178 protein-coding genes and 5 pseudogenes are annotated in these 185629 nt (G+C 64.8%); 91 read left to right on the top strand and 92 right to left on the bottom strand.

Annotation, left to right across the window (positions count from 1 at the left end):
* The coding region (locus tag AC066S_RS18365) for a transposase (protein WP_478270258.1) at positions 1-179 on the top strand (179 nt) is incomplete at its 5' end.
* A gap of 164 nt (positions 180-343) precedes the next feature.
* On the opposite strand, the gene AC066S_RS18360 is transcribed toward AC066S_RS18365, so the two are convergent.
* The 5 genes from AC066S_RS18360 to AC066S_RS18340 all read right to left on the bottom strand — a co-directional run bounded on the left by AC066S_RS18360 (position 344) and on the right by AC066S_RS18340 (position 2691).
* Positions 344-670 (bottom strand): GcrA family cell cycle regulator, encoded by a 327-nt coding sequence (locus tag AC066S_RS18360; protein ID WP_478270255.1) that lies wholly within the window; start codon positions 668-670, stop codon positions 344-346.
* A 39-nt stretch (positions 671-709) separates the two neighbouring features.
* The gene (locus AC066S_RS18355) at positions 710-901 is read right to left on the bottom strand and encodes a hypothetical protein (RefSeq protein WP_478270254.1); all 192 of its coding nucleotides are present in this window, start codon (positions 899-901) and stop codon (positions 710-712) included.
* Between the two features lie 99 nt (positions 902-1000).
* Positions 1001-1312 carry a hypothetical protein gene (locus AC066S_RS18350; RefSeq protein ID WP_126255637.1) on the bottom strand — a complete coding sequence of 104 codons (312 nt, stop codon included), beginning with the start codon at positions 1310-1312 and terminating at the stop codon, positions 1001-1003.
* A 155-nt stretch (positions 1313-1467) separates the two neighbouring features.
* On the bottom strand, positions 1468-1683 hold the full coding sequence (locus AC066S_RS18345) for a dodecin family protein (RefSeq protein WP_126255636.1): 216 nt from the start codon (positions 1681-1683) through the stop codon (positions 1468-1470).
* Positions 1684-2280: 597 nt separating this feature from the next.
* Positions 2281-2691: a hypothetical protein gene (locus AC066S_RS18340; protein WP_235885099.1), complete on the bottom strand. Its 411-nt coding sequence runs from the start codon at positions 2689-2691 to the stop codon at positions 2281-2283.
* A 362-nt stretch (positions 2692-3053) separates the two neighbouring features.
* Here AC066S_RS18340 and AC066S_RS18335 point away from each other — a divergent pair, with 362 nt between their 5' ends.
* Entirely contained in the window at positions 3054-3440 is a 387-nt protein-coding gene (locus AC066S_RS18335; RefSeq protein ID WP_478270253.1) for a nuclear transport factor 2 family protein, read from the top strand.
* A gap of 16 nt (positions 3441-3456) precedes the next feature.
* Positions 3457-3750: a GlcG/HbpS family heme-binding protein gene (locus AC066S_RS18330; RefSeq protein ID WP_478270252.1), complete on the top strand. Its 294-nt coding sequence runs from the start codon at positions 3457-3459 to the stop codon at positions 3748-3750.
* Positions 3751-3860: 110 nt separating this feature from the next.
* Here the strand turns inward: AC066S_RS18330 and rocF are convergent, their stop codons facing one another.
* The gene (rocF, locus tag AC066S_RS18325; RefSeq protein WP_126255633.1) at positions 3861-4838 is read right to left on the bottom strand and encodes an arginase; all 978 of its coding nucleotides are present in this window, start codon (positions 4836-4838) and stop codon (positions 3861-3863) included.
* 250 nt (positions 4839-5088) lie between these two features.
* Between rocF and AC066S_RS18320 the strand changes: the two genes are divergently transcribed.
* Positions 5089-5349 (top strand): hypothetical protein, encoded by a 261-nt coding sequence (locus AC066S_RS18320; RefSeq protein WP_126255632.1) that lies wholly within the window; start codon positions 5089-5091, stop codon positions 5347-5349.
* 33 nt (positions 5350-5382) lie between these two features.
* Here AC066S_RS18320 and AC066S_RS18315 read toward each other — a convergent pair whose 3' ends face one another.
* Entirely contained in the window at positions 5383-8124 is a 2742-nt protein-coding gene (locus AC066S_RS18315; RefSeq protein WP_478270251.1) for an EAL domain-containing protein, read from the bottom strand.
* A 59-nt stretch (positions 8125-8183) separates the two neighbouring features.
* Entirely contained in the window at positions 8184-9398 is a 1215-nt protein-coding gene (locus AC066S_RS18310) for a FecR family protein (protein ID WP_478270250.1), read from the bottom strand.
* Between the two features lie 130 nt (positions 9399-9528).
* Between AC066S_RS18310 and AC066S_RS18305 the strand changes: the two genes are divergently transcribed.
* The 3 genes from AC066S_RS18305 (at position 9529) to AC066S_RS18295 (ending at position 12911) form a co-directional block, all read left to right on the top strand.
* The gene (locus tag AC066S_RS18305) at positions 9529-11325 is read left to right on the top strand and encodes a ShlB/FhaC/HecB family hemolysin secretion/activation protein (protein WP_478270249.1); all 1797 of its coding nucleotides are present in this window, start codon (positions 9529-9531) and stop codon (positions 11323-11325) included.
* A 153-nt stretch (positions 11326-11478) separates the two neighbouring features.
* Positions 11479-12309 carry an alpha/beta fold hydrolase gene (locus tag AC066S_RS18300; RefSeq protein ID WP_478270248.1) on the top strand — a complete coding sequence of 277 codons (831 nt, stop codon included), beginning with the start codon at positions 11479-11481 and terminating at the stop codon, positions 12307-12309.
* A gap of 284 nt (positions 12310-12593) precedes the next feature.
* Positions 12594-12911 carry a c-type cytochrome gene (locus tag AC066S_RS18295; RefSeq protein WP_478270247.1) on the top strand — a complete coding sequence of 106 codons (318 nt, stop codon included), beginning with the start codon at positions 12594-12596 and terminating at the stop codon, positions 12909-12911.
* Positions 12912-13203: 292 nt separating this feature from the next.
* On the opposite strand, the gene AC066S_RS18290 is transcribed toward AC066S_RS18295, so the two are convergent.
* Both AC066S_RS18290 and AC066S_RS18285 read right to left on the bottom strand, forming a co-directional pair.
* Positions 13204-13545 (bottom strand): phasin, encoded by a 342-nt coding sequence (locus AC066S_RS18290; protein ID WP_126255626.1) that lies wholly within the window; start codon positions 13543-13545, stop codon positions 13204-13206.
* A 124-nt stretch (positions 13546-13669) separates the two neighbouring features.
* Positions 13670-13855, bottom strand: coding sequence for a hypothetical protein (locus AC066S_RS18285; RefSeq protein ID WP_007601490.1), 186 nt, complete (start codon positions 13853-13855; stop codon positions 13670-13672).
* Positions 13856-14500: 645 nt separating this feature from the next.
* On the opposite strand from AC066S_RS18285, the gene AC066S_RS18280 reads away from it, so the two are divergent.
* Positions 14501-14857 carry a hypothetical protein gene (locus tag AC066S_RS18280; RefSeq protein ID WP_478270246.1) on the top strand — a complete coding sequence of 119 codons (357 nt, stop codon included), beginning with the start codon at positions 14501-14503 and terminating at the stop codon, positions 14855-14857.
* A gap of 14 nt (positions 14858-14871) precedes the next feature.
* Here AC066S_RS18280 and AC066S_RS18275 read toward each other — a convergent pair whose 3' ends face one another.
* Both AC066S_RS18275 and AC066S_RS18270 read right to left on the bottom strand, forming a co-directional pair.
* Positions 14872-15447 (bottom strand): hypothetical protein, encoded by a 576-nt coding sequence (locus AC066S_RS18275; protein ID WP_135161874.1) that lies wholly within the window; start codon positions 15445-15447, stop codon positions 14872-14874.
* 42 nt (positions 15448-15489) lie between these two features.
* On the bottom strand, positions 15490-16020 hold the full coding sequence (locus AC066S_RS18270) for a GcrA family cell cycle regulator (protein WP_478270245.1): 531 nt from the start codon (positions 16018-16020) through the stop codon (positions 15490-15492).
* 166 nt (positions 16021-16186) lie between these two features.
* Between AC066S_RS18270 and AC066S_RS18265 the strand changes: the two genes are divergently transcribed.
* The gene (locus AC066S_RS18265; protein WP_035705094.1) at positions 16187-16795 is read left to right on the top strand and encodes a S24 family peptidase; all 609 of its coding nucleotides are present in this window, start codon (positions 16187-16189) and stop codon (positions 16793-16795) included.
* Between the two features lie 100 nt (positions 16796-16895).
* Positions 16896-17171, top strand: a complete 276-nt coding sequence (locus AC066S_RS18260; protein WP_135169631.1) for a hypothetical protein — start codon at positions 16896-16898, stop codon at positions 17169-17171.
* A 33-nt stretch (positions 17172-17204) separates the two neighbouring features.
* Here AC066S_RS18260 and AC066S_RS18255 read toward each other — a convergent pair whose 3' ends face one another.
* Positions 17205-18179, bottom strand: coding sequence for a quinone oxidoreductase family protein (locus AC066S_RS18255; protein ID WP_126255621.1), 975 nt, complete (start codon positions 18177-18179; stop codon positions 17205-17207).
* A 225-nt stretch (positions 18180-18404) separates the two neighbouring features.
* Between AC066S_RS18255 and AC066S_RS18250 the strand changes: the two genes are divergently transcribed.
* From AC066S_RS18250 to AC066S_RS18240, 3 genes are all read left to right on the top strand, one after another.
* Positions 18405-18605: a hypothetical protein gene (locus tag AC066S_RS18250; protein WP_126255620.1), complete on the top strand. Its 201-nt coding sequence runs from the start codon at positions 18405-18407 to the stop codon at positions 18603-18605.
* Between the two features lie 147 nt (positions 18606-18752).
* A complete protein-coding gene (locus tag AC066S_RS18245; RefSeq protein WP_027562443.1) occupies positions 18753-19700 on the top strand; it encodes an AAA family ATPase in 948 nt (315 codons plus the stop codon).
* Between the two features lie 5 nt (positions 19701-19705).
* Entirely contained in the window at positions 19706-21082 is a 1377-nt protein-coding gene (locus AC066S_RS18240; RefSeq protein WP_135169632.1) for a vWA domain-containing protein, read from the top strand.
* A 33-nt stretch (positions 21083-21115) separates the two neighbouring features.
* Here the strand turns inward: AC066S_RS18240 and AC066S_RS18235 are convergent, their stop codons facing one another.
* Complete coding sequence (locus AC066S_RS18235; protein ID WP_135169633.1) at positions 21116-21298, bottom strand: hypothetical protein; 183 nt, start codon at positions 21296-21298, stop codon at positions 21116-21118.
* Positions 21299-21644: 346 nt separating this feature from the next.
* On the opposite strand from AC066S_RS18235, the gene AC066S_RS18230 reads away from it, so the two are divergent.
* Complete coding sequence (locus AC066S_RS18230) at positions 21645-21866, top strand: hypothetical protein (RefSeq protein ID WP_126255617.1); 222 nt, start codon at positions 21645-21647, stop codon at positions 21864-21866.
* 39 nt (positions 21867-21905) lie between these two features.
* Here AC066S_RS18230 and AC066S_RS18225 read toward each other — a convergent pair whose 3' ends face one another.
* Complete coding sequence (locus AC066S_RS18225) at positions 21906-23288, bottom strand: hypothetical protein (RefSeq protein WP_126255888.1); 1383 nt, start codon at positions 23286-23288, stop codon at positions 21906-21908.
* A 404-nt stretch (positions 23289-23692) separates the two neighbouring features.
* Here AC066S_RS18225 and AC066S_RS18220 point away from each other — a divergent pair, with 404 nt between their 5' ends.
* From AC066S_RS18220 to AC066S_RS18205, 4 genes are all read left to right on the top strand, one after another.
* Entirely contained in the window at positions 23693-25282 is a 1590-nt protein-coding gene (locus tag AC066S_RS18220; RefSeq protein ID WP_164718365.1) for an ABC transporter ATP-binding protein, read from the top strand.
* Complete coding sequence (locus AC066S_RS18215; protein ID WP_126255615.1) at positions 25266-26357, top strand: ABC transporter permease; 1092 nt, start codon at positions 25266-25268, stop codon at positions 26355-26357. Before AC066S_RS18220 ends, AC066S_RS18215 begins: the two co-directional genes overlap by 17 nt.
* Positions 26344-27261, top strand: coding sequence for an ABC transporter permease (locus AC066S_RS18210; RefSeq protein ID WP_135169634.1), 918 nt, complete (start codon positions 26344-26346; stop codon positions 27259-27261). Before AC066S_RS18215 ends, AC066S_RS18210 begins: the two co-directional genes overlap by 14 nt.
* A 77-nt stretch (positions 27262-27338) precedes the next feature.
* Positions 27339-28415 (top strand): BMP family ABC transporter substrate-binding protein, encoded by a 1077-nt coding sequence (locus AC066S_RS18205; RefSeq protein ID WP_167767526.1) that lies wholly within the window; start codon positions 27339-27341, stop codon positions 28413-28415.
* 106 nt (positions 28416-28521) lie between these two features.
* On the opposite strand, the gene AC066S_RS18200 is transcribed toward AC066S_RS18205, so the two are convergent.
* Positions 28522-29871, bottom strand: a complete 1350-nt coding sequence (locus tag AC066S_RS18200; protein ID WP_167767527.1) for an 8-oxoguanine deaminase — start codon at positions 29869-29871, stop codon at positions 28522-28524.
* Between the two features lie 165 nt (positions 29872-30036).
* Between AC066S_RS18200 and AC066S_RS18195 the strand changes: the two genes are divergently transcribed.
* Together AC066S_RS18195 and AC066S_RS18190 are read left to right on the top strand one after the other, a co-directional pair.
* The gene (locus tag AC066S_RS18195; RefSeq protein ID WP_135169637.1) at positions 30037-30861 is read left to right on the top strand and encodes an FAD binding domain-containing protein; all 825 of its coding nucleotides are present in this window, start codon (positions 30037-30039) and stop codon (positions 30859-30861) included.
* Positions 30858-33584, top strand: a complete 2727-nt coding sequence (locus tag AC066S_RS18190; protein ID WP_135169638.1) for a molybdopterin-dependent oxidoreductase — start codon at positions 30858-30860, stop codon at positions 33582-33584. The genes AC066S_RS18195 and AC066S_RS18190 overlap by 4 nt, the downstream gene beginning before the upstream one ends.
* Here AC066S_RS18190 and uraD read toward each other — a convergent pair.
* The 7 genes and pseudogenes from uraD to AC066S_RS18155 all read right to left on the bottom strand — a co-directional run bounded on the left by uraD (position 33581) and on the right by AC066S_RS18155 (position 40067).
* On the bottom strand, positions 33581-34468 hold the full coding sequence (uraD, locus tag AC066S_RS18185; RefSeq protein ID WP_135169639.1) for a 2-oxo-4-hydroxy-4-carboxy-5-ureidoimidazoline decarboxylase: 888 nt from the start codon (positions 34466-34468) through the stop codon (positions 33581-33583). The two genes, AC066S_RS18190 and uraD, sit on opposite strands and share 4 nt — an antisense overlap.
* Before the next feature lie 2 nt (positions 34469-34470).
* Positions 34471-35406, bottom strand: a complete 936-nt coding sequence (gene puuE / locus AC066S_RS18180) for an allantoinase PuuE (RefSeq protein ID WP_135169640.1) — start codon at positions 35404-35406, stop codon at positions 34471-34473.
* Positions 35407-35820 carry a DUF3830 family protein gene (locus AC066S_RS18175; RefSeq protein WP_126255607.1) on the bottom strand — a complete coding sequence of 138 codons (414 nt, stop codon included), beginning with the start codon at positions 35818-35820 and terminating at the stop codon, positions 35407-35409.
* Positions 35821-36395: 575 nt separating this feature from the next.
* Positions 36396-36806 (bottom strand): hypothetical protein, encoded by a 411-nt coding sequence (locus tag AC066S_RS18170; protein WP_135169641.1) that lies wholly within the window; start codon positions 36804-36806, stop codon positions 36396-36398.
* 304 nt (positions 36807-37110) lie between these two features.
* The gene (locus AC066S_RS18165; RefSeq protein WP_126255605.1) at positions 37111-38898 is read right to left on the bottom strand and encodes a chloride channel protein; all 1788 of its coding nucleotides are present in this window, start codon (positions 38896-38898) and stop codon (positions 37111-37113) included.
* Positions 38899-38910: 12 nt separating this feature from the next.
* Positions 38911-39303: a class II aldolase/adducin family protein gene (locus AC066S_RS18160; protein WP_205680444.1), complete on the bottom strand. Its 393-nt coding sequence runs from the start codon at positions 39301-39303 to the stop codon at positions 38911-38913.
* A gap of 138 nt (positions 39304-39441) precedes the next feature.
* Positions 39442-40067: pseudogene (locus tag AC066S_RS18155) on the bottom strand (MarC family protein).
* A 90-nt stretch (positions 40068-40157) separates the two neighbouring features.
* On the opposite strand from AC066S_RS18155, the gene AC066S_RS18150 reads away from it, so the two are divergent.
* From AC066S_RS18150 to AC066S_RS18130, 5 genes are all read left to right on the top strand, one after another.
* Positions 40158-40364, top strand: coding sequence for a hypothetical protein (locus AC066S_RS18150; RefSeq protein ID WP_126255604.1), 207 nt, complete (start codon positions 40158-40160; stop codon positions 40362-40364).
* A gap of 104 nt (positions 40365-40468) precedes the next feature.
* Complete coding sequence (locus AC066S_RS18145) at positions 40469-41035, top strand: YciE/YciF ferroxidase family protein (RefSeq protein ID WP_126255603.1); 567 nt, start codon at positions 40469-40471, stop codon at positions 41033-41035.
* Between the two features lie 150 nt (positions 41036-41185).
* Positions 41186-41569 carry an Hsp20/alpha crystallin family protein gene (locus AC066S_RS18140; RefSeq protein WP_126255602.1) on the top strand — a complete coding sequence of 128 codons (384 nt, stop codon included), beginning with the start codon at positions 41186-41188 and terminating at the stop codon, positions 41567-41569.
* Positions 41570-41577: 8 nt separating this feature from the next.
* Positions 41578-43983, top strand: coding sequence for an endopeptidase La (gene lon, locus AC066S_RS18135; RefSeq protein ID WP_126255601.1), 2406 nt, complete (start codon positions 41578-41580; stop codon positions 43981-43983).
* A 4-nt stretch (positions 43984-43987) separates the two neighbouring features.
* Complete coding sequence (locus AC066S_RS18130; protein ID WP_164718362.1) at positions 43988-44143, top strand: hypothetical protein; 156 nt, start codon at positions 43988-43990, stop codon at positions 44141-44143.
* 69 nt (positions 44144-44212) lie between these two features.
* On the opposite strand, the gene AC066S_RS18125 is transcribed toward AC066S_RS18130, so the two are convergent.
* The 5 genes from AC066S_RS18125 to AC066S_RS18105 all read right to left on the bottom strand — a co-directional run bounded on the left by AC066S_RS18125 (position 44213) and on the right by AC066S_RS18105 (position 49076).
* The gene (locus tag AC066S_RS18125) at positions 44213-44515 is read right to left on the bottom strand and encodes an HU family DNA-binding protein (protein WP_025037698.1); all 303 of its coding nucleotides are present in this window, start codon (positions 44513-44515) and stop codon (positions 44213-44215) included.
* Positions 44516-44855: 340 nt separating this feature from the next.
* Positions 44856-46088 (bottom strand): acetyl-CoA C-acetyltransferase, encoded by a 1233-nt coding sequence (locus AC066S_RS18120; protein ID WP_478270244.1) that lies wholly within the window; start codon positions 46086-46088, stop codon positions 44856-44858.
* Between the two features lie 234 nt (positions 46089-46322).
* Positions 46323-47780 (bottom strand): GH1 family beta-glucosidase, encoded by a 1458-nt coding sequence (locus AC066S_RS18115; protein ID WP_135169643.1) that lies wholly within the window; start codon positions 47778-47780, stop codon positions 46323-46325.
* Positions 47781-47934: 154 nt separating this feature from the next.
* Positions 47935-48345, bottom strand: coding sequence for a hypothetical protein (locus AC066S_RS18110; protein WP_126255598.1), 411 nt, complete (start codon positions 48343-48345; stop codon positions 47935-47937).
* Positions 48346-48713: 368 nt separating this feature from the next.
* Positions 48714-49076 carry a hypothetical protein gene (locus tag AC066S_RS18105; protein ID WP_126255597.1) on the bottom strand — a complete coding sequence of 121 codons (363 nt, stop codon included), beginning with the start codon at positions 49074-49076 and terminating at the stop codon, positions 48714-48716.
* A gap of 364 nt (positions 49077-49440) precedes the next feature.
* Here AC066S_RS18105 and AC066S_RS18100 point away from each other — a divergent pair, with 364 nt between their 5' ends.
* From AC066S_RS18100 to AC066S_RS18090, 3 genes are read left to right on the top strand one after another with little or no spacing between them, the layout of a single operon-like run.
* Positions 49441-50394, top strand: coding sequence for a sugar-binding protein (locus AC066S_RS18100; RefSeq protein ID WP_135169644.1), 954 nt, complete (start codon positions 49441-49443; stop codon positions 50392-50394).
* 33 nt (positions 50395-50427) lie between these two features.
* Complete coding sequence (locus AC066S_RS18095; protein WP_478270243.1) at positions 50428-51945, top strand: sugar ABC transporter ATP-binding protein; 1518 nt, start codon at positions 50428-50430, stop codon at positions 51943-51945.
* Positions 51942-52967, top strand: coding sequence for an ABC transporter permease (locus AC066S_RS18090; protein WP_135169646.1), 1026 nt, complete (start codon positions 51942-51944; stop codon positions 52965-52967). Before AC066S_RS18095 ends, AC066S_RS18090 begins: the two co-directional genes overlap by 4 nt.
* A gap of 78 nt (positions 52968-53045) precedes the next feature.
* Here the strand turns inward: AC066S_RS18090 and AC066S_RS18085 are convergent, their stop codons facing one another.
* Together AC066S_RS18085 and AC066S_RS18080 are read right to left on the bottom strand one after the other, a co-directional pair.
* A complete protein-coding gene (locus AC066S_RS18085) occupies positions 53046-55520 on the bottom strand; it encodes a TonB-dependent receptor (protein WP_209311853.1) in 2475 nt (824 codons plus the stop codon).
* Between the two features lie 163 nt (positions 55521-55683).
* Positions 55684-57042: a histidine kinase gene (locus tag AC066S_RS18080; RefSeq protein WP_167767528.1), complete on the bottom strand. Its 1359-nt coding sequence runs from the start codon at positions 57040-57042 to the stop codon at positions 55684-55686.
* 217 nt (positions 57043-57259) lie between these two features.
* Between AC066S_RS18080 and AC066S_RS18075 the strand changes: the two genes are divergently transcribed.
* Entirely contained in the window at positions 57260-57880 is a 621-nt protein-coding gene (locus tag AC066S_RS18075) for a response regulator (protein ID WP_018320706.1), read from the top strand.
* Between the two features lie 77 nt (positions 57881-57957).
* Positions 57958-58803: an S-formylglutathione hydrolase gene (fghA, locus tag AC066S_RS18070; RefSeq protein WP_135169647.1), complete on the top strand. Its 846-nt coding sequence runs from the start codon at positions 57958-57960 to the stop codon at positions 58801-58803.
* Between the two features lie 173 nt (positions 58804-58976).
* On the opposite strand, the gene AC066S_RS18065 is transcribed toward fghA, so the two are convergent.
* A complete protein-coding gene (locus tag AC066S_RS18065) occupies positions 58977-59549 on the bottom strand; it encodes a DUF3280 domain-containing protein (RefSeq protein WP_135169649.1) in 573 nt (190 codons plus the stop codon).
* 60 nt (positions 59550-59609) lie between these two features.
* Between AC066S_RS18065 and AC066S_RS18060 the strand changes: the two genes are divergently transcribed.
* The 6 genes from AC066S_RS18060 (at position 59610) to AC066S_RS18035 (ending at position 64628) form a co-directional block, all read left to right on the top strand.
* On the top strand, positions 59610-60791 hold the full coding sequence (locus AC066S_RS18060) for an ABC transporter substrate-binding protein (RefSeq protein ID WP_135169650.1): 1182 nt from the start codon (positions 59610-59612) through the stop codon (positions 60789-60791).
* Positions 60792-60972: 181 nt separating this feature from the next.
* The gene (locus tag AC066S_RS18055) at positions 60973-61941 is read left to right on the top strand and encodes a YVTN family beta-propeller repeat protein (protein WP_167767551.1); all 969 of its coding nucleotides are present in this window, start codon (positions 60973-60975) and stop codon (positions 61939-61941) included.
* Positions 61938-62744, top strand: coding sequence for an ABC transporter ATP-binding protein (locus tag AC066S_RS18050; protein ID WP_135169652.1), 807 nt, complete (start codon positions 61938-61940; stop codon positions 62742-62744). Before AC066S_RS18055 ends, AC066S_RS18050 begins: the two co-directional genes overlap by 4 nt.
* Entirely contained in the window at positions 62741-63589 is an 849-nt protein-coding gene (locus AC066S_RS18045; protein ID WP_126255587.1) for an ABC transporter permease, read from the top strand. The genes AC066S_RS18050 and AC066S_RS18045 overlap by 4 nt, the downstream gene beginning before the upstream one ends.
* Positions 63586-64194, top strand: a complete 609-nt coding sequence (locus AC066S_RS18040) for a BAR domain-containing protein (protein WP_135169654.1) — start codon at positions 63586-63588, stop codon at positions 64192-64194. Before AC066S_RS18045 ends, AC066S_RS18040 begins: the two co-directional genes overlap by 4 nt.
* Positions 64195-64328: 134 nt before the next feature.
* On the top strand, positions 64329-64628 hold the full coding sequence (locus AC066S_RS18035; RefSeq protein ID WP_126255585.1) for a copper-binding protein: 300 nt from the start codon (positions 64329-64331) through the stop codon (positions 64626-64628).
* A 53-nt stretch (positions 64629-64681) separates the two neighbouring features.
* On the opposite strand, the gene AC066S_RS18030 is transcribed toward AC066S_RS18035, so the two are convergent.
* Both AC066S_RS18030 and AC066S_RS18025 read right to left on the bottom strand, forming a co-directional pair.
* Positions 64682-65239: a PQQ-dependent catabolism-associated CXXCW motif protein gene (locus AC066S_RS18030; RefSeq protein WP_135169655.1), complete on the bottom strand. Its 558-nt coding sequence runs from the start codon at positions 65237-65239 to the stop codon at positions 64682-64684.
* Positions 65236-66117, bottom strand: a complete 882-nt coding sequence (locus AC066S_RS18025; RefSeq protein WP_135169656.1) for a substrate-binding domain-containing protein — start codon at positions 66115-66117, stop codon at positions 65236-65238. Before AC066S_RS18025 ends, AC066S_RS18030 begins: the two co-directional genes overlap by 4 nt.
* Positions 66118-66244: 127 nt before the next feature.
* Here AC066S_RS18025 and AC066S_RS18020 point away from each other — a divergent pair, with 127 nt between their 5' ends.
* Both AC066S_RS18020 and AC066S_RS18015 read left to right on the top strand, forming a co-directional pair.
* The gene (locus tag AC066S_RS18020; RefSeq protein WP_135169657.1) at positions 66245-67171 is read left to right on the top strand and encodes a quinoprotein relay system zinc metallohydrolase 2; all 927 of its coding nucleotides are present in this window, start codon (positions 66245-66247) and stop codon (positions 67169-67171) included.
* A gap of 109 nt (positions 67172-67280) precedes the next feature.
* Positions 67281-68099, top strand: a complete 819-nt coding sequence (locus tag AC066S_RS18015) for a quinoprotein dehydrogenase-associated SoxYZ-like carrier (RefSeq protein WP_126255581.1) — start codon at positions 67281-67283, stop codon at positions 68097-68099.
* Between the two features lie 118 nt (positions 68100-68217).
* Here the strand turns inward: AC066S_RS18015 and AC066S_RS18010 are convergent, their stop codons facing one another.
* Positions 68218-68577, bottom strand: coding sequence for a hypothetical protein (locus AC066S_RS18010; RefSeq protein WP_126255580.1), 360 nt, complete (start codon positions 68575-68577; stop codon positions 68218-68220).
* A gap of 87 nt (positions 68578-68664) precedes the next feature.
* Here AC066S_RS18010 and AC066S_RS18005 point away from each other — a divergent pair, with 87 nt between their 5' ends.
* From AC066S_RS18005 to AC066S_RS17985, 5 genes are read left to right on the top strand one after another with little or no spacing between them, the layout of a single operon-like run.
* Positions 68665-69663 carry an ABC transporter substrate-binding protein gene (locus AC066S_RS18005; protein WP_167767552.1) on the top strand — a complete coding sequence of 333 codons (999 nt, stop codon included), beginning with the start codon at positions 68665-68667 and terminating at the stop codon, positions 69661-69663.
* Position 69664: 1 nt separating this feature from the next.
* Positions 69665-70402 carry an ABC transporter permease gene (locus tag AC066S_RS18000; RefSeq protein WP_126255579.1) on the top strand — a complete coding sequence of 246 codons (738 nt, stop codon included), beginning with the start codon at positions 69665-69667 and terminating at the stop codon, positions 70400-70402.
* Entirely contained in the window at positions 70392-71132 is a 741-nt protein-coding gene (locus AC066S_RS17995) for an ABC transporter ATP-binding protein (RefSeq protein WP_135169659.1), read from the top strand. Before AC066S_RS18000 ends, AC066S_RS17995 begins: the two co-directional genes overlap by 11 nt.
* Before the next feature lie 48 nt (positions 71133-71180).
* Positions 71181-71975, top strand: coding sequence for a pentapeptide repeat-containing protein (locus AC066S_RS17990; protein ID WP_167767530.1), 795 nt, complete (start codon positions 71181-71183; stop codon positions 71973-71975).
* Positions 71976-72001: 26 nt separating this feature from the next.
* Positions 72002-72349, top strand: a complete 348-nt coding sequence (locus AC066S_RS17985; RefSeq protein WP_126255576.1) for a hypothetical protein — start codon at positions 72002-72004, stop codon at positions 72347-72349.
* Between the two features lie 149 nt (positions 72350-72498).
* Here AC066S_RS17985 and AC066S_RS17980 read toward each other — a convergent pair whose 3' ends face one another.
* The 5 genes from AC066S_RS17980 to AC066S_RS17960 form a co-directional block, all read right to left on the bottom strand.
* Complete coding sequence (locus AC066S_RS17980) at positions 72499-72708, bottom strand: hypothetical protein (RefSeq protein WP_135169661.1); 210 nt, start codon at positions 72706-72708, stop codon at positions 72499-72501.
* Positions 72709-72944: 236 nt separating this feature from the next.
* Positions 72945-73850 (bottom strand): hypothetical protein, encoded by a 906-nt coding sequence (locus AC066S_RS17975; RefSeq protein WP_135169662.1) that lies wholly within the window; start codon positions 73848-73850, stop codon positions 72945-72947.
* Positions 73851-73874: 24 nt separating this feature from the next.
* The gene (pqqA, locus tag AC066S_RS17970; protein ID WP_008562446.1) at positions 73875-73955 is read right to left on the bottom strand and encodes a pyrroloquinoline quinone precursor peptide PqqA; all 81 of its coding nucleotides are present in this window, start codon (positions 73953-73955) and stop codon (positions 73875-73877) included.
* A 228-nt stretch (positions 73956-74183) separates the two neighbouring features.
* On the bottom strand, positions 74184-74522 hold the full coding sequence (locus tag AC066S_RS17965; protein WP_126255573.1) for a hypothetical protein: 339 nt from the start codon (positions 74520-74522) through the stop codon (positions 74184-74186).
* A gap of 135 nt (positions 74523-74657) precedes the next feature.
* Positions 74658-75050 carry an EF-hand domain-containing protein gene (locus AC066S_RS17960; RefSeq protein WP_126255572.1) on the bottom strand — a complete coding sequence of 131 codons (393 nt, stop codon included), beginning with the start codon at positions 75048-75050 and terminating at the stop codon, positions 74658-74660.
* 328 nt (positions 75051-75378) lie between these two features.
* On the opposite strand from AC066S_RS17960, the gene AC066S_RS17955 reads away from it, so the two are divergent.
* The 5 genes from AC066S_RS17955 (at position 75379) to AC066S_RS17935 (ending at position 80053) form a co-directional block, all read left to right on the top strand.
* Positions 75379-77043: a methanol/ethanol family PQQ-dependent dehydrogenase gene (locus tag AC066S_RS17955; RefSeq protein ID WP_126255571.1), complete on the top strand. Its 1665-nt coding sequence runs from the start codon at positions 75379-75381 to the stop codon at positions 77041-77043.
* A gap of 11 nt (positions 77044-77054) precedes the next feature.
* Positions 77055-77411: a c-type cytochrome gene (locus tag AC066S_RS17950; protein WP_135169663.1), complete on the top strand. Its 357-nt coding sequence runs from the start codon at positions 77055-77057 to the stop codon at positions 77409-77411.
* A complete protein-coding gene (locus tag AC066S_RS17945) occupies positions 77408-78343 on the top strand; it encodes a type 2 periplasmic-binding domain-containing protein (protein WP_126255569.1) in 936 nt (311 codons plus the stop codon). The genes AC066S_RS17950 and AC066S_RS17945 overlap by 4 nt, the downstream gene beginning before the upstream one ends.
* 165 nt (positions 78344-78508) lie before the next feature.
* Positions 78509-79510 (top strand): tripartite tricarboxylate transporter substrate binding protein, encoded by a 1002-nt coding sequence (locus AC066S_RS17940; RefSeq protein WP_135169664.1) that lies wholly within the window; start codon positions 78509-78511, stop codon positions 79508-79510.
* Positions 79511-79627: 117 nt separating this feature from the next.
* On the top strand, positions 79628-80053 hold the full coding sequence (locus AC066S_RS17935) for a hypothetical protein (RefSeq protein WP_135169665.1): 426 nt from the start codon (positions 79628-79630) through the stop codon (positions 80051-80053).
* Between the two features lie 57 nt (positions 80054-80110).
* On the opposite strand, the gene AC066S_RS17930 is transcribed toward AC066S_RS17935, so the two are convergent.
* A complete protein-coding gene (locus AC066S_RS17930) occupies positions 80111-81079 on the bottom strand; it encodes a helix-turn-helix domain-containing protein (protein WP_126255566.1) in 969 nt (322 codons plus the stop codon).
* A gap of 515 nt (positions 81080-81594) precedes the next feature.
* Between AC066S_RS17930 and xoxF5 the strand changes: the two genes are divergently transcribed.
* From xoxF5 to AC066S_RS17895, 7 genes are all read left to right on the top strand, one after another.
* Complete coding sequence (xoxF5, locus tag AC066S_RS17925; RefSeq protein ID WP_126255565.1) at positions 81595-83400, top strand: lanthanide-dependent methanol dehydrogenase XoxF5; 1806 nt, start codon at positions 81595-81597, stop codon at positions 83398-83400.
* Positions 83401-83510: 110 nt separating this feature from the next.
* Positions 83511-84002 (top strand): c-type cytochrome, methanol metabolism-related, encoded by a 492-nt coding sequence (locus AC066S_RS17920; RefSeq protein ID WP_126255884.1) that lies wholly within the window; start codon positions 83511-83513, stop codon positions 84000-84002.
* A gap of 60 nt (positions 84003-84062) precedes the next feature.
* Positions 84063-85172 carry an S-(hydroxymethyl)glutathione dehydrogenase/class III alcohol dehydrogenase gene (locus AC066S_RS17915; protein ID WP_126255564.1) on the top strand — a complete coding sequence of 370 codons (1110 nt, stop codon included), beginning with the start codon at positions 84063-84065 and terminating at the stop codon, positions 85170-85172.
* Between the two features lie 31 nt (positions 85173-85203).
* Entirely contained in the window at positions 85204-85767 is a 564-nt protein-coding gene (gene gfa, locus AC066S_RS17910; RefSeq protein WP_126255563.1) for an S-(hydroxymethyl)glutathione synthase, read from the top strand.
* 727 nt (positions 85768-86494) lie between these two features.
* The gene (locus AC066S_RS17905; protein ID WP_126255883.1) at positions 86495-86947 is read left to right on the top strand and encodes a (2Fe-2S)-binding protein; all 453 of its coding nucleotides are present in this window, start codon (positions 86495-86497) and stop codon (positions 86945-86947) included.
* A gap of 1 nt (position 86948) precedes the next feature.
* Positions 86949-89261, top strand: a complete 2313-nt coding sequence (locus AC066S_RS17900) for a xanthine dehydrogenase family protein molybdopterin-binding subunit (protein ID WP_135169667.1) — start codon at positions 86949-86951, stop codon at positions 89259-89261.
* Positions 89262-89315: 54 nt separating this feature from the next.
* Positions 89316-89573: a hypothetical protein gene (locus AC066S_RS17895; protein ID WP_126255561.1), complete on the top strand. Its 258-nt coding sequence runs from the start codon at positions 89316-89318 to the stop codon at positions 89571-89573.
* A 254-nt stretch (positions 89574-89827) separates the two neighbouring features.
* On the opposite strand, the gene AC066S_RS17890 is transcribed toward AC066S_RS17895, so the two are convergent.
* The 4 genes from AC066S_RS17890 to AC066S_RS17875 all read right to left on the bottom strand — a co-directional run bounded on the left by AC066S_RS17890 (position 89828) and on the right by AC066S_RS17875 (position 94049).
* The gene (locus AC066S_RS17890; RefSeq protein WP_126255882.1) at positions 89828-91552 is read right to left on the bottom strand and encodes a methanol/ethanol family PQQ-dependent dehydrogenase; all 1725 of its coding nucleotides are present in this window, start codon (positions 91550-91552) and stop codon (positions 89828-89830) included.
* 129 nt (positions 91553-91681) lie between these two features.
* Positions 91682-92335: a QcrA and Rieske domain-containing protein gene (locus AC066S_RS17885; protein ID WP_135169668.1), complete on the bottom strand. Its 654-nt coding sequence runs from the start codon at positions 92333-92335 to the stop codon at positions 91682-91684.
* A 263-nt stretch (positions 92336-92598) separates the two neighbouring features.
* A complete protein-coding gene (locus AC066S_RS17880; RefSeq protein WP_126255559.1) occupies positions 92599-93063 on the bottom strand; it encodes a group III truncated hemoglobin in 465 nt (154 codons plus the stop codon).
* Positions 93064-93197: 134 nt separating this feature from the next.
* The gene (locus tag AC066S_RS17875; RefSeq protein WP_126255558.1) at positions 93198-94049 is read right to left on the bottom strand and encodes a 3-hydroxybutyryl-CoA dehydrogenase; all 852 of its coding nucleotides are present in this window, start codon (positions 94047-94049) and stop codon (positions 93198-93200) included.
* A gap of 299 nt (positions 94050-94348) precedes the next feature.
* On the opposite strand from AC066S_RS17875, the gene AC066S_RS17870 reads away from it, so the two are divergent.
* The gene (locus tag AC066S_RS17870) at positions 94349-95047 is read left to right on the top strand and encodes an ABC transporter permease (RefSeq protein WP_126255557.1); all 699 of its coding nucleotides are present in this window, start codon (positions 94349-94351) and stop codon (positions 95045-95047) included.
* On the opposite strand, the gene AC066S_RS17865 is transcribed toward AC066S_RS17870, so the two are convergent.
* Positions 95021-95830 carry an ABC transporter substrate-binding protein gene (locus AC066S_RS17865; protein ID WP_135169669.1) on the bottom strand — a complete coding sequence of 270 codons (810 nt, stop codon included), beginning with the start codon at positions 95828-95830 and terminating at the stop codon, positions 95021-95023. The genes AC066S_RS17870 and AC066S_RS17865 overlap by 27 nt on opposite strands.
* A gap of 163 nt (positions 95831-95993) precedes the next feature.
* On the opposite strand from AC066S_RS17865, the gene AC066S_RS17860 reads away from it, so the two are divergent.
* From AC066S_RS17860 to AC066S_RS17845, 4 genes and pseudogenes are all read left to right on the top strand, one after another.
* On the top strand, positions 95994-96266 hold the full coding sequence (locus AC066S_RS17860; protein WP_135169670.1) for a hypothetical protein: 273 nt from the start codon (positions 95994-95996) through the stop codon (positions 96264-96266).
* Between the two features lie 319 nt (positions 96267-96585).
* Positions 96586-97752 (top strand): hypothetical protein, encoded by a 1167-nt coding sequence (locus AC066S_RS17855; protein ID WP_135169671.1) that lies wholly within the window; start codon positions 96586-96588, stop codon positions 97750-97752.
* A 163-nt stretch (positions 97753-97915) separates the two neighbouring features.
* Positions 97916-98189: pseudogene (locus AC066S_RS17850) on the top strand (TonB-dependent receptor plug domain-containing protein).
* A 309-nt stretch (positions 98190-98498) separates the two neighbouring features.
* Complete coding sequence (locus AC066S_RS17845) at positions 98499-100508, top strand: putative bifunctional diguanylate cyclase/phosphodiesterase (protein ID WP_126255552.1); 2010 nt, start codon at positions 98499-98501, stop codon at positions 100506-100508.
* Positions 100509-100515: 7 nt separating this feature from the next.
* On the opposite strand, the gene hutU is transcribed toward AC066S_RS17845, so the two are convergent.
* The 3 genes from hutU to hutI are packed head-to-tail and all read right to left on the bottom strand — an operon-like array spanning position 100516 to position 104965.
* Positions 100516-102186 carry a urocanate hydratase gene (gene hutU, locus AC066S_RS17840; RefSeq protein WP_135169673.1) on the bottom strand — a complete coding sequence of 557 codons (1671 nt, stop codon included), beginning with the start codon at positions 102184-102186 and terminating at the stop codon, positions 100516-100518.
* Positions 102183-103754 carry a histidine ammonia-lyase gene (gene hutH, locus AC066S_RS17835; protein ID WP_135169674.1) on the bottom strand — a complete coding sequence of 524 codons (1572 nt, stop codon included), beginning with the start codon at positions 103752-103754 and terminating at the stop codon, positions 102183-102185. The genes hutU and hutH overlap by 4 nt, the downstream gene beginning before the upstream one ends.
* A complete protein-coding gene (gene hutI, locus AC066S_RS17830) occupies positions 103751-104965 on the bottom strand; it encodes an imidazolonepropionase (RefSeq protein ID WP_135169675.1) in 1215 nt (404 codons plus the stop codon). Before hutI ends, hutH begins: the two co-directional genes overlap by 4 nt.
* An 88-nt stretch (positions 104966-105053) precedes the next feature.
* On the opposite strand from hutI, the gene AC066S_RS17825 reads away from it, so the two are divergent.
* The 6 genes from AC066S_RS17825 to AC066S_RS17800 all read left to right on the top strand — a co-directional run bounded on the left by AC066S_RS17825 (position 105054) and on the right by AC066S_RS17800 (position 111037).
* Positions 105054-106412, top strand: coding sequence for a formimidoylglutamate deiminase (locus AC066S_RS17825; protein ID WP_478270242.1), 1359 nt, complete (start codon positions 105054-105056; stop codon positions 106410-106412).
* Positions 106409-107137 (top strand): histidine utilization repressor, encoded by a 729-nt coding sequence (hutC, locus tag AC066S_RS17820; protein ID WP_135169677.1) that lies wholly within the window; start codon positions 106409-106411, stop codon positions 107135-107137. The genes AC066S_RS17825 and hutC overlap by 4 nt, the downstream gene beginning before the upstream one ends.
* A 102-nt stretch (positions 107138-107239) precedes the next feature.
* Positions 107240-108184 (top strand): ABC transporter substrate-binding protein, encoded by a 945-nt coding sequence (locus AC066S_RS17815; protein ID WP_478270241.1) that lies wholly within the window; start codon positions 107240-107242, stop codon positions 108182-108184.
* A 72-nt stretch (positions 108185-108256) separates the two neighbouring features.
* The gene (locus AC066S_RS17810) at positions 108257-109030 is read left to right on the top strand and encodes an ABC transporter permease (RefSeq protein ID WP_135169679.1); all 774 of its coding nucleotides are present in this window, start codon (positions 108257-108259) and stop codon (positions 109028-109030) included.
* The gene (locus tag AC066S_RS17805) at positions 109027-109812 is read left to right on the top strand and encodes an ABC transporter ATP-binding protein (protein ID WP_167767531.1); all 786 of its coding nucleotides are present in this window, start codon (positions 109027-109029) and stop codon (positions 109810-109812) included. Before AC066S_RS17810 ends, AC066S_RS17805 begins: the two co-directional genes overlap by 4 nt.
* Positions 109805-111037, top strand: a complete 1233-nt coding sequence (locus AC066S_RS17800; RefSeq protein ID WP_135169681.1) for a Zn-dependent hydrolase — start codon at positions 109805-109807, stop codon at positions 111035-111037. Before AC066S_RS17805 ends, AC066S_RS17800 begins: the two co-directional genes overlap by 8 nt.
* Here the strand turns inward: AC066S_RS17800 and bamA are convergent.
* The gene (bamA, locus tag AC066S_RS17795; protein ID WP_135169682.1) at positions 111034-113547 is read right to left on the bottom strand and encodes an outer membrane protein assembly factor BamA; all 2514 of its coding nucleotides are present in this window, start codon (positions 113545-113547) and stop codon (positions 111034-111036) included. The genes AC066S_RS17800 and bamA overlap by 4 nt on opposite strands.
* 298 nt (positions 113548-113845) lie before the next feature.
* Here bamA and AC066S_RS17790 point away from each other — a divergent pair, with 298 nt between their 5' ends.
* The 8 genes from AC066S_RS17790 (at position 113846) to AC066S_RS17755 (ending at position 126490) form a co-directional block, all read left to right on the top strand.
* Entirely contained in the window at positions 113846-114214 is a 369-nt protein-coding gene (locus tag AC066S_RS17790; protein ID WP_135169683.1) for a hypothetical protein, read from the top strand.
* 1307 nt (positions 114215-115521) lie between these two features.
* On the top strand, positions 115522-116964 hold the full coding sequence (locus AC066S_RS17785) for an efflux transporter outer membrane subunit (protein WP_478270240.1): 1443 nt from the start codon (positions 115522-115524) through the stop codon (positions 116962-116964).
* Positions 116961-118187, top strand: a complete 1227-nt coding sequence (locus AC066S_RS17780) for an efflux RND transporter periplasmic adaptor subunit (RefSeq protein WP_135169685.1) — start codon at positions 116961-116963, stop codon at positions 118185-118187. Before AC066S_RS17785 ends, AC066S_RS17780 begins: the two co-directional genes overlap by 4 nt.
* Before the next feature lies 1 nt (position 118188).
* Entirely contained in the window at positions 118189-120150 is a 1962-nt protein-coding gene (locus AC066S_RS17775; protein ID WP_135169686.1) for a MacB family efflux pump subunit, read from the top strand.
* 86 nt (positions 120151-120236) lie between these two features.
* Complete coding sequence (locus AC066S_RS17770) at positions 120237-120950, top strand: response regulator (RefSeq protein ID WP_164718411.1); 714 nt, start codon at positions 120237-120239, stop codon at positions 120948-120950.
* Positions 120947-122278, top strand: a complete 1332-nt coding sequence (locus AC066S_RS17765; protein WP_478270239.1) for an ATP-binding protein — start codon at positions 120947-120949, stop codon at positions 122276-122278. The genes AC066S_RS17770 and AC066S_RS17765 overlap by 4 nt, the downstream gene beginning before the upstream one ends.
* A gap of 58 nt (positions 122279-122336) precedes the next feature.
* Entirely contained in the window at positions 122337-123491 is a 1155-nt protein-coding gene (locus AC066S_RS17760; RefSeq protein WP_135169689.1) for an MFS transporter, read from the top strand.
* 155 nt (positions 123492-123646) lie between these two features.
* A complete protein-coding gene (locus AC066S_RS17755; protein ID WP_135169690.1) occupies positions 123647-126490 on the top strand; it encodes an ATP-binding protein in 2844 nt (947 codons plus the stop codon).
* A gap of 17 nt (positions 126491-126507) precedes the next feature.
* Here AC066S_RS17755 and msrA read toward each other — a convergent pair whose 3' ends face one another.
* Both msrA and AC066S_RS17745 read right to left on the bottom strand, forming a co-directional pair.
* Positions 126508-127023 (bottom strand): peptide-methionine (S)-S-oxide reductase MsrA, encoded by a 516-nt coding sequence (msrA, locus tag AC066S_RS17750; RefSeq protein ID WP_126255532.1) that lies wholly within the window; start codon positions 127021-127023, stop codon positions 126508-126510.
* A 131-nt stretch (positions 127024-127154) separates the two neighbouring features.
* The gene (locus AC066S_RS17745; RefSeq protein ID WP_126255531.1) at positions 127155-127577 is read right to left on the bottom strand and encodes an OsmC family protein; all 423 of its coding nucleotides are present in this window, start codon (positions 127575-127577) and stop codon (positions 127155-127157) included.
* Positions 127578-127820: 243 nt separating this feature from the next.
* Here AC066S_RS17745 and AC066S_RS17740 point away from each other — a divergent pair, with 243 nt between their 5' ends.
* Positions 127821-128528 (top strand): hypothetical protein, encoded by a 708-nt coding sequence (locus AC066S_RS17740; RefSeq protein WP_135169691.1) that lies wholly within the window; start codon positions 127821-127823, stop codon positions 128526-128528.
* A 259-nt stretch (positions 128529-128787) separates the two neighbouring features.
* A pseudogene (locus tag AC066S_RS17735) lies at positions 128788-129291 on the top strand (helix-turn-helix domain-containing protein); the annotation flags it as partial.
* Here AC066S_RS17735 and AC066S_RS17730 read toward each other — a convergent pair.
* Positions 129219-131540, bottom strand: a complete 2322-nt coding sequence (locus tag AC066S_RS17730; protein WP_135169692.1) for a molybdopterin guanine dinucleotide-containing S/N-oxide reductase — start codon at positions 131538-131540, stop codon at positions 129219-129221. The pseudogene AC066S_RS17735 and the gene AC066S_RS17730 overlap by 73 nt on opposite strands.
* A 212-nt stretch (positions 131541-131752) precedes the next feature.
* Between AC066S_RS17730 and AC066S_RS17725 the strand changes: the two genes are divergently transcribed.
* A complete protein-coding gene (locus AC066S_RS17725) occupies positions 131753-132103 on the top strand; it encodes a RidA family protein (RefSeq protein WP_135169693.1) in 351 nt (116 codons plus the stop codon).
* A gap of 36 nt (positions 132104-132139) precedes the next feature.
* Here the strand turns inward: AC066S_RS17725 and AC066S_RS17720 are convergent, their stop codons facing one another.
* Entirely contained in the window at positions 132140-132397 is a 258-nt protein-coding gene (locus AC066S_RS17720; RefSeq protein ID WP_126255526.1) for a hypothetical protein, read from the bottom strand.
* Positions 132398-132449: 52 nt separating this feature from the next.
* Positions 132450-132644 (bottom strand): hypothetical protein, encoded by a 195-nt coding sequence (locus AC066S_RS17715; RefSeq protein ID WP_126255525.1) that lies wholly within the window; start codon positions 132642-132644, stop codon positions 132450-132452.
* Positions 132645-132730: 86 nt separating this feature from the next.
* Here AC066S_RS17715 and AC066S_RS17710 point away from each other — a divergent pair, with 86 nt between their 5' ends.
* On the top strand, positions 132731-133246 hold the full coding sequence (locus AC066S_RS17710; RefSeq protein WP_126255524.1) for a YciE/YciF ferroxidase family protein: 516 nt from the start codon (positions 132731-132733) through the stop codon (positions 133244-133246).
* Between the two features lie 303 nt (positions 133247-133549).
* Here AC066S_RS17710 and AC066S_RS17705 read toward each other — a convergent pair whose 3' ends face one another.
* The 4 genes from AC066S_RS17705 to ubiT form a co-directional block, all read right to left on the bottom strand.
* The gene (locus tag AC066S_RS17705; protein WP_478270238.1) at positions 133550-134407 is read right to left on the bottom strand and encodes an SDR family oxidoreductase; all 858 of its coding nucleotides are present in this window, start codon (positions 134405-134407) and stop codon (positions 133550-133552) included.
* 102 nt (positions 134408-134509) lie between these two features.
* Positions 134510-135454 (bottom strand): ubiquinone anaerobic biosynthesis protein UbiV, encoded by a 945-nt coding sequence (ubiV, locus tag AC066S_RS17700; RefSeq protein ID WP_135169695.1) that lies wholly within the window; start codon positions 135452-135454, stop codon positions 134510-134512.
* A 26-nt stretch (positions 135455-135480) separates the two neighbouring features.
* Positions 135481-136458: a ubiquinone anaerobic biosynthesis protein UbiU gene (ubiU, locus tag AC066S_RS17695; protein ID WP_167767553.1), complete on the bottom strand. Its 978-nt coding sequence runs from the start codon at positions 136456-136458 to the stop codon at positions 135481-135483.
* Positions 136458-137003 carry a ubiquinone anaerobic biosynthesis accessory factor UbiT gene (ubiT, locus tag AC066S_RS17690; protein WP_126255520.1) on the bottom strand — a complete coding sequence of 182 codons (546 nt, stop codon included), beginning with the start codon at positions 137001-137003 and terminating at the stop codon, positions 136458-136460. The genes ubiU and ubiT overlap by 1 nt, the downstream gene beginning before the upstream one ends.
* 100 nt (positions 137004-137103) lie before the next feature.
* Between ubiT and AC066S_RS17685 the strand changes: the two genes are divergently transcribed.
* Complete coding sequence (locus AC066S_RS17685) at positions 137104-138633, top strand: UbiD family decarboxylase (RefSeq protein ID WP_478270237.1); 1530 nt, start codon at positions 137104-137106, stop codon at positions 138631-138633.
* On the top strand, positions 138630-139226 hold the full coding sequence (locus AC066S_RS17680; protein ID WP_135169698.1) for a UbiX family flavin prenyltransferase: 597 nt from the start codon (positions 138630-138632) through the stop codon (positions 139224-139226). The genes AC066S_RS17685 and AC066S_RS17680 overlap by 4 nt, the downstream gene beginning before the upstream one ends.
* Before the next feature lie 37 nt (positions 139227-139263).
* Here the strand turns inward: AC066S_RS17680 and AC066S_RS17675 are convergent, their stop codons facing one another.
* From AC066S_RS17675 to AC066S_RS17625, 11 genes are all read right to left on the bottom strand, one after another.
* On the bottom strand, positions 139264-139419 hold the full coding sequence (locus AC066S_RS17675; protein WP_478270236.1) for a hypothetical protein: 156 nt from the start codon (positions 139417-139419) through the stop codon (positions 139264-139266).
* Positions 139420-139636: 217 nt separating this feature from the next.
* The gene (locus tag AC066S_RS17670; protein ID WP_135169699.1) at positions 139637-141145 is read right to left on the bottom strand and encodes a glycerol-3-phosphate dehydrogenase; all 1509 of its coding nucleotides are present in this window, start codon (positions 141143-141145) and stop codon (positions 139637-139639) included.
* Complete coding sequence (locus tag AC066S_RS17665; protein WP_135169700.1) at positions 141145-141903, bottom strand: class II aldolase/adducin family protein; 759 nt, start codon at positions 141901-141903, stop codon at positions 141145-141147. The genes AC066S_RS17670 and AC066S_RS17665 overlap by 1 nt, the downstream gene beginning before the upstream one ends.
* 19 nt (positions 141904-141922) lie before the next feature.
* Positions 141923-142963 carry a 2-hydroxyacid dehydrogenase gene (locus AC066S_RS17660; protein ID WP_135169701.1) on the bottom strand — a complete coding sequence of 347 codons (1041 nt, stop codon included), beginning with the start codon at positions 142961-142963 and terminating at the stop codon, positions 141923-141925.
* Positions 142956-144536, bottom strand: coding sequence for an FGGY-family carbohydrate kinase (locus AC066S_RS17655; RefSeq protein ID WP_135169702.1), 1581 nt, complete (start codon positions 144534-144536; stop codon positions 142956-142958). Before AC066S_RS17655 ends, AC066S_RS17660 begins: the two co-directional genes overlap by 8 nt.
* Positions 144533-145648 carry an ABC transporter ATP-binding protein gene (locus AC066S_RS17650; protein WP_135169703.1) on the bottom strand — a complete coding sequence of 372 codons (1116 nt, stop codon included), beginning with the start codon at positions 145646-145648 and terminating at the stop codon, positions 144533-144535. Before AC066S_RS17650 ends, AC066S_RS17655 begins: the two co-directional genes overlap by 4 nt.
* 22 nt (positions 145649-145670) lie before the next feature.
* A complete protein-coding gene (locus AC066S_RS17645; protein ID WP_126255512.1) occupies positions 145671-146777 on the bottom strand; it encodes an ABC transporter ATP-binding protein in 1107 nt (368 codons plus the stop codon).
* A 4-nt stretch (positions 146778-146781) separates the two neighbouring features.
* Complete coding sequence (locus tag AC066S_RS17640) at positions 146782-147639, bottom strand: carbohydrate ABC transporter permease (protein ID WP_126255511.1); 858 nt, start codon at positions 147637-147639, stop codon at positions 146782-146784.
* Between the two features lie 16 nt (positions 147640-147655).
* The gene (locus tag AC066S_RS17635; RefSeq protein ID WP_205680441.1) at positions 147656-148582 is read right to left on the bottom strand and encodes a carbohydrate ABC transporter permease; all 927 of its coding nucleotides are present in this window, start codon (positions 148580-148582) and stop codon (positions 147656-147658) included.
* A gap of 170 nt (positions 148583-148752) precedes the next feature.
* Positions 148753-150192, bottom strand: coding sequence for an ABC transporter substrate-binding protein (locus AC066S_RS17630; protein ID WP_135169704.1), 1440 nt, complete (start codon positions 150190-150192; stop codon positions 148753-148755).
* Positions 150193-150205: 13 nt separating this feature from the next.
* Positions 150206-151246: a sugar-binding transcriptional regulator gene (locus AC066S_RS17625; protein ID WP_209311855.1), complete on the bottom strand. Its 1041-nt coding sequence runs from the start codon at positions 151244-151246 to the stop codon at positions 150206-150208.
* Between the two features lie 131 nt (positions 151247-151377).
* Here AC066S_RS17625 and AC066S_RS17620 point away from each other — a divergent pair, with 131 nt between their 5' ends.
* Genes AC066S_RS17620 through AC066S_RS17610 form a run of 3 tightly spaced genes read left to right on the top strand, consistent with a single transcriptional unit; the run spans position 151378 to position 154560 of the window.
* Entirely contained in the window at positions 151378-152658 is a 1281-nt protein-coding gene (locus AC066S_RS17620) for an FGGY-family carbohydrate kinase (RefSeq protein WP_135169705.1), read from the top strand.
* The gene (locus AC066S_RS17615; RefSeq protein WP_135169706.1) at positions 152655-153518 is read left to right on the top strand and encodes a TIGR01459 family HAD-type hydrolase; all 864 of its coding nucleotides are present in this window, start codon (positions 152655-152657) and stop codon (positions 153516-153518) included. The genes AC066S_RS17620 and AC066S_RS17615 overlap by 4 nt, the downstream gene beginning before the upstream one ends.
* A 10-nt stretch (positions 153519-153528) precedes the next feature.
* A complete protein-coding gene (locus AC066S_RS17610) occupies positions 153529-154560 on the top strand; it encodes a class II aldolase/adducin family protein (RefSeq protein ID WP_135169707.1) in 1032 nt (343 codons plus the stop codon).
* Between the two features lie 36 nt (positions 154561-154596).
* On the opposite strand, the gene AC066S_RS17605 is transcribed toward AC066S_RS17610, so the two are convergent.
* From AC066S_RS17605 to dapA, 11 genes are all read right to left on the bottom strand, one after another.
* A complete protein-coding gene (locus AC066S_RS17605) occupies positions 154597-155535 on the bottom strand; it encodes a dihydrodipicolinate synthase family protein (RefSeq protein WP_478270235.1) in 939 nt (312 codons plus the stop codon).
* Between the two features lie 6 nt (positions 155536-155541).
* On the bottom strand, positions 155542-156342 hold the full coding sequence (locus tag AC066S_RS17600) for an amino acid ABC transporter ATP-binding protein (RefSeq protein ID WP_478270234.1): 801 nt from the start codon (positions 156340-156342) through the stop codon (positions 155542-155544).
* A complete protein-coding gene (locus tag AC066S_RS17595) occupies positions 156339-157070 on the bottom strand; it encodes an amino acid ABC transporter permease (RefSeq protein WP_126255504.1) in 732 nt (243 codons plus the stop codon). The genes AC066S_RS17600 and AC066S_RS17595 overlap by 4 nt, the downstream gene beginning before the upstream one ends.
* 17 nt (positions 157071-157087) lie before the next feature.
* On the bottom strand, positions 157088-157924 hold the full coding sequence (locus tag AC066S_RS17590) for an ABC transporter substrate-binding protein (protein ID WP_126255503.1): 837 nt from the start codon (positions 157922-157924) through the stop codon (positions 157088-157090).
* Between the two features lie 121 nt (positions 157925-158045).
* Entirely contained in the window at positions 158046-158348 is a 303-nt protein-coding gene (locus tag AC066S_RS17585; protein ID WP_235885101.1) for a DUF4286 family protein, read from the bottom strand.
* An 11-nt stretch (positions 158349-158359) separates the two neighbouring features.
* Positions 158360-159313: a dihydrodipicolinate synthase family protein gene (locus AC066S_RS17580; protein ID WP_135169711.1), complete on the bottom strand. Its 954-nt coding sequence runs from the start codon at positions 159311-159313 to the stop codon at positions 158360-158362.
* Complete coding sequence (locus tag AC066S_RS17575; protein ID WP_011086090.1) at positions 159310-159741, bottom strand: MaoC family dehydratase; 432 nt, start codon at positions 159739-159741, stop codon at positions 159310-159312. Before AC066S_RS17575 ends, AC066S_RS17580 begins: the two co-directional genes overlap by 4 nt.
* Positions 159742-159744: 3 nt before the next feature.
* Positions 159745-160152, bottom strand: a complete 408-nt coding sequence (locus AC066S_RS17570; RefSeq protein ID WP_126255500.1) for a MaoC/PaaZ C-terminal domain-containing protein — start codon at positions 160150-160152, stop codon at positions 159745-159747.
* An 11-nt stretch (positions 160153-160163) separates the two neighbouring features.
* Positions 160164-161327 carry an acyl-CoA dehydrogenase family protein gene (locus AC066S_RS17565; RefSeq protein ID WP_478270233.1) on the bottom strand — a complete coding sequence of 388 codons (1164 nt, stop codon included), beginning with the start codon at positions 161325-161327 and terminating at the stop codon, positions 160164-160166.
* On the bottom strand, positions 161324-162514 hold the full coding sequence (locus tag AC066S_RS17560; protein WP_135169713.1) for a CaiB/BaiF CoA transferase family protein: 1191 nt from the start codon (positions 162512-162514) through the stop codon (positions 161324-161326). Before AC066S_RS17560 ends, AC066S_RS17565 begins: the two co-directional genes overlap by 4 nt.
* Positions 162515-162529: 15 nt before the next feature.
* Positions 162530-163438 carry a 4-hydroxy-tetrahydrodipicolinate synthase gene (gene dapA, locus AC066S_RS17555; RefSeq protein WP_478270257.1) on the bottom strand — a complete coding sequence of 303 codons (909 nt, stop codon included), beginning with the start codon at positions 163436-163438 and terminating at the stop codon, positions 162530-162532.
* 184 nt (positions 163439-163622) lie between these two features.
* On the opposite strand from dapA, the gene AC066S_RS17550 reads away from it, so the two are divergent.
* Genes AC066S_RS17550 through AC066S_RS17525 form a run of 6 tightly spaced genes read left to right on the top strand, consistent with a single transcriptional unit; the run spans position 163623 to position 169221 of the window.
* Positions 163623-164708, top strand: coding sequence for a LacI family DNA-binding transcriptional regulator (locus AC066S_RS17550; protein WP_135169715.1), 1086 nt, complete (start codon positions 163623-163625; stop codon positions 164706-164708).
* A 3-nt stretch (positions 164709-164711) separates the two neighbouring features.
* The gene (locus AC066S_RS17545; protein ID WP_126255495.1) at positions 164712-165080 is read left to right on the top strand and encodes a tautomerase family protein; all 369 of its coding nucleotides are present in this window, start codon (positions 164712-164714) and stop codon (positions 165078-165080) included.
* A gap of 14 nt (positions 165081-165094) precedes the next feature.
* Positions 165095-166237 carry an acyl-CoA dehydrogenase family protein gene (locus AC066S_RS17540; RefSeq protein ID WP_135169716.1) on the top strand — a complete coding sequence of 381 codons (1143 nt, stop codon included), beginning with the start codon at positions 165095-165097 and terminating at the stop codon, positions 166235-166237.
* Positions 166238-166253: 16 nt separating this feature from the next.
* Positions 166254-167837, top strand: coding sequence for an acyl CoA:acetate/3-ketoacid CoA transferase (locus AC066S_RS17535; protein WP_478270232.1), 1584 nt, complete (start codon positions 166254-166256; stop codon positions 167835-167837).
* 10 nt (positions 167838-167847) lie between these two features.
* Positions 167848-168330 (top strand): MaoC family dehydratase, encoded by a 483-nt coding sequence (locus AC066S_RS17530; RefSeq protein ID WP_135169718.1) that lies wholly within the window; start codon positions 167848-167850, stop codon positions 168328-168330.
* 54 nt (positions 168331-168384) lie between these two features.
* A complete protein-coding gene (locus AC066S_RS17525) occupies positions 168385-169221 on the top strand; it encodes an ABC transporter substrate-binding protein (protein ID WP_135169719.1) in 837 nt (278 codons plus the stop codon).
* Positions 169222-169415: 194 nt separating this feature from the next.
* Here AC066S_RS17525 and AC066S_RS17520 read toward each other — a convergent pair.
* Positions 169416-169589 (bottom strand): annotated as a pseudogene (locus AC066S_RS17520) (Rieske (2Fe-2S) protein); the annotation flags it as partial.
* A gap of 270 nt (positions 169590-169859) precedes the next feature.
* Between AC066S_RS17520 and AC066S_RS17515 the strand changes: the two are divergent.
* Entirely contained in the window at positions 169860-170759 is a 900-nt protein-coding gene (locus tag AC066S_RS17515; RefSeq protein ID WP_126255490.1) for a LysR substrate-binding domain-containing protein, read from the top strand.
* A 9-nt stretch (positions 170760-170768) separates the two neighbouring features.
* Here the strand turns inward: AC066S_RS17515 and AC066S_RS17510 are convergent, their stop codons facing one another.
* From AC066S_RS17510 to AC066S_RS17465, 10 genes are all read right to left on the bottom strand, one after another.
* Entirely contained in the window at positions 170769-172259 is a 1491-nt protein-coding gene (locus tag AC066S_RS17510) for an amidase (RefSeq protein ID WP_478270231.1), read from the bottom strand.
* Positions 172260-172275: 16 nt separating this feature from the next.
* Positions 172276-173073, bottom strand: a complete 798-nt coding sequence (locus AC066S_RS17505; RefSeq protein ID WP_126255488.1) for an FAD binding domain-containing protein — start codon at positions 173071-173073, stop codon at positions 172276-172278.
* A gap of 11 nt (positions 173074-173084) precedes the next feature.
* Entirely contained in the window at positions 173085-175472 is a 2388-nt protein-coding gene (locus tag AC066S_RS17500) for a xanthine dehydrogenase family protein molybdopterin-binding subunit (RefSeq protein ID WP_135169721.1), read from the bottom strand.
* Between the two features lie 2 nt (positions 175473-175474).
* Entirely contained in the window at positions 175475-175966 is a 492-nt protein-coding gene (locus tag AC066S_RS17495; protein ID WP_209311856.1) for a (2Fe-2S)-binding protein, read from the bottom strand.
* Positions 175967-175987: 21 nt separating this feature from the next.
* Positions 175988-177094, bottom strand: a complete 1107-nt coding sequence (locus tag AC066S_RS17490) for an ABC transporter ATP-binding protein (protein WP_135169723.1) — start codon at positions 177092-177094, stop codon at positions 175988-175990.
* 2 nt (positions 177095-177096) lie between these two features.
* The gene (locus AC066S_RS17485) at positions 177097-178002 is read right to left on the bottom strand and encodes an ABC transporter permease (protein WP_135169724.1); all 906 of its coding nucleotides are present in this window, start codon (positions 178000-178002) and stop codon (positions 177097-177099) included.
* Positions 177999-178877: an ABC transporter permease gene (locus AC066S_RS17480; RefSeq protein ID WP_135169725.1), complete on the bottom strand. Its 879-nt coding sequence runs from the start codon at positions 178875-178877 to the stop codon at positions 177999-178001. Before AC066S_RS17480 ends, AC066S_RS17485 begins: the two co-directional genes overlap by 4 nt.
* 83 nt (positions 178878-178960) lie before the next feature.
* Entirely contained in the window at positions 178961-180310 is a 1350-nt protein-coding gene (locus AC066S_RS17475) for an ABC transporter substrate-binding protein (protein WP_135169726.1), read from the bottom strand.
* A 349-nt stretch (positions 180311-180659) separates the two neighbouring features.
* Positions 180660-180977 carry a hypothetical protein gene (locus AC066S_RS17470; RefSeq protein WP_235885102.1) on the bottom strand — a complete coding sequence of 106 codons (318 nt, stop codon included), beginning with the start codon at positions 180975-180977 and terminating at the stop codon, positions 180660-180662.
* 645 nt (positions 180978-181622) lie between these two features.
* Positions 181623-182849 carry an aminotransferase class III-fold pyridoxal phosphate-dependent enzyme gene (locus tag AC066S_RS17465; protein ID WP_135169728.1) on the bottom strand — a complete coding sequence of 409 codons (1227 nt, stop codon included), beginning with the start codon at positions 182847-182849 and terminating at the stop codon, positions 181623-181625.
* Between the two features lie 271 nt (positions 182850-183120).
* On the opposite strand from AC066S_RS17465, the pseudogene AC066S_RS17460 reads away from it, so the two are divergent.
* Positions 183121-183825 (top strand): annotated as a pseudogene (locus AC066S_RS17460) (GntR family transcriptional regulator); the annotation flags it as partial.
* Between the two features lie 109 nt (positions 183826-183934).
* Here the strand turns inward: AC066S_RS17460 and AC066S_RS17455 are convergent.
* The gene (locus AC066S_RS17455; protein WP_135169729.1) at positions 183935-185611 is read right to left on the bottom strand and encodes a N,N-dimethylformamidase beta subunit family domain-containing protein; all 1677 of its coding nucleotides are present in this window, start codon (positions 185609-185611) and stop codon (positions 183935-183937) included.
* Positions 185612-185629: the final 18 nt, after the last annotated feature.

The following is a 185629-nucleotide window of genomic DNA, read 5'->3' as shown; positions in this document are numbered from 1 at the left end:
GCGAAACAGTCGAGCATCCGTTCGGCACCATGAAAGCCCGCATGGGAGCGACACACTTCCTGACCAAAACGCTTCCGAAAGTGGCGGCCGAAATGGCGCTCTCCGTCCTGGCCTACAATCTGACACGAGTCATGAACATCGTCGGGATCAAGCCGCTGATGGCTGCGATCGCGGCCTGACACTAAGCTGGTCCTGGTTCCGCTCGACTGCCTTGAGACCGGCGTTTTTACACGACCAAGACCCATAGCAGACATGCGAAGCAGACAAACAAGGTGCACCACCTCCGAAACCGACGAGCCGGGCCAGACACCGACTGCAGCGCAACAGCGTCCGCGGTGAACTCTTAGCCAGTATTTTTGACCGCCTCAGCCAGGATCTCGTAAAGCTGCTGCTTGCTGAATTGCTGGGGCTGCTGCCTCTCAGGTGCTTTCCGCGACACCTTCTTTGCGACTGGACGGGTGCAAGCTGCCGACGTCGCCTTCAGCTTCGGCGACGGCCTTATCTTGGGCCTTGCCGTGGGCGGCCTGTGGCCTCGCTTCAGTCCCTGACGGGTCAGCATCCCGCAGACCGCATTACGACTGCATCCGAGCCGACGCGCAATCTGCGCCGCGCTCTGCCCTGAGGACCAGAGCCTGGTGAGGAGCCCAATGTCTTTCGCATCCCAGCCCATGGGGGATATTATAACGCCGATTGCCAAGCACGCGTCAATCTAGTCTTCGTCCGGCTCGCGCACGACCGCCGGTTCGTCTGCGTCATCCTCCTCGTCGTCGTCTTCGTTCTCCTCATCTTCTTCCTCTTCATCTTCATCAGGATCTCTTGGCGGCTCCGCGGTGCCCATAAGGACGAGCGACGTCCAGCAGACCGCCGTGATGGAAAATGCTTCGAAAGTGTGTTGCTTCATGTCGTTGCTGCTCCTCGAAAGCCCCCGCGGTCGGATGTTCCTGAGCGGCGGCACGCGTAGATCCAGAGCAAGGGCAGCACCCGTCATGGAATGGCGACGCTACTTTATGCCGGAAGATCCATCAGACTCTATGTCCACCAATAGCTCGCCGCTGATTATTTCGGGAACCCCAAGATCGAGGTCATGCAGACTTGCCTGAACAAACGCCAGTATCTTGGCGTTCGCTGCGTTGGCGCTTTCGCGGTCATCGAATAACATCACGGCGATACCGACGCCGTCGCCCGCATCCAACACATGGTAAGATCTAAATCCCTGCGATTGCCTCAGGATCTCACCGACGCCGCTCTTGGCGCGACGAGCGGCGTCCGCAACCGAACGAACCTTCGTGTACTTGCGAATGATCATGTACATGGGGCCACCACGCACCATACGCTCCCTCGCATCAGAGCACATCCGTCCCGGTCGGACCAGTGCCAACTTCCGGGATAGGCCACAGCGCCCGGCATCCGTGCAACGCACTTTGTCCAACGAGCCATCCTCGCCCGCAAGGGCGAGGTGCTTGAAGCTCAGGTGCCTTCGAACTTGAACGACACGTTGAGCTTGGCGCGATAGGCCTCGACCTTTCCCTTGTCATCTAGTTGCATATCGAGCTTGACGACCTCTGCAATGCGAAGATCCCGCAGAGATTTAGCGGCTTGCTCGACCGCATTGGCAGCCGCCTTCTCCCACGAGTCGGTGCTGGTGCCGATCAGTTCAATGACCTTGTAGACGCTATCGGGCATGACGTCCTCCTGTTCGGTAGAGGCCGGAAATCTAGCATCTGGAGTCCCGACACCGATACCTCGTGTCGGAGGGGATGCTGCGGAAAAGGGTCTGATAGGCTGTCACTTTTCCCGTGCTCAATTGTGGGCTCATTCGAAGCCGAGGGACCTCGTTTTCTCGCTCGATGTCAATTTCCATTTCCAGCCACGGCTTGTCGAGCGGAAGCGGTTGTCCGTCGCCACAAGTATGTTCGACGGCGACAAGAAGCGGGGCTGCTGCTGATAGAATAATATCCCGCATGTCGCCTTGCCCTCCGGCGAGACGGCAACATTTCCCTGGTTCGGAGACCTTCAGGGGGAGCCTTGAGAGAGGAGCCGTTTCTTGCTCAGCGAGCCGTCGTTCTCCTTCGACTACATCGCGCTCGATCCGCCTCAGCTCATCAAATAGTGCGATCCATGACAAATGACGCGACTGTGTTGCGAATGCCTGTCCGCAGAGCAGAACTGCCAGCAGACTTCAAACTCGGCCAACTTCTCGAATGTTCCGACCGATGCGCGAACCCTCGAAGCGAAGGCACGCCGCCGAGCGGCATTGACAAGCGACCCCCCGTTGCCTGGTCAGTCATTCACGCCGATGCCTGTAAAAAGGAACCCTGCCGGCGTCTTGGTAAAGACGAAGATGAGCTCGCCGCAAAAGACGAGGTAATTGTCATTTTTCTCTTGATCACGATCGTAAACCGCCTTGCCGCGCTGGATACACGCGCGATTTTTCGCCGTGAACGAGGTTCGATAGGTCTTGGCCCGAAATTGCGCGGCGTCGCGAATTTCGCTGTGGTTCATGAACGGCAATCGGGTCATACCAGCGACGGCGGCGGAGTCGTTCGTCCTCAGCGCCGCGCGAAACTTCTCGATGAAGCCATCGAATTCCTTCTGCAAGGCAGGAGAAGCAACGGCTCCCTTCGCCTGGGCGCCGGCTGGAGGAACGTTCACGAAAGCGGTTGCGAGCACAAGTCTCAGAAAGAATCCCACGGGTCGGCTCCGTCCATCGCACAACTACTTCCGACCGAAAGAAATCCATGGCATTCCGTTGCGTCAAGGACTTTCTGGCTCGCCGGGCGCAACTCCAACTCCGCCCAGGCGTAGACCAGCAACATTTGCCCGAGCATGCGTTGGCATATTTTTGCCGCGCCCGCTTATGGTCCGTTGCCGCCGTTCGCCTGACGGGGCCGCTATGTCTGCCTTCAGGAGATAAGCCGACCTAGGCTCAAGTCGGTTCGGAAGTCGGCCTGTGACCCGAAGGGCGACATCGACCAGACGTTTAATCGGTCCTTCAACTCACCTGTGTGCCTTTGTGTTATTGTAGCCCTTTCGAGAACTCGATGGAGGGAAGGATGGACATTCGATCGAAATTGACGGCGCTGTGTGAATCGTTCAACGCGCACGACTTGGATTCCATCATGGAGTTCTTTGCTGACGATTGTGTCTTGGAGATGCCGAGGGGAAGCAAGCCTTGGGGCTCTCGCTTCGAGGGCAAACGCAAGGTACGAGACGGGCTCGCGACGCGCTTTGCAGGCTTACCGGATGTTCACTACGGCGACGCCGAACATTTTGTGGATACGATGGCAAACACGGGCATTTCAAAATGGACGCTAACGGGCACTACAGGCGAGGGAAAAAAGATCGAGGTCCGAGGATGTGACTTTTACACTTTTCGCGCGGGCGAGGTGATCCGCAAGGACTCGTATTGGAAGATTGTTGAAGGACCTCCGTCAGCTTAACGACGCACATGTCCGAATGTGGACCCTTGACCGAACAATGCTGAGAACATCGTATTGTTGGCTATCGGCGGCAGACCGGACGCGGCGCCGTGCTCACTTCGACCGCTGTGGCACCAAGATCATGTTCGATCTCACCGAGACCGGTCATAACTACGTGATGACACTCGACCGCACTCTAGTGGCCTCACCTGGCGGCCTGCCAATTATCCTTGAAGGCAAACTCGTCGGTGCGATCGGTTGCAGCGGTGGGACTGGAGCGCAGGACGCCGTCGTCTGTCAGGCCGGCGTTGATGCACTCAATCGTCGCTGAGTGATAAGAGCCGCCCGCCCGGTAGAAATTTCGCCGCTGGGCCGACGTCATTCAATAGGCTGGCCAAGCAACTTCCGCTTCGAAACTCACCGTCTCGGTCAGCCGCCGCTTCACTCGCCCGGAGCGATCGCGTTGCTCGGCGTCGGCCGGTCGGTGATCTGCTGGCCGAACAGGCTGCCGATCAGCTCGACAGCCGTGCGCGCCGTCCGGCCGCGTTCATCCAGGAAGGGATTGAGCTCGACGATGTCGACCGATCCGACCGCGCCGGAATCGTGCAATAGCTCCATGATCAGGTGCGCCTCCCGATAGGTCGCACCACCAGGCACCGTGGTGCCGACGCCCGGCGCCACGCAGGGATCGAGGAAATCGACGTCGAAGCTGACATGCAGCACGCCGTTGCTCGCCTTGACCCGCTCGATGACGCGCCGGATCAACACGGCGACGCCGAACTCGTCGATCTGGCGCATGTCGACGACCCTGATCCGGCGCGCGCGCATCAACTCCTTTTCCAGCTTGTCGATCGAACGCGCGCCAAACAGGTCGAGCCTGTCCGGATGGATTGACGCGCGCGGATCGCCGCCGAGCAGGCCATCGAGGCCGGGCTCACCGCACAGAAACGCGGCCGACATGCCGTGCATGTTCGCGGTGATCGTCGTCTCCGGCGTGTTGTAATCGGCATGGGCATCGAGCCAGAGCACGAACAGCTCCCTGCCCCGCTCCTGCCAGTGGCGCGCCATCGCATTGACCGATCCCATGGACAGCGTGTGATCGCCGCCCAGGAAGATCGGCAGCGCACCGGTCTTCGCGATCTCATGGCCTTTGCGGCTCAGAACCCGTGTCCAGCGCTGGATCTCGCGGTAGTGATTGGCTCGCTCCGGCGGCCTGTCGGTGAGGTCCCGGACTTCGCTTGCGGAAAGATCGCCGTAGTCGACGACCTCGAAATCCAGGCTTTCGAGCAGTGTCGCAAGGCCCGCGGTCCGCAGCGCCGCAGGCCCCATCAAGGTGCCGCGCTGCGATGCGCCCATATCGATGGGCGCGCCGAGCAAAGCGATGCGCCGGGCTCGATCCGTCATGGTCCGATCGGTCACGGCCGCCTCCTCAGTCAACAAGGTTGATCCAGCCTAACAGAGATTCGCATCCGTCGTTTCACGGGGGCGCTTCGCTTCGGGAGGAACAAAAGCCCGAGCGCCGAATTGCCCATCCAAGGCCGGCACCCGCCGTTAAATGACGGCGCCTGTCGCGGATAGCCAAAGGTCGTCAGACCCGCTGTTCAAAACAAGCGCTCGCGCGGATAGCCAAAGGTGCCGGCCTCCGCCATCAGGCTTGGAGGTCGCGCACTTGAGCACGGAGATACCGGAATCCACGTCCCAACCCGGCATGGCCGAGCGTGCCATCGATACGGCGGCGGATGTCTCCCGCACGATCGGTGAGGTCGCGGGCGGCCTGCACGCGGCCGTCGATCGTTTCACCTCGACAATTGAGGAATCGCGCAAGCCCGGCGGAGCCCTCGCGACGGTCGCGGCGATCACGCGTGAAGCGCCGCTTGCCAGCCTGTTCGTGGCTTTCCTCTTTGGCGTCGCGGTCGCACGGCGGCGCTAGAAACGAGCCGCCTGCTCGGCCAAACCGTCCTGCTCAGGCAGCGGTGACCGCGTCCAGCTCGGCCGTCAGAAATTGCCTCTCGAACGCCTCGGCAGGCATCGGACGTCCGAAGAAATAGCCCTGCCCTTCCTCGCATCCCATGCCGACCAGGAAGTCGGCCGTGGCGCCGTTCTCGATGCCTTCGGCCACGACGGTGAGGCCGAGCTGCTTGCTGAGGCCAATGGTCGAGCCGACGATCGCGGCATCGTCGGAATTGGCAAGCAGACCAAACACGAACGACCGGTCGATCTTGAGCCCGTCGAGCGGAAACTTCTTCAGATAGCTCAGGCTTGCGTAACCGGTGCCGAAATCATCGAACACGACCCGGACGCCGAGGTCCTGAATCCGCTTGAACATGGCAAGCACGCGGCGCTCGTCATGGAGCAGGATGTCTTCGGTGACTTCGATTTCGAGAAGCGACGACGTCAGCCCGGTCACCTCGAGCAGTGCTGCAACCGCATGCGCGAGATCGCCGGATTGCAGTTGCGAGGGCGAGAGGTTGATGGCGACGCGCACGTTGTTGCCGGACAATTCCCAGGCTCGCGCCTGACGGCAGGCCGTCTCCATCACCCAGTTCGCGATCCGCTCGGACAGGGCCGACGTGTTGACCACCGGCATGAATTCGGCTGGCGAGACGTAGCCGCGCACCGGATGTCGCCAGCGGATGAGCGCTTCGGCTCCGACCAGGCTGCCGTCGATCAGGCGAACCTGCGGCTGATAGAACAGCTCGAACTCGCCGCGATCCGCAGCAAGCGCCAGCTCGCTCTCCAGCGTCAACCGGTTCTCCAGCTCCTGCCTGATTGCGGTTTCGAACAGAACATGGCCGCCGCGCCGCGTCGCCTTGGCGCGGCTCAGCGCGAGATGGCCGTTGCTCAGGAGATCGTCGGCCGTTTGCCCGCCCTCCGGATAGACGGCGACGCCAACGCTTATCCTGATGCGGTGGTGCCGGGTGCCGGTCGCGAGGGGGGCTTCAAAGGCCTGCGCGATGCGCTCGGCGAACGCCGCGACCGGTTCGCCGATATCAGCGCAATCGAGCGCGATGGCGAATTCGTCGCCGCTGAGCCGGGCTACGATCGCCTTGCCATCGACTTCGGCGCGGAGCCGCTCGGCGACCGCGCAGAGCACGAGATCGCCGGACGAGTGCCCGAGCATGTCGTTGATCTGTTGGAAGCCGTCGAGCCCGAGCACGAGCAGAGCAACGCCGGACGACCGGCGCTCCGCCGCGGCGATCAGGTCGCTAAGGCTCGCGTGCAGCATGTTCCGGTTGGGGAGGCCCGTCAGCACGTCATGTTCGGCCAGATATTGAATACGTTCAGCTTCGCGCTTGCGGACCGAGATATCGCGCAGGATCGCGCCGTATTGAAAGCCGTCCGTTCCCTGCCAGCCCGAGAAGCTCGCCTCGACGGGGAAGGTTTCACCAGTCTTGCGCCGGCCCTCGAACTCGACGACCACCGCCCCGCCAGGAACCAGCAGCGCCTGGCGCGCGGCGTCGTGCATGGACGGTCTGGCATCGCCGTCGACCGGCACAGCGCACAGCGTTTCGAACGGGCGGCCGATCATCTCGGCCGGCATGTAGCCGAAGATCGCGCTTGCGCCCGGATTCCAAACCGTGATCCGGTGATCCTCGTCGGTGCAGACGAGACCGTCGCCAAGCGACATCGCGATGCGGTGAAAGCGGCTCTCGGCGATGCGCCCCAGCAGCCCACGGAAATCGATTTCGTCCAGCGCAATCGCGGTCAGATAGGCGACGATGGCAATGTGAAAAAGCGATGTGTCGATGACGAGGGGCCATCTTGCCTGCACCAGGGCCGCGGCCAGCTCGATGGCCGCGCCGGCGGCGACGAGGACCGCGACGCGAATCCCTGGTGCGAGGCGCCGCCACGAATACATCATCAGCAGAGTGATCAGGCCCAAGCCCAGGATCATGCCGGTATCGGAGGTCCAGCGCAGCATCCGGCCCTGAAGGATGGATTCCGCGGCCAGGGCCTGGAGCACCGGCCCCGAGACGATCCTGCCGTTGGGAACGCTGAAGCGATCGCCAAGCTCGAGCGCAGTGGCCCCGACGATGACCTTCTTGTCCTTCAGACCGTCGAGAGTCGCGGCATCGCCGCGCAACACGTCGACGTAGGAGACGGTCGGAATAGAAGCTGCACGAATGCTGAAATCGATCAGGAAAGGCGGCCGCCGATTGACGTCCTGCCCGGCCAGCACCACGGCCATCGACGGCACCACGGCATCGCCGAGCTTCTCGCCGAACGGATAGCGGCGAACCAGCCCGTCGGATTCGATTGCGACGTTCACGACCGCCGGCCACGACTGGTTGCCGAACGGCTTCAGCGGACGATTGACGTGCGCCGCGCCACCATTCGGCGTCGGCTGCTTGAAGGACGGCAGGATCGTCGAGCCGCCGGCATTGCGAAGGGCCTTGACGAAAGCCTCGTCGGAAGCCGGATCCGACGGCGTGCTGAAATCGACATCGAACGCGATGTCCCCCGCGCCGGCCGCCTCTAGTCTCTTCAACAGGTCGGCGTGAAGCCAGCGCGGCCAGGGCCACACGCCAATCTGATCGATGGATGGTGCGTCGATGGCCACGACGACCACCTTGCCGCTGGCGTCACGCGACTGCCAGGTGAACCGCAGATCGGTGAGCGCGTTGCGAAGTGCGCCATGCCATCCCGTGGACAGCACGATCGCAAGCGCGATCACAACCAGAATATGCGGCCGATAGCGTTTCACTCCGATCCTCCCCCGTCCCCGCTTCTGCGGGTACGCCCCTCATCCCCTAGGAAATCGCCTCAGCGTCTGCCGTAGGCGTGACCATGACCATTGCTGCCATTGCCGCCGCTATTCCCATTGCCGTTGCCATTGTTGCCCTTGCCGTTGCCGGTGGCACCATTGTTGCCGTTATTGCCGCCGCCATTGCCGTTGTTGCCGTTGCCGGAATTGCCGTTGCCGCCGGCGTTTCCGTTGCTGGCAGCCGCGGCGATCGCAGCGCCCGGGTTCGACGCGCTGTTGCTGATGGAAGCTGCCGCACCGTTGCTCGTCAATGCCGTCTGGGCTGCGATGTTGGACGCGGCGGTGCCGGCCTTGCCCTCGCTCCAGACCGTCTCGGTACCGGCGTTGGCGTTCGCGTTGCGCACCTGGCCGGGAGCAACGTTGCCGTGGGCGAGCCCACGCGTGACCTTGTGGAAGTTCAGCTTGACCTCGCCGAGCGAGCTCGAGATGCGCACGATTCCGGCCTTGGAAACATGACCTCCTGCCGCCTGATGCGATTGCTTCGGCGCCCCGGCAACCTTGGTCCCCTTGTCGATCGGACCGAGCGCGTGGATGGCATGGCCGTTCGCCGCATTGCGCGGCGCGGACAGGCCTGATTTCGGCACGGGCACACGCTCGATCGTCGGAGTGCGCGGCTTGCCGTGCTCGATCGGGTTGAACGTCCCTGCACCGCTCAGCCTGAGGCCGGGCTTGCCGTGCTCAGAGACGGTTGCTGCTTGTCCCTTCATGACCTGGGCAATCTGTCCCGTCCTGAAGTCGGAGACCTCGACCTGGCCGCGGAGCACGCCGACCTTGGTGCTGCCCGCCTCCACCGTGACGCTGAACTGAGTTCCCTTGACCACGGCGGCGAGATAGGGCGTCTCGACCTCGAAGTGCTTGACGTTGCGCTTCTCGACTTCGAGCAGGATCGAACCGGCCTGCTGGATGATGGTGGTCGAGAGTCCGTCCTTCTTCTCGGCCGGCAAGCCGACCACGGAGTTCGGAGAAATCAGGATCGTTTCCTCGCCGCGGACCAGCAGCACCCGGCCGTTGCGGCCGGTGCGGATGGTATTGCCGGGCTTGAGCGTCTCTTCCTGGTTCAGCGCGACCTGTTGCGCGCCGTCGGTTGCGACCCACACCTCACCGGTGGCCTTGCTGATCGACCAGACGCCATCCTCCGCCGCGAACGCGCCGGAAGCCGTTCCAAGCATCAGCGCCACCACGAAGGCACACCGCATTCCAATTCTGCCGAGCATGACGATCCTCAGTCCGCGTTACAGCCAGATCTGAGGGGTATCCGAAATCACTCAAGAGAGGATTAGCAGGAAGCGGCCAGTGGAGCGGCGCCATTAACCAATCATTGACCATAAAAAACTATGAAAAATCATGCAGCTAACGAACCTTTTCCGCCCGGCGACGATTCCTCCGTCGAACTACGGAGAAAGTTTCGCCGCGCGCGTCGGGAAGCGGCATCTCATTACCGCATTGGCCTCGTTGGTCCCGATTTTGGCGGGAGGTCTCCAAGCGTTCGCACAGCAGGCGAACCAGCCGGGCTTCGATCCGCGCCAGCCCGAGAAATATTTTGAAAACCAAACCGAACGGGAAAAGTTGAGCCGCCCGCCGGTCAGCCTGCCGACGGTTGGCCAACCCAACGGCGGCGGCGATACCAAGCCGCAATTCGTCCTGCGCGGCGTAAACGTCAGCGGCGCCCACGCCGTCTCCCGCGATCGCATTGCCTCAGTCTATCAGACCTACCTCGGCAAGAAGGTCTCGCAGGCGGATCTCGCCGGGATCGCCGGCGCGATCAGCGATCTCTACCGCACCGACGGTTTCCATCTCAGCCGGGCGATTGTGCCGCCGCAGGACATTGCCGACGGCCGGGTCCGGATCCAGGTGATCGAAGGCGCCATCGTGCAGGTCGAGCTGAAAGGCGACGGCGCCGAGCAGTTCGGCGTCAGGCCGATGCTCGAGCCGGTTCTCACCGAGCAGCCGTCGCGCCTCCCGACACTCGAACGCCAGCTCTTCCTCATCAACGCCAGGCCGGGCGTTCGGATCACCGACAGCGCGCTGGAGGAAATCGGCAGCGGCTCCGGCCGCTTCCGTCTCACCGTCTACTTGAAGACCTGGCACGTCTTCTCCTCGTTCGGCCTGGACAACCTCGGATCATCCTCGGTGGGCCCGTGGCAGACCTACGCCACCGGCGCGTTCAACTCCTACCTCACGCCCGGAGACGCGCTGGCCGTCAACCTGTCGACCATTGCCAACGATCCTCGCCAGCTCGGCTTTGCGCGGCTATCCTATGACGCGCCCGTCGGCGTCGACGGCGTACGTCTCGGCGCTTCCGTCCTCTACAGCGCGGTCCGACCAGGCGATGCCCGCCGCCTCGACAGCGACATCACGACGACCGAGGCCTTCGAGCTGCGCGCCAGCGTCGTTCCGCTGCAATCGCAATCCTCGACGCTCACGCTGACCGCGGCGACGACCTTCAGCAATGTATCCGAGCACGACGTTTACGGCCCGTGGTACAACGACCACATCAGAACGGCGAGCCTGACCGCCGACTATCGGCTGCAGGATCCATTCGGCGGCACCAGTTTCGCGACGCTGACCTATCGCCAGGGCCTGGACGTCTTCGGCGCCTCGCACTTCGACGACGATCTGTTGTCGCGCAACGGCGCCTCCTCGAACTTCTCGGTGCTGAACCTCTGGTTCACGCGCTACCAGACGCTCAACGATGCCTGGTCACTCAAGCTCGCGGCGGCGAGCCAGACAGCGTCGCGGCCGCTGTTCACCTCGCAGCAGTTCTATCTCGGCGGTGCGGCCTTCGGCCGGGGTTGCGGCGCAGCCGAGATCAGCGGCGACAACGGCCTCGCCGGCTCGCTCGAGCTGCGCTTCGATCAGAAGCTCAATTTCCGCTACTGGACCGGCCATCAGCTCTATGCCTTTGGCGACGCCGGCGCCGTCTGGAACGACGGCTACCGTTTGAGCGAAGGCCTGTCGCTCACATCGGCCGGAGCCGGTGTCCGCTTCTTCCTGCCAAACGATATCCAGGCCGATCTCGGCGTGGCCGTGCCGTTGAGCTACCGGGCGCCGGACAACGAACGCCGCAGCCCCCGCCTTCTGTTCACATTGTCGAGCGCACTCCGGCTCTGCCCCGAACGCGGCAGGTCGGGCTGTCTCTAGCCGCCCGGTCGTTTGCGCAAATGGCCCCCGGCATACGGCCATTGCGCCTTGCTCACAGAGTTGCCTAAATTTAATCCCGTAACCTGCTCACGATCGCTCGATCGGAGAGTTCCCAATGACCATGTTCAGCCGAACGTGATTTGAGACGAAGCCATGAAGAGGGTGTTTGCGGTCCTGGCGTTTCTCAGCGTCCTCGGCGTCGGGGAATATCTCGTCGTCAGCCGGTTCGCGATCCGCCATGAGACTTTGGCGCTGTTCGACGCCTCGCGGCAGCGACCGATCTCGGTCGAACTGGCGGTGCGGCGCGATTACGAGACCAAGGCCAATCTCGGCCTCTGGAAACTCCCGCTTGCCATCATCAGTAACGGCAATACCGTCAAGGCCACCGAATATTCCTTCCTCGCCAATGCGCTCGCCGCGCGCGGCTATCTGGTTGCCAGCATCCAGCAGGACCTGCCGAGCGACCCGCCGCTGATGACCCTTGCCGGTCAGCAATATGTCGGCCGGCATGAGGTCTATATCCGCTGCGAGGCGAACATTCTCTTCGTGCTGGATAAACTGAAGAGGCAGCACGAGAACGTCGATTACGACCACATCACCCTCGTCGGCCACTCGAACGGCGGCGATGTCTCCATGTATGTCGCCCATCAGCACCCGGAGCTGGTGTCGAAGGTGATCACGCTCGACAATCTGCGGGTGCCCTTCGTGGTCAGTGACGGCATGAAGATCCTGTCGTTCCGGTCGAAGGACCCGCATTTCGTGACCGATCCCGGCGTGCTGCCGACGCCGGAAGAAGCCAAGGCGCGCGGCATCGCCATCGTCCACACCGGCGCGCAGCACACGGAAATGAGCGATCGCGGCCCCAACTCGGTCAAGGAGAAGATCCAGGAGACGCTCGACCGCTTTCTGCGTGAGAGCGCCAGCAGCGCGCTCGCGCCGGCCGATACGAAAAGCCCGATGATCATGAATCCGGGCGACTATTAGCCGGGAAAGCTTTGCGGCAGATCAAGGCGGCTCCGAGACGGCAGGATAGAAAACCACATGGCCTCGGAGAGACAGGTGTCGCATTCCATCGAAAGTCTTGATACGAAGGGTCTCGATGCAGGAAGCCTGAGCCTGCCGGCGGCGAGAATGCCGGCAGTCGCACGGCATCTCTATCGTTCGGTTCGCAAGCTGCTGCGGTCGATCATCGCCCGCATTGATCTCTCGCAATTTCCGGGATCGTGCTGCGGATAGGCATGGCGGACGGAACGCATGAAGGTTGCCCGATGCACCAGCATTTGAGACGAATCTGCCTGTTGCTTGCCGTAACCTCGAGCATCGGCACGTCGCCCGCGCTCGCAGCCGATGCCGGCCACGGTGCGGACCTCGCCAAGCGCTGGTGCGCAAGCTGCCATTTCGTCGCCAACGGCCAGACCCAGGCGAGCGCCGACGTCCCCTCCTTTGCCTCTGTCGCGCGCAGGCCAGATTTCAGTCCGGAGAGGCTCGCCTTCTTCCTGCTCGATCCGCACCCGAAGATGCCGAACTTCCCCTTGAGCCGGACCGAAGCGGGCGACATCGCGGCCTACATCGCATCGCTGCGCTAATGCATGATCCGGAAAAGCGCGGAGCGGCTTTCCGAAGAGATCATGCTCAAACAATACTCCCAAAGCACGATGACGATTCTTCCTGATCTCATCGCGCTTTGGTGGCGCGCCGAGCACGGGACCTGCCACACATAAAAATCCCTGCCGGAGGACCGACAGGGATCAGCAGAAGAGATGACGGACGGCGAACAAGGTCATTCGGTGGCCCGTCATGGATCTGCGTCAGCATCGAAATGCGGATCGCCGTGCCACGCAAGTTCAATTTGTGGGCACTCTGCGCACAGGTCGAGGATCAGGACTTGCCCTTGCCCGATTGCATAAGACTGCCGGTCATCTGGCGCATGTGATCTCCAGCACTGGTGAACTGGCTGCGCAGGAAATCGGACTGGATTCGCATCGCTTCCTGAAGGTCGGTAGCGTGGACCAGCTTGCGTGCATGCTCGAAAGCCGACTTCATATTCTGCTCAGTGAAATTCAACGCCTGCTTCGACACCTCCGTCCCCGCACCTGGAACCGACGTCATTGACTTGCTGGCGGCTTCGAAAAACATGCCGAACGCTTTTTCGGCCTGATCAATCGTCTTCTCGGCCAGGTCGCGCAGTTCGGCCGGAACTTCAAGCTTCGGTTCGATCATGGTTCGCACTCCTCCCGTTTTCCCGACTGAATACCACACTTGCCGGATCGCCTTCCAGCGGCCAGCCGCGGGGAAACCTCGCCGGGGCCCGGCGAGGGCAGGAAAGCGAAGAGACGGGCCGGACTCAGGACAAGGGGTGCTCGGGAAGGGCTTCTTCGGTGGCGAGGTCTTCGACCAGCTTGATCACCTCGAAACGCTGTCGCGGCGCGAGCTTAAGGAACGCGCGGAGCAAGCGCAGACTTTCGACCGTGCCGCTTGCGGGCGCGCCGAGCTTGAGGTGCAACTCAGCCGCGAAATTGAGGTTCTTCATCTCGCACCTATGACAAGCGTCGGCCTTCGTGATCCGCTCGAGACCGAACGCCGCAACAAGACGCCGCAGCAAGCCGCCACAACAGACCTATGGCGACGAACTGTCGGCCGGGTGGCCCCGGCCGGCTGGCACCGCCGAACGACATGTCCAACAACGCTCAACCATCTGGTTGTAACTATGCCAAGGAACAACCCGCCCGGCAAGTCCGACAGTGGGTGCAGAGATGCTTCATCTGCATCGCAGCACGGCAATTCCGGATAACAGGAATATCGACCGCCGTCACCCACCTGCGTCAAGAAGCGGCATCTATCACGCAACACAGCCTCGACCGCTGTCAATGGGCCCAACGTTTCGGCTCGTTTCCGCCATGAATGCACATTGGCTGCATACGAGCGCTTCTCGGCGCGTACACGTAATTGTTGAGTCTGGCCCAGCGGTTGTATCGGCGGCAAATGAACCTCGACCTCGAAAGCTGATCTCCAGCGTCCCGATCTCGGCGCGCTGTCGCTCGTCGGTCCGGATGTCCGCCTATGAACCATTGTCCATAAGCGAGCGACCAAGCCGTTGCGACACAGCCACGCAGATTACGGGCGCCATGGCTGAGACTCTTCGATTCGGGCGCGCCTCAGCACCAAGGATGACGACATGATTTCTCGCTGCGATCTCATCAAGGGCGCCGCGGTCGCGCTTTTCACCCTCTCGATACAAGGCGCATGGGCGCAGGAGACCAAGATGAACCTGTTCAAGATCATCACCATCAAGGACGAATTCGTGATCGGGTTATCGGCGGAGGAACTCCACGGGCTCGGGGGCAATGATGCGAGCGCGGTTGCGCACGCGCTCGCGCAGAAGGGCGATCTCACCGTATGGCAGTACAACGTGCATCGCGGCCCGAACGGCGAATTGCAGCAGGCGCCGACCGCCAAGATCGGGCTTCTGGCCAATGCCTCGCTGCGCGTCGAGCCGTACACGACGCCTTATAAGATCGTACCACATCCATAAGCGACCGACTGTCTTCACCCGCGCCGCTCCGCCCGCCGGGCGCTCGTTTCTGTCGCAAAGCCATAGACCAGCGCCAGCCGGTCCAGACATTCGCGAAAGCGCCGCGCAAAATAGTCGTTCCAGCGCTGCGCCCGAACGGCGCGACGCGCGCCGACCTGATCCATGGTGAGGCCCAGGATCAGCACGTCGTGCACCAGCGCGGCGCCGTCGGTGCCAAGCTCGCGCTCGACCCGGTTCAACCGCAACACCGCCTGGCGCTGGCTCTCGGTGACGGGGTCGCGCGTGCGCGTGCCGTCGACATATTCCCGGGTCGGGTCCACCGCCTGAGGCCCCCGCTCCGCCCTCTCCCAATCATTCTGGAAGGCACGCCCGCCGCGATATTGTGCCTCGTCGATCTGGTGGTGTGCGTGCAGCCGCCCCAGCGGATCGCCGCGGATCGAGCGGATGGCCAGGATCTTCTCACCGGAATCGAGCGCCAGCGGATTGTCGATCTCGACCTCCGCCACTTCGGCGTTGAACGGCACCTCGCGGGACCGCCGGTCGTAGATCTGGGCCAATTTATAGGACCTGTTGCGTCGGACACGAGCCACTCGGATACTCCTTGCGAAAATGGACGATGAAAGGGTGGGAGCTCAGGCAGCGGAGACCAGCCTCAGCACGACGGGACCGGGGGCGCGGGCGGACGCCGCACCGGAGCGGCGCGTCAGGCGCGCATGCGGCGCGCAATAGCTGGAACCCGGCCGGCAGGGATGACCACAGAAGGCAATCTCCTCCCCGTCCTTGTCGCCGCCATAGGGATAGCGGCAATCGGCCGGCTCGAGCTCGACCAGTTGGATCAGGCGCGGCTGAACGCCGACGCAGCGCAACTTCACCGGCGCCGCCGGCTTCATTGCGGACTTCGGCGGCACGTTCAGGTTCGGTAACACGGCGCGGCGCGGCGAAACCGGAGCCTCACCCGGCACATATGGCGTGATCGACGGGCTCGCTATCCATTCCGGGATGACGAGCCCGAGCCGCTTGGCGCGGCCGATCACCGCATTGCGGGTATAAGCCGTTCCAAACCTTGCATTAATCTGTCTTCCGATCTCCGCATAAGACATGCCCTTGCGAAAATAGTCGCGAAGCGCGTCGGAGTGCTCCGACGGCCAATGGCCCGGTTCCATGATGCTGTCCTGTGATGCGCCTCCCCCCGTTGAGCGACCGGGAGACGAAACACACATTCCGGTATTCCGAAGCACGAGTCAAGCGATAATTCTGATATTCATAATTGCATCAATTCCGAATTTCGGATTACAAGAGGCAAGACGGTGCGCAATCGAGGGAATCAGCATGTTGGACGTTGCAATGATCGAGCGGGGCCTGGAGAAGACGGGCAAGAGCAAGGGCGGCCTGGCGGCGGCCATGGGCGTGCGCCCAGGCGCGGTCTCGGAGATCCTCGGCGGCGAACGTCTGGTGAAGGCTTCGGAGATCATTCCGATCATGGAATATCTCGAGCTCAATCTCGCGCCGATCATGGGCCGGGTCGGCGCCGGCGCCGTGATCGAGCCGGATTACGAGCAGGTTCCGCCCGAGGGGCTTGGCGACATCACGCTGCCCTTCCCGATCATGGAAGAAACCGTCGCATTCGAAATCGTGGGCGATTCGATGCTGCCCAAATACGAGAGCGGCGACGTGATCGTGGTCTACAAGGACCAGCGCCACCCGCTGTCGAGCTTCTACGGCGAGGAGGCCGTGGTCCGGCTCAAGACCGGCGAGCGCTATCTGAAGACCATCGAGCGGGGGAAAAGTCCGTCCGTCGTCAATCTCACCAGCTTCAATGCCAAGCCGATCGTCGGCGTCAAGCTCGACTGGGTCGGGGAGATCTGCCTGTCGATGCCCAAAGGACAGCTCGAGCGGCTGCGCGCCAAGTCAGCGCGGCCGCGCAAGAAGGGCAAGTGACGCTCATTTCCGTTTTACAGAAATAGCCCTTGACTTGATTCTGTTTTTCGGAAATACTCTGCCGCATCCCCGGTGACGGGAGCGCGGCAGGGTCGTTTTCATGCAATATTTCGTGGTGATGATCGACTATGGGCGGCGCGGCCGTGAGGCGGTCGTCGACCCCGAAATCACCAGGCGCGAGGTCGTCTTCCGCATCGCCTCGGGCGAATATCAGAACGTCTCGTTCATCCACGAGATCGCGGAAAACTCGGTCGAGGACGTCACCGAGGCCATCCTGACCGAGGCGGCCCTGCCCCAGATCCCGCCGGAAGAGGTCGACCTCCAGGCGGTCCGCCTCGACCACACCCGCGATCTGCGCAAGCACGAACGGACGTGACGCAGCCGAGCCTGCGTCACGTCCCGGAGCGGATCAGACCGTGAGGACGGTCGATCCCGTCGTCTTGCGCGCGGCGAGATCGGCATGCGCCTTGGCGGCGTCCTTCAACGGGTAGGTCTGATGCACCTCGATCTTGACCGCGCCGGACTTGACGACGTCAAACAGCTCGCCTGCCATCGCAACCAGATTTTCACGCTTGGCGGCATAGGTGAACAGTGTCGGGCGGGTGACGTAGAGCGAGCCCTTCTGGGCCAGCAGGCCGAGATTGAGCGGCTCGACCGCGCCGGAGGACTGGCCGAACAGCGCGGCGACGCCGAGCGGCGCGAGGCAGTCCAGCGATTTCAGGAACGTGTCCTTGCCGACGGAATCGTAGACCACCGGCACCTTCTTGCCGCCCGTGATCTCGTCCACCCGCTTCACGAAATCCTCGCGGGTGTAGATGATGACGTGATCGCAGCCATGCGCCTTGGCAAGCTTGGCTTTCTCGTCGTTGCTGACGGTGCCGATCACGGTCGCGCCGAGGTGCTTGGCCCACTGGCTCAGGATCAGGCCGACGCCGCCGGCCGCCGCATGCAGCAGGATCGTGTCGCCAGCCTTCACCCGATAGGTCTGCCGGATCAGATATTGTGTGGTGAGCCCTTTGAGCATCATCGCCGCCGCGGTCTTGTCGTCGACGCCGTCGGGCAGCTTCAGCAAACGGTCAGCAGGGATCAGCCGCGCCTCGGAATAGGCCCCGAGCGGCGAGGCGCCATAGGCGACACGATCGCCCGGCTTCAGATCGGTGACACCGGGCCCGACCTCCTCGACGATTCCGGCCGCCTCGCTGCCGAGCCCGCTCGGCAGTTGCGCCGGGTACAGGCCCGAACGGTTGTAGATATCGACGAAGTTGAGGCCGACCGCGGTGTGGCGGATGCGCGCCTCGCCCGGCCCGGGCTTGCCGACGCTGACCTCCTCCCAGACCAGGACTTCCGGACCGCCGGTCTTGTGAAAACGAATGGCATGGGTCATGGGCGTTGCTCCCTTATCGTTGGGTGAGGATCCGAAAAAGCCGGATTGGCCGCAGAAATAGGCATTCCGTCTGCCCGTTACAGTACAGACACGTAACAAGAATGTCACAGCGAGCGACAAACCTCCGCCGTTCGACATCCGTTCGAAAGAGTTGATGGTGCGCCTGACGCAACCGGCAGTAACTTCTGCGCGGGGTTTGGTGGTCGCCTGCGAAGGAGAGCCGAGATGCCAGCTTATGTACAGCATCATCAGGACGTCGAAATCGCGCCCGTGAATTGCCCCACCTGCATGGGGTTCCTGCCGATGTATGTGCGCGAGGTCGAGCCGCATTGGAGCCTTGCCAAGATCGACTTTGTGTATGAATGCGCCGATTGCGGCGCCGAAGTCAGACAGACCATCCGCAAGCCGACCGTGCTGCGGCACTGATCCTGCGGACGGCGAACCGCTCAACTATTTGCGTTCAGCGGAAAAAAACGCCGCTGATGCGGGTCTGATGTCTCCTAAACGAGGCTTGTTCTTTGCCGGGAACGCAGGCAGAACAAGCCTCAAGCAAGACCTTGGGAGCGCCCATTCGTGGCTGATCAGAAGGCCTCGACCTCGATCGAGGCAGTGGAGAGCGGCCTCGCCGCGCAGGGCTATATCGCGAGCCGGCAGATCGCGACCGCCGTCTATTTGTCGCAGCAGATCGAGAAGCCGATCCTGGTCGAGGGCCCTGCGGGCGTCGGCAAGACCGAGCTTGCCAAGGCGATCGCCGCCTGGCGCGGCATGAAGATGATCCGCCTGCAATGCTATGAAGGCCTCGACGAAGCCAAGGCGCTCTACGAGTGGAAATACGCCAAGCAGCTTCTCTACACGCAGATCCTCAAGGACAAGCTCGGCGAAGTCCTCGGCGGCGCGCAGACACTGCATGCCGCGCTCGACCAGCTCCACGATTTTGGCGACGTGTTCTTCTCCAAGGAATTCGTCGAGCCGCGTCCCCTGCTTCAGGCGCTGGAGCAGCCGGGCGGCTGCGTGCTGCTGATCGACGAGATCGACAAGTCGGACGCGGAATTCGAATCGCTGCTGCTGGAGATTCTGTCCGACTTCCAGGTCACGATCCCCGAGCTCGGCACCGTCTCGGCGATCACGCCGCCGACCGTGATCCTCACTTCCAACAGCGAACGCGACCTCGGCGACGCCTTGAAGCGGCGCTGCCTGCATCTGCATATCGGCTTTCCCGAGCAGCGGCTCGAGGAGCGCATCGTCGAAAGCCGCGTGCCCGGCATCTCGCAAGCGCTGCGCCGGCAGATGGTCGGCTTCATCCACGAGATCCGCTCGCTGGATCTGAAGAAGCTGCCGTCGGTCAGCGAGACCATCGACTGGGCACGCGTCCTGGTGCTGCTCCAGGCCACCGAGCTCGACACCGATATCGTCAAGGACACCCTCAACGTGCTCCTGAAATACGAAGCTGACATCGAGGCCGCATCGCCGCAGGTGACGACCTTCATTGCCAAGGCGGCACGGTCCAACGTCTTCGGTTGACGCCGATGCGCCAGAACCTCCATCGTTTCTTTCGGGCAGCGCGGGGCGTCGGCGTTCACGTTTCGCCTGCCGAAAGCATCGATGCAATGCGCGCCGTCGCACAAGTCGGCATCTCCGACCGTGCCGTGCTGCGCGACGCGCTGCTGCTGACGCTCGCCAAGTCGCAGGACGAGAAGCTCGCGCTCGGCGATTGTTTCGATCTGTTCTTCAGCCGGCCGGAACCGCGGCAGGACCAGCCCGAGACGAGCAACGACGACGCGTCGCAGGACACGGATCAGTCGCCCTCTTCCAGCTCGGCCAGCGAGCCGGGCGAAGGTCAACCTCCTGAGGGTTTGGGTCCACTTGCGCAGATGCTGCTGTCGCAGGACCGCAATGCGATCGCGGCCGCCATCGCCAGCGCCTCCGGTGCGGCCTCCCTGTCCGACATCCGCTACTCCACCCAGCGCGGCATCTTCTCGAGCCGCATCCTCGACGCCATGGGCCTGCAGCGCCTGCGCGACGATCTCGAACAGCTGACCGCGACCAACCCGGCGCTGGCCGAGCGCCTGCGCGCCGCGCTCGACGCCTTGCGCGAGGCGGTGCGCGACACGGTCGCGCAGGGGCTTGCGCTCTATGCCCGCGAGGAGGCCGAAAATCTTCGCAACGAGATCCTGCGCAACGCGCCGCTTGCCCGCATCGAGCAGCGCCAGGTCGCCGAGATGCGCGCCCTCATCCGCCAGATCGCGCGCCGGCTGCGCGAGCGCTATTCCAAGCCGCGCAAGCGCCAGCGCCGCGGCCATCTCGACGTCCGCCGCACGCTGCGCCGCAACGCGGCCTGGGGCGGCGTGCCGTTCCTGACTGCGTGGAAACGCAAGCATCGCGACCGGCCGAAGATCGTGGCGCTTTGCGACGTCTCCGGCTCTGTCGCCCAGGTCTCCGATTTCTTCCTGCTCCTGATCCACTCCTTGCACGAAGTGGTCGATGACGTCCGCTCCTTCGCCTTCTCCTCGCATCTGATCGAGGTCAGCGACGTCCTGGAGGCGAAATCGCCGGAAGAGGCGATGGCCGAGATCATGTCCAAGGTCGGTTTCGGCTCGTCGGACTACGGCTCTTCGCTGGTCGATTTCGAGAAGGACTTCATGAGCGCGCTGACGCCGCAAACCACGGTGATCGTCCTCGGCGATGCCCGCAGCAACAATCTCGACCCGCGCGCCGATATCCTGCGCCGCATCTCCGAACGCTCGAAGCGGCTGGTCTGGCTCAATCCCGAAGGACGGCTCGCCTGGGGCTTCGGCGATTCCGAGATGCCGCGCTACGCGACCTTCTGCACCGTCGTGCGCCAATGCGCCACCGCGCAACAGCTCGAGCGCGCCGTGTCGGATATCGTGGCGACTTATCAGTAAGTCTCGCGCGCGGCCAACCGCATTGGCGAAACGTCAGTTTCGCGCAAGCTCCGCCTGGCCGACGTTGCATTCCCGGAAGTGATAGGCGATCTCGTCGAGCGCGCGCTGCTTCCATTCCTCGGCTTGCGCGAGCCAAAACAGCCGGCGATCAAAATCGCGGGCCGCACGCTCCCGGCACAGGGATTCCTGACTGCGAATTTCGACCAGCCTGTTCATGCACTCCACTCCTGCCGCGTGAAGTCATTCCCCGCAAATCAACCTAACAGAATCCCGGATTGCTCGCGTCACGATTTCTGTGCATATCGCGACGCATCATGGGACAGTGATACTTCCCGTGCACTGCGGTAGCTCGCAGCGCAGCATCAACTGTGGATCATCAATTAGTGATCAAGCCACGGACGTATTCCCGATCAAGCGATCTTCTTCTCGTGTCGCAACGTAGTGCGGCAATTTGTGAAGAGGCGTTCTAAACGGCCTACCGAATTCCCGACTCATTGTCGTCGCATGGTCTTCATGCGGCGCCGCTAACAGGGGCGCGAACGGCACGATCTCCTGAGGTGACATGAGCAACGATTTCGACTTCGAACTTGCGTCGGACCAGTGGGAAGCGCTGCGTACACTTCGTAACCCGCTGTCGAACGGCCGCCTCGCGAAGTCCTATCTCGTCGATGGCCTCGTCGAGCTTGGCCTTGTTGCCATCAACGACGGTGTACCTGCAATAACGCCGGCCGGACGCAAGGTGCTCGTGCGCGGATCGTGCCGGTTGCTGGATCTCGTGGCGTGACAGATTCGCGCTGATCCTCGGCGACAACCTGCCGGGATATCACCGAGTCCAGTCGTTCCACTGCAGGAGCGGGGATCCATATGCCCTCCTCCAGACGGACAAGAAGCGCGGAAACCAGGAGTGAGCCACCGCGCCGTTATAGGCCCAGGTGCGATATTTCAGACCCTGTTCGGAGATCAACTCCTGATATCCGCCGTGCAGCTCGGTCGCGGTCCGTATGTCCTTCAATATTCCCTGAGCGCAGGAACGGTAGGTGTCGCTTCCCGAGAATTCATCATAGTCCAGCATGCGATCCGCAAATTCGACGTTGAACGTCGGCCAGGAGGTACGTCCCTGGTAGGCAGGCGCCGCGATCTTGTGGATCATCTTGTTCCGCGGATTATCCGCGGACACCAGGAAGTGGTACGTGCTGGGGATGCGAAAGCGCGGCTCCGCAATGATCAGATCCGCCGTCGCCGCGAACAGCGCCCGCTCGCTGGCATCGTTCAGATTCCAGAAGCCGCGATGCACGCTGACGAAATCCAGCGCGACCGAGGACGCCGGCGGGCCCTCCGGTCCGTCGAGAGAATGCCTGACGTATCCGTCCCTGCCGAACAGGCGGAGCAGATCCTTCTTGTACTGCACGAGGTCGCGCCCGAGCAGACGCTTCAGCTCGTTCTCATCGACGATTCCAAGCTGCACGCTCCACACGAAGGTCGTATGGACGCAGGCATTGGTCACGAAGCGCCGGCGCTCGGCGCGGGTATCCGTTGCGGCGGAGCGAGGACCACGAGCGTCGCACAGCAAATAGGTGCTGCCGTCATGATCGAACGGCTCGAGCTCGCTTGCGAGCTTAAGGATGGCACGCTTTAGGTCACCGCCATATTCGGCCACCAGCAGGCGGCCGGCATGCGCGCATTGTGACATCGCCAGATAGGACGGCGCCCTCTGGTCGGCCAAGATCATCTGCTGCAGGCCGGCCAGAATGCCGAGCAGCGTATCCGACGGGCGCGAGAAGTAATTCACGCCGAGGTATCGACCGCGCCCGGCCGGGACGATGGTCGTCGTGACGACATCGGCGCGAACCGCCTCCAGCAACAAACGGATGCTCCTGTCGAGAAGCCGCGCCCGCCGCACCGCGTCCTGCGCATCCATGATGGTTTCGGGGTCGAGGACGTCAGGATAGAACCAGGCGAAGTCACGGGGGTAATAGGCGGATGCGTGGGGTGCGCCGGTGACGAGGAAGGCCTCGGTCACCGAAAATGCGCTGTCCATCGCGTGCCGGTAGAGGTCCTCGATGGCCGACAACGAATGATGCGATTTTCTCAGGAATCGATCCCCGAGAAAATTGACCGCCTGGAGGGCGTTGGCGAAAAACGTCGCAGCCACACCTTGGTAGAACCGGTTTCCGCGATCTGAGGACAACGAGATATCGCTATTCATATACGGGCTAGGGTAACTCCGATGGTGCGGCCACCATCCGAAGCTTGGCTGATTCGTATTTCGTCCAGATGACTTGCCGGCTGAGGCCGGCCGCCGCAGCATTCCATTTGATCTCGCTCTTCATATCGAGCGGATGTTGCGGAGCACGATGGTCAGGAGCCGACGTTGAGTCGATCCGCAGTGCATGGGCGCGCGCATCTTTGCCCACTGCGACGTCAAGTCAGCATGGCGGGTTCCACCGTCACAAATCTGCAACAGGCCCAGCTGAAGCGGCGCCCGCAGGCGATGCCAGGGCTTCAACACACACGGTCCCCCGGTGCCTGCCGAAGCGTTGAGCAAGGGATGATGCATTTTCACACCTTACGCCGGGCTCCAAACTGGCCCACTATCGCGATATTTCACCCATGCAAGCGCATCAGCGAATGTTAGATTCAACACCTGACGGCCTGAATTCCGGCGAATCTCCGCTGCTGCGGACGATCGGGCTCACCAAACGGTATGGCGATTTCCTTGCCAACGATTCCATCGACATCGATATCTGGCCAGGCCAAATCCACGCGCTGCTCGGTGAAAATGGGGCCGGCAAGTCAACGCTGGTCAAGGCGGTCTACGGGCTGATCCAGCCCAGCGCCGGTGAAATTTACTGGCTGGGCGAACGCATCGTGCTGTCCGGCCCCTCGGAAGCCCGCAGCCGCGGCATCGGCATGGTATTTCAGCACTTCTCGCTGTTCGACAATCTCACGGTCGCCGAGAACGTCGCGCTCGGCCTCGACGGACGGGAATCCTTCAACGACATGTCGGCGCGGCTGGCACAGGTGTCGAAGACTTACGGCCTTCCGCTCGATCCCCGGCGCGAGGTCTGGCAATTGTCGGTCGGCGAGCGCCAGCGCATCGAGATCGTCCGCGCCTTGATGCAGGATCCGAAATTCCTGATCCTGGACGAGCCCACCGCCGTCTTGACGCCGCAGGAATCCGATCAGCTTTTCATCGTACTGGAGCGCCTCAAGTCCGAAGGCCGCGCCATCCTCTACATCAGCCACAAGCTCGAGGAGGTGAAGCGGCTCTGCGATACCGCCACGATCCTGCGCGGCGGCAGAAAGGTCGAGACCTGCGATCCCCGGCGCGAGACCGCCGCTTCGCTCGCGCGCATGATGGTCGGCGGAGAGATCAAGGAGGTGAAGGCGGCGGCCGGCCGAACGACCACCGTGCCGCGGCTCGTCGTCAACGATCTGTCGCTCGCACCAGGCGAGGCGCATGGCGTGCGGCTCGCGCACATCTCTTTCGAACTGAAGGGCGGCGAGATTCTGGGGATCGCGGGCGTTGCCGGCAACGGCCAGGACGAATTATTCGCCGCGCTGTCCGGCGAGCGATTGTCGAAGGATCCGGGCACGGTGGTGATCGAAGGCATTGCCGCCGGCCATCTCTCCATCACGCAACGGCGTAAGCTGGGTGCCGCCTTTGTTCCCGAGGAGCGGCTCGGCCACGGCACGGCGCCGCGCATGAAGCTCTCGGAGAACGCGCTGCTCACCGGCCATGCCGCGAGCGGCATGGTGCATCGCGGCTTCATCGATACCGCCGCCACGCTGAAGACCGTCGACCGCGCGACCGAGACGTTCGACGTGCGCAAGGCCAAGCGCGATCCCGAAGCAGCATCCCTTTCCGGCGGCAATCTGCAAAAATTCATCGTGGGACGCGAGATCCTGCGCAACCCCGCGGTGCTGGTCGTGAGCCAGCCGACCTGGGGCGTCGACGCCGGCGCCGCCGCCGTCATTCGCCAGGCGCTGCTTGATCTCGCAACCGCGGGCGCCGCCGTGCTCGTGACCAGCCAGGATCTGGACGAACTCGCCGAGATCGCCGACCGTATCGCCGTGATGTTCCACGGCAGGTTATCAGCGCCGCTGGCCGCCAGCGAGGCGACGCGCGAAAAGCTCGGCCTTCTCATGGGCGGCAGCATGCTGGAGCCGAAGGAGGCGGCGCATGCAGTTGGTGCTTGAGAAGCGCGCCGAGCGTTCCGGCACGATCGCGCTGGTCTCGCCGCTGATCGCGGTCGGCCTCACGATCGTGACCATGGTCATCCTGTTCGCGATCCTCGGCAAGAACCCGCTGCTCGCTTTGCACGCCTATTTCATCGCGCCCTTGACCGACGGCTATTCGCTGCAGGAGATCGCGGTAAAGGCAACGCCGCTGGTGATGATCGCGATCGGGCTGTCGCTCTGCTATCTCGCCAATGCCTGGAACATCGGCGCCGAAGGTCAATTCCTGATCGGCGCGGTGGCCGGAAGCTGGATCGCGGTGAGGACGCAAGGCACCGACGCCGGCGCCTGGGTGCTGCCCGCCATGATCGTCCTTGCCGCCGCCGCAGGTGCGCTCTATGCGCTGATCCCGGCGATCTGCAAGGTGAGGTTCGGTGCCAGCGAGATCCTGACCAGCTTGATGCTGGTCTATGTTGCCGACCTCTTCCTCGACTATCTCGTGCGCGGCCCCTGGCGTGATCCGCACGGCTTCAACTTCCCAACCACGGCCGAGTTCGACCCGGTGGCGACCGTCCCGCTGCTGATCGAGGGCGGCCGGCTGCATCTCGGCGCGATCATCGCGCTTCTGGTCGTGGCGGCCGCCGCAATCCTGCTCGGGCGAACCATCAAGGGTTTTGAGATCCGCGTCGTTGGCGCAGCCCCCCGCGCGGCGCAGTTCGGCGGCTTCAAAGCCGACCATCTGGTCATCCTGACCTTCGTGGTATCAGGCGCGCTCGCGGGCCTCGCCGGCATCATCGAGGTTGCAGGTCCCGTCGGCCATCTCCAGCCCGGCATCTCCCCCGGCTACGGTTTTACGGCGATCATCGTTGCCTTCCTCGGCCGGCTGAATCCGCTGGGAATACTGGTTGCGGGCCTGTTCCTTGCGTTGACCTTTATCGGCGGCGAGCAAGCGCAGATCGCGATGAAGATCCCGTTGGATGTCACCAAGGTTTTTCAGGGTATTCTGCTGTTCTACGTGCTCGCCTGCGATTCCCTGATCCTCTATCGCTTCAGGCTGGTCTTCCCGAACCGTCAGGTGGCCCGTGGAACTCGTTGAAGCCATCATCCTTTCGGTGCTCGCCGCATCGACGCCGCTCCTGCTCGCCGCGACCGGAGAGCTCGTGACCGAGCGCTCCGGCGTGCTCAATCTCGGCGTCGAGGGCATGATGATCGTCGGCGCGGCCTGCGGCTTTGCCGGGGCCTGGCTCACCGGGTCGATCTTCGTTGGGGCGCTGTTCGGCATCCTCGCGGGCACGATGATGTCGCTGATCTTCGCATTGATGGCGCTCGGGCTCGCCGTCAACCAGGTCGCGACGGGTCTCGCGCTGACCATCCTCGGCGTCGGGCTGTCCGGACTGGTCGGTGCCGGCTTCGTCGGCGAGCGCATCACGCCGGCAGCCCATCTCTCCATTCCGGGCCTCACCGAAATCCCGCTGGTCGGCCGCGTGCTATTCGGCGAGGATGCTTTCGTCTACTTCTCCATTGCACTCGTCGTCGCCGTCTGGTGGTTCCTGTACCGCACGCGCGCGGGACTGATCCTGCGCGCCTGCGGCGACAATCACGTCTCCGCGCATGCGCTGGGTTATCCCGTGTTGCGCATCCGCACCTTCGCCGTGATGTTCGGTGGCGCCTGCGCCGGGCTTGCAGGCGCCTATCTGCCGCTCGCCTATACGCCGTTCTTCATCCCCGGCATGACCGCGGGCCGCGGCTGGATCGCCCTGGCGCTGGTGGTGTTCTCGTCCTGGCGGCCGGGCCGGCTCGTAGTCGGCGCCTATCTCTTCGGCGCCGTGACGATCCTTCAGCTGCATGCGCAAGGCTGGGGCGTCGGCATTCCCTCGCAATTCATGTCGGCGCTGCCTTATCTTGCGACCGTCATCGTTCTGGTTCTGCTCTCCCGTGCGCGCAGCGGCGGCTCGACCGCACCGGCCGCGCTCGGGACCGTGTTCGTACCTGACCGCTGAGTTTCATTTTCGCGACAGGCGCGATGGGGCGCGCAGGTTGCGGATCGTGGCTTCCCCCTGATGTTTGGAGATCGATGATGAGGAAATCACTTCTTGCGCTGGCCGCCACACTCTTGCTCGCCGGGAGCATCAGTGCAGCCTCCGCCGCCGACAAGCTGAAGGTCGGCTTCATCTATCTGGGCCCGATCGGAGACTTGGGGTGGACCTATCAGCACGATCTCGGGCGCCAGGCTCTGGTCAAGGAATTGGGCGACAAGATCGAGACCACCTATCTCGAGAACGTGCCCGAAGGCCCCGACGCCGAACGCGCCATCGAGCAGCTCGTCCGCGCCGGCAACAAGCTGATCTTCACGACGTCGTTCGGCTACATGGATCCGACGCTGAAGGTCGCCAAGAAATATCCGAATGTGCATTTCGAGCACGCCACCGGATACAAGCGCAACCCGAACATGTCGACCTATTCGGCCAAATGGTATCAGGGCCGCTACATTCAGGGCCTGATCGCGGCCAAGATGTCGAAGTCGGGTGTGCTCGGCTATATCGGCTCATTCCCGATTCCGGAGGTCGTCTCCGGCATCAACGCGACGATGCTGGCGGCGCAGACCATCAACCCGAACATCAAGGTCAAGATCATCTGGGCCAACACCTGGTTCGATCCGGGCAAGGAGGCCGACGCCGCCAAGGCTTTGATCGACCAGGGCGCCGACGTGATCATGCAGCATACGGATTCGCCCGCGGCGATGCAGATCGCCAGCGAACGCGGCAAGCTCGCCTTCGGCCAGGATTCCGAGATGATCAAGTTCGGGCCGAAGACCCAGCTGACCTCGATCCTCGACACCTGGGGCCCCTATTACATCGAGCGCGTCAAGGCCGAGCTCGCCGGCACCTGGAAGTCCGAGGACAGCTGGGGCGGCCTCGACAGCCACATGTTCGCGATGGCGCCATATACCAACATGCCCGACGAGGTGAAGAAAATGGCGGAGGATGCCCAGGCCGCGATCACCGCAGGCAAGCTGCATCCGTTCAAATGCCCGATTGTTGGGCAGGACGGCAAGCCGGTGGAGTGCAAGGGCGGTGATCACCTCGATGACAGCCAGATCCTCGGCATGAATTTCTACGTCAAGGGCATCGACGACAAGCTGCCGGGCAAGTAGCACGCTTCTTGCTTTGCCCAGATCACCTGCTCCTCCCGGAGGAGGTTCGGAGGGGGTGGCCAGAAGCACCCGGCACTTGTGGTCGCCCCCTCTTTCAATTTCTGCCTTATCCCAACTGCATGGCCCGCGCCGCGGAACTGTGGCGACGGATGAGATCGGCGACATCGAGACCCGGAATCGCACCGTCGGTCACGACCCATCGTCCGGCTACCATCACGCGATCGGCCCGATGCGCTCCGCACAGAACCAGCGCGGCCAGGGGATCGCCATGGCCGGAGAAGCGCAGCTCGTCCAGCTTGAACAGCGCGAGATCGGCCGCCTTGCCGACGGCGATCTCGCCGAGTTCCGGCCGGCCGATGCAGGCCGCCGAGCCCTTGGTAGCCCAGCGCAACGCATCCTTGTGGCTGACTTTCGTGACGCCATAGCGGGCCCGTTGCAGCAGGAACGCAGCCCGCACCTCCTGCATCAGGTTCGATCCGTCGTTCGAGGCCGAGCCGTCCACGCCGAGCCCAATGCCGACGCCGGCCTCTTCCATCTCGCAGACCGGACAGCAGCCTGACGCCAGCAACTGGTTGCTGCATGCGCAATGGCTGATGGTCGTCCTGGCCTTGCCGAGCCGCTTGATCTCGTCGGCGTTGAAGAAAATCCCGTGAGCGAGCCAGGTTCGCGCAGAGAGCCAGCCGCATTGTTCGAGATAGTCGAGCGGGCGGGAGCCATACATCTGCTCGCAGAACTTGTTCTCGTCCTCGGTCTCGGCGAGATGGGTATGCAGGCGCACATCGAGCTTGCCGGCGAGATCGGCGGTCGCGCGCATCAGGGACGTCGTCACCGAGAACGGCGAGCACGGCGCCAGCGCGATCTGCACCATTGCATCCGGACCGCGCTGGTGATGTTTTGCGACCACGCGCGCGCTGTCGGCGAGGATCGTGTCCTCGTCCTGCACCACGCTGTCGGGCGGCAGGCCGCCGTCGCGCTGCGACAGGTTCATCGAGCCGCGCGTCAGCAGCACGCGAACACCGAGCCGCTTTGCGACGCCGACCTCGATGTCGACGGCGCCCTCGAGTCCTGCCGGGAACACGTAATGATGATCGGTCGTGGTGGTGCAGCCCGACAGCAGCAGTTCGGACATCGCCACGGTGACGCCGAGCTCGAGAGCGTCAGGCGTCAGCTTGGCCCAGACCGGATAAAGTGCCTGGAGCCAGGGGAACAGCTCGCGGTCCATCGCCGCCGGCAGCGCCCGCGTCAGCGTCTGGTAGAAGTGATGATGGGTGTTGATCAGACCCGGCAGCACGACGTGCTCGGCCGCATCGAACACCGCGACATCGGCGGTCGCAGGCGTGCCGCCGGCCGGCACCAGCTCGACAATCCGGCCGTCCGTCACCACAATCCCGCGCTCGGCACCGTCGGCGAGGATCGCCAGGGGATCCCTGATCCAAATCGGCCTTGTGTCGTCCATGATTCCGCTTCTCCTCACATTCGTTGACGACGGGACCGCAAGGCGGAGGCGGGTCCGATCGCGGATTTGCTGCGACCTGCCGTTGCGACTTCTTGTTGCGACTTGGCTCCGGTCTTGCAAGACTTTCCGTCGGACGATTCACCCGACGCTAGCGTGGGCGCAGCCATGGACTTGAATACCATCACAGCGGTCGCCCATCCGCAAACGCGCGCACAGTTGCCGGTCTGGACGGCAGGGGATGCTTGGCTGGCAGGCGGCACCTGGCTGTTCTCGGAGCCGCAGACTCATCTGACACGACTGATCGATCTCGCCGATCTGAAATGGCCGGCGCTGACGGTCACTGAGAACCATCTCAGCATCGCCGCGACCTGCACCATCGCGCAGCTCGATGGTCTCGCCTGCCCGCCTGACTGGCGCGCAGCGCCGCTGATCGGCCAGTGCTGCCGGGCCTTCTTGGCCTCGTTCAAGATCTGGAAGACCGCGACCATCGGCGGCAATCTCTGCATGTCGTTGCCGGCAGGGCCGATGATCTCGCTCGCCTCCGCGCTCGACGGCGTCTGCACCATCTGGAAGGCCGGTGGCGGCGAGCAGAAGATTCCGGTGATCGACTTCGTCACCGGCAACCAGCGCAATCGCCTGACGCCGGGCGACCTGCTACGCCAGATCGATATTCCGGTTGCCGCGTTGAAACGCCGCACGGCGTTTCGTCAGATCTCGCTGGCACCGGTCGGCCGCTCGGCGGCGCTCCTGATCGGCAGCCGCGATACCGATGGCGTGCTGACGCTCACGGTTACCGCATCGACGGTGCGGCCGATCCAGTTGTCCTTTCGCGGCGCTCCGGATGCGAGTGCGTTGCATGCAGCGATCGCGCAGCAGATCACGGACGATCTGTATCACACCGACATCCACGGCCAGCCGCTCTGGCGCAAACACATGACATTGCGGCTCGCCGAGGAGATCCGCCGCGAGCTCCTGGGAGCAACGTCGTGAGCTTCGAGATCAACGGCAAGACGTTCGCGCAGGAGCCGCGCGCCGGTCAATGCCTGCGCACGTTCCTGCGCGAGCTTGGCCATTTCGGCGTGAAAAAGGGTTGCGACGCCGGCGATTGCGGCGCCTGCACCGTGCTGCTTGACGGCGAGCCGGTGCATAGCTGCCTGATCCCGGCGTTCCGGGCCGAGGGACGCCCCGTGACCACGATCGAAGGCCTCGCCGGAGACCGCGGCACGCATCCGATGCAGCAGGCCTTCCTTGACGCGCAGGGTTTCCAATGCGGCTTCTGCACCGCCGGGATGATCCTGACCTGCGCCTCGCTGAACCAGGCCCAGCGCACCGATCTCGGCGCAGCGCTGAAGGGCAATATCTGCCGTTGCACCGGCTACGGCTCGATCGAGGATGCATTGCTCGGCAAGACCAACGTCGAGACAGGCGTCGAGGCAGGCGCCGCCTTCGGCCGCAGCCTGCCGGCGCCCGCCGGCCCCGACATCGTGCGTGGCATCGCGCGCTACACCTTCGACACCGCGATCGACGGCCTGCTTCACGTCAAGCTGGCGCGATCGCCTCATGCCCACGCCAGGATCGCCGCGATCGACAAGTCGCAAGCGCTGCAAGTTCCCGGCGTGCTCGCGGTGCTGACGCACGAGGATGCACCATCGGTCCTGATCTCGACTGCGCGGCACGAGATGGACTGGATGGACCCGGAGGACACCCGCATTCTCGACGACGTCGTCCGCTTCATCGGCCAGCGCGTTGCCGCAATCGTCGCCGAGAGCGAGGCCGCCGCCGAGGAGGCCTGCCGCCGGCTGAAGGTCGATTACGAGATTCTGCCGGCGCTGATCGATCCCGAGCAGGCGATGGCGCCGGGCGCGCCCGTCATTCATCCCGATCGAACCACCGCGAACCGCATCGCCGATCCCCAGCGCAACCTCGCGGCGGAGACGCATGGAGAATTCGGCAATGTCGCCTCGGCGCTCGCCGCGTCCGCCGTCACATACGAGGCCACCTTCCACAGTCATCGCGTGCAGCATGCCGCGCTGGAGACCCATGGTGGCCTCGCCTGGCTCGATGAGTCCGGGGTGCTCAACGTCCGCAGCTCGACGCAGGTGCCGTTCCTGACCCGCCGCGCGCTCTCGAATATCTTCCAGCTTCCCATGGACAAGGTCCGCGTGTTCTGCGAGCGCGTCGGCGGCGGCTTTGGCGGCAAGCAGGAGATGTTCGTCGAGGACATTCTGGCGCTCGCTGCGCTGAAGACCGGACGCCCTGTGAAGCTGGAGTTCACCCGCGAGGAGCAGTTCATCGCGACCTCGACGCGGCACCCGATGCGGGTCCACATCAAGGCCGGCGCCGACGCCGGCGGCAAGCTCACCGCGCTCCAGCTCGACCTACTCTCCAACACCGGCGCTTACGGCAATCACGCGGGACCCGTGATGTTCCACGCCCTGGCGGAGACCATTGCCGTCTACAACTGCCCGAACAAGCGGGTCGATGGCTTTGCGGTCTATACCAATACGGTGCCGGCGGGGGCGTTTCGCGGTTACGGCCTGCCACAGGCGCTCATCGCCGTCGAAGCCGCAATCGACGAGCTGGCGAAGCAACTCGGCATCAGCGCCTACGAGATGCGCCGGCGCAACATCGTCAGACCCGGCGATCCCATGCTGTCGCCGCCACCGTCCGAATATCACGACGTCGTCTACGGCTCCTACGGGCTCGACCAATGTCTCGACCTCGTCGAGCGCGCCATGCATGCCGATGGTCCCCAGCCGGACCTGTCGCCGGAATGGTTGATCGGCGACGGCGTCGCGCTGACCATGATTCACACCGTGCCGCCGGCCGGACATATCGCCGACGCCATGATCGTGCTCAACGGGCACGGCGGCTTCGAGCTCACCGTCGGCACCGCCGAGTTCGGCAACGGCACCAGCACCGTGCACCGGCAGATCGCGGCGACCACACTTGCGACCACCGTCGACAGGATCCACCTGCGCCAGTCCGACACGGCCCATGGCGGCCATGACACCGGCGCCTATGGCAGTGCGGGCACCTTCGTCGCCGGCAAAGCGACCCATGCGGCTTCCATGCAACTCGCGACCGAGCTGAAGGCGGCCGCCGCCGGCGCGTGGCTCTGTGACGTCGGGACCTGTGTGCTCGAGGACAATGCGGTCGTCAGCGGCGTACGGCGCATGTCCTTTGTTGAGCTGGCGAAGCTCGGCGGCGAACGCGGACGACCGTTCGTCGGCAGCGGCAATTCCGGCGGCACGCCGCGCTCTGTCGGCTTCAACGTGCAGGGTTTTCGCGTCGGCGTGAACCGGGGCACCGGCGAGCTCTGGATTCTCAGGAGCGTGCACGCCGCCGACGCAGGCGTCGTCGCCAATCCGATGCAGTGCCGCGGCCAGGTCGAAGGCGGCGTCGCGCAAGCGCTCGGCGCCGCGCTCTACGAGGAGATGGTGATCGATGCTGAGGGGCGCGTGACCAACCCGAAATTCCGCGACTACCACCTGCCCTCTTTCGCCGACGTGCCGCGCACCGAGGTGTTCTTCGCCGAGACGACCGACACCATCGGTCCGTTGGGAGCGAAGTCGATGAGCGAGAGTCCGTACAATCCGGTCGCTGCCGCGCTCGGCAACGCCATTGCCGATGCCACCGGCATCCGCTTCACCGCACCGCCGTTCAAGCCGGACCGGCTGTTTCCGGCGCTGCTCGAGAAGTTCGGCGGCTAGCTGCCGCGATAGGTCGAATAGCTCCACGGCGTGACCAGCAGCGGCACGTGATAGTGGCCTTCCGGCTCGCTGATCGCGAAGCGCAGCGGGATGTCGTCGAGGAACGGCGGGTCGGTGAGCTGCACGTTGCGCTCGGCGTAGTATCCGGCAGTGCTGAATCTGAGTTCGTAACGGCCGATCGGCAGCGGCCGTCCGCCGATCAGCGGCTGGTCGGTGCGGCCGTCCGCATTGGTGACCGCGCGCGCGATGATTCGGTTCTCGCCGAGCGCGGAGAGTTCGACAAGCTCCACGGGGATGCCCGCCGCGGGCCTGCCGATCTGATTGTCCAGCACATGGGTCGACAGCCGGCCATGCACCTTCAACTCGTCGTCGGCAATGACGAGCTGATCGAGCCGCAGCGCGGAAATGCGACCGATCTCCTCGATCGCCCGCCGTGTCTCGGTCTTGGCGATATTGCGCAACCGGACCTCGAAATCGCGCAGCACGGAATCCCGGGTGTGCCGGCGCACGCAGACGATATAGGGGAAGCCGAACTTGGCGCGATAGGCGTTGTTGACGCGCTCGAACGCGGCATATTCGGCATCCGACAGCCGATCGAGGCCGGCGCTGTTCTGCTCATTGGTCGATTCCGCCGTGAGCCCTGCCGCGCGCCGGGTCTTGCTGGCGAGATCGGGATGCGCCCGGATCAGCGCGAGCTGCACATCGGGGTCGGCGCCTTGAATCACCGCCATCAGCGCCGTGTGCAACTGGTTGATGCCGGCGAACGGCCGCTTGTCGGCGAGCTGCTCGGCGATCCACGGCGAATATTCGACGACGTTGGCAAGCGCGGCGACGAAATCGGCCTTGGCAGCGCCATTGAGATTGGAGAGGGAAATCTGCGACATCGTCAACCGATCTCAAATGCGTCGGCGGCAAGTTCCGCGTGCCTGGCGTGCCAGTGCTGCGCGATCTGCAATCGCGTCGGCACCCAGACTCGCTCGTGCTTGCCGATATAGTCGAGGAAGCGGATCAGGCCAGCAGCGCGACCGGGCCGACCGGCGAGGCGGCAATGCAAACCGACCGACATCATCTTGGGCGCGGTCTCGCCTTCGGCATAGAGCACGTCGAAGGCGTCCTTGAGGTAAGTGAAGAACTGCTCGCCTTCTGCAAACCCCTGCGGGTTGATGAAGCGCATGTCGTTGGCATCCAGAGTGTAGGGAATGACGAGCTGCTTGCCATTCGCGCCCTTGATCCAATAGGGCAGATCGTCGGCATAGGAATCGCAGAGATAGAGGAAGCCGCCCTCCTCCATCAGCAGACGGTTGGTGTTGATCGAGGAGCGTCCGGTGTACCAGCCGAGCGGCCGCGCGCCGGTGGCTTCGGTATGGACGCGGATGGCCTCCGCGATCTCGGCGCGCTCCTGCGCTTCGGTCATGTCCTTGTGCTCGATCCATTTCAGGCTGTGACTGGCGATGTCCCAGCCCGCCTCGTTCATCGCCGCGACGATCTCGGGGTTGCGCTTGAGCGCGGTGGCGACGCCGAACACCGTGGTCGGCCAGTTGCGTTCGCCGAACACCCGCCATAGCCGCCAGAACCCGGCGCGCGAGCCGTATTCGAACATCGATTCGATATTGGCGTGGCGCTGGCCGGGCCACGGCTGCGCGCCGAGCACGTCGGACAGGAACGCCTCCGAGGCCGCGTCGCCGTGCAGGATGTTGTTCTCGCCGCCTTCCTCGAAATTGACGACGAATTGCACCGCGATCCGCGCACCGCCGGGCCATTGCGGGTGCGGCGGATTGCGGCCGTAACCGCGGAGATCGCGCGGGTAGCTCTTATCGGTCACTCAGGCTTCCTCGAAACGGATCGGCAGGGCGCCCTTCCACAGCACGCTCCTGCCCAGCGCCGCCAGATTCTCCAGGCCGGAGGTCAGCGTGATGAAATGGTTGCCGGCGAGCTGGCCCATCTTGCTCGCGAAATGCACGCTGCCATAGGCCAGCAGGATCTCGGTCTCGCTGATGCCGCCGGGATAGAGAATGATCTGGCCGGGCGCGGGATAGCTGGTGTGGTTCTCATAGCCGACGCCGAAATCGAGATCACCGAGCGGCATCCACACGCCTTCGCCGCTCCAGCGCACATGGATGATGTGGCTTTCGAACGGCAGCGCCTTGCGAAAGGCGGCGACGGTCTTGGGTGCCAGCTGCTCCTCGAAGCGGGCATCGAAGGTGAAATCGCCGGCGCGGATAACGAGCTTGCTCATCTCATCTCTCGGGATCGGGTCCGGTGGCCCCGGACAACGCTCAAGCAAAGAGCACTCCCGACGACTTCGCGCAAGTGGCGCGCCGCATCACACGTCATGGAGTACCAGCTTGCGGTCTGCGGTACGCCCCGATCGGGGCAGAAGGATCGGGACGTCCGGCCGCGGCCTTCGCCGCCATCTTGGCTCGCGCGTCGCCTGGAAACTCAATGGGTCCCATTGAACCGGATTGCCGCAGGCAAGTCCATCGGCGCCGGCGGGCATGATTGCCGAATAATTGGCCGGCATGGGCCGGGCGGCTCCGCGAGGGACGGCAGGCGCGCAAAGACAGAGAGCTAGCTGCATCACCCCCTCGTGTCCCGGCTCTGCGGCGCACCGCTGAAGAAGCGCTGCGCTGCGTCCGGGGCACGAGAGTTGAGTCTGGCGCAGGTTCTTTCCACGTGCCGGCCCAATCCGGGACGGGCCGCTCCATCCAGGCTACAGAAGCACCGGCGCATCAAAAAAGGGCGGCACAAAGCACCGCCCTCTTTGTGCAACCCAATCCGGGCAGCGCCGAAAACGATCGCTCGATACGATCCCTAATAGCCCGGATCGTAATAGTAAGGGCTGCCGCCGCCGTAATAGCCGTGACCGCCATAATAACCGGTACCGCCGTAGTAAGGACGCGGGCCGTAGTAATAGCGGTTCTCGTAATACTCGCGGCGCCGGCTCTCGGCGATCGCACCACCGATCATCCCCGCCGCGAGGCCCATGAAGGCGAGACCGGCAGCGTTGGGCCCGCGTCGATAGTAATGGCGACGCCGGGCTGAGCTGAAATCAGTGACGTCGGACGAGCCCTGCCCTGCCGTGACAGGCTTCGTGGACAGCGCCTCAGCCGCCCCTGCGGACCCCGCAGCAGAGGGCGATGCGGAGGTTGCGACCATTGCCAGGCTGGCGAACGCGGCCAGTAGCGTCTTGCGGCCGGCAGAAATCATCGGTCTGGCAGTCATTTTGACCTCCTATGTCCTTGCGCAAACGTAGAATATGCAAACCACGTTAAACGCGCAAACCACTGAAATGGTTTCCTAATCGCGGCAATCCGCCACGTTTTGAACGATTGTAAACGAACGGCCGAAGCCCAGCATGCACCCTCCAACCTGAGCGGATCATGAACAGCCGCTGCGTTTTGCGGTCACCGCCGGGCACCTGGGCGCTGTCCTCGCCGGTCGCCTTTCCAACGCTGCTCGTGGTGCTGCCGTGGTGCGGCGGATCGTGACCTGCCTCGTTGCAGCCCCATCCCGCCTATAGGCGCGCTTACGACAACGCGCCCAGCACGCCGCGCGTGGCCTTGTCGATCTCCTCGACATAGCGGCGGCGGGCGAAGCTCTCGGTGAGGAAGCCGACCACCTTGCGGCTGTCGGTGGAGTCGACCACCGCCAGCATCTCGGCCTCGGCCTCGTCGAACACCGCCATGGCCGATTTCACGTTCATTTCCGGGATCAGCACGATGTCGATCAGGCGGGCGAGCTCGACCACCTGGATGTCGTCGGCGATGCTGTCGAGATCATTGGAGAACAAGTCGGGCAGCATGACCAACCCGACATATTCGTCCGCATTGTTGACGATCACGATTCCGGGCCGCGAGCCCAGCGCGAACTCGCGACGAACCGCGGCGATCGTCGTGGTCGAGGGCACCTTGCCGACGTCGGAGCGCATCAGGCGCTCGACGGTGAGATTGCGCAGCCAGCCGACGTCGTTGGCGCTGCGGATGGTCTCGCCGCGCAGATGCAGGCGCCAGGTCGAGAAGGAGTGGCCGAACATGAAGCGGACGCAGATCGAGGTGACGATGCAGCCGGCCAGCACCACGGCGGTGACGTCGACATTGCGGGTCATCTCCAGCACCAGGAACGACATGGTGAGCGGGCCGCCGACGACGGCGACACCGAGCGTCGCCATGCCCGTCAGCATCGCGACCAGCGGATCGATCGCGAAGTTCGGGCTGATCAGGAGCAGCACCGCGGCAAAGAACTTGCCGATCAGGCTGCCGACGAAAAGCGATGCGAAGAACAGACCGCCGCGGAAGCCCGAGGCGAGCGAGATCAGGCAGGCCGTCACCTTCAAGGCGATGACCAGCGCGATCAGGCCGATCGTCATCTCGTGAAACAGATCGAGCACCATGGCACCGTGGCCGGCTGCCAGCACCTGCGGCGTGATGATTGCAAAGCCGCCGACGATGAGGCCGCCGATCACCGGACGCAGCCAGACCGGCATCCAGGCGAACAGGCGCTCGAACATCGGCGAGGAGCGCATCACGGCGATGCCGACGCCGCTGGTGATGAGCGCAAGCCCGATCAGTGCCAGATATTGCTCGACGCCGACGGCGCTTACCTTGGGTATCTCCAGCGAATACGGCGCGCCGCCGAGCCATTGCGCGGTCAACGCGCCGGCCAGCGAGGCTGCCAGGATCGGCGCTGCGCTGCTGACCGAATAGACTCCGACGATCAACTCGCAGGCATAGAAGGCGCCGGTGATCGGCGCGCCGAACGCCGCCGCGATCGCCGCGGCAGCGCCGCAACCGACCATCAGGCGCAGATCGTTGCGGCGCAGATTGAAGAACTTGCCCAACAGCGAGGCGATCCCCGAACCGATCTGGGTATAGCCCGCCTCGAGGCCGACCGAGGCGCCGCAGCCATTGGAGATCAGCGTCTGGCTCGACACCACCATGCTGTCGCGCATCGACAGATTGCCGCCGCGCAGTGCGTTCGCCTCGATCGGGTCGACCGCATTCGAGATCTTCATGCGCCGCCGCGACCATTCCATGATGCCGAGCGACAGGCCGCCGAGCGCAGGCGCGATCAGCGCCGCCCACGGGCTGACGCTCTCGTGAGCCGACAGGTGAACATCAATGGGAATGCCGTAGATCACCACATGCGCGATCTGGGCAATCTGGGCCATCAGCGTCACGACCGAGCCCGCGAGCGTGCCGATCACCAGCGCAAGCGGGATCAGGTAGAACTCGTTGCTGCGCAAGAGGGCGCGCAGCCGAACCATGGTCCGGTTCGTTCCCTTGCGATCGACGAGATGCCTGATCCGCACGAACACTTTCTGCCTGCCCTACCCTTCCGGCAGGCCGTAGCCGGCCATGCGCTGGCGGACCCGCTCGATCTCGGCGCTGTGGAGCAGCGGCGGTTGTCCGATCTGGAGGCAGCCGTGATATTGCCGCGCCAGCGTCTCGACCTCGACGGCGAGCCACATCGCCTTGTCCAGCGTCTTGCCGACCGCGATCATGCCGTGATGGTCGAGCAGACAGGCAAGCCGGCCCTCCAGCGCCCGCACCGCATGTTCGGACGATTCCGCGGTTCCGAACGTCGGCGTGACCAGCAGCCCGTCCACATGCCGGACAGAAATGTTGCCTGAGGTGCCCTGGTTGATGCCGAGCGCATTCATGCGCCGGCAAGCGTCGATGATGGCCTGTCGCTTGGCGAGCTCGTCCGTTGTCATCGACATCCCGATTTCCCGACGATGGTCTTGTTAGACCGGAAGTACGTCAAAGCAACATGGCAGTGCAAGCGAAAGCGGCCCGGATCGGGTGCCAAAACCACGAAACGGACGGCAAAATCAATGGATTCACCTGTTATCGTAGCCCTATGACAGGCCGGCCCGGACGGCCGCGATCCCGTTGATCACGAACTGCACCGAATAGGCCGCGAGCAGCATGCCGAGGACGCGCGAAAGCACGGCATTTCCGGTGCGTCCGAGAGTGCGCGCGATCAGGTGAGCGGAGACGAAGCACAGCATGCAGAGCAGGCAGACCGAGAGGACGGCGGCGATGATGATCGCGAGCCTCGCCCCATAGCCGGCATCGCCCGAAAGCAGCAGCGTGGTCGCGATGGCACCGGGGCCGGCCATCATGGGGATGGCCAGGGGAAACACCGCGACATCGGAGGCGTGCTCCGAGGTCGCTCGGTCGGCCTCGCGGGCTCGCGGTGCGGACGATCGCCGAAGATCATCTGATAGGACACGCCGAACAGCAGCAGCCCGCCGGCGATCTGGAAGGCTGGAACGCCGATCCCAAGCTGGCGCAGCAGCCAGTTTCCGAGCAGCGCGATCATTACCAAAATCGAGGCCGCGATCAGCGGCGCGCGCAGCGCGATCGTTCGCTTGATCGTGTCGGGCAGCCCGGCTGTGGCCGCCAGAAAAGCCGGAACGAGGCCGACAGGATCGACCACCAGCAGCAGCGTCACGAAGGCTGACAGGGCGAAGTCGATCATGTCCCGGTGGGCTCCCTGGACGCTGGAACGATGGCGGGCGGTCTGACTTAGCCCGGCAGGACCGTTTTGCAAAATCACTGGAGACGATCGATGAGCGACAGTGGAATCGGAATGCTGCTCGGCCAGCTCTCTGCCAACCTGCTCTGGCTCTGGTTCATCGGCGCGTTCGTGCTCGGCGCGGCCCTCGTCTATGGCGTGATGAAGGCCGGCCACCTCAGGCGCAGCGAGCGGGCACAGCTCGATCGCAACACCGAGGCGCGGCAGCGCCAGGAAGATCCGTATAAGCGCCCGACCTGAGCGTTGACCGGTTGCAGATTGGAACTTTCGTTGCTGAAGCGGCTTTGATCGCCTGAGGATTGAGGAGGGCGAGGCCTTCCTGTGTCACCTCGTGAGGAGGACCTATGGCTAAGCAAGCAAAGAAGCGCACGACCAAGAAGACCGCGGCGCGCCGACCGCGACAGGCACCGAAGATGCTCAGCGACCTGTTTCTGGAGACGCTGAAGGACATCTATTTCGCCGAGAACAAGATCATCAAGACCTTGCCCAAGATGGCGAAGGCAGCGCGGTCGAAGGAGCTGGCCGCCGCCTTCAACAAGCACCTGCGCGAGACCCAGGGTCAGGTCAAGCGGCTGGACCAGATCTTCAAGATGCTGGGCAAGCCTGCACGCGGCAAGCCCTGCGAGGCCATCAACGGCATCACCGACGAGGGCGCCGAGATCATGAAGGACTTCAAGGGCGCACCGGCGCTCGATGCTGGACTGCTCGCGGCCGCCCAGGCGGTCGAGCACTACGAGATCTCCCGCTACGGCACCTTGCGGACCTGGGCCGAGGAGCTCGGCATGCAGGACGCGGCAAGGCTGCTTCAGGCGACGCTGGACGAAGAAGAGGCGACGGATCACGCGCTGACGGAGCTCGCGACGTCCGTGATCAACCTCGAAGCGGAGCAAGAGTACCGCGCCGCGGCCTGACCCGCGCCGCTGCCGATGACGGAACGCCGCGGCCCATGCCGCGGCGTTTGTTTTGGGTCGCACGACAGCGCATGGCACGTCGGCGCCGGCGCACTGGATTTTCCGGGAACCGGCCCCATATGCAGGCTTTCCCACCCCTGAGCCTTCCACATGCAACCCAAAAATCCCCTCGACTGGATGCTGTCCGAAGCCCTGGACTCGCTGACCCGCGCCGACCGGCTGCGCCAGCAGTTCGGCCGCCAGGAAGCCTGTTGGGAGCCGCCGATCGACGTGCTGGAAACCGAGCACGAGCTCCTGATCCTGGTGGCGCTTCCGGGCGTCAATCCGGACAATGTCGAGACGGTCATCCATGACGGCGTGCTCGTCATCTCCGGCCAGCGCACCCTCCCGCCGGAGCTCCGCAACGCCCGCATCCATCGGCTCGAGCTGCCGCAGGGGCGTTTTGAGCGCCGCATTGCATTGCCCGTCGGCCGCTACGCCATCAGCCGCTTCGTGATGGACGGCTGCGTCGCACTGCGCCTCGCCAAATCCTGAGGTCGATCATGGCCACCGAACAGATGAACAACGAACAGACCAATAACGACGTGAAGATCCCCGACGACGCGCTGATCATCATCCCCGTGCGCGAGATGGTGCTGTTCCCCGGCGCCATCGCGCCGATCACCATCGGCCGGGCGAAGTCCATCGCCGCCGCCCAGCAGGCGCTGCGCGAGCAGCGGCCCGTCGGCATCGTCCTGCAACGCAGCCCCGAGACCGATGCGCCGGGGCCGGACGACCTGTACCGGGTCGCGACCATCGCCAACATCGTGCGCTATATCACCGCGCCCGACGGCAGCCACCACATCGTCTGCCAGGGCGTGCAGCGTGCACGCCTCCTCGACTTCCTGCCGGGGACGCCGTTTCCCGTTGCGCGCTTCCAGCAGATCCCCGAGCCGACCACGACCTCGCCCGAGATCGAGGCGCGCGCCTTGAACCTGCAGCGCCAGGCCATCGAGGCCATCGAGCTGCTGCCGCAGGCGCCGCCCGAGCTGGCCGCGATGTTCCAGGGCACCAGTGCGCCCGGCGCGCTGGCGGACCTGGCGACCTCGTTCATGGACATCAAGCCGCAGGACAAGCAGGAGGTGCTGGAGACCATCGACCTCGTTTTGCGCGTCGAGAAGGTGTCCAAGCACTTGGCCGAGCGGTTGGAGGTGCTGCGCATCTCCAACGAAATCGGCCAGAAGACCAAGGCCTCCTTCGACGAGCGGCAGCGCGAGGCGATCCTGCGCGAGCAGATGGCGACCATCCAGCGCCAGCTCGGTGAAGGCGACGGCAAGGCCGCCGAGGTCGCCGAGCTGACGGCTGCCATCGCCAAGGCCAATATGCCGCCCGAGGCCGACGCACACGCCAAGAAGGAGCTGCGCCGCTACGAGCGCATGCCGGAGGCCGCCGGCGAAGCCGGCATGGTCCGCACCTATCTCGACTGGCTGATCGAGCTGCCCTGGGCGCTGCCTGCGGAGAAGCCGATCGACATCAAGGAGGCGCGAGCCATCCTCGACGCCGACCATTTCGGCCTGGAGAAGATCAAGAGCCGGATCATCGAATATCTGGCGGTCCGCAAGCTCGCCCCGCAGGGCAAGGCGCCGATCCTGTGCTTCGTCGGTCCGCCCGGCGTCGGCAAGACCTCGCTTGGCCAATCCATCGCCCGCGCGATGGACCGTCCCTTCGTCCGCGTCAGCTTAGGCGGCGTGCACGACGAGGCCGAGATCCGCGGCCACCGGCGCACCTATATCGGCGCGCTGCCGGGCAACATCATCCAGGGCATCAAGAAGGCCGGCGCGCGGAACTGCGTCATGATGCTGGACGAGATCGACAAGATGGGCCGCGGCGTGCAGGGCGATCCCTCGGCCGCCATGCTGGAAGTGCTCGACCCCGAGCAGAACGGGACGTTCCGGGACAATTACCTCGGCGTGCCGTTCGACCTGTCGCGCGTGGTGTTCATCGCGACCGCCAATATGCTGGACCAGATCCCGGGGCCGCTGCTGGACCGCATGGAGCTGATCAGCCTCGCCGGTTACACCGAGGACGAGAAGCTCGAGATCGCGCGGCGCTATCTGGTGCGGCGGCAGCTGGAGGCCAACGGCCTCTCGGCCGAGCAGGCCGAGATCGAGCCGGAGGCGCTGAAGCTGGTGGTCAAGGGCTACACCCGCGAGGCCGGCGTGCGTAACCTCGAGCGCGAGATCGGCAAGCTGTTCCGGCATGCTGCGGTGCAGGTCGCCGAGGGTACGGCTGCCAAGGTCGTGATAGCGGCGAAGGACATCGTCACCGTGCTCGGCCAGCCGCGCTTCGAAGGCGAGATCGCCCAGCGCACCAGCATTCCGGGCGTGGCCACGGGCCTTGCCTGGACGCCGGTCGGCGGCGACATCCTGTTCATCGAGGCATCAAAGGTGCCCGGCAAGGGCGGCATGATCCTGACCGGTCAGCTCGGCGACGTCATGCGCGAGAGCGTGCAGGCTGCGATGACGCTGGTGAAGAGCCGCGCCTCGCAGCTCGGCATCGATCCGCAAGCCTTCGAGAAGAGCGACATCCACGTGCACGTGCCCGCGGGAGCAACCCCGAAAGACGGGCCCAGCGCGGGCGTTGCGATGTTCACGGCGCTAACGTCCCTGCTCACCAACCGCACCGTGCGCAGCGACACCGCCATGACCGGCGAGATCTCGCTGCGCGGCCTGGTGCTGCCGGTCGGCGGCATCAAGGAGAAGGTGGTCGCAGCCGCGGCCGCCGGCCTGAAGCGGGTGATGCTGCCGGCGCGCAACAAGCGGGACTATGACGACATCCCGAAGAGCGCGCGGGACAACCTCGAATTCATCTGGCTGGAGCGTGTCGACGAAGCCATCGCCGCGGCGCTCGAACCGGTCGAGGCCCAAGTCAATGCGAAGGTCAACGCGAAAGTCGAAGCGGCGGAGTAACGCGATGAAGAAACTGCTGGAGAAAGCGAAGGGATCGCGGAAGACGCAGCGGCTGCGCCAAATGCTCGATCGCGCGATCGACCGGCTTCGCGATGCGCTGGCGGCGCCCGGGCGGCAGCTTCAACCCGTTCCGGTCAGGGTGAAGCGCCGCAAGGGTTGAGCCCTCCGTCTCAAGTCCTCGCGGCTGCCCCAAACAAAAGGCCCCCTTACCCAAGGGGGCCTTGCGTCGCTAGCCCACGGCGTCCTTGGCCGCCTTGACCGGGCGGGCGCGGACGATCTTCCGGGCCGGCTTGGCCTTGAACATCATCTCTTCACCCGTGAACGGGTTGGTGCCCTTGCGCGCCTTGGTCGCGGGCTTCTTGATGACCACGAACTTGGCGAAGCCGGGCACCAGGAACAGGCCGTTCTTCTTGAGCTCCTTGTGGCCGACGTCGGTCAGCGTCTCCATGACGTTCTTGACGTCGCGCTTGGAAAGCTCTGTGGCGGTCGCAATCTTTTCGATCAACTGCGATTTGGACATTTGGGTTGCCATCGTGTCTCCTCTGATTCGTGACGGCTGCATATTAGACCAACCGGCGAAGGCCTATAGCCTTCTGCACAGTTTTGTCGCGGTTTTACGGGCTTTTTTGGCCCTCTGTGGCAAAAAGCCCTGCTTTTTAGCTACTTCCGGAGCGGGAGAAGCCTCAGGCAGCGGATTTTGCCTTGTTTCAAAGGCCCGCACGACATCTTGCTAGAACTGATTCGCCGCCTTCGACAAGCGACGACCGGCCTCTTTGTGCAAGGAAGCGCGCGATTCACCCTGAAAAATAAGGGTTGGATCGATGTCGCCGGTCTTCCTCCCCGTAAGAACAGGGAGAAGTGCGAGCAATTGGCTAGACGCGCTCGATGATGATGGCGGGAGCCATACCGCCGGCGGCGCACATGGTGACAAGTCCGCGCCTCAAGTCGCGCCGTTCGAGCTCGTCGAGCACGGTGCCGATCAGGATCGAGCCGGTGGCACCGATGGGATGACCGAGCGCGATCGAGCCGCCATTGACGTTGACCTTGGCGCGATCGAGCCCGAGGTCGCGGATATATTTCTCCGCCACCACCGCGAACGCCTCGTTGATCTCGAACAGGTCGATGTCGTCGACGGTCAAGCCGGCCTTCGCCAGCACCTTGCGCGTGGCCGGCACCGGTGCGTTCAGCATCAGGGTCGGCGAGTCCCCCATATTCGCCATCGCCACCACGCGGGCGCGGGCCTTGAGGCCATGCGCCTTGGCGTAAGCGGGCGAGGCCAAGAGGATCGCCGCGGCGCCGTCGACGACGCCGGACGAGTTGCCGGCATGGTGCACGAAGTCGATCTCGAGATCAGGATATTTCTGCAGGATCAGGCCGCGATAGGTCGTGCCCTTGTCGTCGAGCGCATAGTCGGCGATCCCCGGGAATGCCGGCTTCAGGCTGCTCAGCCCCTCCATCGTGGTCTGCGGCCGCGGATACTCCTCCTGGTCGAGCGCAAGGCTGCCGTCCTCGCGGTGGACCGGCACGAGGCTCTTCTTGAAATACCCGTTCGCCATCGCGTGCGCGGCACGTTTCTGACTCTCCAGCCCGAGCGCGTCGACATCCCTTCGGGTAATGCCTTCCAGCGTCGCGATCGCATCCGCGCAGACGCCCTGATGCGACTGCGGATGCCGCGCGCGCAGACGCAGATTGCCATTGTCCATCATCATCGGACCCGAGCCGCGGCGTCCCTCCATCGACATCATCTCGCAGCCGCCGGCGATGACGACGTCTTCCACACCCGCCATGATCGAGCTTGCGGCCATGTTGACGCTGGTGATGCCGCTTCCGCAGAAGCGGTCGAGCGTCACGGAGCTGGCGCGCACGTCGTAGCCGGCGTCGAGCGCCGACATCCGGCCGAGATCGCCGCCTTGCGTTGCGACCTGCGCGCTGCAGCCCCAGACGATATCGTCGACGTCGGCGGTGTCGATGCCGGTGCGCTCGGCGAGCGCGCGCAGCACGGTTGCGCCGAGCTGCTGCGGATGTATGCCCGACAGTGCCCCCTTGCCGGCCTTGCCGACGCCGCGCGGGGTCCGGCAGGCATCGATGATGAGTGCGTCGGTCATGGGCGCTGTCCTCTTGTTATGAGTGTTGAGGACAGTTCTGAATAACGGGGAGAGGAGAGTCAATCCGCGTTGCAGACGTCACTCGCGCGGATTTTCCGTTGCGCGGTTAGCCCACGAAGCTTCGGCGACGTCATGGCCGGGCTTGTCCCGGCCATCCACGTCTTAGTCAATGGACGAAGAACGTGGATGCCCGGGACAAGCCCAGGCATGACGACCTCTGGGCGAGGAAAGCAATCACGCCCCCGCCGCGTTCTTCGCGATCACGTTGCGGTAGAAGCTGGCGCTGAGTTTCGGTGTACGCACCTGCGTATCGAAATTGACGTGATAGAGCCCAAAGCGCTTGTTCAGCCCATAGACCCATTCGAAATTGTCCATCAGGCTCCAGAGGAAATAGCCGCGCACCGGCACGCCTTCGGCCGTGGCGCGCTGGAGCTGGGCGAGATAGTTGCGCAGGTACATGATGCGATCGGTGTCGTAGATCTTGCCGTCGGGCGTCACGACGTCGTCGCCGGAGGCCCCGTTCTCGCTGATATAGATCGCATCCGTCTTCCAGATCTTTGCCGCCAGCTTCGGCACCCAGTAGATCGTCTCGGGTCCGACGCGCAGCCAGTCCGAATTCATGTGCGGGAACGATTTCGGAATCGGCAGCGGCATGAAGCCCGCGCCCTGGTCGGACGCCACCACGTAGTGCTGCGGCGCGTAGATGTTGAGGCCGAGGAAATCGACCGGCGAGGAGATGATCTTCAGCTCCGCATCGGTGTATTTGGGCGCGTTGGGCCCGGCGAATTTCAGGAAGGCATCGGTATAGCGGCCTGTCATGATGACGTTGAGATAGCCGGCGTTCATCTCGCGCAGCGCGATCTCCGCAGCGCGAACGTTTTCCGGCGTGTCGATCGCGGGCGCACAGGCATCGATGTTCTCGGCCGGCCCCACCCTTGTGCCGCGACGGCCATGGGCGCGCACCGCCTGCACCGCGAGCCCGTGCGCCAGCGCGCTGTTATGCCTGATCTGGTTGACCTCGGCTTGCGGCAACTTCACGCCGGGCGCGTCGATGCCGATGCCGTAGCCGAAATAGACGAAGCGGCCGCTCTCGTTCAGCGTGAACACATTCCTCACGCGGTCGGTGAGGTGCTCGGCGACATAGGCCGCGTAGTCGCCGAAGATCTTGCAGGTCTCTGTCGAGCGCCAGCCGCCGAAGCGATCCTCAAGCGATTGCGGCAGGTCCCAATGATAGAGCGTCAGCCACGGCTCGATGCCGTTCTTCAGGAGCTCGTCAATGAGCCGGTTGTAGAAGTCGAGCCCCTTCGGATTGGGCCTGCCGTCGCCGTCCGGAAACAGCCGCGGCCAGGCCACCGAGAAGCGGTAGGCTTTGCAGCCGAGTTCCTTGATGAGCCCGATATCCTCCTTGTAGCGGCGATAGTGCTCGTTGGCGCGGTCGCCAGTGGTGCCGTCCTCGATCTTGCCGGGGATGCGCACGAACTTGTCCCAGATCGAGGCCCCTCGCCCGTCCTCGTTGACCGCGCCCTCGACCTGGTAGGAGGAGGTCGCCGTGCCCCAGACGAAGCCGGCGGGAAAGCCGGCGCGCGGCGCTGCTGCCGGCCTCGCTTCGGCCGCATCGAGCGAACCGGTCAGGCCGGCTGCGGACAGCCCCGCGAGTTTCGCGAAACGGCGACGCGAGACCTTGTCCGACATTGATGCTTCTCCGCTTCAGGGGCCTGTTGCGGGCGCACAATGGCGAGTTCAGGGCGGTTTGAGAAGCAAGCTTTGGGAGAAACCGGATGCAGAATCGCGCGGCCCGGGAGCACGACAGATGGAAGCCGGGCAACTGCCCCGCGTGCTTCCCGGCTCAGCGCGGGCGCTTCGGCAGCTTTGGCAACTTGGCGGGGTTGAACGCCGGGCGCTGCTCGGCTCGCTGTTCACGTGTCGGCGGCGGCGGTTCGGTGAGAATGAGCGTTCCCTGGAGAATCATGCCCGGCACTTGTTGTGCCGTCGCGGTGTAAGTCGCGATCTTGCCGGGGCAGTTTCCCTCGATGTCCAAAGTGAGCTCGTCTTCCACGCCGAACACGGTTGCACGACCGTCGGTATGGCGCTTCGTCGACACGGTGGCGGTGAAGCGATCTCCATCGACCTGACAGGAGCCGTGATAGGTCATCAGGCTGTCGCGGCCCCAGATCTGTCCGTCTGCGACATGGACGATCCCGGTCCCCTGATCGAGCGGCGTCTTGTACCACGCCGCATATGTCCCGTCCTTCAGCATGGGAGCAGTCTCCCCTGGCATTCCCCGACGATAATCCGCATGATTAGCGCTAAGAAAGCGTTAATCTCGCGGCCCGTTCCATTCCGGCCTGTCCTTGCGCAGCTCGGCTTCGAGCTCCTCGACGATGTCGTGTAGCAGACACGCGGCCAGCGGATCCGTCACCTCCCGCTCCAAACGCCGATAACGGGCGATCCGGCATTCCTGCTCTCTCAATTGGTGCTCTGTCATCACGCGGGCCCTCCGTCGAGTTGACGCGGAGAGTGCCGGGCAGTTTCGTTAAAGTTTTCAGATCATTTTTGATGGTTTCTGATTGGTAAAGATAGCGCTGCGCTGAACGGGACCAAAGCATCGCCACGGCGCTATCGCCTCTAAGTGGACAGACGAAGCCAGACGTCCTTGCTTGCCAGCGTGCCGTTGGGCGTTGCGATCTCCATGTCCACGACGTGCAGGGAACCGGGCTCGTCTGCATAGATGTACTTGAGATGCCACATCAGACCCAGGTCCGGAGAAACGACAAAATCATCCAATGCGTCCGTGATATCTCGAACCGCCTCGCGGTGCGTCAAGGGCGCGGAAAACATCGCATCGATCAGGTCGGCGAGGCTCATGCCCTCGACGAGCATCAGTCGCGCGATCTCGTCGCCGTAGACGTGCCGAAGCGCTGAAACGATCGCAGCGACGGCATCCGGATTCTTCAACGACACGGCAAAGCAGGCCTCCGAAGCTATCATGCCGGAGGCGGAATATTCTGCAAGATCAGCGAGCACTCCCGCAGAGCAATGGACGCGGCGTCCGAGAGCGCGGCCGAGCCGGGCTCAGCGAGCGCGGGTCGGGTGAACTCGGCGCCACCGTTGGTGCGGTTGGGCAAGGCCTCGCGGTCGGCGCCGCGACCGCTTCCGATTGCACGCCCGGCGCGCTTCTGCTACCTTGAGGTACGTGCCTCATTTCACCTCGCCGGCCGTCGGTGAGTCTGCCCCGCCGCAACGATGCGGATGGCGGCTGATCGCCGCGCAGCTTGGGGGTGAGACGTGCGTCCAATTTGGGCACAAGCAGAGTTGGCCTTCATCAAGGGCCGACCGCCTTAGGGAGGATAATATGCAGCGTCTCTTGGTTGCAGGTGTCTCTATTGCCTTCGCGATAGCATCGGGTGTCGGCTCGGCCGGTGCGGCAGACAAGAAGGTTCTGGCCTTCGTCGTCAACGGCGCATCCGACTTCTGGAAGATCGCTGAGGCCGGCATGAAGAAGGCGCAGGGCGAGCTGCCCAACTACGACCTCCAGTTCAAATATCCGGAACAGGCTGCGGCCGCCGTACAGCAGCGCGTGATGGACGACCTCGTCGCCGCCGGCGCCGCCGGCATCATGGTCAGCGCGGTCGATCCGAAGAACCAGACCGATCACCTCAACAAGGTTGCGTCCCAGACCGTGCTGTTCACCACCGACAGCGACGCGCCGCAGTCCAAGCGCGTGGCCTATATCGGCTCCTCCAACACCGATCTCGGCAAGGAGGCAGGAAAGCTGATGGTCAAGGCGCTGCCGAACGGCGGCAAATGCGTCGGCTTCGTCGGCCTACCCGGCGCCGACAATGCGCGCGAGCGCATCGAAGGCGTGAAGGACACCATCAAGGGCTCGAAGGTCGAGCTCGTCGATGTCCGCGGGGACGAGATCGACCAGACCCGCGCCAAGCGCAACGTCGAGGACATCCTTGCTGCGATGCCCGATGTGAGCTGCCTCGTCGGCTTTTATTCCTACAATACGCCGCGCATCTACGAGGTGCTCAAGGAAGCCGGCAAGCTCAACAAGATCAAGATCATCGGCTTTGACGAGGATCCGATCACGCTCGGCGGCGTCAAGGAAGGCAGCATCGTGGGCACGGTCGTCCAGCAGCCGTTCGAGTGGGGCTATCAAGGCATGAAGCTGATGGCGAACTACATCGGCGGCAACAAGTCTGGTGTTCCTGCCAACGGCATCATCATCGTGCCGGGCAAGGTCATCGAAAAGGCGAATGTCGACGACTTCATGGCCTCGATGAAGCAGATGCTGAAGAAATAGGAGATATCCCCGCTGCCCGAGCCGCAGCCCGCCATGTCAGGACCGTTCCTCGAACTGATTGACATCAGCAAGAGCTATCCTGGCGTGGTCGCGCTCGACCGCGTCGGTTTGCAGGTGTCGCCCGGCGAGGTCATTGCGCTGATCGGCGAGAACGGCGCCGGCAAGTCGACGCTGATGCGCGTGCTTGGCGGTGTCGTGGAGCCGAGCAGCGGCGTCATCCGTGTGGACGGCGCCGCGCGAAGCTCGCTCACCGTGACGGACGCGATCAAGGCCGGCATCGCCTTCGTCCATCAGGAGCTGAACCTCTTCGACAATCTGGACGGCGCCGCCAACGTCTTCATCGGCCGCGAGCCCGTGCGCGGCGGGCCCTTGCGGCTGATCGACCGCAAACGGATGCATGCCGGCGTCGCTCCGCTGCTCGATCGGCTGGGCTGCGATTTCGCGGCCGATGCGCCGCTCGCCGAATTGTCGCTGGCGCAGCGCCAGCTCGTCGAGATCATGAAGGCGCTCTCGCTCGATGCTCGTCTCGTCATCATGGATGAGCCGACCTCGAGCCTGACGCTCACGGAGACCGACCGCTTGATGCGGATCGTCGCCGACCTGAAAGCCCACGGGGTCAGCGTCATCTTCATCACCCATCGGCTCAACGAGGTGATGCAGTGCGCCGACCGCGCGGTCGTGCTGCGTGACGGCCGCGTGGTCGGCACACTGACACGCGCGGAGCTCTCGCCGGCCGCGATGATCCGCCTGATGATCGGCCGCGACCTGAAATCGCTTTACGTTCCCCCGGCCGCCCCCCCTGGGGACAGCGTGCTCCAGATTGTCGATGCCGTCACCGACACCTACCCCGACCGCGCTGTGAGCCTGTCGGTCCGCCGCGGCGAGATCCTCGGACTTGCCGGCCTCGTCGGGTCCGGCCGCACGGAGCTCGCGCGCGCCGTCTTCGGCGTCGACCGTTTGCGTGGCGGCGCGATCAGACTCGATGGCGAACCGATCCGTATCGCAAATCCGCGGGCCGCCATCGAGCAAGGCATCTACCTCGTTCCGGAGGACCGCAAGGGCTCGGGCCTGTTGCTCGACGTCTCGATCACCGAAAACATCTCGCTGCCCGATCTAGCGTCCTATTCGCGCTTCTGGCTGGTGGATACGGCCCGCGAGAAGGAGAATGCGATGCGCCAGCGGGAGCGTCTCAATATCCGCGCGCCCGATGTCGAGACCGCCGTCGGCTCTCTGTCGGGAGGCAATCAGCAGAAGGTCGTGCTCGCCAAATGGCTGTCGATGCGGCCGAAGGTCCTGATTTTCGACGAGCCGACGCGTGGCGTTGACGTCGGAGCCAAGCAGGAAATCTACGACATGCTGCGCCGTCTGACCGACGCCGGCGTCGCGATCCTGATGATCTCCAGCGACATGGAGGAGGTGATCGGGATCAGCGACCGGATCGCGGTCATGCATGAAGGCGCAATCTCGGGCTTCCTTGATCGCAGCCAGTTCAGCGAGCACAATGTGCTGCAGCTTGCCGTCGGTCACGCAATTGAGCCGGAGGGACCTTGAGCAAGAAAGACCTGAGCCTTCTGGTCCTGATCCTCTTGGTCGGGACCGTCGTCGCCCTCATCAATCCGAGATTCCTGTACGTTGGCAACCTCTCCAATACCGCCAACCAGGTCGGGCTGTTCGGCATCTTCTCCATCGCGCAAGCCTTCGTCATCATCATCGGCGGAATCGAACTGTCGGTTGGTTCCGTGATCGCATTGCTGGGCGTCCTGTTCATCGACCTCATCGTCAATCACGACGTCGACTGGTTGGTGGCAACCGCCATCATCGTTGCGGCCGGGCTCGTGATCGGCCTGGTTCATGGCACGCTGGTGACCAGGATGCGGATCCAGGCTTTCGTGGTAACGCTGTGCGGCCTCCTGATCTATCGCGGCGCGGCACGCTATTATACCGAGGACGCGACGGCGGGGTTCGGCTTCGGTGCGAGCTTTCCGATGCTGGAATGGCTGGCCGCCGGCCGCACCAACGTCCTCGGCTTTCCGCTGCCGCACAGCGTGGTGGCGCTTGGCGTCGTGACCATCATCGCTTGGGTGGTGCTGCACCGCTCCGTGTTCGGCCGCTATCTCTATGCCGTCGGCAAGAACGAGGAGGCGGCACGCTATTCCGGCATTCGCTCCAGCCGCGTGATCATCTCGGCCTATATCATTTGCGGCGGGCTGACGGCATTTTCAGCCATCCTGATCGCGATGTACACCCGTTCGATTTCGCCGGCCGTGCACGGCTCGTTCTACGAGCTCTATGCCATCGCCGCCGCTGTGCTCGGCGGCTGCTCCTTGCGCGGCGGCGAAGGCTCGATCATCGGCGTCGTGCTCGGCACCGTGCTGCTCCAGATGCTACAGAATCTGGTCAACCTGCTGGGCATTCCGAGTTCGCTCAATTTCGCGGTGATGGGAACGGTGATCCTGGCCGGAGTGCTCGGCGATCAGTATCTGGTGCAGCGACGCCACCGCGTGGGTACGGCCAAAGGCCGAGGGCAGGCGAGCGCGGCGGCCGTACCGGTCGAGAAGATGAAGGCGGAGTGAAAGCGACGGTTTGCGCAGGCGCCTGTGTCCGACACAGATGCGCTCAATCACGGGAGGACGCCGGCACTTCCAGAGTGTCTAGAACGTCACCCGCATCCCCGCGTAGAACGCGCGTGGCCTGGCCGGGCTCAGCGAGCGCGGGTCGGTGAACTCGGCGCCGCCGTTGGTGAAGTTGGGCAAGGCCTCGCGATCGAAGAACTGTCCATAAGTCGCGTAGCGCTTGTCGAAGATGTTGTCGACGCGGCCGTAGAGCTGGACGTTCTTGGTCACCTGGTAGGAGGTGTGGAGATTGAACACGGTATAGGACGGCAGCTTGGCATATTGGTTGGACTCGTCGCCGACCAGATATTGGCTGGAGACGAACAGCGCGTTGCCGCCGACCTTCCAGACGTCGGTCAGGGCGTAATCGACGCCGACCTTGACGCGGTGGCGCGGGATCGCGGGGATCTGGTTGCCGGGCCTGACCTGGATGGTCTCGGTGGCGTCATCGGCGAACGGGCTTTCCGAGCCGAGCTCGAGCGGATCAAGGAAGCGCGCGTCGACGAAGGCGTAGCTCGCCTGGAACTGAAGCGTCGGCGACTTGATGTTGACCTCCGCTTCCAGCCCTTGCCGCCGCGTCCGGCCGACATTGGTGAAATAGCCAAAGCCCGTCCGCCCGACGGCGGGCACCGCTACGATGTCGTCATAGTTGGTGGCGCGAAAGCCGCCGATTTTCCATCCGAGAGTGCCGATATTCAGCTCCCTGGTGCCGCGGAATCCGGCCTCCACGGTCTTGGAGACGACCTGTTTCAACGGCGGATCCGCGACCAGGAAGGCCGCAATGAGGCAGGGCCGGGCGGGATCCGCGCAGCCGAGCTCAAGCGGCGTCGGCACGCGGTTGGCCTCGGAATAGCCGGCATAGGCGGTCAATCCCGGCGTGATCTTGTAGGTGCCGCCGATCATCGGATTGAAGCGGGTATAGGTGTGATCGCCGTTCAGCGCAGTCCCGAGCTGGTCTTCGAGCGAGATCCGCGCCGCGTTGAAGCGACCGCCGCCGGTGATCGCGAAAGCGTCCGTGACGTTGAACGTGTCCATCGCGTAGAGGCCATTGTATTGATTGACGGTCCGCAACGAGACGGGGCCGGCCACGGGATCTGCCGTAGGAGTCGCCCCCAGGAAAACACCGCTACCGCTGACGACGTAGTTCTCACCCATCGAGCCGATCTCGGAGCTGGCGTTGTAGCGCGTGGTACTGGCGTCATAGGTTGCGCCCATCACGAACCGGTTGTCGTGGCCGAACAGTTGATCGGTGTTGGTGGCCTGCCCCGACACGCCAAACGTGGTCGAACGGATCGAGCTCCGATCGATCGCACCCAAGATTGTTCCCGGCGCGAACGGGTTGGCGAGTTGCACGCCGCCCGCGCCGTTGGCGGGTGTGGCGTCGTCGCCGAAGCAGAGCAGCGCCGGATCTGCAGCGCACTCCTCCACGTCGGTTGGATTGCCGTCGACGATGTTCTGCTCGAACCTGCGCACATGGGCGGTGCCTTCGAGCGTCCAGGTCGGCGTCGCGTCGACCTTTCCGGTCAGGTTGAGATAGCCGACGCGGTTGGCGGTGGTCTGCGGTGTGGTGTAGGTCGCGCCCCAGTATTTATCCAGCAACTCGGCCGGGACGGTGGCGCTGGCGCCGAAATTGTTCTTGGCGACTCCCATGTTGACGTGGAATTCGCTGTCGCCCCCCTTATAGCCGACGTCGCCGTAGAAGCGCCGTACGTCCGATTGAGCGAAATTGCGGAAGCCGTTGTCGTGCAAGCCTTCGAGCGCGGCATAGACGGCGTAGTTCTTGTCGACCTGCTTGCCCCATTGGGCCGAGCCCTGGATGCGGCCGAACGAGCCACCCATCAGATCGAGTTCCGCCCCCTGATAGGTGAAGCCGTCCTTCATTTGCAGATTAAGCGCGCCGCCCAGGGCGTTGAGGCCGAAAGCGGGATTGTTGGTCACCAGCGTAACCGACCTGATCGCGGCGGTGGGGATCAGGTCCCAATTGACCGCGTCAGAGAAGGCCTCGTTGATGCGGACCCCGTTCTGATACACCGCAAGGCCTTGCGGCGTGCCCGTCACGGGAGAGGCGACGAAGCCGCGGAATTCGACATCCGGCTGGAACGGATTGCCGGTGACCTCGGTGATGTTGACGCCGGCGATGTTGTCACGGAGCGCGTCGGTGACGTTCAGCGAACCGGTGCGCTTGATCTGGCTCGGATCGACGGCGTTAATCGCCGACGGTACCTTGTCGACATCAAGACCTCTGCCGATGCCGGGCGCGGTGGGGTAGACGTAAAGGCGTGTCCTGGGGCTGGCTGACGCCGGCGCCCCTATGCGCGCAACCGGTCGCGCCGGTGAGACGCGCCTAGCCGCCGAAGGCGGCGGCGCCGCCACCTCGACCGGCGGCAAATTCTGGACGTTGGTCTCCTCGTCTTGCGCGGCCCTCGCGGGGCTCGCGAAGACCATCCCGGAAACCAGACCGGTCGACACCGAAGCCATCAACAAACGACGCTTGAACCAAAGAACCTTGCCCATCCCCGCCTTCCCATCCGTGACCACCGGCTGTTTTGCCCTTCGCCGATTGGTCGGGACGAGTGTAATCGGCGGCAAGTCGCGCGCCAGCCACAAAAGATCGGGCAATATCCGCTCCCGTTTTCCCGACCAAATCGGGAATTTTTCCCGATCGCCTCGGGCGCGGTCAGGCGGCCGCAGTCGGAACCAGCGCCTCCACCGTCAAGCCGCCTGCGCCGGAGACGACATTGAGCGTGCCGCCCAGCGCCAGGATCCGCTCGCGCATGCCGACGAGGCCGAAGCCGAGCTTCTGCCCCGGCTCCATGCCGCGGCCGTTGTCGCTGACCCGCACCCGGGCGCAGCAGCGGCCGTCGTGAGTCATCTGCTCCACCGGCTCGATGACGACATTGACCGCGGTCGCGCCGGCGTGGCGGAATACGTTGGTGAGCGCCTCCTGCACGATACGATAGATGGTGAGATCGGCGGTCTCGCCGGTCGGCCCGAGCGCCGGCGAGATCACAGTCTCGATCGCGACGTCGGGATGCGACTGCCGCCACAGCCGCGACAGGGATTGGAGCGCCTTGCTCAAGCCGAGCTCGGCAAGGCCCACGGGCCGAAGGCGCTCCAGCACGCGGCGGTTGAACTGCTGGAGTGCATTGATCTGTTCCAGCATGGCGCTGCCATGTTTTCGCACGGCATCCGCACTCGGGTCGCGTCCGTCCGCCAGCTTCGCCAGCGCACTCGCGTGCGCGCGCAGCGAGAACAGGTAAGGCCCGAACTCGTCATGGAGCTCGCGCGCGATCTCCTTCCGCTCGATATCCTGAAGCGACACCGCACGCTCGGCAAGACGCCGCTTGTCCTCGACCGCCTCACCAAGCGTCGCAGCAAGGTGGTTGAGCTTGGTGCAGATCGCGGCGAGTTCCGGCGCGCCGCCCGGCGCGACACGGGCATCGTAATGTCCGCCTTCGAGCCTCCCCATTGCCTCCGCCAGCGACTGGAGCGGTGCCAGCGCCCGGCCGACCACGTTCATCATCAGGAAGAACAGCGCGAGCGCGATCACCGAGCCGACCTCGAGCTGGGTCACGATGCCGTCCCAGATCTCGGCGATCTCGTCATCGGGATGCGAGGTGATCAGGAGCGAGCCGGGTTTGCCCTGGATCGAGACCGGCACGCTGACCGCGGTCTGCTCTGGGTGAACCAGGGCGACGAACCAGGCCGGCGGCACGCGCGTGTCGACGCCGGCATCGGCCCGGGGGGGCGTCAGCGGATGGCCGCCGGCGTCCCGAAGCGTGATGCTGACGTGGCGCAGGCGGCTGAGATCGCGCGCGATCTGGTTGAGCCTGGCATCCGGATCGGGGGCCTCGTTGAGATCCGCCACGATCATCTCGATGAACTCTCGGGCGAGGCGGATCACGCTCTGGTCCTCGGCCTGCACGCGCGGACCAGCCTCCGCGACCTGGCGGCCGATATTGACAGCGAGCCCCAGCGCCAGCAGCAGTGCCAGCAAGAGGTTGATGCGCCCGCGCAAGGATAGATTTTGCCACATGGGTGTCGCTTGTGCCTCGCGAAGCTCTGCCCGCCGCTGTCCGACGACGTTGACAGGGGCGGAGCGGCGGATATCTAATCGGAAGCGTACAGCAATCCCGGCCGGGTTGCATGAGGCGAGCTCGGACACATCGCTCACGCGCCTGCCCAGATCGGTATCATGCGGCGCAGAATAGGCGAGTTTTGTCACAGGGAACGCGCTGTCACGGGGAACGCCTATGCGTATTCTGATCGTCGACGATCATCCCATCGTCGCCTCCGGCTGCCGCGCCGTGCTGGCCGACGAGGGCGAGATCGAGATTTTGGAGGCCGCCGACGCCGAAGACGGCGAGTGCGTCTTCATCGTCGAACGTCCCGACCTCTGCATCATCGACATCAATTTGCCGACCGTCTCCGGATTCGAGCTTGCCCGCCGCATCCTCGAGCGCGCGCCCGAGGCGCGGATCATCATGTTCAGCATGAACGACGACCCGGCCTTCGCCGCGCGCGCGATCGAATGCGGCGCCAAAGGCTACGTCTCCAAGACCGGCGACCCCGACGACCTCGTCGAGGCGATCCGCGCCGTCGGCGGCGGCGGCACCTACTTGCCGAGCGCGATCGCGCGCAGCATCGCCTTCGCCGGACCGACACTGGCGCAAAGCCCGTTGTCGAAGCTGAACGCGCGGGAGATGGAGATTTTGCGGCTGCTCAGTGCCGGAAAGAGCCTGTCCGAGATCGCCTGGCTGGTACAGTCGTCGTACAAGACGGTCGCCAACACCTCCTCCATCATGCGCCAGAAGCTCGGCGTGAAGACCTCGGTCGAGCTGGTGCGGTTGGCGATCGACAGCGGTGTCGCCTGACGCACGGGCCGGCCGCCACACTTTCGGACACACAAGCGTTGCAATCTTGATGTGGTGAGATGCCACGGAGCCAAGGCATGACGATTCAGACTGTCTCGACCAACAAATCCTACGGCGGCGTGCAGGGCGTGTATCGCCATGCGAGCCAGGCGACCGGAACCGACATGGTGTTCTCGGTCTATGTTCCCCCGCATGCCGAAGGTGCGAAGCTGCCCGTGGTCTGGTATCTGTCCGGCCTCACCTGCACGCATGCCAACGTCACCGAGAAGGGCGAATTCCGCAAGGCCTGTGCCGAGCTCGGCCTGATCTTCGTCGCGCCCGACACCTCACCCCGCGGCCCCGACGTGCCAGGCGACGCCAACAACGCCTATGATTTCGGCCTCGGGGCCGGCTTCTATGTCGACGCCACGCAGGAGCCGTTCGCGCGCAATTATCGGATGTGGAGCTACGTGACAGACGAGCTGCCCAAGCTCGTGGCGGGAAATTTTCCCGTCGATGCCAAACGGCAATCGATCATGGGCCATTCGATGGGCGGTCACGGTGCGCTGACGGTGGCGCTGCGCAACCCGCACCGCTATCGCGCGGCGAGCGCGTTCGCGCCGATCGTTGCGCCCTCGCTCGTGCCCTGGGGCATCAAGGCGCTGACCGGCTATCTCGGATCGAACAAGGAGGCCTGGCGCAGCCACGACACAGTGGCGTTGATCGAGGACGGCGCGAAGTTCTCCGGCTTCCTGGTCGATGTCGGCGAAGCCGACAACTTCCTGAAGGAGCAGCTCAAGCCGGAGCTGCTCGAAGCCGCCTGCACCAAGGCGGGCATCCCGCTGACGCTGCGGCGCCAGGCGGGCTATGACCACAGCTATTATTTCATCTCGACCTTCATGGGCGATCACCTGCACTGGCATGCGGAGAAGCTGAAGGGGTGAGGCCTTCTTCCGTCTCCCCTTGTGGGAGAAGGTGGCGCGAAGCGCCGGATGAGGGGTTCTTTCCATTGGCAAGACTGTTCGTGAGGAGAGAGACCCCTCACCCGGCTTCGCTTCGCGAAGCCACCCTCTCCCGCAAGGGGAGAGGGTGCAGCAGCGCTCACGGAGAGAAGACTCTACTCCGGCCTGCCGTAATTCGGTGCGAGCAAGCGGTTGCGGATCAGATAACTCATCGTGCGCGTCCAGGCTTCATCGGTGTTGCCGCGCATGTCGGCGCTCGCCGCGGTGATCATGGCGCCTGTCTTCACGTCGCGCAGATAGACGTTGAGATTGATGATCAGGTTCGAGACCTTCTGCACCATGCCGGTGATCTCGAGGTCTGCTCCGAGCTGGGCGGCGAGCTTGAGATCGCAGCCGCCGCAGGCCTGTAAATTGGCGTGACGGGCCGCGTCCCTGACCGGCGCGATGTCCAGCACCTGGAACCTGCCGGAATCGGTCAACTCCTTACGGAGCTGCTCGCTGATGCGCAGGAGCCGCGCCTCTTCGGGCCTGGAGCCGTAGAACTCCCCGGGCAGGCTGGTGTCGATCAGCTCGAAATCGAACACGGCCAGCTTCGGCGGGTCGGCGCGCGCGACCGAAGGCGTCAACAGCAAAGCGGCGATCGTCATCGATGCTCGCATGATCGTGATTCCGGACGTGGCGAGCGCGCGGACGAATTGCGGGGTTGCATGGCCTGACAAATTGGTCATGCTTGAAGCAGAGACAATTCTTCACCTGCGGTCAAGCCGGGGAGATAGTCCGGAGGAAACATGATCCGATGGTTGGCCGGTCTGATCGGCTTTGGTCTTGCTGCGACGAGCGCGCTCGCGGCGGAGCCTGCCCTGATCGGCGTCGGCTATATCGGCGTCGCGGCTCCCCGATCGACGCTGTCGCTGATCGCGCAGCCCGCGGAGAATGACGGCGTCGCTGGCGCGCGCCTCGCGATCGACGACAACAACACCACCGGAAAATTCCTCGGCCAGCGGTTCGTACTGGAAGAGCGCCGCATCAAGCAAGGCGAGGACCCGGTGCAGGCCGCGACCGCGCTGGCGGAGAAGAACGGCTTCATCATCACCGACCTGCCGGCCGATGCGCTGCTGAAAGTCTCGGATGCTTTGCGCGACCGTGGCACGGTGCTGTTCAATGCGGGGGCGATCGACGAGCGGCTGCGCGAGGCCGATTGCCGCGCCAACGTGATCCACACCGCGCCGACGCGCGCGATGCTGGCCGATGCGCTCGGGCAGTATCTGGTGTGGAAGAAGTGGTCACGCTGGCTGCTGGTGGTCGGCTCGCACGACGAGGACAAGCTATTCGCGGACGCCCTCCGGCGCACCGCCGCACGCTTCGGCGCCAAGATCGTGCAGGAGAAGACCTTCGAAGACAAAGGCGGCGCGCGGCGCACCGACAGCGGCGTCACGCTGATCCAGCGCCAGATGCCGGTGTTCACGCAAGGCGCGCCGGCCTACGACGTGCTGGTCGCCGCCGACGAAAGCGAAGTGTTCGGCGGCTACCTGCCCTATCGCACCTGGGATCCGCGGCCGGTCGCGGGCTCAGCCGGACTCGTGCCGCGCAGCTGGGACGCATCGCAGGACCAGTGGGGCGCGATCCAGATGCAGAACCGTTTCGTCAAGCTCAACTCGCGGCGCATGACGGCGCTCGACATGCAGGCCTGGACCGCGGTGCGCATGATCGGCGAAGCCACCTCACGCACCAATTCAGGCGACGTCAAGAAGGTCACGGACTTCATCAAGGGCCCGGACTTCTCGGTCGCCGCCTTCAAGGGCACGCGATTGACCCTGCGCGACTGGAATTTGCAGCTGCGCCAGCCGATCCTCTTGGTCGACGGTCGCATGGTGGTGTCGGTCTCGCCGCAGGAGGGGTTTCTGCACCAGGTCTCCGAGCTCGATACGCTCGGCTATGATCGTCCGGAGAGCAAATGCAAGTTGAAGTGAGCGATTTGAGATGAGATCAAGCTGGCACCGTGACGATGCTGCGCCCCTTCCCCCGCTTGCGGGGGAAGGCATCTCCACAAGCGATAGCCCCCAAGAGGAGAGAGCCCTCTCCCGCATCGCATTTTGCGATGCGATGCGACCTCCCCCGCAAGCGGGGGTGGTGAAGACAGCCCGCGGACAGATGTCGCGCATCCTCGCAACGCCGTTGCTGGTCGCCCTCGGACTGGCGGCAGCGCCCGCGCATGCCTTCATTGCCTATGTCTCGAACGAGAAGAGCAATACGGTAACGGTGATCGACACCGACAGCTGGACCGTGACCAAGACCATCAAGGTCGGCCAGCGCCCCCGCGGCATCGATTTGACGCGCGACGGCAAGTTCGTGCTGGTCGCGGTCGGCGACGACGACACCATCCAGATGATCGACGCCAAGACGCAGAGCGTCGTGGACAGCCTGCCCTCGGGCCCCGACCCGGAATTGTTCGCCCAGGATGCGGCCGGCAAGACTCTCTATGTCGCCAACGAGAACGACAACACGGTGACCGTGATCGACCTCGAAAAGCGTGCCCGGCTCGGCGACATCCAGGTCGGCGTCGAGCCCGAGGGCATGACCATCAGTCCCGACGGCAAGACGCTGATCAACACGTCGGAAACGACCAACATGGCGCATTTCATCGACACCGCTTCGCGCCAGATCGTCGCCAACGTGCTGGTCGACGCCCGGCCGCGCTTTGCCGAGTTCAAGCACGATTCGTCCGAAGTGTGGGTCTCCTCCGAGATCGGCGGCACCGTCTCGATCATCGATCCCAGGAAACACGAAGTGATCGGCAAGGTCACGTTCGAGATTCCGGGCCTGCGGAAAGAGGCGATCCAGCCGGTCGGCATCGGCATGACCAAGGACGACAAGACCGCCTTCGTCGCACTCGGACCGGCCAACCGCATCGCCGTGGTCGATGTCGCCTCGCGCAAGGTGACCAAATACCTGCTGGTCGGGCAGCGGGTCTGGCACTTGGCGTTCACGCCCGATGAAAAATATCTGCTGACCACCAACGGCGTCTCGAACGACGTCTCCGTCATCGACGTCGCTGCGCAGAAGGTGATCAAGACCATTCAGGTGGGCGAACTGCCCTGGGGCATCGCGATCGCGCCATGACCAGCCCAGCTCCGATTCCCGAACCACAGGAGACGCCGAGGCCAGCAGCGGCCACGGCGCCGGCGCTGTCGATCGACGGCGTCAGCCATGCCTATGGGCCGCGCCGGGCGTTGATCGACGTCTCCTTCAATGTGCAGCCGGCAAGCTTTACCGCCCTGCTCGGCCTTAACGGCGCCGGCAAGAGCACGCTGTTCTCGCTCATCACGCGCCTGTTCGGCATCCAGTCCGGCCGCGTCGGAATCTTCGGTCATGACATCAGCAAGAGCCCCGGCGAGGCGCTGCGGCTGCTGGGGGTCGTGTTCCAGCCGCGCACGCTCGACCTCGACCTGTCGCTGACGCAGAACCTGCTCTATCACGCCGCGCTCCACGGCATCGGCCGGAGCGACGCCGCAGCGCGCAGCGCCGAGCTGCTCGGCCGCATCGGGCTCGAAGAGCGCGCAGGCAGCAAGGTGCGCGATCTTTCGGGCGGACAGATGCGGCGCCTGGAGATCGCGCGGGCGCTGCTGCACCGGCCGCGGCTATTGTTGCTCGACGAGCCGACGGTCGGCCTCGATGTCAAGGCGCGCGCCGACATCATTGGCCAGGTCCGCCAGCTCGTCACGGAACAAGGCATCGGCGTGCTCTGGGCTACGCACCTGTTCGACGAGATCATGCCCAGCGACGACCTCGTGGTGCTGCACCAGGGCAAGGTGCTGGCGCGGGGGCCGGTGAGCCGCGTCGTCACCGAGGCCGGCGCACAGGACGTCAACACCGCCTTCATGCGCTTGACCGGCGCGCAGACCATGCCGGGAGGCGGCGCATGAGCAGCATCGCGACGCGCGAGGCCACGCGCGGCTTCTCATTTGCCGAGTACATGACCTGTCTCACCGGCATCGTCTGGCGCGAAGGCCTGCGCTTCCTGCATCAGCGCGAGCGCTTCGTCTCGGCGCTGGTGCGGCCGCTGGTGTGGCTGTTCATCTTCGCCGCCGGCTTCCGCCAGGTGCTCGGCATCTCCATCATCCCGCCCTACGAGACCTACATCCTCTACGAGGTCTATATCGCGCCCGGGCTGATGGCGATGATCCAGCTCTTCAACGGCATGCAATCCTCGCTGTCGATGGTCTACGACCGCGAGATGGGCAACATGCGCACGCTGCTGGTGAGCCCGCTGCCGCGCGGCTTCCTGCTGTTCTGCAAGCTGCTGGCGGGGACCGCGGTGTCGCTGCTCCAGGTCTATGCGTTCCTTCTGATCGCCTGGTTCTGGGACATCACCCCGCCGTCATCGGGTTATCTCACCGTGCTGCCGGCGCTGATCCTGTCCGGGCTGATGCTGGGCTCGCTCGGCATGCTGATCTCCTCCGGCATCAAGCAGCTGGAGAACTTCGCCGGGGTCATGAATTTTGTCATTTTCCCGATGTTCTTCGCCTCCTCCGCGCTCTATCCGCTCTGGCGGGTGCGGGAGGGCAGTCCCTATCTGTACTATCTCTGCGAGGCCAACCCGTTCACTCATGCGGTCGAGCTGATACGTTTTGCACTCTACGGGCAAATCAACTGGATCTCGCTAGCCGTGGTCGCGGCTTGCACAATCGTCTTCATGATCGGCGCAATTCTGGCCTATGATCCCTCGCGTGGACTGGCGCGACGGGGGCCCGCAGGAGGCGAAGGATGAAGGTTCTGGCGATCGCTGCTCTGGTGCTCGCGCTGTCGGGCACGGCCGCCCGCGCCGCCGATCCGCGCTACCCCAACTGGCCGTGCACGCAGGCCAAGGTGCCGGAGATCTCGCTCGCCGCCGTCTGGGCCGGCCCCGCCCTCGACGACGCCGAGACCAGGTGGAAGAACGACACGAAAATCACCGCGCTGGTCGCAAGACTGTCGGCGCGCAAGACGCCGATTGACGAGGCCGAAAAGTTGGTGAAGGACTTCCTGGCTGCCTCTTCCGCCGACAAGACCACCAACGCAAAGCTGCTGTTCGCCGGCCTGTTCGAGACGCTCAACGCCCAGCGCTCGCAGGTCATGAACGGGCTCGAACGCGTCAGCCGCAAGCAGCGCGAGGCCGCCGACAAGATCCGTGAGGAGGCAATTCAGCTCCAGGCGCTTCAGAGCGCCACGCCGCGTGACGAGGCCAAGGTCGAGGCGCTCAGCAACGAGCTGATCTGGAAGACCCGCATCTTCGAGGACCGCAACAAGGTCGTGCGGTTCGTCTGCGAGGTTCCAACCGCGATCGACCAGCGCCTGTTCGCGCTCGGCCGCGTGATTCAGCAGGAGATGGAATAGCGTCAGCTTCCTGACGGCGTCGGAAGTTCCCGCGATAGCGACACCATCGTTAACCTTTGCCCCGGCTATCCGCCGGAACCAAATCGATCTAGGATGGCTTGTCGAAGTGAACTCCAGGATGTCGGGAGGCCTCGATGGGAACCACCAAATTTATCTGGGCGGGTGCTGCGGCCCTCAGCCTGCTCGCAACCAGCGCTCTTGCTGACGACATGACCGGCATGGTGATGCGGATCGATCGGCTCAACGGCACGATCTCGATCCAGCAGACGCAAAAGGGCACGGTCGGCGCCAGCACCGGAAGTGCCGGCGCGCTCCAGGAGTTCAAGGCCAAGGACGCCGCGATGCTGGACGCCGTTCATGCCGGCGACAGGGTGAACTATTCTGCAACTGAAACGAACGGCACCGGCACTCTGACGAAGTTGCAGAAGCAGTAGCGCCTGCTTCGCCTCGCTTGCGGGGCGAGGCAGCAGACCCTGCGTTCACGCTCCTATTGCTCCGGCCGCGGTTCCGGCTGCGCCTCTTCCGTCGGAAGCTTGGCGCGCTCCCAGCCGTCGGTGCCGTCGGGGTACCAGGCGATGTTGGAATAGCCATAGGCCAGCGCGCGTTTGGCGGCGTTCCAGGACATCCAGCAATCGGCCAGGCAGTAGATCACCAGCAGCGCGGCCTTGTCGCCGCCCGAGACATGAGCGAGCCCGCGCTGGAAATAATCATCCATCGCCGGCGGCAAAGATCCGTAGCCGGTATCCGGCAGCCAGACGCTGCCCGGAATGTTCCTGTGCGGCGCATCGCGCCACACCGTGCCTTCCGGAAGGTTCTTCGGCTTCGGCGGGCGCGGCAGCACGTCGACGAACGCACCGCTCTTCGCCCGCCAGATCGCTTCGGCTTCCGCCGTTGTGAGCACGCGCGCGCCGGCCAGCGTCGCCGGCACCGGCGCGCGATAATTGTCGGCGCGATAATTCTCGGGCTCGAACGGCTCCTGCTGCTGCGCCAGAGCCGGCGCCGCCAACGCGGCAGCGACGAGCGCAACGGCGGGAAGCCGCCTCATGGCGACTTCTTGGCCGTCTCCGCATTGAGCGGCCGATCGCTCTCGTCGAGCAGCGGTACGCCGAAGTCGAGCAGGATCTTGTTGATCTCACCCTGGTTCTCCTGGATCAGCTTGTTGAGCTGTCGCTTCCAGTTCTGGTCGGCGGGACGCACGCCCATGCCGATACGGTAGACCAGCTTCGGCCCTGTGGTCTCCTTCACCAGCGGCGTGACATGAAGCGCGCCGACCTTCTTCGCGTAGTAGCCGGCCATGGGACCCCACAGCACGCCGGCGTCGATCTTGCCGGCGGCGAGGTCGTCGATCATGGCCTGCGCCGAATTCTCGTAGCGCGTGTCGATCATCAGCGGATAGGGCTTCGCATCGCCCATCAGGCCGGCAATGGCCATGTTGGTCGCCGGCGGCGTTCCGGCGACGATGCCGACATGCTTGCCCTTCAGCTTCGGGTCCTCGAGCGTGTCCACGTCCTCGAGCCCGCTGCCGGTCTTGGCGACCAGCGCATAGGTCGTGCGGTAATAGGGATTGGTGCCCTGCACGACATCGTCGCCCTGCGGAAAGCCCATGATGACATCGCAGCGATGCGCCCCCAGCGTCATCCGCACGAAGCCCGTGGCCTGCGGGAAGAAGACGTAGTCGAGTTTCTTCTTGAGCCTGTCTGCAAACAGCTCGGCCAGCTTGTTCTCGAACCCCTCGCCCTTTTCGTTCGAGAACGGCAGATTGCGTGGATCGGCACAGACGCGCAGCACGTTCGGGTCGACCAGCTCGAACGAGAGGTCGCCGCTGTCACTGGTCTGCGCGATGGCGACCTCGCCGAGCGCGCAGGACGCAATCACGACCCACAGTGAAAACAACCAGCGACGATGTCGTCCGGCCTTCGTCATCGCGCTTCCTCCTCGTTTTGTTTGAATGCTATCCATGCAACGCATGACGCGCCATGTTTTGCCAGACTGTGCTGGCTTTGCTTTGTTGCAGTGCAATGCAGCCAATCCTTTGAACTGAGGCGGAAAAGTGTCTCGCATCGCTCGAGTGATCGCAGCCTTGTCCCTGTTGGGGACAGCAACGCTAGCACGGGCTGGGGCGGCCGAATTGCCTGTGAGCGAAGTCGCGCCGGGAATCTTCGTACACTCCGGGGCCATTGCCCTGATGACCCGTGAGAACGAGGGCGACATCGCCAATGTCGGCTTCATCGTGGGCGATGATGCCGTGGCTGTCATCGACACGGGCGGCAGCTTGCGCGAAGGCGAGGCCCTGCTGGCGGCCGTGCGGGCCCGTACGCCCAAGCCGATCCGCTATGTCATCAACACCCACGGCCACCCCGACCATGTCTTCGGCAATGCGGCCTTCGCCGCCACAGACACGACCTTCGTCGGCCACAGCAAGCTGCCCCAGGCGCTCGCGACGCGCGGGCCCCACTATCTCGACAATTTTCGCCGCATCATGGGCAGCGCGTTGATCGATCCCGTGAAGATCATTGCTCCAACCCTCCTGGTCTCAGACACGATGACGCTCGATCTCGGATCGCGTCGCCTGATCTTGCGCGCCTGGCGGGCCGGGCATAGCGACAACGACGTCACCGTGTACGACGAGACGACCAAGACCCTGTTTGCGGGCGACCTCGTCTTTCTCCGCCACATTCCGGTCATGGACGGCAGCATCCGCGGTTGGCTCGAGACGTTGAAGGAGTTGGAAGCCATTCCAGCGCAGCGCGTCGTTCCCGGTCACGGACCCGTGAGCGACTGGCCTGCTGCGTTGACCGATGAACGGCGTTACCTGTCAACGCTGCTGTCCGACGTTCGCGCGCTGAACAAGAACGGCGAGCCGATCCGGGCCGCTGCCGACAAGGCGGCCGCCGAGGAGCGACCGCGCTGGGAGCTGTTCGGCGATTACAACGCCCGGAACGCGACTGCAGCATTCTCGGAAATTGAATGGGAGTAGCCGGCGCGCTAGGATAAGCAAGAGTTCAGCTTCGCTGACTCCGGGGACGAGATCAGCTTCGCTGACTCGGAGGACGAGATCAGCTTCGCTGACTCGGAGGACCACGACCATGACGCGATGCACACGCCGCCTGCCCCTGATCGCCGCACTGCTCGGTCTCGCCTTTGCTGTGCCGGTGCAGGCCGAAGAAGCCTACGATCCCTGGCCGGGCCTGGTGCAGGACATCTTCAATGGCCGTCCGATGAATGACGGCAGTGCCGTCATCGGCATCGAGATGCCGTATCGCGCCGAGGACGCCGCGATCGTGCCGGTGACCCTGCGCAGCAAGCTGTCGCCCGCAGACAGCCGCCGGATCCGTTCGATCACGCTCGTGATCGACCGTAACCCGGCGCCGATGGCGGCGAAGTTCGAGCTCGGCGCCGATGCCAATGTCAGCGAGATCTCGACGCGCGTGCGTATCAACAATTACACCGACGTCCATGCGGTGGCCGAGCTCAGCGACGGCCAGCTCTATGTCTCGAAAGTCTATGTGAAGGCCTCCGGCGGCTGCTCGGCGCCGGCGGGAAAGAATGTCGAGGAAGCCAACAGCCGGCTCGGCAAGATGCGCTACCGGCAATTCGCGCGCGAGGAGGCGCCGGCGAGCCGCGTCCGCGAAGCGCAGATCATGATCGGCCATCCCAACAATTCCGGCCTGCAGATGGACCAGGTCACGCAGCTTTATATTCCCGCCTTCTTCATCAACCAGTTGAAGCTGACGCAGGACGACAGCCCCGTGCTGTCGATGGAAGGCGGCATCTCGATCTCGGAAGATCCCAACCTGCGCTTCACCTATGTCTCCAACGGCGCCAAGCGTTTCCGTGCGGAAGCCAGGGACACCGAGGGACACGTGTTCCGCAACGAGTGGGATGTCGAGAAGCCGGGGACGTAGGTCCCTCACCCGTCATGGCCGGCTTGTCCCGGCCATCCACGTACTTCGCGCCTCACCACAAGAACGTGGATGCCCGGGACAAGCCCGGGCATGACGAATGCGGTTGGTTGCTGCACCGTCAAAAACACCTCACCTCGGCTTCCGCCTGCGCCCGCCGCAGATCGTTCACTGCCGTGTTGGCCTGCTCCGAGGTGCGGAACTGGACGCCGAGATTGCCGCGGACCTGCGACATGCTGAGCGCGGTCTCCGCGGTAACATAGCGCTCATAGGGGACGATCGAGGCCACCACGTCGATCGAGCAGGAACATTGCTCGATCGACTGCCGGCTCTCGCCATTGGCCTTCATGCAGCCATAGACGTACTCCGCGCGCGCCGACGTCGGATAATCGTTGGCGTCCTCGGCCCGCGCCACGCACGCCGTCGCCGCCAGCACCGTCAATGCGGCGACAATCGGTCGTAGCTGTCCGGCCAGTTTCATGCGCATCCTCCCGCTGGTTGCGATCAAAGCTATGCTATGCGTATTGTCCTGAAAAGCACTCTGTCAGAGGAAACGGCTCACAAGGTGATGAGAGCACTTGGCCTGATAAGGGCACTTGGTCGACCATTGGCGCTCGCGACGACGCTGGCGCTGACGCTGGCCACACCCGGCCGCGCCGCGGAGACGATCCGCCTTGCGGTGCAGAAAACCGGAACATTCTCCTGGGAGCTGGCCGCGATCCGCGCGAACGGGCTCGACAAGGAAGCGGGCCTCGCGCTGGAGGTCAACGAGCTCGCAAGCACCGAGGCCGGCAAGATCGCGATGCGCGCAGGTAGTGCCGACATCATCCTGTCGGACTGGCTGTGGGTGTCGCGCGAGCGCGCGCTCGGTGCCAAGCTCACCTTCTATCCCTACTCCAGTGCGCTCGGCGCGGTGATGGTGCCGTCCTCATCGCCGATCAAGTCGCTTGCCGACTTGAAGGGCCGCAAGCTCGCCGTCGCGGGCGGGGCGATCGACAAGAGCTGGCTGCTGCTTCAGGCGCGCATGAAGCAGGATGGCATCGACCTGAAGTCGGAGGCGACCATCGTCTATGGCGCCCCGCCCCTGATCGCCGCCAAGGCGCTCGACGGCGAGATGGAGGCGAGCCTCAACTTCTGGAATTTCTGTGCCCAGCTCGAAGCCAAGGGTTTCAGGCGCCTCGCCGGCATCGAAGACATTCTACCGAATCTGGGCGCCAAGGGCGCCGTCTCCGCGGTCGGTTACGTCTTCGACGAGAATTGGGCCGCGAGCCATCGCGACGCCGTGGCGCGCTTCATCGCCATGACCCGCAAGGCCAAGCAATTGCTGGCCACCTCGGATGCGGCCTGGGACAAGATCGCGCCGCTGACCGGCACGAGCGATGTCACCCTGCTCAAGACCTATCGCGAGCGCTATCGCGACGGTATTCCAGGCCGGAGCATCGCTGAGGAGGAACAAGACGCGCGCGTGCTGTATCGCGTGCTGGCCGAGATCGGTGGCCGCGACCTCGTCGGCCCTGCGGCCGAGCTCGATCCCGGCACGTTCTACCACGCCGTGCCTGGAGACTGAGGTGCTGCGTCTTCTGTCGTTCGCCCTGTTCCTCGTGTCCTGGTGGATTGCCGCGCTGTTCGTCGGCGGCGCGAAGCTGCCGTCCCCGCCGGCCGTGCTCGAGGTGATGATTGCGGAAGCCTCGTCCGGCGCGCTGTTCCTGCATCTCGGCGCCACGCTGGCGCGCGTCGCGCTCGCCTTCGTGCTGGCAATGTCGCTCGGCAGCGCCATCGGATACCTGATGGGACGGGTCAGGCTCGCCGACCGGCTCGGCGATCCCTGGCTGATCCTGCTGCTCAACCTGCCCGCGCTGGTCGTGATCGTGCTGGCCTATATCTGGGCCGGCCTGACCGAGACCGCTGCGATCGCAGCGATCGCCATCAACAAGCTCCCGACCGCCGTCGTCACCCTGCGCGAGGGCACCCGCGCGCTCGACCGCTCGCTCGACGAGATGGCAAGCGTGTTCGCGATGCCGCGCTGGCGCGCATTCCGCCATGTCGTGCTGCCGCAGCTTGCGCCCTATATCGCGGCCGCCGCCCGCTCCGGACTGTCGCTGGTGTGGAAGATCGTGCTGGTCGCCGAACTGCTCGGACGTCCGAACGGGGTCGGTTTCGAGATCGGCGTCGCCTTCCAGCTGTTCGACACGCCACGGCTGCTCGCCTATTCGCTGACTTTCGCCGCGGTCGTGCTCGTGATCGAAACCTTGCTGGTGCAGCCGTTCGAAGCCCGCACAACACGGTGGCGGCCTCGTGCGGCTTGAGGTCGACATTGCGGGCAAGACGTTCACGAGTGCCGCGGGCGGGACCCACGAGGTGCTCGCGCCGCTCAAGTTCGCGCTCTGCCCCGGCGAGGTCGGCGTACTCATCGGTCCGTCCGGCTGCGGCAAGAGCACGATGCTGCGCATCATCCTCGGGCTCGATAGCGATTTCAGGGGCCATATCGCGCGGCCGCCGCGGGCGCGGATCGGAATGGTGTTCCAGGAGCCCCGGCTGCTGCCGTGGCGTTCGGTCGAGCAGAATGTGCGGCTGGCTGCCCCTGATGTGACCGAGCCGAAGCTGTCGGAGCTGTTCAGAATTCTGGAGCTCGAAGCGCATCGCAGCCACTTTCCCGGTGAGTTGTCGCTTGGTCTTGCCCGGCGCGTCGCGCTCGCCCGCGCTTTCGCGGTCGAGCCTGACCTCCTGGTGCTCGACGAACCCCTCGCCTCGCTCGACGACGCCCTCGCCGGCCGCTTGCGCGACGAGATCGCAATGCTGGTGGCGCGACGACCGGTGATGACGCTGCTCGTGACCCATAGTCTCGACGATGCGATCCGGCTCGGCGACCGTCTGTTCTTCTTGTCGCCGCGTCCCGCACGGATCGTACAGGAGCTTCCGATCGCCATCCCGCGCGCCGCGCGCAGCGAAGCCGAGATTGCGGCGATGAGGACCGAGCTTGCACGGCGCATCCAGGCGGAACAAGGCGGCGTTCACGCCGGGCGGGATGTCTCATAGGCAACCGCGCGAGGCCCGTGCTAAACTGGGTCGCAGCGGAGTCTGCTGATGAAGCGAAGGATCGCCCTGACGGCACTTGGCCTTGCTCTGCTCGCGACAACGACGCGTGCGCAGGACATGATGCGCGATGTCGATCTGACGTCGCCCGCCATGGTCTCCGCCGAGATGAGCCGGCAGGAGGTCGAGGCCGCGCTGGCCAAAGCGAGCGCCGGCGCCCCCGCCGATTTGACCGGCAAGCGGTTATCGGGGCTCGATCTCAGTGGTCTCGACCTGGCCAACGCAATTCTCCGTGCGGCACGGCTCAACAAGACGAAACTCGCCGGTGCCCGGCTTGATGGCGCGATCCTCGATCAGGCGTGGCTGCTGGAGGCAGATCTCACGGGCGCGAGTCTGAAGGGCGCCAATTTGTTCGCGTCACAGATGGCACGTGCTCGCCTCGACGGCGCCGATCTGACTGGTGCGCGCATCACGGCAGATCTCACCGGCGCGAGCATGGTCGGCACGTCGATCGCGGATGCGAATCTCGGTGCCGACATGCGCAACCAGTCGATGGGGCTGATGCGCGCGGTGCTGAGATCCGCCAATATGGAACGGCTGAACGCACGCAACGCCGATTTGTCACGCGTCGACCTTGAATTCGCAGTCCTCAGGGGCGCCGACCTGAGCGGTGCATCGCTGAAAAACGCTCAACTCGGCGGGGCCGATCTGACCGGCGCCATCGTCATCGACGCCGATTTCGACGGCGCCGATCTCGCCTCGGCGAAGCTGATCGCGCCGATCGGCCTTGACCGCGCCAAAAATTTCGACAAGGCAAAGAACCGCGAACGCCTGATCAGGGAATGACGGCGCGCCTGTGGGAGGACTGCTTGATGCGTTGGGTTCTGGCATTGATCGCGTTGTCGACGCTTGCCGGCGACGCCGCCGCGCAGACCAAGGGCAAGGGCGTAAGGCTCTGGAACCTGACGACGGAGACGATCTCCGGATTCCAGCTCTCACCGGCCGGCAAGACCGACTGGGGCCCGAACCAATGCCTGAACGACAAGGACAAGGAGGTCGACCACGACGAGCGGCTGCGCATCACCGGCGTCGAGCCCGGCCGCTACGATGCCAAGGTCGGCTATCCCAACGGACGCCAATGCGTGGTCCGCGACATCGAGATCAGGGCCGACGCAGTGTTCTCGATCGCCGACAAGGATTTGAAGGACTGCACCAAATAGCTACCCCTCATGGTGAGGAGCGCGAAGCGCGTCTCGAACCATGAAGGCCCGGCTGATGCAGCTCGGCCCCGATCCTTCGAGACGCCGCTACGCGGCTCTCCAGGATGAGGGGCTACTGCCCGTGACTCGGCCCGATCAACGCCCGCGGCTCACGCCTTGTCGTTCGGGTGCGGATATTCGCAGCGCCACCGCACCGCCTGCCACTTCGGATGCTCGCCGACCCATCGCGCGATATAGGGCGGCGCGGCCATCGCGCATTGCCGCGGCGACCCATCATAGCTGAACATCAGATGCTGCTCCTCGCAGGTCGCCGGCGAGAGTACCGCACACACAGTCACCACCAGGTCAATCGGGCTCATGCCGGGATCCTCTCGCAAGGGCGACTAAGATTAGCACAAAGAGCTACGCTCGATGGAGAGGTAAGTTTCAATTTGGCGGGGGGAATGAGCTGGAACTGGCTCAGTCAGTTCGCTGCTGGCGAAACGCAAAACGCCGCCACATCGTCATGGCCGGGCTTGTCCCGGCCATCCACGCCTTGACTCACGGCCTAAAGAACGTGGATGCCCGGGACAAGCCCGGGCATGACGCCCACCTTCTAGAAGTTCACCCCGAACACCATCCGGGCCTGGTGGCGTTCGAAATTGACGAGGTCGAGATTTCCGCCCGATCCGGCCGGACGTCCCCAGGCCTGCGTGCTCCAGCTCAAGGTCAGCCGTGAGCGCTCGGACAATTGGAAATAAGCGGTCGGGCCGACGAACAGGGCCTGGCCGGAAAACTCGCCAAGGCCGATCCCCTCATATTGCCGGAAGTAGCGCAGCTCCCCGCCGAGCAGCACGTTGGACCGCACACGCACGAGGCCGGCCAATGCCGCCCCGACCGTCGAGCTCTTCTCGGACACGCCCGCCACCTCGAAGCGCGCCCATTCCGGTTGATAGATCAGGTTGAGAGCGCCGATGGCGAAGTTCGGAATGAGTTCGCGGTCGAACGCCAGCGTGAATTCGGTGCCGTACATCCGCCCTTTCGCGCCGCTGGTCTCGTCGATGCGGTCGCCATGGAGCTCGGTTGCGATGGTGAGGCCGAACGGCGCACGCGCGCGGTCGAGCAGGCGGTAGCGCAGATCGAGCGAGGCGCCTTGGAAATTGAACTGGCGGCGGTCGTCGATATCGGGGACGCCGGTGATGTCGTGCAAGCTCGCGGTGCCGCCGACCTCGATGCGGAAGTTCGGCAGCGGCACGACCTCGATCTCGAATTCGTTCTCGAGGGCGCGATATCTGCCGCCGCCCTTGCCGAAGCGTCCCGTGGTCTGGCTCTGGAATTCGCGCTCGCCGGGATTGCCGACATCGGTGCCGATCATGAAGCCGAAGATGTGCTCGGTATCGAAGCCATCCTCGGCATGCACATGCGCCGGTGTCAGCGCGACCGCGCAGGCAGCAATAGTCCAGAAGCTGTTGGCTCTCGCGCGCATTCCCGACACTACCACGGCTTCGACGGCGTTTGCCATCGAAGCCGCGGCAGGTCGTCAGTCTTACTTGCGCGAAGCGCAGGCGTACATGTTGATTTCCATGCCGACCGGCACTTCCACGATCTTCGGAGCTTTCCAAGCCATTCGGGGTCTCCCCAAGGTATTGAGCGCGACATCGCGCGGCGCAAAACCTAGGGCTGCCTCAGATGCAGTTCAAGCCTCGATTCGCCTGCCGAGCGCGTCTGTGTCGATTCTTCGCGGCTGCATTTCTCTCTCGGACAAAGCCAGTTCTCTCTTGGTCAAGCACGACCTGCGGAAACGCTGGCTGTGCGACGCACCGCGCGTCGAATCGACACGAACGATACCGCGCCGTCAGCAGTCCTTGTCGGCCGTTGCCGAGCCGCTCGGCTTGGCGCCTTCGGCCCGCTGAGCCGCCGTCGGCTCGCTCTGCATTTGCCGCTGCGCATCTTCGGACGACGCCGGCGTTTCGCCGCTGGCACGATTCATCGTGCTGGTCGGCGGATGCTGGCTGGAGTCGCCGGCCGAACCGGACGAGTGCGATTGCGCTGCGCCCACGGTGACCGGACCAGAGCCAGCATCCTTGTCGGTGCTGGCACTGCCCGTGTTGCACGGGCCGGCGACGGCGAGGCCGGCGCTCAGAGTCAGGATCGCGCAGGCGGCAAGAACGGAATGTTTCGTGTTCATCTGCATCTCCTCTTCTCCCGCCGCGCGGCCCCGGCGCCGGGCAGGATATCGCGGAGAGAACAGACCGAGCTGCCCGATGTTCCGAGTGCCGGCTCGCAAAAAGCCGCCCTCGTCACGTTTGTTCCGATTGTCTCGTCCCGCTCAGCGCAACAATCGCACAAGCGCGCGGCCGGCACGCGAGTTCAGCTCCTTCGCATCCAGCGTTCCATCCTTGTCGGGGTTGGCCGCATTGAAGCGCTGCTCGACCACGGACAGGTATTCGTCGAGCGTCAGTGTCCCGTCGCGGTCGGGATCGGCGGCGGCGAGCTCTTTCGCCGTCAACCGTCCGCGCAATTCGCGCGCATCGAGCGTGCCGTCGCGATCCGGATCGAGCTTTGCGAACAATCCGGCCGCCGCCTTCTTGACCTCGGCCAGATCGAGCGTGCCGTCGTTGTCGGTATCGAACAATTTGACCGCATTGCCGGAGGCCGGCCACGCCGGACCCGACAACAATGCAATCGAGAGCGCAAGTGCAACTGAGCGACGCGAAATCATCAAGACCTCCAGACAAAGAGCCCCGGTGCGGGACGGGTCAGCAACGAGATAAATCCGCAAGCGGGTCTGATTCAAGTCCGGAATTACAACTTGCGCGCGCCACAACTCACGAATCCCCGCGGCTCGACCAGCCCACTGGATCGGAGCTGCGTTGCGGCGCGGAATTTCCCCAGCGTCTCTGCACAAGTCGGCCGGTTTCCATGAGGTGACCGGCAATTGCATTCGCCGATATCGGCACGACACTTGCGACTTTCGTATTGACGCGTTTTTGTTTCCGACGGAGTGTTAGTGCCGCAGCGTCAAAAGGCGCGCATATTGGGAGGGACGGATGAAACGCTTTGCGATGGCCGCGGGCCTCGTCATGCTTGCGTCGACGTGTGCAAGTGCACAGACCACCGAGCAACTGGTCAAGGGCGCGACCGACACATCGAATGTTCTCAATTACGGGATGGGCTACCATCTTCAGCGTTTCTCGACGCTGAAACAGATCAACAAGGACACGGTCAAAAATCTCGTCCCGGTCTGGAATTACAGTTTCAATGACGATCGGAGTGAGGAATCCCAGCCCATCGTCTATCAGGGCGTCATCTACGTGACCTCGCACAATGCCACGATGGCCGTCGATGCCAAGACTGGCAAGCAGATCTGGAAGAGCAAGATCGAATATCCGGCGGAGACGCCGCGAATCGTCTGCTGCGGTATCATCAACCGCGGCGTCGCGATTCACGAGGGCAAGTTGTTCCGTACGACGCTCGATGCCCACGTGGTCGCCATCGACGCCAAGAACGGCAAGGAGCTGTGGCGGCAGAAGGCGGCCGACATCAAGGAAGGCTATTCGATGACGGTCGCCCCGCTGGTCGCCGACGGCGTCGTTATCACCGGCATCTCCGGCGCCGAGTTCGGCACGCGCGGCTTCATCGACGGCTGGGAGCCCGCGACGGGTAAGCACCTCTGGCGCACCCATTCGATCCCCTCGCCGGAGGAGCCCGGCGGTGACACCTGGAAGGGTGACACCTGGAAGCTCGGCGGCGGCTCGACCTGGATCACGGGCTCTTACGATCCGGAACTGAACACGATCTATTGGGGCATCGGCAATCCCGGCCCGTTCAATTCTGCGGTCCGGCCCGGTGACAATCTCTACACCTGCTCGGTGCTGGCACTGGATCCGAAGACCGGCAAGATCAAGTGGCACTACCAGTTCTCGCCGAACAATCCGTTCGACTACGACGCCGTCGCCGAGATGGTGCTTGCCGACATGACGATCGAGGGCAAGCCGACCAAGGCGCTGCTGAATGCCAACCGCAACGGCTTCTTCTACGTGCTCGACCGCACCAACGGCAAGCTGCTCGCGGCCAATCCTTACGTCAAGGTGAACTGGGCGACCGGCGTCGACATGAAGACGGGCCGTCCGATCGAGACCGACATTTCCAAGGACGCGCGCGAGGGCAAGAAGGTGACGGTCTATCCGTCCATCCTCGGCGGCAAGAACTGGGAGCCGATGTCGTTCAATCCGCAAACTGGCCTCGCCTATGCCAATACGCTCGCCTTCGGCGGCAGGTACAAGACCGAGCCCGTCACCTACAAGCAGGGTGAATGGTATCTCGGCATGGATCTGACCGATCTCTGGGAGTACGGGGACGGGCCGCGCGGTCATCTCAAGGCCATCGATCCCATGACCGGCAAATCGAAGTGGGAAGCGCCGAGCGACATTCCGCGCTTCTCGGGCGTGCTGTCGACCGCGGGCGGCGTCGTGTTCTCAGGCGCACTGACCGGCGAGTTCGAGGCCTTCGACGCCGACACCGGCAAGAAGCTCTGGCAGTTCCAGACCGGCTCCGGCATCGAGGGACAGCCCGTGACCTGGCAGCAGGATGGAGTGCAGTACGTCGCCGTGACGAGCGGCTATGGCGGCGTCTACTCACTGTTCTCCGGCGACGAGCGGCTTGCCAAGGTGCCGCCCGGCGGTTCGCTCTGGGTCTTTGCAGTCAAGCAGTAACCACGGCTGCGATGCTGAAACTGATCTCTCACAAGACGGTGGCGAGCCTCGCCACCGTCGCGGTGCTGGCGGTCGCGCTTGCGGCGACCGTTCGTGCCGCGGACGACGCGAACGGCAATCCATTGCAGGCTCAGATCGACCATGGCAAGTCGACCTATGCCTCGAAATGCTCGCACTGCCACGGCCCCAATCTGATGAACTCTGGTACAATCACGCCGGACCTGCGCGCCATTCCCGACGACAAGACGCGCTTCGTCACCACCGTGAAGAACGGCAAGAACAACAAGATGCCGCCCTGGGGCGATATCCTCTCAGACGACGAGATCGGGAATCTCTGGGCGTTCGTCTCCAGCCGGAGAAAGCCATGAGACGATGCCTCTCCATCTGGAGCGTCGCGGCGATCCTCTTGGCAGCGCCTCTCGTTGCGAGCGCGGCCGCCGCCGAGGATCCGCTCAAGATATGTCTCGATGAAGACCGGCCGCCGCTGTCGGTGCATCGAAAGGGCAAGCCGGATGCCGGCTTCGACGTACTGCTGGCGCAGGCCGTGGCCGAACGCCTGCGACGGCCGCTCGCGATCCAATGGTTCGAGAGCAGGCTCGATGAGGATTCCAGCCCGCAGCTCGAGGCCAACGCGCTGCTCTCCGATGGGCGCTGCTCGCTGGTCGGCGGCTACGCGCTGACGCAGGATTCGCTCGTCGTTCCCGGGATGAAGACGGCGCGCCTGCCGGACTTCGCCGGGGCCACACGCGACGACCGGCGGCGCCGCGTCGCCCTCGGCGTGCTCGCGCCAAGCCAGCCCTACATCTATTCGCCGATGACGGTGGCGCTGGGGCCGAAGGCCAAGGGCCGCAAGATCGGCGACATCGGCGATCTTGCCGGGCTTCGCCTAGTCATCGAAAGCGGCTCGCTCGGCGACGCCATCCTGATGACCTTCGACAAGGGGCGGCTGATCGACAGCATCACCCATCTCGTCCCCGGCCGCGACGATCTCCTGGGCGCTCTCGAGCGCGGCGACCATGACGCGACCCTGATCGATCTCGCCCGCTTCGACGCCCATCGCGCCGCGCACCCCGACACGGCGATCACGGCGTCCGGCTATTACTATCCGATCGGCGCCAATCGCGGCTATGTCGGGCTTGCCAGCGACGGCGCGCTGATCGAGGCCGTCAACAAGGCGCTGAGCGCCCTCGCGGCCGAGGGCAGGATCGCCGAATTCGGCAGGCAGGCCGGCCTCACCTATCTGCCGCCGCGCGAGCCCGCCATTCTGGGCGACGTCTGGACCAAGATCATTCAGCGGTGACTGGCAAGGCCAGGCTCTGCCGGCAGCGCTGCGCTGCGTCCGGGGCACGAACGCCGCGCTCGCCATGTCACACCCCTGTCCGACGGAATGCGCCAATCTGTCTCGCCTGACGCCCATGGCAGCGCCGGCCTGGTGCAGTACCCTGCCCGGAATCGGGAGAGAATCATGTCCAAGAAGATTGATCGCCGCCACTTCATCGCCGCCGGAGCCGGCGCATTCGCGATGCCTTTCGTCTCGCGCAGCGCCTCGGCGCAAGCCGCATCACAAGGCACCTGGCCAACGCGGCAGATCCGCATGATTTGCAGCTATCCTGCCGGCGGGCAGACCGACCTGCTCGCGCGCGCCTATGGCGAATTCATCTCCAAGCAGGTCGGCAAGACCGTGGTCGTCGAGAACAAGCCCGGCGCTTCCGGCGCGATCGGCACGGCGGAGGTCGCCCGCGCCGAGCCGGACGGCCACACCATCCTGTGCTCGATCTCGACCACTTACATCATAAACCGGGTGGTGATGAAAAATCCCGGCTACGACATGGACAAGGATCTGACCCTCGTCAGCGTCATTCCGGGCGCCGGCCTGTTGCTGGTGGCCAACCCGAAAACCGGGGTCAAGACGCTGGAGGATTTCGTCGCCTTCGCGCGCAAGAGCGGCAAGGTGAATTTCGGCACCTACAGCGCGGGCTCGGCCCCGCACATGACGATCAACGAGCTCAACAAGCAGTACGGTCTCAACATCGAGCCGATCCATTACCGCGGCGAGGCCCCGATGTGGACCGGGATGCTCGAAGGCACGCTCGATGCCGCCATGGGAAGCTACACGGCTGCCCAGTCGGTCCTGCAAAGCGATCGCGGCACCGTGTTCGCGGTGCATTCGAAGAAGGTCGACACGATCCCGACCATCAAGACCCTCCCGGAGCAGGGCGCGACGTCGAAATTCTTCACCGTAAGCGGATTCACCGGCTGGGCCGTGCCTAAGGCGACGCCGCAGCCAGTGGTCGACCGCCTCGCGGAGCTCTGCGTCGCGGCCAACAACGATCCGAAAGTGAAGGAGGTTCTCACGACCTTCGTGCTCGAGCCCGCCATCGGCTTCAAGGAGACCAACGAACTCTATCAACGCGAATTGCCGATCTGGATCGAGAGCGCGAAGTCCCTCGGCCTCGAGCCGGCCTGAGTCTCCGGGCCAGCGCCGGTCGCCCCTTCGCGGCCCGGCGTTCGACCAAAGCCTAGTGCCGGACACGCATTTTGCCGCTATGATTGCCCGCCTCTGCGGACAACATGGGCCGATCGCATGACACCGGATGCAGTCGCCGTCGCCGTTATGATCATCCTGCTCTTTCCGATGGGCTATTTCACGCTGGCCTCGCCCGCCTTCCTGCTGGTGAAGCTCGATATCCCGCCCGTCGCGCAGCTGCTGCGCGGAATGTTCAACGCCCATTTTCTGGCAATGCGCGTTGCCGGACTCATCGCGACGGTGGCTTTGCTGCTCGATGGTCGCCCGCTCGCCGCGATCGGCGTTGGCTTGCTTGCAGCTCTCGCGATCGGCGGGCGCCGCTGGTTCTTGCAGCGGATGGACGAACAGCTCAGCGCCAGCGAAGCCGGCGATACCAGTGCCGCAGGTCGGCTGCGCCGGCTGCATTGGAGCGGAATGCTCTGCAACGCCGTGCTGCTTGCCGCTCTCCTGGCCAGCATTCCCTACATTTCCGCGTCGGCGTGAGCGGCATTTGGTCGGTCGAGCGACGTGATTGCCGCAGCGGCTTCGCCACCGTCTGATCTAATGCTCGTTCGAGTTCGCCGCGCTCTGCTGCGCCTTGTGGATCGAGGACGGCACCACACCGAAATATTTCCGGAATACGCGGCTGAAATGCGATGAGCTGGAGAAGCCCCAGGAGAACGCGACGTCGGTGATGGTCTTGCCGGCGTGAGCCTCGAGCTCCTGGCGGCAGTTCTGCAACCGCGCCTGCCAGATGTAGTCGCTCACCGTGGTGCCGCGCTCCGAGAACAGCATGTGCAGATAGCGCTTGGAGCAGCCGAGCTCGGCGGAGATCTGGTCGATGCACAGATCCGGATCGCGCAGATGCTCGCGGATGAAGAACTGCGCGCGCACATACATCGCTTCGGGCCCGACCCGGTCGAACATCGTGTCGGCTTCGCGCAGCGGCAGCAGCAGCAGGTCGATCAGCGAATCGGCGACGCCGACCGCGCTGTTCGCCGACAGCTTGGCCGCTTCGTCAAAGGTCGCATGGACGAAATCGTGGGCGATCCGCCCCGTGCCCGTCTTCGCCGACAGCTTGCAGGCGGGCATCCGCTGCGAGGGGAAGCCGCGGTCGCGCAGCAGCGCCTTCGGCACGATCACCACGTCGTGACGCGTGAAGGCCGGGCTGATGATCGAATGCGGGCAGGAGACGTCATAGGCGATGATATCGCCTGGGTTGATCTCGATGTGGCGGCCTTCCTGTTCGAAATAAGACACGCCGTAGGTCTGGAAGTGAATCTTGATGTAGGGGTGCTCATTGGCCTTGGCGCGTGCCAGCGTGTGCGCGATGCGATGCTGGCTCACCTCGATCTGGCAGAGCTTCAGGCGCGAGACGCTCGTGTAGTCGATGCGGCCTTCGAGCGAGGATGCTTCCAGCGGATCGACATCGAAATGCCCGCACAGGCTCGTCAGCCCGTCGATCCAGCTCTGGATCTGGCGCTTCGGCGTCATACCGGTCGTCGAGAGCGTGTGAATGGTGTCGGACATCAATCCAGCCACTGTTTTGATCCGGAGATTCGACGCGAATCGCGACCAGCGCTTGCTGAAGCCCTCAGCCGTGATTGCGTGACGTTTACCTCGAATTTGAGCGGTCTGTTGGCACGAGCGCCACCATTCCATTGCCACCCTTGAAAGTTAATCCTCCGCCTTAGTTGCAGCGCCGTCAAGGGGAACCTGAGCGTCGAGAGCGCCCTCCAAGCCGCGCGGAAGCCGCTGAATTCGCTACTGCAAAATCAAATTCTTTTCCCCCGTGCGCTGTCGAGCAAACCGGCTTCTCTCTTGGGCAAGTTTCCCGTTGACGAAGTCGTTAGGGATTGCGGCAGGAACAATAAGAACGGGCCGCTCCTGCACGTGGACCCGTGGCTCTCATCAGGAGGAGGAAACAGCACAGCATCGTTTCTGGTCCCAATCGTGACCGCCCTGCACGAGCAGACGCCGGACGAGAAGCCCGGTGAATCGATATTGCTTCGGAAACAATAAACGAGACCAACGGAGGAATGACTATGCGCAAGGTGCTACTGGCGACCTTTCTTGGCTCAGCGGCGGCTCTCGCCGTCGGGAGCGCGTCCGCCAATGACGAGCTGATCAAGATGTCGCAGAACCCGAAAGACTGGGTGATGCCGGCCGGCGATTACGCCAATACCCGCTATTCCAAGCTCAACCAGATCAATGCCCAGAACGTAGGCAAGCTCCAGGTGGCTTGGACGTTCTCGACCGGCGTGCTGCGCGGCCACGAAGGCGGCCCGCTGATCATCGGCAACATGATGTACGTCCACACTCCGTTCCCGAACAAGGTCTACGCCATTGACCTTTCGCAGGAGAACAAGATCGTCTGGAAGTACGAGCCGAAGCAGGATCCGAACGTCATCCCCGTGATGTGCTGCGACACCGTTAACCGCGGCCTGGCCTACGGCGACGGCAAGATCTTCCTGCATCAGGCCGACACCACCCTCGTCGCGCTCGATGTCAAGACGGGTCAGGTGGCGTGGACCGCCAAGAACGGCGATCCCGGCAAGGGCGAGACCGGCACATCGGCACCGTTGGTCGTGAAAGACAAGGTGCTGGTCGGCATCTCCGGCGGCGAATTCGGCGTTCAGGCCCACATGACCGCCTACGACATCAAGACCGGCAAGCTGGCATGGCGTGGATATTCGGAAGGACCGGACGACCAGCTTCTGGTCGATGCCGAGAAGACCACCGCGCTCGGCAAGCCGATCGGCAAGGACTCGAGCCTCAAGACCTGGCAAGGCGATCAGTGGAAGATCGGCGGCGGCGCCACCTGGGGCTGGATCTCCTACGATCCCGAGCTGAACCTGATCTATTACGGTTCGGGCAATCCCTCGACCTGGAATCCGAAGCAGCGTCCCGGCGACAACAAATGGTCGATGACGATTTGGGCGCGCAATCCGGACACCGGCCTCGCCAAGTGGGTCTACCAGATGACGCCTCATGACGAATGGGACTATGACGGCGTCAACGAAATGATCCTCTCGGATCAGTCGATCAACGGCCAGCCGCGCAAGCTGCTGACGCATTTCGACCGCAACGGCCTCGCCTACACCATGGACCGCGCCACCGGCGAACTGCTGGTCGCCGAGAAGTACGATCCGAAGGTGAACTGGACCTCCGGCGTCGACATGGACAAGAACTCCCCGACCTACGGCCGTCCGAAGGTGGTCACCCAGTATTCGACGGAAGCGGGCGGAGAGGACAAGAACACGAAGGGCATCTGCCCGGCCGCGCTCGGCACCAAGGACGAGCAGCCGGCAGCCTACTCGCCCGACACGCAGCTGTTCTACGTTCCGACCAACCACGTCTGCATGGACTACGAGCCGTTCAAGGTGAGCTACACCGCGGGCCAGCCCTATGTGGGCGCGACCCTCTCGATGTATCCGCCTCCGGGTGAAACCCACATGGGCAACTTCATCGCCTGGGACAATAAGACCGGCAAGATCGTGTGGTCGAACAAGGAGCAGTTCTCGGTCTGGTCGGGTGCGCTCGCAACCGCCGGCGGCGTGGTGTTCTACGGCACGCTCGAAGGCTACCTGAAGGCGGTCGACGCCAAGACCGGCAAGGAGCTCTACAAGTTCAAGACTCCCTCCGGCATCATCGGCAACGTCACCACCTATGAGAACGGCGGCAAGCAGTACGTCGCAGTGCTCTCTGGCGTGGGCGGCTGGGCCGGCATCGGCCTGGCAGCAGGTCTGACCGATCCGACCGCAGGTCTCGGCGCAGTCGGCGGTTACGCGGCCCTCAGCAATTACACGGCACTCGGCGGCACCCTGACCGTGTTCTCGCTGCCGAACTAGGCCCATCAGCATCGCTCCGGCGCGTGGATCAGCTCCACGCGCCGGCTCGTCCCCCCCGGGCTTCTTCGAGGATAAATCTCTTGCGTAAAATCTGCTCTGTCATTGCTGCGATGATCTTGGTTGCGTCCGGAGGAATTGCGGTCGCGGATGGTCCGGTCGATCCGGCCGCCGTGAAGAAGGAAGACGACGGAAAGTGGCTCGATAAAGAGGGAACACCGACCTACAAGATTTCGGCCGACGGCACCGTGGACTGGTTCACCTATTCCGGATACCGCCGCTATCATTCCGACTGCCATGTCTGCCATGGGCCTGACGGCATGGGCTCCACCTATGCGCCGGCGCTCAAGGATTCCGTCAAGACGATGAGTTACGGCGACTTCCTCGGGGTGGTCGCCTCCGGTCGCAAGAACATCTCGACCGCACAGGAGAACGTCATGCCGGCCTTCGGCGACAACCCGAACGTCGCCTGCTACATGGACGACCTCTACGTCTATCTCCGCGCCCGCTCCACCGAAGCATGGGGCCGGCAGCGTCCCGCCAAGAAGGAGGAGAAGACAGAGGCCTACACCAAGGCGGAAGACGCCTGCATGGGCAAGAAGTGAACGCTACGAGGACTGCCAAGACGACTTACTGGCGTCTTATGAGAATTTGAGGAGCTACCGATGAAGACACGTGCCGCCGTCGCTTTCGAAGCCAAAAAGCCGCTCGAGATCGTCGAGGTCGACCTGGAAGGCCCGAAGACCGGCGAAGTCCTGGTCGAGATCAAGGCGACGGGCATCTGCCATACCGACGCCTATACGCTCGACGGCTTCGACAGCGAGGGAATCTTCCCGTCGATCCTGGGGCATGAAGGCGCGGGCATCATCCGCGAGATCGGCCCCGGCGTGACCTCGGTGAAGCCGGGCGACCACGTCATTCCGCTCTACACGCCGGAATGCCGGCAGTGCAAAAGCTGCCTCAGCCAGAAGACCAATCTCTGCACCGCGATTCGCGCGACGCAAGGCAAGGGCGTGATGCCCGACGGCACCAGCCGCTTTTCCTACAAGGGCAAGCCGGTCTACCACTACATGGGTTGCTCGACCTTCTCGAACTTCACCGTGCTGCCGGAGATCGCGGTCGCCAAGATCCGCGAGGACGCCCCCTTCGACAAGAGCTGCTACATCGGCTGCGGCGTCACTACCGGCGTCGGCGCCGTCGTCAACACCGCGAAGGTCACGCCGGGCTCCAACGTGGTCGTGTTCGGCCTCGGCGGCATCGGCCTCAACGTGATCCAGGGCGCCAAGATGGCCGGCGCCGACAAGATCATCGGCGTCGACATCAACGACGCCAAGGAGGATTGGGGCCGCAGGTTCGGCATGACCGAATTCGTCAACCCCAAGAAGGTCACCGGCGACATTGTCCAGCATCTCGTCGGCCTCACCGACGGCGGCGCCGACTACACTTTCGATTGCACCGGCAACACCACGGTGATGCGCCAGGCGCTGGAAGCCTGCCATCGCGGCTGGGGCACATCGATCATCATCGGCGTTGCCGAGTCCGGCAAGGAGATCGCCACCCGCCCGTTCCAGCTCGTCACCGGACGCAACTGGCGCGGCACGGCGTTCGGCGGCGCGCGCGGCCGCACCGACGTGCCGAAGATCGTCGACTGGTACATGAACGGAAAGATCCAGATCGATCCGATGATCACCCACGTGCTCAAGCTCGAGGAGATCAACAAGGGCTTTGACCTCATGCACGAGGGCAAATCCATCCGTTCAGTCGTCGTGTACTAGCCCGAAACCGTCACCCCAAGGAGGATCGACCATGACTGTTGCACTCCACCCCTCGATCGACAACGGCCTCAAACAGGGCAGCGGCAGCTTTGCCGGCGGCACGCTCGTCTGCAAATGCAAGGACCAGCCGGTCAAGGTCGGCATCAAGGGCGACGTCGCCCACAATCATGCCTGCGGCTGCACCAAGTGCTGGAAGCCGCAAGGCGCGACGTTCTCCGTCGTCGCCGTGGTGCCGCGCCAGAACGTCACCGTGCTCGAGAACGGCGACAAGCTCCAGATCGTCGACCCCTCCGCAGTGATCCAGCGCCACGCGTGCAAGGCCTGCGGCACCCACATGTACGGCCGCATCGAGAACAAGGGCCACCCGTTCTACGGTCTCGATTTCATCCATCCCGAGCTGTTCCAGGAGCAGGGCTCGCAGGCGCCGCAATTCGCCGCCTTCGTCTCCTCCGTGATCGAATCGGGCGTGAAGCCGGAGCAGATGGCGGGCATTCGTGCGCGGTTGAAGGAAATCGGGCTCGAGCCCTATGATTGCCTGTCACCGGCGCTGATGGACGCGATCGCGACCCACGTCGCCAAAGCCAAAGCCGCCTGAGCAGGGCCGCTAGAGCATGATCCGGAAAAGTGCGCAGCGGTTTTCCGAAAAGATCATGTTTAAGCAACAACCTAAAGCGCGATGACCATTCATCCTAATCGTATCGCGCTTTAGACGTTCGCCGAACCCCGTCCGCTCGATGGCCCCGATCAGGGCCAGCGAAATCGGACGGGTTTCGCGCCCCGGGACGATCGCGGCGATGCCGCCGCCTCTGCAACTCACGGGTCTACGAGGGTGATGAGTTCCCTCAGTCCTGGTCTCTGAATGACTGCGCAGCGCCGCCGACCTCCGTCTTGAAGTCCCGGCGCTTGCGTTTCTCCCTCCCTCGACTGAGGCATCCTGCTTCGTCCGTGCGGTCTTGCTCGCGGACGAAGCCTTTTTCGTCGCGGTCCCCGTTTGCGAACGCGACGTGCACGCGTCGCGCTGATGCGCCCTGCTTTTGACAAATCATCGATGCAATCTTTTCCCGGTGAGAACACCCAGCTGTGAATGCCGGGCGGGCGCGATCTTTGCTACGATCACGCCGTCACGATGCCGCGCGAAATACAATCAATTAAGAACAAACGGGAGGTATCGAACACATCCGGACATCGAGATTCGTATTCCTGCCCCTGCCGGGATCTGCCCGTGCGGGATCGTGGGCCGGGATGCGATGCAACTGGCATTGCGCCGACCGGCGTCGGCGAGTTTTGAATTTTGGCATGCTTACGAAGAGCGAGGGATGGCCATGATCAAGGTGAAGATCAACGGACAGGAACAGAGCTGGGACGGCGACCCGGATCTTCCGCTACTCTGGTTCCTGCGTGACGAGGTTGGGCTGACCGGCACCAAGTTCGGTTGCGGGCAGGCTTTGTGCGGCTCCTGCACCGTCATCGTCGACAAGGAAGCGGTGCGCGCCTGCATCACGTCGGTCAACGACGTTGCCGGACGCGAGGTCACGACGATCGAGGGGCTGCATCCGAACGGCGATCATCCGGTGCAAAAGGCCTGGCGCCAGGTCAACGTGCCGCAATGCGGCTTCTGCCAGACCGGGCAGATCATGCAGGCCGCCGCGCTCCTGATGGACAATCCGAAGCCCTCGCATGACCAGATCCGCGAGGCGATGTCCGGCAACATCTGCCGCTGCGGCTGCTACCAGCGCATCGAGAACGCGGTCCATCTCGCATCGACGGGAGTGTGACATGAATTTCATCGACAATCCCGGCAAGCTCCGTGGCTTCGAAAAGAACATCAAGGTCGAGAAGGTCTCGCGCCGCAGCATCCTGAAGGGGCTCGGCATCACCGGCGGCTTCGTGCTCGCCGCCCCCGTGATGTCGCGCCAGGCGCTTGCCTATGAGACCGGTGCCGGCAAGATGCCGCACGGCGTCGTGGTCGATCCGCGAATCTTCGTCTCAGTCGCCTCGGACGGCATCGTCACCATCGTCGGGCACCGATCGGAAATGGGCACCGGCGTACGCACCAGCCTGCCGCTGATCGTGGCCGAGGAGATGGAAGCCGACTGGTCCAGGGTCAAGGTGCAGCAGGCCCATGGCGACGAGGTGAAGTTCGGCAACCAGGATACCGACGGCTCACGCAGCACGCGGCACTATCTGATCCCGATGCGCCAGATCGGCGCCTCGGCCCGCACCATGCTGGAGCAGGCCGCGGCCAAGCGCTGGGGCGTGCCGGCGACCGAGGTCAAGGCGGTCAATCACGAGGTCGTGCACAGCGCGAGCGGCCGCAAGCTCGGCTTCGGCGAGCTCGCAGCCGACGCCGCCAAGCAATCGGTGCCTGCAATCGAAGGCCTCAAGCTGAAGGATCCCAAGGACTTCCGCTATCTCGGCAAGGGCCAGATCGGCATCGTCGATCTCCACGACATCACCACCGGCAAGGCGCGTTACGGCGCCGACGTGCGGCTGCCGGGCATGAAATATGCCGTGATCGCGCGCCCGCCGGTGACCGGCGGCAAGCTGGTCTCGTTCGATCCGGAGGCGGCGCTGAAGGTCCCCGGCGTCGAGAAGGTGATGAAGGTTCAAGGCTGGCCGTGGCCGTCGAAATTCCAGCCGCTCGGGGGCGTCGCCGTGATCGCGCGCAACACCGGCGCGGCGATCAAGGGCCGCGACGCATTGAAGCTGACCTGGGACGACGGCGCCAACGCCAAGTACGACTCGGTCGCTTATCGCAAGGAGCTCGAGGAGGCCTCGCGCAAGCCGGGCCTCGTCGTGCGCAAGGAGGGCGATGCGGAGGCGGCCTTGAAGGGCGCGGACAAGATCATCGTCGGCGAGTACTACCTCCCGCATCTGGCCCATGTCGCCATGGAGCCGCCGGTCGCGGTCGCCGACGTCAAGGGCGACAAGGCCGAGATCTGGGCGCCGGTGCAGAGCCCGGGCGGCACCCGCGAGGACGTCGCCAAGACGCTCGGCATTCCCGAAGGCAATGTCACCGTCAACGTGACCCTGCTCGGCGGCGGGTTCGGCCGCAAGTCGAAATGCGACTTTGCGCTCGAAGCCGCCTTGCTGTCGAAGGAACTCGGCGCCCCGGTGAAGGTGCAGTGGACGCGGGAGGACGACATTCACAACGGCTTCCTGCACACCGTCTCGGTCGAGCGGATCGAGGCCGGCCTCGACAAGAACGGCAAGGTGATCGCCTGGCGCCACCGCAGCGTGGCTCCCAGCATCGCCTCGACCTTTGCCGCCGGTGCCGTGCATCAGGCGCCGTTTGAAATCGGCATGGGCCTCGTCGACATGCCGTTCGAGATCGCCAACATCTCCTGCGAGAATCCGGAAGCCGCCGCGCATACCCGCATCGGCTGGTTCCGCTCGGTCTCGAACATCCCGCGGGCCTTCGCGGTGCAATCCATGGTCGGCGAGATCGCGCAGGCGACCGGCCGCGACCAGAAAGACATGCTGCTCGAGCTGATCGGCTCGCCTCGTATCGTCAAGCCGAACGTGAAGGACCTCTGGAACTACGGCGAGCCCCAGGACAGCTACCCGATCGACACCGCGCGCCTGCGCAAGGTGGTCGAGCTGGTCGCCGAGAAGGGCGGATGGGGCCGTCAGGTGCCGAAGGGCCACGGTCTCGGCATTGCCGTGCACCGCAGCTTCGTCAGCTACATCGCGACCATCGTCGAGGTCGCCGTCGACGACAAGGGCAAGCTGACGGTGCCAAGGGTCGACACCGCGATCGATTGCGGCACCTATGTCAACCCCGAACGCATCGCCTCGCAGATCGAGGGCGCTGCGATCATGGGGCTGAGCCTCGCCAAATACGGCGAGATCAGCTTCAAGGACGGCAAAGTACAACAGAAGAATTTTGACGACTTCCAGGTCATCAGGATGGACGAGTCCCCTGCAGTGACCAACGTCTACATCGTGCCGCCCGGACCCGACACGCCGCCGAGCGGCGTCGGCGAGCCTGGTGTCCCGCCCTTCGCGCCGGCACTGATCAACGCGATCTTCGCTGCGACGGGAAAACGTATCCGGAGCTTGCCGATCGGCAAGCAGCTGGAGGCGTAAGTCGGAACAGAAGCGGCCTCGCGCCGTTTCCATCGATCTGACAGGAGCTGATCGATGACCAATCTCTCAAAGGCGCTCGCAGTGTCGCTGTCGAGCGCCTTTCTTTTGACGGCCGCAGGCGCATTTGCCCAGAGCAATACCGCCCCGCCGACCACGGCCACGCGTCCCGGCACGCCGGACCAGAACTCGCTGCCCAACGCCAACGCCCCGCCCGCCTCGACCACCCAGACCACCGGACAGCATAATCCCGATCCGAAGGTTCGCGAGATGAACCAGAAGGAGAAGGACAAGGTGGATCGCCAGGGGAAGTAGACTTTTGCGACCTCATGCCGTCATGGCCGGGTTTATCCCGGCCATCCACGGCCTTTGCCGCGGCACGACGAACGTAGATGCCCGGGCCTTCGCCGCGCCGAAGCGGCTACGGCCGCGCAGGCGGGACAAGGGGCATGACGTCGAGTATGCGGCCCGCGGGCAATCCCAGCGCACAAACAAGAATGCGGCGGACGTTGCCGTCCGCCGCATTCCCGCCCCCTTGCTGCTCCGCTGTCTTCGATCCGCCCGCGGAGCTATTTCTTCAGCGCGAACACCCAGACGACGCCGCCTTGGGGCACATTGGCTTCGATGCCGATGTTGTTGGTCACCAGCGCATCCTGGATGCGCTGCGCGTCCACGCCCCAGCCCGACTGGATCGCGATGTACTGGGTGCCGTCGATCTCGTAGGACACCGGCATGCCGACGATGCCGGAGTTGGTCTTCTGCTCCCAGAGGAGTTCGCCGGTCTTGGCGTGGAAGGCGCGGAAGTTGCGGTCGTTGGTGCCGCCGACGAAGACGAGATCGCCCGCCGTCGCCGTGACCGATCCGAACAGTTGCGACTTGGGGAAGTTGTGCTGCCACACCTTCTTGCCCGTGGCGGGATCCCAGGCCTGGAGCTCGCCGAAATGATCCGCACCCGGTCTCGTCTTGAGGCCGATGTCTTCCGGCTTGGTGCCGAGCCAGAGCTCGCCCGGCTTGAGCGGGACCTTCTCGCCGGTGAATCCGCCGCAGAAATTCTCGTTGGCAGGCACATAGACGAGGCCGGTCCTCTGGCTATAGGCGGCCGACGGCCAGTCCTTGCCGCCCCACAGCGACGGACAGAACTCGACGCGCTTGCCGATCACCGGCTTGTGCGCGGGATCCACGATCGGCTTGCCGGTCTCGTCGATGCCCTTCCAGACGTCCGTATGGACGAACGGCCAACCGGCGACATAGTTGATCTTGGTCGGCGTCCGCTCGAGCACCCAGAAGATGGCGTTGCGTCCCGGGTGGACCAGGCTCTTGATGGTGCGACCGTTGCGTTGCAGATCGATCAGCATCGGCGCCTCGACCTCGTCCCAATCCCAGGAATCGTTCTGGTGGTACTGGTGATAGGCCTTGATCTTGCCGGTGTTGGGATCGAGCGCGAGCACCGATGCAGTGTAGAGATTGTCGCCGGGATGGCTGTCGCCGGGCCAGGGCGCGGCGTTGCCGACGCCCCAATAGATCGTCCGGGTCTCCTTGTCGTAATTGCCGGTCATCCAGGCCGAGCCACCGCCGTTCTTCCAGTCGTCGCCCTGCCAGGTGTCGTGACCGGGCTCGCCTTCGCCGGGGATGGTGTAGGTCCGCCACAGTTCCTTGCCGTCCTTGGCATCGTAGGCAACGATATAGCCGCGCACGCCGAACTCGCCACCGGACCCGCCGACGATGACCTTGCCGTCGACGATCAACGGCATCAGCGTCAAGTACTGGCCCTTCCTGTAGTCCTGGACCTTGGTATCCCACACCACCTTGCCGGTCTTGGCGTCGAGCGCGACCACGTGATCGTCCGTGGTGGCGAGGTAGAGCTTGTCCTCCCACAAGCCGACGCCCCGGTTGGTCGGATGCAGCTGGAACAGGTCGTCGGGGAGCTGCCGTTTGTAGCGCCAGTATTCGTCGCCGGTCTTCGCATTCAGCGCGATCACCTGCCCCATCGGGGTCGTCACGAACATCGCGCCATTGTTGACGATTGGCGGCGCCTGGTGGCCTTCGACCACGCCGGTGGCAAAGGTCCAGACCGGCGTGAGGTTCTTCACGTTCGAAGTGTTGATCTGGTCGAGCGGGCTGTAGCCGTGCCCGTCATAGGTGCGCCGGTAGAGCATCCAGTTGTTGGGCTCCGGATTCTCCAATCGTTGTGCGGTAACCGGAGAATAATTCTCGATCGGGCCGGACACGGCGGCAGTGGATGCAAGACACGTGAAGGCGACGAAGCCGGACAGTAACCATTGCTTCCTGGTCATGGAAGTTTTCATGGACGTTCCCCTTTTTCATCCGTTCTGAATTCTTGTTGTGAATTCTTGTTGTTCGTCCCTCGTCCGCCGTTGGCGGATGCGGCCTTTCGTGACGCGGGCTCCGCCCGCAACCCTCCATCATCCTGGCTGCGCGCCACCTACCTTTCCCGTGAAATTGCCGGCGACGCTGAGCGAACCGTCAGCCAGCACCAGCGGCAGCGCGGCGAGCCGTCGCGGCGCCGGTCCGAACACGACCTGCGCGCCGGCGCGCGGATCGAATTCGGAGTTGTGGCACATGCACTTGAACACCTCCTTGTCGCCAACATCGCTCTTCACCCAGGCGGTGACGGGACAGCCGGCATGCGAGCAGATCGCCGAATAAGCGAGGATGCCATCGACGGCGCGCGCGCGGGTCTTCTCGTCGAGCTCGGCCGGATCGAGCCGGATGATCAGGATCTCGTTGAGCCGCGAGCCGCTGCGCACCACCGATGTGTTGGGATCCTTCGGCCAGGCGTGCAGCGGCGGTCCGCCGGCCGGCAGGTCGGCCGCGGTGATCGGCTTTCCCTCCTTGTCGCCTTCGGAGAAGACGAGCACATCGCCTTTCTGGGGCCGTTCGTCGGCCCCCGGCGGATCCTCATTCGCACCCGCATGCGCGGAGCAACCGAGACAGGCGGTGGTGACGAGCGCACCAAGCAGGACCGTGCGCCGCGTCTGCTCGGCATAGACTTCGGCGTCGGGTTCCGAGGAGCTTTCGGACGATGAGGAATTGGTGGTGAACGATGCGCGGGACATGTTCACAAACAGGCGCTGGAACTCTGCCGAAAACAAGGCGAAGAATTGGCGCCGCAGTGCATCAATATGACTTTGCTCGCGTTGATTGAGCAAGACTGAATGCATTCAAACGCGTTTTCGCGATTTCAGCGTCGCGCCGCGCGATCGGCATGATGATTTTGCAGATCAGACTGATGATGTCGGAATTGGTGCAGCGCGCTATCCGTCGCGCTGCGCAAACGCGGCGCGACGCATCCGCATGTGTTGCAGGCAGCCGGTGGTCGTCAGGGCCTGAGCACGTGGCGCGGCGCGGCAATCGAACCGGCAACGGTTGCCGACGCCATTTCGAAACTGTCGGCGATGCGACGCGCCTTGTCGATGAACAGGCTGGCTGCCGGCGGCGGGCAGACCTCGCGCGCGGTCTGCTCGAACAGATCGAGCCAGCGGTCGAAATGGTCGCCAGCCAGGCTGAGCGGCAAATGCGCCCGCATCGGCGAGCCGTGATAGCGGCCGCTCATCAGCACGACCGAGGACCAGAAATCCCTGAGCTTGGCGAGATGCTCGTCCCAGTTCTGCACCACCCCAAACACCGGACCCAGCTTTGCATCTTCGCGCACCCGTCCGTAGAAGCGGGTGACGAGCTCCCCGATCATCTCTTCGGTGATTCCGGTGCGCTCGATCGCATCCTGCGTCAACAGGCTCCGCCGTGCGGCCGCCGCCTCGCGCTCGGCCTTCAGTCGATCCGACATATCCTCTGTGTCCGTTCCGTTGTTCCCGCGGGGCCGTCCGACATTGTCGGGCCAGTTGCGCGCGGCGTCTTTGTCGCAGCGCAAAGTGCGGGATCCGGCGGCGAGCGCGAAAGGCCCGCCGCCGGCCGCCCTGATCAGGCGCTGTAGGTGTAAAAGCCCTGCCCTGTCTTGCGGCCGAGATGGCCGGCGTCGACCATTTCCTTGAGCAACGGCGCTGGCCGATATTTAGGATCGTTGAAGCCCTTGTAAAAGACCTCCATCACCGAAAGCATGGTGTCGAGCCCGACCAGATCGGCCAGAGCCAGCGGCCCGATCGGATGGTTGCAGCCGAGCTTCATGCCGGCGTCGATCTCTTCCGCGGTCGCGATGCCTTCCTGGAGCGCGAAGATCGCTTCGTTGATCATCGGGCACAGGATGCGATTGACGGCGAAACCCGGGCTGTTCTTGGCGGTGATCGCCACCTTGCCGACGCGCTTGGCGAAATCGAGCGCCTTGGCATGGGTCTCATCAGAGGTCTGCAGGCCGCGGATCAGTTCCAGCAATGCCATCACCGGAACCGGATTGAAGAAGTGCATGCCGATGAAGCGATCGGGACGGTCGGTCGCGGCTGCGAGCTTGGTGATCGAGATCGACGAGGTGTTGGTCGCGACCAGCGTGCGCGGCGACAAGGCGGCGCAGAGGTCCTTCAGGATCTTGACCTTGAGCTCCTCGTTCTCGGTCGCGGCCTCGATGACCAGGTCGCAATCCGACAGCTTCGCCCGGTCCGTGGTGCCGGTGATGCGCTTGAGCGTGGCGTCGCGATCGGCCGCCGACATCTTCTCCTTCTTGACCAGGCGCTCGAGGCTGCCGCCGACGGTTGAAAGCCCGCGGTTCACGGCCGCATCGGAAATGTCGACCATCACGACCGAGAGCCCGGCCGCCGCGCAGATCTGCGCGATGCCATTGCCCATGGTCCCTGCCCCGATGATGCCAACGGTCTGGATCATTGCCTCATATCCTTCTCATCCTGCAGCCGATGCCAGTATGGCCACGGCGCCATTGTTTCCGCATCAGGTCTAGCACCGCCGCAAGACGGCTGCGACCCGATCCTGCCCCTCCCTTAAAGCATTCATGGACGGAATAAAGCGCCTGAGGGGCTTCAAACACCGGCCTCGGGCGCCCGGAGGCCGGTTTGCGGCCTCCATGCCCTCCCGCGGCAGCCCCGGTCCGGGTCTTGATTATGGCAGCCGCAACGGCGAGAACGCACGTAGCGGGAGCCCCGCGGAACGGAGTTGCCTGAGGCCGGATGAACGACTTTGCACGATCTATCGGCTCCGCCCTCACCCTGATCGCCGAGGCTGACGCCGAGTTGCTCGGCATCGTCGCATTGTCGGTGCGGGTCAGCCTGACCGCCAGCATCGTCGCGCTCCTGATCGGCGCACCGTTGGGAGCCCTGCTTGCGATCACCCGTTTCCGCGGGCGGCAGGTGATCATCGTGCTGACCAATGCGCTGCTCGGCCTTCCGCCGGTCGTGGTCGGGCTCGCGCTCTATCTCCTGCTGTCGCGGTCCGGCCCGCTCGGGGCGGCTGGCTTGCTGTTCACACCGGCCGCGATGGTGATTGCGCAGACGCTGCTGGCCGCTCCGATCGTGGTCGCCCTGGTGCACCGGCCCGCGAGCCTGCTGTGGGCGGAGTATGGCGACCTGGCGCGGATCGATGGATTGTCGGCCCTGCGCAGCATGGCGCTCCTGTTCGCGCTCGGCCGGACCTCGTTGCTGACGGCCTTTCTCGCGGCGTTCGGGCGCGCCATCGCCGAGGTCGGTGCCATCATCATCGTCGGCGGCAACATCCGCGGCTTCACGCGCACGATGACGACCGCGATCGCGCTGGAGACCAGCAAGGGCGACCTGCCACTGGCGCTCGGACTCGGACTGATCCTGCTCGCGCTGAGCGTGGCGGTGTCGACCGTCGCATTCCTGCTAGTGGGACGCGTTGGGGAAAAATAGCGGCTCGCCGCCGACCTTGTAGCCGGCGATCGCTTCCTGCCCCTTCGACGAGACGAGCCAGTCGATGAAGGCCTGTCCATCCTTCGCCTTCACGTTCGGGTGCTTCTCGGGATTCACCAGCATGACGCCGTACTGGTTGAAGAGCCGCTTGTCGCCCTCGGTCAGGATGGCGAGCTCGCCGCGGTTCTTGAACGAAAGCCAGGTGCCGCGGTCCGACAGCAGATAGGCATTCGAGGACGAGGCCATGTTCAGTGCCGGGCCCATGCCCTGGCCGATCTCCCGGTACCAGCTGTCCTTGCCGGCACCGAGGTCGACGCCTGCCTCTTTCCACAGCCTCAGCTCGGCCGCATGCGTGCCGGATTTGTCGCCGCGCGAGATGAACGGCGCCTTCGCGGTCGCGATCTTGCGCAGCGCCTCGACCACATCCTTGCTGCCTGATATCCGCGCCGGATCGCTTCTGGGCCCGACCACGATGAAGTCGTTGTACATGACGTCGAAGCGCTTCACGCCCTGCCCTTCCGACATGAACTTGTCTTCGGCGGGCCTGTCATGGACGAACACGACGTCGGCATCGCCACGCCGGCCGATATCCAGCGCCTGGCCGGTGCCGACGGCGACGACCTTCACCCTGATGCCTTCGGCCTTCTCGAACAGCGGCAGCAGATGGCCGAACAGGCCTGATTGTTCCGTCGAGGTGGTCGAAGCGACCGTGATGGTGCGATCCTGCGCGAACGCGATCGTGGACCAGAGCAAAACCGCTCCAAGGGTGGCAATCTTCCTCATGCGTCGTTTCCGATATGCGATGACGGTCCCTCAATAGCCGCTTGGGACGTTGACGGGAACCCCCAACGTTCAACCCCTCAAGGTTGAAGCGATGGCCACAATTCGGCAGGAACGTCGCGGGCGCAGGCGGATTGTCTGGGAATGTGAAGTCAAGGAGAATGCAATGAAGAAGCTCATCTTGGCATCGGCATGCATCATGGCGCTGGCGACCGGCAGCGCCCTCGCCCAGACACAACCCGCCCCGGGCGCCTCCGGCCAAGCCGACGTCGGCCCCTCGTCGCGCGGCCCCGCCACCAAGGGCATGACGACCGGACGTTCGTCGAACATGCAGAACGAAGCCAGCGACGGCAAGGGTGCGCAGCAACCATCGGCCGGCGGCGCCAACACCAACAACATGGGCAGCCAGGCCGGCGGCAGCGCGGGCACCGGCAAATAGTCGAAAAATCCCGCTTCGCTCTCCTTCGCTTTCGAAGGAGCGTGCTCAACTCGGCGCGGCTCTATTGTGGTCGCGTCACGTTGGCGGCGGCCCGATCACGCTCGGGCTTCACGGCGCTCACGGTCTCTCGGTGATGGCCGACACTTCATCGGGTCGCCCACCCGCACCCGATGAACGTGTCTGATGTTCTGCAATTGATCTCACCTAGATTGACAGAGGTGTGACGGCCGGGGCAGTTTTTCATATTGCTGGCGAATCAGCGATTGCCTCACGCCGAGTATCTCTTGGACAACGCCTAGTGCTTTCGAGACTGATATCGTTGCTGCGCCGTATCCCTGCGGTGAAATGGGCGTTCACCCGGCTTCGGCCCGTGCAGCACGGCGGCAGCATTGACGCCACACCGGCCGCAGCAGGCGTCTCGCCCGTCATCGTCCAAAACGTCACGGCCCAAGCCGTCGCGGCCCAAGACGTCGCGGCTCAAGAGGTCGCGGAAGCCGCTTCGACTCAAGGCGCCGAAATCAGCACGGCTTCGGGGCTCGGCGAGGCCGAGAGCGAGGCCGCGGCTCCCTCCGCCCAGGATGATGCCGCGATCTCCGTCATCGCGGAGAGCCCGCCGGCAGCGCCAACCGAGGCCGGCGCCGGCGACGATTCCTCCCGCGAGACGCCGTCCGATATCGGGCCGGTCGTCGAAGAGGAGGCTTCGGCCGCCGCGATCGAAACCGCAACGGAAGATGCTCCCGAGCCAGCCATCAGCAACGATCCACTCCCGGTCGCGGCCGAGGCCGTCGTCACGGCGGAGACGCCGTCGCCCGTCGACGCCGAGCGTGATCCGCTTGGTGCCCCTGCCCTTGTTGTAGATGACGCTCGCGCCTCTGATGTCATCGTGAACGTTGAGCCGGCGGTAGACGCGCCGTGCGTCACGTCTGCCGATGCCGAAGTTCTGGCACAGCCTGCCTCCGAGACTGATTTCGACAGCGGTCCCTCGCCGGACGATGCGGGGGCCATCGAGCCGGCAGTTGCGGATGGCGTTGCGCCCGTCGCGGCGGTGGTCGCAGAGCATGGCCCCGCCGATACGGCCAGCGTCGCCACCGAGATCGCTCCGGCGCTCGTCTTGCCTGCTCCGGAAAGGCGGAGCGCGCCGAAAGTTCGCGCGAGAGCCGCCGAACCTGCCGATCGCACCGCGCTGATCCGGCAGCGCTGGGCGGAAAGCGGGATCAGGATGTGGAATCCGCGGCTTCACGGCACCGGCGAAGCCACGCTGAACATCCAGGGAAGCGTCGGGCTGCTGCCGCCCGCCCCCGGCGAGACGATGCCGCGCTATGACAAGCTGGAATTCAAGATGCTCGGCGGACAGATCGTCTGCGAGGGCGTCATCGTCGAGGCTCCCGCTCAGGCGAGCCAGCGCAGTTTCACGCGGCTCGCCGAGCCTGCGAAACTCGAGCGAGTCCGCGAACCGGCGCGGGAGCGCCAGGCCGCTCTGGCCTGATCCTTCTCCTCCAACGAACGCCGCGACGTGCTAAAGCATGATCCGGAAAAGTGCGCAGCGGTTTTCCGAAAAGATCATGCTTAAACAACAACCTAAAGCGCGATGACGATTCATCCTAATCGCATCGCGCTTTAGGCTGATATTCCGACAGCGGAGATCGCCTGTGCGCGCAAGCTCGTTGCTTCTGGTCGTGATCGCCGCCTTCTGCGTCTTGCAGCCGGCCTTTGCCGCGGGCAAACGATCCCGTCACCCGCCTGCGACCGTTCCCGCCGCCGATCCATCCGCGCCCTACAAGGCCGATCGGCTCTCGTCCTCGCGCGGCGAGGCGATCCTCGACACGCCAGGCCAGACCACCGTGCTGACGCGACAGGTGCTCGACGACATGAATGCGACCAGCCTGAGAGGGCTCGACCGCTGGCGTGACGATCGGGCGCTAAGGCGAAACGCGTCTTGGTGAATCGATACGTAACGAGAGCTCAGATCACTCTCCCCGATGGGGAGTATGCCGTTGCGCCGACACGCATGGTTAGCAGAACGTAGCCGCGGCTTTGCCGGACTTTGCCGCCGATGCGTCTGCTTTTGCGGCCCCTTATCGTTAACGCGGCCTCACCGGCGCCCGCGAACGGAAGAGATATTGTAGCGTCCGGCCTGATCCGGCCCGTCGCTGCGCATCGATCTAACGCGCCCTTTACCCCCGTCATGCAACATCGCCGACGTTTTCAGGGTAGCCGGGGCTCGTATTTTCAATGCCTGTTGCAGATTTGAAGTCTCTTCTCGCCGCCGCAATCCGGCTGTTTCGCGTTCCGGCCGACAATCCGGATCTGATGCGCGCGCAGTTCGGCGCCTTCTCCAAGCAGATCCCGCTGCTCTACTTCATCCTCATAAGCAACACGATCGCGGTGGCCTACACCTATGTCAACGTGGCGCCGGACTGGCTGACGATCATCGTGCCTGGCGTGCTGACCGTGCTCGCAGGCTTGCGGACCTATTGGTGGCTGCGCCAGCGTCACCTGATGCGCAGCGACGCCGACATCCTGCGCAATCTGCGCGCCACCAATTGGCTGACCCTGCCGGTCGGCGCCGGATTCACCGCCTGGTCCTTCGCGCTCTATCCCTACGGCGATCCCTTCGCCAAGAGCCAGGTCGCCTTCTACATGGCGGTCACGGTGATCGGCTGCATCTTTTCGCTGATGCATCTGCGCTCGGCGGCGCTGATCGTGACGCTGATCGTTGACGTGCCTTATGTGCTGTTCTTCTTCGCCACGGGCGAGCCGACGCTGAAGGCGATCGCCGTCAACAACCTCCTGGTTTCCGGCGCGATGGTGACGGTGCTGTTCATCTATTACCGCGATTTCGCCGATCTCGTCGCCAGCCGCAAGTCGCTGCTCGCGCAACAGGCGGCGACGCAGGCGCTCTCGGACGAGAACTTCCGCCTCGCCAATCTCGATTCCCTCACCGAGCTGCCGAACCGCCGCCGCTTCTTCGCCGAGCTGTCGAGCGCCTTTGCCGACGCCGAGCGCAGGCACGTTCGCGTCGCGGTCGGGATCATCGACCTCGACGGCTTCAAGCCGATCAACGACAATTACGGCCACTCGGTCGGCGACCGCGTCCTGATCGAGGCGGGCCGGCGCATCCGCGAGGTCTGCGAGGGCTTTGGCCCGCAGCGCGTGGAATTCGCCCGGCTCGGCGGCGACGAGTTCGGCCTCGTCGTCTGCGGCGACCCCGAGGACGCGGACCTGACGCGGCTCGGCGAACGCATCGGTAGTGAGGTCAAGCTGCCGTACCAGCTCGACACCGCCCATACCGGCTTGTCCTGCTCGATCGGTTTCGCATCGTTCCCGGACTCTGCGACGACGTCGGAGGCGCTCTATGAATGTGCCGACTACGCGCTCTACCACGCCAAGCGCCATATGCGCGGCGGCACCGTGCTCTTCTCCAGCAAGCTCGAGGCCGAGATCCGCAGCCGCGGCGTCATCGAGAACCTGTTGCGCACCTCCGATTTCGGCACCGAGATGGAGCTGGTTTTCCAGCCAATCGTCGATGCCATGAGCGAGCACACCGCGGGTTTCGAGACGCTTGCGCGCTGGCACAGCCCCCGTCTGGGCTGGGTCTCTCCGGCCGACTTCATTCCCGCCGCCGAGCGCATCGGCCTGATCCGTCCTTTGACGCAGGCGCTGCTGGCGCGCGCCCTCGCCGCGGCCAAAACCTGGCCCGACGACCTCCGCCTGTCGTTCAACCTGTCCGCTCACGACATCTGTGCCGCCGAGGGCATATTGCCGCTGATCTCGATCATCGAGAAAAGCGGTCTGTCGCCCCGCCGGATTGACTTCGAGATCACCGAGACTGCCGTCACCTTCGATTTCGTCCGCGCGCAGCAGTCGATCGCCACGCTGAAGGCGATGGGTTGCGGCATTTCGCTGGACGATTTCGGCACCGGCTATTCGTCACTGAGCCACGTGCACCGGTTGCCGCTCGACAAGATCAAGGTCGACCGCAGCTTCGTCGCCGAGATCAACGAGAATCCGGTGAGCCACAAGATTGTCAAATCGCTTGCGGGCCTCTGCGACGACATGGAGATCGCCTGCGTCGTCGAGGGCGTCGAGACCCGCGCCCAGCTCGACAGCCTGCGCCGGCTCGGGTGCGATTTCATCCAGGGCTACTATTTCGCAAAACCCATGCCTGCCGATGGGATCGCCGACTATCTGGCGAATGAACGCCAGCGCCTCGACGGCCGCGGAGCCAGGGTCGTGGCCTGAGGCGCCACTATGTCGAAAGGCTCGGCAGATCGAGGCCTTTGTCGCGGGCGCAGTCGATCGCGATGTCGTAACCGGCATCGGCGTGGCGCATGACCCCGCTGGCGGGATCGTTCCAGAGCACGCGTTCGATGCGCTTCGCAGCCTCGGGCGTGCCGTCGGCGACGATCACCATGCCGGCGTGCTGCGAATAGCCGATGCCGACGCCGCCGCCGTGATGCAGCGAAACCCAGGTCGCACCGCTGGCGCAATTGAGCAGCGCGTTGAGCAGCGGCCAGTCCGACACCGCATCCGAACCGTCCTTCATCGCCTCGGTCTCGCGGTTGGGGCTCGCGACCGAACCGCTGTCGAGATGATCGCGGCCGATCACGATCGGCGCTTTCAACTCGCCGCGCGCCACCATCTCGTTGAAGGCGAGGCCGAGGCGATGACGATCGCCGAGCCCAACCCAGCAGATCCGGGCCGGCAGGCCCTGGAATTTGATGCGCGCCTTGGCCATGTCGAGCCAATTATGCAGATGCCTGTCGCCCGGCATCAGCTCCTTGACCTTGGCATCGGTCTTGAAGATGTCCTCGGGATCGCCCGACAACGCAGCCCAGCGGAATGGCCCGACGCCGCGGCAGAACAGAGGGCGGATATAGGCGGGCACGAAGCCGGGGAAATCGAAGGCGTTCTTCAGCCCCATGTCCTGGGCCATCTGGCGGATGTTGTTGCCGTAGTCGAGCGTCGGAATGCCCTGCGCATGGAAATCCAGCATGGCCTGGACGTGCTCGACCATCGAGGTCTTGGAGGCACGCTCGACCGCCTTGGGATCGGACGCGCGCTTGGCTTCCCATTCGGCGAGCGTCCAGCCCTTCGGCAAGTACCCGTTGATCGGATCATGCGCGCTGGTCTGGTCGGTGACGATGTCAGGCTTGACGCCACGGCGAACCAGCTCCGGGAAAATCTCCGCGGCATTGCCGAGCAGGCCGACCGAGATTGCCTTCTTCGTCTTTGCAGAGTCCGCCATGATCGCGAGCGCTTCATCGAGGGTTGCGGCCTGACGGTCGAGATAACCGGTGCGCAGGCGCATCTCGATGCGGCTCGGCTGACATTCGACTGCGAGCATTGAGGCGCCGGCCATGGTCGCGGCCAGCGGCTGCGCGCCGCCCATGCCGCCCAGGCCGGCGGTGAGAATCCATTTGCCCGCGAGGCTGCCGCCATAATGGCGCCGCCCGACCTCGACGAAGGTCTCGTAGGTGCCCTGCACGATGCCCTGGCTGCCGATATAGATCCACGAGCCCGCGGTCATCTGGCCGTACATCATCAGGCCCTTCCGATCGAGCTCGTTGAAATGGTCGAGCGTCGCCCAGTGCGGCACGATGTTGGAGTTCGCGATCAGCACGCGCGGCGCGTCGGTGTGGGTGCGAAATACGCCGACCGGCTTGCCGGACTGCACCAGCAGCGTCTGGTCGGCTTCGAGCTTGCGCAAGGCCGCAACGATTCGGTCAAAACTCTCCCAGTCGCGCGCGGCGCGGCCGATGCCGCCATAGACGACGAGCTCGCTCGGACGTTCCGCGACGTCAGGATCGAGATTGTTCATCAGCATGCGCAAGGGAGCTTCCGTCAGCCAGCTCCTGGTGCTGATCTCGCTGCCGCGGGGCGCGCGGATGGTGCGGTCGTTGTCCAGTCGGCGGTTCATGCGGACCTCTCATCAAGTCTCGGAAACGGATCGGATGGAAGCGCTGTGAGCGCGGTAGCTGGCAGAGCGTCGGCCTCGACCAGCGCAGCGGCCTTGGCGAGATCGCCGGCCATGTAGCGATCGGCATCCAGTGCGGGCACCTGCTCGCGCAGCGCGGCGATGACCGCAGCCAGCGGCCCGCTGGTCGCATGCGGCGCGCGCAGCGTGATGCCCTGGGCGGCGACCAAGAGTTCGATACCGAGGATGGCGGCGAGATTGTCGGCCATGTCCGACAGCCGCCGCGCGGCGTGCGCCGCCATCGAGACGTGATCTTCCTGGTTGGCGCTGGTCGGCGTCGAATCGATCGAGCAGGCAGCTGCGCGCTGCTTGTTCTCGGCATAGAGTGCGGCGGCCGTCACCTCGGCGATCATGAAGCCGGAATTGATGCCGGGATCGGGAGTGAGGAACGGCGGCAGGCCGAAATTGAGCGTGGGATCGACCAGCGTCGCAATGCGCCGCTCGCTGATGGCGCCGATCTCCGACAGCGCCAGTGCGATGGCATCGGCGGCGAACGCCACCGGCTCGGCGTGAAAATTGCCGCCGGAGACGATCTCGCCAGTCTCGACCAGCACCAGCGGATTGTCGGTGACGGCATTGGCCTCGACGATCAGCGTGCGCGCGGCCTGCGCGATCAGATCGAGCGCGGCGCCTGCGACCTGCGGCTGGCAACGCAGGCAATAGGGATCCTGCACGCGCTCGTCACCTTCGAGATGCGACAGGCGGATGTCGCTGCCCTCGAGCAGCGCAGTCAGCGTCGCGGCGGCCGCGATCTGCCCGGCATGGCCGCGCAGCGCCTGGATTTCAGGACGGAACGGCGCCGTCGACGCCATCGCCGCATCGACCGACAATGCGCCGGTGACGAGCGCGGCGCGCGCCAGGCCGAAGGCGCGCAGGACGCCGGAGATGGCATAGGCGGTCGAGAATTGCGTGCCATTGATCAGCGCGAGGCCCTCCTTGGGGCCCAGCGTCAGCGGCACGAGACCGGCGGATGCCAGCGCTTCGCCGCCCGGTACGACTTGTCCGTCAACGATCGCCTGTCCCTCGCCGATCATCACCGCCGTCATATGCGCGAGCGGGGCGAGATCGCCGGAGGCACCGACCGAGCCCTGCTGCGGCACCAGCGGAGTGACGCCCCGCGCCATCATGGCCTGCAGCTGCTCGATCACCGCGCACCGCACGCCGGAGGCGCCGCGGCCGAGCGAGACGATCTTCAGTGCCATCATCAGGCGAACGATCGGCTCGGATGTGGGCTGGCCGACGCCGCAGCAATGCGACACGATCAGGTTGCGCTGGAGCAGCGCGGTCTGGTCGGGCGGAATGCGCTTCGAGGCGAGCTTGCCGAAGCCGGTATTGATGCCATAGACGGGCGTAGCGGCTTGCGCGGCCTTTGCGACTATCTTCGCAGCCGCCTCCACGCGCGGCCAAAACGACGGATCGAGCACGACAGGAGCGCCCGCAAGCACGCGCGCGAGCTCGTCGAGGCTGACCGTTCCCGGCGTGACGACGATCGCTGCGCCCTGCTCCGTCACTGGCCCCTCCACACCCGGCGATGCAGCGGATTGAAGCCGATTCGGTAGACGAGCTCGGCCGGCCGCTCGACGTCCCAAATCGCGAGATCGCACCATTTGCCCGCTTCCAGCGTGCCGGTCTCATCGAGCACGCCGAGCGCCCGCGCGCCTTCGCGGGTGATTCCGACAAGGCACTCGGCCACATTCATCCGGAACAAGGTCGCGCCCATGTTCATGGTGAGCAGCAGCGAGGTCAGCGGCGAGCTGCCGGGATTGCAATCGGTCGCGAGCGCCATGGGAACGCCATGCCTGCGAAAGGCCTCGACCGGTGGCTTCCGCGTCTCGCGAATGAAGTAGAACGCGCCGGGCAGCAGCACCGCCACTGTACCGGCCTTCGCCATCGCGGCGGCGCCGGCTTCGTCGGTATGCTCCAAATGATCCGCCGACAGCGCCGAGAATTTTGCCGCAAGCGCCGCGCCGCCGAGGTTCGACAGCTGGTCGGCGTGGAGCTTGACCGGCAGCCCAAGCGCTCTCGCGGTCTCGAACACAAGCGCCGTCTGCGCGGCCGAGAACGCGATGCCTTCCATGAAGGCGTCGACAGCATCGGCGAGGCCAGCCTTCGCAACGGCAGGAAGCATCTGTTTGCAGACGAGATCGATGTAGCGATCCTTGTCACCGTCCGCCTCGACCGGCAATGCATGCGCGCCGAGAAAGGAGGTGCGGATCGCGACCCGCCGCTGGCGACCGAGGCTGCGCGCGGCCGCCAGTTGCCGCATCTCCGTCTCGGTGTCGAGGCCATAGCCGGATTTGATCTCGACGGTGGTTGCACCCTCGTCGATCAGCGCGTCGAGCCGCGGCAGCGCGCTCGCGACCAGCGCGGCCTCGCTCGCCTTGCGCGTCGCCGCCACCGTGGAGACGATGCCGCCGCCGGCGCGCGCGATCTCCTCGTAGCTCGCACCTTTCAGGCGCAGCTCGAACTCGTGCGCGCGGTTGCCGCCATAGACGAGATGGGTGTGGCAATCGACGAGGCCGGGCGTGATCCAGCGCCCCTCGCAATCGATCCGCTCGATCGCGTCCGCATCCGCGGGAAAGTCCGTCGCCGCACCGGCATAGTTGATACGGCCGCCGCGCGCGGCGATGACACCAGGCGCGATCTCGCCGAGATCGGGACGGTCGGCCCGCATCGTGGCGAGCCGGGCATTGTGCCAGATCCGGTCGAAGCGCTCTGCCATGCCACTTTCCCCTGGGGTGGGATGCTTGACTTATATGTCTAGACATATAATCGTAAGGCGGTTCTGTCCAGCCGGCGTGTAATCAATCATGACCCGACTGCATTTCGCCTCCGCGCTCCTGCCCTCGGGCTGGGCCAATGACGTGCAGGTGGTGATGACCGCCGGCGCGATCGCGGCGGTGACCGCGGGCGTGCAGCCTGCCGCCGGCGACGAGCGCCACGCCATTGCGCTACCGGGATTGGCGAGCCTGCACAGCCACGCCTTCCAGCGCGGCATGGCGGGCCTTGCCGAGCTGCGCGGCGACAGCACCGATACATTCTGGACCTGGCGCGAGACGATGTACCGCTTCGCCCTCGCAATGACGCCGGACGACGTCGCCGCCGTTGCGACGCTGCTTTATGTCGAGATGCTGGAGCAGGGTTTTACCCGCGTCGGCGAATTCCACTATCTGCACCACGACCGCGACGGTTCTCCCTATGCCGATATCGCCGAGATGGCCGCGCGGATTGCGGAGGCTGCCGAGGCATCGAGCATTGCGCTGACGCTGCTGCCGAGTTTCTATGCGCACGGCTCCTTCGGCGGCACCGCGCCGCATGCCGGCCAGCGCCGCTTCGTCTGCTCGGTCGATCAGTTCGCCGAGCTGATGGCCGCCTGCCGCAAGGCGATCAATGCATTGCCGGGCGCCAATATCGGCATCGCTCCGCACAGCCTGCGCGCGGTCACGCCGGATGAGCTCGCGGCCATCGTTCCGCTCGCGAACGGCGGACCGGTGCACATTCACGCGGCCGAACAGGTGAAGGAAGTCGAGGATTGCCTGGCCTGGTCGGGCCGCCGCCCGGTGCAGTGGCTATTGGAGCACGCGCCCGTTGATCAGCGCTGGTGCCTCATTCATGCGACTCATATGACGGACGCTGAGGTCAGCGCATTTGCCAGGACGGGCGCAGTCGCCGGGCTCTGCCCCATCACCGAAGCGAGCCTTGGCGACGGCATCTTTCCGGCCCGCGAATTCCTCGACGCCGGCGGCGCGTTCGGTATCGGCACCGATTCCAACGTGCTGGTCGGCGTCGCCGACGAATTGCGCCAGCTCGAATACGGCCAGCGGCTCAAGCACCGCGAGCGCAACATGCTCTCCGCCGGTGCCGGCCGCTCGACCGGACGCGCATTGTTCGACCATGCGCTCGCGGGCGGCGCACAGGCGCTGGCGCAGACGACGGTCGGCCTCGCGCCCGGCGCGCGCGCCGACATCGTCACGCTCGACGCCGCACATCCCTCGCTGGCGGGACGCCGGGGCGATGCCGCGATCGACGGCTGGATCTTTGCTGCAGGCAGCGGCGCGATCGACTGCGTCTGGTCCGGCGGCGAGAAGGTTGTCGAGGCCGGCCGGCACAGGCTGCGCCAAGCGGCGCGCGAGCGTTTCAACGCGGCCGTTGGGAGGCTTGTTGCATGAGCCTCGTCACCGATGCCGCCGACAAGCCGACGCTCTACAAGCGGATTCGCGCCGACATCGAAAAGCGCATCCTGACCGGCGAATGGCCGCCCGGCCATCGCATTCCGTTCGAGCATGAGCTGGTGGCGCGTTACGGCTGCTCGCGCATGACGGTGAACAAGGCGCTGTCGGAGCTCGCGCAGGCAGACTTGATCGAGCGGCGGCGGCGTGCCGGCTCGTTCGTGCGCCGGCCGCAACACATGTCGGCGGTGCTCAAGATCGCCGACATCCGCGCCGAGATCATCGCGCTGGGCCGCGCTTACGGCTATGAGCTGATCCACCGCAAGCAGCGCGCCGCGACCGCTGCCGACCGTGATCGTCTCGGCGTGAAGAAGGCCGGCAAGGTGGTTGCGATTTCCTGCCGGCACAGTGCCGACAACGTGCCGTTCGCCGTCGAGGACAGGCTGATCGACCTGTCGTCCGTGCCTGACGCCGCGAGCGCAGACTTCTCGCGCGAGCCGCCCGGCTCGTGGCTGCTTCACCACGTCCCGTGGACGGAGGCCGAGCACACGATCAGCGCCATAATTGCCGACGATCATACGGCGGGCGCGCTCGCGATCGCCGTCGGCGCGCCCTGTCTGGTGATCGACCGTTACACCTGGCGCAGCGCGCGCACGATCACCGCCGTGCGCCTGCTTTATCCCGGTGACTCTCACCGCCTTGTCGCGCGATTCAAGGGAGGCTGAGAGGATATGTCGGCACAAATCGTGCAACGCTTCGAACAGCGGTCCACCTGGACCGACAGATCAACAGGACGTCAATCCATCGATCGGCAGAGGACGAAAATCATGCGTAATTCGACGATATTTGCGACAATCATTGCTCTCGCGGCCGCCACTCCCGTGCTCGCCGACGACGTCAAGGTCGGCGTCGGCATCTCCGGATGGACCGGCTTTGCGCCGCTGACATTGGCGAAGGAGGCTGGCATCTTCAAGAAGAACGGCCTCGACGTCAGCATCAAGAAGATTCCGCAGAAGGACCGACATCTCGCCATCGCTTCGGGCGACATCCAATGTGCGGCGACGACGGTCGAGACCTGGATCTCCTGGAACGCCAACGGCGTCGCCACCAAGCAGATCTTCCAGCTCGACAAGAGCTATGGTGCCGACGGCATGGCCGTGCGCAACGACGTCGCCGCGATCAAGGACCTGAAGGGCAAGACCGTCGCCGCCTCCGCGCCCGGCACCTCGCCGTATTTCGCGCTGGCCTGGATGCTCAAGAAAAACGGCCTGACGGTGAAGGACGTCACCGTCGTCAACCTGGAGCCGGCCGCCGCCGCACAGGCCTTCGTCTCCGGCCAGAACGACGCCGCGATGACCTATGAGCCCTATCTGTCGACGGTGCGCGCCGCCCCCGACAAGGGCAAGATCATCGCGACCACGCTGGACTATCCGATGGTCATGGACACCTTCGGCTGCACGCCCAAGTTCCTGACGGAGAATCCCAAGGCCGCCAAGGCGCTCGCCGACAGCTATTTCGAGGCGCTCGAGATGATCGCCAAGGACCAGGCCAAGTCCTACGAGATCATGGGCGCCGACGTGAAGCAGACCGCCGAGCAGTTCGGCAATTCGGCGAAATACCTGCGCTGGCAGGACAAGGCCGCCAACCAGAAGTTCTTCGCGGGCGACTTCCTGACCTTCAACAAGGAGGCCGCCGAGCTTCTGCTCGAGATCGGCATCATCAAGGCCGCGCCGAAGGTCGAGGACCTCTTCGACGCCAGCTTCATCAAGTAAGTCACTTCAGGAGCTGCCGGCCCCGCCTCGCGGCGGGGCCGGCAAATCCGTTCACCGCCCGGATAATCGTCGATGCGTCCCCTGGACCCTGTTACATCGAAGCAGCGCGTGGCCTATGGCCTTGCGTTCTTCGTGCTGTTCGTCGCCCTCTGGTCCTGGGCGACGTTCGGCGGCCATGTGTCGAAAACCTTCCTCGCCAATCCGCTGACCATGGTGCAGGAAGGCGTCGAGCTGCTCACCAAGCACGGCTTCCTGTTCGACATCGGCATGACGATCTGGCGCGTCGTCGGCGGTTTCGCGCTCGCGGCGATCATCGCGGTGCCGCTCGGCGTGCTGATGGGGGCCTACAAGCCGATCGAAGCCTTCCTCGAGCCGTTCGTCTCCTTCGCCCGCTATTTGCCCGCCTCCGCCTTCATCCCCCTGCTGATCCTGTGGGCCGGCATCGGCGAATTGCAGAAGCTGCTCGTCATCTTCATCGGCTCGGTATTCCAGGTCATCCTGATGGTCGCCGTGACCGTCGGCGCAACGCGGCGCGATCTGGTCGAGGCCGCCTATACGCTGGGCGCCGGCGACCGCGGCATCATCCGCCGCGTGCTGCTGCCCTCCTCCGCGCCCGAGATCGCGGAAATCCTGCGGCTGGTGCTGGGCTGGGCCTGGACCTATGTCATCGTCGCCGAGTTGATCGGCTCGTCCTCGGGCATCGGCCACATGATCACCGACAGCCAGGCCTTGCTCAACACCGGCCAGATCATCTTTGGCATCATCGTGATCGGGCTGATCGGCCTGCTCTCGGACTTCATGTTCAAGGCCTTCAACGCCTGGCTGTTTCCGTGGAGACTCGCATGACGATCCTCAAGATCGAGCAGGTCTCGCGCACCTTCCCGGCGCGCCACGGCAACGCGCCGACCAAGGCGCTGGAGCCGACCGACCTCGTCATCGGCAACAACGACTTCGTCACCATCCTCGGCCCCTCCGGCTGTGGCAAGTCCACACTGCTGCGCATCGTCGCCGGCCTCGATGGTCCGACAAGCGGACGGGTCACGCTCGACGGGCGCGAAGTAACGGGCCCCGGCGCCGATCGCGGCATGGTGTTCCAGTCCTACACGCTGTTTCCCTGGCTCACCGTGCGCGAGAACATCGCCTTCGGCCTGCGCGAGCGCGGCGTGTCCGAGGCGGAGCGCCACAAGATCGCCGACGCCTTCATCCGCCAGGTCGGCTTGTCCGGCTTCGAGAATCATTGGCCAAAGCAGCTCTCCGGCGGCATGCAGCAGCGCACGGCGATCGCGCGGGCACTTGCCAACGATCCCAAGATCCTGCTGCTCGACGAGCCGTTCGGCGCGCTCGACAACCAGACCCGCGCGCTGATGCAGGAGATGCTGCTCGGGATCTGGGAACGCGACCAGAAGACCGTGCTGTTCGTGACCCACGACATCGAGGAGGCCATCTTCCTCGGCAGCCGCGTCATCGTCATGAGCGCGCGCCCCGGCCGCATCAAGGCCGAGATCAATGTGGACCTGCCGCATCCGCGCTCCTACAAGATCAAGACCACGCCGGAATTCGTCCAGCTCAAGGAACGGCTGGTCGAGGAGATCCGCACCGAGGCGCTGAAGGTTGCCGAACATGCCTGACGCTTCCCCTTCCGTCGACGGCGAGCGCGTGCTTGCCGATCTCAATGCGCTGCGCGCCATCGGCGCCTACAAGACTGGCGTGCACAAGCCGACGTTCTCCGAGCCGCACAGGCTTTCGCTGGACTGGCTCATGCGCAAGCTGCCGGACGCGGGGCTCGCCGCTTCGATCGACGGCATCGGCAATGTCTTCGGCACCAGCGCCAAGGCCGGACTCAAGCTGCTGGCCGGCTCGCATCTGGAGAGCCAGAACTACGCCGGCTGGCTCGATGGCCCGCTCGGCGTCGTCTATGCGCTCGAGGCCGCGCGCGTTCTCAATGCCGATCCCTCCGTGAACGGGGCCGTCGAAGTCGCCGCCTGGTGCGACGAAGAGGGACATTTTGGGCATTTCCTCGGCTCGCGCTCCTATGTCGGACAGGTCACCGAGGCCGACATCGACGTTGCGCGCGACCGCACCAGCGGCCGCACCATGCGCGATGCGCTCGCCGAGATGGGGCTTGCGGGCCGCCCACGTGCCAGCGCCGAGCCGGGCCGCCACGTCGGCTATCTCGAGGCTCATATCGAACAGGGCGACACGCTCGAAAGCGGCAAGCTCGCGATCGGAATCGTCACCTCCATCGTCGGCATCTGGCAGTACCGCATCAACTTCACCGGTGAGCAAAATCATGCCGGCACCACGCGGATGGCGGTGCGCAAAGATGCCGGGCTGGCGCTGGCCAAGTTCTGCGTCGCGATCGACGAACGTTTTCCGGCCGCCTGCGGTCCGCGCACGGTCTGGACCACCGGGCGCATCACGCTCGATCCGGGCGCGCCGAGCATCATTCCGGGCGGCGCCGAAATGCTGTTCCAGATCCGCGACGACGATCCCACCGTGATTGCCCGGCTGGAGCAGCTGCTGCGGACCATGGCGGACGAGGCCAGCGCGAGCGGCCCGTGCACCGTCACCGTCGAGAAGCTGCGCACCGGCGCGCCTGCCATGATGAGCGATCGCTTTCAGGATGCGATCGAAGCCGCGAGCAAGGCCATGGCCGGTGGACGATGCGTTCGCATGCCGAGCGGCGCCGGCCACGATGCGCAGATGCTGGCCAGTGTCATGCCCGCCGGCATGCTGTTCGTGCCCTCGATCGGCGGCATCAGCCATCACTGGACCGAGAACACCGCCGACGCCGATATCGTCACCGGCGCAGAGGTCTTCGTCGATGCCTGCCGGCGGATCCTTACGAGTTAGAACGACGTCCCTCCGCCGAACCTGAACTCCTGCACGACGTCGTATTTGCCCTTCGTGATCGGCACGGCATAGTCGAAGCGCAACGGCCCGAACGGGGAGGCCCAGATCAGGCCGACGCCGACCGAGGATCGCACCGTGCTGCCGTCGTCATATTGCAATCCGCAGGTCGGGCACGCCCTGGAGTTGACCTCGCCCGTGGCCGACCACGAGGTCGGTCCCTGATAACCCCAGAGCGATCCGGCATCGGCGTAGAGTGCGCCCTTCAGGCCGACTTCCTTGGGCAGGAACCAGAACGGCATCTGCAGTTCCGCGGACGCACCCCAATATTTCGTGCCGCCGAGCGCATCGCCGCTGGAGCCGAAATTGTAGTAGGTGATGTCGCGCGGCCCGATGCCGTTCGAGGCGAAGCCGCGCACCAGGTTCGGTCCCATCTGGAAGTGATCCAGCATGCGCAGATCCCGGTCACCGATCTTGCTCAGCAGGCCGCCCTGGAGGTGAATCACGCTGACGATCTCGGAGACCAGCGGCGTGTAGTATTTGGTGTCGAGCACGGTCTTCAGATAGGTGACGTCGCCGCCGACCCCGGCGAAATCCTGCCGGAAGTCGACCAGCAATCCGTCCCTCGGGTTCTTGGTGTTGTCGAGCGTGTTGTAGTTCAGGGTGTAGCCGAGCGACGAGGTCCAGGTCGCGCCGTTCGCCAGCTCCTTTCGAACCGGCAGGCTCGACTCGCCGTCGCCGTAGCAGCCGTAGCCATAGACTCCCGAGCTCGTGGAATTGGTCGGGTCCGCGCCGCCCAGGACGCTCTGGATGTAGGCCGGCGTCGGATTGAAGGCCAGCGAGGCGTTGGACGCGTCGTTGTTGCAATTGTTGTAGGCGCTGGCGAGCGAGATGCTCTGCTGATAGAGCGAATAGCGCAGCTGCAGGGAGAGATCCTCGCGCAAGGCCAGGCCAATGCGGGGGGAGAAACCGAGGGTCGTCACGCCGTAGCTCGTATAGCTGTTCGCCTTCTGCTCCTTCCAATAGGTATCGAATCCAAGCGCCAGCCGGTAGTCGAGCAGATAAGGCTCGACGAACGACAACGATATGCCCCGCGAATATTGGCCGTAGGTGACCGATGCCTTGGCATAGAGCCCGCGGCCGAGCAGGTTGCGCTCGGAGATCGAGACTTCCGCCAGCGCTCCGTCGGTGGTGGAGTAACCGCCCGAGACCGAGAAGTCGCCGGTCGATTTCTCCTCCATGTCGACGATCAGGATCACGCGATCGCTCGAGGAGCCGGGCTCGGTGACGATCTTGACGCTCTTGAAGTAGTCGAGGTTTTTCAGCCGTCGCTCGGCGCGATCGACCAGCGCGCGGTTGTAGGCGTCGCCCTCCGAGAGGTCGAACTCGCGGCGGATGACGTAGTCGCGCGTGCGCGTGTTGCCGCGCAGGTTGATGCGCTCGATATAGGTGCGCGGGCCCTCGTCGATGTTGAACACGACGGAGACGGTGTGCGCCTCGAAGTTGCGGTCGCCGCCGGGACGGACCACGGCGAAGGCGTAGCCGCGGCGCGAGGCCTCGATCTGCATCTCTTCGGTCGACTTCTCGACCAATTCGACGTTGTAGAGCGAGCCGGCGCTGACGCGCGAAAAGGCGCGGAGCGAGCCCGTGTCGAAATTGGCAATGCTGGAGCGGTAGTCGACGGAGCCGATGCGATATTGAGCACCTTCCTCGATCTTGAAGGTCACCAGAAAGCCCTTCTTCTCCGGATCGTATTCGGTGAGCGCAGCCACGACCTGGACGTCGGCGTAGCCGTTCTTGAGGTAGAAGCGGCGGATCAGGTCGCGGTCGGCCTCGACGCGATCGGGATCGTAGACGTCGTTGTTGCCGAGGAAGCTGAGCAGGTTGCTCTCGTGCGTCTTGATGACGTCGCGCAGCCGCGAGGCCGAGAACGCGCTGTTGCCGATGAACTCGACCGACTTGACCGATGTCTTCGCACCCTCCTCGACCGTGAAGATGAGATCGACGCGGTTGTTCGGCTGCTCGATGATCTCGGGCGTGACGCGGACGTCGTAACGGCCGGAGCGCCGGTAGATCTCGGCGATGCGCAGCGTGTCGGACTGCACCAGCGCCCGCGAAAAGGTCCCGCGCGGCTTGGACTGGATTTCCGCCGAGAGCTGCTCGTCCTTGATCTTCTTGTTGCCCTCGAAGGCGATGCGGCCGATCACGGCATTCTCGACCACCGACACCACGATGCGGCCGCCGGCCTGATTGATTTTCACGTCCTGGAACAGGCCGGTCGCGATCAGCGCCTTGAGCCCGTCATCGAGGGCGGATTGATCGAGACGCCCGCCCGCGCCCGGATTGAAATAGGAGCGGACCGTCTCGGCCTCCACCCGGCGATTGCCTTCGACGACGATCGCCTGCATCGCCTGCGCGGCCGCCGGCTGCGGCAACAGCGCAAGCGGGAGTGAGCTTGCAATCGATACAGCACTCATCGCCACGACGATCAACCAGGCCCGCAAAAACGACATTCCACACCTCAACAAAACCTCGCCTGCTCTGAGACGAGACAGCTGTGGCCGCGGTGTGGCCTGAAGATTGCTGGTTTGTTTCCGGTCGTTGAATTTGATTGGACGATCAGCAGCCTGAGCGCCGCCGCCGCGACGACCGCGCGCACTGCGGGCTGCGACCGAACCGCCTCGAAGCTGCCGCGGAGGTGCCCTGCCCATGCAGGGGTTCAGCAACATCGCGCAACGCCGGCATTCTTTACAGTCACTTAAGCCGGTGCGAGAGGCGGCCGCATCAGGAACTCGCACAGGATGTTGTCCGATGAACGCGCTTGTCACGACCCGAGCAGTGCTGGTCGCCCTCCTCGCCTCGACCCTCGCCGCTCATCCCGCCAGCGCCGGCAAGCGCGCGCCGCAGCGGGCGACCCAGGATGCGGTTTACGAGTACGGCCCGCGCGGCCCCAACCGGTCCTACCAGTCCGGTCCGCGCACGCGCATCTATGTCAGCAAGCGGTCGTGGCTCGACGGCGGGACCGAGGTGCTCCCCGGCGAGCGCAAGTTCACCGACTACGCCTTGCCGCCCGGCGCCTCGTTCGCACGCGGCAACAACAACCGGCCGCTCGACCGGCAGCCGCTCAGCCCCGACTCGGATCTGGGTGGATTTGCGCAGCGGATTCCGATTACGTGGTGAGTGAAATTCTCGTGTCCCGGACAAGCCGCAACGCGCAAGCGATGCGGCGCGGAGCCGGGGCCGAGGAGACGGCACGGTCCAATGCGGAGAGATGGGCCCCGGCTCTGCAGCGCACCGCCGAAGGTGCGCTGCGCTGCGTCCGGGGCACGCGAGCGGAGTGGCGTACGCTCTCGCAACGGCGTCATTGCGAGATGCTGCGTGTGAGGCGGCAGCCTGTTCTCCAAGGTACGCTGTCATTCCCCGCGAAGGCGGGGAATCCAGTACGCCGCGGCTTCTCGGTTCAATCATAGGGGCCTCTGGAATACTGGATCGCCCGCTTTCGCGGGCGATGACAGTGAGCGTGTGGAGATAGACATGCTTCGTCAGCCTCGCGGCTGAATTCGCCCGAGCTTTGCTTCGTCTCGCTACCCTCTCAAAGCCAAGAGGGCGCAGGGAAGGCCGGGTGCCGGCTCGCACCCGCGGTCCGCTGCGCGAAAATGCACACGCAGGAAGAACCGCACAGCAGCATACAGGTGGTGCCAATCACTCGGCCTTCCCTGCGCGGTGGTCGGACGGCTTATGCCGTGCTCTCCCGGGAGCCGAACTTTCCTTCTGGCCTCCCTCGCCCCCGCGAATTGGATGATGCAGTCTGCCCGGTTGGGCTCGCTCGCACCTTCGCAAGAGCTTGACCGTAGCAACGACGGCCAGGACCACACGGTTTTGCCGTACGCACGGCCCGCCATTCGCCGCAGTCTTCCCGGCCCTGTCGACGGAGCCGGAAACTTACAGGCGAGACGAAGCCTAGCAGCGCCGTTCGTCTGCACGCGGCCACGGGCTCACAGGGACTACCCGCCCTGCCCGCACCTCTCGCGCCGACGCTGCCGCGTCCACCGCAAGCCCGGCTCGCGAAATTGACGACCGCAAGATCGCCCCTCCTGGATGAGCCGGGATGGCCGACACATACGCCAAAACCGAATTTCGGTAAAGTGGAATATTTTCGCGGCGGCGGATTGACAGAGGGCGAAACAGGCCACGAAGGCGCAGGCCCGGGACATCCGCTCTTCGGCCTTGCCGAGACGTCCGGCAATACCTGTTTACATCCAGCAACATTCCGGCTGCCGAAAGGCCACGATCGGCCGGCTAGTGGCGGTTGCCTCGCCCTCCCCCAGAGGACCGTGGAAATCCCTCCGGACCGAGGCCCATGGATTTCAACCGATTTGATGCCGCCGTACCCGTTCGCCGCTAGTCCCCTGCCATCTGCCGAGAAGGCTCACCGTCCGCCGTTGCGCGGCCCCATATCGCGCGCCGGATCAGCCTGCGTTGCGCTGATGCTGGGCAGCGCCCTGGCCGGCTGCGCGGTCGGGCCGGATTATGCCGGCCCGCCCAGGCTCGCCCTGCCCTCGCACTGGAGCAGCAACCCCGCCTCGCATCGGGACGCCGGCAGGCTCGATCGCTGGTGGCTGCGCTTGCGCGATCCCCTGCTCAACCGCCTGATCGAGGAGGCCGTCGAAGCCAATCCCGACGTTGCGAAGGCAAAAGCAGTGGTGCGCGAGGCGCGCGCCACGCTGCAACAGACGGCGGCCAGCCTGTTTCCGTCCGTGAGCGGCACGGCCTCGGTGACGAACAACAAGACCAGCGCCGGTTCCTCGTCCGTCCTCGTCGACAGCGCGCCCTACTCGCTTCACCAGGCCAGCTTCGATTCCAGCTGGGAGCTCGACCTGTTCGGCGGCACGCAACGGAGCATCGAGGCAGCGGTGCGTGGGCAGCAATCGGCAGAGGAGGATCTGCGCGACAGCCTCGTCACGCTGATCGGCGATGTCGCCGCCTATTACGTCGAAGCGCGCGGCTACCAGGCGCGGATCGCACTGGCGCAGCGAACATCGGTCTCGCAGCGCGACACCGAAAAGCTCACCCGCAGCAAGTACGAGGCCGGCAGCGGCAACGCGGTCGATCTCGCCAAAGCCACCGCGCAGGCCGCAAGCACTGAGGCCAACGTTCCGACCTATCAGGCGTCGCTTGCGGCCGACATTCACCGGCTCGGGATCCTGCTCGGGCGACCGCCGGACGGCGTTGCTTCGCTGCTGGCACGGTCCGCGCCCGTGCCGGCGCCGCGCATGCCGCTGCCCACGGGGCTACCCGCCGATCTCCTGATGAGTCGCCCCGATGTCGCCAGTGCCGAGCGCAAGCTGGCGCAGGCGACCGCCAAGATCGGCCAGGCGGAGGCCGACCGTTATCCGGCGGTGTCGCTGACCGGTTCGGTCGGCACCTCGGCGATACGTGCCGGCGATCTCGCCAAATATTCGAGCCTGAGCTGGTCGGTCGGGCCCTCGATCACCGTGCCGGTGTTCGACGCGGGCAAGCGCCTGACCACCGTCAGGATCGCGGAGGCGCAACGCGACCAGGCGTTCGCCACATTCCATTCGACCCTGCTCACCGCACTCGAGGACGTCGAGAACGCCCTGGTCTCGCTGTCGCGCGAACGCGTGCGTGCCACCAAGCTGACGGAAGCCGCCAGAAACTACCGCGAGGCCGCACGGCTGTCGCGCTCGCTGTTCGAGACCGGCAGCGCCAGCTTCATCGACGTGCTGGACGCCGAGCGTTCGCTCTATTCGGCCGAGGATTCGCTGATCCAGAGCAAGGTGTCGGCGGCCAAGGACTACATTGCGCTGGCCAAGGCGCTCGGCGGCGGCTGGTCCGATCCGGTCGACGTGTCGAGGCCGATCATCGTGGACACCAACACGGGACCTCACTTGCGAGAGACGCAGAAGTGACCGAGATCATCACCGCCAAACGCCTGAAGATCGCCGCGGCGATCGTTGCCGTCGTGGCCACCGGCGTGGTCGCGGCCACGCGCTTTCCGGGAACGTCGAGCAAGGCGCAGTCCTACATCACCGCGCCGGTCACCGTCAGCGATCTGCGCGAGGAGGTGCTCGCCAGCGGCACGCTGAAACCGGCGCGACTGACCGCGGTCGGCGCACAGGTGTCGGGCCGGATCACCGCCCTCAACGTCCGCGTCGGCGATACGGTGAAGGCCGGCGACGTCATCGCCCAGATCGACCCCGTCACCAAGCAGAACGATCTGCGCAGCTCCGAGGCGTCGCTGAAGAACTACCGTGCGCAGAAGCTCGAGAAGGAGGCCGCGCTGGTTCTGGCCGAGGCGAACCTCGCGCGCCAGCAGGCGACACTGGCGCAACGCGCCACCTCGCGCAGCGATTTCGACAGCGCGGATTCGACCGTGCGGCAGACCCGCGCCCAGATCGCCGCCCTCGAAGCCTTGATCATGGGGGCGGAAGCCAGCGTCGAGACCGCGCGCGTGAACCTCGAATATACCCGCATCACCGCGCCGATCGACGGCACCGTGCTCGCCACCGTGGTGCAGGAGGGACAGACGGTCAACGCGGTGCAGTCGGCGCCGACCATCGTCGTGCTCGGCCAGCTCGAGACCATGACGGTACGGGCGGAGATCTCCGAGGCCGACATCGTCAAGGTCAAGCCGGGGCAATCGCTGTACTTCACCATCCTCGGCGACCAGGACCATCGCTATGAGGCGCGGCTGGAGCAGATCGAGCCGGCACCCGAATCGATCAAGAGCGACGCCAGCTTCTCCTCGACCACCACGTCGAGTTCGAGCACGAGTTCGTCGAGCTCGACCAGCACGGCGATCTATTACATCGGCGTCTTCAACGTCCCGAACAAGCAGCTTTCGCTGCGGACCTACATGACCGCCGAGGTTCACATCATCACTGGCGAAGCGAAGCGGGTGAAGGTGGTTCCCGCTCTCGCCGTCATGCGCAAATCGGATGGCCGCAGCACCGTCCGCACCCTCAGCGCATCCGGCGAGGTCAGCGAGCGCGAGGTCAAGACCGGCCTCAACGATCGCACCATCGTCGAGATCAGGTCCGGTCTTGACGAGGGCGAGCGGGTCGTCACCGGAGAGGCCAGCGAGCAGACCGCATCGCGCGGCATGCAGGGCGGCCCGTCCGGAGGCCTCTGACATGGCCGATCCGATCATCGCACTCGAGACCGTTCGGCGGGAGTTCGCGGCCGGCGACGTCAGCGTGGTCGCGCTCGACGATGTCTCGCTGAGCATCCAGCCCGGCGAGATGGTGGCGATCATCGGCTCGTCCGGATCGGGCAAATCGACGCTGCTCAATATCCTCGGCTGCCTCGACCGCCCGACATCCGGCACCTATCGCGTCGCCGGCCAGAACGTCTCCGAGCTCGACGCCGACGCGCTGGCAGCGCTGCGCCGCGAACATTTCGGCTTCATTTTCCAGCGCTATCATCTCCTCGGCGACCTCTCGGCCGGGGAGAATGTCGAGATCCCCGCGATCTATGCCGGGATGAAGGCCCGCGAGCGCCGCGCGCGCGCCGAGCAGCTTCTCGCAAGACTCGGCGTCAGCGACCGGCGCGGCCATCGCCCGAACCAGCTCTCGGGCGGCCAGCAGCAACGGGTCTCGATCGCGCGTGCGCTGATCAATGGTGCCGAGGTCATCCTGGCGGACGAGCCCACCGGCGCGCTCGACCGGCGCAGCGGCGAGGAGGTCCTGAAGATCCTGAAGGAGCTGCACCGCGAGGGCCGGACCATCATCATCGTCACCCACGATGCCGACGTCGCCGCGCGGGCCGAGCGCATCATCGAGCTGCGGGACGGCAAGATCGTCTCCGATCGTCGCACCGAGACGACCGACACTCCGGAGCGGCCTGTCGCCGTCTCCCGGACGCCGTGGGACAACGTCCCCGGCTGGTCCGGCGCCTTGCGGCGCCTGCGCGAGGCCTCGCGGATGGCGCTGGTGGCGATGGCCGCGCACCGGCTGCGCGCCTTCCTCACCATGCTCGGCATCATCATCGGCATCGCCGCGGTGTCGTCCGTGGTGGCGCTCGGCAACGCGTCCCAGCGCAAGGTTCTGTCCGACATTTCGAGCCTCGGCACCAACACGATCGAGGTGTTTCCGGGCAAGGATTTCGGCGACGCGCGGGCCGGCAAGATCAAGACGCTGGTGCTCGACGACGCCCGCGCGCTCGACCGGCAGGACTTCATTGCAGGGGTCACCCCGACGGTCTCGACCAGCACCACGGTGCGGTATCGCGGCAACGAGTCCAACGTGCTGGTGAACGGCGTCGGTGAGAGCTATTTCCAGGTCAAGGGGGCCAAGCTCGCGAAGGGCCGCCTGTTCGACACCGACGCGATCCGCAACATCGAGCGGCAGGTCGTCATCGACGACAATACCCGCAAGACGTTCTTCGCCGACGACCAGACCTCGGGGATCGGCCGCGTGATCTGGCTCGGCAAGGTGCCGTGCCGCATCGTCGGCGTGATCGCCCAGCAGCAGGGCGGGTTCGGCTCGAACCAGAACCTGTCGGTCTACCTGCCCTACACCACCGTGCAGGCCCAGTTCACCGGCGACCATTCGCTGCGCAGCATCCTGCTGCGGATCAGCGACGATATCTCGACCAATCTGGCGCAGGACGCGGTGACGACGATGCTGACGCAGCGGCACAACACCCGGGATTTCGTCATCCTCAACACCGACGATATCCGCCGCACCATCACCAGCACGACGCAGACGTTGGCGTTCCTGGTGGCGGCGATCGCAGTGATCTCGCTGGTCGTCGGCGGCATAGGCGTCATGAACATCATGCTGGTGTCCGTGTCGGAACGGATCAGCGAGATCGGCGTGCGCATGGCGGTCGGCGCCAGGCGCAGCGACATCCTCCAGCAATTCCTGGTGGAGGCGACCCTGATTTCGTCGATCGGCGGCATCGCCGGCATTCTGGTCGCGATGCTGCTCGGCCTTGCCATCAACCTTGCCGTGCCCGGCTTCGAGGTCAGCTATTCGACGTTCTCGATCGGCGCGGCGTTCCTGACCTCGACCGGTATCGGGGTCGCCTTCGGCTTCTTCCCGGCCCGCCGCGCCGCGTTCCTCGACCCCGTGGTGGCGCTGAGCCGCGACTGACCCTAGGATTGCCCATGACCGCAGTGTTTCGGACGGCACATTCGTCCGCAAATCGACCAACGACCGGCCCCGATGCGATTCCGACCATGACCAACGGCAGCCCGAACATCCTGATCGTCGAAGACGACAAGCCGACCCGCGACCTGATCTCGCGCTATCTGCGCGATCACAGCTTCTCGGTCGACGCGGTCGCGAACGGCAAGGAGATGGACCGCCATCTCTCCCACGACCGGGTCGATCTGATCATTCTCGACCTGATGCTGCCGGGGGAGGACGGCCTGAGCCTCTGCCGTCGGCTGCGGATGGATTCCACGACGCCGGTCATCATCCTCACCGCGAAGGGCGAGGATCTCGACCGCATCCTCGGCCTCGAGATGGGCGCCGACGATTATCTGGCAAAGCCGTTCAACCCGCGCGAGCTTCTCGCCAGGATCAACGCGGTGCTGCGCCGGCGATCGAGCGGCCTCGGCGCCGGCTCCGCCCCTGCGCGTCTCACCTTCCAGGGCTGGACCATCGATCTTCGCTTGCGCGAACTGCGCGACCCGCAAGGCGCGCAGGTGCCGTTGACCAGCGCCGAGTTCGATCTGCTGCAGGCTTTCTGCGAGCGGGCAGGACGCGTTCTCACCCGCGACAACCTGCTGAGCATGACGCGCGGGCGTCCCGGCGGAGGCTTCGGCCGCAGCATCGACGTGCTGGTCAGCCGGCTGCGCCGCAAGCTCGACCGGACCGAAGGCACGTCCGTGATCAAGACCGTCCGCATCGGCGGTTACGTCTTCACGCCGGTGGTGGAGGAAGCATGAGCCGCGCCGCCGATATCGTCGCGCTCTTCAGCTTCAGGCGGATCAGCGGTCAGATCGCCGCCTTGATCCTGGGATCGCTGATCCTGATCCATGTCCTGATCGCCGGGTATTTTCTCCTCAACCAGCCGAAGCTGCTGGCGGACACGTCGCTGGAGCAGATCGAGCTGATCGTGCGGATCATCGCCAACGCGCCGAAGGCCGAGCGCGCGCTCGTCCTCGACAGCGTCAGCCGCACCTTTCCAGCGCTCAAGCTCCAATTGCGAGACGCCGCCTCGGTCTCCACCACGCCGCAGTCGGCGCGAACATCCCTGACCGTCCCTTCCGCGCTCGGGGTCAGGGCCGAGTTCATTCGCGGCAGCGGCGGGGAGGACGAGCGCGTCTGGTTCCACCTTCCGGGCGACGACGTGCTCGAAGCCGTGATCGGATCGCCCAGGATGCCGGCCTTCGTCAGCGGCCTGTGGACCTCGACGCTGCTGTTCCTCGTGGCGAGCATCACCCTGCTCGGCGTCTGGGCCGGCCGCGCGCTGTCCTCGCCCTTGTCGGCCTTCGCGCGCGCGGCGGAGGACTTCAGCCTGAGCCGGTCCTCCGCGCCGCTGCCCGAAAACGGGCCGGAGGAGATCAAGTCCGCAGCGCGAGCGCTCAACCGGACGCGCGATCGCATCACCACGCTGATGAACGACAGAACCCGCATGCTGGCGGCCATCAGCCACGACCTGCGCACGCCGATCACGCGTCTGCGGCTGCGTTCGGAATATATCGAGGATCCGGCCCAACGCGCCCAGACCGTGCGCGACCTCGACCAGATGCAGTCGATGCTGGAATCGGTGCTGTCGCTCCTGCGCAGCGAAAGCCCGGCCAAGCCGACGCTGGTGGACGTCGCGGCGCTGCTTCAAATGGTTTGCGAGCAGTTTTCGGATTCCGGATTTGCCGTGACCTATTCCGGCCCGGACAGGGCCGCCTTCGTGCTGCGGCCCGACGAAATCATCCGCGCGGTCACCAATCTCGTCGAGAACGCGACGCGCTTCGGAACCAAGATCGACGTCGCGCTGGTGACGGTCGAGGAGCGGCTCGTCATCGACGTCTCCGACGACGGGCCCGGCATTCCCGACGAACGGAAGGCAATGATGCTGGAACCCTTCGTGCGCGGAGAGGAAGCCCGCACCATGGACGAGACGGCGGGATTTGGCCTCGGCCTCTCGATCGCGCAGGCGATCGTGACGGCGCATGAGGGAACACTCGAGCTGCTCGACAACGCGCCAAGGGGACTGCGCGTCCGCTTGCGGCTTGCGCGGGGTGCCGGCGACAATTCGCCAGCGCCTCGGCCATAAAGCTGCGGCATTTGTCGGGTCTGTCGGCCGCCCTGCCCCCGCTTTCCCGGAGATTCCATTGTCTTCTGCCGACCGGCCGGCGACACGCCTGGCGACCCGGCTTGCCTTCCTCGTTGCCGGCTTCGGCATCGCGTGCTGGGCGCCGCTGGTGCCATTCGCGAAGACGCGGCTCGGCGTCGATGACGGCGTGCTCGGACTGCTCCTGCTCAGCCTCGGCATCGGCTCCGTCGTCGCGATGCTGCTGACCGGAATCATAAGCGCACGCTACGGCAGCAGGCCGATCATCATCGTGGGCGGGTTCGGTCTGGCGCTGGTCCTGCCCCTGCTCGCGGTCGCAAGCTCGCCCGCGACGCTGGCGCTGGTCCTGTTCGCGTTCGGCGCCGCGCTGGGCTCGATCGACGTCGCCATGAACATCCATGCCGTGGAGGTGGAGCGCGCCGCAAAACGTCCGCTGATGTCCGGCTTCCACGCGCTGTTCAGCATCGGCGGCTTTGCCGGATCCGCGCTGATGACGGGGCTGCTCTCGCTGCAATTCGGCCCGCTCGCCTGCACGCTGATCTGCTCCGTGCTGATGCTGATCGCGATGGCCGTGACCTCGCCGCACCTGCTCCGCGCCGTGCAGGTGCAGGAGGGCCCGCTGTTCGTGCTGCCGCACGGATCGGTGCTGCTGCTCGCGCTGCTCGGCGCCATCACCTTCCTGGTCGAGGGCGCGATGCTCGATTGGGGCGCGCTGCTCGTGATCGGCGCCGGGCTCGTCACCGAGGCGCAGGGCGGAGCCGGCTACATCGTGTTCTCGATCGCGATGACGGCGGGGCGGCTCGGCGGCGATGCCATCGTTGCGCGCATCGGAGACCGCGCGACATTGCTGTGGGGCAGCCTGATCGCGATCGCGGGCTTTGTGGTCCTGCTGACGGCGCCGGTTGCGGCGGTCGCCATCGGCGGATTCCTGCTGATCGGGCTCGGCGCCTCGAACCTCGTGCCGGTGCTCTTCCGCCGCGCCGCTCGGCAAACGGTGATGCCGACGGGCCTCGCGGTCGCGGCGATTACGACCGCTGGCTATGCAGGAATCCTGATCGGCCCTGCCGGCGTCGGCTTCGTCGCACAGCTGGGCGGATTGCCGCTGGCATTCTGGTTGCTGGCTGCGCTGATGGGCCTCGTCACGCTGTCGGCGGGCATCGTCACGAAGCATGCGTCTCGCACCATGGCGGCCTAACCCTTTCCGTCTCAGGCGTTATTTTGCTTGCCGGGCGACCCACGCCATCCACGCGGGTCTGTCAGACATACGCCTTTCGGCCAGTTTACTGGACGCCTCGTTCTGCTAGACCAGAACAAAATACCTTTTGACCCCGTCGCGGGGGGCAATGGCACGTGCCAACTCATAGTAATCAAGACTCGGTCATTTCATTCGGGCCATTTCGGCTGTTTCCAAAGTCCCGGCTCCTGGAGCGAGATGGGGAGCCGCTGCATATCGGCGGCCGCGCGCTGGATATTCTCATCCTGCTTGCCGGGCGCCCGGGGGAGGTCGTCGACAAGAGAGAGCTGGTCAAGCGCATCTGGGCCGACGTGAATGTCGACGAGGGCAGCCTACGCTTTCATGTCGCAGCGTTGCGCAAGGTGCTCGGCGATACCGGCAAGTCGGCCCGCTATGTCCTCAACGTGCCGGGCCGTGGCTATTGCTTCGCCGCTCCGTCCACTGAAGCGGCGCCGCCGGTGGCGCCGGCCTCCGCCGAAATCACTCCTCCCCGCTCCCTGCCCGCTCAGCTTGCGAAGATGATCGGACGCGAGGAGGTCATCGAGAAGATTTCGAACGGCCTGACGCTCCATCGCTTCATGACCGTGGTCGGCCCGGGCGGCATCGGCAAGACCGCCGTCGCCGTCGCGGTCGGGCATCGCCGCTCGGCGGATTTCGGCGGCCGCGTCTTCTTCGTCGATTTCGGTCCGCTACGCGACGCCGGCCATGTCACGACCACCATCGCCTCCGTCCTCGGACTGGCCGTCAGCGCGGAGGATCCGACGCCGGCCATCCTGACATTTCTGAAGACCGGACCTGCCCTGCTGATCTTCGACAGTTGCGAGCATGTGCTGGACACGCTGGCTCCGATCGTGGAGCGCATCGTGCGCGAGGCACCGCAGCTTCACGCTCTCGCAACCAGCCGCGAGTCGTTCCGCAGCGAAGGCGAGCGGATTTTCCGGCTGTTTCCGCTGGATTGTCCGCCCGAGCGCGAGCACCTCGACGTCGCCGAGGTCCTGGCCTATCCCGCCGCCCAGCTCTTCGTCGAGCGCATCGCGCAGAGCTCCGGACCGTTCCAGCTCAGCGCCGAAGAGGCGCCGCTCGTCGCCAACATCTGCCGGCGCCTCGACGGCATCGCACTGGCGATCGAGCTCGCGGCGGGCCGCGTCAATGCCTATGGCATCGCCGGCACGGCCTCCCTGCTCGACAGCCGCTTTTCGCTGCAATGGCGCGGGCGGCGCACGGCCGTGCCGCGGCACCAGACGCTCGCCGCCGCGCTCGACTGGAGCTACGACCTGCTGCCTCCGGCGGAAAGCGCCACGTTGCGGCGATTGTCGGTGTTCGCCGGTCCGTTCGCGCCGGAGGCCGCCGCCGCCGTCGCGTCCGGCGACGGTCTCAGCACCTCGGAGACGCTGGAGGCGATCGACAGCCTGGTCGCCAAATCGCTGATCTCGCCATCGGGCTCGCGGACGCTAAGTTACCGCCTGCTCGACACCACGCGCACCTACGCGCTCGGTAAGCTCAGCGAGCTCGGCGAAGTCAGGCAATTCGCGCGGCGCCATGCCGGGCATTTTCGCGACTTCTTCGCGCGCGCGGAGGCCGACAATTCGACGCCGCTTCCGGAATGGCTGAGCACCTATGGCGGCGAGCTGGACAATGTGCGCGCGGCGCTGGACTGGGCCTTCGCGCCCGACGGCGATGCGAGGCTCGGTATCGCGCTGACGGCGACCGCGGTGACCCTGTGGGTGCGCCTTTCGCTGTTTGCCGAATGCCGCGAGCGCTGCAGAACGGCACTGGCGGCGCTCGGCGAGGACCGCGGCGACGACCAGGTCCGCATGCAGCTGCTGTCGGCACTCGGCTGGTCGCTGATGTATGGCGAGGGCCGCGCGCGCGAGGCGCGGGCGATCCTCGAGACGACGCTCGAGCTCGCCGAGCGCCTCGACGACAAGGATTTCCGCCTGCGCGCGCTCTGGGGCCTGTGCATCGACCAGTTCAACAACGGGCAGTTCGGCAAGGCCCGCGCGCTCGCCGACCGCTTTGCGAACGCTGCCGCGCACTCACCCGACAACACCGATCTCATGCTCGGCGACCGCCTGACCGCCGTCGCGCTGCATTATCTGGGAGACCAGAACGAGGCGCGCCAGCGCATCGACCGGGTCAATGCCTCGCTGCATGTGCTGGTCGCGAAGCCGAAAATCTTCCCGCTCGACCTCCGGATTTCGACGCAATATTTCCGGGCCCGCATCCTGTGGCTGCAGGGCTTCGCCGATCAGGCCCGGGCGCTCGCCGCCGACAACATCGAGCAAGGCCGTGCCAACGGCCATGCGCTGACCTTCTGTAGCGTGCTGGGGCAGGCCGCCTGCCCGATCGCGTTCTGGTCCGGCGACTTCGATGCCGCGGAGCGCCACGGCACCGAGCTGCTCGAGCACACCGAACGCCACGCGATCCGGCTGTGGGGCCTGTGGGCACGGGCCTTCAACGCCGCGGTCATGGCCAGGCGCGGCGACATCGCGACCGGCCTGCCGCTGCTGCGCGAAGAGCTCAATCGCGCCGGCGACGCGCGCTTCCTGCCGCGCTTTCTCCCGCTGCTCGGCGAGCTCACCGCATGTTTCCTGGAGGCCGGCCAGATTGACCGTGGCCTCGAAATGATCGAGGACGTCCTTGCCCGCTGCAACGAGCGGCAGGAACTCTGGTATCTGCCGGAGCTGATCCGCATCAAGGGAGAATTGATGCTCGGAGCTGCGCGGCACTCGGGAGACGCCGAAGCGCGCTTTCGCGAGGCGATCGACATTGCCGTCCGGCAGGGCGCGCGCTTCTGGCAGCTGCGCTGCGCAACCAGTCTCGCGCGGCTCTTGATCGGCGCAGGCCAGCGCGCGGACGCCCTGGCGGTTCTGAAGAATGTCACGGGATCCTTCGCCGGGGGATCCGATATCTCCGACATGCGCATGGCCCGCGAGCTGACGGCGCAATTGCGCGCCTGACGTCACGCGGCCGAAATTTAGCCTCCGACGGCAGCCGCGCGGCGCGGCAGCTTCCAGCCAGGCCGGATGAAGTGGCAGGTGTAGCCGTCCGGATAACGTTCGAGATAATCCTGATGCTCCGGCTCGGCCTCCCAGAATTCGCCAGCGGGCGCGACCTCGGTCACCACCTTGCCCGGCCAAAGGCCCGACGCCTCGACGTCGGCGATGGTGTCTTCGGCAATCCTTTTCTGTTCGTCGCTGGTGTAGAAGATCGCCGAGCGGTAGCTCGTGCCCAGATCATTGCCCTGGCGATTGAGCGTGGTGGGATCGTGGATCTGGAAGAAGAACTCCAGCATGGTCCGAAAATTGGTCCTTGCGGGATCGAACATGATCTCGATCGCCTCGGCGTGGCCTTCGTGATTGCGGTAGGTGGCGTTCTTGACGTGTCCGCCGGTGTAGCCGACGCGGGTGGAGATCACGCCCGGCTGCTTGCGGATCAGATCCTGCATGCCCCAGAAGCAGCCTCCGGCCAAAACTGCGCGCTCTGTCGTCATCTGTCCGCTCCCGATTGCTTTCCGTTCTGCATCTGCCGCAACATAAGCTTTCGGCCGCCCGGCCGAAAGCCATGCCTTGCACGCGTGTCCGGCCGGTTCCCAGAACCGTGGACCCGAAACAAGCGCCCGCCCTAGCCCAGCCTGGCGTCGAGCGTGATCGCGGCGTTCAGCACCTTCGACACCGGACAGTTCTTCTCGGCCTCGCCGGCGATCTTGGCAAAAGCTGCGTCGTCGAGGTTCGGCACCTTGGCACGCAGGGTCAGCGCGGACTTGCTGATCTTGAAGCCCTTGCCTTCGGGCTCAAGGGTCACGGCGGCTTCGGTCGAGAGCTCGTCCGGCGTGAAACCGGCCATCTGAAGCCCGAAGGCCAGCGCCATCGTAAAGCAGCCTGCATGGGCCGCCGCGATCAACTCCTCGGGATTGGTGCCCTTCTCGTTTTCGAAGCGGGTCTTGAACGAATAGGGCGTCTGCGCCAGCACGCCGGATTCGCTTGTGAGGTGGCCCGTGCCGTCGCGACCGGTGCCCTTCCAGACTGCCGTTGCCTTGCGGATCATCTCAAGTTCTCCCTGTGTGATTTCAGCACCGGCGCTTCGTACCGAAGGAAGGCGACATTGGCGTGGCGGGCGAGCAAGCCCGCGATCCGATCGCCGCATCAAATCTGCTGAGCGCCTTGAATTGAGAGTATCTTCAACGGGATGCCGTCGCCCGCCCCACTCGCAAGTCTTAACAAATTCTAACACGCCAAGCCGCATACGCCCGGCCATGGTGTAGGCACTGCAAGGTGGACATGGCGGGACATGGCGCTTCTTGATGACGTGATCGATGCCAGCGGCGGGATGACCCGCTGGAACAGCTTGAAGCGATTCACGCTCCACCTTTCCGTTGGCGGGTCGCTGTTCTCCGGTGCCGGACATGCCGGTGAGTTCAAGGATGTGACCGCGGATGGCTCGACCCACACCCAATCGCTCCGCTTCACCGGCATCACGGGAGGCGAACGCTCCGGCTCCTTTCAACCCGACGCCATCACCATCGAGAAGCTGGATGGCGAAGTGCTGCAGGCCTGGAGCAACCCCGTCCTTTCGTTTGCCGAGGCCGGCTCGTCCGCGCTTGCGGACGAGCTGCATCTCGTCTTCTTCTGCGGCGTCGCGATCTGGACTTGCCTGACGATTCCATTCCTGCTTGCGCACCCCGATGTCGTGACCGAGGAGCTGTCACCTTGGCAGGACAGCACTGAAACCTGGCGCCGGCTGCGGGCGCAATTCCCGGCGAACCTGATCACGCTGGCCTCGGAGCAGATCTTTTATTTCGACCAGAGCGGCCTGCAGCGACGCACGGATCACGCGCTGTTCGGGATGAAGATCGCACACGCCTCCTGGGCACATGACAGTTTTGGCGGCATCGTGCTGCCGACGCTCCGACGCATTCAGACCTTGCAGCCGGATGGAACCGTCGCCGCCAAGCCCGTGCTGATGGATGTCGAAATATTCGACGCCGTGTTCGAGTAACGCCTGTGAATCCGGGAGTGGATCGAATTTTCAGCATCGAAATGACGAGCTCTGCGGCGGGCTGTCGCACCCCGGGGCGCACAAAATCTAACAGATCCTCATCAACCCTAACGAGAGTCCTGGTCCGCTCGGGTCTATCCTCCGAGCATGGAAAGCATTGGTTTGCGCGGTGCCGGGCGTCGCAAACAGCGGCGAAGCCAGGAAGGGACGAGCGATGTCGAACAATCTGCAGGCGGCGCAGGCCGATGGTCCGGCCCGAGCACGGATGGAATCGCCGCGCGTCGGGGTCAATGCCTTGCCGAAATGGCGGCTGCGGCGGGTCGAGCAACATATCGCCGATCATTTCGGCCGTTGCATCAGCCTGGCGGAGCTTGCCCATGTCGCCGGCCTGTCCAGGATGCATTTTGCGGCACAATTCCGCGCCGCGACCGGCTGCCGTCCCCGCGAATATCTGCTCCGTCACCGGACCGAGCATGCGAAGACGCTGCTCGCGACCACGGAGCGTCCATTGGCGGAGATCGCGCTGGCCGTCGGCTTCAGCACGCAGGCGCATTTTTCGACGGTCTTCAAGCGCATCAGCGGCGAGTCTCCGGCGCGCTGGCGCCTTGCCGGCAAAGGCAAACGGCTCGCGGTCGAAGCGCCTCCACCGCGTCGTCCTTCCCCGGAGGGCAACTGGGTCGCCGGCGCTCCCTATGCCGGATCGAACGCACGGATCGGCGGCAGATTGCCGGTGAACTTCTCCACCTCGACCGTCGTCAGCTGACCGGTGCAGCCCTGCGCCAGGGACGAGGTGCCGACGTCGCGGGTGAGCACGTTGGGATTGCCGTGAACGCAGAGCGGTGCCTCGTCCTCCGGATCCATCGGATCGTACCAGGCACCGGTCGGAAGCTGCACGACGCCGGGGGCGATGCCGTCGGTGACGTGGACCGCGGCAAGGCAGGCGCCGCGCGCGTTGAACAGGCGGATGATGTCGCCATCCCTGATGCCGCGCGCGTCCGCGTCGACCGGATTCATGCGGGCGACCTCGCGGCCGCGATGCTTGGCAGCAAGCGAATGACCGCCGAAATCGAGCTGGCTGTGCAGGCGCGTCACCGGTTGATTGGCGACGAGGAAGCACGGCGAGCCGGGCTTCGGCATGTCGGACTTCTCCAGCCAGACCGGATGCCCCGGACAATCGGCATCGCCATGGGCCGCGATCTTCGCCGAATAAATCTCGATGCGGCCGCTCGGCGTCGGCAGCGCGTGATTGACGGGATCCTCACGGAAACGACGCAGCCGGCCGCCGTCATCGGGCTGCTGCGGCACGACCAGGCTGCCGCGCGTCCAGAATTCGTCGAAACTCGGCGCCTCCAGGCCGCGCTTGGCGAGCGAGGCGCGGGTCGGCTCGTAGAGATGCTCCAGCCATTGCCGCGACGTGCGCCCCTCGGTGAAGGGTTCGCCGGCCCCTAAACGCTCGGCGAGATCGGCGAAGATATCGTAATCGTCGCGCGCCAGCCCAAACGGCTCGGCGATCCGGTGCATGGCGACCATGAGGGGATCGTTGGTGGAATAACCGATGTCCTCGCGCTCGAGCGTCATCGTCGCGGGCAGCACGATGTCGGCGTGCCGGGCCGTGGCAGTCCAGGCCAGCTCGTGCACGACGAACGTATCGAGTTGCGCAAAGGCCGTGCGCAGGCGGTTGATATCCTGGTGATGATGGAAAGGATTGCCGCCGGCCCAATAGACGAGACGGATATCCGGATAGGTGCGCGTCTCGCCATTGTAGCGATAGGTGGAGCCGGGACCCAGCAGCATGTCGGCGATGCGGGCCACCGGAATGAAATCGGCGACGCCGTTGCGGCCCTGCCCCAGCGTCGGCCCCGGCACGTCGTTGACGCGGCGGCCGTAATAGCCGATCGCCCCAAGCGAATAGGCGTAGCCCCCGCCGGGAAGGCCGATCTGGCCGAGGGCTGCCGCCAGCACCATGCCCATCCACACCGGCTGCTCGCCATGCTCGGCGCGCTGCAGCGAATGCGAGACGGTGATCAGCGCCCGCTTTCCGGCGGCGCGGCGTGCCAGCTTTCGGATCGTGTCGGCCGCGACGCCTGAGATCGCCGCAGCCCATTCGGCGTGCTTGGCTTGACCATCGCTCTCGCCGGTGAGATAGCGCAGGAAGACCGGCCAGCCTTCGGTGTAGCGATCGAGGAAGGCCTGATCGTGCAGCCCCTCAGTCACCAGCGTGTGGACGATGCCGAGCATAAGTGCGGTATCGGTGCCAGGCACGCAACTCATCCATTCGGCACCGGCCTCCACCGGCAAATCGTCACGCAGCGGGCTGACCAGGATGAATTCGCAGCCGCGGAGCCGCGCCGCCGCCATCGCGCCGCGCTCGACGTGCTTGCTGATCGAGCCGCCGGCCACCATGGAGTTCTTCAGCGCCATGCCGCCGAAGGCCAGCACGATCTCGGTTTCGGCCGCGATCTGCTCCCAGGTGACGTTGCGCTTGGTGATGTCCTCGTAGCCCGCCAGAATCTGCGGCAGCAACACCGAGGACGCACCGGAAGAGTAGGTGTTCACCGAGCGCACATAGCCGCCCATCGCGATGTTGAGGAAGCGATGCACCTGGCTCTGGGCATGATGAAAACGCCCGGCACTCGACCAGCCATAGGAACCGCCGAACACGGCGCCCGGCCCGCGCGTATCGCGGATGCGGCCGAGCTCGTCGCCGAGCAGATCGAGCGCCTTCTCCCAGCTCACCGGGACGAACTCGTCGCGGCCGCGGCGATTGTCGGGGCCCGGCCCGCGCTCGAGCCAGCCGCGGCGGATCGCCGGCTGGGCGATGCGCGCCTGGTGGCGGAGCGCACCGGGAAAATTGTCGATGATGCCGTTCGGATCGGGATCGCCCGCATAGGCCCTGACCTCGAGGCCGGCCGCGCCCTGACGCGCGGAAAACACGCCCCAATGCGAGGTGTGCGGCCTGAAGCCGTCCGACAGGTCAAGACCGGGGTCGGGAAAGCCAATCGTATCGTCCATCATGTGTTCCTTGTTCCGGTACGAGGTGGCAGTATACCGATCAGGCCGGGATGTCGTCGAGATCAGCGCCGACAGAAACGCGGGGCTGTCGTGCGCGAGGACGGCTGGCAACCCCTCGCCGGACCATGCGGCTGCGATTCGCAGACTCCGGCGCTCGCGTTTGCCTGGAATGTGCGATATGCCGCTGCTCTCACAGCGACAACGGACTCCTCATGATCAAACGCGTCTTGCCGTACGAAGGTCTGCTCCACGAAGTGGTCGAGCACAATGGCGTGCTTTACATCGGCGGCATCGTCCCCGAGGACACCAGCCTCGATATGTCGGGCCAGGCCAACGACGTACTCACCCAATTGACGCAGCTGTTGAAGACCCTCGGATCCGATCCAGCCCACGTCTTGCAGGTGACGATCTACATGGCTGATCTCAAGGAGAAGGCAGAGTTCAACGCAGCCTGGAAAGCGCACTTTGCCGAAGCTCATCTGCCGGCACGTGCCGCAATCGGCGTGGCCGACCTCGGTCCGGGCGTCAAGCTCGAGATGACGGCCATTGCCGCCCGGCCATAGCGGCGCGCCAACGCCCGGCGCCGGGGCCCGCCGGCATCATCCACGTGCGCAGCAATCGACCAGCAGCTGCCAGATCCGCTGCGTCTCGCCTCTCTCGTGCCCGTCCGGCGCCTTCTCGGCGCCGGGCTGACCATATCGGACGATGGTGTGCGTTTCGCGAGGCACGATCCATCGTTCCGAGATCGGGTCGTACCATTTTCCGATGTTCACCTCAGTCACGGCGATCAACTCACAGATTTGATCAACGGTCCGCGATGCGCCTGCCGCGGCCTGCTCGAAGCCATTCGGCGACACGTCACTCAGTTTTACCAATCATGAGCCGGCACGATCGTTCCGCTTCCCCGCATCATCCCGGGCGGGCCGGATGAAGCGTGCGTGGATGCCGCTCGTGCAGCAGCCGGGCGAGGTCCTCGCGCTCGGTCTCGCGTCCCTTCATGGCGGTCTCGAACAGCGCTTCCTGGATGTCGCGCGGCATGTCGCCCCACACGTCCATCGCCGCGCGTCCGAGCAGGCTCGCAAGATGATCAATTCCATCGTTCATTCGGCTCTCCTGGTCTGGACACGGAATGGAACAGCTGCCGCCGTGGAGCGTTCCACTGCCATCATTGTGAAAAGGAGGCGTCATTTATGGGTTTCTTCACCAAGGACATCAAATCGATGGAAGACCTGCTGCTGCACGGGCTGCAGGACATCTATTACGCGGAGCGGCAGATCCTGAAGGCGCTGCCGAAGATGATCGACAAGGCCACCAACAGAGACCTCGCCGCCGGCCTGAAGGCGCATCTGGACGAGACCAACAAGCAGGTTGAACGGCTCGACAAAGTGTTCGCCAAGCTCGGCAAGGAGCCCAGCGGCACGCAGTGTCCGGCCATCGACGGCCTCATCGAGGAAGCCGACGCGACCGCCGGTGAGATCGAGGACAAGGCCGTGCTCGACGCCGCGATCGTCGCCAACGCGCAGGCTGTGGAGCACTACGAAATATGCCGCTACGGCACGCTGATCGCCTGGGCAGAAAAACTCGGCCACGACGACATCGTGCGCTTCCTCACGACCAATTTGAACGAGGAGAAGGCGGCCAACACCAAGCTGAACACGGTGGCGCTGCGCAAGGGCGTCAACGCCAAGGCGTCCAACGCCGCCTGATCTGCCGATTGAGACGTGGCGGCCCGGCCTCCGGCGCCGCCACGATCCTCTGCTAGAGCGGAATGCGAAACATCGCCCCCGCGTGCCGCCGGGCTAGTGCGTTGGGGTGATCTCGCCTGTGGCCATCCTTCGAGACGCCCGCCGTTGGCGGGCCCTCAGGATGAGGACTGGGTGGCGCGGCAATCGTTTCGACAAGCACGAATGCTGCTTAGCCTCATCCTGAGGAGGCCGCGAAGCGGCCGTCTCGAAGGACGAGGCGTGCGCTCAGATCTCAACACGCTCCAGGCGCGTTCGATCAGATGATCAGATGAACGGCTTCCCGCCGGTGACGGCGAGCGTCGCTCCCGAAGTGTAGCTCGAGAGCGGATCGGCCAGCATGACATAGGCGGTTGCGAGCTCGGCCGGCTGGCCGGCGCGCTGCATCGGGACCTGCTTGCCGAAGTTCTTGACCCTCTCCTCCGACATGGTCGACGGGATCAGCGGCGTCCAGATCGGACCCGGGGCCACCGCGTTGACCCGAATGCCCTTCTCGGCCAGCATCTGGGCAAGCCCACCCGTAAAATTCTGAATGGCGCCCTTGGTCGTGGCGTAGGCCAGCAGCGTCGGGTTTGGCATGTCCGAGTTCACCGACGCCGTGTTGATGATCGCAGCGCCCGGCCGCATATGGGGGACGGCGGCCTTGGTCAGATAGAACATGGCGTGGATGTTGGTCGCGAACGTGCGCTGCCATTCCTCGTCGCTGATGTCGGCGATGTCCTTGAACGTGGCCTGATGCGCAGCATTGTTGACCAGGATATCGATGCCGCCGAGTTCCTCCACAGTACGACGCACGATCGACCGGCAGTGATCGGGATTGCTGATATCGCCGGGGATCAGGACGACCTTGCGTCTCTCCCGCTCCACCAGCGCCTTGACCTCGGCCGCATCCTCGTCCTCGTTCAGATAGGAGATGACGATGTCGGCACCTTCACGCGCATAGGCGATCGCGACCGCACGGCCGATGCCGCTGTCGCCGCCGGTGATCAGCGCCTTTTTTCCTGCCAGGCGCCGGGCGCCCTTGTAACTCTCCTCGCCATGATCCGGCCGAGGCCGCATCGCCCGCGTCGAACCGGGCATCGGTTGCTGCTGCGGCGGATAGGGAGGCTTTGGATAATCGGTCATGGACAACTCCCGGGAAGTTTGCTGCGCTAACGGAGCGCCGCCGAAACTGTTCCTGGCGATTTCCTGGCGATTTCCTGGGATTATCCGGACGAAACCCTAGCTCTATCCGGATTGGACGGCCCCGATCTGCGACACCGGGCCGTGCGCATCCCCCGATCGGGCCTGACGATAGAGGTGACCCGGCTCCGCCCACAGGAACCCATTCGAAAACGGCACACCAGGATAGGCCGCCGCAAGCCGGCGGTTGCCGCCGTCGACATCGTCGCGACCGTCGAGCACGTCGCGAAAGGTCCTGGCGACGGCGACCATGTCGCAATCCTGCGGCGACAGGCGCAGCGAGCCGACATTGCTCTCGCGCAACAGGCCGGCCTCCCCAAGCAGATTGGCGCAGGTGTGAGACAGGGTCTGCACGCCGTTGATGGTCAGAAAATCCTGCTGCTCCAGCGTGTTCAGAATCAGACCATCCGGATCCTTCTCACAGACGAAGCGGCAATTATCCTTGGCGAGCTTGTGAAGGCGCGCATGATAGCAGCGGGCGGAGATCGCCAGCGGCACCCTGCCGAACGCGAACAGCTCGATCGTGACATCGGGAACGGCCTTCGCGATCGCCGCCACCGAGGCCAACGGCAACTCGGGCGGCAGGCAGATGCGCTCCGCCCCCTGCGCGGCGTGAAAGGCCGCGCTCGCCTCGTTGTAGATGTTGACGAAGGGCCCGATGGCATGCGGCCGGCCTGCGAGCGCCCTGAGACAGGTCAGATCGTTCACCTCGACCAGCACGCCTTCGGCCGAAGCGAGCTCTTCGGTCTGGCGGCGCTCGCGCCGCAGCGAGACCAGGATCAGCGAGCCCAGCAGCACCTGCTTGCCTGCCTTCTGCAACCGTTCGACCACGGCCGGGATGTGATCGGCGATGAACGGCGACCGCTTCGAGCAGACGATCTCGCCGACCGATACGACGTCGACCGGCGCTTCGTCGGCGATACGGAAATAGAAGTCGCGCCAGCGTTCCGGCGCCCAATTGTACAGAACTGGACCGAGGCTGAGCTGCATCGCTGGATCTCACATATTCGAGAGGATCAACGCCAGGTCTTGCGATAGGCGCCGAGCGTGCAGGCCTGTCCTTCGGTGAACGGCTTCAGGCCCGCAATGTCCGTCTCGCTGCCGCTCTCGAGCGCCGCGAGCGCATGGCGGAAATGGCGCACCACGCTTTCGACATAGGCGCGGCCGCGCTGGCGGCCCTCGATCTTGAGCGCGGTCACGCCCGCATCGCGCAAACCCCTGAGCAGGGTCGTGGCGTCCAGGCTGACGGGATCTTCGAAAATGTAAGCAGCGCCCTGTGCGGTCGAAAAACGGCCCTTGCACAGCGTCGGATAGCCGGCGGGCTCGCTCGTCCCGAACCGGTTGATGGTGAAGCCGCCGAGGCTGGACTTGGTCCCCTCCGCGGTCTGTTCGTAGGTCACATGGCTCGGCGGCGAGCAGACGCCCTGCATGTTCGGCGATTTGCCGGTGGCATAGGACGACAGCGAGCAGCGCCCCTCGGCCATCACGCAGAGGCCGCCGAACACGAAGACCTCGGTCTCGCAGGCCGACTCCCGGGTGATCTCGGCGATCTCCGGCACGCTCAGGACACGCGGCAGCACGACGCGCCGCGCCCCGAAATTTTCGGCATAGAAGGCGATGGCGTCCGGATTCGCGGCCGCGGCCTGAACCGAGACGTGCAAGCGCTGGCTCGGATGGCGCCGCGCCGTGTAGTCCATCAATCCGATGTCGGCGAGGATCAGTGCATCGGCTCCGGCACTCACCGCATCGTCCACGGCGCGATGCCAGATGTCGACGGCGGCGGCGCGCGGGAAGGTGTTGATGGCCACAAGGATCTTCGCGCCGCGACCATGCGCCAGCGCGATCCCCTTGCGCAGCTCGTCGCGGCTGAAATTCAGCCCCGGAAAGTTGCGCGCGTTGGTCTCGTCGTTGAAGCCGCAATAGATCGCGTCGGCGCCGGCATCGATGGCGCTCTTCAGCGCCGCCGGCGTCCCGGCGGGACAGATCAGTTCCATCATCTCGATTGCTCGCTTTGCCCCGATGAGCCGATCACATGACCCCGGGCGGCATCGAACACGCGCCTCGCCGGCGCGCCCAGCGGGCCGAACAGCGAAGACAGTTCAGTGGCGAGATCGAGCTGGGCGTCGTCGATCGCATTGCGCAGCGCCAGCACCGCCTCGACATCGCCCTCGACCACGAGCTCGCGCGAGAACATCAAGGCATCGCCATCGACCCTGCCTTCGAGCAGAGCCAGCAGATTGGCGAGCGAAGCCGAGATGCGCGCATCCAGACCTTGCGGCAGCTCGCGCACGACGGACAGGCGCGGCGGCTTCGCCTCGACCACGAAGGCAAAGGGCAGATCGATCGGCCTGATGCCGAACCGCGCGCGGGCGTGCACGCCCAGCCGGTCGAATATCGCAGGGTTGCGCCGGTGGATGCCCCGCAGGACAGCGCCGAGAGCGAGCTGCAACGGCAGCAGAGGCAGCGGACGCATGGCCAATGCGACAAGCGGCGGAATCGTCGGCAACGGACCGGACGATGCGGCGGACGGGTCATTCATGACGCCACATCTGGACGGAATGTACGCCGCTGTATTTGAGCCGGAACAATGAAGACCAAAAACAGGCCGGCTAGCTGTGATTTTTTGGGAGCTTCTCCAGTTGCAACGTGATGTGCCGCGCTTCCGCGACCTTGCCGACTTCCTGCGCTTCATCGAAAGCCGGGGGCAGTTGCGACGCATTCGCGAGAAAGTCTCCGTCGTCCACGAGATCACGGAAATCCACCGGCGTGTGCTCGGGGCACACGGACCGGCATTATTGTTCGAGCAGCCCGTCAAGGCCGACGGCCGCCCCTCGGAGATGCCGCTCCTCACCAATCTGTTTGGAACGGTCGAGCGGATCGCGTGGGGCATGGGGATCACGCCCGACCGCCTCGAAGAGCTGGGCCAGCTGATGGCCGAGCTGCGCGCGCCGCGACCGCCCAACAGCATCAGGGAGGCCTTCGGCAAGCTTCCACTCGCCCGCGCGGCACTGGCGACGCGCCCGCGCACGCGCGCGGCCGCCCCGGTGCAGGATTGCGTCGCGATGGGCCCCGACATCGATCTCGCGAGATTGCCGGTGCAGATCTGCTGGCCCGGCGAGCCGGCGCCGCTGATCACCTGGCCGCTCGTGATCACCGTGCCGCCGGCCTCCGCCACGGCCGACCAGGAGGAGAATGTCGGCGTCTACCGCATCCAGGTGCTCGGTCGCGACCGCGCCATCATCCGCTGGCTTGCGCATCGCGGCGGCGCCCGCCATCACCAGCAATGGAAGGCGATCGGGCGCGACATGCCGGTCGCGATCGTCATCGGGGCCGATCCAGCCACCATCCTGGCCGCGGTGCTGCCGCTGCCCGAGACCATGTCGGAGCTGCGCTTCGCCGGAATCCTGCGCGGCGAACGGCCCGATCTCGCGCCATGCCTCACTGTCCCGCTCGCGATCCCGGCCGAGGCCGAGATCGTCGTCGAGGGCTTCGTCTCGGCCACCGAGACCGCGCCCGAGGGGCCGTATGGCGATCACACCGGGTATTACAATTCCGTCGAGGAATTCCCCGTGATGCGCGTGACCGCGATCACCAACAGGCGGCAGCCCGTCTACCTCTCGACCTTCACGGGCCGGCCGCCGGACGAGCCGTCGCGGATCGGCGAGGCGCTCAACCGCCTGTTCGTCCCGCTGATCCGTCAGCAATTCCCCGAAGTGACCGATTGCTGGCTGCCTCCGGAGGCCTGCTCCTACCGCATCGCGGTCGCGGCGATCAAGAAGCGCTATCCCGGCCAGGCGCGGCGGCTCATGCTCGGCCTGTGGTCGATGCTGCCGCAGTTCAGCTACACCAAGCTCCTGATCGTGGTCGACGACGACATCGACGTCCGCGACTGGCAGGCCGTGATGTGGGCGGTCTCGACGCGCAGCGACGCCTCGCGCGATCTCGTGACCATCACCGACACGCCGATCGACTATCTCGACTTCGCCTCGCCGAAATCGGGGCTCGGCGGCAAGCTCGGCATCGACGCCACCACGAAGATTCCACCCGAGACGGATCGCGAATGGGGCGTTACGCTGACCATGGATCCCGCCGTGGTCGCACGTGTCGATGCGATGTGGTCGAGCCTCGGCCTTTCCGGTGCGCCCGCACGCACACCGATCCCCACATGAGCGGACGGCAAGGCCTCATCGTCGGCATCAGCGGCGCCTCGGGCGCCGCGATCGGCATGCGCATCGTCGAGCTGCTGGCCGACGATCCGCACTACGCGGTGCACCTCGTGGTCTCGCCCGCGGCCGAGCGTACGCTGAGCGAGGAAGTGGGGAGCGATGCGCTGGCGCGGCTGCGCGCGCTCGCCTTCCGCCAACATCCTCATTCGGACGTCGGCGCCGCGATCGCCAGCGGCTCGTATCCGGTCGCGGGAATGATCGTGGCGCCGTGCTCGATCCGTACGCTCTCGGCCATCGCCTGGGGGCAGCTCGACAACCTCCTGACGCGCGCGGCCGACGTGCAGCTCAAGGAGCGGCGCCGGCTGGTGTTGCTGGTCCGCGAGAGCCCGCTGCATCTCGGCCATTTGCGCAGCATGCTACAGGCAACCGAGATCGGCGCGATCATTGCCCCGCCCATGCCGGCCTTCTATCTGAGGCCACAGTCGCTGGATGAGGTGATCGACCAGATCGCCGCCCGGGCGATCAACCTGCTCGACCTCGCGAAGCTTCGCGCACCCGCAAAGGTCTGGTCGGGATCGGGCTCCGACGGCGTCTAGCCGGCGCAGCGGCTCCCGTCACGGCCGCCTCGCCGGATCAATTCACCTCGGCAAAGCCGAGCGATGACCTCACGCCCGGCGAGATCATCGAGGGCTGCCAGGGCGGCTCGAACGTCATGGTGACGTCGATCGGGGAGATTGCCGATTCCAGCCAGCACAGACAGTCATCGATACGCGTTTCATCCTGCTCCATCGGCAGAGCAGTTAAGTGCTCGCCCTCACAACGCACTTCAAAGTCACATCCCTCGAAATGCGGCCATCGGCACTTGCCGTCGATAGATCTTCTTGATCGGCCGGTGCACGTTGTGCGCACGTCGTCTTCCAACTAATCGAGGTTCGGATGGCTTCGTGGTGCGGCAGGCCGGCGGCATCGGGCACGCTTCGCTGCGACGCGCCATGGTGGCGGCGACTTAGATGAGGCGGGCAAAGGCGTCCCGTTGCGCCGCCGTCAGATGCAAGCCATGTTTGGTACGCCGGTCCAGGAAGTCCGCGGGCGCCCTGGCCCACTCCTTCTCGCGCAGAAACGCGGCCTCACGTTCGTAAAAGTCGCCACCGAAATGCCGGCCGAGATCGGCCGAGACGCGGGCCGGACCCAGCAGCTCGCGCGCACGCGTGCCGTACAGGCGAGCATAGTGATGGACCAGCTTGCGCGGAAGATCGGGATATTCGCGCGCCAGTTCGACGATGAAGGCATCGAAGTCACTCCCGATGTCGCCGCCCGGCAGCTTCGGTCCCGCCGTCCAGCTGGGCGACATCTGCGGAAACCATGGCTCGAGACGTTGCAGCGCGTGTTCTGCGAGCCGGCGGTAGGTCGTGATCTTGCCGCCGAAGATCGAGAGCAGCGGCGGCACGCCTTCTGCGCCGTGAACCTCGAAAACGTAGTCGCGCGTGACCGCCGAGGGGTTCTCGGTATTGTCGTCGTAAAGTGGCCTTACGCCGGAAAATGAATGAACGATCTCCCGCTCGTCCGGCGGGGCGCGAAAGTAACGGCGCAACACGCCCAGGAGGTAGGCGATCTCGCCCTCGTCGATCGCGACGTCTTCCACGCCGCCGTCATAGGAAATGTCCGTCGTGCCGATCAGCGCCAGATCCCTCTCGTAAGGGTTGACGAAGATGACGCGACGGTCCGCGTTCTGGAGCAGATAGGCCTGCGGCCCACTCCAGAATTTTGGCACAACCAGGTGACTTCCCTTGACCAGCCGCACATTGTGCGAGGAGTTCAGCCCGGCGACACTCTGGACGACGTCCTGGACCCAGGGACCTGCGGCATTGACCAGCGCTCGCGCCCGGACGATCAGCGTGCCGCCGTCATCTCCCTGCATCTCCAGGTGCCATACGCCCGCTTCCCGGCGCGCACGCAACGCGCGGGTGCGGGGCAGGATGATCGCGCCGTTGTGCGCGGCATCAACCAGATTGAGGATCACGAGCCGGGCGTCATCGACCCAGCAATCCGAGTATTCAAACCCGCGGCGAAACTCGGAGCGCAGCGGCGCGCCCTCAGGCGCGTGCGTGAGATCGAGACCACGGCTCGACGGCAGATGCTTGCGACCGCCGAGATGGTCATAGAGAAACAGCCCGCTGCGAACCAGCCACGCTGGCCGCTGCTCCGGCGAGTGGGGCAGCACGAAACGCATCGGCCAGATGATGTGCGGCGCGGAGGCGAGCAGAACCTCGCGCTCGATCAAGGCTTCGCGCACCAGGCGAAACTCGTAATATTCGAGGTAGCGCAGCCCGCCGTGAACGAGCTTGCCCGAGCGCGACGAGGTGCCCTCGGCAAGATCACCCTTCTCGCACAGCAGAACCTTCAGGCCGCGGCCCGCCGCATCGCGCGCGATGCCGGCCCCGTTGATGCCACCGCCGATGATGGCGATGTCGACCAGCCCGTGATCCCTGCCCGCGTGCGGCGCAGCCCCGGTCATCACGTCCTGCTGCGCTTCTTCTCGACCCGTTGCCGCGCTGCCGCCTTTGCCGATGCGCCCGCCCTGCCCGGCTTCGGCCTGGAAGCCCTGGACTTGGAACCTTCGGGCCGCTGGAGACCGTAAGTCGAGAATCCCTTCGCGGTGTCGGCGATCTCGGCTTCGCTGAGAATGTGCGGCGATCCCAATGCAAGCGAGAGATAATATTGCCGCGCGATGGTCTCGAGCTCGACCGCCAGCCACATCGCCTTGTCGAGGTTGGCGCCGACCGCGATCATGCCGTGATTGGCCAGCAGGCAGCCGTTACGGCCTTCGAGCGCGGCGAGCGCCAGCTCCGACAATTCCGCCGTGCCGTAGCGCGCGTAGCCGGCGCAACGGATGTCATTGCCGCCGAACGCGGCCATCATGTAGTGGCAGGCCGGGATCGGCTTGCGCGCGATCGCGAGCACGGTCGCGTAGGTCGAATGGGTGTGGACGACGCCGCCGACATCGGGACGGCCGCGCATGATGTCGAGATGAAAGCGCCATTCGGTCGACGGCTTCAACGGCCCATCCCAGGAGCCGTCGTCGCGATCGAGCGGCATCGCGGCGATCATCTCCGGCTTCATCGCGTCATAGGGCGTCGCGGACGGCGTGATCAGCATCCGGTCCTTGTAGCGGGCGGAGATGTTGCCCGACGTGCCCTGATTGAGGCCCGAAGCGTTCATCCACCGACATTTGGCGATGATCGCCTCGCGCAACTGTCGCTCCTCGCGGGTCATGGCAAGATACCTTTCGTCTTCAGCACGGATTGAGCGGCGGCTCGCCGGCAAGATAGCGGCGAACCTCTTCCGCCGCCTGATCGGCGGCAATGGTGACGGTACGCAACGAGGCTCCCGCAATATGGGGCGTCAGCGTGACGTTGGGCAATTGCAGCAGCGGCCAGTCGGCGGGCACCGGCTCCACGGCAAAGGTGTCGAGCATGGCCCCGCCGAGCCGTCCGGCAGACAGCGCCTCGAACAACGCCTGGTAGTCGACCAGGGGGCCACGCGCCGTATTGATGAAGATGGCGCCCGGCTTGACCTGCGCCAGCGCCGCGCGATCGATGAAGCCGGTGGTCTCGGCGGTCACGCGCGCATGCAGGCTGATCACGTCGGCGCGAGCCAGGAGCTCGCCGAGGCCGACATGCTCGACGCCGTCATTGCGATCCTGCGCGCTGAGCTGGACGTAGGGGTCCGTCACCAGGATCTTGCAGCCGAACGCCTTGAGCAGCTTTACGACGCGGGTGCCTATCGCGCCATAGCCGACGATGCCGACGGTCATCTCGCCGAGCTCGCGCCCGGTGCGATCGGCGCGATAGAGGTCGCCGCGCCATTCGCCGCCGCGCAGGGATTCATGCCCGCTGCGGATCAGGCGCGTTTCAGCGAGAATCGCGCCGATGGTGAACTCGGCCACGGCGCTGGCGTTGCGGCCGGGCGTGTTGACCACGAGCACCCTGTGGTCGCGCGCGGCCTGCATGTCGATGTTGACGGGGCCGCCGCGCGAGACCGCGATGAATTTGAGGCCCGGCAGACGCTGCAGCATCGATCGCGAGACCGGCGCAAGATGCGTCACCAGCAATGCCGCGTCGCCGATGAAGTTCACGACCTCATCGGGATCGCCCATGAACTCCTTCAGTCCGTCGAGCTTGGAGCCGGCATAGCCATGCTCCATCGGCTCGTCCGGCCATGGCTGCTCCAGAACGCGGATGTCGATGGCGCTGCCACAGGCCGCCGTGATCCGTTCGGCAAAGACCTTCGGCAGCATGAAGCGGTCCCCGACGATGGCAATCTTGCTAGGCATGGCCGGCTCCCGCACGCACGGCCGCGAGTTGCTTCCAGACCGGCCGCGCCGCGAGCCTGGCATTCAGATAGGCCGGAAACAGCCGTCCATAATGCGACGCCAATGCCGCGTCCGGCGTTTGCGGCGTCGCAAGATATGGCCGCACCCACGCATCCGCACAGGCCGTCATGTCCGGATAGAGGCCGGTCGCCACCGCCGCGATCATGGCGGCGCCGGCAGCGCCCGCCTCGCCGCGGCTACAGACGCGCACGTTGCATTCGAGCACAGCGCCAAGGATCGCGCCCAGAGCGCGGCTCCGCGCCGCGCCGCCGGTGATGCGCAGGTCGCGCGGCAGTGCGCCCATCGCGGCGTAGCAATCGCGGGCGGCGAAGGCGAGCCCTTCCATCACCGCCCGCATCAGATCCCAATAGCCGTGGCGGGTGCGCAACCCCAGGAATTGCGCGCAGGCCTCGTGCGCGACGAACGGGCCGCGCTCGCCGGCATCGGAAATGAACGGGTGGAACAAGAGTTCGCCGGGTTGCGCTTGCATGACGCGCTCATCGAGCCGTCCGATCAGATCGGCGCGCGAGCGCGCGATACCTTCGGCGGCGAGCAGATCGCGTGCGAGGTCCAGCAGCCAGTCGATATTCAGCGTCGCCGCCATGTTCGATTGCATCTGCGCATAATGACCGGAGACCGGAAACGGCATGGTATAGCCGGTGGCCTCGGCATTGAGGACCACCGCATCGGCGCTGGGCGCGAGGCGCATATGCATGCCGGTCGAGCCGATGATGGTGCAGCCGACATCGGGAGCCGGATCGTAGAGTCCGGCCCCCAGCGCATTGCAGATCACGTCGACATAGCCGAGCGAGACCGGAACGCCCTGCGGCAGACCGATCTCGCGCGCCGCGGCGGCGTTCAGCGGATGCGTGGTCACGACGCCGTCGACGACGTCGGGAAACAGGGGCATGCAATCGGCGATCCCGATCAGGCGCGCGGTTTCGGCGTCGAACCGGCGCTTGCGGAAATCGCCGCAGGAGAAGGTCGCCTCCGACGGATCGGTCGCACGCTCGCCGGTGAGCAGGAAATACAGCCAGTCCTTGCAATGAAAGGCGGTGCGGGCGCGCGACAGGGTCTCGGGCGCATGCGCCTGCAACCAGGCCAGTTGCGGTCCTTGCTGGCAGGCATTGAGCCCCGAGCCGGTCCGCCGATAGAGCGCCGCATTGCGCTCGCTGTCGCGGATCCGCTCGACGAGGCCGGCCGCGCGGGAATCCAGCCACAGCAAGGCGGGCGCGACGGGACGGCCGTCATCATCGATCAGCCAGGTGCCGTCGCCCTGGCCCGTCACCGCGATGGCGGCGAGCCGCGATGCGAGATCGGGGATCGCCACCACCAGGCCGCGCAGGGCGGCAATTGTGTCGTTCCAGGTCCGCGCCATGTCCTGCTCGACATGGCCGCCGGCTGACGTCGTGTAGCTGTTCGGAAGCGCGTATTCGCCGAGCTGCCGCCCGTCGCGCGTGAACGCGACCGTCTTGATCAGGGACGTGCCGGCATCAATGCCGATGATGACGTCGCGGCCAGGCAAGATGCTCATGGTCGGGCTGCCTCCGCATGGTGAATGCAGTTGCCGTCGGCGCCAAACAAATGAAGATGCCGTGCCTCCAGCGCGAACGGCAGGATGTCCCCGGGCCGCGCTGTGATCTTGTTCGGCGTCACCGCGATGAGGAGGCGGCCGTCGCATTCGCCTGCGACATGCGACTGGTCGCCCAGCCACTGGTTGGAGACGACGCGCACGCGCACATCGCCGCTGCCGACGGCGATCTTCTGCGGTCTTATGCCGACGCGCAGGCGCGTGCTCTGCGCGAGCGCGCGGCCGGCGGCGGCATCGAGCGTTTGCCCTTCCAAGTTGAACGCGAGATCCGCCCCGATCGAGAGGCGAAAACCGCCATCGGCCTGCGCCACCTCGGTCTCGAGCAGGTTCATCGGCGGCTCGCCGATGAAGCTCGCAACGAACAGGTTCGCCGGATGATCCTTCAGCTCCCGTTCGCTGGCGAACTGCTGAAGCACGCCATCCTCCATGACCGCGATGCGGTCGGCAAGCGCGCTCGCCTCGGTCTGATCGTGGGTGACGAAGATCGCCGTCATGCCGCGCTCGGCAAGCAAGCCTTTGATCCGTCCGCGCAGCACCGCGCGCAGCTGCGGCTCGAGCTGGCCCATCGGCTCATCCAGCAGATACAGATCGGCATCGCGCACCAGGGCGCGCGCCAGCGAGACACGCTGCTGCTGCCCTCCGGAAATCGAGCGTGGATAGCTGTCCAGGATATCGGCGATCTCGACCAGCTGCGCGATCGCCTCGACACGCCGGGTCACCTCGGCATACGAGAGCTGCTGCGCCTTCAGGGCGAAGGCGATGTTCTCGCGCACGGTGAGCGGCGGATAGAGCGAATAGCCTTCGAAGGCCATCGCCACCCTGCGCTTCGCCGGCGGCAATTGGTCGATCCGGCGCCGGCCGAGCGTGATCGCCCCCGAGGTGACGCTCTCGAAGCCCGCGATCATCCGCAAGGTCGAGGTCTTGCCGCAGCCCGACGAGCCCAGCAGCGCGACGATCTCCCCCTTGCCGACCTCCATGTCGAGCGCGCGCACCGCATGGACCGGCGGCTTGCCGCGGCTCTGATAGACCTTGTCGACCTTGCTGATCTCGAGCATGCCCATGCCTATCCCGGTCTCCTCATGCCGCCTGCCGTCGATGCGACAGTCCGACGCGCAGACCCGTTGCACGGTCGAACAGAAGCGCCGTCTCCGGCGCGAAGCGAACGAAGACCCCGTCCTCCGCGCTCGCCATGGCCGAGCCCTGCGGCAGGGCGGCGAGCCACTCGGATCCGTCGGCGAAGCGCAGCAGCAGCACGGCCTTCTCGTGCATCGGCGTGACCGCGACGATACGCGCCGGCATGGCGTTTTCGCCGGCTTGGCGGCTGATGACGAGATCATCCGGACGCACGCCGAGCCAGCACGGACCGTGATCGACGATCGCGAGATCGGCGGCGTCGAGCCGCACGGGCGTCCCCGCCACCTGCGCGCTGAGCCCGCCCTGCGCGGCGACCGGCTCGACCTCCGCGAGATTGATGCTGGGATCGCCGAACAGGCGCGCGACCGCAACCGACGCGGGCCTGGCATAGATCTCCTCGGGACGCGCGACCTGCACCAGGCGGCCGTCGACCAGCACCGCGATCCGGTCGGCGATCGCCATCGCCTCGCGATAGTCCTGGGTGACGTAGAGGACTGCGGCCGAGCTCCGCCGCAGCAGGCTCGGCAATTCGAGCCGCATCTCGTAGCGCAGCTTGGCATCGACATTGCGCAAGGGATCGTCGAGCAGCAGCACATCCGGGTTGCCGATCAGGGCGCGCGCGAGCGCGGTGCGCTGCTTCTGCCCGTTCGACAATTCGCGCGGCCTGTGGCCGAGCACATGCTCGATCTTCAGCAGCCGGCTGATCGACTTGACCCGGCTCGCCACCTCCGCGGCGCCCGCCTTGGCTCGCAGGCCGCTGGCGATGTTGTTCTGCGCGCTCATGTGGGGAAACAGGGCAAAGTTCTGGAAGGCCATGCCGATCCCGCGCTGCTCGGGCGGCGCGCCCACGATCGATCGACCGCCGACCAGGATGTCTCCCTCGTCCGGTTCGAACATGCCCGCGATCATGCGCAGGAGCACGGTCTTGCCGCTGCCGGACGGACCGAACACCGCGACGATTTCGCCGGGCTCGACCGCCAGCGAAAAATCCTCGGCGCAGCGGACCGGGCCGAACGACTTGCCGACGGCGTTGAGTTCAAGACGCGCCATGCTGTCAGCCTTTCACCGCACCGAGCGACAGGCCTTCGACCAGATAGCGCTGCGCGTACAGCGCGAGCAGCAGGGTCGGCGTGACCGAGAGCACGATCGCGGCTGCGATCTGGCCGTACTGAATGCCGGACGCCGTGACGAACGCCAGCGCACCCACGGTCACAGGCTGCTTGTCGGCCGAGGCCAGGATCAGTGCGAACACGAAATTGTTCCAGCAAAAGATGAAGGACAGCAGGCCGGCTGCCGCGATGCCAGGTCCTGCGAGCGGCACCGCGATCCGCGTGAATGCCTCGCGCCAGGTATGACCGGCGAGGCGATAGGCATGCTCGATGTCGGGGCTGATGTCCTCGAAATAGCCGCGCACGATCCACAGGATCAGCGGCAGCGCGATGAGCTGATAGACCCAGACGATGCCGAAATAGGTGTCGTTGAGGCCGAGCTGCTGGTAGTACAGCGACAGCGGCAACAGCACCAGCAGCGGCGGCGCGAAGCGGAACGACAGCAGCGTGAAGGCGATGGTCTCGCCGAGCCGGAACTTGAACCGCGCAAAGGCGTAGGCCGCGGGCACGCCGAGCAGCAGGGCCAGCACCACGGCAGCGCTCGACAGCGCAAAGCTGTTCACGAGGTTGCGCATGAAGGATATTTCGAGATTGCCGGCAGCGGTCCGCAGCTGCCCCGAGATCAAGGCCTGGTAATTGGCCAGCGTCGGCTCGAACAGGATGTGCGGCGGAATCCGCAGGATCTGCTCGTTGGCCTGGAACGACATCAGGAAGATCCAGACGATCGGAAACATGAAGAACACGAGCACGAGCGCGAGCGCCATACCGCGGAAGATTCGTCCTGCGAGACTGGAATGATCCATCGCCGCCTCCCGTGCCTCACGCGTGGCCGTGGGCGCGCGCCCGCAGGCGCAGCCAGTTCTTGATGAAGATGTTCGACAGGATATTGGTGATCAGCCACAGGATCATCAGCAGTGCCGCCGAACGGCCGACATTGGTGTATTGGAAGAATTCGAGATAGGCCTGGACCTGGAACACCATCAGCCGGTCACCGGGACCGCCCTGCGTCATCGCATAGATGATGTCGAACTGCTGGATCGAATCCAGCAGGCGAAACAGCGACGCCGTGATGATGTAGGGCGCGAGCATCGGCAGCGTGATGCGGAAGAACACGAAGCTGGCCGGGACACCATCGAGCGCCGCGGCCTCGAACGGCTGCCGCGGCAGCGAGCGCAGGCCCGCCAGCAGCAGGATCATGATGAAGGGCGTGTAGACCCAGACGTCCACCAGCACCACCGTGAACAATGCGCTCGAAGGATCGGACGCCCATTTGAAGTCGTGCACGCCGAGCAGGCTCACGAGATAGGACAGGATGCCGAAGCTCGGGTTGGTCATGAGCTTCCACATCAGCGCCGCGATCGCGGGCGCCGTCATCAACGGCAGCAGCAGCGCGATGGACACCGCATTGTGAAAGCGCGTCGGCCGCCGCAGCAGCAGGGCAATGCCGAGGCCGAGCAGCAGCTCGAGCACCACCGTCAAGGCGGTATAGGTGAGCGAGATGCGAAGCGTGTTCCAGAAGGCGGGATCGGAGAGAAAGTCGATGTAATTGTCGACCCCGATGAAGCCGCGCAGATGAGGCAGGTTCAGCCGGTAGCGCTGGAGCGAATAGATCGCCGCCGTCACGAAGGGCACGAGGATGGCGATGCAGACCAGCAGGGCCGGCAGGCTGAGCAGATAGGGCAGCATGCGCCCGCGCAGCCTCGTGGTGCGGCGCGGCAGCACATTCGTCTGGGACAACTGGACCATGCTCATGATGATACGGGATCACGCATTGGCTTCAACATCGCCGGCCCGGACCGGATGGGCGTTCCGAACCGGCGAGTTGGCGTGGCGCGGAGGAATGGGCGCCACGCAAGGCATCGTAGGCGGCAAGCTCAGCCAAGGCTGTTCAACCAAGGCTGTTCAACCAAGGCCGTTCAACCAAGGCCTGACTGCTTGAGCTGGCGGTTGATGCTGTCGGCGAGCTTGTCGAGTCCCTCGTCGACGCTGACCTCCTTGGCTACCATCTTCTGGAGCGAAGCCGCCCATTCCGTCGTCAGGTCGAAGAACAGCGGCTGGGCCGTGAAGTAGATCTTGGCACCCGGCGAGGACAGATCATGCTGCTCGAGATAGCCCGGATAGGACTTTGCGATCCGATCGCGGAATTCGCTGTCCTTCCAGACCGACGCGCGCACCGGATTGACGAAATCCATCTTGCGGGCGCCGAACAGATCGTGCTCGGTCGAGGCCGCCCATTGCATGAACAGCCAGGTCGCGTCCTTCTGCTTGGAGAAGCTGGAGAGCGCAAGCGACCAGATCCAGACGTTCGGCGTCGGCGCCTTGGCGGCCGGATTGGCCGCGAACGGCGCATAGCCGAGATGGCCCCTCTCCTTGTTCTCGCCGCCGTTCATGAAGTAGCCGAGAATGTCGGCGTCGAAGATCATGCCGGAGGCGCCGGCGCCGAGATCGGTGCCGACCTGGTACCAGGTGTAGGTCGACCAGTTCTTCGGCCCCGAGGTCTGGATCATCTTGACCCATTTCTCGTGAAACTCCTTGGAGGCCTTGGTGTTCATGGCGGCCTTCAGCTTGCCGCCCTCCATCACGAAATCCTTCTGGCCGAAATTCGAATAGGCCGAGAGGAAGCCGGGATGGATCGTGGCCCACGATCGCGAGCCGCGCACGCCGACGCCGTAAGGTCCGCCCGCGTCCTTGGTGATCTTGGCGGCGACGTCGAGCAGCTCGTCGAGATTCTTCGGCGGCTTGACGCCGACCTTGTCGAAGATGTTGCGATTGTAGGTGATGTTGTTGAGCTCATAGCCCCACGGGATGCACCATTGCTTGGCCTTGCCCGAGCCGAGCTCGGAGCCGGCAACGCCGTCCCATGCCGTCGAGGAACGAAGGCCGGGCAGCACGTCGTCCCAGGCGAAGGCCGGGTTGGTCTTTGCGGGGTCCTTGATGTAGGCGTTGAGATCCTCGATCCAGCCGGCCGGACCGTAGGTCCAGGTCATGTAGGCGCCGGTCATGAAGGCGTCGTACTGGTCCGATTTCGAGGACAGCGCCGCGGTGACCTTGTCGAAATAGACGTCCTCCGGGAAGATGTCGTACGCGACGTTCATTCCCGTCAGCGCCTTGAAGGCCTCGATATCGCCGATCATCGCATCGACATAGGGATGCTTGTTCAACAGCAGCTTGACCGTCTTGCCACTATAGGCCTTCCAGTTGAAGTCCGCCGCCATGGCCCGCGACATTGCGGAGACATAGGCCGCGTTGGCAGCAACGCCGGCGATGCCGAGCTTGGCGGCGCCATCCAGCAGATCACGCCGGCTGACGCGTTTGGCGGCGTAGGAGTCGAACAGATTCTTCTCGCGATCGTACATGGGTAACCTCCCGTTATGCGCGTTTACTTCCCTTCTGTCGCTTATTCTTGGTCTTGTTGTTCTTGCCCTTGCCGGATGTAGCCTCCGGCTTGTCGGTTGCGAGGGCCTGGGCGGTCACCTCGTCGATGATGAGACCGTGCAGGAGGCCGCTGCGCAGCACCGCGCGCAGCGCCGTCACCTTGGCGAGACCGCCGCCGATGGCGACGATGCGATGTTTCCTGAGGTCCGCCCCCTCCATCGAGGTCGCACGCGCCGACAGGTCGATGTCCAGCAGCTCGCCGTTGGCGTTGAAGAAATGTCCGAGCAGGTCGGCGCAGGCGCCGGCGCGCTTCAATTCGACCACCTCGTCCGGCCTGATCATGCCGCTCGAGACCAGGAAGCCCTCGGCATGGATCTGTCCGATGCCGACAAACAGGAGCGAGGCCTTGCGCGCGAGCGCGAACACCTCCGCGATGCCGAATTGCTTCATCAACACCGCACGGTCGGCGACCGAATTGGCGAACACCGGCACCGGCAGGAGATAAGCCTCCGCCCCGGTGCGTTCCGCTAGCCGGTGAATGACGTCGAATGGATTGGCGGCGAATTTCCGCGTCAATCCGCCGAGCAGGGAGACGAATTGCACGCTGCGCGCCGGCGTCTGCGGCAACTGCTCGACCACCGCTGCGAGCGTGCGGCCATGCCCGACGCCGATGATCTTGTCCTCGCCGCGCTCGAGATTCTGCCGCAGGAAGCTCGCGCCTTCGAGCGCCAGGGCCCTGAGTGGCAGCTCGCCCTCGCCGAGATCGGGCGCGACGCGGCAGAAGGCAAGGCCGTAGCGCTCGACCAGCGTGTTCTCCAGCGCGACGCATTCGGCCACAGGACCTTCGACGAAGACGCGGATCATGCCCTCGCGGCTGGCGCGCGCGATCAGCCGATGCGCCTTGGTGCTCTGGATGTTGAGGCGGTCGGCGACCTCGGACTGGGTCAGCCCGGCGGCGAAATACAGCCACGCCGCGCGCGTTGCGAGCGACGCCTCACCGTCAACCATCGGCAGCCTGTCGGAAGGTATCGCCACGCCGGAGAAGCCCTCTTGCAATTTTCTTCACGTCTTGCAAAAAATTGCAGAGACGGGTTGGAACGTCAATCCCCCAAACGTGCTGCGGTGCAATCTTGCCGCGCACGCATCGCTCACGCTGTGGAGGTCGAATGACAGGCGTGTTCCTCGGCATCGACGTCGGAACGGGCGGCGTTCGCGCCTGCGCCATCGATGCGCGCGGTGACAAGCTCGGCATGGAATCGGCGCCCCTTCCCGCGCCACGCCAGCATGGCCAAGCGATCGACCAGGATCCGGAACTCTGGTGGGATGCGACGGCGGCCGCGATCGGCAAGCTCGGCCGCATTGTCGATCTCGGGGTTGTCGAGTGCGTCAGCGTCGACGGCACGTCGGGCACGCTGCTGCTCATCGACGCCACAGGCCGGCCCTGCACGCCGGGGCTGATGTACAATGACGCGCGCGCGGCAGCCGAAGCCGTCCGCATTGCGGCGGTGGCCCCCTCGGACAGCGGCGCACATGGCGCGAGCAGCGCATTGGCGAAGCTGCTGTATCTGTCGGGCCGCGGCGAGGCCGGACACGCGCGCTTTGCCGTGCATCAGGCCGACTGGATCGCAGGAAGGCTCGCCGGACATCACGGCATCAGCGACGAGAACAACGTCCTGAAGCTCGGCTACGATCCCGTGACGCGCGGCTGGCCGGCCTGGCTCGACGAGCTCGGCGTGCCCCGCGAGTTGCTGCCGAAGGTGCTGGTGCCGGGAACCCGATTTGCGGAGATCGATTCCGCTGTCGCGACGGCGCTGGGCCTGTCGCCGGCAGCGCGCATCGCGGCCGGCACCACCGACGGCGTCGCCGCCTTCATCGCCACGCGCGCCGATACGCCCGGCGATGCCGTCACCTCGCTCGGAACGACGCTGGTGGTGAAGCTGCTGGCGACGCGGCCGATCTTCGCCGCCAATCAAGGCGTCTATTCACACCGGCTGGGCGAGCGCTGGCTCGCCGGCGGCGCCTCCAATTCCGGCGGCGGCGCGCTGCTCGCGCATTTCACGGCCGCCGATATCGAACGATTGACGCCGCAATTGCAGCCGGAGGTGCCGACCGGGCTCAACTACTATCCGCTTCCCAAGCCCGGCGAACGCTTTCCAATCGCCGATCCGGCTCTGCCGGCGAAGGTGGCGCCGCGCCCTTCGGACGACCACCGCTTCTTCCAGGCGCTGCTCGAAGGCATCGCGGGGATCGAAGCGCTCGCCTATCGGCGCCTGGCCGAGCTCGGAGCACCAAAGCTGCGGCGCGTCGTCAGCATTGGTGGCGGGGCGAAGAACGCGGCCTGGACCGAGATCAGGCGCCGCGCCCTCGGCGTTGCCGTCACCGTCGCCGAAGAGACGGAGGCCAGTTACGGCGCTGCGCTGCTCGCACTGCGAGGCGCCCCGCCATGACAGCCGACATCATCGACATCGAAGGTCTCGGCACGATCGCCGGCCGCTTCGATCACGTGCTGCTCGACCAATGGGGCACGCTGCACAAGGGCCAGGCCGTCTTTCCCCAGGCGCGCGACTGCGTTGCGCGCCTGCGCCAGGCCGGCAAGCGCATCCTCGTGCTGTCGAACTCCGGCAAGCGCGCCGGCAGCAATGCGGCGCGACTTGCCTCGCTCGGTCTTTCCCCGGAGGCCTATGACGGCATCCTGACATCAGGCGAAGTCACGTGGCAGGGCCTGAAGGCGCGCGCGCAGGAGCCCTTCATCGGACTTGGCCAGAGCTGCTTCCTGATCGCGCGCGGCGGCGACAAGGCGATCGTCGACGGGCTCGACCTCGATCTCGTCACCGACATCGGGAAAGCCGATTTCATCCTGCTCGCAGGTCTCGACGATTCCGTGGCCGAGCCCGAATACTGGCGCGCGTGCCTGACCGGGGCCGTTGCACGCTGCCTGCCGATGCTGTGCGCCAATCCCGATCTCGCGATGTTCGGCGCCACCGGATTGATCCCGGCGCCCGGCGCGTTGGCGCGCTTCTACGCGACGCTGGGCGGCCGTGTGACCTATGTTGGCAAGCCGCACGCGCCGATCTTTGCCGCGGCGCTCGAGCGGCTCGGCCAGCCGGCGCCGGCGCGCGTGCTGATGATCGGTGACAGCCTCGACCATGACGTGGCCGGCGCCGCCAGGGCCGGCATGCTGACGCTGCTGCTCAGATCCGGCGTGCACCGGAATGAGACGCGGACTGGCCCGGGTGAATTGGTACGAGGGCCGCCCGTCGCGGCTGTGCCGATGCCGCACTGGACGATGGATCATCTGGCCTGGTGAGAGGCGTGCGATGCAACAGCAACCTGCCCTGCTCCACGAGCTTCGTCGTATGTCGGCGCGCGTCGGCCGCAATATTCTGCTGGTGCAGGGCGCCGGCGGCAACTCCTCGATCAAGCAGGATGACCTGCTCTGGGTAAAGGCCTCCGGCACCTGGCTTGCGGATGCCGAGCACAAGGACATCTTCGTGCCGGTATCGCTCGGCGCGGCACGCGCGGCGCTCGCGCAAGGCGACGAACGTATTCCGCTCGCGACCGACGCGGCCACGGCCTTGCGCGCCTCGATCGAGACCTCGCTGCACGCGCAGATGCCGCACACGGTCGTGCTGCATGTGCATTCGGTCAACACCATTGCATGGGCGGTGCGGATCGACGCGCGGGAGGAATTTGCGAAGCGACTGGAGGGACTGGCCTGGCAATGGCTGGACTATCATCATCCGGGACTGCCGCTGGCCAAGGTCGTGAACGACGCGCTGGCACAGGACAAGGTGGATGTGCTGATCCTCGGCAATCACGGGCTGGTGGTCGGCGCCGAGACCAGCGCTGCGGCAGAGGCGCTGGTGGACGAGGTCGAGAGGCGCCTTGCGCTTGCGCCACGCTCCGCAATTCCCCCGGATCACGGCGCGCTTCTCTCAATCTGCGCTGGCACGGCGTATCGCCTGCCAAAGGATCCGCAATGCCATAGCGTCGCTGTCGACCCTTACAGCCGCGCGATTGCAACCAGCGGTTCGCTCTATCCGGACCATGTGGTCTTCCTCGGTCCGGGCTTACCCGTGCTGGAACGAGGCGAGGATCTTCGCGCCCTGACATCGCGAGCGCGGGCGGACGGGCTGTCGCACCCGGTCGCGCTGCTCATTCCAGGCCTCGGTTGCGTCGTTCGCAAGGATGCAAGCGACGGCGCCGAGGCGATGCTGAGCTGTCTCGCCCTGGTGACGTGCCGTTTGCCTCTCACTGCGCAGGTCCGCTATCTAACGCAGGAGAATGAGCGCGCGCTGGTGAATTGGGATGCCGAGCGATATCGCCAACAACTAACCGCAAGTCGGTGATCCAAATGAAACCGCTGTCAATCCGTCCTTCGAGGCCTAGAGCGCTCCGGCGATCCGCAGTGCCTGTTGGAGCGCCTGCAACTCGCCTGGTGTCACCGGTGGCTGCGGCGGTCGTACTGCATCGCATGAAAGACGCGCGAGCAGCTTCAGGCAGGCCTTGAGCCGCACTGTTGCCCGTCCCCCGGGCGCATCGCGGTAGATCGCGACCGCAAGCGGATAAAGCTTCGCGTGCGCCGCGCGCGCCCGCTCCCAGTCGCCGGCCTCCGCCGCGTTCCAGAGAGTAACGACAAGCTCCGGCACGACGCAGGCAAGGCTCACTTGACTACCGGCCGAGCCGACGAGATAGCTCGTCAGCAAATGCTCGTCGCCGGAGCCAAGCACGACGAACTCAGGGCGTAACTTGCGGATCAGCCTCAGGTTCTGCTCATAAGTTGCGACCTCCCAGCTGCCCTCCTTGATCGCGACAAAGCGAGAATCCGCGACGAGCCGTTTCAGCAGCGACGGCACATAAGCCATGGCCCCCGCACCAACGGGCGCGGCGTAGAGCATCAACGGCACGGTCGTGGCATCGCGGATATGGCGGTGATGCTCGATGACACAGTCGTCGGCATGGCCGAGCGCCCAGCTGTTGGGGGGAAACACAAGAAGCCCGTCGGCGCCGGCCTGTTCCAGTGCGGCCGCCTCGCGCGCGGCCTCCAGGCTGGATTCGTGATTGACGCCGGAGACGATCAGGCAGTTCTTCGGCGCGTGCTCACGCGCCAGCTCCACCACGCGCCGTTTCTCGGCCAGCGACAGCACAAAATTCTCCCCGGCGTGGCCGTTGACCAGGAGCCCATTGATGCCCGGCGTGGACGCGACCGAAGCGAGATGCGCTACGAGCTTCGCATCGTCAATCGCAAAATCGGGCGTCATCGGCACGATTGTGGCGGCATGGATGCCGCGCAGGCGATCGCCGAATGTCTGCAACCCCGACATCGCTACCTAGTGGATGATCTGGTCGAGGAAGGTCCTGGCACGCTCGGACCTTGGATTTTTGAAGAACTCCTCCGGCGCGGCCTGCTCGACCACCTTCCCTTCGTTCATGAACACGATGCGGTCGGCGACCTCGCGGGCAAAGCCCATCTCGTGGGTCACGCACAACATGGTCATGCCCTCTTCCGCTAGCTTCTTCATGGTCTCCAGCACTTCCTTGACCATCTCGGGGTCGAGCGCGGAGGTCGGCTCGTCGAACAGCATGATCTTCGGCCGCATGCACAGCGCGCGTGCGATGGCGACGCGCTGCTGCTGGCCGCCCGAGAGCTGCCCGGGGAATTTCTCGGCCTGGTCGGGAATCCGGACCTTGGTGAGGAAATGCATGGCGAGGTCCTTTGCCTCCGCCTCGCTCATCCCACTCACGGTCATCGGCGCCAGGATGCAGTTCTCCAGCACCGTCATATGCGGAAACAGATTAAAGCTCTGGAACACCATGCCGGTGTCGCGTCTGACCGCGTCGATGTTCTTGCGCTGATGATCGAGCTCGATGCCATTGACGTAGATCAGGCCCTCATCGTGCTTTTCGATATGGTTGATGCAGCGAATGAGCGTCGACTTGCCCGAACCGGAGGGACCGCAGACCACGATCTTCTCGCCCCTGGCGACCTTGAGATCGACCTCGTTCAACGCGGTGAAATCGCCATAATGCTTGTAGACGGCCTCCATGCGAACCGCTGGCACCTCACGAAGCTGCGGCTGCGCCGCTGCGCCTTCGGCACCGCTGGCCGTATTCATTGACATCTCGCTCATGCGCGGGCCCCCACGCCTGCTTGCGCAACCGGCGCGCTCGCCGCGACCCGCCTCGTCTTCGCAGCATTCGACCGACCAAAATGCTTCTCCAGCCGGCGCTGAACCGCATCCCAGACCGAGGTGAGGATCAAATAATAGGCCGTGGCCGCCGCGTAGACTTCGAGGATCTGGAAATGCTCCTGCATCAGCATGTCGCTGCGACGCATGAGCTCCTCGACCGAGATCACCGAGGCGAGCGACGTCGCCTTCAAGAGCGAATTGATGGAGTTGCCGAGCGGCGGGATCATCAGCCGGAACGCCTGCGGCAGGGTCACGCGGCGGAACGTGGTCCAAGGCGACAGGCTGAGCGCCCACGCAGCTTCGCGCTGCCCGGCGGAGACCGCCATGAAGCCGCTGCGCACGATCTCGGCGAGATAGGCCGCCTCGTTGAGGATGAGCCCGACCAGCGCGCAGGTGATCACGGAGAACTTGATCCCGAGCTGCGGCAAGCCGCTGTAGATCACCACGAGCTGGATCAGCAGCGGCGTGCCGCGGAAGAACCAGATGTAGAAGCGCGAGAAGCCTGACAGCACCGGGTTGGACGACATGCGCATCAACGCGATGCCCATGCCGAGGATCAATCCGCCGATGACAGCCGCCACCGTCAGGCCGATGGTGACCAGCACCCCCTTCATCAGGAAGTAGTTGAAGAAGTAGTTGACGGCGGCCGTCGGACTGAAATGGCTCATCGGCTCGTCTCCGTATCTCAGGCCGGACCGGGGCCGGCGATCGCAAGCGGCTGATCGGCCGGCATGGCGGTCAGGCCGAACTTGTCGAACAGCGCCTGATAAAAGCCGTCGGCCCGCATCGCGTTCAGCGCCTTGACGACGGTATCGGCCACCGTCTTGTTGCGGAAACCGAGCGTGGTCCTGGCCGTGCCGAGCCCGCTCAGGACTTCCTTGACGCGACCGCGGCCGACGAGATCACGCGCCACGCTGTCGACCAGCAGCGCGTTGTCCACCTGCCCCGCAAGAAGCGCGCTGACGACGTTCGTCGCGGTCGGGAACGTGCGCATCTCGACGGCTGCGCCACCCTTCGCCACGCTCGCATCGCTGAGTTTCTTGAGCCAGTTCATCTGGTAGCTGCTGACTTCGACCGCGGATGATTTTCCGATCAGGTCGTTTTCGGTAGCAATTTTTGTGCCGCTGTCGGGTGCCACCACGACCGAGATCGCCTGAATGGCGTATGGCACCATGTACATCAGCTTCGAGCGTTCCTCGGTCCAGAACATGCCGGTATTGACGCCGTCGATGCGCGCTGCGCCCAAGGCAGGAATCATCGCCGGAAAGTCCATCCGGACGAGTTCGACCTGAAGACACAACCGCTTGCCGAGCTCGGCGGCGAGTTCCACGTTGAGGCCCTGCAACTGGCCGTCCTTGTCGACGAATTGCTGCGGCGGATTGGTCGGGTTGATGGAGAGCTGTAATTTCCCAGGTGCGATCAGATTGTCGTCAGTGATCGCTGGCGTGCAGGCGGCATGCACCGCCGTGGATGCGAGAACGAGTACTGCGGCTGCACTCAAGCGAAACAATGTCGAGACCATGGATACCTCCAGTAAGATGCCAATGACCGAAGCAGTCCCTCGTCCGGAATTCCCCTCCACGTTTCTTGGATGCGGCCTGCCGGATCTGGCGACACGGCAGGCAGCATCGTTTTCGATCTGCTCAAGCCGGTCCCGACATCGGCCTGAGCTGGATGCGCATGAAATTCTTGACCAGGGATTCGAACGGACCAAACCCCTTCGCTTTCAGGAACTCCGGCGTCTCGAACGCCCATCGCCCCGCGACCTCGTACATGGCGGCATACTTCGGCCCGTCGCCGATGGAGACGAAGCGCTTTGCCGAGATCCAGCCGGGACACGCGAGCAGATCCGGAAAATGCTTCTGCTCGTACCAGGCGTTGAACGCAGCCTCGTGCTCAGGATCGATGTCGACCCGCACGATGTGGATGAAGGCTTCGTCCGGCATGAGCTCGTTCCTCATGCCACGCGAATATTGCCGGCCGCGCGCTCCGCGCCGACTGTCGTTGCAATGGCGTCGCACAACGCCGGAAGCACCGGCAGCAGCGGCGGCCGTGGATCGGCGTTGCGGATCAGGCCGAGCGCCTTCAGCCCGACTTTCATGCGCGTATGCATGTCCATGATCGGTGCAGGGCCATAGATCGCGCGGACGATCGGATAGAGCCGCTCGTTGACAGCACGCATCGCCTTGAGGTCGTCGGCCAGCGCGGCCTGCCAAAGTTCTGCGAACAGATGCGGTGCAAGACTGACGAGACCCGAGAGTATGCCGTCGCCACCGACGGCAAGCTGCGGCAGGAACCAGTTGAAGTTCGACGGCAGGATCGCGACAGAGGGATCGGCCTGCTTCACCGCTCGCCGGTTCTCGTCATAGGCCAGCATGGTGTCGCTGCCCTCCTTGATGGCGATGACGCTGTCGAGGGCTGCGATCTTCGCCAGCGTCTCCGGCGAATAGCCGAAGCCGGACGCGAGTGGATATTGGAAGATCGACACGGGAATGCCGATGGCGGAGCTGACCGCCTGCACGAAGGCCAGTGGTGCGCGCGAGGTCGCCGAGGCGCCGCCGCCGAGCGGTGCGGGCGGGAACAACACGGCGCAATCGGCGCCGGCGGCTTCCGCGAGCTGCGCCTGGTGGATCGCCTCCGCGGTGGAATGCGCGATGATGCCGGCCAATAGCGGCTTGGCCCCGATCCGCCGGCGCGTCCGCTCGATCACCGCCTGCCGCTCGTCGTCCGACAGCGATCCGCCCTCGCCGGCATGTCCGTTGACGAACACCGCCGCGATGCCGTCCGGGCACGCGCAATAGTCCAGCACGCGGGCGTAGCCGTCCCAGTCGATCGAACTGTCGCCTCTGAAGGGCAGTACGGTCGCGACCGTGACGCCGCGCAAATCCGGTTTCTTCATCGGCTTGCTCATGACGGTTTCCGCCGCGGGAATTTCAGGCTCGCCCGTGCCTTCAGCACTTCGAGGCCGCCCTCGTTGCGCGCGCTGGCTTCCCAGATGATCGTGCGGGTCTCGTCGTGCTGCTCGGCGATCCAGACATCGAAGGTGAGCGTGTCGCCGTAGAACACGGGACCGGTGAACCAGAACCGGTCCTCCACCGACACGCCGATGGTGCCGACCAACTCGCTGGTGAGAATGCTGGTACAGAGGCCCGCGACCATGATCCCCGGCGCCAGCCTGCGGCCAAAACGCGTCGCGCCGGCATAGACCTCGTCGACATGGACCGGGCCGAAATCGCCGGTCGCGGCGATGTAGAGCGCACCATCCGCCTCGGTGATGGTCTTGCTCAGGCTGACCCTGTCATTCACCTTGAGATCGTCGAAGGATTTCGGCTCGTACATGGCTCAGCCCCGTGCGAAGGGAACGAGCGTTGCGGTGCCGTCGATCACCGTCGCGCCGGAGGGCGACAGCGTGCAGGTGACGCGACAGGTCGCCTCGTCGCCTGCAACCGAGACGATCTCGGCCCTTGCCTCGACGGAATCCCCGACAATCACGGGCGCGGCAAAGTCCAGCGCAATGCTGCCGATCCGCCGTGTCGGCCCGCCGAGCTGGCTGAGGCAGGTGGTGGCGAGGCCGCCGACCGCGAGCTCGAACGCGACCATGTTGGAGGCGCCCGCCTTTTTGGCTCGGACGGCATCGACATAGAGACCGCCGAGATTGCCGCTGATGCCGGTGAACATCGCCTGCTCGGCGACCGTCATGGTCTTGCGGAAGGCGAAGGCAGCGCCGGGCTTGAGAGGTGCGTGAGACATCGATCGCTTCCCTAGAGCTGCAAGCCGTTCTTGATGGTGCTGCGCGCAACCAGCATGCGGTGGATTTCCGAGGTGCCGTCATAGATGCGGGTGACGCGCGCATCGCGATACATCCGCTCCAGAGGCAGGTCCTTGCTAAAACCCATGCCGCCGAACACCTGGATGGCGCGATCGACGACGCGGCCCTGCATCTCGGACGCCGCGACCTTGATCATCGAGACCTTGTCGCGCGCGTCCCGGCCCTGATCGATGTCCCAGGCAGCGTTCATCACCATCATCTTGACGCCGAAGATCTCGGTGGCGGAATCGGCGATCAGCTTCTGCACCATCTGGAACTCGCCGATCAGCTGGCCGAACTGACGCCGCTCGCCGGCATGCCTGCGCATCATCTCCAGCGCGCGCTGCGCCATGCCGACGGCGCGGGCGCCGATATGGGCGAGCCGGATCTGCAGCACGCTCTGCATGATCAGCTTGAAGCCGGCGCCGACCTCGCCGAGCACGGCCGCTTTCGGGATGCGGCAATCCTCGAAGCTCAGCTCGGCATGGCCATAGCCGCGATGGCCCATCATCGGCTGGGTGCGCGCGACCTTGAAGCCGGGCGTGCCGCGGTCGACCAGGAACAGCGTGATGCCGCCGCGGGCGCGCTTGTCCTTGTCGGTCAGCGCCATCAGGATCACATAGTCGGCGATGTCGCCATCGCTGATGAAATGCTTGGTGCCGTTGAGGACCCACTCGTCACCGTCGAGTTGCGCCGTCGTGCTGATCGACGCGGCATCGGAGCCGGCGCCCGGCTCGGTGATCGCCATGGCGCAGATCTTGTCGCCCTTCACCGTGGGCAGCAGGTAGCGCTCGACCTGATCGCCCTTGCAGGCCATCAGCATCGGATAGACCTGGCCGAACACACGGCGGATCAGTGCATCGGAGGTCTTGCCGAACTCTTCCTCGACGAGGCAATGCTCCACGCAGGACAGCCCGCCGCCGCCGACATCCGCCGGCATGTTCATGGCGTAGAGGCCGAGCTTCTGCGCCTTGGCCTTGGTGACGGCCAGCGCCTCGGCCGGCACCGTGGCGGTCCGCTCCACCTCGTCCTCCAGCGGCTGCACCTCCGTCTCGACGAAGCGGCGGACGGTGTCGACCAGGAGGCGCGTCTCTTCAGGCAGCGAGAAATCGATCATCGCGCCACTCCCACCGCCTTGCCGGCGATCATCGCGTCGATCTCAGCAGCGCCGTAGCCGATCTCGCCGAGCACCTCGCGGGTCTGTGCACCCAGCCGTTGCGGCACCAGTCGCACCTCCGGCGTCTGGCCGTTGTAGCGGGCGGGATGCGCGACCATCCGGATTTGCGCGCCCCCCGCACTCTCGGCCGTCTTGAACACGCCGAGATGTTCGAGCTGGGGATCGGCCACGAGATCGCGATAGTCCTGGACAGGCGCGTGCCAGATCCGCGCCGCTTCAAGCGAAGGTAACCAATCGGCGGTCGACTTCTGTTTCAACCTGCCAGCAACGATCCGCGTGATCTCCTCGCGCTTCGAGAAACTGTCGGCCTCCCCGAACTGATTCAACTCCTCACAGCCGAGCCCCACCGCGAGCGCCTTGGGTGCGGCCATCGAGATCGCCATATGGCCGTCGGCCGTCGCATGAATTCCGTAAGGCCCCGGGCTGAACCACGCCGCGATGCCGGCCGGGCCGCGCGAGGTCGGCGACGGCGCGCCGTTGAGCCAGGCGGTCAGCGGCTCGACCTGGAGATCGAGCGCAGCCTGATAGAGGTTGACCTCGACGAGTTGGCCCTTCCCGGTCTTGGTTCTAGCAAACAGCGCTGCAAGGATGCTCATGGCATAGAGCGAGGCGGCGTGCTGATCGACGATGACGGCGCCGACCGCCGTCGGCTCGCCGTCCGCCCGCCCCGTCCGCATCGCAAGGCCCGACATCGCCTGGAGCAAAAGGTCCTGGCCGGGACGATCCCTGTACGGCCCCGCCGATCCGAAGCCGGTCGCCACGGCATAGATCAAGCCCGGGTTGATCGCCTTGAGTACGTCGTAGCCAAGACCGAGCTTCGCCATGGTGCCCGGCCGAAAATTCTCCATCACGACATCGGCCGTCGCGACCAGCTTCTTTACCGCGGCAATGCCATCGGGATGCTTGAGATCGACGGCGAGACTGCGCTTGTTTCGGCCGGTCGCCAGATGATTGACGCTGTCGCCTGCGACGAAATGGTTGGCGACCGCCCAGTTGCGCTGAAACGCACCCTCGATCGGCTCGACCGCAATGACGTCGGCGCCGAGATCGGCGAGCGTCTGCGCGGCCAGCGGGCCCGCGAGGTAATGGTTGAAGCTGAGGATCTTGACGCCGTCGAGCAGATTCACTGGGGTACTCCTGACCTAAGCAGCCTCGTTGGACGCATCGCGCCACGTCAGACCGAAGGTTTCGACCAGATGACGCGCGGCAGCATCCTGCGCAGCCGGCAGCGGCAGGCGCGGCGGGCGCGGATTGCCGGCTGCAAAGCCCATATGACCGAGCAGCGCCTTGCTGCCCGCGACATAGGCCTGGCCGCCGACGAATTCGATCACCGGCAGGTATTTGAGATAGAGCTCGCGCGCTTCCTTGATCGCGCCGTGGTCAGCGACGAGGCTGAAGATGCGGGACATTTCCGCCGGGACCACGTTGGAGGCCACGGCCACCCAGCCCTGCGCGCCCTCGACGAAGGATTCGAAGCCGAGGATGCCGCCGAACACCGTCACCCTGTCGCCGCAGAGGCGGATGATGTCGCGCACGCGCGTCACCTCCAGCGTCGACTCCTTGATATAGAGACAGTTGTCGATCTCGGCGATCCGAGCCACGAGCTGTGGCTTGAGATCGACATTGGCGGTTGCCGGATTGTTGTAGACCATGATCGGCAGCGCGATCGCGTCGGCCACCGTCCTGTAGTGATGGACGAGCTCGTCGTCGGTCGGCGTCGAATAGAACGGCGGGATGATCATCACGCCGTCGGCGCCCAGTTTTTCGGCACGGCGACTGAGACGCACCACCTCGCGCGTATCCTCCGCGCCGGTACCGATCAGCACGGGCACACGCCCCGCCGCCTGGGTGATGACGACCTCAGCCACCAGCGCCTTCTCGTCATCCTCCATGGACAGGAACTCGCCGGTCGAGCCAAGCGGGATCAGCCCATGAATGCCCTCCGCGATCTGCCAATCGACGAAGGCGCGCAATGCCGCAACATCGACCTCGCCCGCTGCCGTAAACGGGGTGATCATGACGGTGTAGGTGCCGCGGAACGCCTTCATCAGGGAACTGCCGGGTGCTCGGGTGAATTCAAGCGACGGCCGCCGTCTGCGGAATATCCGCACGATCTATGCAATCGTTTGCATAAATGGCTCTGCATTGGGCAACACCATCCATTTTTTGAGCTTGATCCGTGTGGAATAAGCTCATAGCGTTTCTGCAATCGTTTGCAGTTTATCGGCGGGTTGGATGAGCGTCACGCTCAAAGATGTGGCACAGGCGGCCCGTGTTTCAGTCAGCACCGCTTCGCGAGCGCTAACGGGAACCGGCCTGACCAGCGATCGTACGCAGCAGCGCCTGGTGCGCATCGCGCGCGAGCTCGGCTATCGGCCGAACCCGATCGCACGCGGCCTCAAGACCGGGCAGTCGCGGCTCGTGGCTCTTCTCGTCCACAATCTCACCAATGCCTCGTTCCAGGTGATGGCCGAAGTGGTGCAGGCACGCCTGAAGGCGCTGGGTTATCAGATGCTCCTGTGCATCGGCGGCGACGACCCGCAGCAGGAGAGCGACACCCTCACCACGCTGGTCGACCACCGCATCGACGGGCTGATCGTGGTGCCCACGGGCAAAAATGGCGCGCAGCTCAAGACACTTGCGAAGGACGTGCCCATCGTCTGCCTGGTGCGGCGCGATGACGCGACCGATCTCGAGACTGTGCTCGCCGACGATCCGCAGGGCGCTTATCTGGGCACGCGTCACCTGATCGAGCTCGGGCACAAGCGCATCGGGCTAATCGTCGGCCGCCAGGACACGACGTCCGGCCGCGAACGGTTGTCCGGCTATGTCCGCGCCCTGCGTGAGGCCGGCATCGCCAGGGACGACACATTGATTCATGCCGGCCACTACGTGCCCGAGACCGGCGCGACGAGCGCCCGCAAGCTGCTCGACCTTTCCCGCCCGCCGAGCGCGATCTTCGTCGCCAATCACGAAGCGACGCTCGGCGTGCTGCGCGTCACCGCGGAACGGAACATCGCCATTCCCGATGATCTCTCGCTGCTCTGCTACGAGGACATGCCGTGGTTCGAATGGCATCGCCCGGCCATCAGCATCGTCGACAACGGCGCACGGGACCTTGCCAATCTCGCCGTCGACCGGCTGCTGCATCGCATGGACGCCAAAGGCAATGGCAGTGAGGGTGTTCGCGAATATCGCGTCGGCGCCCGGCTGATCAAGCGCGACTCTTGCCGTCAGGTCGACACTCCGGCCCCTGCGAGATCGACGAAGTCCAAATCGTCTTCATCGAAAACATCTGCGGCCAAATCCGCGAAGGTCTGATCGATGCCCTACGTCGAAGTGCTCGCCCCGCAAGTTCCCTCCCAGCGCAAGGCGGCGCTGGCGCGGTCCGTGACCGACGGCCTGATGTCGGCCTTCGGCGTCACCGCTGATACGGTCACGCTCTATTTCCTGCCCATTGCGCCTGATGACTACGCCCACGCCGGCACGTTCGGCGCTCAGGCCACCGGCCAGCGCATCCTGCTCAAGGTCCACGCTTTCCGCCGCAGTGAAGCCGAGCGGCGCGCGGCCGCCATCGCGCTGACCCGCGGCGTGTGCAGCGCCTATGGCGTGCCGGGCGACGACGTCGCGGTCTATTTCCTCGACCGCGACCGCAGCGAAGTCTCCCACGATTCCAAGCTCGCCAGCGACTGACGGGAGGCGCACCCATGGACCGCTTCTACAGCCAAGACCAGAAAGCCCTGCGCGAGACCGCCCGGCGCTTCGCCGAAGCGGAGATCCTGCCCCGCGCCGCAGCGATCGACCGCGAGGACCGCTTCGATCGCACCCTCTACAAGGGCATGGCCGATCTCGGCCTGTTCGGCATCTGTCTGCGCGAAGCCGCGGGCGGCGCCGGTCTCGATACGGTTGCTGCCTGCATCGCGATGGAGGAGCTGGCGCGCTGCTCCGGCGCAGTCGCCAACGCCTTCGCGATCCCCGTCGAGGCCGTGCTGTTCTTCGATCATCATGGCACCGACGCGCATAAGGCGCTGATCCCGAAGATCCTGAGCGGCGACATCATTCCCGCCACCGCGGTCTCCGAACCCGACCACGGCTCCGACGTCGCGGGCATCCGCACCAACGCTGTGCGCGAGGGCGATGGCTGGCGGCTCAACGGCACCAAGGCCTGGGTGACTCTCGGCGGCGTCGCCGATCGCATCATGGTGTTTGCGCGCACCAGCGCGGATGCTGGCCAACGCGCCATCTCCTGTCTTCTCGTGGACGGCACCCTGCCCGGCATCGCCCGCGGCAAGAACGAGGAGCTGCTCGGCATGCATGGCCTCGACGACTGCCAGATCACGTTCTCCGACGTGCGGCTGCCGGCCAACAGCGTGATGGGTCCGGAGAACCAGGCCTTCAAGATGGCCATGAGCAATTTCAACTTCAGCCGGCTGATGATGGCCTCGATGGCGCTCGGCATGGCGCAGGCTGCGTTCGAGGATGCCACCGCATACGCAAAGGACCGCAAGCAGTTCGGCCAGGCCATCATCGGCTTCCAGGCGGTGCAGTTCATGCTCGCGGACATGTCGACCGACATCGCCGCCGCGCGCCTCTTGATCCACCACGCCGCGCGCCTGCACGATGCCGGCGAGCCGATCGCCAAGGAGGCGGCGCAGGCAAAGCTGTTTACCACCGACATGGCGATGAAGCACGTCTCCAACGCGCTGCAAATCCACGGCGGCAACGGCTATTCGCGCGAGTACCGCATCGAGCGCATCTTCCGCGATGTCCGCCTCGCCCAGATCTACGAGGGTACCAACCAGATCCAGCGCTTGATCATCGCCCGCCAGGTCGAGAAGGAGGCCGCGTGATGCGGGAAGCGCACTCATGCTGAGCATCATCACTGCGGCAGAGGCCGCCGGTCTCATCCGCGACACCGATACGCTGATCGTCGGCGGCAATGGCGGCACGGGCGCTGCCGAAGCCATCCTCGACGCGCTGGAACGGCGTTTTCTCGGCGGCCAGGGCCCGCACAATCTGACGCTGATCAACATCACCGGTGTCGGCGCCGTGACCGAGAAGGGTCTCTGTCACCTGGCTCATGAAGGCCTGATCGCGCGCGTGATCGGCGGCAATTTCGGCCTCCAGGTGCCGTTCATGCGCCTCGTTCGTGACGAGCTGATCGACGCCTACAATTTCCCGCAAGGCGTGATGAGTCAGCTCTGCCGCGCCATGGCCGCCAAGCATCCCGGCGTGCTCACCCATGTCGGCCTCAACACCTACATGGACCCGCGCCAGGATGGCGGGCGCATGAACAAGCGCACCACCGCGCCGCTCGTCGACCTGCTCGAGCTGCACGGCCAGTCCTGGCTGCTCTACCGTGTCCCTGGTCCGCCTGACGTTGCCATCATCCGCGGCACCTCCGCAGATGAAGATGGTTACATCAGCATGGAGCACGAGGGCACCACGCGCGAGGATCTCTCGATCGCGCAAGCCGTGCACAATGCCGGCGGCACCGTGATCTGCCAGGTCAAGCGCATCGTGAAGCGCGGCTCGATCCATCCGCAGATGGTGAAGATCCCTGGCTTCCTGATCGACCACGTCGTGCTCGAGCCCGAGCAGATGCAGACCTACGGCACGATTTACGATCCCGCGCGCTGCGGCGAGACGCGCGTGCCGGAGGCGATGATCACGCCCGATCCGCTGACCGAACGGCGGGTGATCGCCCGCCGCGCTGCCTTCGAGCTGCGTCCCCGCGACGTCGTCAATCTCGGTGTCGGCATTTCCGCGATGATCCCCAATGTCGCGGCCGAGGAAGGCATCTCCGACCTGATCACGCTGACGGTGGAGTCCGGTGTGGTCGGCGGCGTGCCCGGTCACGCCCGGGAGTTCGGCACAGCGATCAATCCGCGCGTCATCCTCGATCAGGCTTATCAGTTCGACTTCTACGATGGCGGCGGACTGTCCTGCGCCTTCCTCTCCTTCGCCGAGGTCGACGAGGCGGGCAACGTCAACGTCACCCGCTTCGGCGAGCGCCGCGACGGCTCCGGCGGCTTCATCGACATCACGCAGAACGCCAAGCGCCTGATCTTCAGCGGCACCATGACCGGCGGAAAGTTCGACATCGGCGTCGAGAACGGTCGCCTCGCGATCCGGCGCGACGGTGCTTTCCGCAAGTTCGTTTCGCAGGTCGGCCAGATCAGCTTCAGTGCGTCACTCGCTGCGCAGCGCGGCCAGCAGGTGAGCTACGTGACCGAGCGCGCCGTGTTCGAGCTCGAGAACGGCAGCGTGACGCTCACCGAGATCGCGCCGGGCGTTCGGCTGGAAGAGGATATCCTCGCCCATATGGGCTTCAGGCCGCGCATCAGCCCGCAATTGAAGGACATGGACCCGCGCATCTACCGCTCCGGGCCGATGGGGATCGCGCAAAGTTTCAAAGCGCTGCCAGCGCGACCGCGCAAGGTCGCCTGAGGACATACCCATGGACGCCTCCGCATCGACCAATCTCCGCTATGAGGACATCGCGCTCGGCGCGGAGTTCGAGACCGCCGTGCACACAGTGACGGAAGCCGACATCGCGGCCTTTGCCGACGTCACACGCGATCACCACCCGCTTCACGTCGATTCAGCCTACGCGAGGTCGCGTGGCTTTCCCGCCGTGATCGGCCATGGCCTGTTCGGGCTGTCGCTGATGGAAGGGCTGAAGTCGGAGCTGAAGCTGTACGAGGAGACCTCGGTGGCCTCGCTCGGCTGGGACGAGGTGAAGTTCAGAGGTCCCATCCTCGCCGGCGATACCGTGCGTGTCCGTTTCCGCTTCGTCGAGAAACACCGGACCAAAAATCCCGCGCGCGGCATCGTCGTCGAGACGCTCGATCTCCTTAACCAGCGCGACGAGGTGGTGACCGCGGCCCGCCACGTTTCGCTGATACTGACCCGGCAAGCCGACGCGACGGCCGCCACATGACGAGACAATGAAGAATCGGACCGGTGCCACCCACGATTTGATCGGAGTATTCAGATGCGATTTCCAAAGATCTTCTCCGCGCTCGCTCTTCTGGTCGGCCTGACCCAGGCGGCCGGCGCCCAGACCTGCACGCCGAAAGTGCCGGCATCGAGCCTGATCGAGGCGCCGAAATGGCAGATGTCGATCAACCCGACGCTGCCGCCGCAGCAATTCGTCGACGACAAGGGCGAGCTGCAGGGGCTCAATGTCGAACTTGCCAGGGAGATCGCCAAGCGCATCTGCGTCGAACCGGTGTTCCTCCGCATGGACTTCCCGCCGATGATCCCGGCACTCCGCTCCGGCCGCTTCGATGCCATCAACACCGGCCTGTTCTGGACGGAGGAGCGTTCCAAGATGCTTTACCTTGTGCCTTACGCGCAGCAAGCGATCAGCATCTACACCGATCCATCCTCCAGCCTGAAGCTGGAGAAGTTCGAGGATCTCGCCGGCCGCGTCGTGGGCGTGGAATCGGCGACCTACACCGAGCGCAAGGCCCGCGAATTCAGCACCGCGATGGAAGCCAGGGGCCTCAAGCCGGTCGAGCTGCGCACCTTCGCCACGGTGACCGCGACCTCGGCGGCGCTGCGTGCCGGCCAGCTCGAAGCCGCGCTCAACATCAACGAGACCGCCAACTCGCTGGAGCAGAAGGGCATCGCAAAGATCTGGGTTCGCGACATCGCCGGCACCGACATCACCTTCGCCTTCCGCGACAAGCTGCTCGCCCAGGCCGTCGCCGACGCACTAACCGCGATCCGCGCCGACGGCACCTATGACAGGCTGTTCGACAAGTTCGGCATGACCAGGCTGAAGGCCACCATCTTTGCCATCCGCGGCGACGGGCCGACAAACTAGGAGCACACAACTCGGTCATCAACCACGCTGGATCAAAACCGCGAAAACAACCCCATGCAAAGCAGAATGCCCTTGTTTCAAAAGGCAAATTTCTGAAGACAAATTGCGTAATTCATCCCTTTGCCTCGTCGGGCAAAGCAGCGGCATGATGTCATCATTGGGCTGTGTGCCGCCCCCTCATCAATCCCGACCTGCTATGTCGTGATGCGCACCGGATAGAGCCGCAACGGTGGGCTCGGCCAGCCCGAGCTGATCGGCCCATCGCGCAAATCGAATGATGCCGCATGGCGTGGACAGAACCGCCGTCCCGCCGCAACATGCCCTCGGCCAAGATCCGCCTGTTCGTGAGGGCATGCGCGTTCGCATGCGGTGTCCTCGCCAGGCGCTAAGGCGTGATGGGATCAGATTTGATTTGCTCCAAGGCAGGTGCGCTCCCTCTCCCGCTTGCGGGAGAGGGTCGGGGAGAGGGCTTTATCCTCAAAGGGACAATCCCCAAGAGGAGAAAGCCCTCTCCCGGCGCTCCGCGCCGACCTCTCCCGCAAGCGGGAGAGGTGAACGACCCGCGGCAGTCGATTTAACCTAAACCAATTCCGCGCTAGCATGGAAATTGCATAAATTCTGGGCGAAACGGGCGCCTCATGAACCTTATCAGTCTCGACATCCGCATGCTTCGGTCGTTGATCTCGGTCGTCGAGACCGGCAGCATCACGGAGACGGCACGCCGGCTGGGCCGCACCCAGCCGGCAATCACCCTGCAGCTACAGCGCCTGGAGGAACTGACAGCCAAGCAGCTCTTCCTGCACGGGGGACGTCGGCTGACGCTGACCGAGGATGGCTCCATGGTTCTGACCTACGCCAAATCCATCCTGCGGTTGCATGACGAATTGATCTCGCAACTCGCGTCGCAGGAGATCGAGGGTCAGGTCGTGCTTGGCACGCCTGACCTCTATGCAGCGTTCATGCTGCCGTCGATTCTGAGCGTGTTCCGCAAGTCCTTTCCGCGCATCCAGGTCGAACTCAACTGTGCGTTGTCCACCCCTCTGGTCGGCCTGGTAAAACGCGGCGATGTCGACATCGCCCTTGTCACCCGCATGAACGATTTCACCGGTGGACAGGTGGTGCGGCGCGAACAGCTCGTCTGGATGACCGGCGAGCAATCTGCTGCGTATCAGGAGAGGCCCATCCCGCTCGCCCTGCTACCACCGGGCAACATCTATCGCGACTATGCGATCGATACTTTGGAGCGCGCGAACCTGCGCTGGCGCATCGCCTGCGTCAGCGAAAGCGTGGGCGGATTGCAGGCTGCCGCCTTTGCCGGTATGGCCGTGACCGTGCTCGGCCGTAGCGCGCTGGTGCCGGCGATGCGAGAGATCGGCCTTAACGAAGGCCTGCCGCCGCTGCCGAAGGTCGAACTGCTGCTCTACAAGTCCAGCGGCGCGACCTCGAAGGCGGCCACAGCGCTGCACGACTATCTCGCGCACTATTTGCGCCTCGACGAAGAGCTCAGTGGACGCGGTGTTCCGATCGAGCTCTCTTGAGCGCGCAGCTTACGTTTTCGCCCGCGCGCGTCCCTCCTCCCGCAGCGCCAGCGGCGGCCAGAACTTGGCCCAGGGTTGCGCCTGCTCGAAGGCGGCCGCGATGCGGAAGATCGTGGGTTCGTCGAGCCAGGGCGCAACGATCTGAAGGCCGATCGGCATTCCATCGCGGTCGAAGCCGCAGGGCAGCGTCGCCGCCGGAAGACCGGCGAGATTGATCGGCCAGGTGAATGGCGACCAGCCGAGATGCGGATCGACCTTGCTGCCGTCGACCGTGCCGACCCCGATCCGGCCGGCCTCGAACGCGGTCACCGCGACCGTCGGTGTCACCAGCGCATCGATACGTTCGAACAGCTTTACGAACGCATTGCGCGCCTGGCCGCGCCGGTAGCCGGCTTCGATATAATCCGTGCCGCTATAGTGCCGTCCGGCTGTGACGACGTCACGGTAGTCAGCCTCCGAGCTTGCGAGATCGGCCGTGGACTTGGTCGCCACTGCCGCCGCCTGTTCGGTGAAGGCAATCGGCTTTAGCGTATGCTCCAGAATGCCGGGATCGAGGCCCGGCCCATCCATGGTGACCTGCGCGCCACAGGCGTCGAGAACGGCGAGCGCCTTGCCAAACGCCGCACGCACGTCGGGACTGACAGCGGCGTAGCCGAGATCGACGCTGGCGCCAATGCGGATGCCGTTGAGTGATGCAGCGTTGGTATCGAAGCGACGCGCGGACACAGGCAGGCTCGCGGGATCGCGCAGATCGTAACCGGCGATGATCTCCAGCGTCAGCGCCGCATCCGCGACCGTACGCGTGATCGGACCGGTGTGTGCAAGCGAGGCCCAGGACGGCGGCGAGAAGCCGGGCGAGCGCGGCACGAGACCGAACGTCGGCTTGAGCCCGAACACACCGCAGAAGGACGAGGGTACACGGATCGAGCCGACGCCGTCGGTACCGATTGCGATCGGGCCGCAGCCAGCCGCCACGGCTGCCGCCGCGCCGCCGCTCGATCCACCGCTGGTGCGGCCGGGATTCCAGGGGTTTCGCGTCGTGCCAGTGACCGGGCTGTCGGCCGTCAGCTTGTAGCCGGACTCGCAGGTCGTGGTCTTGCAGGTGATGATCGCGCCGGAGGCCTTCAGCGCAGAGACCACAGCGGCATCGGCATCGGGCACGAAGCTCTTGTTCATGGGCGAGCCGCCATAGGCCGGCACGCCCGCGACGAAGACGAGATCCTTGATCGTGACAGGCACACCGGCGAGCGGTCCCTTGGCCTCGCCTGCACGCATCTGCTTGGTGAGACGATCGGCCTCCGCCCTCGCCTGATCATACATCGGCGTCACCACCGCGTTGTAGGCCTCGTTGGTCGCCTCCAGCGCGGCAATGGTGTCGTCGATCACATCGCGCGGCGTGAACGCCTTGCGCCGGTAGCCGGCCATGATCTCGGTTGCAGAAAGTGCTCCAAGGCCAGTCGGCGCCGGCGGGAAGGCCGTTCGGCCGGAACTATCAGTCATCATCAACCCTGAAGAGCTAGCTGAGCGCCGCGTCAACGGCGCGCTTGGCCATGACCGTGACGAGATGCGCACGGTAGTCGGCTTCGGCATGGATATCGGAGGTGAGACCGTCGGTGTCGATCTTGATCGCTGCGATGGCCGAGGGATCGAAATTGGACGACAGCGCGGCTTCCATCGGCGGCACGCGAAAAACGCCTGGACCGGCGCCGGTCACGGCGACGCGGACACCATCGGCGAATTTGGCGACGAACACGCCGACCAGCGCATAGCGGGAGGCCGGCGCCTTGAATTTGGCGTAGCCTGCCTTGAGCGGCACCGGGAAGCGGATCGCCGTGATGATCTCGCCCGGTTGAAGTGCCGTCTCGAACAGCCCAAGAAAGAACTTGTCGGCCGCGATCTCGCGCATGCTGGTGACGATGGTGGCACCGAGACCGAGCACGCCGGCGGGATAGTCCGCCGCTGGATCGTTGTTGGCGACGGAGCCACCGATGGTACCGCGGCTGCGCACTGCGGGATCGCCGATCATGGACGCGAGCGCCGCCAGCCCGGGGGTTTTCGTCTGCACCAACTTCGAGGCCGCCACCACAGCATGCGGCGTCATCGCACCAATAGTGATTGTAGCGCCATCGTCGGTGATTCCCTTGAGGCTTCCAAGCTTCGACAGATCTACCAGCGCGACGGGGCTCGCCAGCCGCTGCTTCAGCGTCGGGATCAGCGTCATGCCGCCAGCGACGAGCTTGCTGTCCTCGATCGAGGTCAGCAGCCTGGCCGCATCGGGAATCTGGTCAGGCTGATGATAGGCAAACGGTTTCATTGCAGTCCTCCCTATTCCGCGGCGACCGGCAGCGACGCGTTCTGCAGCAGGCGCCAGATCCGGTTCGGAGTCGCCGGCATGTCGACATGGGTGACGCCGAGATGCGACAGTGCGTCGACCACGGCATTGATGACGGCCGCGGGCGAGCCGATGGTGCCGACCTCGCCGCAGCCCTTCACGCCCATCGGGGTATGCGTGCACAGGGTGGAATGGGTCGCCACCTTCATCATCGGCAGATGATCGGCGCGCGGCATGCAGTAGTCCATCAGCGAGCCCGACAGGAGTTGGCCCGATCCTTCGTCATAGACCGCATTCTCGAACAGCGCCTGGCCGACGCCCTGCACGATACCGCCGTGCAACTGCCCTTCGACGATCATCGGGTTGATCACCGTGCCGACGTCGTCCACCGCAGTATAGTTGACCAGCGTCACCGTGCCCGTCTCCGGATCGACCTCGACCTCGGCGATGTGGCAGCCGCCGGGATAGGTGAAGTTGACGGGATCGTAGTAGGCCTGCTCCTCCAGCCCCGGCTCCAGCACTTCGAGCGGATAGTTGTGGGGGACGTAGGCCGCGCCTGCGATCTCCTCGAAGCTCTTGCTGCGGTCCGTGCCCGCAACCGAGAACTTTCCAGCCTCGAACTGGATGTCGACTTCGGCCGCCTCGAGCAGATGGGCGGCGATCTTCTTGCCCTTGGCGATCACCTTGTCGGTTGCCTTCGATAGGGCCGCGCCGCCGACCACGAGGGAGCGCGAGCCATAGGTGCCCATGCCGAACTGCACCCGGTCGGTATCGCCGAACACGATGTCGACGTTCTCGAAGGCGACGCCGAGTTTTTCCGAGACGATCTGCGCGAAGGTCGTCTCATGGCCCTGGCCATGATTGTGGGTGCCGATCATCACCGTGACCTGGCCGGTCGGATGCACGCGCACCGTGGCGCTCTCGTAGAGGCCGCCGCGCGCGCCTAACCGGCCCGCGAAGCGCGAGGGCGCAAGGCCGCAGGCCTCGACATAGGTGGAATAGCCGAGCCCCCGGAACTTGCCCTTGCTGGCCGAGGCCGCCTTGCGCACGCCGAAATTCTTGACATCGGCCGCCACCAGCGCGCCGTCGAGGCAGCCCATGGGATCGCCGGAATCGTACTGCACCAACACCGGCGTCTGATACGGATAGGCTTCCTTCGGGATCATGTTGCGGCGGCGGATCTCGACGCGGTCGATGCCCATCTCGCTGGCCGCGACGTCCACGATGCGCTCCAGCACGAAGGTCGCCTCGGGCCGGCCCGCGCCGCGATAAGCGTCGACCGGCACGGTGTTGGTGAAGACCACCTTCACGTTGCAGTAGATCGCTGGCGTGGTGTAGACGCCGCCAAGAAGCGGCCCATAGAGATTGGTCGGGATGTTCGGTCCGAAGGTCGAGAGATAGCCGCCCATATTGGCGAGCGTGTTGACGCGGAAGGCGAGGAATTTTCCGGTCTCATCCAGCGCTAGCTCGGCCTCAGTGACGTGGTCGCGGCCGTGACGGTCGGAAACGTAGCCCTCCGAGCGGCTCGCCACCCATTTCACCGGCCGTCTCACGCGCTTGGCGGCCCATGTGATCACGGCCTCCTCGCCGTAATGGAACTGCTTGACGCCGAACCCGCCGCCGACATCGGGCGCCACCACCCGCAGCTTGTGCTGCGGAATGTTCAGCACCAGCGCGCCCATCAGGAAGCGCACCACGTGCGGAAACTGGCTGGTGGTCCACAGCGTGAATCGATCGGTGCCCGGCTCGTATTCGGCAATGGCCGCGCGCGGCTCCATGGGATTGCCGATCAGGCGGTTGTTGACGAGACTGAGCTTGGCGACATGCGCAGCCTTCTTGAACGCGGTCTCGACCGCGGCCTTGTCGCCGAGCTCCCAGTCGCAACAGATGTTGTTCGGAACATCGTCGAAAAGCTGCGGCGCATTCGGCCTGACAGCCTCGAGCAGGCCGACCACTGAGGGCAACACCTCGTAGTCGATCTTCAACAGCTCGGCCCCGACATTCGCCTGCTCCGGCGTCTCGGCGACGACGAAGGCCACCATGTCGCCGACGAAGCGCACCTTGCCCTGCGCCAGCATCGGGAACGGCGGCTCCTTCATCGGAACACCCTTGGCGTCCGAGATGCCCCAACCGCAGGGTAACGAGCCGAGCCCGTCGGCCTTGACGTCCTCTCCGGTCAGCACGGCGATGACGCCGGGCGCAGCCAGCGCCGCGCTCTTGTCGACACCACGCAGGACCGCATGCCCGTGCGGCGAGCGCACGAACACGCCTGCGGCCATGCCGGGGCGCTTGATGTCGGAGACGTAGTTGCCGCGGCCAGTGAGAAAGCGCTGGTCCTCTTTCCGCTTCGGCGCGGCGCCAATGCCGATCACATTGCCCATGGTCACTCTCCCTTGGCGGCGTTCATGGCGGCAGCGCCGGCCATCACGGAAACCACGATGTTCTGGTAGCCGGTGCAGCGGCAGATGTTGCCTTCGAGCCCGTGACGGACGTCGGCCTCGGTCAAATCAGGCTTCTCGGCAGCCAGCGCTACCGCCGTCATCAGCATGCCCGGCGTACAGAAGCCGCATTGCAGGCCGTGATGCTCGCGAAACGCCTCCTGCATCGGATGCATCAGGTTCGAGCCCGGCGCGCCTTGCAGGCCTTCGATGGTCAGCAGCGTCGCGCCGTCGAGCGCGGGCGCCAGCAGCGTGCAGCTCTTCACTGGCAGGCCGTCGAGATGCACCACGCAGGCGCCACATTGGCTGGTGTCGCAGCCGATATGGGTGCCGGTCAGGTTGAGCTGCTCGCGCAGCAGCTCGGCGACGAGCGTCGCCGGTGCGACATCCACGGTGGTGGGGCGGCCGTTGAGGGTAAAGGATATCTGCACGGTCATACTCCTGTGCGCGACGGGTCTTCAGGCGAGTGGCAACGCGCTGCCGGTGGCCCATGTGGCCATCACGACATCGCCTACGGCGAAGGGATCTGCGAAGAAGGTCTTTTCCGGCACGTAGGCGACGAACTCGTCGTCCGGCACCGTGTCGAGCATGACCTTGACGAAATAGCCCTGGTATTCGATCGCGAGCACGCGGCTTGGCAGAGAGGTTGTGCAACCCGGAGGCAAGTCTCTGCCGGGCCGGACCAGCGCGACGTCGTCGCGGCGCACCGCGATATCGACCTTGTCGCCGACGCTGACGGCCGAGCGTGGCCGCAACGGCACCTCGATGCCGTCAGGTGCGGCCCGCGCGAGCGTGAAGCTTGCGCCGTTGACCTTCTCGACGCGGCCCGACAACACGTTCTGCCCGCCCATGAACTCGGCGACATAGCGATCGTGCGGATGCGCGTAGACCTCGCGCGCCGGGCCCGCCTGCTTGATCTTGCCCTGCTCCATCACCACGACGAGGTCGGCCAGCGCAATCGCCTCGAGCTGGGTATGGGTGACGTGGATGAAGGTGATGCCGAGCTCCTGCTGCATCCGCCGCAGCTCCTGGCGCATCTGGACGCGGAGCTGCTCGTCGAGCGCGGACAGCGGCTCGTCGAGCAGCAGCACGCGCGGCTCGGTGATCGCGGCCCGTGCCAGTGCCACACGCTGCTGCTGGCCGCCGGAAAGCTGGGCCGGCAAGCGGTCGGCGAACTGCGTCAGGCGGACCTTCTCGATCATGGCATCCGCTGCGCGCAGCCGATCGGACTTGGACTGGCCGCGCACGCGAAGTGCAAAGGCGATGTTCTCCCGCACGGTCAGATGCGGGAACAGCGCGTAAGACTGAAACATCATCGCCGTGCGCCGTTGCACCGGCGCGAGCCCGACGACGTTCTGGCCGCCGATCACGATCTCGCCGGCGGACGGGTCGTCATGGCCTGCGATCATGCGCAGGATCGTGGTCTTGCCACAGCCGGACGGGCCGATGAAGCAGCAATAGGCGCCGTCCGCGATCTTCAGATTGACGCCGTCGACCACGTAGGTCGCGCCGTCAAAGCTCTTGCAGACGCCCGCCAGTTCGATATCGCCGCGATCGCTCTTCATTCCTAACCCTTTGTCGCGCTGCCGCGCCTTTTCTGGATCAGCACGATGGTACCGAGGCTCGCACCGATGACGACGAAGGAGACGATGGTGGTCACCGTGCCGAGCGCGTAGAGCGAGGGCGAGGTCACGTTCAGCGTCATGCTCCAAATTTCCAGCGGCAGCGTGTTCAGCGAGCCTGCCGTCTGCAGGCTGCGCGCAAACTCGTCGTAGGACAGCGTGAAGCCGAACAGCGCAACCGCGACGAGGCCGGGCGCCAGCACCGGGATCATCACCAACCGGATCGACTGCCAGCGGCTGGCGCCGAGATCGTAGGCCGCCTCCTCCCAGACATGGTTGAAGCGCGACATCACCGCGAACATCACGAGCACGCCGAACGGCAGCGTCCAGGAGAGCTGGGCGCCAAGTGCCGAGGTGTACCAGCTTGCGTTCAGCCCGAGGGCCTGAAACAGGAGACCCGTGCCGAGGCCGAGCACGAGACCTGGCGCGACGAGGCTGCCGATCATCATGTAGAAAACAAAGGTGTCGCCGCGAAAGCGCTTGCGGAAGCCGAGGCCAGCGAGGAACGAGACCACGACGGTGATGATGGTGACGATGATTGCAAGCTTGATCGAGCGGTCGAACGAGCCCTTGACGTCGCCGGTTCGCACCTGAGTGAAGAGATCGACGAACCAGTGCAGCGAGTGGCCCTTCATCGGGAAGACGAGACCGCCGCGGATATCCTGGAACGAGAGGATGTAGATGCAGAACATCGGGCCGTAGAGCGCGATCACGTATGCAGCGAACAGCGTCGCCAGCACGTAGAAGGTCCAGGGACGGCCGCCCTTGCTGGGCGCGATCGCCTTGGTCGTCGCGGGCGCGACCGTCTTGGACATGTTGCCTTTCGGCATGTCGGCGAGAACCGCGCTCATCGCGTAATCTCCTGCCTGATGTCGACGGTGCGCAGGATCAGCGAGACGATCGCGACCAGCACCAGCGTCAGCAGCACGGCACTCGCCGCCGCGGTCGGATATTGCAGCACGCCGACGTCCTCGTAGAAGGCACTGACCACCGAGGCCGAGCCACCGCCGGACATCACTTTCACCACGAAGAAATCGCCCATCACGATCGAGACCACGAAGATGGTACCGAGCGCGATGCCGCTCTTGGACATCGGCACCACGATCAGGCGCATGATGTCGAAACGGCTGGCGCCGGCGTCGATCGCGGCCTCGATCAGCTTCTTGTCGATCCGCGCCATGGAATTGAAGATCGGCACGACCATGAAGATCGTGAGCTGGTGGACATAGGCGATCACCACGGCGAGATCGGAGAAAAGCAACACCTCCAGCGGCTGACGGATCACGCCCATTCCAAGCAGCGCCTGGTTGATCAGGCCTTCCTTGCCCAGGAGCGGAATCCAGGAAATCATCCGGATGATGTTCGAGGTCCAGAACGGCACTGTGCACAAGAGGAACAGGCCGATCGCGAGCAGCTGGTTACGGACGTGGAACACCAGGAAGTAGGCGACGAAAAAGCCAATGATCAACGTGAAGATCCAGGTCAGGACCGTGAACTTGATCGTCGCCAGATACAGCTTCAGCGTCAGCGCCGAATGCAGGACCTCGACGTAGCTTGCCAGCGTGAAGCCCGGTGTCAGCCCGCCAAAGCCGTCGGTGGCGAAGAAGCTCGCCGCCAGCACCACCAGGATCGGCGCCACGAAGAACGGCACGAGCACCAGGACAAGCGGCGCGACATAGAGCCAGCCGGCGAGATTTGCGCGTGGCGGAGTTTGACTGGACTGCATAGCGGCAAACGCCTCGAAGTCGGTCTTCTCGCACCGGCGCGTGACCGCGCCGGTGCATCGCTTCAGGTCAGGGAAAGCAGATTTCAGGCCACCTTGAAGTCGTTCCAGCGCTTGTTCATGTACGCCGCCTCGTCCATCAGCGTGTTCCAGCAGGAGATGTTCTTGACGCGATCGAGGAATGAGCCGCCGTCACGCTTGGTGCCGGCCTTCTCCATCGCGACACCGTAGGGATCGTTGACAACCTCGGGCGCGGGCTGGCCCTCGTACCAGAACGCCCATTCCGCTGGCGTCAGGAATTTCTTCGCGGTCGAGGGCACCGGGCTGTAATAGCCGTAGCGCGCGACGAAGCCGCCCTGCCAGCCCGAGAGATACCAGTTGAGGTATTCATAGGCCGCGTCGAGCTTCTTGCCGGACAGATGCTTCATCAGGCCCATGCCGTTGCACCAGCCGCGATAGCCTTCCTTGCCGTTCTTGACGTTCACAGGCGCGTAGACGCAGGGGATTTCCTTGACGCGGACGGCCGCAACCGCCGGCGACCACATCGACTGGATGACCACTTCCCCCGCAGCCATGAGCTGCACCGACTGGTCGAAGGTGGTCCAGGTCGCACGGAACTGGCCCTGCTTCTTCAGCTCGATCAGCTTGTTGCAGGTGAAGTCGATCTCCTCCTTGGTCATGTTGCCCTTGTTGCCGTACTTGATCAGTCCGGCACTTTCGAAGCAGAGCGCGGCGTCCATGATGCCGATCGCGGGCACGTCGAGGATCGCGGCCTTGCCCTTGAACTTGGGATCGATCAGGTCCTTCCACTCGGTCACCTCGTGGCCGACCAGGTCGGGACGATAGCCGATGGAATCGGCGTTGTAGACCTGCGGCAGGAAGGTCGCCCACTCGGTGACGCCGTCGTGCAGATCGGTGGAATCGGGCTTGGCGATGTACATGGCCTCATAGGGCGAGATGCCCTGGCGCGGGATCTTGTGGCCATCGATCTCGCCCTTGGTGAAGATCGGCAGGATGTTGTCGAACTCCTTGATCTTCTTGACCTCGATGCCCTGGATCACGCCGCGCTTGGCGGCGAGCTTGGCTTGCCAGCCCTCGAGATCGGCGATGTCGACCGTATTAGGCTGGCTTATGAAGCGGTTGATGGCCGCGGAGGTGTCGAGGTTCTGCATCGTCACCTTGAAGCCGAGATCCTTGGCGGCCTGGTCGCCGATCGCCTTCACCACCGAGTAGGAGACGCCGACATGGCGCAGCTCGATATCCTTGATCTCCTGCGCCCAGATGGTCGGGAAACCGCGGATCACGTCCGATCCTGCTGCTGCGCCTACAACGGCCGCCGCACCCTTCAACAGCGTGCGCCGGCTCGGCCTTTTCGCAGATCTCGCTTCCGTTCCCGCCGGATCGGAAGTGGATGTCTCCTTGATGCTGTCAGACATGGCAACCCTCATTGGTTACGATGAACGCTCGCCCCGATCGCCATTGACCGGCTGCGGATGTGATCAGTTGTGCGTGAGGCTAAGGGCGCGATTTTGCGAAGTAAAATTGGAAGTGGAAATTTGCGACATAAACGAGACTAATGGTCTGATCGAATGCATCTTGCTTCAGCACAGCGCATAAGACGGCGGCAGTGTCGTGCTCGCCAGCGCTCCAAAAGCAATACGTCGCGTCGATATTGGGACCGGAGGCGAAGATCGGGACTTTCGGATTCTTAGTACACGTACTCGTGCCGCGAGAGCCCACGCGCACGCAGCTCCCGCGTCCGCCACATTAGCCGGCCCCCCGCTTTCACGAACGCGCAGAATCAGACCTGCGATACCAGCCCGACACGATGGCCTGATCCGACCGCAGCACCCAGCAGGTACGCAGGTTTGCTGCGGAAATCGCCGCCCCCCACTGCATCGTCGCCGCGCGGAGCTGGCGGATGCCGAGCGCGGCCGCGAGGTGCGACGCCTCGCTGCGGTCATCACCATACGACGCGAAGCCGTCGAGCTCACGCGGATCGATCCCGGCATCCTCGCAAGCGGCGAGGATCGCCTTGAGAGCACGGTTTCGCCGCTCGCAGTCTTTGTTGGCGACAGCTACTACGATCCCCAGAACACGCAACGTGTGCCCGCATACGTGCGTGCGGATCTGGGAGCATCGTATACTTTCGCCAACATGTGGTCGGGTAAGCCGATCGTGATTCGCGGGCGGATCGTCAATTTGTTCGGCGCCAATTATCTCACGAATGTTCCCGGCGCAGGCGGCGGAACATCGATCGGCGCACCGAGAGCATACATGGTCTCCACGACCTTCAACTTTTAGTATCCTCTTACGGAGGCTTGGCGAAACAGTTGGCGGGGCGCGCGCACCGACAAGCTGACAACTGCCGTGAATCGCCCGGCGCCCCCTGGCGCGAGCTCATCGTGCCATGCGCGTTTCAACGCCGGGATCCGGGCGTGGGGTCGCCATCTGACGGCCAGTGAGGCCTCACTCACACAACGAACCATTGAGGCGTCGCGCGATGCACTTTTTATCGCGGCCAGTCCGTTGGACTGAAAAAAGACCGTTTGAAAAATAAGATGCTCAAACGGTGTCGTCGGCCAGGGCATTGATATGGTGGGCGCACCAGGGCTCGAACCTGGGACCCGCCGATTAAGAGATAGCGACGGGTCAAGAACAATCAATCACTTACTGGTCGCACCACTCGGCTTATCCGACCAAACATGAGCATTCGTCGCACCATCATAGTTTTCGCACCACGTGACATCAAAGTGCCGCCACGCTTGCGAAGCCGTGCTCCGCTGCCTCGAGAGCCACGGCGATGTCGGCCTCGGTATGGGCGGCGCAAAGGAACATGTTGTGCTTGGGATGGAAGTAGACACCCCTTGCAAGCATCGCGCTGCAAAAGGCCGAACCTTTCCGATAGTCCGGGTCCCCTTCAAACAAAAGGGTCGGCATTTGCACAGGCCCCGACTGACGGATTGAAAGACCGAACTGGCGGGAACGCGTCTCGAGACCATCACGCAGCGTTTGCCCGAGCTGCGCAAGGCGGGCCGGAACATCGTCCCTGCGCACGATCTTCAACGTCGCGACGGCAGCAGCCATGGCGACGGCGCCGGCCCAGAATGACCCCGTGACAAAGACCTGACTCGCGGCGCGGCGCAGCCAATCGGCTCCGGTGACGGCCGCCAGGGCATGACCATTGGCGATCGCCTTGCTCCAAGCGGACAAATCGGGCCGAACACCAAGGCCTTCCCAGCTACCCGCGGCATTCAGGCGGAAGCCGGCGCGAACTTCGTCGATAAGCAGCGCGGCCCCCTTGCTGTCACAGATGCGACGCGCCGCACGGGCGAACTCTACGGTTGGAAGTTCCTGATCGGACCCGAGATCGTGGCGGAACGCCGAAATCAGAATTCCGGCAAGATCATCACCCGCCTCCTTGGCCGCCGCATCAAGGCTCTCGACGTCGTTGAATGTGAAGTATGCGAGATGGGCGCGATCCTCCGCAGTCACACCGAGAAGGGACGGTGAGCACCACGGTACGGCACCATGATAGGCGCCCTTGGCGACGAGGATCTTTCGTCGACCTGTTGCAGCCCTCGCGATCGTGACGCACGTCGTCGTCGCATCGGTGCCGTTCTTCTGAAACTGCGTCCAATCGGCATGTCCCACCATATCGACGACAAGCTCGGCCAACTCGACCATGACTTCGGCCGGACCATTGAGGCAGTCGCCGTCGCGCCGCTGACGCTCGGCGGCTTCCTCCACCTCGGGATGGTGGTGGCCGAGCAGGTTGGGACCCCAGCTGCACATGAAGTCCACGTAGCGGTGACCATCAACATCCCAGAGCACGCCGCCTTCGCCACGGCTGAAGAACTGCGGATACGCCTCCGGCAACTTGGCCGCGTGGAGATGTCCCCACATCCCGCCTGGCACGACCTTCTCGGCCCGCGCCCGCAGGGCGGCATCCCTTGTCCTGATCAATTCCGGCATGCCTTCTCCTCTCCTGTTTTGATATATCATATATTATTCTCTCGGCTACAAGGGAATTGTTGCTGCCCAGGCCGTAGACCTCGTGGGCGGCACCGATCCCGGAGCTGACGAATTTGGGTTTTCAGGAGGCGGCGAGCCTTGAGGGGCTCCGTCGCAGAAGAAGCGCAGACGGTCAGTGCGCAACCACGACATCCTATATTATATACGAAATGGATTCGAACCCGGGTCGGCGCTGATGGCCGAAACGGCCCAGACCTTTCGGGGACCGAGCATGGTTGACGTTGAACAGAGACATGGCGAGGGCGGCGTGGGCCCGGTCGCGCGCGACAGCCTGACAAGCCTGGTCTACAACAATCTGCGCCAGGCGCTGATGGAAGGCCGGTTCTGGCCCGGCCATCGCTTCAAGATCCGCGACCTTGCTGCGACCATGAACGTTTCCGAGACGCCCATTCGCGAAGCCCTGATGCAGCTCGTGCGCGGCCGCGCGCTCGAGATGCAGGCGGGACGCTCGATCATGGTCGCCCACATGACGGCCAAGCAGTATATCGAGCTCAGGACCGTCAGGCTGTTTCTCGAGGGACTTGCCGCCGAGCACGCCACCACGCGCATCTCGGACGCCGATATCGACAGGATGGAGGCCACTCACCGCGAGCTGATCAGCGCGGAAAAGGAGCACAGATGGTCCGACGCCGTTCGCGCCAACTGGCAATTCCACCGCGGTCTCTATGATGGATCGGGGCTTCCCGAAGTGCTCGCCATCCTCGACGATATCTGGATGCGGAACGGCCCCTTGTTGAATTTCCATTACCCGCACGCCCCCCCGACCTATCCAAACGAGCACCAGCACCTGTCCGTTCTCAAGAATCTGCGGCAGCGCCGGCCGGACAAGGTTCGCGAGTCGATCCAGGCGGACATGATGGAGGGCGGCCAGAATCTCGTCCGGTTGCTGGAAAAGCATGGCGGCACGCGCTTCATGACTCCCGAGACGGCCGTTGACGACGACGTCGAGATCGAAGCGATGAAGACGCGCACTGCACCACCTGCCAAGGCAGCACGCGCGAAATCCAGGCGTCGCTGAGAGCTGCTCACGCGGAACGGGCCGCAGTGAAGCGATCGAGGATGTTGCGGGTGATCCGCTGCGTGAACGGATCGCCGCGCTTCAGCCCCATCACCCATTCGCAAGTCGCAGCTGTCAGCACCTCGCCCTTGCCGCGGGTCATGTGCACCATCATGCCGGAGCCGTATTTGTAGCGGGCCAGACCGTGGGGCGTAACCTCGCCGGTGATGCACTCCACCAGGCCTTCGTGGTCGCTACTGCGTACGTAGTAGCGGAAGCCCTCACCCTGCGGCTCGTCTTCGGCCAGGACGGCTGGCGCCATCGCCAGGATCTGAATGGTCTCGGGCTGCCCCTCGACCGGGACCGGAAAAGGAAGACCGTTGCGGAACGTGTAGTCCAGCCCGTCGACCTCGTAGGCGAAGATGTGCTGCTTGTCACCGAAGATGTCGGCATAGTGCAGTCCTGTGCCGGCAAATGCCCAATGTTCGGGGCGATAGACCGTAAAGCCTCGTTGGCCGTTCGGCGCGAAGCCACCCCAGGACGCGTAGAGGCCGTGCGCACCGTTCACGCCGACCGTCGAGGCGCCGGGCCAACGGACGTTGCGATCTTCCCAGGCAGACGTCATCAGGCGCGCGCGGTCCGTGCCGACGATCGGATCCTTGTGGGTGGCTTTGAACTTGTAGCAGACTTGGCGCTTGCCATCGTCCTCGAGCCGGATCTGCCACAGGAAATTCGCGCCAAAGCGCGCGAGCCGCCCGCCGCCCTCCACATAGCGCTCCATCGCCTCGCGCATCTCCCATGTCCAGTACTCGTCATGGCCGATGATGGTGACGCAAGGGTAGGCGTCGAGCAGCTCGGGCCTGTAGTGAAGATCGGTCTGGGTGATCATGTCGAGGGCGTAGCCTTCCTTCTGCGCCCAGAGCACGAAATGCCGGTCGTACTGGGCCCAGCCCGCTGCCGCGTAATATTGGCCAAAGCCGTTGGAGAACGCCCACTCCTTCATCTGATAGCGTGGCGCGTCACCCATCTCGGGCGCGGGATCGGCGCAGATGCGCGGCGCACCGGGCGGCAGCCAGACCACGCCGCGCGTCCATGGCCGCTGCAGCGACAAAACCGGCGACGGCTCGTCCCTGTCAGGACCTTCGACGCCGAAATAGTGATTGGCACCGCCAAAATCGTTGTAGGCGGTCCAGGTGCCCGTCGGCAGGATCATCAGGATCTTCGCGCGCCGCGTTTTCTCCGTCGGGCGCACGACGAAGAAATGATGCTGGATGAAGCGGGCCCCGTTCGCTCGCTCGCACGACGAGACCACACGATAAAAGCCCGAGCGCAGATCCGGCGGCAACGTCCAGCGATGAGCGACGGGCCAGTTGCAGCCATTGCGATAGGCATCGGATGGCGTAGCCGCGAACACGCCGTCAAGCGCATCGACCTCATGCACCATCTCGGGCTCGAGACCGTCGCGATAGATCTGCAGCCGCCAGGCCTTTGCGGTCGCGGAGGAGCGAAAGACGACTTCGTCTCCCGGGTCGTAAGACATCGCATCGGTATAGGTGTAGACTTCCGCGACGGAGGGATCGCCACGCGGAGCCTCATACCAGGGCTGGCTGGCCCAGTGCTCGTCCGCATGCATCGGGCGCGCCTTGCGGGGAGCGACGTTGACCGATCCCAATTCCGGGGGGTGAAACTCAGGCTTGTCCGACATGACAGCCTCCCTGGTTCG

It is taken from the genome of Bradyrhizobium sp. CFUWI (assembly GCF_056429085.1).
Note: the sequence above shows the minus strand (reverse complement) of the source record. Positions and strands in the feature narration are given on the sequence as shown.

Coding starts and splice junctions, on each gene's coding strand:
- AC066S_RS18335 (WP_478270253.1), top strand. CDS start 3,054: ATGGACATTCGATCGAAATTGACGGCGCTGTGTGAATCGTTCAACGCG.
- AC066S_RS17620 (WP_135169705.1), top strand. CDS start 151,378: ATGACAGGCGTGTTCCTCGGCATCGACGTCGGAACGGGCGGCGTTCGC.
- AC066S_RS18270 (WP_478270245.1), bottom strand. CDS start 16,020: ATGGAACCGGGCCATTGGCCGTCGGAGCACTCCGACGCGCTTCGCGAC.
- pqqA (WP_008562446.1), bottom strand. CDS start 73,955: ATGGCTTGGAAAGCTCCGAAGATCGTGGAAGTGCCGGTCGGCATGGAA.
- AC066S_RS18130 (WP_164718362.1), top strand. CDS start 43,988: ATGAAGAAACTGCTGGAGAAAGCGAAGGGATCGCGGAAGACGCAGCGG.
- AC066S_RS18195 (WP_135169637.1), top strand. CDS start 30,037: ATGGACTTGAATACCATCACAGCGGTCGCCCATCCGCAAACGCGCGCA.
- AC066S_RS17725 (WP_135169693.1), top strand. CDS start 131,753: ATGATCAAACGCGTCTTGCCGTACGAAGGTCTGCTCCACGAAGTGGTC.
- ubiV (WP_135169695.1), bottom strand. CDS start 135,454: ATGCAGCTCAGCCTCGGTCCAGTTCTGTACAATTGGGCGCCGGAACGC.
- AC066S_RS17525 (WP_135169719.1), top strand. CDS start 168,385: ATGCGATTTCCAAAGATCTTCTCCGCGCTCGCTCTTCTGGTCGGCCTG.
- AC066S_RS17895 (WP_126255561.1), top strand. CDS start 89,316: ATGACCAATCTCTCAAAGGCGCTCGCAGTGTCGCTGTCGAGCGCCTTT.
- AC066S_RS17860 (WP_135169670.1), top strand. CDS start 95,994: ATGAAGAAGCTCATCTTGGCATCGGCATGCATCATGGCGCTGGCGACC.
- AC066S_RS17490 (WP_135169723.1), bottom strand. CDS start 177,094: ATGAAGAGCGATCGCGGCGATATCGAACTGGCGGGCGTCTGCAAGAGC.
- AC066S_RS17635 (WP_205680441.1), bottom strand. CDS start 148,582: ATGGTCCAGTTGTCCCAGACGAATGTGCTGCCGCGCCGCACCACGAGG.
- AC066S_RS18215 (WP_126255615.1), top strand. CDS start 25,266: ATGCAGTTGGTGCTTGAGAAGCGCGCCGAGCGTTCCGGCACGATCGCG.
- AC066S_RS17805 (WP_167767531.1), top strand. CDS start 109,027: ATGACGATCCTCAAGATCGAGCAGGTCTCGCGCACCTTCCCGGCGCGC.
- AC066S_RS17915 (WP_126255564.1), top strand. CDS start 84,063: ATGAAGACACGTGCCGCCGTCGCTTTCGAAGCCAAAAAGCCGCTCGAG.
- AC066S_RS17585 (WP_235885101.1), bottom strand. CDS start 158,348: ATGCCGGACGAAGCCTTCATCCACATCGTGCGGGTCGACATCGATCCT.
- AC066S_RS18120 (WP_478270244.1), bottom strand. CDS start 46,088: ATGACCGACGCACTCATCATCGATGCCTGCCGGACCCCGCGCGGCGTC.
- AC066S_RS17540 (WP_135169716.1), top strand. CDS start 165,095: ATGGACCGCTTCTACAGCCAAGACCAGAAAGCCCTGCGCGAGACCGCC.
- AC066S_RS18255 (WP_126255621.1), bottom strand. CDS start 18,179: ATGACCCATGCCATTCGTTTTCACAAGACCGGCGGTCCGGAAGTCCTG.
- AC066S_RS18330 (WP_478270252.1), top strand. CDS start 3,457: ATGTGGACCCTTGACCGAACAATGCTGAGAACATCGTATTGTTGGCTA.
- AC066S_RS18150 (WP_126255604.1), top strand. CDS start 40,158: ATGAGCGACAGTGGAATCGGAATGCTGCTCGGCCAGCTCTCTGCCAAC.
- ubiU (WP_167767553.1), bottom strand. CDS start 136,458: ATGGAACTGATCTGTCCCGCCGGGACGCCGGCGGCGCTGAAGAGCGCC.
- AC066S_RS17530 (WP_135169718.1), top strand. CDS start 167,848: ATGGACGCCTCCGCATCGACCAATCTCCGCTATGAGGACATCGCGCTC.
- AC066S_RS17495 (WP_209311856.1), bottom strand. CDS start 175,966: ATGACCGTGCAGATATCCTTTACCCTCAACGGCCGCCCCACCACCGTG.
- AC066S_RS17480 (WP_135169725.1), bottom strand. CDS start 178,877: ATGCAGTCCAGTCAAACTCCGCCACGCGCAAATCTCGCCGGCTGGCTC.
- AC066S_RS17815 (WP_478270241.1), top strand. CDS start 107,240: ATGCGTAATTCGACGATATTTGCGACAATCATTGCTCTCGCGGCCGCC.
- AC066S_RS18035 (WP_126255585.1), top strand. CDS start 64,329: ATGGGAACCACCAAATTTATCTGGGCGGGTGCTGCGGCCCTCAGCCTG.
- AC066S_RS17500 (WP_135169721.1), bottom strand. CDS start 175,472: ATGGGCAATGTGATCGGCATTGGCGCCGCGCCGAAGCGGAAAGAGGAC.
- AC066S_RS18170 (WP_135169641.1), bottom strand. CDS start 36,806: ATGACTGCCAGACCGATGATTTCTGCCGGCCGCAAGACGCTACTGGCC.
- AC066S_RS17580 (WP_135169711.1), bottom strand. CDS start 159,313: ATGAGCAAGCCGATGAAGAAACCGGATTTGCGCGGCGTCACGGTCGCG.
- AC066S_RS17710 (WP_126255524.1), top strand. CDS start 132,731: ATGGGTTTCTTCACCAAGGACATCAAATCGATGGAAGACCTGCTGCTG.
- AC066S_RS18175 (WP_126255607.1), bottom strand. CDS start 35,820: ATGAGCAAGCTCGTTATCCGCGCCGGCGATTTCACCTTCGATGCCCGC.
- AC066S_RS18285 (WP_007601490.1), bottom strand. CDS start 13,855: ATGAAGAACCTCAATTTCGCGGCTGAGTTGCACCTCAAGCTCGGCGCG.
- AC066S_RS17475 (WP_135169726.1), bottom strand. CDS start 180,310: ATGTCTGACAGCATCAAGGAGACATCCACTTCCGATCCGGCGGGAACG.
- AC066S_RS18250 (WP_126255620.1), top strand. CDS start 18,405: ATGCCAGCTTATGTACAGCATCATCAGGACGTCGAAATCGCGCCCGTG.
- AC066S_RS18015 (WP_126255581.1), top strand. CDS start 67,281: ATGACGCGATGCACACGCCGCCTGCCCCTGATCGCCGCACTGCTCGGT.
- AC066S_RS17730 (WP_135169692.1), bottom strand. CDS start 131,540: ATGGACGATACGATTGGCTTTCCCGACCCCGGTCTTGACCTGTCGGAC.
- AC066S_RS17680 (WP_135169698.1), top strand. CDS start 138,630: ATGAGCGGACGGCAAGGCCTCATCGTCGGCATCAGCGGCGCCTCGGGC.
- AC066S_RS17510 (WP_478270231.1), bottom strand. CDS start 172,259: ATGACTGATAGTTCCGGCCGAACGGCCTTCCCGCCGGCGCCGACTGGC.
- AC066S_RS17980 (WP_135169661.1), bottom strand. CDS start 72,708: ATGAGCCCGATTGACCTGGTGGTGACTGTGTGTGCGGTACTCTCGCCG.
- AC066S_RS17545 (WP_126255495.1), top strand. CDS start 164,712: ATGCCCTACGTCGAAGTGCTCGCCCCGCAAGTTCCCTCCCAGCGCAAG.
- AC066S_RS18080 (WP_167767528.1), bottom strand. CDS start 57,042: ATGTGGCAAAATCTATCCTTGCGCGGGCGCATCAACCTCTTGCTGGCA.
- AC066S_RS18280 (WP_478270246.1), top strand. CDS start 14,501: ATGATTTCTCGCTGCGATCTCATCAAGGGCGCCGCGGTCGCGCTTTTC.
- AC066S_RS17885 (WP_135169668.1), bottom strand. CDS start 92,335: ATGTCCCGCGCATCGTTCACCACCAATTCCTCATCGTCCGAAAGCTCC.
- AC066S_RS18140 (WP_126255602.1), top strand. CDS start 41,186: ATGCAACCCAAAAATCCCCTCGACTGGATGCTGTCCGAAGCCCTGGAC.
- AC066S_RS18075 (WP_018320706.1), top strand. CDS start 57,260: ATGCGTATTCTGATCGTCGACGATCATCCCATCGTCGCCTCCGGCTGC.
- AC066S_RS17890 (WP_126255882.1), bottom strand. CDS start 91,552: ATGACCAGGAAGCAATGGTTACTGTCCGGCTTCGTCGCCTTCACGTGT.
- AC066S_RS17640 (WP_126255511.1), bottom strand. CDS start 147,639: ATGGATCATTCCAGTCTCGCAGGACGAATCTTCCGCGGTATGGCGCTC.
- AC066S_RS17800 (WP_135169681.1), top strand. CDS start 109,805: ATGCCTGACGCTTCCCCTTCCGTCGACGGCGAGCGCGTGCTTGCCGAT.
- AC066S_RS17940 (WP_135169664.1), top strand. CDS start 78,509: ATGTCCAAGAAGATTGATCGCCGCCACTTCATCGCCGCCGGAGCCGGC.
- AC066S_RS18065 (WP_135169649.1), bottom strand. CDS start 59,549: ATGACCAATTTGTCAGGCCATGCAACCCCGCAATTCGTCCGCGCGCTC.
- AC066S_RS17570 (WP_126255500.1), bottom strand. CDS start 160,152: ATGTCTCACGCACCTCTCAAGCCCGGCGCTGCCTTCGCCTTCCGCAAG.
- AC066S_RS18290 (WP_126255626.1), bottom strand. CDS start 13,545: ATGATCGAACCGAAGCTTGAAGTTCCGGCCGAACTGCGCGACCTGGCC.
- AC066S_RS18085 (WP_209311853.1), bottom strand. CDS start 55,520: ATGGGCAAGGTTCTTTGGTTCAAGCGTCGTTTGTTGATGGCTTCGGTG.
- hutC (WP_135169677.1), top strand. CDS start 106,409: ATGAGCCTCGTCACCGATGCCGCCGACAAGCCGACGCTCTACAAGCGG.
- AC066S_RS17455 (WP_135169729.1), bottom strand. CDS start 185,611: ATGTCGGACAAGCCTGAGTTTCACCCCCCGGAATTGGGATCGGTCAAC.
- AC066S_RS17880 (WP_126255559.1), bottom strand. CDS start 93,063: ATGTCGGATCGACTGAAGGCCGAGCGCGAGGCGGCGGCCGCACGGCGG.
- AC066S_RS17660 (WP_135169701.1), bottom strand. CDS start 142,963: ATGCCTAGCAAGATTGCCATCGTCGGGGACCGCTTCATGCTGCCGAAG.
- AC066S_RS17865 (WP_135169669.1), bottom strand. CDS start 95,830: ATGAGGAAGATTGCCACCCTTGGAGCGGTTTTGCTCTGGTCCACGATC.
- AC066S_RS18100 (WP_135169644.1), top strand. CDS start 49,441: ATGCAGCGTCTCTTGGTTGCAGGTGTCTCTATTGCCTTCGCGATAGCA.
- AC066S_RS17575 (WP_011086090.1), bottom strand. CDS start 159,741: ATGTACGAGCCGAAATCCTTCGACGATCTCAAGGTGAATGACAGGGTC.
- AC066S_RS17770 (WP_164718411.1), top strand. CDS start 120,237: ATGACCAACGGCAGCCCGAACATCCTGATCGTCGAAGACGACAAGCCG.
- AC066S_RS17655 (WP_135169702.1), bottom strand. CDS start 144,536: ATGAGCATCTTGCCTGGCCGCGACGTCATCATCGGCATTGATGCCGGC.
- AC066S_RS18205 (WP_167767526.1), top strand. CDS start 27,339: ATGAGGAAATCACTTCTTGCGCTGGCCGCCACACTCTTGCTCGCCGGG.
- AC066S_RS17985 (WP_126255576.1), top strand. CDS start 72,002: ATGCGTTGGGTTCTGGCATTGATCGCGTTGTCGACGCTTGCCGGCGAC.
- msrA (WP_126255532.1), bottom strand. CDS start 127,023: ATGACGACAGAGCGCGCAGTTTTGGCCGGAGGCTGCTTCTGGGGCATG.
- hutU (WP_135169673.1), bottom strand. CDS start 102,186: ATGAACCGCCGACTGGACAACGACCGCACCATCCGCGCGCCCCGCGGC.
- AC066S_RS17650 (WP_135169703.1), bottom strand. CDS start 145,648: ATGCTCGAGATCAGCAAGGTCGACAAGGTCTATCAGAGCCGCGGCAAG.
- AC066S_RS17790 (WP_135169683.1), top strand. CDS start 113,846: ATGAACGCGCTTGTCACGACCCGAGCAGTGCTGGTCGCCCTCCTCGCC.
- AC066S_RS18200 (WP_167767527.1), bottom strand. CDS start 29,871: ATGGACGACACAAGGCCGATTTGGATCAGGGATCCCCTGGCGATCCTC.
- AC066S_RS17775 (WP_135169686.1), top strand. CDS start 118,189: ATGGCCGATCCGATCATCGCACTCGAGACCGTTCGGCGGGAGTTCGCG.
- AC066S_RS18350 (WP_126255637.1), bottom strand. CDS start 1,312: ATGTACATGATCATTCGCAAGTACACGAAGGTTCGTTCGGTTGCGGAC.
- AC066S_RS18095 (WP_478270243.1), top strand. CDS start 50,428: ATGTCAGGACCGTTCCTCGAACTGATTGACATCAGCAAGAGCTATCCT.
- AC066S_RS17515 (WP_126255490.1), top strand. CDS start 169,860: ATGAACCTTATCAGTCTCGACATCCGCATGCTTCGGTCGTTGATCTCG.
- uraD (WP_135169639.1), bottom strand. CDS start 34,468: ATGTCGCAGATTTCCCTCTCCAATCTCAATGGCGCTGCCAAGGCCGAT.
- AC066S_RS18265 (WP_035705094.1), top strand. CDS start 16,187: ATGTTGGACGTTGCAATGATCGAGCGGGGCCTGGAGAAGACGGGCAAG.
- AC066S_RS18055 (WP_167767551.1), top strand. CDS start 60,973: ATGTCGCGCATCCTCGCAACGCCGTTGCTGGTCGCCCTCGGACTGGCG.
- AC066S_RS17740 (WP_135169691.1), top strand. CDS start 127,821: ATGGCGCTTCTTGATGACGTGATCGATGCCAGCGGCGGGATGACCCGC.
- AC066S_RS18030 (WP_135169655.1), bottom strand. CDS start 65,239: ATGAGGCGGCTTCCCGCCGTTGCGCTCGTCGCTGCCGCGTTGGCGGCG.
- AC066S_RS18110 (WP_126255598.1), bottom strand. CDS start 48,345: ATGCTGAAGGACGGGACATATGCGGCGTGGTACAAGACGCCGCTCGAT.
- AC066S_RS17975 (WP_135169662.1), bottom strand. CDS start 73,850: ATGGCAAACGCCGTCGAAGCCGTGGTAGTGTCGGGAATGCGCGCGAGA.
- AC066S_RS17715 (WP_126255525.1), bottom strand. CDS start 132,644: ATGAACGATGGAATTGATCATCTTGCGAGCCTGCTCGGACGCGCGGCG.
- AC066S_RS18355 (WP_478270254.1), bottom strand. CDS start 901: ATGAAGCAACACACTTTCGAAGCATTTTCCATCACGGCGGTCTGCTGG.
- AC066S_RS18115 (WP_135169643.1), bottom strand. CDS start 47,780: ATGTCGGACAAGGTCTCGCGTCGCCGTTTCGCGAAACTCGCGGGGCTG.
- AC066S_RS17590 (WP_126255503.1), bottom strand. CDS start 157,924: ATGGTCTCGACATTGTTTCGCTTGAGTGCAGCCGCAGTACTCGTTCTC.
- AC066S_RS17785 (WP_478270240.1), top strand. CDS start 115,522: ATGCTGGGCAGCGCCCTGGCCGGCTGCGCGGTCGGGCCGGATTATGCC.
- AC066S_RS17990 (WP_167767530.1), top strand. CDS start 71,181: ATGAAGCGAAGGATCGCCCTGACGGCACTTGGCCTTGCTCTGCTCGCG.
- AC066S_RS17610 (WP_135169707.1), top strand. CDS start 153,529: ATGCAACAGCAACCTGCCCTGCTCCACGAGCTTCGTCGTATGTCGGCG.
- AC066S_RS17665 (WP_135169700.1), bottom strand. CDS start 141,903: ATGACCCGCGAGGAGCGACAGTTGCGCGAGGCGATCATCGCCAAATGT.
- AC066S_RS17930 (WP_126255566.1), bottom strand. CDS start 81,079: ATGTCCGACACCATTCACACGCTCTCGACGACCGGTATGACGCCGAAG.
- bamA (WP_135169682.1), bottom strand. CDS start 113,547: ATGTCGTTTTTGCGGGCCTGGTTGATCGTCGTGGCGATGAGTGCTGTA.
- AC066S_RS18145 (WP_126255603.1), top strand. CDS start 40,469: ATGGCTAAGCAAGCAAAGAAGCGCACGACCAAGAAGACCGCGGCGCGC.
- AC066S_RS18220 (WP_164718365.1), top strand. CDS start 23,693: ATGCAAGCGCATCAGCGAATGTTAGATTCAACACCTGACGGCCTGAAT.
- AC066S_RS17870 (WP_126255557.1), top strand. CDS start 94,349: ATGAACGACTTTGCACGATCTATCGGCTCCGCCCTCACCCTGATCGCC.
- AC066S_RS18235 (WP_135169633.1), bottom strand. CDS start 21,298: ATGAACAGGCTGGTCGAAATTCGCAGTCAGGAATCCCTGTGCCGGGAG.
- AC066S_RS17810 (WP_135169679.1), top strand. CDS start 108,257: ATGCGTCCCCTGGACCCTGTTACATCGAAGCAGCGCGTGGCCTATGGC.
- gfa (WP_126255563.1), top strand. CDS start 85,204: ATGACTGTTGCACTCCACCCCTCGATCGACAACGGCCTCAAACAGGGC.
- AC066S_RS18025 (WP_135169656.1), bottom strand. CDS start 66,117: ATGACGAAGGCCGGACGACATCGTCGCTGGTTGTTTTCACTGTGGGTC.
- AC066S_RS18310 (WP_478270250.1), bottom strand. CDS start 9,398: ATGCTCGGCAGAATTGGAATGCGGTGTGCCTTCGTGGTGGCGCTGATG.
- AC066S_RS17705 (WP_478270238.1), bottom strand. CDS start 134,407: ATGACCGATTATCCAAAGCCTCCCTATCCGCCGCAGCAGCAACCGATG.
- AC066S_RS17535 (WP_478270232.1), top strand. CDS start 166,254: ATGCTGAGCATCATCACTGCGGCAGAGGCCGCCGGTCTCATCCGCGAC.
- AC066S_RS17825 (WP_478270242.1), top strand. CDS start 105,054: ATGACCCGACTGCATTTCGCCTCCGCGCTCCTGCCCTCGGGCTGGGCC.
- AC066S_RS17845 (WP_126255552.1), top strand. CDS start 98,499: ATGCCTGTTGCAGATTTGAAGTCTCTTCTCGCCGCCGCAATCCGGCTG.
- AC066S_RS17745 (WP_126255531.1), bottom strand. CDS start 127,577: ATGATCCGCAAGGCAACGGCAGTCTGGAAGGGCACCGGTCGCGACGGC.
- AC066S_RS17595 (WP_126255504.1), bottom strand. CDS start 157,070: ATGAGCCATTTCAGTCCGACGGCCGCCGTCAACTACTTCTTCAACTAC.
- AC066S_RS17550 (WP_135169715.1), top strand. CDS start 163,623: ATGAGCGTCACGCTCAAAGATGTGGCACAGGCGGCCCGTGTTTCAGTC.
- AC066S_RS18260 (WP_135169631.1), top strand. CDS start 16,896: ATGCAATATTTCGTGGTGATGATCGACTATGGGCGGCGCGGCCGTGAG.
- AC066S_RS18300 (WP_478270248.1), top strand. CDS start 11,479: ATGAAGAGGGTGTTTGCGGTCCTGGCGTTTCTCAGCGTCCTCGGCGTC.
- AC066S_RS17900 (WP_135169667.1), top strand. CDS start 86,949: ATGAATTTCATCGACAATCCCGGCAAGCTCCGTGGCTTCGAAAAGAAC.
- AC066S_RS18105 (WP_126255597.1), bottom strand. CDS start 49,076: ATGATAGCTTCGGAGGCCTGCTTTGCCGTGTCGTTGAAGAATCCGGAT.
- fghA (WP_135169647.1), top strand. CDS start 57,958: ATGACGATTCAGACTGTCTCGACCAACAAATCCTACGGCGGCGTGCAG.
- AC066S_RS17950 (WP_135169663.1), top strand. CDS start 77,055: ATGCTGAAACTGATCTCTCACAAGACGGTGGCGAGCCTCGCCACCGTC.
- AC066S_RS18360 (WP_478270255.1), bottom strand. CDS start 670: ATGGGCTGGGATGCGAAAGACATTGGGCTCCTCACCAGGCTCTGGTCC.
- AC066S_RS18010 (WP_126255580.1), bottom strand. CDS start 68,577: ATGAAACTGGCCGGACAGCTACGACCGATTGTCGCCGCATTGACGGTG.
- AC066S_RS17675 (WP_478270236.1), bottom strand. CDS start 139,419: ATGGAGCAGGATGAAACGCGTATCGATGACTGTCTGTGCTGGCTGGAA.
- AC066S_RS17765 (WP_478270239.1), top strand. CDS start 120,947: ATGAGCCGCGCCGCCGATATCGTCGCGCTCTTCAGCTTCAGGCGGATC.
- AC066S_RS18125 (WP_025037698.1), bottom strand. CDS start 44,515: ATGGCAACCCAAATGTCCAAATCGCAGTTGATCGAAAAGATTGCGACC.
- AC066S_RS18295 (WP_478270247.1), top strand. CDS start 12,594: ATGCACCAGCATTTGAGACGAATCTGCCTGTTGCTTGCCGTAACCTCG.
- AC066S_RS18345 (WP_126255636.1), bottom strand. CDS start 1,683: ATGCCCGATAGCGTCTACAAGGTCATTGAACTGATCGGCACCAGCACC.
- AC066S_RS18240 (WP_135169632.1), top strand. CDS start 19,706: ATGCGCCAGAACCTCCATCGTTTCTTTCGGGCAGCGCGGGGCGTCGGC.
- AC066S_RS18305 (WP_478270249.1), top strand. CDS start 9,529: ATGCAGCTAACGAACCTTTTCCGCCCGGCGACGATTCCTCCGTCGAAC.
- AC066S_RS17935 (WP_135169665.1), top strand. CDS start 79,628: ATGACACCGGATGCAGTCGCCGTCGCCGTTATGATCATCCTGCTCTTT.
- AC066S_RS17955 (WP_126255571.1), top strand. CDS start 75,379: ATGAAACGCTTTGCGATGGCCGCGGGCCTCGTCATGCTTGCGTCGACG.
- xoxF5 (WP_126255565.1), top strand. CDS start 81,595: ATGCGCAAGGTGCTACTGGCGACCTTTCTTGGCTCAGCGGCGGCTCTC.
- AC066S_RS17645 (WP_126255512.1), bottom strand. CDS start 146,777: ATGGCGCGTCTTGAACTCAACGCCGTCGGCAAGTCGTTCGGCCCGGTC.
- AC066S_RS18040 (WP_135169654.1), top strand. CDS start 63,586: ATGAAGGTTCTGGCGATCGCTGCTCTGGTGCTCGCGCTGTCGGGCACG.
- AC066S_RS18060 (WP_135169650.1), top strand. CDS start 59,610: ATGATCCGATGGTTGGCCGGTCTGATCGGCTTTGGTCTTGCTGCGACG.
- ubiT (WP_126255520.1), bottom strand. CDS start 137,003: ATGAATGACCCGTCCGCCGCATCGTCCGGTCCGTTGCCGACGATTCCG.
- AC066S_RS17605 (WP_478270235.1), bottom strand. CDS start 155,535: ATGTCGGGGTTGCAGACATTCGGCGATCGCCTGCGCGGCATCCATGCC.
- AC066S_RS18045 (WP_126255587.1), top strand. CDS start 62,741: ATGAGCAGCATCGCGACGCGCGAGGCCACGCGCGGCTTCTCATTTGCC.
- AC066S_RS18225 (WP_126255888.1), bottom strand. CDS start 23,288: ATGAATAGCGATATCTCGTTGTCCTCAGATCGCGGAAACCGGTTCTAC.
- AC066S_RS17905 (WP_126255883.1), top strand. CDS start 86,495: ATGATCAAGGTGAAGATCAACGGACAGGAACAGAGCTGGGACGGCGAC.
- AC066S_RS18230 (WP_126255617.1), top strand. CDS start 21,645: ATGAGCAACGATTTCGACTTCGAACTTGCGTCGGACCAGTGGGAAGCG.
- AC066S_RS17875 (WP_126255558.1), bottom strand. CDS start 94,049: ATGATCCAGACCGTTGGCATCATCGGGGCAGGGACCATGGGCAATGGC.
- AC066S_RS17945 (WP_126255569.1), top strand. CDS start 77,408: ATGAGACGATGCCTCTCCATCTGGAGCGTCGCGGCGATCCTCTTGGCA.
- AC066S_RS17960 (WP_126255572.1), bottom strand. CDS start 75,050: ATGATTTCGCGTCGCTCAGTTGCACTTGCGCTCTCGATTGCATTGTTG.
- hutI (WP_135169675.1), bottom strand. CDS start 104,965: ATGGCAGAGCGCTTCGACCGGATCTGGCACAATGCCCGGCTCGCCACG.
- AC066S_RS17600 (WP_478270234.1), bottom strand. CDS start 156,342: ATGAGCGAGATGTCAATGAATACGGCCAGCGGTGCCGAAGGCGCAGCG.
- AC066S_RS18160 (WP_205680444.1), bottom strand. CDS start 39,303: ATGTCGATGACAACGGACGAGCTCGCCAAGCGACAGGCCATCATCGAC.
- AC066S_RS18005 (WP_167767552.1), top strand. CDS start 68,665: ATGAGAGCACTTGGCCTGATAAGGGCACTTGGTCGACCATTGGCGCTC.
- AC066S_RS17485 (WP_135169724.1), bottom strand. CDS start 178,002: ATGAGCGCGGTTCTCGCCGACATGCCGAAAGGCAACATGTCCAAGACG.
- AC066S_RS17670 (WP_135169699.1), bottom strand. CDS start 141,145: ATGACCGGGGCTGCGCCGCACGCGGGCAGGGATCACGGGCTGGTCGAC.
- AC066S_RS17465 (WP_135169728.1), bottom strand. CDS start 182,849: ATGCCGGAATTGATCAGGACAAGGGATGCCGCCCTGCGGGCGCGGGCC.
- AC066S_RS17965 (WP_126255573.1), bottom strand. CDS start 74,522: ATGCAGATGAACACGAAACATTCCGTTCTTGCCGCCTGCGCGATCCTG.
- AC066S_RS17505 (WP_126255488.1), bottom strand. CDS start 173,073: ATGAAACCGTTTGCCTATCATCAGCCTGACCAGATTCCCGATGCGGCC.
- AC066S_RS18050 (WP_135169652.1), top strand. CDS start 61,938: ATGACCAGCCCAGCTCCGATTCCCGAACCACAGGAGACGCCGAGGCCA.
- AC066S_RS17615 (WP_135169706.1), top strand. CDS start 152,655: ATGACAGCCGACATCATCGACATCGAAGGTCTCGGCACGATCGCCGGC.
- lon (WP_126255601.1), top strand. CDS start 41,578: ATGGCCACCGAACAGATGAACAACGAACAGACCAATAACGACGTGAAG.
- AC066S_RS17630 (WP_135169704.1), bottom strand. CDS start 150,192: ATGTACGATCGCGAGAAGAATCTGTTCGACTCCTACGCCGCCAAACGC.
- AC066S_RS17565 (WP_478270233.1), bottom strand. CDS start 161,327: ATGATCGATTTCTCGCTGCCTGAAGAGACGCGCCTCCTGGTCGACACC.
- AC066S_RS17920 (WP_126255884.1), top strand. CDS start 83,511: ATGATCTTGGTTGCGTCCGGAGGAATTGCGGTCGCGGATGGTCCGGTC.